Consider the following 224,239-nt stretch of genomic DNA (forward strand, 5'->3'; position numbering starts at 1 on the left):
CAGCGGGACCTTCCTTATGAATATCCTCACGACGTTAGGGCTTTCTATTGAGTCGCCTCTCGCCGTTCCCGGAGCGCCAAATTACCGTCCTGAGAGCTGGCCTCCGCCACCTGATTGGCCTGTCGTAATTGATGCACAGGGCAAAGTAGTAAGCCGTTGGGGCGACCCAGTTTGGAGGCTTGACCCATGGGCCAAGAAGGCGTTAACGCTAAATTTCGGGGATGGCCCCGCCACAAAAGTCGCGGCGCCCATTAGCTCGGCGAACGCTGATCTGCTTCGTATCATCACAGGCTGGTGGCTATACGGGCCGTACGGCGCTCGCGGCTATCGATCTCTAAAGACGCGGTTCGATCAGATGCGGCGGTTGTTTGTTTTGTGTGAAGAGGCAGGAATACTGGCCAGCGAATTGAGCCGCTTTCCACGCGTATGCGAGGAAATCCCTGCCTTTCTTCATGCCTCAAGAAAGACTGAGTTTCTGTCGTTAATGCATGAGCTATACGCGTCTCGCAGCGCCGTAGGGTTTACTTTGCTGGATTCGGGCTCGCTAACCCGTCTGGCTGCGCTGTTTCCACCCCACCAAACAGCTCAAACACCGTACATTCCTCCACGTATTTGGCACTACCAAGTCACCAGGCTGCGAGAGTGTCTTGATGACTTCCTATCCCATCAACAACAAGTTGAAGCTTGTTACCGGTTCAGCATTGAGGCTTACGAACATAATCATAGAGTTTCAAAAAGAGTGGCGTGCGCAAACGCACAACCTTTTTGCGGCCATAAGATGCATTTATCAGGCGCTAAAACGGGGCTTCGTTTTCTCGGAGCGTTTGCAGATACCGCGAAACGCTTCGGCATTTTTGAGCTACTTGAACGTTGGGTGGGGCGCAGTGGTGAATTGCAAGTAAGAACGCTGACTAGCTATCTGAAACTGGTCAATAGCGCAGGTTTAGCTTACATCCTTAACTTCAGCCTCATGCGAGTCGAGGAAGCTTGGAATCTTCGAGCGGGATGCCTTGAGGTCGAGCACGACAAGAATTTCGGCGACATTTTTTTGTTACGTGGACAGACGACGAAAACGCAGGCCGATAGCGACGCCCTGTGGGTCACATCCCCATCTGTAAAGGTCGCAGTGAGGGCGATGGAGGTCATTTCTCTGTTTCGGTCATTATACGCACCTCATGTAGCTGCGAGCGGGCTCACGGGGCGTTTTTTAACCTCGTTTTCTTACGAACCGTGGGCCCCATCGAGCAAGAAAAATGATCACTCACTGAGACCAAGTATTCCGTCATATTCCGACCTTTTGAGCCACTACGGCAAGGTGTTTGACTTGGAGCGTTTGCGTATCACGAGTGAGGATTTGAAATTGGCCCGGCTAGCTACTCCTACATTGCCGGAGGACTATCAAGTGGGCGCGGTATGGCCGTTAGCATGGCATCAGTTGCGTAGAACTGGTGCAGTAAACATGCAAGCTTCCGGGCTCGTAAGCGATGCCTCGCTTCAGTACCAACTCAAGCACGTCACCCGAGCGATGAGCCTTTACTACGGACAAAATCACTCGCAGATGCGTCTAGAGGATAAGGCTCACACGCTGTACGTTCGCACGATGTACGAGACGCTTGGTAGAGAGTTACAGCAGCTTACGAGTGAGCGTTTTGTAAGTCCCCATGGAGATAAACGTAAGGCTGAGATCGTTCGGCTGATCACGCCAGAGGATGCAAAGAAGATGATCGGTTTGGCGAAGAAGGGTGCCGCAGCATGTCGCCAAATCCTTCTTGGCGTTTGCTCGAGTCGCAAGCCTTGTCCGTACGGAGGAGTCGACAACATTGCTCATTGCGGGGGCGGTGATTCGGAGGATGAAAAACCTTGCCCTGATGTGCTGTATGACTCAGAACGATTGGACGCAGTCGATGATCTTGAACATGTCCTCAAAGAGCGGCTTGTTAATGCTCAGTACGGAAGTCCGCTAATGGAGTCCTTAATCGCTCAACAACGAAGCGTAGAGAGCTTCCGGCGAGTCATAGGGGGAGCAAATGGACGTTGAACTCACGGCGCGTCGCAGCGCGGCCGATCAATATCGCGAGGCTTTTGAGCGCTTGAAACTCAATAAGCCGCAGCTTCTAACGAAGGGGACACCGGTTACTCAAAACAACGTGGCCAAAGAGGCCGGGAGCGATCCGTCGGCACTTAAGAAATCACGTTTCCCGAGTCTCATCGCAGAGATAAAAACCTACATCGAACAACATGCGGAGGAGCGACCTCGTTCGTTGAACCAGATAAATCATCTTGCCCGTCAGAAAAGCCGCGCCTTGCGAGATCGGATTGAGCAGGTTGCCCGACAGCGCGACCAGCTAGCAAGTTTATTGAGCGAGGCGGATGCGAAAATCATAGAGCTGTATGACCGTATTGCTGAGCTTGAACGACAGTTACCTGCGTCCAACATACTATCGTTGGATCCACGCGGGCCCAGAAAGCTTTGAGATGGCAGTCGTGGGGGTACACGATCCGCAACTAGCCGCAAGGCTAGGGGCGATACTCAATGAGCGTGTTGTGAGGCTATGCTCAACGAGCGTCCGCTTTGGCTGACCTTGCTGACTGACCAGGGGGACGAGACGACACCTGGAGTATCGTCGAGGCGGATCATCACGACAGTCGCGGTGGATTTAGAGAATTAAAACTGTCGCTGCGAAGCCCGGCTTTCTGGGGCTTCAAGCCAACTCTGGAGGAAACGCAAAACTGTCGCAAACCCTCAAGTCTCTGCTGTGGAGCGGAGGCCTAGAGAATTAAAACTGTCGCGACCACCCGATTAGGCATGTTGCAACTGTTCAGCGAGTCACGCCTGCGCAATTGCCGACCTGAGCGGGTAGATGAATTCATCCTTCCATCTACGTTCACACATTACAGACTCAACCCAGCCGTCCTTTCTGCTCATTCTCCAACTCGGTGTGACGCTAAGAACAGAACGCGCATCGACGGTAGTGGCGACGGGGACCGGGCACATCGACAGGGCTACATTCTTTGGTAAGCCCCGCGTCAGCGGTTCAGGCGTGCTGGTGCAGGTCGGGCAGCTATAGCTTCGCTCCCATACCCGAATGCCTGATTTTGAGTTTCCAAAGCGCCCGTAACGATGCCAGACCTCAGATGGCCGTCCAAACCCAACGCCATATTTTTCGGCGCTAACTTTCACGGCAGACATGCCCAGGTCAAAATATCTTTCCACCGCCCTCATTCTAGCTGTAGGTAGAAGCCCCTTTCCCACCCTGCTTGTCCTAAAGCAACTAATGAACATTGGGGCAGTTTCACCGGAGATTCTGTTGAGAAGCAAAACACAGCCGAACGGGTAGAGCCATCTGTCTCCGCATGCACAGTTTATGAGCAGCGCAACTGGTCTTGCTGGCGTTTGCTGGTAGTGCGACAAGTCATCGTAGAATGCTTGGCCACGACACACTGCACTCGCTATATCGGCTGCATCCAGTGGTGTTTTTGCGACGAACACGGGGTTTGTTCGTGCTAGATCCTCGTTGATAACGCCCGTCAGGCCGATACTGCCGAATATCCAAAGAGTCGGAACACCAGAGCGATTGCGTTGTTCAGTGCGCTCATATGTCCGCTGCGCAGACTGAGGCGAAATCTGCACTTCTATTGCTAGGCGCGGAGCAAAGGCCGAGTCGCCAACCAGAATGTCAGCCCGCCAATCGTCTACGCCGTCTTCAAGCTCGGCTTGAATGCCTAGAGCAACCAGCTTCTTGTAAATGGCCACCTTCATGGCGATATGGTCTGGGCTTTCAGTGCTGGAGTAGCCCTCAGGGCTCTCTCCAGGAAAATGGGAAAAGTACCTGGTGATGCCTCCATCCCGTCTGAGGGTTTTGGCCTGTGCCGGAAGTTTCGTATCCGGCATGAGCACCTGGCGGCCTTTCGATATTTTCACTACTTTCTTCCAATCTTCATCGCTAAGCACTGAGGCCACAGTACGACAGCCGTTCACTAAACCCACGCAAGCCAAGGCAACCTCCTTTTCCAAAGACGCAGTTCAGATTCACAACAGAGTCAGTATTTGATCTTTAGTAATCTGAAACGTCTGTCAGGTACGACGCCTGGAGAATACTTATTTGGCAGCGACCCGTCACAACGGCGACCAGCCTGCGACAGATTTTTATACCCTGCGACAGTTTTAATTCTCTGAATTTAGCGGGGACCATCGCAGGATGTACTTATGCTTGTGGTCGTGCGCTAACGTTTTAGATCGTTTTGGTTACGAGACACAAGCCCAGTGAGTACGGCACGGGCCCTTTGACGTCGCAAACAATCCAGTGAGCATGAGATGCTGCTATCATCCAGGGTTCAGCGGGGGTGAACGTAAACAAAGGTGATTTGCGGAAGCGTAGTAAGCGTCTAGCCAACACACCTTACTGACCCCAAAGCATACTCCGAAGCTACCAACAAACACCTGAACACCGCTTCTCCAAAGGATAGGCGCTGCGAAATATGCCCGATCCTCGTAGAGACTATTCAAGCTCTGGCTAGAATCAATTATTGTCGATGCCGAGGTTCCAACCATGACCCTAGCCCAACTCCTCCTATTTCTCCCCGCAGCAGCAATCGTTGCCGTCTCACCGGGCGCCAACAACCTGCTTGCATTCGCAAATGGCAGCAGGCAGGGTTTGCTGCCTACAGTGGTCGGTCTGTCAGGTCGGTGTACGGCCTTTGCATTGATGATCGCAATGGTGATTGTCGGTTTAGGCGCATTGCTAGAGGCGTCTGAACCCGCTTTCCAGATTATTAAGTGGGTAGGTGTCCTTTACCTCGCCTATCTCGGCGTAAGAATGATGATAGGCCGTGATTGTCACGAAGATGGGGCTTCGGTATTCCAGCCTGTCGATGCCTACTCCTTGGCACGCAGGGAGTTCATGACTGCCATGACCAACCCCAAAGCAATCTTGCTCTTCACTGCTTTTGTTCCCCAATTCATTGTTGCTGGTACTGGCGCCTCCTTCACTGCCCAGTTCGTCGTTTTAAGTGCAATCTACATTGCGGTCGAGTTTATCGCCGCTATAGGCTGGGCCCTTGCTGGCAGCATCATTCGATCTCTGCACCCTTCGAAGCGGAAATTGTCGATCATCAATCGCATAACGGGTGCAATGATGCTCGGCGCAGCCGCCTTATTGGCTACAGCCAGACGAACTTAAGTGTGTACGTCCGAGCGTCACCCTTACATGATTAAACGGGCTCCCACTTATGCGGAAGCAACTGCTTGATTTCACTCACCCGCTGCGTCGGCAGGCGTCTGAGAACGTCTTTCAGATAAGCATACGGATCATGACCATTCAGCCGTGCAGACTGGATCAGGCTCACGATCGCTGCCGCACGTTTACCGCTGCGCAGCGACCCTGCAAAGAGCCAGTTCTTCGGCCCAAGAGCCCATGGCCTGATTTGGTTTTCGGCCCATTTGTTGTCTATGGGTACGGCACCGTCATCAAGGTAGCGCGACAGCGCTGCGGCCGTGTAAGACCCGACTTGCTGTGACAATGCGCTTTCTAGACTGGCGCTCACGACTAGACAAAATCCATGTTCGAAGGCAAGTCTGAAAGTGGTGGCGACGTAGGGATGGGCGTTAACTTGGGTAAACCAACTCAGACGGCCTATGGGTCACAATTTATTGGTATAAAGGACGGTAAGGAGATTCGCTCCTCGAAATATTGCGATCCTATTATCTAAAATCGGGCGTGTAAGCCCGTCACAGGAGAGGCGATGTCAAAATCCTATGTGATTGGGATTGCAGCTGCAATTTTCGCTACGTTCAGCTGGGCGCTTAATTTTCTGTCTCCTTACATGATGGGAGATTTTGGACCGGTTGATTTTATTACATTGAGATTCATCATCTCTGGCTGCATTGGTCTTGTTGTTATTCGTGTTTATTGGCCTGGCGATCCAGTTTTAAGCTGGCGTTCAACTATGATGGCCGGGCTGCTTGGCGTCCTAGGATATGCTCTTTACATAGGATGCATTATGGGAAGTGTACTTCACGGTGGGGCTATAATCGCACCCGCATTTTTGAGCGCTACGCCGGTTATAGTTGCCATCACAGGCAATTTGATCAACCGAACAGTTTCCTGGAGCAGCTTCTGTGCACCCATAATTCTGGCAGTTTTTGGTTTGGTTGCAACGAATTATGGAATTTTGGTCAGCGTTTTAGATGGAGGCGCGCCCTCGTACCTTGTGGCAGTAGGTTATGCGTTAGGCGCAGTATTGGCTTGGTTAATGTTCAGCATATTAAACCAAAAGATATTGGCAAAAATTCCCCAAGTACATTCAGGTCTTTGGACTGGACTAATGATGAGTGGAGCAGGTGTCAGCGTCCTGCTTTTCTTACCTTTCGGGCTTGTGTTTGGGGTATATAGCTACCCGCACATTGACCTACGTTTGGACAATACTCTACCGGTTTTCGCCGCAGCATCAGCGCTGGCATGTTTTGCCTCCGTTGGAGGGGCATGGGCTTGGAACATTGCAAGCCAGCGGTTACCCATGGCCCTGTCTGGGCAGCTCATTTCTGTAGAAACGATCTTCGCCGCTGCGTTCGGCCTTATCGCCGAAAACCGTCTACCTACCGGTCTTGAGATGCTGGGAGTAATAGCCCTGTTAACAGGTGCCACAATCGCAATAAAGGTCATGACGCCAAGTTACCGCGCAGGTTCGAGTGTACAGGCGTGATTTGCTCTGAAAGCCCATCGGAGAAAGTTCTTTGGTAAGCGTCGTTTGGAGTCACCTACACAAACCCAGCTATAAGCGCGATGGTGTTCATTTTAAAACCGGAGACACCGTGGCGCTTAATGCCGGAGCTTGGAAGATGTGTTGGCTGGACACCGCTGACAGGACGCATACGTCAGTGCGCATTCCACGAACTGGCCGTCGACCGCTAGTGAGCAGGAACCGGGAAAATCGTATACTAAGGTTTTCCGACCTGCCGTAGCGGCCTGAATTTTCCATCTTCCAGTTTGTGGCTCTGCCGCCACACGTAATCGCCTGTCAGGTTGATGTGCTACCAGCCCAACGGCGACAGGTACTGATACAGATCTGTATTCACCGGCTTTCCGGCGTCGGCTGACCTTTGGGCTGCCCGCTCGAGAAACACCGTGTTCCACAGCACAATGGCTGCGGTCAAGTCCAGCAAAGATGGCTAGACACCCGTGTGCATCGGGGCGACATTACAATGTGTGATGCCCGGTGCTTGCGCATTATCACAAAGCGACACGTCCCCCTTTCGCGGAGTATACCTATGTTCAGTCACGTGCACGTCGGAGCTAGGGATCTTGAGTGTTTGGTAGTCTTTTACGACGCCTTGCTGGCGAAACTAGGCCTTATCCAGATGCCTGAAGGGAACGGTGGGGCTGCTCGCGGCGTAGGCTGGCGATACCCCAATAGGCGATGGCCCCAGTTCTACGTCCAGCACCCTATAAATGGTCTTGCAGCCACTTGGGGGAACGGTGTTCAAGTGAGTTTTCTGGCAGCTTCGGAGGCCCAGGTTCGTGAGGTCTGGGCGCTTGCTATTGAGATGGGAGGAACCAATGAGGGTAAGCCGGGCTTTCGAGAATATGCTTCAGATTTCTATGCAGCATATTGTCGGGATCCAGAGGGGAATAAGCTTTGTTTTGCATATGCTCCGGATCCCTAAGCGTAGCTTGAAACTTTGAACAGTCGAGAATCGAGGGCGCAGCATTATCTATCGGGAAGCAAGGCGTGTTCGCCGGACGGATACGGCAGTGGAGCTGCCGTCAAATGCGAGCATCACCTTTTCGGGCTTTTTATAGCTGCTAGCTGTGATCAGGATAGGCCGGTGAATTGTTCGCACCACAGCTTCTATCTGGCTGCCAAGGCTGTGCGCGTTGCGTGAGTTGTCTTCACCCACTCTTCCTATCACCAACAGTCGAATCCTCCTGAAGGTCGCTCAGATTTCTACCAAGTGTCCGTGGCGCTGCTTCAGCTCAGGAAACGCAGCGCCGGAAATGGCCGTTCGCTCCCTGGCCTTTTCCAGCATGTGTTGGCCATGCTCCAAGGCCAGTTTTGCACGCTGCGCATCCAGCGTGGCCAGATCTTCCAGTAGATGTTCACTGCTGCCGAGACCGATATTGCCGCTGAGGTCAGCGGATGCAGGATATTTCTCCTTATCCAGCACATGAAGCAAGGTCAGGGGGAGCGCTGAGACGTTGCGAAGCCCATGCTGCGTAATCACAGACCGCCAATGCGGATTGTGAGTTATCTGCATGCCATTACGTGGGTCATTGTCGTCCTCCTTAGTGGCTCATGAGCTTGTCGATGGCACCGGGTTTGTCATGCATACCGAAGCGGTCAACGATTGTTGCGCTGGCTTCATTGAGACCGAGCACTTCAACCTCAGCGCCCTCACGGCGGAACTTGATCACGACCTTATCCAGCGCTGCGACGGCGGTAATATCCCAGAAATGCGCCTGTGTGAGATCGACGGTGACCTTTTTCAGCGCTTGCTTGAAGTCAAAACCCTCAGTGAACTTGTCTGCAGAGCTGAAGAACACCTGGCCCACAACGTAATAAGTCCGATGCGATTGCGCCTCTTGCAGAGTGCTCTTGATGTCCAGATAGTGTCCGACCTTGTTGGCAAAGAACAGGGACGCCAGCAGCACACCGACCAATACGCCGTAGGCCAGGTTGTGAGTGGCCACGACGACCACGACGGTCGCCACCATGACGAGGTTGGTCGACAGCGGATGCTCTTTCATATTGCGCAAGGAATCCCAGCTAAAGGTACCGATGGACACCATAATCATCACTGCCACGAGTGCCGCCATCGGGATTTTAGAGAGCCATTCGCCAAGAAATACCACCATCAGCAGCAGGAAAACGCCGGCACACAATGTCGAGAGGCGGGTGCGGCCACCAGATTTCACGTTGATGACTGACTGGCCGATCATCGCGCAACCTGCCATCCCGCCGAGCATGCCAGCGGCGATGTTGGCCACACCCTGACCTTTGCACTCGCGGTTTTTGTTGCTGGTGGTATCCGTCAGACCGTCGACGATGGTCGCGGTCATCATCGACTCCAATAGGCCTACAACTGCCAGCGCTGCGGAGTAAGGAAAGATGATGCGCAGGGTTTCAAAGTTCAGCGGCACTTCAGGCCACAGAAAAATCGGCAGTGTGTCCGGCAATTGGCCCATGTCACCCACGGTACGGATGTCCAGCCCGAGGTAAAAGGCAAGTGCAGTCAGTGTCAGGATGCACACTAATGGCGAAGGAATCAGCTTGCCAATCACAGGTACATACGGAAACAGGTAGATTATCCCTAGGCCCGCTGCGGTCATGGCGTAGACGTGCCAGGTCACGTTGGTCAATTCAGGTAACTGCGCCATAAAAATCAGAATCGCTAATGCGTTTACAAAACCCGTGATCACAGAGCGAGAGACGAAGCGCATCAGCGAACCTAGCTTCAGGTAACCCGCGAGGATTTGAAGTACCCCACAGAGCAACGTGGCTGCCAGCAGATACTGAAGTCCGTGCTCTTTAACCAAAGTAACCATGAGCAGTGCCATGGCGCCGGTAGCCGCCGAGATCATGCCGGGACGACCGCCGACGAAGGCAATAACAGCACAGATACAGAAGGAGGCGTAGAGACCAACCTTGGGGTCGACGCCGGCAATGATCGAGAAGGCAATGGCCTCCGGGATCAATGCCAGGGCGACTACGAGACCTGCTAGCACGTCTCCACGGACGTTGGAAAACCACGTTTGTTTGAGCGATTGCAGCATCAGAATATCCAAGGCAAAGCATCGCGCACGCCAAAGGAATGGCGAACGAATCGATACAAGTTCAAATTTTGAGGATTTTTTGCTGTGTGCTTGAGGTGCAAAAACCAGGCGTACAGCAGTGTGCGCCCGCGAGCGAGACTAGCGGAAGCAGGTGTTGCGAGGGGGGCGTAGCGCTAAGGCGGCGTAGGCTGCCAGTAGATCGTTTGGAGTACAGTCATGCTGATGTTCCTGTGCTCAAGGGGTATGCGGAACCGAAGTATACAATGAAGCCGTCGCCGATTGCGACCCGTTGCCAAGCTCTGCATGAGCTACGTCAGATATAGGCTTAGTCAATCGGTATACCTGCGGGCAAGACTTTGCTTTCCATTCATTCCTGTTCGAGCTGGTCTGTGTGCTGAGCGGTGAGTTGGCCAGACGGTTACTGTTAGCTGCCTTCGTGGCCGACCGGAGGCAGTTCTGCTCGCGTTTGATCGTCCAGGCTTATCGTCATGCTGGCGTGAACCTAGTGTCGGATGCGGACTTCTGCCATCCGGGGTGTTCCGGAAGGCGGCCGAGAGAACCCGGAAAAAACGTACGCTAACCTTTTGGTTTCTTCTAACCACAAGATACCGGCGCACTGAGCGCAGCGTAGGATGTCCAGCTGTTCCGCACGTAATAGTGTAGCAATGCACACTCTGCTATCATCCAATTTGCTCCCTGTGCGCGAGGCCATAGAAAAGTTCCAATTTTTTTGGGGCATTCCATCGAACCCGAGAGCACAGCTACTGGCCTTATTCCTGTGAGTGCACACTATGAACACCGTGACTCATCCCGTCAGTTCTAGTAAGTCCGCTCAAGAGGAAGCGCTCAGGATGAACGCTGTTCGCAGGTACGCCATCCTAGACACGCCTCCGGATGGCGCATTTGATCGTGTGACCGCGATAGCAGCTCGTCTTCTTGGAACTCCGATAGCAATCGTGAGCATCGTCGATACAGACCGAATCTGGTTCAAATCTCATCACGGACTCGACGTAAAACAAATTCCCCGCAATTCAGGCCTTTGTTCTTCCGCGATCCTCCAGGCAGAACCTTGGTTAGTAACGGACGCTAGACACGACCCTCGTACGCTCGTTAATCCCCTCGTCGCAGGCGAATTCGGGTTACAGTTTTATTTGGGAGTACCGCTTCATACCCACGACGGTTTCAATCTTGGCACGCTATGTGTTTTGGACACGCAGCCGCGTACGGTCACCCAAGACCAGCTAGACACATTGACGGATCTTGCAAGCGTTGTGATGGATCAACTGGAGCTGCGCCTGTCTGCTATGCGATCCATCGCGGAAAAGGAAGCGGCGCTGAATCATTCCCACTTAATGGCCGAAGAAATCGACCATCGTGTGATGAATAGCCTTCATCTGATTGTGTCGATGTTGAGCATTCAAAGTGCTCAGCTGGGCAGCTCTGAAGCGGCTAAGGAGATTTCCAGAGCGGCAACCAAGATATTTGCTGTAGCCAATGTGCATAAACATATTAATGTCGGCAAGGCAGCCTCTACGCTGGATAGTGCTGACTATCTCGTCCAATTGTGCGCTGGCTTATCTACGATGCTGGGATCTGAAAGCCAGATGGTAATCTCAGTCGACGCCGTCCCACTGGCGTTGGATAGTGAACAACTCAGCCGAATCGGTCTGATTGTTAACGAATTGGTGACCAATGCATTGAAATATGGAGCCTCTAAAATCAACGTTCATTTAACACCATATCAGCACCAATGCTGCTTGACTGTGAGCGACAATGGCAGAGGCCTCCCGACTGACTTTGATGTACATAAAATGTCGGGGCTGGGAATGAAGGTGATCACTGAACTGGTAAAGAACCTAGATGGTTCGCTAAGTCATGAGCCCAACGCAGACCTTGGAGGCACCGCGTTTCAGATAATTTTTTCTCCTGTGTTCAAGACTCGCCTCCCCGCAAGGCTGGTTCCTGATGGTCTTCTGAGATGAGCAGGGAGACCGTAACGTACAAGGACTTTAATGGAAACGGTCTGCAACTTCATCTCGGCGAGCGCTCTGTGTAAGGTTAATCTGAAACCCGTGTCGGGCAATGGATTGTCAGATATCGTATCCCTCGGATGCTCAAAAAGCCCGCCCAGCGTAGGCTTGAATGATTGGCGCTATCCAAGAGCAGCAATTATCCGCCACTGCTCATTACTGTTTTGTAGAGGTAACGACAGAGCTGCTCTTGCTGGGTTCTGTATTGGATTTCAAGACACACCACTGCTTCCATCTGACCCAGCCAAACGTCATCTGAAACGTGTTGCAGGTGATTAACCGTATCCCGCCAAGCAATGCGAGCCAGCTCAACGGCTTCCACCAATTCCACCAGGTACGAATCTGAAGCCAGCGTAGAGACTGTGTGCATTTAAAAAATCGCCACCCATGAGCCCTTCAAGGGCGCTGGCAGCGATCCCGCTTCGTGGTGCTCAACGTAAAATTCCAGCCAGCCAACGTACGTTCGGAGATTTTGTTCATTAAGTTGAGTGCCAAAATTTAAGGAAAATATTCGCTACGAATATGGCTTTCTCACGATAAGCAGCTACCGTAAAGTTGCCAATAAAATCTAACTGTGCTTTGTCCCTGCCTCGCAAGAGTCACGGCTGCTCCATGGAGGGGTAAATGGGCTGCTTGATATGCGCTCAAAAGACTGGTTTGCAACGGTCAATTGGCGATTGGGAGGAGCGTCACTGTGCTACCTGCGGGCATTACCGAATCTCAAGAAACTTTCTCGTTCTTATGGAAATACAGGGTCTGAAATTCAATATCGAGGAAACGAGACTCTGGCTGTCAACTCTGAGGAGAACTGATCCTCTCCCTGGAATCGTCGCGGAGAATGCGATTTGTGTTAAAAATTTATCTATCGGTTCTCGCGTTTATGCCACACGCGCAACAGGTAGACGATAGATCCCGTAATTTCGTAACGCATCTCGTAGTGGCCAATCAGGATTCGGCGCACATCGCTAGGTTCGAACTCATCTAGCCGCTCACCGATGCGTGGATTTGCCAGCAACGTTGTCGGGGCAACTGTTAGTTGCTGTACAGTACGAGCAGCGGCAGGCTGATCCACCACCGTCGCCAGAAATTCATATAGGCGAGCAAGGTCAGAAAGCGCTTTGCTGGTGCAATTCAACTCCATCAATTCGGGATTGCTAATGGCGATTCGGTGTTGGGGCTGTCGGCCCAGGCTTGGACAGCTTAGTGGTCAATCACATGACCAGCGTCTACATCGGCCAACGCTTCGCGTGTCAGGCGACTGCGCCCCCCTTCTTGGTCTATCCAAGCAGCCAGAGTCTGCTTGACGATCCAATTCTTGGAGCGCTCCAGCCGCTCAGCCATTAAATCTACCTTTTCGGCTAACTGCATAGGTACATGAGCGGTGACGGATCGAGTTTTTGCGGTAGTTGCCATGAAGACTGCTACTTCTAACCAATTGGCTGCACAAGGTGCATGCCTTGCCGGCGTTCAATCACAGCAGCTTCCGATGCCGCTTGGCGTAACGTAATGGCACGTTCGCTGGCTTGGCGTGCTTCGGCATAATCGCCATTTTTTCTGAGTTCATTGGCGCGCCATTCCGCCGCTTCGGCAGAAGCAAGCAACGCCAAAGAGTGCGGCACGTTTTGCTCTGATTTTTGATTCAGTTCTTGCGTGCTTCGATGGCGCTCGATCACGTGCGAGGCCTCGCGGGCCGCATTACGCAATTGGGTACGGGCAATATCGTAACTGTCATTGGGTACAGCTTCGAGGGTTTGGAGGCAATTATGCAACGACTCCACTGCCGTCAGCAGCTTATCAATTTTCTGTAACAGCTCAACTGTGTCAGGATGATTTTTCATGAAGCGTCACTTCTCTCGAATTGGTACGGTGGGGTTCGAGTGAGGAATGTCATCAGCAGCCGGTGGAATGACATGTGATTGAGCCTCTCATTCTACGCCAGCGTCCAAAAAAAATGATTCAAAGTAATCATAACTAATAATATTATGTTGACAAGCTGCGGTGTCAGGCTGGGCTATACCCTAACCTGATGTCAGCTCCTGCTGCTCGCAGTCAACAGCGGCTTTCGGTATGGACAGATTAGGCTCTGAAAGCGCTTCGTAGGTGGATATCCATGGTCATGGTGTATTCAGCGGGAAACTAGAGTTGGCGTGGGCTTCACTCATGTCCATGGGTTGACATCTTTCCTTTACATCGACGAGTCATGGCTAGATTTCTCCGGTGTGCAAGGCGATCTGGAGGCGCTAGGTCGTGAGATCCAACTGGCTGTGAAAAAGCAGGTGGGTATTGGTGTTGGGGTGGGTTTCGGTCCTACGAAAACCTTGGCGAAAGCTGCCAATTTCAGCGCAAAAAAATGGCGGAAAGAGACTGGTGGTGGCGTCGTTTTGATGGACGAAATTCGACGGGATAAGCTGCTTCAGTGGATGCCTGTTGATGAGATTTGGGGCATCGGCAGGCAGCTTTCCAAGCGCCTTGAACTGATGGGCGTGAAGAAGGCAATTGACCTCCAGCGGTACGACCGAAAATCGTTGAGAAAGCTCTTCAACGTGAACGTCGAGAAGACCTCAATGGAGCTAAAAGGTGTGTACTGCTATGCGTTGTCTGAGGGTGCTGAGCCGAAGCAAACCATCGCCAGTACAAGGTCGTTCGGTGAGCGGATTACTGAGCTTCAAGGGCTTCGTGAAGCCGTCACGACTTATACGTCCAGAGCCTGTGCAAAGCTTCGCTCGGAGGCGCAATTGTCATCGTGTCTGCAGGTGTTTACCCCTGCATGTGCAGGTGCATGATGCGTTCTTTCTGCTAAGCCTTGAGTCGGTCAAGTTCAGGCTCGTCAAAGGTTGAACCCTTACCGATGAGGTCATTGATGAGGGACTTGATGTGCTCTGTTTCGCGATCAGCCTTGGCAGCCATGTACGTCACAGCTACCTCCTTTACCTCTTCAAAATCCATGTTCAGACGAAAATCGCGGTCTTCGGTGCGTTGGATTTTTCGTTTCGCCTCGATCTCTGTCTTCCATCGCTTGATGACAGGGATTTTCAGATTCTGAGCTTCAGCCTTGGAGCCTGTCTTGAGAGACTGGGAAAATTGGCTCTTACCGAAATACTCGCGCAGGTCTGCTGGAATCACGTAGCGGGCGTGCCAAGTGCCTGCTTTGAGGATAAGATTGCCTGCTGCCATGAGGGGCACGCCTGCTGTGCGGTAGAGATACTGTTTTGTACCAGTATTTTGTACCAAACTGGAGCGAAACCCTTGAGGGGCTTGGGTTTAAAGGGCTGAGAGTCTAGTGGCAGATTTTCCCTATCTCTCCGCCATTACATAGAAAAAGCCCCGCAGCTGCATAAGCTGCGGGGCTTTTTCATTTCCAGTCTTTATCAGCGACTGCTTCAGGGATATTTTCCAGTCCTGCCTAACGCTGATCAAGGCGCTCAGACGCTTTGCGATAAGCTTGATCACGCTCACGTTTATCAACGGCGACCACGAACACCGCAATTTCCTGATCGATCACTTGATACACCAGCCTGTACCCGCTACTACGCAGTTTGATCTTGTAGCAGTCAGGCAGGCGATGTAGGCGATTAGCCTCAATACGTGGGTTGTTCAGGATTTCGACCAGCTTCTTTTTGAGTTGCTGACGGAGGGTGTCACCGAGCTTTTGTCATTCTTTCAATGCACGCGCATCAAAATCAAGGCTATAGGTCATCCAAAGAAACCCTTACGCGTTGAGGCGATGCAAGACGCTCACGTACGGTCGCCATCAAGGCTTCATCCTCTTCAGTCATCAGCACAGGCTTAAATGGCAACTGGCCGCGCTCGGCAACATATTGCAACGCCTGGCGTATCAGTTCGGAAGGGGTGACACCAAGTTTCTCCAGCTCCAGGTAGGCGCGAGCTTTCAGGTCGTCATCGATACGAATGTTGATAGATGCCAAGGGATAGCTCCTTGTGTAATGACGTTGGTCATTACATTGGAGCAATCGGGTTTCATTGGCAAGTTTGTCTGGACATACGGCAGTCGCTCTCATCTGTTGATCCTACTTTTTGGCCGTCGGCTTTGCCGGGCGCTTTTTATCGGTTTCTTTCACCGTTTCCCTTGGTCTTTTCTTCGCCTCTTGCTCGGTTACGTATTCACCTGTGACCGCATCGCGATATCTCGTTGGCATATCAGCACCCTTGACAGTATGTCGCCACGGCGGCGACTTTTTGAGACTAGCTCGCAGGCTTATGCACACAAGGTTCCCGGTGGAGATTCTGGTTACCAAGCTTTGCCGAAACAGGTGCTTACGTTGTGCAGGTTCGGCAGTTTTCGTGCAGGGTTGCGTTGGCTGGGGTTACATCATGAATAAGATCACCGCTGATTCTACCGAAGGGCATGCACGCAAAATCTTTTGCGTAGCCGATGATGTCGGCACCGAAGAAACCCTTATAAACGCCACCGAAACCCTCTCATCCGCCCTTCAATCCGCCTACCAATGCGCCGAAGATCCAGTCAGCACGCAGTCGCCCGTGATCATGGCCCTGGCTCAATTGATCGAGAACGCGCAAGCCTTGGTGGATGCTGTCCTTGAGCGTGATTTCCCCACGGCCAAATAAATACCTGCTCCCTGAAACGAAAAAAGCCTGCTGAGCTCAATGCTCAGCAGGCTTTTTTGCGCCTACAACCCGGTCAGGCTGGCTGCGCCACCAGGCTATTACTCACCTTGCGTCCCAACACCAGCACGGTCGCAAATCCGAAACCCACCAACACCGTGGCCAGGCTCAACAACACCGAGCTGCCCATCTGGTCGACGATCCGCCCGCCAAAGAACGAGCCCAGGGCAATGATCACCTGAAACAGCGCCACAAACAGCGGCATGCCGCGTTCTACATCCTTGGGCGCCACGACGAACATCCAGATGCTCGCGCAGGCCGGGAAAGCCCCGAAGGCGAAGCCCCACAGGGCGATCAGCATCGCCGCGCCGGTCATGCCGGTGGCGAAGTAGGGGAACAGCGCGGTGCTGGTGCCGATCATCAGTGCGACCAGCAACAGGGTGTTGCGTACGCTGCGGTTGGCGGCAAAGCCGGCGAAGATATTGCCCAGCACCCCAGCCACGCCATACAGCAACAACAGCGAGCCAATCGTCGGTCCGTCGAAGCCGGAGCTGTGTTTAAAGAACGGTGCGACATAGGTGTATGCGGCAAAGTGTGCGAGACCGATCAGCAGCACGGCGATCAACCCGACCCGTGCTTGTGGGTTGATAAACAAAGCCGGCAGGTCACGGATCTGAATGGCTTTCTCCGGGGTGAGTCGCGGCAGCAGGAAGATCTGCGCCAGCAGTACCGGAATGCCCACCAACGCCGTGACTAGGAAGGTCATGCGCCAGCCCATCAGGCCGCTGAGCCATGTACCTACCGGCACGCCCAACACGGTGGCCAGGGTTACGCCCATCATGATGATCGAGGTGGCTTTCGCAACCCCCACGCCTTTGGGCGCCAGCCGCCCGCTGAGGGCAATGGCGGTGGCCCAGAAGCCGCCGATGCTGATGCCGAGCAATACGCGGCCGAACAGCAGCAGGCTGAAATCGGTGGCAAAGGCCACCACCGAGTTGGCGATGATCATCACCAGTGTCAGGCCAATCAGCAGGTAGCGACGGTCCATGGCGCCAATGCTGACCGACAGAAACGGCGCGGCGAGGGCGGCCATGATGCCGGGTAATGTGACCATCAATCCGGCGTGACCGGCACTGATACCCAGGTCGCTGGCGACGTCGTTGAGTACGCCCACCGGCAGGAATTCACTGGTCACCAGGGCAAAGGCACCCACGGCGACCGAAAGAATCGCCAGCCACTGCTGTTTGACGCTTTGTTGATTATGTTCGGGAAGGCCGTTAGAGGCCTGGCTCGCGCTTGGCATGGTGTGGGATTCCAAGGTGAAAGTCGCCTGAGGTCAGGACGCAGGAGAGGGAAGCTGGGGGCGATTATAGGAATCAGTGTTGGCAATCGAGCAGGCGCTCGTTTCGATAGTAATCATCAGTGCTATCGATGTGAGGTTTTTGAAGAGTCCTCACTCAGCATCACAAACGAAAAAGCCCGAAGTTGAGTCAGCTCCGAGCTTTTCCGGTTATGACGATGTTTAAGGTGCAGGGGGGAGTTTTATTTTAGCTAGCCAGCGCGTTCAGTACATGTACCGGGTCGTTATGGATAGCTTTCAACAACGCCTTTGCCGGCCCAGTAGGTTCGCGACGACCCTGCTCCCAGTTGCGCAACGTACCGAGCTGAACGTCAATCAGCGCTGCGAATTTAGCCTGGGTCAGCCCTGTTGCCTTACGGATCTCTTTAACTCGCATTGAGTCGACATGAAATTCACGGGATGGCTCCCGTTCTCCGCGCAGGATCTCGTTCATCTCTTGAACGCTTTCCATCAATTCATCAAAAAGTCGGCTCATAGCTATCTCCAGTGCTCAATCGCAGCCTTCAGTGACTTGCGTTCGTCGGCGCTCAAGTCCTGCTGTTCATTTTTGGGATAGATCATCAGTAAAACAATCTGTGATGCCGAGGCGAAGTGCTAATAGATCACACGTGCCCCGCCTCGTTTACCATGGCTCTTGGCTGCTACTCGTATTTTGCGGATACCGCCCGTACCCTCAATCACATCGCCTGCAGCGGGATTCACTACAAGCACGTTCTGAAAGGCCGTGTAGGCATCTTCGTCGATCAATTCTTTAACGCGACGTGTGAAGACCGATGTCTCAATGAAAATCATCGCTAATGTACGCCATTGGCTTAGTTCGCTGCAATCCTAGCCGTGCGCGCTTCGGTGCGCATCCGGTGAGTTGTAACTGCTTTTTGGCGCACTCGGATGCGGCCAATTATGTTCTGGCCAACCGCTCCAAAAGGCACTCAATAAACACCCCCTCCGCCCGACTCATCTTCTGCTCCCGATTCCACAGCACGTGAATATCCACATCCGCAATGCCCTCATCCGGCGGCAGCCGCCAGAGCAGCCCGTTCTGCACATCTTCGGCCACTACATGCACCGGCAGGCATCCCAGGCCATACCCGGCAATCACCAGGCGCCGCACTTCTTCCAGACTGGATGACGACGCCACAATCCGCCCGCCGAACCCTTGCTGATCACGGAAAATAGTCAGCGGCGAGAGCATCCCGCCAATCTGGTCGCTGGTAAAGCTCACGAAATTTTCCGATTGCAGATCCCCTTCGACCAAACCTGTACGTCCGAACAATGGGTGGTGTTTCCCACAAAAAAATGCATAACGCTGACGCAGAAACAGATGCTGTTCCAGGCGCGGTTGTGGCCGGCGGTTGAGGCTGAGCCCCAGGGTCGCGGTTTTTTCCAGCAGGGCGGCAACGATGTCGGAGCTGCGCATCACTTCGACCTCCAGGTCTACCCGTGGGTGCTCGCGATGAAAGCCTGCGAGAAAGTCATCGAAAGTGTCGGAATTAATCCGGCTGATCATCAGCAAGCGCACTTTGCCGATCACTTCATCACCCGGCTTTTGCAGGGCGTTGCTCATCTGCGAAACCTGGCCGTACATCTCCCCGGCAATGGCGAAGATCTGTTCACCCGCCTCGGTGAGTACGAAGCGCGGGCCACGGCGCAAGATGAGCTGGCAATCCAGCTGTTCTTCCAGGCGCTTGAGCGCCTGGCTGATCGCCGGTTGCGTCAGATGCAGGCGGGCAGCAGCGCGGCTGATGCTCAGTTCCTGGCCGATCACGCGGAAGGTGCGCAGCAGGTTCCAGTCCAGGCGGTCGTTGAGCAGGGGGTGAATATCGCGGCGGGATTCGGGCATGGCATCGCTCGATAATAAGCAGTTTTTATAATTAAGATAATAAATAGAAAATTGACTAATCATAGCCCCAGGCCGAAAAATCGGGCTTAACGAGCGCCACCAGAGCGCACTGGTTTGATCTTCTCCTGCCAAAAAAATAACCAAAGGAGCCAGCCCCATGAAGCCTTCCGCTTCGCCGCAGCCTCGCCGTGCCGCGGCCGCCGCCTTTATCGGCACCATGATCGAGTGGTACGACTTTTACATCTATGCCACCGCCGCCGCGCTGGTGTTCGGTCAGCTGTTCTTCCCTTCCGACGATAAACTGTTCAGCACCATGGCCGCCTTCGGCACCTTCGCCGTGGGCTTTTTCGCACGGCCGTTGGGCGGCATCGTGTTTGGCCATATCGGCGACCGCATCGGGCGCAAGAAGTCCCTGGTGATTACCCTCGTGATGATGGGCGTGGTGACGGTGTGCATCGGCCTGTTACCGACCTATGCGCAGATCGGCGCTGCCGCGCCAGTGCTGCTGATACTGTTGCGAGTGGTGCAGGGCATTGCGGTCGGCGGCGAGTGGGGTGGGGCGGTGTTGATGGCCGGGGAACATGCGCCAAAGGGGCGACGTAACTTCTTTGCATCTTTCGCGCAGTTGGGCAGCCCGGCCGGTTTGATTCTGTCCTTGCTGGCGTTCAGCGCCGTCACTCGTCTGCCGGAAGAAGACCTGCTCAGTTGGGGCTGGCGTCTGCCGTTCCTGGCCAGCGCCTTACTGCTAGTGGTCGGCCTGGCGATTCGCCTGGGTGTGAACGAGTCGCCGGAGTTCCTTGAAGACAAGGCCCTGGCGGAAAAGGCCCGTGCTATTAAAAAAGACCAAGCCCCCGTCCTCGAAGTGCTGAAGACCGCTTGGCGCCCGCTATTGCTGTGCATTGGCGCCAATACGTTGGGGATTGCCGGCGTGTATTTCACTAACACCTTCATGATTGCCTACAGCACTCAGCAATTGGACCTACCGCGATCGCTGATCCTGGAATGCCTGTTCTTCGTTGCCATTATCCAGTTCTGCGTTCAGCCATTGGCCGCCTGGGTGGCGGAGAAGGTCGGCGCTACGCGGTTCCTGTGCGCCATGTGTGTACTGGCAATGGCTTCGCCGTATCCGATGTTCGTCTTGGTCAGCAGCGGCCAGGCGCCCTTGATCATCCTCGGCATTGCCTTGGCGGTGGTGTGCATGGCGTCGTTCTACGCCGTCATCGCAGGTTTTGTCAGCGGCCTGTTTGAAACCCGTGTGCGCTACACCGCGATTTCCCTCGCCTACCAGGTATGCGGCGCGTTGGCCGGTGGTTTGACGCCGCTGATCGGCACCTGGCTGGCTCATCAATACCTTGGCCAATGGTGGCCGATGGCAGTGTTTTACAGCGTGATCGCGGCGGTCTCGTTGGTGTGCGTGCTGGCCTTGTCCCGCCGCCACGCCACGGCTCACCGCCTGGAAATGGCACACAGTTGAGGGAGTCAGTAATGTTGAAGATTAATGGCGAGCGCCTGTGGCATAGCCTGATGGACATGGCCGAGATCGGCGCGACGGCACGCGGTGGCAGCTGCCGTCTGGCATTGAGCGCTGAAGACAAGGCCGGTCGTGAGCTGTTCAGCCACTGGTGTACAGCCGCTGGCCTGACGTTGAGCGTGGACGCTATTGGCAACCTGTTCGCCCGCCGCGGCGGCACCGATAAGGACGCAGCCCCTGTGATGATGGGCAGCCACCTGGATACCCAGCCCGAAGGTGGACGCTTCGATGGGGTGTACGGCGTGTTGGCTGGCCTGGAAGTGATCCGCAGTCTCGACGACCACGGCATCCAGACGCGCAAGCCGTTGGAAATTGCAGTGTGGACCAACGAGGAGGGCGCCCGTTTCACCCCGGCCATGCTGGGCTCGGCGGTGTTCACCGGCACGCTCGCCCTGGACAAGGCACTGGCAACCGCCGATGTAGACGGTATCAGCGTGAACGAGGCGTTGCGCACCATCGGCTACAACGGTGAGCGCCCGTTGGGTGGCGCAGTAGATGCGTATTTCGAGGCGCATATCGAGCAAGGCCCGATCCTGGAAGACAACGCCAACAGCATCGGCGTAGTCACCGGTGGTCAAGCGATTCGCTGGCTCGATGTGCGGGTCGAAGGCATGGCCGCGCACGCTGGCACCACGCCGATGCCGTTGCGCAAAGATGCGCTGTACGGCGCGGCGAAAATGATCCAGGCCCTGGAAAACCTCGCTGCCGATTTTGCCCCGCAGGGTCTCACCACTGTGGGTGAACTGAGCATCGCCAAGTCGTCGCGCAACACCATTCCTGGCTTGCTCAATTTTACCGTCGACCTGCGCCATCACCGCGACGCCGACATCGACGCCATGGAGCAGCAAGTGCGTGCACGCCTGCAGGCTATCGCTGACCACCGTGGCCTGAGCGTCACCATCACGCCTCACTGGATCAGCCCGGCCACGCCGTTCGACGCCGAATGCGTGGCTTGCGTGCAGGCTGCGGTGGACGGCTTGGGCTACAGCCAGCAGACCATCGTCAGCGGTGCCGGCCACGATGCGATTCACCTGGCGCGCTATTGTCCCACCGCCATGATCTTCATCCCCTGCGTTGGCGGCCTCAGCCACAACGAAGCCGAAGATGTCTTGCCCGACGATGTGCGCCAGGGCACCGATGTCTTGCTCAACGCCGTCTTGAAACGCGCCGGGCGCGTTCATGTCTGAAGGCTGACGCCATGCCCATAGGCAAGTCAGCTCCCACAGGTTTTGTGTTTATTCAGGAGCAACTCATGAAGGCGTTTTTCCACCCCGAACAACTCCTGCATCACCCACGTAGTTACTACTCCCGCGGCCAGATGCGCACGCCCCAGGAGGTTCCCGAGCGCGCGCGCAACCTGTTGCTGGCTGCGCAAACCCTGGGCTTCGATATCCAGCAACCGGCCGACTACGGTCTGGATCCGTTGCTCGCCGTGCACGGCGGCGACTACCTGGCTTTTCTTCAAGAAGCTCACCAGCGCTGGAAAGAAATCCCCGAAGACTGGGGCGACGAAGTCATGTCCAACATCTTCGTGCGTGAACCCAATGCCTTGCGCGGCATCCTGGCCCAGGCGGCACGCTACCTGGCCGATGGCAGTTGCCCCATCGGTGAGTTGACCTGGCGCTCGGCTTATTGGTCAGCCCAAAGCGCCATCGCCGCAGCGGGAGACATCCTCGATGGCGCCCCTGCCGCCTACGCCTTGTGCCGGCCCCCGGGCCATCACGCCCGCTTCGACGCGGCCGGTGGCTTTTGTTACATCAACAATGCGGCCGTGGCTGCGCAAGCACTGCGCCAAGGTTTCCAGCGTGTCGCCGTGCTCGATACCGATATGCATCACGGCCAAGGCATCCAGGAAATTTTCTACGACCGCGACGACGTGCTGTATGTGTCGATCCACGGCGACCCGACCAACTTCTATCCTGGCGTGGCAGGCTTTGCCGAGGAAAAAGGCAGTGGCGCCGGCGAGGGGTATAACCGCAACCTGCCGATGCCCCATGGTGCCAGCGAAGCGGTGTTCTTCGAAAAGCTAGAGCAGGCCCTGGCAGCGGTGAAGGACTTTTCGGCGGATGTGCTGGTGTTGTCATTGGGCTTCGATATCTACGAGCTGGACCCACAAAGCAAAGTCGCGGTGACGCGGGAAGGCTTTGCGCGGTTGGGAGCCCGCATCCGCGCGCTGGGGTTACCCTGCGTGATCGTGCAGGAAGGCGGGTATCACTTGGAAACGTTGGACAGTAATGCCCAGGCGTTTTTCGGTGCACCAACGGCGTGGAACGCGCTATCAGGCCCTTCGCTAAAGGGTGATTGAACGCTAAAAGCCTGCTGATCAGTTTTCAGCAGGCTTTTCAGCCCTTGTCGGGTGTTCGTTCTCATCTGCATGCAACAACGCCGTGTAGTCTTGCCCGCCGTAAAACACCCCCACTATCGATACCGTTTTGAAGTCAGGCTTCACCCTGAACGCAATAATGGTGCTGCGACGATAGTGAGTGATGCGCAAGTCTTTCAGCAGGTTGTCACGGTGCATGCCGCGCAAGGGAAACAGGGCAAGGCTTTCGCAGTAGCTGACAAGATTGTCGATAAAACGCACCGCTACAAGAGGGGAGCCCACATCGCTGATGTAGTCTTCGAGGGCATCGAGCTGCGCCAAGACCTCGGGCGAAAAAACTACCGAGTAGCTCACGCTTGCCCTGTGCCTTTGCCCCGTCGTCTGGCGGCCATATGTTCGCGGACCTGTTCTGGCGATAACCCAAGCTCAGGCTTCGCCTCAAGGGCGGTCGCTGCTGGGATGACTTCGTCTCTGAGCCAATCTTCCATGGCACGATCACGCGCCAGCAACGCCCGCAGGCCATCGCGAATCACTTCACTTTCGCTGGCATATTCGCCAGCAGCCACCTTGGCTTTGACCATGGCAGCCATTTCAAGGGGCAAGGTGATGCTCATTTGCTGGGTTGAGCGCATGGGGTTATCCGCCAGGGTTGAGTAGGATTCAATCCTACTCGACCATTGGCGCGATGCAAGAAGCAACTGATCGATGCCGATGCCCGGCGACTCGTCGTCCATCCAGAAGGGGTAGGTTTCCATGAGTTGCTACGTCTCCAGTTGTGTAGGTCAGGCCCCAAGTATTGACCCGTTTTGGCGATCGCGTGGCCGCAGGCGGCCGATAACTTGCTGATATGTATGACTTCATATGTGTAACAGGATGATCTCGGCAAACCGTCTCGGCATACATGGCGTCCCACCGGCTCCCATACGATAATGCTTGTCACCTCGACCACCTTTGGCCAGCCTCCCGTGATCATCAACTTCGACCTCAACGACCTCCAAGCCTTCCGCGCCGTGGTGGACAAGGGCAGTTTTCGTGGCGCTGCCGAGGCCATCCGTATCTCGCAACCGGCCCTCAGCCGGCGTATCGAAAAGCTCGAATCCGCGCTGGATGTAAAGCTGTTCGAACGCACCACGCGGCGGGTCAGCCTGACCATGGTCGGGCGTGCGTTTTTGCCCCAGGTGGAGCGAATGCTCGATGATCTGGACATCGCCTTGATGGGCATCAGCAACGTCGCGTCCACACGCATGGGCAACGTCACCATCGCCTGCGTGCCGTCTACCGCGTACTACTTCATGCCCCACGTGATCTCCGAATTCCATAAGCTGTACCCGAAGATTCGCCTGCGGGTGTTGGATGCCAGTGCCGGCGAGGTGTGCAATGCGGTGGCCAGCGGCGAGGCGGACTTTGGTGTGAGTTTCAGCGGCAGCCTGGCCGATGAGGTGGAATTCGAGTTGCTGTTGCAGGAGCGCTATGTGTTGGCCTGTCGGCGTGACCACCCGTTGGCTGAGCGTGACAGCGTGAGCTGGACCGAGGCCTATGAGCATGACTACATCGAGGTGGATAAGACGTCGGGCAACCGCTTCCTGCTCGACCAGGCCCTGCGAGGGGTGCGGGTGAAAAAGCCGAGTATCTGCGAGACGCACCACGTGACCACGATGATCGGGCTGGTGGAGGCAGGGTTGGGCGTAGCGATGGTGCCGTCGATTGCGATGCCGGCGCACACTCACCCGATTCTGGTCAGTGTGCCGCTGGTGGAGCCCCAGGTGCTGCGCAATGTGGGCTTGATCAAGCGCCGCGGGCGGACATTGCCACCGGCGGCGCTGGAGTTGGAGCGGTTGGTGCGGGAGATGCCGTTCCGGTCAGCGTGACACCGAGTCCAGGCCGGTGGATTGCACCTCTGGCTGGGCCTCGGGCGATGCCATGAACTGCAACAGCGCCTTGGCCTGCTCCGGGTGTTCGGCGTTTACCGGAATGCCCGCGGCAAAGCGCGTCACCGACTGCACGTCTTCCGGGATCTTGCCCACAAACGTTACACCCTTGACTGGCAACAGCTCCGCCACTTGTTGCAAGCCGACCTCGTAATCGCCCTTGGCCACCTGCTCGCCCACCGGCACGCGTTCGATCATGGTGCCCTTGGCCGGCATGCCGAGTTTCTTGAACAATTGCTTCTCGACATACACGCCGCTGGCGCTATCCGAATAGGCCACCGACTTGGCTTGGCTCAGCACAGCCTTGAGCTCGGCGTCGGTATTGATCGCAGGTTTGGCCGCACCTTCCTTCACCACCAGGCCGATCCGCGAGTCCGCCAATTCCACGCGGGAGGCGGGGTCGACTTTGCCTTGTTTGATCAATTCGTCCAGGGCATAGCCGACCATGATCACCACATCGGCGTGCTCGCCACGGGCCAGGCGGTTGGGAATCGCTTCCGGCGCCTTGCCCATGGACGGGCCAAGAATGGTCTCGAGGGTGTCACCACTTTGCTCGGCGTATTGCGGGCCGAGCAACTTATACGCGGCGGTGAAGCCGCCCGAGGTCATGACTTTGAGTTGCTCAGCCTGGGCGGCCAGCGCCAGGGTGCCGAGGACGACAGCGGCGAGGGTCTTGAGCAGCGGCTTCATTGCGCGGCCTCCTGCAGGACTTGGCCACGGGTATTGGCGCGGCGATACAACGCCAGGGTCGAACACAATGCACACAGCGCGGCAAAGATCATCCAATACGCAGGTGAAGCCTTGTCTTCAGTGATGTGAATGAACCAGGTGGAGATCGCCGGGGTAAAGCCACCGAACACTGCTGTCGCCAGGCTGTAGGCCAGGGAAAAACCCGCCACACGCACTTCCACCGGCATGATTTCAGTCAACGCCGGGATCATCGCGCCGTTATACATGCCATACAGGAACGAGAACCACAGCAGGGTTTCCAGCATGTGCGCAAAGCTTGGTGCGTTGACCACGTAGGACAATGCCGGATAAGCCGTAAGGACAGTCAGCACTGTCATGGCAATCAGCACCGGTTTGCGGCCGAAGCGGTCGCTTAACGTGCCGCCGATTGGCAGCCAGAAGAAGTTCGAAATCGCGACCAGCAAGGTCACCAGCAGGGCGTCCGAGGTGCTCAGGTGCAACACGGTTTTGCCGAAGGTCGGTGCGTACACAGTGATCAGGTAGAACGCGGTGGTGGTCATGGCCACCATCAGCATGCCGCCGATGACCACGGTCCAGTTCTTCACCAGGGTCGCCATCACTTCACGCATGGTCGGGCGATGCTTGCGGTTGGCGAACTCTTCGGTTTCCTGCAGGTTGCGACGCAACACGAAGATAAACGGAATGATCACGCAACCGACGGCAAACGGAATACGCCAGCCCCAATCGGCCACCACCGCAGGTTCCATCCACACGTTCAGGCCATAACCCAGGGCCGCGGCGACGACGATGGAGATCTGTTGGCTGCCCGACTGCCAGCTGGTGTAGAAGCCTTTACGGCCCGGCGTAGCCATTTCGGACAGGTACACCGACACGCCACCCAGCTCCGCGCCGGCCGAGAAGCCTTGCAGGAGGCGCCCCAACAGCACCAGAAACGGTGCCCATAGGCCGATGGTCTGATAACTGGGCACCAGTACGATCAGCAGCGTACCGCTGGCCATGATCGACAAGGTCACGATCAAGCCTTTGCGACGGCCCACGTCGTCGATGTAGGCACCCAGAATGATCGCGCCCAATGGACGCATCAGGAAGCCAGCGCCGAACACGGCGAAGGTCATCATTAATGACGCAAACTCATTAGCGGCCGGGAAGAACGCGGCAGCGATATAGGTGGCATAGAAACCGAACAGAAAGAAGTCGAACTGTTCGAGGAAGTTGCCCGAAGTAACGCGCAATACAGCGCCTACTTTGGAGGGGGCAGCCGCAGGCCGGGAAGGGGTCGTCATGGTTTTGTGTCTCCAGCGTTCTTTTTAAAGTGCTTGTTTCGCTTAAGACTTGGGATAGTGGCTGACACATTTAGAAATGATAAGTGACTAATTTGGATGAATTGATGCGTATTTGCTATCAATCTGGGCCAGCTTCAAAACAGCCTGCTGTGTTCTATGCTTGAAGCTGTATCCAATTCTTATGGGCGCAGACCTTTATGGGGAACGAACAGAAGCAGCACCACGAGCCGGAGCGTGAAGAGCATCGGCAGAAGCCTGAAGAAGAAAAGCCGCAAACCTGGAAGCATCCGGACGACGGCACCGAGCTTTCCGAGCGTGACCAGGAGCGTCCGCTCAAACCCTGAGTAACAGGTCAAACGCGGTCAAATTGTGGGAGCGGGCTTGCCCGCGATGGCGGTGTGTCAGTCAACCAATGTGTGACTGACCCACTGCATCGCGGCCAGGCCCGCTCCCACATGTCTATGTGCTCACGCTCATTGGCGGGAAATCATTTGACATATTTGATTTGTGATCACATATTGAGGCCATAACAACCACAACACAGGTTTTGCCTCATGACCGATGGTCCGCTCCTCCTGCCCACCTTGCGTCAGGTGTCCCGCGATACCCTGCAAGACCAGGTCTACCGCCAGATCCGCGAAGCGCTGATGAGTGGCCGTTTCCAGCCTGGCCAGAAACTCACCATCCGTGGCCTCGCCGAAGCGCTCGGCTCCAGCCCCATGCCGGTACGTGAAGCGTTGCAACGCCTGAGCGCCGAAAACGCCTTTGAAGTCACCGAAACTTCCCGCCTGCGAGTGCGTTTGATGACCGCCGAACGCTTGCGTGAAATTCGCGACACGCGGGTAGCCCTTGAAGGCTTGCTGGCGGAAAAAGCCGTGCTGCTCCTGCAAAAACACGACCTCGACGAAATCACCGATCTGTGCAACCAGATGCAACACGCCGCCGATGAGGTCGACGTATCCCGCTACCTGTGGACCAACTTCGCCTTTCACCGTCGCATTTATGCAGTGGCCCAGGCCGAATTGACCATGGCAGCGGTGGAGAATTTCTGGCTGCACATGGGGCCGTGTTTTGCCCTGGTCGCCCCCGATAAAGCCCACCTGCAACGTTCGATGGAAGCGCATACGCGCATCGTTGAAGCCCTGGCTGCCCGCGATGGCGCCGGCGCGCGGGCAGCGGTGACCGACGACATCATGCAGGCCGCCGATTCCCTGGCGCGCTTGCTCGTCAAAAACGACCGTGCGCGGTCGTCTGTATCAGGAGGTAAACGTGCATGAGTGTCCTACAACGGCTACAGCCTTATCCTGGGTTACGTGTGTTGATTTCCGGCGGGGCTGCCGGCATTGGTGAAGTGTTGGCCGCGGCCTATATGGAAGCCGGCGCCCAAGTGCATGTGTGTGATGTGAGCGAGCCGGCGCTGGCGGCGTTTCGGGATAAATACCCTGGCAGCGTCGCGACCCGCGCCGATGTCAGCGATGCCGCGCAGGTCGAGGCGGTATTCAAGGTGCAGCGCGAGCAGTTCGGCGGTTTGGACGTGTTGGTCAACAATGCCGGAATTGCGGGGCCTACGGGAGGTATCGACACCATCAGCGACGCCGAGTGGCAAGCCACCATCAACATCAATCTCACGGCCCAATACCGCTTTGCCCACTACGCAGTACCGCTGCTCAAGGAATCGTCCCACGGCCATTTGCTGCATATCGCCTCGGTGGCGGGGCGGCTAGGCTACGCGTGGCGTACGCCCTATGCGGCGACCAAATGGGCCATTGTCGGCCTGATGAAATCCTTGGCTTCGGAGTTGGGCGAGAGCGACATCCGCGTCAACGCCTTGCTGCCCGGCATTGTCGAAGGCCCGCGCATGGACGGTGTGATCCGCGCCCGCGCTGAGCAACTCGGCGTGCCCGAAGCTCAGATGCGCCAGGAATACCTCAACAAGATCTCCCTCAAGCGCATGGTCACCGCCGAAGACGTGGCTGCCATGGCCTTGTTCCTCTGTTCGCCCGCCGCACGCAACGTGACCGGCCAGGCGATCAGTGTCGACGGTAACGTCGAGTACCTGTAAGCCACGCAAGCACATATCGCGCTGCACCCAGGATTTTTTTCATAAGAATAAAAGTCGGAGAATCGTCATGCCCAAAAATCGCCCTGTCATCATTACCTGTGCTGTTACCGGCGCCATTCATACGCCGTCGATGTCACCGCATTTGCCCATCACCGCGCAGCAAATCGCCGACGCAGCCATCGGCGCCGCCCAAGCTGGCGCGGCCATTGTGCACTTGCATGCCCGTGACCCGATTGATGGGCGCCCTAGCCAGGACCCGGCGCTGTTCGCCGAATTTTTGCCGCAGATCAAGGCGGCCAGTGACGTGGTGATCAACATCACCACCGGCGGCGCGCCGACTATGGGCGTGGAGGAGCGCCTGCAACCGGTGATGCAGTTCAAGCCGGAATTGGCCTCGTTGAACATGGGGTCGATGAATTTCGGGCTGTACGAAATGCTCAACCGCTTTACCGAGTTCCAGCACGATTGGGAACGCCCGTATCTGGAAGAGAGCGACGACCGGATCTTTCGCAACACCTTCCGCGACATTGCCCACATCCTCAATGCCTGTGCCGATAACCGCACCCGCTTTGAAATCGAGTGCTACGACATCGGCCACCTCTACACCGCCGCGCATTTCCTGGAACGCGGCCTGCTCAAACCACCACTGTTTATCCAGTCGGTGTTTGGTCTGCGTGGCGGCATCGGTGGGCACCCGGAAGACCTGGCGCACATGCGGCGCACTGCCGACCGCCTGTTTGGCGATGACTACGTGTGGTCGATCCTCGGTGCCGGGCGTGGGCAGATCCCGCTGGCGACCATGGGCCTGTCCATGGGCAGCAACGCACGGGTGGGCCTGGAGGATTCGTTGTGGGACGGGCCGGGCAAGCTGGCGGCTTCGAATGCCGACCAGGTACGGCGCATTCGCACGGTGATCGAGGCTCTCGGCCACCGCGTCGCCACGCCCGATGAAGCGCGGGAAATCCTCGGGCTCAAGGGGCGTGACCAGGTCAATTTCTGATCCCGTTTATTTATCGACAAAAAGGCCGCGTCATGACGTGGCCGACATTCCCGCACAACAACAATAAGGGGATCACACCATGCGTATCGAAGTGCCCAAGCACGTCAAGACCGGCTCACCCCGCGAACCGCAGGCCCTCAACAGACTGATGTTTGCCAAGTTGATGCCACTGTTGATCATTGCCTACATTCTGAGCTTTCTGGATCGCACCAACATCGCCCTGGCCAAGCATCACCTGGACGTCGACCTGGGTATTTCTGCCGCCGCCTACGGGTTGGGCGCCGGACTGTTTTTCCTGACCTATGCACTGTCAGAAATCCCCAGCAACCTGATCATGCACAAGGTTGGAGCGCGGTTCTGGATCGCCCGCATCATGGTGACCTGGGGCCTGATCTCTGCGGCGATGGCGTTTGTGCAGGGCGAAACATCGTTCTACGTATTGCGCCTGCTGCTGGGTATTGCCGAAGCCGGTTTATTTCCCGGTGTCATGCTGTACCTGACCTACTGGTTCAACCGCGAACAGCGGGCGCGCGCCACCGGGTATTTCCTGCTGGGCGTGTGCTTTGCCAACATCATCGGTGGCCCTGTGGGCGCGGCTTTGATGCGTATGGACGGTATGCTCGGCTGGCACGGCTGGCAGTGGATGTTCCTACTCGAAGGCCTGCCCGCCGTGGCGTTTGCCTGGGTGGTGTGGCGCAAGTTGCCGGACCGTCCGAGCAAGGCGCCGTGGCTGTCGGCCGAAGAAGCACGCGGTATTGAACAGCGTATCGCCCAGGAAACCGAGGAAGGTGCGGGGGCGGGCGGCCATGCGTTGAAAAACTGGCTGACGCCGCAAATCCTGCTGGCGATCTTTGTGTATTTTTGCCATCAGATCACCCTCTACACCGTGATCTTTTTCTTGCCGAGCATCATCAGCAAATACGGCGAGTTGAGCACCATGAGTGTCGGCCTGCTGACCTCGTTGCCGTGGATCGCGGCGGCACTGGGTGCGGTATTGATCCCGCGTTTTGCGACCACGCCCGGGCGTTGCCGCCGGCTGCTGGTCACTGGGTTGCTGACCATGGCATTGGGGCTGGGCATTGCGTCGGTGTCGGGGCCGGTGTTCAGCCTGTTGGGTTTTTGCCTGTCTGCAGTGATGTTTTTTGTGGTGCAGTCGATCGTGTTTCTCTACCCGGCCTCGCGCCTCAAAGGCGTGGCCTTGGCGGGAGGGCTGGGGTTTGTGAATGCGTGCGGGTTGTTGGGCGGCTTTGTCGGGCCGTCGGTGATGGGCGCCATTGAGATGAGCACGGGCAATGCCATGAACGGCTTGAAAGTCATTACCGTGGTGTTGGTGGTGGCTGCGTTGTCGGCTTTACGCCTGCGCCAGGGCCAGGAAGCGTCTCACACCAGCAACGAAGTGGGGAATCCGGAAGCCAGCACCAGGTAAACCAGCACCGCCGCCAGGCACAAGCCGACAAATGCGCGCAGCAGTGTCCTGGCGGTGGGGTGCACAATGAATTTGATGGCCCAGAGCAAAGCCCCGCTGAGCAGGACGCTTAAGGCGAAAATGACCAGCACAAGGGGGTACCTGCAACCTTCAAGACCTGATTTATAGTCCCAAACCCGTTTATTGAACAGTGCGCACATAGACGCAGCCCCGCAGCCTTCCTAAACTGCCGCTTGTCTTGGGCAAAGGGGCAGGCGCCGATGAATCGCAATGAATTACGCAAGGCCGACATCAACTTGATGGTGGTCTTCGAAGCACTGATGCTCGAGCGCAATGTGACGCGGGTGGCGGAGAAGCTGTTTCTCGGCCAACCAACCATCAGCTCGGCCCTCAACCGCCTGCGTACCTTGTTCAACGACCCACTGTTTATTCGTGTCGGCCATCGCATGGAGCCTACGGCGCGCGCCGAGGAGATCATCCAGCACCTGTCGCCAGCCCTGGACTCGCTGTCTTCGGCCCTGAGCCTGACCCATGATTTCGACCCGTCCATCAGCACCATGACTTTCCGCATCGGCCTGTCCGATGACGTGGAGTTCGGCCTGCTGCCACCCTTGCTGCGCGCCTTGCGCCAGGAGGCGCCGCAGGTGGTGTTTGTGGTGCAGCATGTGGATTACTGGCGCATTCCGGACCTGTTGGCTTCCGGCGATATTACCGTCGGCATCACCCAGACCCGCGGGCTGCCGGCCAATGCCAAGCGTAAGCTGTTGCGGCACATCCGCCCGTGCCTGCTGCGCGCCGATGCCTCGGACACACCGCTGACCCTCGACGAATATTGCGCACGGCCCCATGTGCTGGTGTCCCACACCGCCAACGTCGCCGGGTTTGCCGATGAGTGGCTGGCCGAGGTGGGCCGCAAACGCCATGTAGTGCTCTCGGTGCCGCAATACAGCTCGTTGCCGGCCTTGCTTGCCGGCACCGACATGATCGCCAGCCTGCCCGATTACACCGCCCAGGCCATGGCTGCCAGCGGGAACCTGTTCTGCGAGCCGTTCCCGTTCGAAACCCCGACTCTGGATTTGTCGATGGTGTGGCTCAGCCATGTCGACACCGACCCGGCGGAGCGCTGGATGCGCTCGCGGCTGGAGGCATTCATGAGTGATAGAGGGCTGGTGGCCAAGGCTTGAGGTGTTTTTCCGTGGTATATAGCTTGGCATCTTCCTACAAAAAACTCGGAGAAAAGCATGCCGCACCTGCACTTGGAACACACCGCCAACCTGACGCAACTGGACATCGACAAGGCCCTGTTGCGCCTTAACCATGCGTTGGTGGCCTCCGGTCAGTTCGGCGCCGAGTTCGACATCAAGAGCCGTGCGGTGGCGGTCGAGCGATTTCGGGTCGGCACTGGCCTGGGTGAGCGCGGTTTTGTCGCGGTGCGTCTGGCGTTATTGAGCGGGCGTTCACCGCAGATCAAGAAGCAGCTATCAGAAAGCCTGCTGGCGGTACTTCAGGACCTGGGCCCGTGGCCCGAAGGTGTGCAGGTACAACTGAGTGTCGAGCTGCTGGATATTGATCGCGATTCCTACAGCAAAATCGCCATCGGCTGACTTCCACCATCGCCATCCAATTACAAAAGGCCCTGATCCGCACACACCTTCACCACTTGCTCCCGAAACCAGGTATTGGCGCTGTCCTGCCCACCGGTTTCGTTCCACTGCATATCCAGGGTGAACCCCGGCAAACCGTTAGGTGCTTCGCAAACACCGAATGCCGGCGCCGGTGCCAGTAACTTTTGCACGCGGCGGGGCAGGGTGACGATGAAGTCGGTGCCGGCAATCATCTTCAATGCCGCGCTGTAGCTGTTGGCCCGTGCAATCACCTGACGCTTGCGCGCCTGGCGCGCAAGCCAGCCGTCGATCATGTTGGTGTCGGAGGTCCAGGGTGTGGGGAATACGTGGCGCCGCTCAACGAAGGACTGCAGGCTGAACGCCTGTTCCCTCGGCGCTGAGCGTTGGTCGCACACGCAGACCAAGTCGTCCTCCAACAGCATCTGGGTCTTGAAGTCTTTGTGAGCGCGGTGAAAGTGCGGGCCGAAACAGATCACCAGGTCCAGGCGACCCTCACGCAGGTCGTCGGCGGGGATGTCGGTTTCCAGCTTCTGCACGTTGACGATCACCGGCAGGTCGGCATGGTCGAAACGCTTCAACAGGCGCGGCAGAATCAGCTGCTCGAAATATTCCGGCGCACACACATTGAAGGTCACGGCCTGTTGGGTCGGATCAAAAGCCTGGCCACCGGCATGGCACAGGTTGATGCTTTCCAGAATCTTCTGCACATGCTCGTACATGGTGGTGGCCTTGTACGTAGGACGCATGCCTGCGCGGGTGTTGATAAACAGCTCATCTTCAAAGCTGGTGCGCAGCTTCTTCAGGCTATAGCTCACGGTGGACTGGCTGACGAACAGCGTTTCAGACACCTCGGTAACGCTGCTCTGGTCGTAGACGGCGATAAACACCATCAAATCCTGCATATCGAGCTTTCTGAGCAAGTTACTGTTTAGCATCGGTTTCGTCCGTAAACCCTTTGTACCGAACTCAGTACAAGACTGAGCAAAATGTTAACGGAACGCTCGTACCAATAGAAAGCTCTGTAGGACCTTTCAATGTTTTGTGTGGGACAAAAAATGTTTTTAATACGACGTCAGCGGATATGGCGTGCGTAATGCGCCGGGTTGAAACGCATGACGATCAGCAGCATCAGCCCGCTCACTGCCATCAATGACCACCAGGCCCATTCGAAGCTGCCCAACTGGTCGCGGATCATGCCGGCGATCAGCGGCGACAGGCCGGCGATCAGATAACCGATGCCCTGCACAAACGCGGTAAGGCCACCGGCACGGCGCGGGTTGTCGAGGTGGTCCAGGGACAGGATCAGGCTCATCGGGAACAGGCCGCCAATCCCCAGGCCTAGCAGGCAGGGCCACAACAGGCTCCAATGTTGCGGGCTGAGGATTAGGCCGCAGAAACCCAGGATGATCAGCACCAGCAGCACCGCCACCACGCCGCGTTTATCCTGGCGGCGGTTGGCGATGGCCGGTGTGACCAGGCCGGAGATCACTTCCATGGCAGTCAAGAAACCCAGCAGCAAGCCGGCATTTTGTTCACTCCAACCCTGCTCGACGTAGTACGGCGCCAGCCATGCCAGCACACAGGTGTAGGACGCGGTGCCGAGGCCAAAAAAGATCGCCAGCAACCAGGCGCGGCGATTGCTGAAAAAAGCCTCCTGGGGGCCCGAACCGGCGTGGGGTAAGGGCGGCAGGGCCGAACGCTGCGCATACCAGAACACCAGGGCCAACAACGCCAGCAGTGCCCAGATCGCCAGGCCGATACGCCAGCTGCCGGTCTGGGTTTGCACCAACGGCGAGAACGAAGCAGCCAGGGCCGCGCCGCCCATGATCGCGGTGACATACAGGCCCATGAATAACGAAACATTGGCGCTGAAACGCGACTTGATCAGCGCCGGCATCAACGCCTGGATCAGCGCAATGCCGACTCCCGCCGCGATGGCACTCACGATCAGTTCCAGTGCCGAATCCAGGAACAACCGCGACAAGGTCGCCAGCCCAATCACCAGCAGCGACACGACAATGCTGCGATGCTCGCCCACGCGCTTGGCCAGGCCCATGCCAAAGAACATCGCCAGGCCCATGGCCATGACTGGCAACATGGTCAGTAAGGCGGCGCTGCTGAAATTTAGCGGCACATCCGCACGAATCGACGCCAATAACGGCCCCACGGCCGCCATCGACGGACGCAAATTGAGGGCGACGAGCACCACGCTGATCATCAGCCATAGTGCGCAGGTGGATTTTGCCTGAACGTTTTCCATGGGCCTGCCTTGAATTAACAAGGGCGAATCAGGCCATGGAGTGTGTAGCGGGGCAAATCAGAAAGTCGCAGGGGCTATTGAAAAAATGCGGATGCGAAGTGGTGAGGTAAAAGCGCATTGGGCGTCGGCTGTCAGGCCGTCACGGGAGTAAGCTCCCTCGCCACAGGCCCAACTTAGCGGGATTACAGACTCGGCAACTCCCACCGCGCCTGGTCGATTTCAAGCAATGTGGGCCCCTGGCGATCAGCGGCGGCACGTAAAGCCGTGCGCAACCCTTCAATGCCATGGACGCTTTGTGCCGCGCAGCCCAGAGCCTTGGCCACACCGATAAAGTCCGGCGTGTAGATGTCCACACCCACCGGCTCGATGTCACGGTTGACCATGTACTTCTTGATCTCTTCATAACCCTGGTTATTCCACAACAGCACGATCACCGGTGTACGGGCCTCCACCGCGCTGGCCAGTTCCGGCAGGGTGAATTGCAAACCGCCGTCGCCGATCAGGCACACCACCGGTTGGCCATCGCCGCGCCCGAGCCAGGCCCCCATGGCGGCGGGCAGGGCATAACCCAGGGTGCCGTAACCGGTAGAGGCGTTGAACCAGCAGCGTGGGTGGTCGAGGTTCAGGGTCAGGTTGCCGCTGTACACCGGTTGAGTGGAGTCGCCCACGAACACTACGCCCGGCAGTTCCTCCAGAACGGCGTTGAGAAACCGGGTTTGCACGCGCGTCGCAGCGTCCCACGTAGGTTCCAGCTCGGCCCATAAACGGGCGACGCGTGCTGTGCCCCAGTCGGTAGTGCGCGGCGTCAGCGGCTGGCGGTTGATTTCGGTGAGCAGGGCCTGGGCGGCGATGCGTGCGTCGGCCACTAGTGCCACTTGGGGCGGGTAGTTGCGTACGGTCTGGTCCGGGTCAATATCGATGCGCAACAGCGCACCGGGAATGTTGAAACCACCGGCGAAGGTGACGTCGTAGTCGGTCTCTGCCAACTCGGTGCCGATCGCCAATACCACGTCAGCCTCAGCCACCAGGGCACGGGTGGCGGGCAGTGTTTGCGTGGAGCCGATCAGCAGCGGGTGCGCGGCCGGCAACATACCCTTGGCGTTGATGGTCAGGGCCACGGGCGCGCCGAGGGCTTCTGCGAGGCGGGTCAGTTCGGCGGCTGCGTCAATGGCGCCGCCACCGGCCAGGATCAGCGGGCGCTTGGCCGCAGCCAGCCTCTGGCTCATCTGCTGCACGGCCGCCGGTGCCGCGCCAGCGCGGGTGACGCTGACAGGCGTGCTACCCAGCAACGCGTCGGCATTTTCCACCAACACATCCAGGGGGATCTCGATATGCACCGGGCGCGGCCGACCGGCCTGAAACAACGCAAACGCCCGCGCCAGCACGGCGGGCAGTTCAGCCGCCGACATCAAGGTGTGGGAGAACGCCGCCACCCCGGCCACCAGCGCGCTCTGGTTCGGCAGCTCATGCAACTTGCCGCGCCCACCGCCCAGTTGGCTGCGTGACTGCACGCTGGATATCACCAGCATCGGGATCGAGTCGGCATAGGCCTGGCCCATGGCCGTGGTGATATTGGTCATGCCGGGGCCGGTGATGATAAAGCACACGCCGGGCTTGCCAGAGGTGCGCGCATAACCGTCGGCCATGAAGCCGGCGCCCTGTTCGTGGCGCGGGGTGACATGTCGAATGCTGGAGCGCGCCAAGCCCCGGTACAGCTCCACGGTATGTACGCCGGGAATGCCGAATACGTGGTCCACGCCGTAGCGTTCCAGGAGGTGCACCAATACTTCGCCGCAGGTCGCCATACAGGTCGCTCTTGTGATGGGGTCGAAGCGCTATTGGAGCGGTTGGCCGGTGGCGGCAACAATCGATAAAAAGTCATACTCGCCATGTCCTCCCGTCATGGCTGCGCCCCGATGAAACGCCTCCCACCGTTACCTGCGTTGCACACCTTCTGGGTCACAGCCCAGTGCTGCAACTTCACCCGTGCCGCCGAACACCTGCACATTACCCAGGGCGCGGTGAGTCGACAGGTGGCCGGGTTGGAAAGCCAGTTGGGCTATGCCTTGTTTCAGCGCCAGGCGCGTGGCTTGAGCCTGACGGAGGAGGGGCGCGAATGGCTGGCATGCGCGCAACAGGTGTTTGGCTTGCTCGCTGACGCGGTGGAGCACATCGGTGACCGGCGCCGCACCTTGCAGCTCAAAGCGTCCACCTGCGTGATGCGCTGGTTGTTGCCGCGCTTGCTGCAATGGCAAAAAGAACGCCCGGATGTGCCGGTGGAGCTCACCACGACGGTGGCCTATAACGTCGACTTTCGTCGTGAGCCGTTTGACGCGGCGGTGATCTACGGGCCCATCGCCGAGCAGTCGGCCGAGGCGCGGCATCTGTTCGACGAGCGTCTCACGCCGGTCTGCGTGCCTGGGTTGCTGGGCAGTTTGCGTACGCCGCAGGATTTGCAGCATCAGGTACTGTTGCACCCGACCCGAGACGAGCGCGATTGGACGTTGTGGCTCAAGGCTGCCAATGCCTGCTTGAGCGACCCCATCCAACGGCACCACTTCGAAACCTTGGACTTGGCAATGACCGTAGCGTCCCAGGGCTCCGGGGTGGCGATGGGCGACAGTGCGTTGATTGGCGAGGATCTGAGGGCGGGGCGGTTGGCGATGCCGTTTGAACTGCGGGTGTCGACGGGGATGGGGTATTTCCTGGTGTATCCGCCGGGGAAGGAACCGTCGGTTGGGTTGGTCGCGCTGATGGATTGGTTGGTGAGTGAGGCCAGTGTGGGATGACAGCCTACGCCTATCTACCTGACTCGCCGCGATCCAACTGTGGCTGGCTTGCCTGCGATGACGGCCTGAAAGCCGACACCTATCTACCTGACACCCCGACGATCCAGATGTGGGAGCTGGCTTGCCTGCGATGAGGGCCTGAAAGCCAACGCCTATCTACCAGACACCCCACGATCCAACTGTGGGAGCGGGCTTGCTCGCGAAGGCGGACTGACAGTCAACACAGTTGGATTGTGTACATATCCATTGCTGCGGTAACGGCCGCCTAGGGTTCCGCTCTGACAGCGGGTCACTTTGGAAAAGAGCCGAAATGCCGGCCCAGCCCAAAGTAACCAAAGGGCTCTTGCCCCACCACTCGGCACCTCGCCTAGGCTCGGTGTGCCCGTAATCCGCCAGTGATTTGGGGGGCCGCCGCCACGCGCCATTCATGGCGCGGGGCGGTTAAACCGGCATCCCTGCCGGTTTACCCCCCAAATCACTGTCGAATTCCGGCCAGCGTGGTTTAACGGGGCGCCTAAGATCAAGATCAAAAGCAGATCAAAAGCAGATCAAGAGCGGCTCGCTTCGCATCGTGGTTAGCGTTGACGGCGTTGGGTCAGTAACCGACCGTAAAGCGCTGGCGCGAGTGCTTCGGTGTTTCCACTTCATCCAGCATGGCGATGGCGAAGTCGGCAAAACTGATCGAGCTGTTGCCGTCACTGTCCACCAGCAGATCATCCGTGCCCAGGCGGAATTTGCCGGTGCGCTCGGTGCCGTCGAACAGGGCCGATGGCGACAGGAAGGTCCAGTCCAGTTCCTTTTCCTGGCGCAGCGTTTCCAGGAATTGCGCCCCGGCACTGGCTTCAGCTTTATATTCAGCCGGGAACCCTTCGCTGTCGATCACGCGCCCGCCACCGGGCAACAGCAGTGAACCGGCGCCGCCGACCACCAACAAACGTTTCACACCAGCCTTTTTCACCGGGCCGATCACGGCGCTGGCGGGAAGCGTGGCGAAGTGCGCCGCGCTGATCACCACGTCGCTGCCGCTGATGGCGTGTTGCAAGGCTTCGGCATCCAGGGCATCAACCTGTTTGACCGTAACGCCAGGACGCACAGCCAGCTTGTCGGTATTGCGGGCGATGGCGATGACGGTATGCCCGCGGCGCAGCGCTTCTTCCAGCAGTTGGCTACCGGCGCGGCCAGTGGCACCAATGATTGCGATCTTGCTCATGATGTTCTCCAACAGGGTTAAGGTTTAAAGCCAGTTACCACTTCATTTCGCCCTTGGCGACTTTGGCGCTCAGTTCCAGCGAGCTTTCGTCGGCGAGGGTGGGGTAGCGTTTTTTCATGGCCGCAATCAGGGCGGCGGAGTCCTTGGCCTTGGCGGTTTCGAGGTCGAAGGCCTTGATGTAATCGGCGGTGAAGGTGACCGAGGCCAGCGATGGCGTGCCCAGGTAATGGCCCGGCACCACGGTGTTCGGCTTCAGGTCTTCAATGCGCGTGAGGGTAGCCAGCCAGTCTTTATGGGATTGCGCGCTCTGGGTATCGGCCATCCAGACGTGGATGTTTTCAGCGACCACCACACCACCGACCACGGCCTTGATCGACGGAATCCACACAAAGCTGCGATCTGGCTGCGGGCCGTCAAGGCCAACCACTTCAAGCTGTTGCCCTTCCAGGGTCAGGCTGTGGCCTTTAAGCACTTGCGGCATAAGGGTCTTGGCCGGCTTGTCGGCGCCCATTTTCGGGCCCCAGAAGGCCAGCTTGTCGGCGACGGTGGCGTTGATATGGTCCACCACTGGCTGTGGCGCCAGCACTTTGGCGTCGGGGAAGGCGGCGGTCAGGGTGTCGAGGCCGAAGTAGTAGTCCGGGTCGCCATGGCTGATGTAGATGGTGGTCAGGTGCTTGCCGCTGGCGCGGATCTTCTGCACCAGCTGCTCGGCTTGGCCTTTGCCGAATTGCGCATCCACCAGGATCGCGTCTTTCTCGCCGCTCACCAGCACCGAGCTGACCGGGAAGATCGCGGCTTCGCCTGGGTTGTACACGTCGAGTTTCAGCTCTGCCGCTGCTGCGTGGGCAGCGAAGGCCAGGGCGGCGGTGGCCAGGGTCAAGCGTTTGAAGGTCGAGAACATCGGGCAGCTCCTGCCATCGGTAAGGGATGCACAGAGCTTAGTTGCATAAAACACGACAAAAAATGCGATGCTGGGACATAGTTTGTTTCTAAAATCGGGCAAATCATGGATCGTCTTCAAGCAATGCGCGTGTTTGTCACCGTGGTGGACCTGGGCAGCCAATCCGCCGCTGCCGACCACCTTGACCTGTCGCGCCCGGTGGTCTCGCGCTACCTGGCCGAGCTGGAAGACTGGGTGGGCGCACGCCTGCTGCACCGCACCACGCGCAAGCTCAGCCTCACCGCCGCCGGCGGAGAAACGCTGCCGCGTTGCCGGCAATTGTTGGAACTGTGCGGTGATATGCAGGCCGCCGTCAGCGAGCCCGATGATGCGCCCCGAGGCCTGTTGCGCCTGAGCGTCAGCACTTCGTTCGGCCAGGCGCAGCTGGGCGCGGCGATTGCCGAATACGTCAAGCTTTACCCCCTGGTGACGGTGGATTTGCAGATGCTTGATCGCACGGTGAACCTGGTGGACGAGCGCATCGACCTGGCGATCCGCACCAGCAACGATCTGGACCCCAACCTGATCGCCCGGCGCCTGACCGTATGTCGCTCGGTGGTATGCGCCACACCGGCTTATCTGCGCGAGCATCCGGCGCCGCAGAAAGTCGAAGACCTGGCCCGGCACAACTGCCTGACCCACTCTTACTTCGGCAAGAGCCTGTGGCATTTCGAAGAAAACGGAGAGCACGTGTCGGTGCCGGTCCACGGCAATATCACGGCCAACGAAGCCAGCACGTTAATGCGCGTGACGCTGGCCGGGGCAGGGGTGGCGATGTTGCCCAGTTATCAGGCCGGCGAGCTGATTCGCAGTGGGGAGTTGGTGCGCTTGCTGCCGCACGCCGAGCCGCGACAGATGAATATCTATGCGGTGTACGCCTCACGCAAACACATGCCTTCGGCGCTGCGTAGCCTCCTGGATTTCCTGGTGCTGCGGTTTCCCGAAGAGCCGGTTTGGGACATAGGGCTCTGAGGTGAAATAAGCGCGCTGAATGGCAGCGCATCATGGCAAGTTGCCCTGACTGACCTATGCTTTAAACAGCACCCTGTAGATCCGTTCAGAGGTCTGTGCCATGAGCATCAAAACCAGAAAGTACCTGACGATTTTCACCCTCTGCGCATTGGCGACAGCGCTGTATGGGACTGCCGCCTACCGCGTCGAGCAAACACGCATGCAGCCGGCGGCATTCGCCATCAGCTGCCATCAGGACCAATGCGTTCCCCGCACCGGCAGTTTCAGTGCGCTCAGGTAGGCTGCTCTGCCTTCAGTTGTTCACGAAACGCCTTGGGTGAAAAACCGACCCTGCGGCGAAACAGCCGTGAGAAATTGGTCGGGTCGGAAAAGCCCAGCACCTCGGACATCTCGTTGATGGTCATGCTGGTGTAGGTCAGCAGGCGCTTGGCTTCCAGCAACTGGCGATCATGCATGATCTGCAACGCCGGTTGCCCACCCAACTCCCGACACGTCCCGTTCAAGTGTGAGACCGAGATACCCAGCTTGTGGGCCAGGTCTTCAATCTTGGGGTGTTCGCGGTAATGCTGTTCGACCAGTTGCGTAAACCGCCGAAAGTACTCACGACCCCGTGGCGCCCGTGGGTGGCGGCGCTGGATCGCCTGGCGGCTGACCCACACCAATAACACGCTGACCAGGGCGTGCAGCATCATGTCCCGTGCCGGTTGGTCATCGGCGTATTCGTCCTGCAAACGTACGAACAGGCTGTTCAAGTAATCGCTGTCCTTGCCCGCCGGGTAGCTGCCGAGTGTGTGCAGGCCATCGACGGTAGAGCCCAGTTGCGCCTGCAAGTGGCTGACCAGCGGTGCCGACAGCGTTACCACAAACCCTTCCACATCCTCGGAAAAACGAAAGCCGTGCACGCAAAGCGGTGGCAGCACTTGTAGGCTCGACTCATTGAGCGTGGTGCGCTGGCCTTCGATTTCCAGTTGTGCCTGGCCTTTGTGCACATACAGCAACTGGCACAGGTCCGCGTGCCGGTGGGGCTGGATTTCCCACTGGTATTCCCGACTGCGCCGGGAAATGGTTTCGCAGTGCAACAAATCGGGAGTCGGCCACTGCTGGCTTTCCCCGTAAAGCTTGAAGACCGGAATCGCGGTTTTGGTCATGGTTTCAATCCGATACTCAGGATAGTGGTTCGGTAATCGCCCCGATTGGCGAAAAGCACAGGTTTTGACGCAGTTTTCACCTTCTTATGAGCCTCACTCAAGTGAAAAATGTCAGCCACAAGAGCAATGACAACTCTTTCACTCCATACGTTCGCGTGAAGCTTGAAGGTCATAAAAATAATGAAAACCCTGAAAACCCAAGTCGCCATTATCGGTGCCGGTCCTTCCGGATTGCTGCTCGGCCAACTGCTGCACAATGCTGGCATCCAGACCCTCGTTCTAGAGCGTCAGAGCGCCGATTACGTACAAGGCCGTATCCGCGCCGGTGTGTTGGAACAGGGCATGGTCGACCTGCTGCGCGAAGCCGGGGTCAGCCAACGCATGGACGCCGAGGGTCTGGTGCACGACGGGTTTGACATTGCCCTCAATGGCCAACTCACTTCCATCGACCTCAAGGCCTTGACCGGCGGCCAGTCGGTGATGATCTACGGCCAGACCGAGGTCACCCGCGACCTGATGGCCGCCCGCGCAGCCGCCGGTGCCATCACCCTGTACGAAGCCTCCAATGTTCAACCCCATGACCTGAAAAGTGAACAGCCCTGGCTGACCTTCGAGCATGAAGGCCAAGCCTTTCGCCTGGAGTGCGACTACATTGCCGGCTGCGACGGTTTCCATGGTGTGGCCCGCCAGTCGATACCGGCGCAAGCGCTGAAGGTGTTCGAACGCGTCTACCCCTTCGGCTGGCTGGGCGTGCTGGCCGACACGCCGCCGGTACATGCCGAACTGGTGTACGCCAAACACGCGCGGGGTTTTGCGCTGTGCAGCATGCGGTCGCCGACCCGCAGCCGTTACTACCTGCAAGTGCCGGTCGAAGAGAAGCTGGAAGACTGGGCGGATGAACGTTTCTGGGATGAACTCAAAAGCCGCCTGCCCGGCTCATTGGCTGAACAATTGGTTACTGGCCCGTCGATCGAGAAAAGCATCGCGCCGCTGCGCAGCTTTGTGGTGGAACCCATGCAGTACGGGCGCCTGTTCCTGCTCGGCGATGCCGCGCACATTGTGCCGCCCACCGGTGCCAAGGGCTTGAACCTGGCGGCCAGTGATGTGAGCACCTTGTTTCGCATCTTGCTCAAGGTGTACCACGAAGGGCGCCTGGACTTGCTGGAAAAATACTCGGCAATCTGTCTGCGCCGAGTGTGGAAAGCCGAGCGGTTTTCCTGGTGGATGACCTCGATGCTGCATCAGTTTCCCCAGGCGGACGCCTTCAGCCAGCGCATTGCCGAGAGCGAGCTGGTCTATTTCATCCACTCCCAGGCCGGGCGCAAAACCATCGCAGAAAATTACGTCGGCCTTCCTTACGAGCCTATCGAATAGCCTGCTATCGTATCGAGCATTCCCACCGGTGACCGTTGCCTGTGGGCCCTGCTCGAAGGTTCTGCCGTGACTCACCTCAATCAGCCCGCTCCAACCGTTCCCGCCGTGCGCAGTATCCTGGTCGCGCTGATGATGGCGATCTTCCTGGGTGCCCTGGACCAGACCATTGTCGCCGTGTCCATGCCGGCCATTTCCGCACAGTTCCATGACGTCAACCTGCTGGCCTGGGTGATCTCCGGCTACATGGTGGCGATGACCGTGGCGGTGCCGATCTACGGCAAGCTCGGTGACCTGTATGGGCGCCGGCCCATGATGCTCATCGGCATGGGCCTGTTCACCCTGGCGTCGTTGTTTTGCGGCCTGGCGCAAAGCATGGAGCAACTTGTGCTGGCGCGGGTGCTGCAGGGCATCGGCGCTGGCGGGATGGTCTCTGTGAGCCAGGCGATCATTGGCGACATTATTCCTCCCCGCGAACGGGGACGTTATCAGGGGTATTTCAGCAGCATGTACGCGGTGGCCAGCGTGGCCGGGCCGGTGCTGGGCGGTTATATGACCGAGTACCTGTCGTGGCGCTGGGTGTTTTTGATCAACCTGCCACTGGGCGTCGGCGCCTGGTACGTGGCCCATCGCACCCTGGTGGGGCTGCCGGTGCCGCAGCGCAAGCCGATCATCGATTACCTCGGCACGGTGCTGATGATCGTCGGCCTCACCGCCTTGTTGCTGGGCATCACTGAAATCGGCCAGGGCCATTCGTGGCGTGACGATCAAGTGCTGGGGTTGCTGGCCTGCGCACTGATGGCGTTAAGCGTGTTTGTGTGGCACGAACGCCGGGCGCGGGAACCGCTGTTGCCGATGCACTTGTTTGCCAACCGCAGTGCGGTGTTGTGCTGGTGCACGATTTTCGTCACCAGCTTCCAGGCGATTTCCCTGACAGTGCTGATGCCCCTGCGCTACCAGACCGTGACCGGCGCTGGGGCCGACAGCGCAGCCCTGCACTTGCTGCCGTTGGCGATGGGCTTGCCGATGGGCGCGTATTTCGCCGGGCGCATGACCTCGGTGACCGGCCGCTATAAACCGATGATCCTCAGCGGCGCGGTGTTGAGCCCGCTGGCGATTCTCGGCATGGCCTACAGCGCGCCCCAGGCGGTGGCGCTTACCAGCGTCTTCATGTTGTTGTGCGGTATCGCCGCCGGCATGCAGTTCCCGACCTCGTTGGTGGGGACGCAGAACTCGGTGGAGCAACGGGATATCGGTGTGGCCACCAGCACCACCAACCTGTTTCGCTCCCTGGGCGGGGCAGTGGGGGTGGCTTGCATGTCGGCGTTGCTGCTGGCGCTGTTACACGATTCCAGTTTCGCCCATCTGGCAAGCGGCGCACTGGTGGCCGAAGGCAGTTCCGGCAACGTGCTGCTCGACGGCCTCAACGCCGCACCCGGCCCGGCGCAAGATGCGTTGCGCGGCGAGCTGGCGGTGACGTTCCGGCATTTGCTGATGGTGAGTGCGGCGGTGTCGCTGCTGGGGTTGGCCGCTGCGATAGCGATGCCGAATCGGGTACTGCGCGGCCGTGAAGACAAAGTTAGATAAGCGGACGCGGAGCGTCCCAGGCGGCGTTCCCACGCAGAGCGTGGGAATGATCAGGATCAGGGGCTGTAATACCCCACCGCAACCATGAAATGCCCGCTCTTGCGCACATAGGCATGCTTGTTCTCGACCTTGCCGGTCACCGGGTTTTTCCAGCGGTATTTGTATTCGCCCTGGTCCTGTTCAGCCATCATCTGGAGGATCGGCACACCCACCGGTTTGCCATCCGGGTCCTTGATCTTGGCAAAATCGGTGTTGATCAGGCGCAGGTTGGTGCCATGGGCGACGTAGCGCCGCGTGTTCAGGTCCACCACGAATACGTAGAGATCATCTTGCAGGAAGCCGCCTTGCAAGGAGTTGATCGCCTTGAGCGTGCCGGCTTCATCCTTGACCAACGCCTCCACCGCCTTGTTGCGCAGCGCCCGTGCCTGTTCCGGTGTGGCGCGCGGCAAGTAATAACCGACCGCCAGGATGCGTTCGCCCACGCGCTGATAAAACACGTGTTTATGTTCGACCTTGCCGTCATTCCAGTTCTGCCAGCGGTAGTCAGCCTGCTGGATACCCTGGTTTTCGGGCACCTTGAGCGCGTCCTTGAAGGATTGGCGCAAATCCGGTCCGAGTACCTCGGACACATCGCGACCTATGAGCGCGGAGGAGGGCCCGCCACTGGCCAGCAGTACGCCTTTTGTATCGACCACAAACACATAACGGTCCTGGTCGATGAACTCGCCCTGACGGCTGAAGGCGGCGAACGCCTTGTCACCTTGCTTGTGGTAGTACGCCAAGGCCTTTTCCAGCAGGGCCTTGGCGGCTTGGGCATCCGCTTCCTGTGCCGTGGCGGCATGCACCTGGCTGCAACACAACAGCAGCAGCCAGGTGAATCGGAGCAGTCTCTTCATTTACCCGTCCCTCGTTCTTGTTGGTGTGCCAAGAGCGTAGACGGTTGGCGGCGAATCAGAAGGGTTTGGTCGGCAGGTATTTGCCGTCCAGGGTGATGACCGCACGGGAGCCGCCGTCCGGGTCTTCGACTTTCTTGATGTCCAGTTTGAAGTTGATGGCGCTGATGATGCCGTCGCCGAATTGCTCATGCACCAGGGCCTTCAAGGTAGAGCCGTAGACTTGCAGCATTTCATAGAAACGGTACATGGTTGGGTCGGTCGGCACACCGCTCGGGAAGCTGCCGCGCAGTGGGACGCTTTGCAGCAGGCGGCTGGCGTCCTCGTCAAGGCCGAGTTTGCCGCACACGATGTCGGCCGCTTCCTTGGGCAGCGGGTGCTGGCCGAGCAGGGCTGCGGTGACGAATGCCAGGCTCAGCCCGGTGCCGTCGGTGAGGTCCTGCCACGACAGGTTTTTGCGTGCCTTGAGGTCGATAACGGTGTCGGCCAGGGCCAGGCGTGGGGTTTGAGCGAATTGGGATTGCAACATGGTGACGTCCTCTTGGGTTGATTAGGGTTCAGGCGGCGTGGGCACGGGTGCTGGGGTGGTCGAGCAGGGAGACGAAGCGCCCGGTGTGCCCGTCCAAAGCGTCAATGCCGCCGGTTTCGATGTCGTACACCCAGCCATGCAGGTTCATCCGGCCTTGTTCCAGCGCCAGGGCGACCGAAGGGTGAGTCTTGAGGTTGGCCAGTTGGGCGACCACGTTTTCGCGCACCAATGAATCCAGGCGTGCAGCGTCCGAGGCATGCGTACGGGCGGCATTGATCACCTTGGCCGACTCGGCATGGCGCAACCAGTTGGCCACGGCGGGCAGGTGGTCCAGGCATTTGCAGGTAGAAATTGCAGTCATCGCGCCGCAGTCCGAGTGCCCGCAAATCACGATGTCGCTGACGCCCAGCACCGCTACGGCATATTCGACTGTGGCCGACACACCTCCCGGCTCCGGGCCGTAGGACGGCACTATGTTGCCGGCGTTACGGATGACGAACAGGTCGCCGGGTTCCTGCTGGGTCAACAGCTCGGGGACTACGCGGCTGTCAGAGCAGGACACGAACAAGGTGCCGGGGCTTTGCGTGGTCGCCAGGTGTTTGAACAAGTCACTGCGAGGGGTAAAGGCTTCACGTTGGAATTTGCGAAAGCCGTCGATGAGATGCTGCATGGTGGTTCTCCTTGCGTCGCTGATGGGGGCAAGGATGGGAATTTTTGGCTATAGGGTCCAAGACCGGTTTATTATGCTTTCTATAAGTCATGCCTATAGTTGGAGCGCTGCCCATGCTGTTGCGTCATATCCGTTACTTGCTGGCCGTTGCCGAGCACCGCAACTTCACGCGGGCTGCAGAGGCGCTGCACGTGTCGCAGCCGACCTTGTCGCAACAGATCAAGCAACTGGAAGAAAGCCTGGGCGCGCCACTGCTGGACCGCTCCGGGCGCAGTGTCAGCCTGACCGACGCGGGGCAGGCCTATGTGCGTTATGCGCGGCTGGCCTTGCAGGATCTACAAGCCGGCACCCGCGCCATACATGACGTGCAGGACCTGCGCCGAGGGCATTTGCGCCTGGCCATGACGCCGACTTTCACCGCCTACCTGATCGGGCCATTGCTGGCGCGTTTCAACCAGCTGTATCCGGGCATCACCCTGAGCATCGAGGAACTGACCCAAGACCGTATCGAAGCCGCGCTGGGCGAGGACTTGCTGGATATCGGCATCGGCTTTACCGGCGAGCATGGGCTGGAGATCGACTGTGAGGCGCTGTTTGTCGAAGAGCTGAGCCTGGTCGTCAGTGCCAGTCACCCCGAACGCACACAACCGGCCTGGCTCGAACAGCCTCTGGTGCTACTGAACACAGGCTTCGCCACCCGCCGCTACATCGACGACTACTGCCACCAGCAAGGGGTTAAACCGCAGATTGCCGTGGAGGCCAATTCCATCAGCGCGATTATCGAAATCGTGCGCAGCACGCCCCTGGCAACCATCCTGCCCCGCGCACTGGCCGAGGCCCAGGCAGGCCTGCATGCCGTGGCGATTGCCCCACCGTTGCCGCAGCGCACCGCGGCACTGCTGAGCCGCAAGGGCGCGTATCGCAGCGCTGCGTGTGCGGCGTTTGTAGCGTTGATCAAGGCGTAGGGCCGGGCTGACGCCCCAGGATCCAAATGTGGGAGCTGGCTTGCCTGCGATGACGGCCGGACAATCAACGCCGATCTACCCGACACCCCGCATTCAAGGCGCAGCCAACCACTGCCCCACAATCCCCGCATACGCCCCCGTCGCTACACTTAAATGCAACCACTGATCTACGTAACTCTTCCAGGCCACATCATCGCGCGGCAACAAAAACGCTTTTTCACTGTACTGCATCGGTTGCTCCGGGTTGACCGCGCACAACCCAGGCTTGAGCTTCTGCTGATAACGCGCCTCGCTGGCGTCGGTAATCATCACATCGGCTTTGCCCGCCAGCAGCTCATCAAAAATCGTCACGTTGTCATGCAGGCGAATCTGCGTCTGGCCCAAGTGCGCACGGGCAAACACTTCGTTGGTGCCGCCCGCTGGTTCGATCACTCGCACCTGGGGCTGGTTGATCTGCTCCACCGTCTGGTAACGCTGCACGTCGGCGCAGCGCACCAGCGGGATCTTGCCGTCGACTCCGAGTGATTGGCTGAAGAAGGCTTTTTTCTGACGTTCCAACGACACGGAAATACCGCCCACCGCGATGTCGCAGCGTTGGGCCAGAAAGTCCGGCATCAGGGTTTTCCAGGTGGTAGGCACCCAGGTGATTTTGGCGTTCAGGCTCTTGGCGAGAGACTCGGCCATGGCAATGTCGATGCCTTCATAGCCGCCGTCGCTGCGCAGCGAGGTGTAAGGCTTGTAGTCGCCGGTGGTACACACGGTGAGGGTGCCGCGCGCAATCACGTCGTCAAGGCGAGATGCAGCGGTGTCGGCCTGGGCGACAGTGGCCAGGCTTGCCAGTACACAGAGGGCCAGAGGCGCTTTCATGGGGTCGAATCCTTGGGGCACGGTCGGGGGCTCATTATTTCCAGCACAGGGCAGGGTGGCAAGGCGCGGTGAATGTTTAGCCAAACTGCAACCAAACTCCGTCAAGCCTGAATTTACCCGCGTATCCCCGCGTGTGACGCTCAAGTCTTTCTATCACTGTGAAGCGCGCATGCACGCTTGCCCCGACATTCACACCGCGACATTGCCGTCTGCGCTTGCGTTCTGGGCTCTGTTCCATTGCCGACACGCGCGCCCGCCAGATACCTCTCTCCTACGTTGATCTACCCCATGGATGACGCGCACCTGTGCGCATCTGCCCGGCGGCGCCTGCGCGCTTGCCTGACGCAAACGTATGAGAATTCCCATGAGTGTTTTTGCCCGCCTGCATGAAGCCCAGACCTTCCTTGAACAGAACCCCGACATTGAGATGTTCGAGCTGTTTATCCTCGATAACAACGGCGTACCGCGCGGCAAGCTGCTGCACCGCGACGAACTGCTGGCGGTGTACGAAAGTGGCCGGCCTCTGCCCAGCACCATCCTCGGCCTGACTATCAATGGCGATGACGTAGAAAACTCCGGGCTGGTTTGGGAGGTGGGGGATATCGACTGCCGCGCCTATCCGATCAGCGGCAGCTTGCAGCGCATGCCATGGCGCTTGATCCCCACCGCGGCGGTGCAAGTCAGCATGCACCCCACCGAAGGCCTGCCCGCCACCGTGGCCGACCCCAGGCACCTGCTGGCCAATGTTATCGAGGCGCTCAAGGCCGACGGTTATTACCCGGTGATGGCGGCGGAGCTGGAGTTCTACCTGCTCGACCAGAAGCCCGACAGTAACGGCCGCCCGCAACCGGCGCGGGATGTGGATGGCAAGCGTCCGCGCTCGACCCAGGTGTACGGCCTGCGCGAGCTGGAGCAGATCGAGCCGTTTCTTGCCGACCTCTACAGCGCCTGCAAACTGCAAGGGATTCCGGCGCGCACGGCCATCTCCGAGTACGCGCCAGGCCAAGTGGAAATCACCCTCGAACACCGCACCGACGCGCTGCAGGCGATGGACGAAGCCGTGCGCTACAAACGCCTGGTCAAGGGCGTGGCGCACAAACATGGAATGACCGCCTGTTTCATGGCCAAGCCGTTTGACGACCTGGCCGGTACAGGCATGCACATGCACGTCAGCTTGGCCGATGCCCAGGGCAATAACCTGTTTGCCAGTGAAGCGGCCGACGGCACGCCACTGCTGCGCCAGGCCGTGGGCGGCATGCTCAGCACCTTGCTCGATTCACTGTTGATGTTCTGCCCCAACGCCAACTCTTATCGACGCTTCCAAACCAACAGCTATGCGCCGCTCGCTGCCACCTGGGGCGTGGACAACCGCACCGTCAGCCTGCGAGTGCCCGGTGGCCCGGCTCAATCCCGGCATATCGAACACCGCATCTGCGGGGCCGACGCCAACCCCTACCTGGCGGCCGCTGCGATCCTGGCCGGCATTCATCGAGGCATCCGCGAACAGCTCGACCCTGGCGCCCCGGTGCAAGGCAACGGCTACGCCCAGGCCAAGGAACTGTTGCCCACCGACTGGCTGACCACCTTGCGCGCGCTGGAAACCTCCCGCTGGGCACCGGATGCGTTCGGGCGCCAATTCCTCGGCGTTTACCTGGCGGTCAAACGTGCCGAATACCGCCAGTTCATGGGCGAGGTAGGGGAGCAGGATTGGCGCTGGTACTTGCATCAAGCGTGACCGGTTTTAGTGGGGGGCTTTCGACCTTTTTTTCACGTTGCGGCGGTTAAGCTGCGAATCAAGGTCGTTTACTACCGTTTCATTCACATGAGCCCGCGATGTCGCCACAACCTCCATCCTCCATCGAGACCGAATTCACCGAGCGCTATGACCGTGAGCATGCCAGGGGCTGTGGCGACCCGCGTCCGCCCAGGCTGTTGCAGCGCCTGTCGGCGTGGCGCGATGCGCGGTTGGTACGCCAAGCCCTGAAGGTGGCGGGGGAGCCAGGGCTTATCCTCGACCTGGCGTGCGGTTCCGGGCGCTTCTGGCCGGTGCTGGCCGAACACGTCAACCGCGTGATACTGGCCTCGGACAACTCCCAGGCGATGCTCGATCACGCGCGCACCCATCACCCCGGCGGGTTGCTCAAGCGTGTCAAAACATTCCAGGGCTCGGCGTTTTCCATTGGCCTTTCGGCGAATGCGGTGGACTGCATTTTTTGCCTGGATTTGTTTCGCCATGTGCCCGACAGTGATGCGCGACTCATGTTATTGCACGAGTTTCACCGCGTCAGCCGCGACACGGTGATTGTTGCCGTGAACGTGGGCACGCCCGTAGAGAGCGAGTTTCGGCAAGCCGGCTTCAAAATCCTCAATTACCAAGAGTTCCTGCCGGGCTCGCGGCGATGGTGCGTCTACGTTTTGCGTAAGAGAGGATAACGCCCCTTTGTCGGACTATTCTTCATCTCCTGTCGGAGTTTTCATGATGGCGTGTGCACTGCGGATGCTCGCAAGCCCCTTTCGCGATATATACTGCGCGCCATTCTTCAAGGGAGAGCCGTGTGGCCATCGATATTCACTGGATCTGCGACAACGATAGCCTCGGCCAGCATTGCGCCGAATGGCAGCAGTTGCCATTCGTCGCCCTCGACACCGAATTCATGCGGGTCGACACCTTTTACCCTATTGCCGGGCTGATCCAGATCGGTGATGGCGTGCGCGCTTACCTGATCGACCCCCTGACCATCGACAATTGGCAACCCTTGGCCGCCTTGCTGGAGAACCCAGCGGTGATCAAGGTGGTGCACGCCTGCAGTGAAGACCTGGAAGTGCTGTCGCGCCTGACCGGCAGCTTGCCGGTGCCGTTGTTCGACACCCAATTGGCAGCGGCCTACCTCAACCTCGGTTTTTCCATGGGCTACTCGCGCCTGGTGCAGGCGGTGTTGGATATCGAGTTGCCCAAGGGTGAAACCCGCTCCGACTGGCTGCAGCGGCCATTGTCGGAGACGCAGATCAGCTACGCCGCCGAAGACGCGGTGCACTTGGCCGAGGTTTACACCCTTCTGCGCCCGCAACTGTCGGATGACAAATACGCCTGGGTACTGGAAGACGGCGCCGAATTGGTGGCCAACCTGCGCCGCGAGATCGACCCCTACGAGGTGTACCGCGACGCCAAGCTGGCGTGGAAATTGTCCCGTGCCCAACTCGCGGTGTTGCGTGAACTGTGCGCCTGGCGCGAGCAGCAGGCCCGTGCTCGCGACTTGCCGCGCAACCGTATTATTCGCGAACACTCGTTGTGGCCCCTGGCCAAATCCCAGCCGGATAACCTCGCCGCCCTGGGCAAGATCGAAGACATGCACCCGCGCACCGTGCGCCAGGACGGCCAGTTTTTGCTGGACCTGATCAAACGCACCGGTAGCGTGCCCATGGACCAATGGCCGCCTGCCGTGGCTGAGCCGTTACCCGTGGACGCTGCCGCGTTGATCAAGCAACTGCGGGCCCTGGGCCAAACTTTCGCCGAGCGCCTGGACATGGCGCCGGAACTGATGCTGCGCAAGAAAACCCTCGAAGCCCTGGTTAAAAGTGGCTACCCCGATGGGCCTTACCAATTGCCAGACTCGCTGCGTGGCTGGCGCCGCGAGTTGATGGGCCAGGCGTTGCTCGACAGCCTGGCCAATGCCGGAGAACAGCCTTGAAACGTATTTGCTCCATCTACCGCAGCAAGAAAAAAGACGGCATGTACCTCTATGTGCTCAAAAGCGATGCCCTGGAGCGCGTACCCGAGCCGTTGATGGAAGCGTTCGGCAAGGCGCATCACGCCTTTGACATGGTGCTGACGCCTGAGCGCAAGCTGTCGCGCGAAGACATCACCGTGGTGCTGGAAAACCTCGACAAGCAGGGCTACCACCTACAAATGCCGCCAGCTGAGGACGAGTACATCGAGCACTTGCCCGAAGAGCTGCTGCGCCGCAACGACCCGATGTGATCGACCCGTGCCCGGCTCAGGGCACAGTTTCAATGGAATCGTATTAGAGGACGGTGGCCGTAAGGATGCGGGCGGCCGTCTGCACTGTTTTTTCAAAGGTTTGAACCATGCGTGTTCTGATTGCTGAACAGGATCATCCGCTCTACGCCCAATTGCTCAGGGACGCCGCCCCAGACCTCGAAGTGCTGACCAGCGGCGATTCGGCCGAACTCTCGCGCCTGGCCGCCGACTGTCCGGTGTGGCTGGGCCAGCCCGATCTGTTGGCGACCCTGCTGCGTCAGGGCCATCATCCGCAATGGCTGCAATCGACGTGGGCGGGCATCACGCCACTGCTGGCCGACGGCTTGCCACGCGACTATCGGCTGACCCGCGCGGTAGGCATTTTTGGCCAGGTCATGGCCGAGTTTGTCCTCACCTACATGCTGGGCCACGAGCGCGAAGTGCTGGCGCGGTTGGTCAGCCAGGTGGAGCGCAAATGGGATAACCGCATGGGTCAGAGCCTGGCGGGGCGTAAGGCGCTGATCGTCGGCACCGGTGACATTGGCCAGAGCGTGGCCGAGTTTCTACTGCCGTTCGGCGTGCAGTTATATGGCATCGCCAGCCAGGCCCGCGAGCAGGCACCGTTTATCGAAGTGGCGGGGCTCGACCAGTTGGGCCGGCTGGTGGGGGAGGTGGATTACGTGATCAACCTGCTGCCCAACACGCCTGATACCCATGACCTGTACGACGCGGCGCTGTTCAAGCAATTCAAACCCACCGGTTTATTTATCAACGTCGGACGCGGCGTGGCGGTGGTGGACGCCGACCTGGTCGAGGCGCTCAAAGAAGGGCACCTGGCCGGCGCGGTGATCGACGTGTGCCGCCAGGAGCCCTTGCCGCAACGCCATCCGTTCTGGACGGCGTGGGGTTTGCTGTTGACCGGGCACAGCTCGGCCCCGACCTCGCCGCCGATGATGGTGGCGTTGTTTGTGCAGAACCTGCGGGCGTATCAGGCCAAGCAAGCGCTGCGCGGGGAAGTGGATTTCGAGCGCGGTTACTGACAAAACGCGGAAAAAAATGTGGGAGCGGGCTTGCTCGCGAATGCAGGGGATCAGTCAACACATTGGGTGGCTGCCACACCGCATTCGCGAGCAAGCCCGCTCCCACATTGAGTGTATGCAAGTCTTAGAGACTGAAGTCACCCTCGGACACCAGCTCGCTCAACGGCTTGCGCGGGCTCGGCATTTCGCGCCCTTGCAGGTACTCCGGCAAACTCGACTTGTCGCCCAGCTTGCCCACCGCCACGGCCGCATGCATCGCATAACCCTGGGGAATCTTCAGCTCCTTGCGGGTCAGTTCCTGATCGAAGCCGGCCATGCCGTGGGTGTGCCAGCCACTGAGGCTGGCTTGCAGCGCCAGGTGGCCCCAGGCCGAGCCGGTGTCGAAGGTGTGCCACAGCGCCGGGGTTTCTTCTGTGGCGCCGGGGGCGATGAAGTCGGTTTTCGACGCGATAATGACCAGAGCCGACGCATGCTGCGCCCAATTGCGGTTGAATTCATTCAGCAGGCCCAGGAAACGCTCCCAATCCGGCGTGTCACGGCGCGCGTACAGAAACCGCCACGGCTGCGAGTTGTAGGCCGAAGGTGCCCAGCGTGCCGCTTCGAAGAAACTCAGCAGCGTCTCCTGCGGGATGCTCTCACCGGTAAAGGCGCGGGGCGACCAGCGCTCGGTAAATTGGGTGTGGATCGGATAATCGGCAACGCGGGGGTTATTGCTCATGGACAGACCCTGATGAAAAAACCGGGATTCAAAACTACTGCGCCCACCCAGGCCTGACAAGTCTTGCAACACCGTCAGTCGTAAGCGCTTGGCCCCAACGGGCTTGGGCACTAGACTGGCGGCCTTTTCACCTTCCGATACTGATGCAGAGCCATGGCCGCCAAAGTCGAACCTTTCTGGATACGCAAAACCCTTGAGCACCTCGACCAAGAGGAGTGGGAGTCCTTGTGCGACGGCTGTGGCCTGTGCTGCCTGCAAAAGCTCGAGGATGAGGACGACAACAGCGTCTATTACACGCGTATCGCCTGCAAACTGCTCGACCTGAAAACCTGCCAGTGCACCGATTACCCCAACCGCCGTGCCTCGGTGCCTGATTGCATCCAGCTCACGCCGGGCCAGGCCGACCAATTCAAATGGTTGCCACCGACCTGCGGTTACCGCCTGGTCAGCGAGCGCAAGGACTTGCCGCTGTGGCATCACCTGGTCTGCGGCGACCGTGACGCGGTGCACCACGAACGCATTTCCCAGTCCGGGCGCATGCTCAGCGAAGGCAGCGTGCCCGAGGACGACTGGGAGGATTACCTGATTTTCCGCGCGGGTTGAACGAGGAGTGTGTATGAAGGTGGCCGCCAAGTGGGCAGCGGGCCTGGTCGTGCTGGCGCTGAGCGGGCCGGGCTGGTGCGCGAAGAAAGTCGACCTGGATTACCACGTCAAGCTGTTGCCCCAAAGCCAGCAGGCCGAGGTGCGCGTCAGCCTGTCCCAAGGCGCGGCGGTGCGCAGCCTGAACTTCGACCTGGGCCGCGACGGTGACTACAGCGACTTCAAGGCCGATGGCCAGTGGCAAATCACTGGCAACCGTGGCCTGTGGCAACCCAGTGCCGACAAGGCCAGCCTGACCTACCGCGTGCGCCTGGCCCATGCGCGCAAGCCCGGCGTGTATGACACACGCATCACGCCCGGCTGGGCGTTACTGCGCGGCGAAGACCTGGTGCCGGCCGCCCGTCTCGACCAGCAAGACGGCGTCGAACTGGTCTCACGCCTGATGTTTGAACTGCCGACGGGTTGGAAGAGCGTCGAAACCGCCTGGCCGCGCATCGGCCAGAACAAATTCCGCATCGACAACGTGTCCCGCCTGTTCGACCGCCCCACCGGCTGGATGCTGGCGGGCAACCTCGGCAGCCGCCGCCTGCGCCTGGGTGATACCGACGTCACCGTGGCCTCGCCCAAGGGCCAGGGGATGCGCCGCATGGACGTGCTGACGTTACTGACGTTTGTCTGGCCCCAGGTGGAGGCCGCGTTCCCGCGCCATCCTGGCAAACTGTTGATTGTCGGTGCCAGTGACCCGATGCGGCGGGGCGCTTATTCGTTACGCGATTCGATCTACCTCAACAGCCGCACGCCGCTGGTTGGCGAAAATGGCAGCAGCCCGTTGCTGCGCGAAGTGGTGCAGGCCATCGGGCGCTTTAATGACCACGACAGCAGTGACTGGATCAGCGAGGGCTTGGGCGAGTACTACGCAATCGAGTTGATGCGGCGTGCCGGCGGTATTACCGATGAGCGCTATGCGGCGATCCAGGCACGGCTGACCAAAGAAGGCAAAGACGTCAGCACCCTCAAAGGCGAGCACGTCAACGGCGCGACGCTGGCGCGTTCGGTGGTGGTATTGCAGGAACTGGACCGTGAGATCCGCGTGAAGACCCACAACAAGCGCTCCCTGGACGATCTGGCGCAGGCAGTGATGCGGGTGAACAGCATCAACACCAAAGAGTTCGTGCAGTTGGCCGAGAGTGTGATGGGTGAGTCTTCGGTGGTACTGGACTCCAAATTACTGCGCTGAGCAACAAAACTGTGGGAGCAAGCCAGCTCCCACATTTTAGATCTTCACAGTCTTGAAGACAGGGATCAGGCTTTAGGTTTCACCGCCTTTTCAGCCGCCACTTCAGCCTTGGTCTTCAGGTTCTTCAACTCTTCCCCGGCGCGCTCGATTTTCGTGCGCACGCTGTTCATTTCCTGGCGGCCCTGTTCCAGTTTGTCCTTGAGCGAACTGTGCCCGGTAAAGCCACGGGCCAGTGCCACGCCACCAATCGCCACCTGGATCAAGCCGAAAATCCCACCACGGCGCAAGCCTTTACCCACCATCATTACCCCGCCGGCCACCGAGCCGATGCGCTCCCAGCCATGCACGTTCTGGGTGGGTTGAGGCTTCAACGGTGTGGCTTCGATGATAGGTCGCAAGGTTTTGCTGTCGCTCATGATCAGTCTCCAACAAGGGCAAGTGTTACTAGCTGACTGCGCGCATGTGCCGGATGTTCCCGCAATGTCAGTACTTGGGGCCCGAACGGGTGTTGTTGCCCTTGGCCAGGCGGTCATAGAGCACCACGTTGACCGTGGCCGCCAGGTTCATGCAGCCGGTGGTGGGGATGTACACCACGTCCTCGCACCAATCGCGGATCTCTTTGTCCAGGGAGCCGTCTTCGGGGCCGAAGATATACAGCGCGCGGTCGGGGTGGGTGTATTCAGGCAACGGGCGGGCGCCGTCGACCAATTCCACGGCGACCGGGATGCAGCCTAAGGGCAGGATCTTTTTCAGATCGTCGATGCCGATCAGCGGGATATCGTGGTGCACCTTCTTGGTGTCGGTGATGAAATCCCTGGCGCGCTCGTAACGCACGCCGGTGTAGAACACCGAGGCCACGCCGTAACAGCCGGCGGCACGCATCACCGAGCCGACGTTTTCGGGGGATTTGGGGTTGTACAGACCGATGCAACTGTAGCGTTTATTGCCCACGGGGAAGGGTGCCTTGAGAAAAACGGCGATTATACGGCCTGGGGGGATGCAGTGCTTGGACGATCGTCATCGCGGGCAAGCCCGGCTCCCACCGGGAAATGCATTCCTACTGTGGGAGCTGGCTTGCCTGGGATGAGGCCGGAACAGGCAAAGAAAAGCTTCAGTCGTCCTTCTTCATCAACCCCGCCAACGCCGCAAACGGGTTGTGCGTCGCCTTGGCAATGCTCGGGCTGCTGGTGGAGCCTTCGCCGAAGTACTGCTGGTCGGTGTAGCGCGAGTGTTCGTTGTCGTGGCAGTACAGGCACAGCAACTCCCAGTTGGAACCGTCCTGGGGGTTGTCATCATGGTTGTGGTTGCGGTGGTGAACGGTCAGTTCACTCAAGCGCTTGCCGGCAAATTCACGGGCGCAGCGGCCACACACGTGGGGGTACATCTTCAAGGCTTTATCGCGGTAGCCCATTTCGCGGTCGCGCTGGGCATCGGCAAGGATGCGGTCCAGCTTGGCGGTGTGGGAGGGCGGGTTGTTCGAGCTCATCATGGCTCCTGGCTATTATTGGGCGGTTCACGGACAAGGTTGATTCTAGCTGCTCCCACAGGGGATTGGCGCGATTGAATCAACCGCGATCAGCCCTTGAGCTTCTCTGCAATCCAGATGGTATGCCGCGTACCCTTGTTGCCATGGGCAAATACTTGCACTTCTTCGGCCTTGAAGCCGGCCTTGCGCAGTTTGTCACTGAACAGCTTGTCGGCGCTGGCCGACCACACGGCCAGCACGCCCTTGGGGCGCAGGGCCTTGGCACACGCGGCCAGGCCACTGGCCGAGTACAACCAACTGTTAGCTTTTTGCGTGAGCCCTTCAGGGCCGTTGTCGACGTCGAGCATGATCGCGTCAAAGCCTTGGGGCTCGGCCTGCAGTACCTTGGCCACGTCTTCCTGGCGGACCACGGTGCGCGGGTCCAGCAGCGGGCGTCCGGATTTCTCCCCCAGCGGCCCTCGGTTCCACTCCACGACGCCGGGCACCAGTTCGGCCACCACCACTTCGGCGCTCTTGCCCAAATGCTTGAGCGCCGCGGCCAGGGTAAAGCCCATGCCCAGGCCGCCGATCAGCACCCGAGAACCCGGGCGCCCGGCCACTTTGCGGCAGGGAATCTCCGCCAGGGCATCTTCGGAGCCGTGCATGCGCGTGTTCATCAACTGGCCACCGTCACCGCCCTGGATCTTGATGACAAAGTCCTCGCCGTATTCGAACAGGCACAAGGCGCCGCCGTTGTCGGGGATTGGGGTGGTGTCCAGCAGAACGAAACGTTTCATGGAAATCTCATTGGGAAGGGCATTCTTGCGCGGTTGGGAGTAGCCTTAGGGCATTCCGGTCAGGCCATGGAGCCATCGATGAAGTGCAGCATTCTAACGGTCATTGTGTTGAGCGCGCTCGCATTGGGTACCGCGCAGGCTCAGGAGTTACAAACCGTACCGGTCGCGCCCGCGCCAACCCCAGGCGCGCCGGGCACGCCAACGCCCACGTTGTACCCGCAAGTCACGCCGCCCGTTGCGCCCAAGACCCATAATGGCTCGCCACCGCTGGCGCCCATCGTGCTGCCGGCGCCGCCCAAGGACCAGACGGTCCCTGGCCTGCAGCAAAACGACAGCAAGCCGAAAACGCCGGGCGGTTAGACCAGACCGAGGGCCTTGAACACAAAGGCATATTCGAGGGCCACGTCACGTAAGCCCTGATAGCGCCCGCTCATGCCGCCATGGCCGGCACCCAGCTCGGTCTTGAGCAGCAGCAGGTTGTCGTCTGTCTTGGTATCCCGCAGCTTGGCCACCCACTTGGCGGCTTCCCAGTACTGCACGCGGCTGTCGTTATAGCCGGCGATCACCAGCGTGGCCGGGTAAGCCTGGGCACGGACGTTCTCGTAGGGCGCGTAGGCCTTGATGCGCGCGTACACTTCGGGGTCCTCGGGGTTGCCCCATTCGTCGTACTCGGTGATGGTCAGCGGCAGTTCCGGATCGAGCATGGTATTGAGCACATCGACGAACGGCACTTCCGCAATCGCCGCCTGGAACAATTCCGGACGCTGGTTGAGCACCGCGCCGATCAGCAGGCCGCCGGCACTGCCGCCGCTGATCGCCAGTTGCGGGGAGGTGGTCAGGCCCTCGGCGATCAAATGCTCGGCGCAGGCGATAAAGTCGCTGAAGGTGTTCTGCTTGTGTTCCTGCTTGCCGTTGCGATACCAGGCCTCACCCAGCTCACCGCCGCCACGCACATGGGCGATGGCAAACGCCACCCCGCGGTCGAGCAAGCTCAGGCGCGCATGGGAGAACCACGGGTCCAGGCTTGAGCCGTAGGCACCGTAGCCATACAGGTACAGGGGCGTCGGCTTGCCGAGCTGGTCACGCTTGACCACCAGGCTGATGGGTACCTGGGTGCCATCGGCAGAAGTGGCCCACAGGCGTTGGCTGACGTAATCGTCGGCGTTGAAGACGCCCAGCACCGGGGTTTCCTTGAGCACGACCTGCGCGCCTGTCGCCAGCTCGAGCTGGCGCACTTGGGCCGGGCGATTCAAGGCCTCATAGCGCAGGCGGATCTTGTCGCTGGGAAACTCGAGACTGTTCTGTACGTAGAGGCTGTAGGCGGCGTCAGGCAATTGCACCCGATAGGCCGGCACGTTCTCGGGGTGTACTTCGATAACCGGCAGGCCACCAATGCGCAGGCTCAAGGTCATGGCGTTGGCGTTCAGGCTCACGCCGTCGAGCATGACCTCGTCGCTGTGGGGGATCAGGTTCTGCCAGTCGGCTTCGGTGGGCGGCGTGCCGGTGTCGGCGGCCACGTACAGCGCATGGTTGATGCCGTCGCGGTTGCTGCGGATAAACCAGGTCCACTGGCCATTGCGCTTGCCGTGGTCGACGTCGTATTCGTGGTCTTCGACCCGTGGCGCCAGGCAGGTGAAGGCCAGGTGCGGTTGCTCGGCGTCCAGCGCCCAGACTTCGCTGGTGGTCTTGCTGCCCAGGGCCAGCAACAGTTGGCGCTCGGAGCTTGAGCGGTAGCAATGCAGGAAAAAACGGCCGTCGGGCTCGTGGAACACTTCCTGCGCGGCGGTGCCGTCCAGGCGATAGCGATACAGTTTGTGCGGGCGATGGGTGTCGTCCAGCTCACCGAAAAACAGGGTCAGGCTGTCATTGGCCCAGGTCATGCTGCCATCGCAGTTTTCGAACGCCAGTTCGCTGACCTTGTCGGTCGCCAATTCCTTCACGAACAGGGTGTAAATCTCTTCGCCGCTGGTATCGAGGCTATAGGCCAGGCGTTGGTGATCGGGGCTGATGCTGAACGCGCCCAGGGAAAAAAAGCCGCCATTGGCCAAGACGTTCGGGTCCAGCAACAGTTCTTCGCTGCTGGCGTCCACCTGGTTGCTGTCATCGGCCGGGCGGCGGCAGCGGTAGTGGCGGGCGTACTCGTCACCGGCGGTGGTGCGGGTGTAATACAAATACGGGCCCCAAGGGGAGGGCAGGGACAGGTCGGTTTCCAGAATGCGGCCCTTGATCTCGTCGAACAGGGTCTCGCGCAACGCCTGCTGATCGGCGAGTTGGGCTTCCTGCCAGTCGTTTTCGGCCTTGAGGTAGTCGAGCACCTCAGGGTTGTCGCGTTCTTGCAGCCAGGCGTACGGGTCTGGGCCTGGGGCCTTGCGGGCAATCGGTGCGGTGGAAATAGGCATGGATAATTCCCTATCTGGCAGACGGTGGCAGGCATTGCAGCCGCGACACGCAAAAGCCGTTATCATAGCCGCCTGTTTGCCAACCTTGCCATGGACACCATGACCGAGAACGACTATCTGACCGCTTGGGGCCTTTACGCCTTCGCCGCTTTGGGCTGCCTGTTGGTGTGGTGGCGCATGACCCGCTGGATCTGGCGCTGGCTGCGCGAGCCCCTGCAATTGCTGATGGCGGTGTTGCTGCTCAGCCCGACCATTGTCGACCCGGTCAAGACCCAGTTTGCGCCGGCCGTGGCCATTACTGCCCTGGACTTGGTGCTCAAGGTCGGCAACAACGCCTGGCGCGCCATTTCCGACCTGTTCATGTACACGATGATCGTGTTTGCCCTGTACATCGTGTTTGTGCTGATCCGCTGGCCCATCGAACGCGCCGCCAACGCTCGCCGTGAGCGCAAGGCGGCTGCGGATGCCGCCTTGGCCGCCGAACCGGAAGACGACGAACCGTTCCGTCGCCCGGCGCCTGCCGGTGGTATGCGGGTCGAACCGCGCCTTTAACGTTGTTTGCCCTGCAGCGAGAGCCCTGGCATGTGTGAATTATTGGGCATGAGTGCCAACGTCCCCACCGATATCGTGTTCAGCTTTACCGGGCTGATGCAGCGCGGTGGGCGCACTGGCCCGCATCGCGACGGTTGGGGCATTGCTTTCTATGAAGGCCGCGGCCTGCGCCTGTTCCAGGACCCGGCTGCCAGTAGCGAGTCGGAAGTCGCGTTGCTGGTGCAGCGTTACCCCATCAAGAGCGAAGTGGTGATCGGCCATATTCGCCAAGCGAATGTGGGCAAGGTCAGCCTGGCCAATACCCATCCGTTCGTGCGCGAGCTGTGGGGGCGTAACTGGTGTTTTGCCCACAACGGCCAACTGGCAGACTTCGATCCCCGCGCCACCTTCTACCGCCCGGTGGGCGATACCGACAGCGAAGCGGCGTTCTGCGACTTGCTCAACCGTGTGCGCGAAGCCTTCCCCGAGCCGGTGGACATCGAGCAGGTGCTGCCCGACCTGATCGCCGCCTGCGCCGAATACCGCAGCAAGGGGGTGTTCAACTGCCTGCTCAGCGACGGCGACTGGCTGTTCTGCTATTGCTCGACCAAGCTGGCACAGATCACCCGGCGGGCGCCTTTTGGCCCGGCGCGCTTGAAAGATGTCGACGTGATCGTCGATTTTCAGGCCGAAACCACCCCCAATGATGTGGTAACGGTGATCGCCACCGAACCGTTGACCGACAACGAAAACTGGACCCGCTACGAGCCGGGCCAATGGAGCCTGTGGCGACGCGGTGAATGTGTCAGCCAGGGCGTTACCAAGTAAGGAATCGAGCATGTTGCTTAGCTATCTGCGGTTGGTGCTGTTTGCCGTTGGCTTGTTGGTCGGCGTGCAGGTGCCGGGGTTTATCAATGACTACGCCAAGCGCGTCGAAGCCCACTTGATTGAGGCCCAGACCGGCTTGCGCGGTTTCGAGTCCACGGCGCAGCAGTTCTTCAACGGTGATATGCAAGCCTTGGTGGCGCATTACCGCGCCAGCGATGACCCGGTGTTCCAGAGCGACGCCAGCAGCCTGGGCGCCATGCTCGACCGCCAGCTCGAGCTGGACAAGCAATTCCAGGCCATGCAGGGTCCGTGGTACATCCGCGCCCTGCAAGTGGCCGTGGCTGCCGACCCGGATATCCGTTCGGAGACCTGGAATGGCTACAGCTACCAGATCTTGCTGACGCCCGAAGCCATGGGCTGGGGCCTGGGCGGGGCGATGCTGTTGTCGTTCGGCATCGAGTGCCTGTACCGCTTGATCGACTGGGTGGTGCTGGGTGGCCGGCGTTTGCGTCAGAGCCGGCCCATCGAAGAACGGGACCTCAAGGGCCTCTAACGACCCACTGATCGTTCCCACGCTCCGCGTGGGAATGCTTTTTCTGACGCTCCGCGTCGCGCGTGAGGGCGCAGAGCGCCCTGTGCTGCATTCCCACGCAGAGCGTGGGAACGATCAGTCGGGTTTATTCAGTTGCATGCGTTCTGCACCTACTTGCTCGGCATAGCGGGCAACGACTTTCTGGCACAACCCCACAATCTCCTCCACCAACTCCACCCCCACACGCCACGACACCACCACCTGCAAGTTCGGCAGACGCTGGGCCATGGGCAGCATGACCAATTCCCCTCGCTCCAGTTCTTCGCTCACCAGCACCGGTGGCAGCGCGCCGATGCCGAAGCCATCGCGCAGCAACCGGGTGATCGCCGACACCGAGTTCACGCAGTTCATGCGCGGTGCGGCCACGCCATTGGCCTGCATCAAACTCAATACGTCCTGATGCGGGTGGGAGTTTTTCGAGCAAGTGATGATGCGCTCCTGGGCCAGCTCGGCGAGGGAGGCGTAGTCACGGTTGTAAATCGACTGGCTGGCCACGATCCAGGCCATGGGGTGGCTGGCCAGTTCCAGGCTGCGCACGGTTTCCAGGCGCAGCAGGTCGGTTTGCAGGATCAGGTCGAGGAAACCTTTTTGCAGTTGATCGCTGAGGTTCAGCGCAGTGTCGGCGACCAGCTCGATTTCCACCAGTGGGTACAGCTTCATCAGCTCAGCAACCAGCGGGCTTAGCCAGGTGTGGATCACCGTGTCCATTGCGCCGATCCGAATGCGCCCAACCTTGCTGCTGGTGGTCTCCAGGGACTGCTTCAAGCCCTGCATGGTCACCATCATCTGCTCGGCATAGTCGAGCACTTTCAAACCTTCCGGGGTCAGGCTCACGCCACGCGAATCACGCAGGAAAAGTTTCACCCCCAGCTCGCTTTCCAGCACCGCGATGCGGCTGGAGATCGAGGCCTGGGTGGTGAACAGCTTCTCGGCCGTGAGCCGGAAGCTCTTGAGCTTGGCCACCCAGACGAAGGTTTCGAGGAACTTCAAATTCATGGGATCAACTTTTTCTTATGCATGGATCGGTTTTTATTAGTTGGACGTCGCACCGGGCAAGCGCCAAAAATCGAGCTATTCCACGATAAGCGTCGTTGGGGTGTCAGGACAAGTTGCGAGTTCTGCGTAAAAAATCCCACACTACAAGAAAACAAAGCCTACAGGAGCGACCCCGTGAGCCGCCTGCTACTGAACTGCGACATCGGCGAAAGCTTTGGCAACTGGACCATGGGTCTGGACGCCGAAGTCATGCCGTTCATTGATTGCGCCAACGTGGCTTGCGGTTTCCATGCCGGCGACCCGAGCATCATGCGCAAGACCGTCAGCCTGGCGTTCAAGCACGGCGTGCAAGTGGGCGCTCATCCGGCCTACCAGGACCTGCAAGGCTTCGGCCGGCGCTCCATGAACTACACGCCGCAGGAAATCCAGGACCTGTTGCACTACCAGATCGGTGCGCTGGACGGCATCTGCCGCGCCCAGGGCGGGCGCGTCAGCTATGTGAAACCCCACGGCGCGATGTACAACGACATGATGGCCAACCCCGCGCAGTTGCGGGCGGTGATCCAGGCCGTGGCCGCTTACGGCGACCTGCCGCTGATGCTGCTGGCCACCCGCGACAACCGCGCGGCCCAAGCCTTGGGCGACGAATACGGGGTGACCCTGTGGTTCGAAGCCTTCGCTGACCGTGCCTATGACAGTAACGGCCATCTGGTGTCTCGCCAACTGCCCGGCGCGGTGCATCACGACGCCGACACCATCGTGCAGCAGGCCCTGACCCTTTTCCGTGGCGAATCGCTGATTGCCAGCGACGGCAGCCCATTGGTGCTACAAGCCAATACCCTGTGTGTGCATGGCGACAACGCCAGTTCGGTCGCTGCCGTGCAGCGTATCCGCGAAGCGTTGAAAACAGCATGAACCCACGCATCGAAGTGGTGGCGATCGACTGCCTGATGGTGCGTCTGTTTGACGTGATCGCCGAAGCCAACATGCCGTGGATGCTCGCGGCTACCGAGCGCCTGCGCTATGGTTTTGGCCCGGCCTTGGTGGACCTGGTGCCGTCCTACACCACTTTGATGGTGCATTACGATCTCACGGCGCTGACCCCGGCCCAGGCCCGGGCGCTGATCGACCAGGCCCTCACCGATCTGCAACCCCAGGCGCAGGGCAGTGGCCAGTGCCATGTGCTGCCCGTGTGGTACGACCTGAGTGTCGGCCCGGAACTGAACTTGCTGTCCCAGCGCAGCGGGCTGGCCGTGGAGGAGGTGATCCGCCGTCACAGCGCCCACGAGTACCAAGTGTTCGCCCTCGGTTTTGCCCCAGGGTTTGCCTTTATGGGGCTGGTGGACGAGCTACTTGCCACGCCGCGCCTCAACACGCCGCGCAAACGCGTGGCTGCCGGCAGCGTCGGCATCGCCGAACGGCAAACCGCCGCGTACCCGGTGGTGTCCCCGGGCGGCTGGAACCTGATCGGCCGCACCCCGGCCAAACTGTTCGACCGTGAGCGCGACGGCTACAGCCTGATGCAACCCGGCGACACGGTGCGCTTCGCCTCGGTCAGCCACGCCGAATTCATCCACTTGGGTGGCGACGACACGCCGCTGGAGGCGCAGGCATGAGCCGCTTGATCATCGAGGCCAGCACGCCGCTGTGCCTGTTGCAGGACGCCGGTCGTTTTGGCGTACGCCACCTGGGCGTGACTCAGGGCGGTGCGCTGGATTGGGTGTCGATGTCCTGGGCCAACTGGCTGTTGGACAATGCCCTGGATGCGCCGGTGGTGGAGATCACCCTGGGGGGCTTTACCGTGCAGGCCGAGGATTATTGCCTGCTGGCCTTGGCCGGTGCGGACCTGGGCGCCTATGTCGATGAGCGAGCGATAAGCCCCGGTCGCAGTTTTATCCTGCAAAAGGGCCAGCGACTGCGCTTCACCCAGCCGTTCAATGGGGCACGCGCTTATCTGGCCGCGCCCGGTGGCTTTGATGCGCAGGCTGTACTGGGCAGTTGTGCCACGGTCGTGCGCGAAGCGTTGGGCGGGGTGGACGGTTGCGGCAAGGCACTGGCCGAAGGCGGGCGGTTGGCCTATTCCGGTACGGGCGGTGCAATGAAGGTGCTGGCCAACCCGGATGTGCAATCCGCTGCATCACTGGACGTGATCATCGGCGCGCAGATAGGCCAGTTCAGCGGGCAGAGCCTGTTCGATGCTTTCAACACCGAATGGGCTCTGGACAGCCGTGCAGACCGCATGGGCATGCGCTTGCTCGGCACGCCGTTGCAGTATCAGGGGCCGTCGTTGATTTCCGAAGGGATTCCATTGGGCGCGATTCAGGTGCCGCCGGATGGGCAACCGATTGTGTTGCTCAATGACCGGCAGACGATCGGCGGTTACCCGCGGTTGGGCGCGTTGACACCTTTATCCTTGGCGCGGCTGGCGCAGTGTCTGCCGGGGGAGAAGGTGCGGTTGGCACCGGTGGTGCAGGAGGCTGCGCATCGGCAGCACATCAAGTTTTTGCAGCAGTTTGCCGATCGCTAAAAAGCATCGCAGGCAAGCCAGCTCCCACATGTTGACTGCATTCCAACGTTGAAATGCAGTCAACATGTGGGAGCTGGCTTGCCTGCGATGAGGCCGGTCAAAACACCGCCTATTTCGAGAGAAAGCGCATACCTTCTTCCAACCCGCGCAGCGTCAGCGGGTACATCTGATCCTCCACCAACTCGCGAACAATCCCCGTCGACGCTGTATAGCCCCAAGTATCTTTCGGGTAGGGGTTAATCCAGATCAGCTTCTTGTACTTGGCCATGAAGCGCTGCATCCACACATACCCCGGCTCCTCGTTCCAATGCTCGACGCTGCCGCCGGCCTGAGTGATTTCATAGGGCGCCATGGCCGCATCGCCGATAAAGATCACTTTGTAGTCGGCGCCGTATTTGTGCAGCAGATCCTGGGTGGACGTGCGCTCCGAGGTGCGACGCTGGTTGTTCTTCCACACCGACTCGTACACAAAGTTATGGAAATAGAAGTACTCCAGGTGCTTGAACTCGGTCTTGCACGCGGAGAACAGCTCTTCGCAGATCTTCACGTGGGCATCCATCGAACCGCCGATGTCGAACAGCAGCAACAGCTTGATGGTGTTACGCCGTTCGGGGCGCATCTGAATATTCAGCAAGCCGGCATCGCGAGCGGTGTGGTCGATGGTGCCATCGATATCCAGCTCTTCGGCCGCACCCTGGCGCGCAAACTTGCGCAGGCGGCGCAGGGCGATCTTGATGTTGCGCGTGCCCAGTTCTACCTGGTCGTCGAGGTTCTTGTACTCGCGCTGGTCCCAGACTTTCACCGCCTTGCCCTGGCGCTTGCCCGCGTCACCGACGCGAATGCCTTCTGGGTTGTAGCCGCCAGAACCAAAGGGGCTGGTGCCGCCGGTGCCGATCCATTTGTTGCCGCCGGCATGGCGTTCTTTCTGTTCTTCCAGGCGCTTCTTGAACTCTTCGATCAGTTTGTCCAGGCCACCGAGGGACTGGATCTGCGCACGTTCCTCATCGCTCAAGGAACGTTCGAATTCCTTGCGTAGCCATTCTTCGGGGATCAGCGCCTGCAGGTGGTCGTCGAGCTTTTCCAGGCCGTTGAAATAGGCGCCGAAGGCCCGGTCGAACTTGTCGAAATGCCGCTCGTCCTTGACCAGGATCGCCCGGGCCAAATAATAAAACTCGTCCATGTCGGCGAAGGTCACGCGCTGTTTGAGCGCGTTGATCAGGTCGAGCAGCTCGCGCACCGACACCGGCACCTTGGCGGCACGCATCTCATTGAACAGGTTAAGCAGCATCAGCGATTACCGCGACGGCTCATGAACGCCAGACGCTCCAGCAACTGCACGTCTTGCTCGTTCTTCACCAAGGCGCCGGCCAGGGGAGGGATGGCCTTGGTCGGGTCGCGCTCGCGCAGCACCGCTTCGCCAATATTGTCGGCCATCAGCAGCTTGAGCCAGTCGACCAGCTCGGAGGTGGAAGGTTTTTTCTTCAGGCCCGGCACCTTGCGCACATCGAAGAACACGTCCAGCGCTTCGCTGACCAGGTCTTTCTTGATGTCCGGGTAGTGCACATCCACGATTTTTTGCAGGGTGGTGCGGTCGGGGAAGGCGATGTAGTGGAAGAAGCAACGGCGCAGGAACGCGTCCGGCAGCTCTTTTTCGTTGTTGGAGGTGATGATGATGATCGGGCGCTTCTTGGCCTTGATGGTCTCGTCGATTTCGTAGACGTAGAACTCCATCTTGTCGAGTTCTTGCAGCAGGTCGTTGGGGAACTCGATGTCGGCCTTGTCGATTTCATCGATCAGCAGGATCACCCGCTCTTCGGACTCGAAGGCTTCCCACAGCTTGCCTTTCTTCAGGTAGTTGCGCACGTCGTGCACCTTGTCCACGCCCAATTGGGAGTCGCGTAGGCGGCTGACCGCGTCGTACTCGTACAGGCCCTGGTGCGCCTTGGTGGTGGACTTGATGTGCCAGGTGATCAACCTGGCACCGAAGGATTCGGCCAGTTGCTCGGCAAGCATGGTCTTGCCGGTGCCCGGTTCGCCCTTGACCAGCAGCGGCCGCTCCAGGGTGATGGCGGCGTTGACGGCCAGTTTCAGGTCATCGGTAGCCACATAGGCCTGGGTGCCTTCGAACTTCATCGGTCATTCCTCGGATTCATCAATGGCCCGACTATACCGCGCAGCCCCGGCGACTGTGAACGCAGACGGGGCATTCAGTCTCTGAATGGCGGGTCACATCAGCCCTGGCCCATGCAGGAAGTGTGGGAGCTGGCTTGCCTGCGATGGCGGTGTATCAGTGACAGATGAGTTGGCTGATCGGCTCCCACAGGGTTAATCAGCGCTGGGCTTGGGCTGTTCGTAACGAGCATTGAACGCCTGGATGAACCCATTGCGCAGAATCGCGATCACCGCAGAAAACGCACTGACATTTTGCTGATGCACGCTACCGCTCAGCTCTACACGGGTGGCGAACTGGTTTTTACGCTGGTTTTTCAGCACGGTTTCGCTGGCGCCCACCACGGCTTCCCAGATTGAGCGGAAGATATTCTTGTCCTGGTTTTCAACGTCTTGTTGCCAGTCAAACACCTCTACATCACGCAGCAGTGGCTTGATGTAGCCGGTGAGCCGGCCATTTTCAGCCTGGGCTTCGATCACCACATCACCCGTGCCTGCCTTGAAGTCGAACTTGCCATAGGCCGATGCAAAGTCGTTCATGCGTTTGAGTTGCAGGTCGCGGGCGCGGAAGCGGAACTCGAACTCTTCGAAATCGCTCAGCGGGTCAAAGGTGGCGTTGGCTTCCAAGGGCGCCTGGCCTTGCAGCAGTGCCTTGCCTTCAAAGCGTGCATCACGCTTGCCTTTGACATCCACCACATTGGTCAGGTTATAGAAGCTGGCGTTGACCCCGGTGGCGTTGATATTCACCTGAGGCTTGGAGCTGAAGTTATGGAAGGCGATCTCGCCGTCTTCGATGCGTACTTCATTGAGGGTAATCGGCAGCAGCTTGCGCAGTTGTTCCTGCCAGTCGGTGCCTTTACCGGTCTGGGACGCCTGCTTGTTGGCACCGCCATCGACGAAGTTGATCTGGGGGCGTACAAAATGCCCCTCGGCCACGACGGCGTGGTCGTACCAGAGTGAATGCCAGCTCACGGCGAACTCGATCAGCGGCGCCTTGACGAATGGTACCGGGACCTTGCCGTCCACCTTGACGATTTGCAGGCCGTTGATCCGATAGGCGCCGCGCCATAGCGCCAGGTCCACATCGGCAATCTCGCCACGGTAGTCGCCCATGTTGGCGAGTTTGTCGTTCAGGTAGTTGCGTACCAGGTAGGGCAGCGCGATGTGCACGGCAATCAGGACCAGCACCAGAGCGGCGATTGTCCCTAACGGCCAACTGTAGCGACGTTTCATTGGGCAGTTCTCCTAGCTTGTAGGAGATTGACTGTTCTGATCGTCGCAACGTTCCTCCTTCTGGACGCTTGGGAGCACGAGGCATACCCTTGGGGCCTTCCAAAGTCTCGACAACAGGAATCGCCATGAGCCGCATCTTCGCAGACAACGCGCACTCCATCGGCAACACGCCTCTGGTTCAGATCAACCGCATCGCACCGCGGGGCGTGACGATCCTGGCCAAGATCGAAGGGCGTAACCCCGGCTATTCGGTGAAGTGCCGCATTGGCGCCAGCATGGTCTGGGATGCGGAAAGCAGCGGCAAACTCAAGCCGGGCATGACCATAGTCGAGCCGACTTCGGGCAACACCGGTATCGGCCTGGCATTTGTCGCCGCTGCCCGTGGCTACAAGTTGCTGCTGACCATGCCGTCGTCCATGAGCCTTGAACGCCGTAAAGTGCTCAAGGCTCTGGGCGCCGAACTGGTGCTGACCGAGCCGGCCAAGGGCATGAAGGGCGCCATCGACAAGGCCGCCGAGATCGTCGCCAGCGACCCGGCCACCTACTTTATGCCGGCCCAGTTCGACAACCCGGCAAACCCTGCGATCCATGAGAAAACCACCGGCCCGGAAATCTGGAACGACACCGATGGCGCCGTGGACGTGCTGGTGGCGGGCGTGGGAACCGGCGGCACCATCACCGGGGCATCGCGCTATATCAAGAACACCGCGGGCAAGCCGATCCTGTCGGTGGCTGTGGAACCCATGGTTTCGCCGGTGATCACCCAGGCCTTGGCGGGTGAAGAGATCAAGCCCAGCCCGCACAAGATCCAGGGGATCGGCGCCGGTTTTGTGCCGAAAAACCTCGACCTGTCGATGGTCGACCGCGTGGAGCTGGCGACCGACGAGGAGTCCAAGGCCATGGCCCGGCGCTTGATGCTGGAAGAGGGCATTCTGTGCGGGATCTCCTGTGGCGCCGCCATGGCGGTGGCCGTGCGCCTGGCCGAGAAGCCGGAGATGCAGGGCAAGACTATTGTGGTGATCTTGCCGGACTCCGGTGAGCGCTACCTGTCGAGCATGTTGTTCAGCGATTTGTTTACCGAGCAGGAAAACCAGGCCTGAATACTGTAGGAGCGAGCTTGCTCGCGAAAAACCTGAGAGCGCCACGTTGTGTCAGTAAGCCCTCGTTATCGTTGACGTTCTTCGCGAGCAAGCTTGCTCCTACAAGTGTTGATACAGGTCAGTCTGGTTTCCTGGGCCTTCTGCATAATGGCTCAAGTGTTTATCATGGCCGGCTGTTACGTCTGGTTTCCCATTGACAGAAATTTGCTGGCCAGGCGCTTATTTCCAGGAGTTGCTGCATGACCTTTTCTTTGGCCGCCAAACTGTCGGTGTTGCTGCTGTTCATTGGCAGCACGCTGTATGTGCACCTGCGTGGCAAGGCCCGTTTGCCGATGTTGCGTCAGTTCGTCAACCATTCGGCGCTGTTCGCCCCGTATAACGCCCTGATGTACCTGTTTTCCGCGGTGCCGTCCAAGCCCTACCTGGACCGCAGCAAGTTCCCGGAACTGGATGTGCTCAAGGACAACTGGGAAGTGATCCGCGAAGAGGCCATGCACCTGTTCGACGAGGGCTACATCCGCGCCGCCGAAAAGAACAACGACGCCGGCTTCGGTTCGTTCTTCAAGAAGGGCTGGAAGCGTTTCTACCTCAAGTGGTACGACAAACCGCTGCCTTCGGCCGAGGCACTGTGCCCCAAGACTGTGGCCCTGGTGAGCAGCATCCCTAACGTCAAGGGCGCGATGTTCGCGCTGTTGCCGGGTGGCAGCCACCTCAACCCGCACCGCGACCCGTTCGCCGGTTCCCTGCGTTATCACCTGGGGCTGTCCACGCCGAACTCCGACGACTGCCGTATCTTCGTCGACGGCCAGGTCTACGCCTGGCGCGACGGTGAAGACGTGATGTTCGATGAAACCTACGTGCATTGGGTGAAAAACGAAACCGAACAGACCCGGGTGATCCTGTTTTGCGACATTGAGCGGCCATTGAGCAACCGCGTGATGACCCGCATCAACCGCTGGGTCAGCAAGCAACTGGGCCGCGCAACCGCGCCGCAGAACCTCGATGACGAGCGCGTGGGCGGCATCAACCAGGCGTACGCCTGGAGCAAGACCTTCAGCGACAAGTTCAGTGGCCAGGTCAAACAGTGGAAGCGCAAGCATCCCAAGGCCTACCGCATTGCGCGGCCGGTGCTGGCGGTGGTGGTGTTGGTATTGCTCTGGAAGTGGCTGTTCGGCTAAACCGCACACCATAAAAAGGCGCTGTATCGAAAGATACAGCGCCTTTTTCATGCCTGGAATGTGATCAAAACTGTGGGAGCTGGCTTGCCTGCGATGGCGGAGTATCAGCTATAAAAAGGTTGGCTGACCCACCGCTTTCGCAGGCAAGCCAGCTCACACCTTTGATCTGCGTTGCTCTTAAGAGGCGATCAACTGGCGCAGCACGTAGTGCAGAATCCCGCCCGCCTTGAAATACTCCACTTCATTCAAGGTATCAATCCGGCACAGCACCTCAACCTTCTCGCTGCTGCCATCCTCCCGCGTGATCACCAACGTCAGGTTCATCCGCGGCTCGATCTCGGCGTCGGTCAGTCCGAGGATATCGATCTTCTCCTTGCCGGTGAGCTTGAGTGTCTTGCGGTTCTGATCCAGCTTGAACTGCAACGGCAACACGCCCATGCCTACCAGGTTGGAGCGGTGGATACGCTCGAAACTCTCGGCGATCACCGCCTTGACCCCTAGCAGGTTAGTGCCCTTGGCCGCCCAATCGCGGCTGGAGCCGGTACCGTATTCCTGGCCGGCGATCACCACCAGCGGTGTGCCCGAGGCCTGGTACTGCATGGCGGCATCGTAGATCGCCATTTTCTCGCCCGTGGGGATATACAGCGTGTTACCGCCTTCTTCGCCGCCGAGCATTTCATTGCGAATACGGATATTGGCGAAGGTGCCGCGCATCATCACTTCATGGTTGCCCCGGCGTGAGCCGTAGGAGTTGAAGTCACGCGGCTCCACGCCCTGTTCGCGCAGGTAGCGCCCGGCCGGGCTGTCGGCCTTGATATTGCCGGCTGGGGAGATGTGATCGGTGGTCACCGAATCCCCCAGCAGGGCCAGCACGTTGGCGCCCTTGACGTCCTCGATCACCGGCAGCGGGCCAGCAATGTCGTCGAAGAACGGGGGGTGCTGGATGTAGGTGGAATCCTGCTGCCACACGTAGGTGGCTGCCTGCGGCACTTCAATGGCTTGCCACTGTTCGTCGCCGGCAAACACTTCGGCATATTCCTTGTGGAACATGCTGGTGCTGACTTGGGCCACCGCTTCGGCGATTTCCTGGCTGCTGGGCCAGATGTCCTTGAGGTACACCGGATTACCCTGCTGGTCATTGCCCAGCGGTTCGCTGCTGATGTCGATGCGCACGGTGCCGGCCAACGCGTAGGCGACGACCAGGGGCGGCGAAGCCAGCCAGTTGGTTTTCACCAGTGGGTGCACGCGGCCTTCGAAGTTACGGTTACCGGACAGCACTGAGGCCACGGTGAGGTCGGCCTTCTGAATGGCTTTTTCGATCGGCTCGGGCAGGGGCCCGGAGTTGCCGATACAGGTAGTGCAGCCGTAGCCCACCAGGTCGAAGCCAAGCTTGTCCAGGTACTGGGTGAGGCCCGCAGCCTTGTAGTAGTCGGTGACCACTTTGGAGCCTGGCGCCAGGGAGCTTTTCACCCAGGGCTTGCGGGTCAGGCCTTTTTCCACGGCTTTTTTCGCCACCAGCCCGGCCGCCATCATCACGCTGGGGTTGGAGGTGTTGGTGCAGGAGGTAATCGCGGCGATCACCACCGCGCCGTTTTTCAGGCGATAGGTGTTGCCTTCGTATTCATAATCCGCCTCGCCGACCAGATCGGCATTGCCCACGGCAACGCCGCCTCCGCCCTCGCTTTCGAGGCGGCCTTCTTCTTTACTGGTGGGCTTGAATTGCAGGTCGAGAAAATCACTGAACGCTTGGCCTACATTCGGCAGGGCGACGCGGTCCTGGGGGCGTTTAGGCCCGGCAAGGCTGGCCTCGACAGTGCCCATGTCCAGGGCCAGGGTGTCGGTGAAGACCGGCTCCTGGCCTGCGTTGCGCCACAGGCCCTGGGCCTTGGTATAGGCTTCCACCAGCTTGACCGTCTCAGCCGGGCGGCCGGACAGGCGCAGGTAGTCCAGGGTCACCTCATCCACCGGGAAAAAGCCACAGGTCGCGCCATATTCCGGTGCCATGTTGGCGATGGTCGCGCGGTCGGCCAGGGGCAAATCGGCCAGCCCGTCGCCGTAGAACTCGACGAACTTGCCCACCACGCCTTTTTTGCGCAGCATTTGCGTCACGGTCAGCACCAGGTCGGTGGCGGTGATGCCTTCCTTGAGCTTGCCGGTGAGCTTGAAGCCGATGACTTCCGGGATCAGCATCGACACCGGCTGGCCGAGCATCGCCGCTTCGGCTTCGATGCCGCCCACGCCCCAGCCGAGTACGCCGAGGCCGTTGATCATGGTGGTGTGGGAGTCGGTGCCTACCAGGGTGTCGGGGAAGGCGTAGGTGCGGCCGTCTTCTTCTTTGGTCCATACGGTGCGGCCCAGGTATTCGAGGTTGACCTGGTGGCAGATACCGGTGCCAGGTGGCACGACGCTGAAGTTGTCAAAGGCGCTCTGGCCCCAGCGCAGGAAGGCGTAGCGTTCGCCGTTGCGCTGCATTTCGATGTCAACGTTCTGCTCAAAGGCGCTGGTGCTGCCGAACTTGTCGACCATCACCGAGTGGTCAATCACCAGGTCCACCGGTGACAGCGGGTTGATGCGCTGCGGGTCGCCCCCGGCCTTGGCCACGGCGGCGCGCATGGCGGCCAGGTCGACCACCGCGGGTACCCCGGTAAAGTCCTGCATCAGCACGCGAGCGGGGCGGTACTGGATCTCGCGGTCAGACTGGCGCTCTTTGAGCCAGGCGGCGATGGCCTTGAGGTCGGTGCCGGTGACGGTCTTGGCGTCTTCCCAGCGCAGCAGGTTTTCCAGCAGCACCTTGAGGGACATCGGCAGCTTGTCCAGGTCACCCAGGCTCTTGGCGGCTTCGGGCAGGCTGAAGTAGTGGTAGGTTTTACTGTCTATTTGCAGTGTCTTAAGGGTTCTCAGGCTATCAAGGGATGACATTACATGACTCCTTATGGTCCGCACGGCTACGGACCTGACGGGACGAACAGAGCTATCACGTTAGCGCTGTTTTCATTAGCAGGCTAATAACTGGACTCTATCGCTGAGTCCAAGGTTCCGAACTCGGCTATCATGCGCGCGTTTTCATGACAGGTATTGCGATAGCGCAAGGCCAGTTGATTCACCAGGAGATTCAATGAACACCCTTTTTATGCACTGCCGCCCGGGTTTTGAAGGCGAAGTCTGTTCCGAGATCGCGGAGCACGCCGCGCGCCTGAACGTGTCCGGCTACGCCAAGGCCAAGACCGGCAGCGCCTGCGCCGAATTTGTCTGCACCGAAGAAGACGGCGCCCAGCGCCTGATGCACGGCCAACGCTTCGCCGAGCTGATCTTCCCCCGGCAGTGGGCGCGCGGGGTGTTTATCGACCTGCCGGAAACCGACCGTATCAGCGTGATCCTCGCCCACCTGCGCGAATTCCCCGTGTGCGGCAGCCTGTGGCTGGAGATGGTCGACACCAACGACGGCAAGGAACTCTCAAACTTCTGCAAGAAGTTCGAAGTGCACCTGCGCAAAGCTCTGCTTAACGCCGGCAAGCTGGTGGACGACCCGAGCAAGCCTCGCCTGCTGCTGACCTTCAAGAGTGGCCGTGAAGTGTTCATGGGCCTGGCCGAGTCGAATAACTCGGCGATGTGGCCCATGGGCATCCCGCGCCTCAAGTTCCCGCGTGACGCACCCAGCCGTTCGACCCTGAAGCTGGAGGAAGCCTGGCACCACTTTATCCCCCGTGACCAGTGGGACGAGCGCCTGCACGGCGACATGACCGGCGTCGACCTCGGCGCCGCACCGGGCGGCTGGACCTGGCAACTGGTCAACCGTGGCATGCTGGTGACTGCCATCGACAACGGCCCCATGGCCGAAAGCCTGATGGACACCGGCCTGGTGCAGCATCTGATGGCCGACGGCTTCACCTTCGTGCCCAAGCAGCCGGTAGACTGGATGGTCTGCGACATCGTTGAGAAGCCCGCTCGCAACGCGGCACTCTTGGAAACGTGGATTGGCGAAGGGCATTGCCGCGAGGCGGTGGTGAACCTGAAGTTGCCGATGAAACAGCGTTACGCCGAAGTGAAGCGTTTGCTGGAGCGCATCGAAGAGGGCTTCAAGGCGCGTGGCATTCGTGTGGAGATCGGCTGCAAGCAGCTCTACCATGATCGCGAAGAAGTGACCTGTCACCTGCGCCGCCTGGTAGATGTAAAGAAACCCAAAGGCCGCTGATATTAAATGTGGGCGCTGGCTTGCCTGCGAAAGCGGTATAACAGTCGAAATTTATGTTGAATGTGCCCCCGTCATCGCGGGCAAGCCCGCTCCCACATTGTTGAGCGGTGCCAGTTTTAGGAGTGAAGTATGAGTCTTGAACTGCCGGTTGATGGCACCCTCGACGCCACCGGCCTCAACTGCCCGGAACCCGTGATGATGCTGCACCAGCACATCCGCGACCTGCCGGCGGGCGGCCTGCTCAAGGTGATCGCGACCGACCCGTCGACCCGTCGCGATATCCCCAAGTTCTGCGTGTTTCTCGACCATGAACTGGTGGATCAGCAGGAAGATGCTGGCACCTACCTGTACTGGATCCGCAAGAAAGCCGATTAAGCCTGCGCCTTTTCGGCCCGAATGCGTCGGCGTGCACTGCGCGCCAGGCGCACCACCAACATCCCCGCCGCACAGCTCAAGCCCACGATCAGCCCTTGCCATAAACCGCTCGGGCCGCTGGGCTCGCCGAGCCAGTTGGTCAGGCCCAGGGCGTAACCTACCGGCAGGCCCACGCCCCAATAGGCGAACAAGGTCAGCACCATGGTCACCCGGGTGTCCTGGTAGCCGCGCAATGCGCCGGCGGCGGTGACCTGGATCGAGTCAGAGAACTGGAACAGCGCCGAGAACACGATCAGCATCGACGCCAGGTGGATCACCACCGGGTCGGGCGTATAGATCGCTGCAATCTGCTCGCGAAACAACAGCATCAAGCTGCAGGAAAAGCAGGCATACGCCAGTGCGGTGCCCATGCCGACGCCGGCGGCGAAGCGTGCTTCCCGAGGTTCGCCGCGCCCCAGCGCCTGGCCGACGCGCACGGTGACGGCCATGCTCAAGGAATAAGGGATCATGAACACCAGGGAGCTGACGTTCAGCGCGATCTGGTGGCCGGAGACCACCGTGGCGCCCAGGCTGCCGATCAACAAGGCGATCACCGCAAAAATACTCGATTCGGCAAAGATCGCCACGCCTATCGGCAGGCCAATGCCCAACACGCGCTTGATCACCGCCCACTGCGGCCAGTCGAAGCGCTTGAACAATTCGCTGCTTTGATAGGCCGCGCCCCAGCGCGTCCAGATGGCCAGGCCGATCATCATCACCCACATTGCAATCGCGGTAGCCCAGCCACAACCCACGCCGCCCATGGCCGGTACGCCCAGGTGGCCGTAGATGAAGATGTAGTTCAGCGGAATATTCAGCGCCAACCCGCACAAGCCCATGACCATGCTCGGCCGTGTGCGGCCCAGGCCGTCACTGAAACAGCGAAACACGTAGTACAACGCCACCGCCGGCATACCGGCGGCGATGCCATGCAGGTAGCCCATGGACGGCTCGATCAAGTCGGGTTCGACCTTCATCGCATGCAGGATCGGCTCGGCGCACAGCAACAACAGCGCCCCTGCGATGCCAACCACCACGGCCAGCCACAATGACTGACGCACCAAGGGCCCGATCTCGCTGAACTGGCCCGCACCGTAGCGCTGGGCGACTTTCGGCGTGGTGGCCAGCAGAGTACCGGTCATCAACAGGTACACCGGGATCCAGATCGAATTACCCAGGCCCACCGCCGCCAGGTCCTGTGGGCTCACGCGCCCGGCCATCACCGCATCGACGAAGCTCATTGCGGTGGTTGCCAGTTGGCCAATCATGATCGGCAAGGCCAGCGTCAGCAGGCCGCGCACTTCCCGGCTGATGCGGGCGGGGCGGGAGAGGGTAGCGGTGGCAGTGTTCACGTACAGGTGTCCAATAAAAAAGGCAGTCGCAAGGACGGCGGATTCTACGCGTTGACGCAGCGGTCAGGAAAAAACCTGTGTTAGGGATTTGTAAGCAATGCGCCCAGGCCAGCGCTGAACCCTGTGGGAGCTGGCTTGCCTGCGATGCAGGCACCTCGGTACATCAGGCAAACCGGGTCGATGCAATCGCAGGCAAGCCAGCTCCTACACAGGATCTTCTGTACACTGCCAATCCGCCAAAGGAGCCTGCCATGCTGATTGTTGCCGACGAAAATATCCCGCTGCTCGATGCATTCTTCGAAGGGTTTGGCGAGATTCGCCGCGTGCCTGGCCGTTCCATCGACCGCGCTACGGTTGGGCAGGCCGACGTGCTACTGGTGCGCTCGGTGACCAACGTCAACCGTGCCCTGCTTGAGGGCAGTAACGTGCGCTTTGTTGGCACCTGCACCATCGGCACCGACCACCTGGACCTCGACTACTTCAAGCAAGCGGGTATCCAGTGGTCCAGCGCGCCCGGCTGCAATGCGCGTGGGGTGGTGGACTACGTGCTTGGCAGCTTGCAGACCCTGGCTGAAATCGAAGGCGCTGACCTCAAACAGCGTACCTATGGCATCGTCGGTGCCGGCGAAGTCGGCGGGCGCTTGGTCAAGGTGCTCAAGGGCCTGGGCTGGAATGTGTTGGTGTGCGATCCGCCGCGCCAGATTACCGAAGACGGTGATTACGTCAGTCTGCAGCAGGTCATCGAGCAATGTGACGTGATCAGCTTGCATACGCCGCTGATCAAGTCCGGCAACGGTTCGACCTGGCACCTGTTTGATCGCCAGCGCCTGGCACAGCTCAAGCCGGGCACCTGGCTGATCAACGCCAGCCGGGGTGCGGTGGTGGATAACGCCGCGCTGCGCGAGGTGTTGCTGGCGCGCGAAGACCTGCAAGCGGTGCTGGACGTGTGGGAAGGCGAGCCCGAGGTGGACGTCGACCTGGCTGACCTGTGCGTGCTGGCCACGCCGCATATTGCCGGCTACAGCCTCGATGGCAAGCAGCGCGGCACCGCGCAGATTTACCAGGCGCTGTGCGCGCACCTGGGCCAGGAACCGAGTATTCACTTAAGTGATTTGCTGCCGGCCCCCTGGCTGGCCGAGATGCACCTGCATCCTGAGACTGACCCGGCCTGGGCGCTGGCGACCTTGTGCCGCAGTGTGTACGACCCACGCCGTGACGACGCGGATTTCCGTCGCAGCCTGGTGGGCACTGTGCAGGAACAGCGCCAAGCTTTCGACCTGCTGCGCAAGCACTATCCGGAGCGTCGCGAGATCGATGGCTTGAAGGTGCGCATCAACGGGGAGTCGGCGGTGCTGTCACAGATCGTGACTGCTCTGGGTGCCGAACAGCTGTAACGGTTATCGCGGTGCTCTTGAGGCCTTCGCGAGCAAGCTCGCTTCTACAGCGGGCATAAAAAACCCGGCCACCTGGGCCGGGTTTGAAAGAGCGTGGGCGCTTCAGCCTTGCTGGGCAGGCTTGACCAGTCGCTGTTCCAGCTCGCTGCAGGCTTGCTGGATCATTTCTTCGGTAATCTGCACTTCCCGGCCCTTGGCATCGATGTACGAGCAAGGCAGCTGCTGCGGCTGGCGGATCACTTCAATCTTGGCGTCGCTGCTATTTTGCAAGGTCATGGCCTGTCTCCTCATCAGGTTGTGTACCTACTTTAATTCCCCCGCATGAACGCGCTGTTACAACTCCTTACACGCTCATCGGTTTGAACACCCAGTCCACCAGAAACCGGTACATATTTCCAGATCAGGCTTAGACCGATAGCCTCTAGCGGCCTGCATCGGCGGGCATAATTAACCTGACTCATTGTTATTTGCGCAAGTTCCCCCAATGTTGAGGTACAGACTCCTCATTGGGTGATGCCTTCCATGTTCTCCATCCGTCAACGCCGTGCGATTCGCCTGGCCAGCCGCTTTATTGCGCCCTACCGTTGGCAGGCGCTTGGCGCACTGCTGGCGCTGATCGTCACCGCTGGCATCACCTTGTCCATGGGGCAGGGCATACGCCTGTTGGTGGACCAGGGCTTCATGACCCAGTCGCCACACCTGCTCAACCAGTCAATCGGCCTGTTCATGCTGCTGGTGCTCGGCCTGGCCGTGGGCACCTTCACGCGGTTTTACCTGGTGTCGTGGATTGGCGAGCGGGTGGTAGCCGATATTCGCCGGCAGGTGTTCAACCACCTGATCTACCTGCACCCCGGCTTCTACGAGAACAACCGCAGCTCGGAAATCCAGTCGCGGCTGACCACCGACACCACCTTACTGCAATCGGTGATCGGCTCATCACTGTCGCTGTTTCTGCGCAACGCCCTGATGGTGATCGGCGGCATCGTGTTGCTGTTTATCACTAATCCCAAGCTCACCAGCATCGTGGTGGTGGCGTTGCCGCTGGTGCTGGCGCCGATTCTGATCTTCGGGCGCCGGGTGCGCAGCCTGTCGCGTTTGAGCCAGGACCGTATCGCGGACGTCGGCAGCTATGTCGCCGAGACGTTGGGCCAGATCAAGACCGTGCAGGCCTATAACCATCAGGTTCAGGACGAACAACGCTTTGCCGTCACCGTCGAGGACGCCTTTGTCACGGCACGTAAACGCATCTTGCAGCGCTCCTGGCTGATCACCCTGGTGATCATGCTGGTGCTCGGCGCGGTAGGCGTGATGCTTTGGGTGGGCGGCATGGACGTGATCAGCGGGCGCATTTCCGGCGGTGAGCTGGCGGCGTTCGTGTTCTACAGCCTGATTGTCGGCAGCGCCGTCGGCACCCTGAGCGAAGTGCTTGGCGAGTTGCAGCGTGCCGCCGGGGCAGCCGAGCGTATCGGTGAGCTGTTGCAGTCAGGCAACGAGATCCAGGCGCCGGCCACTGGCGGCGTACGTTTGCCGGATCGGGTCAGTGGCCGCATGGAACTGCAGGACCTACGCTTTTCCTATCCTTCGCGACCGGACAGCTATGCCATCGACGGCTTGAACCTGACCATCAACCCGGGCGAAACCCTGGCCTTGGTAGGGCCGTCCGGTGCGGGCAAGTCGACGATTTTCGATCTGCTGCTGCGCTTCTACGACCCCCAGCAAGGCCGAATCCTGCTCGAAGGCCAGCCGCTGACCGAGCTAGACCCCCTGGACCTGCGGCGCCATTTCGCCCTGGTGTCCCAGAGCCCGGCGTTGTTCTTCGGCAGCGTCGAGGACAACATCCGCTACGGCAACCCGTCCGCCACCACCGCCCAGGTGGAAGCCGCCGCGCGTATTGCCCACGCCCACGACTTCATCCTGCAAATGCCCGACGGCTACCAAACCCACCTCGGCGAAAGTGGCCAGGGCCTCTCCGGCGGCCAGCGCCAACGCCTGGCCATCGCTCGCGCCTTGCTGGTCGACGCGCCGATCCTGCTGCTGGACGAAGCCACCAGCGCCCTCGACGCCCAGAGTGAACACCTTATCCAGCAAGCGCTGCCGCAGCTGATGCAGGGGCGCACCACGCTGGTGATCGCCCACCGTTTGGCCACGGTGAAGAATGCCGACCGCATTGCGGTGATGGACCAGGGCAAGCTGGTGGCGGTGGGCACGCATCAGCAGTTGATTGCGAGCAATCCGCTGTATGCGCGGTTGGCGGCGTTGCAGTTCAGTGCAGACCCTGTGGGAGGGGGCTTGCCCCCGATAGCGGCGGATCAGCAATAGACGTGTGACTGACAGCCTGCAATCGGGGGCAAGCCCCCTCCCACATTAGAAGCAGGTTCAGAGCCTTATTGGTCGTCGAAGTACCGCTCATGCCAATCCACCAACGGCTGCGGTGAGTTGAGCTTCTGCCCGTAGATCACCGAATAAGACAGCACGTTCTGCACATACTGGCGGGTTTCGTCGAAGGGGATGCTTTCCACCCACACGTCGAAACTCAGGTGGTCTGCGCCGCGCAGCCATTGGCGCACGCGGCCGGGGCCGGCGTTGTAGGCAGCGGAGGCGAGCACGCGGTTGCCGTTGAACTGGCTGTGAACCTGGCTCAGGTAAGCAGCGCCGAGCTGGATGTTTTTATCCGGGTCCAGCACCTGGGCCGGGGAGGCCAGGGGGATGCTGAACTTGCGTGCAGTTTCCTTGGCGGTGCCGGGCATCAGTTGCATCAGGCCGCTGGCGCCGACGCCGGAGCGGGCATCGTCCATGAACGCGCTTTCCTGACGGGTGATGGCAAAGATCCAGCTGGAGTGCAGGCCACGTACCTTGGCTTCGCGCACCAGGGTGTCGCGGTGGGCCATCGGGAAGCGGATGTCCAGGTCGTCCCAGTACTGCGCCTGGCTGATGGTGCGGATGGCCGGAAAGTACCACTTCATGTCGTAGGCCAGTTTGGCCTGGGCGACCATCTCGTCACGGTTGAAATGACGGCTGACGTGGTACCACTCGCGGCGACCGTCGACGATCTGGCCACGGGCGTAGAATTCCAGGGCACGCCGCACCCCAGGGGTATTGCGCACCTTGTTGACCAGCGCCTGGCTCATCACCAGCGGCTTGTTGTTCAACTGGTAAGGGGCTTTGGAGCGGTCAGCAGCGAGGAAACCGTAGAAGTCCCGCTCCTTGGCCACGTTTTTGTACAGCACCAAAGCCTGCGGGTTTTTCGGCTCGGCCAGCTCCAGGCTGCGTGCCTGCCAGTAGCGCCAACGGTTGGTGGTGGCCAGGTCCTGTGGGAGTTTGCGGGTCAACTGGTAGGCGTCTTCCCAGCGCGCCAGGCGCAACAGCAGGCGCAGGCGCCACTCGGAAACCGTATTGTCGCGTAACTCGGGGTCGTACTTGGTCATGACCTCCAGTGCGCGCGGGTCGAAGCGCTTGGCCAGGGTCAAGCCGATCTCGCGGGCAATCGAGACTTTTTCGTCACGGGAGAAGTGCATGCTGCTGGCGTAACCGTCGAGCAGCGACATGGCTTTGTCCGGATCCTGCCGCGCCAGGCGACGCAGGCCCAGGCCCACGGCGTCAGACATGGCCTCGGTGGCCGGCTGGAAGCGTGACGGGTCGCTGAGCATGTCGGGCTTTTGCGCAACATCCACCATCAAGCGGCCTTGGGCGCCGAGGGTGGGTAGGGTTTTCACCAGGCTGTTGGCCAGCGCGTAGTTACGCGCTTCGGCGGCGAGCTTGGTGCGCTCCCAGATCTTCTGCTCGGTGAGCTGGCCGGCAGCGGCCCATTGGCCAAACGTGGCGTCACAGGCGGCTGGCTGGGATTTGCCGGTCATCCACAGCTTTTCGGCAGTCTTGTAGCCTTCGGCTTTCAGGTTGTGGCTGAGCTGGTACTGGCCATGCAGGCAGTCCAGTTCGACGAAATTGAGCTTGGTGTCGTAGTACTTTTCAAAAGTTTGCCAATCGCCGCGTTCGGCCAGCCAGCGCAGCCAACGCAGTTTCATCCAGTTGGCCTGGGGCAAGTCGCCGTGTTTGGCGAGGAATTGTTCGATTTCCTCGTTACTTGCGGTTTTCAGGCGCGCGGTCAGTTCGTCGTAGGCCAGGTAGGGCGTGAGCGGGTAATCGGCCAGGGCCTGGCTGTATTGCATGTAGGGGCCGCTGTCGCCCTTGGCCAAGGCACGTTTGGCTTGATCGTAATACTGGCGTTGAGTGGTGAGGTCCACCGCCTGGGCGGATTGAACGGCAGTGGCGGAAAGAAGCAGACAAGATAAAAAGTTGAAAAGGCGACTGCGCATGAGACGTCCGTGCAGAGAAATCACGACTAGCACCGGCACTGCCGACACTGATTGCCCCTAGCTTAGCCTTTTGCCAGCGGCCCGCGAAAGCTTTGCCGGCTGGTTCGTTCAAGTTCGCCGGAAATGTCCTACAGAACGTGTCAATAGAGAAAATGCCGACCGCATCCCACCCTCACATCAGGTAGAATGCGCGCCCAGTTTTTGGAGAAGCGTATGACCCTGCTCAAATTCAGCGATGTGTCCCTTGCTTTCGGCGCCATGCCGTTGTTGGACAAGGTGTCCTGGCAGATCGCCCGTGGTGAGCGGGTGTGCATCATCGGCCGCAACGGCACCGGCAAGTCCAGCATGATGAAGCTGGTAAAAGGCGACCAGAAGCCCGATGACGGCTCTGTCTGGCGTGCCCCGGGCCTCAAGATCGGCGAATTGCCGCAAGAATTGCCGGTGGCCGACGGACGGACAGTGTTCGACGTGGTAGCCGAAGGCCTGGACGGTGTTGGCGAGTTGCTCGCGCAATACCATCACCTGGCACAGAACTGCGTCACCGAAGAAGACCTGGACAAACTGATGCACGTCCAGCAAGACCTCGAAGCCCGTGACGGCTGGCGCTTGCAGCAACTGGTGGACAGCACCCTGAGCCGCCTGCAACTGCCGGCAGACAAGACCCTCGCCGAATTGTCCGGCGGCTGGCGTCGCCGTGTGCTGCTGGCCCAGGCCCTGGTGTCCGAGCCGGACCTGCTGCTGCTCGACGAACCGACCAACCACCTGGACATCGGCGCCATCGCCTGGCTTGAAGAAGCCATCAAGGACTTCCAGGGCGCCGTGCTGTTTATCACGCACGACCGTGCTTTCCTGCAGAGCCTGGCTACGCGCATCCTCGAGCTGGACCGTGGCGGCCTGATCGACTGGAACGGCGACTACGCCAGCTTCCTGGTGCATAAGGAAGCCGCCCTGGCGGCCGAAGAAACCGCCAACGCGCTGTTCGACAAGAAGCTGGCCCAGGAAGAAGTCTGGATCCGCCAGGGCATCAAGGCCCGTCGCACCCGTAACGAAGGCCGTGTGCGTGCCTTGAAAGCCTTGCGCGTGGAGCGCAGTGAGCGCCGCGAGCGTACCGGCAAGGCCAATATCCAGCTCGATACTGCCGACAAGTCGGGCAAGCAAGTGATGGTGCTGGAGAACGTCAGCTTCCATCACCCGGACGGCCCGTTCCTGATCAAGGACTTCTCCATGGTCCTGCAGCGCGGCGACCGTATCGGCCTGTTGGGCGCCAACGGTACCGGCAAGACCACCTTGCTCAAGCTGATGCTCAGCGGCCTGCAACCGACCAGCGGCAAGGTGGAAGAGGGCACTCGCATCGACGTGGCCTACTTTGACCAGTTGCGCCACCAGTTGGACCTGGAAAAGACCGTGATCGACAACGTCGCCGAAGGTCGCGACTTTATCGACATCGACGGCCAGAGCCGCCACGTACTCAGCTACCTGGGCGACTTCCTGTTCAGCCCGCAACGTGCGCGCACGCCGGTCAAGGCGCTGTCGGGGGGTGAGCGTGCGCGCCTGCTGCTGGCCAAGCTGTTCAGCAAGCCGGCCAACCTGCTGGTGCTCGACGAACCGACCAACGACCTCGACGTGGAAACCCTGGAACTGCTGGAAGAGGTCTTGCTGACCTTCAACGGCACCGTGCTGATGGTCAGCCACGACCGGGAATTCCTCGACAACGTGGTCACCAGCACCCTGGTTTTCGAAGGCGAAGGCAAGGTGCGCGAATACGTGGGCGGTTATCAGGACTGGCTGCGTCAGGGCGGCTCGCCGCGCTTGCTGGGCGTGACCGAGAGCAAGTCGGGCAAGGCGGACCTGAACACGGCGGTGGTGGCTCCCGCCGCTGCCGAGGCGCCTGCACCGGCTGCTGACGCTGCGCCGGCCAAGAAGAAGCTGAGCTATAAGTTGCAGCGCGAGCTGGAAGCCTTGCCAGGCGATATCGACGCCAAGGAACAGCAGATCGCTGCGGTCGAAGCGGAAATGGCTGACGCCGGCTTCTACCTGCGCCCTGCGGCAGAAACCGCCAAGGTTATCGCCTCCCTGGAGACGTTGAACCAGGAGCTGGAAGCGTTGGTTGAGCGTTGGGCCGAGCTGGATGCCTGAATGATCGAGCCGCAATAAAAAAGCCCGGCGCTCTTCTATGAGCGCCGGGCTTTTTAATATGAAATGCGATTCAACTGTGGGAGCTGGCTTGCCTGCGATAGCAGTCTGCCAGTTGATGCATCGGGTGGCTGATACACCGCTATCGCAGGCAAGCCAGCTCCCACATTAGACCTTTATCGGTCTTACGGACTCTTTATCAGTTTGACGGCCAATACATCGCACGGCGCGCCGTGCAATACATCATTGGCGGTCGAGCCCAGCAACAACGCCAAACCGTGACGACCATGGCTACCCACCACGATCAAGTCGCAAGCCTTTTCCTTGGCCAGGTGGTGAATTTCCTGGCGCGGTTGGCCGTATGTCAGGTGGCAGTCTTCCTTTTTCAGGTGCGGGTATTTGAGAATCAAACGGTCAAGGCGCTCCTTGGCCTGGTCAAATTGTTGTTGCTGCAGCTGGGAAAGGTCCATCGGCACGTCACCACCAAAGGCCATGGCCATGGGCTCGACGATGTGTACCAACGACAGTTTGGCGCCATTGGCAATCGCGGATTCCTGTGCGCGCTTGATCACTGGATCGCACTCTTCGGTCAGGTCGACAGCGACCAGAATATGTTCGTAGGGCATGAGGCGTTCCTCCAGAGGACTGCAATAAGTTCAGTATGGCTGCTTTCAAGCGGATGGGGTTGCCGCAGATCAAATCCGCTCATCTAGAAATTCGGGAGTACACATATGACGGTCTGGATAGTGGTGTCAATCCTTGCGGTGGTTTTGAGCCCCCTGGTATGGCTGCGACCTTCGCGCCAGCAGAGTGGGCGTATGGCCCTGCGCATGGAGGCACGCCGCATCGGCCTGGCCATGCAGTTGGCGCCTCAGGAATGGCCGCACTGGCTCAAGCAGGAGCCGCCGAGCCCCTGTGCGCAGTATTGCCGGCCACGACGCGGCAGCGCGCCCGCAACGTGGAGCTACTGGCAGCTGGAGCCGGGGCTATGGGTCAATCAGTGGCGTGAACCCTGTGTGGATGAGAAGTTGTTGCCGCATTTTGCAACGCTGCCGGCAAACGTCTACAAGGTCGAGGCCGACAAACAGATGATTGCTCTGTATTGGGGCGAAAAGGGCGACGCAAGCGTGCTGAAAGATATTGATACGCTGCTCAAGGCCCTGGCCTGACCCAAGCTCTGTAGGAGCGAGCCAGCTCGCTCCTACAGGAAAGCCAGGCAATAAAAAGCCCGACATCATCATCGGGCTGGAGGTGGCCAGGCAGGCCGGTAAATCTGCACATTGCCGCTAGCCTAGTCGTGTATTGCTTTCTGTACAGCCTTTTCCCACATCCTTTCCATTATTGATCCTGTGAATATTTGAATATTGACGGGTGGCGAGCCTGTGGGCCGGGTTCTGAAATGACTGGAAAGTCGCGTTTTTCCTAGCCTTTGGAGCGATTGACAATTGCTCGGAATTGGATGAAGGTGGCGTACCCAAATCAAACGGGCGTATGAATTGAGCGTTTGCCTGTCAGACGACTCATACAAAACCCGACTATCGCACTGGCGGGTGTGCCTGGCGGATTGGCGTGAGCATTGATTCAACTGTCAATGTCAAACCAGAGACCAGCGTCCAGTGTGTACTGTTCAGCTTCCATATCGTGGAGATCAGTTGATGATTTACGAAGGTAAAGCCATCACGGTTAAGGCTCTTGAAAGTGGCATCGTCGAACTCAAATTCGACCTCAAGGGTGAGTCCGTCAACAAGTTCAACCGTCTAACCCTGAACGAACTGCGTCAGGCCGTAGACACCATCAAAGCAGATGCTTCGGTCAAGGGCGTGATCGTCTCCAGCGGCAAGGACGTGTTTATCGTCGGCGCTGACATCACCGAATTCGTCGACAACTTCAAGCTGCCCGATGCCGAGCTGGTGGCTGGCAACCTCGAAGCCAACAAGATCTTCAGCGATTTCGAAGACCTCAACGTGCCGACTGTTGCTGCCATCAACGGCATCGCGTTGGGCGGCGGCCTGGAAATGTGCCTGGCGGCAGACTTCCGTGTCATGTCCGCGACGGCCAAGATCGGCCTGCCGGAAGTCAAGCTGGGTATCTACCCAGGCTTTGGCGGTACCGTGCGCCTGCCGCGCCTGATCGGTGCCGACAACGCGATCGAATGGATCGCCGCCGGCAAGGAAAACAAGGCTGAAGACGCGCTGAAAGTCGGTGCCGTCGACGCTGTGGTGGCCCCGGACAAACTGGCCGAAGCCGCGCTGAACCTGATCAAAGGCGCCATCAGCGGCGAATTTGACTACAAGGCCAAGCGTCAGCCGAAGCTGGAAAAACTCAAGCTCAACGCCATCGAACAGATGATGTCGTTCGAAACCGCCAAAGGTTTTGTGGCAGGCCAGGCCGGCCCGAACTACCCGGCGCCGGTTGAAGCGATCAAGACCATCCAGAAGGCCGCGAACTTTGGTCGCGACAAAGCCCTGGAAGTGGAAGCGGCAGGCTTCGTCAAACTGGCGAAAACCTCGGCGGCCCAGAGCCTGATCGGCCTGTTCCTGAACGATCAGGAACTGAAGAAAAAGGCCAAGGCCTACGACGAAATCGCCAAGGACGTGAAACAGGCCGCCGTACTCGGCGCCGGTATCATGGGCGGCGGTATCGCCTATCAATCGGCGTCCAAAGGCACGCCGATCCTGATGAAAGACATCAACGAGCACGGTATCGAACAGGGCCTGGCCGAAGCGGCCAAGCTGCTGGTGGGCCGCGTTGATAAAGGTCGTATGACCGCTGCAAAAATGGCTGAAGTGCTCAACGGCATTCGTCCTACGCTGTCCTACGGTGATTTCGGCCACGTCGACCTGGTGGTCGAAGCGGTTGTCGAAAACCCGAAGGTCAAGCAGGCGGTACTGGCTGAAGTGGAAGCCCAGGTCAAAGATGACACCATCCTGGCCTCCAACACCTCGACCATTTCCATCTCGCTGCTGGCCAAGGCCCTCAAGCGTCCGGAAAACTTCGTCGGCATGCACTTCTTCAACCCGGTGCACATGATGCCGCTGGTGGAAGTGATCCGTGGCGAGAAGTCCAGCGAGCTGGCCGTGGCCACCACCGTTGCCTATGCCAAGAAAATGGGCAAGAACCCGATCGTCGTCAACGATTGCCCGGGCTTCTTGGTCAACCGCGTGCTGTTCCCGTACTTTGGCGGTTTCGCCAAGTTGGTCAGCGCCGGTGTGGATTTTGTACGCATCGACAAGGTCATGGAAAAATTCGGCTGGCCCATGGGCCCGGCGTATCTGATGGACGTGGTCGGCATCGACACCGGCCACCACGGTCGCGACGTCATGGCTGAAGGCTTCCCGGACCGCATGAAAGACGACCGCCGCTCGGCGATCGACGCGCTGTACGAGGCCAAGCGCCTGGGCCAGAAGAATGGCAAGGGCTTCTACGCCTACGAGACCGACAAGAAGGGCAAGCAGAAGAAAGTGGCCGACCCGTCGGTGCACGAAGTGCTCGCTCCGGTCATCTACGAACAGCGTGAGGTGTCGGACGAAGACATCATCAACTGGATGATGATCGCCCTGTGCCTGGAAACCGTGCGTTGCCTGGAAGACGGCATCGTTGAAACCGCCGCCGAAGCCGATATGGGCCTGGTGTACGGTATTGGTTTCCCTCCATTCCGTGGTGGCGCGTTGCGTTACATCGATTCGATCGGTGTGGCCGAGTTCGTTGCCCTGGCTGACAAATACGCTGATTTGGGCCCGCTGTACCACCCGACCGCGAAGCTGCGTGAAATGGCCAAGAATGGCCAGAGCTTCTTCGGTTAAGCGCCCAATCGACTAGAGCGAGAATATTTATGAGCTTGAATCCAAGAGACGTCGTGATTGTCGACTTCGGTCGTACGCCGATGGGCCGCTCCAAGGGCGGCATGCACCGCAACACCCGCGCCGAAGACATGTCGGCGCACCTGATCAGCAAAGTGCTGGAGCGCAACACCAAGGTCGACCCGAACGAAGTCGAGGACGTGATCTGGGGCTGCGTCAACCAGACCCTGGAGCAGGGCTGGAACATCGCGCGCATGGCGTCGTTGATGACCCAGATCCCGCACACCGCGGCCGGCCAGACCGTCAGCCGCCTGTGCGGCTCGTCGATGAGCGCGCTGCACACCGCTGCGCAAGCGATCATGACCGGCAACGGCGATGTGTTCGTGGTCGGCGGCGTGGAGCACATGGGCCACGTCAGCATGATGCACGGCGTCGATCCTAACCCGCACATGTCCCTCTACGCGGCGAAAGCCTCGGGCATGATGGGCCTGACCGCGGAAATGCTCGGCAAAATGCACGGCATCACCCGTGAAGCCCAGGACGCCTTCGGCCTGCGCTCCCACCAGCTCGCCCACAAGGCGACGGTGGAAGGCAAGTTCAAGGATGAAATCATCCCGATGAACGGCTACGACGAGAATGGTTTCCTGAAACTGTTCGACTACGACGAAACCATTCGTCCGGACACTACCCTGGAAAGCCTGGCGGCCCTCAAGCCCGCCTTCAATCCAAAGGGCGGCACCGTGACAGCCGGTACTTCCTCGCAGATCACCGACGGTGCTTCGTGCATGATCGTGATGTCGGCGCAGCGTGCCCAGGACCTGGGTATCCAGCCGCTGGCCGTGATTCGTTCGATGGCAGTGGCGGGTGTGGATCCGGCGATCATGGGCTATGGTCCAGTACCGGCCACACAAAAAGCCTTGAAGCGCGCAGGCCTTTCCATCTCTGATATCGACTTCTTCGAGCTCAACGAAGCTTTCGCCGCACAGGCCTTGCCAGTGCTGAAAGATCTGAAAGTACTCGACAAGATGAACGAGAAGGTTAACCTGCACGGCGGTGCGATTGCCCTGGGCCACCCATTCGGTTGCTCCGGTGCGCGTATCTCTGGCACTTTGCTTAACGTGATGAAGCAAAATGGCGGCAACCTTGGGGTTGCAACCATGTGCATTGGTCTCGGCCAAGGCATCTCTACCGTCTTCGAACGCGTCTAAACGTTCGGTTGACGGAAGCCGGGGCCCAGTGCCCCGGTTTTTGTTTTTTGGAACTTTTAAATATTTTTTTTCAACAAATTTTGCATGAGGGCCAGAGCATGAAAGTCGAACCAGGGCTCTACCAGCATTACAAGGGGCCGCAGTACCGTGTTTTCAGCGTGGCGCGCCACTCTGAAACCGAAGAAGAAGTGGTGTTTTACCAAGCGCTGTATGGCGAATACGGCTTTTGGGTGCGCCCTTTGAGCATGTTCCTGGAGACCGTCGAAGTTGACGGCGAGCAGGTCCCGCGCTTTGCTTTGGTCACGGCCGAACCCAGTCTTTTTACAGGGCAATAACGGCAGGTCGCGCAGAATGCTGCGCTTGACCTCATCCGGTTGCCACTATATATAGCGTTGCCGCGTCAGGCGCCAACTGCCTTTCACTTCTCGAATTCAGGAATTTTCCGATCCATGGGCAAATCGCTGGTCATTGTGGAATCCCCGGCTAAGGCCAAGACCATCAACAAGTACTTGGGCAACGAGTACGTGGTGAAGTCGAGTATCGGCCATATCCGAGACCTGCCCACCAGCGGTTCGGCTAGCGCCAGCAAGGAGCCTGCCGCCAAGCGCGGCAAGGCCGCCGCGGGCGAAGGTCCGGTACTCACGCCTAAAGAAAAAGCGCGCAAGCAACTGGTTTCGCGCATGGGTGTGGACCCGGACCATGGCTGGAAGGCCAAGTACGAAATCCTTCCGGGCAAGGAAAAGGTCATCGAAGAGCTGCGCCGGCTCGCCAAAGATGCTGACACCATCTATCTCGCGACGGACTTGGACCGCGAAGGGGAAGCCATTGCCTGGCACCTGCGCGAAGCCATCGGCGGTGATGACAGCCGCTACAAGCGCGTGGTGTTCAACGAAATCACCAAGAAAGCCATCCAGGAAGCCTTCTCCAAGCCGGGCGAGCTGGACATCGACCGTGTCAACGCCCAGCAGGCCCGTCGCTTCCTCGACCGCGTCGTCGGCTACATGGTCTCGCCACTGCTGTGGGCGAAGATCGCCCGTGGCCTGTCCGCCGGCCGTGTGCAATCGGTAGCGGTCAAGCTGGTGGTGGAGCGTGAGCGCGAGATCCGTGCGTTCATCCCTGAAGAGTACTGGGAAGTCCACGCCGACCTCGGCACTGCCAAGGGCGCCAATGTGCGCTTTGAAGTGGCCCGTGAGAAAGGCGAGGCCTTCAAGCCGCTGAACGAAGCCCAGGCCATGGCCGCGCTGGAGAAGCTCAAGGCCTCCAGCTACAGCATCGTCAAGCGTGAAGACAAACCGACCAGCAGCAAGCCGTCGGCGCCGTTCATCACCTCCACCCTGCAACAGGCCGCGAGCAACCGCCTGGGTTTCGGGGTGAAGAAGACCATGATGATGGCCCAGCGTCTGTATGAGGCTGGCTACATCACGTATATGCGTACGGACTCCACCAACCTGTCGCAAGACGCGGTGGCGATGGCGCGTACCTATATTGAAAGCGAATTCGGCAAGACCTACCTGCCGGAGAAGCCGAACGTCTACAGCAGCAAGGAAGGCGCACAAGAGGCACACGAAGCGATTCGTCCTTCCGACGCCAACACCACGCCTGCCAAGCTGAGCGGCATGGAGCGCGACGCTGAGCGCCTCTACGAGCTGATCTGGCGCCAGTTCCTGGCTTGCCAGATGCTGCCGGCGCAATACCTGTCTACTACCGTCAGCGTGGGCGCGGGCGATTTCGAGCTGCGTGCCAAGGGCCGTATCCTCAAGTTCGATGGCTACACCCGTGTGATGCCGCAGATCGCCAAGCCTGGCGATGATGATGTGCTGCCGGACATGGCCCAGGGCGACACACTGAAGCTGATCAAGCTCGACCCGTCCCAGCACTTCACCAAGCCGCCGGCGCGTTATTCCGAAGCCAGCCTGGTGAAAGAGATGGAGAAGCGCGGTATCGGTCGTCCGTCGACCTACGCGGCAATCATCTCCACCATCCAGGACCGTGGCTACGTTGCGTTGCACAACCGTCGTTTCTATTCGGAAAAGATGGGTGACATCGTCACCGAGCGTCTGTCGGAGAGTTTCTCCAACTTGATGGATTACGGCTTCACTGCCGGCATGGAAGAGAACCTCGATGACGTGGCCCAGGGCGAACGCGACTGGAAAAACGTGCTGGATGAGTTCTACGGCGACTTCAAGAAAAAGCTTGAAGTGGCCGAGAACCCCGAGAACGGGATGCGCGCCAACCAGCCGGTGATGACGGATATTCCGTGCACTACCTGCGGTCGACCGATGCAGATTCGTACCGCCTCCACCGGCGTGTTCCTCGGTTGCTCGGGCTACAGCCTGCCGCCGAAAGAGCGCTGCAAGGCGACCGTCAACCTGGTGCCGGGCGATGAAATCGCGGCTGACGACGAGGGTGAGTCCGAGTCGCTGGTGCTGCGTGGCAAGCACCGCTGCCCGATCTGCAGCACGGCGATGGACGCCTACCTGCTGGACGAGAAGCACAAGCTGCACATCTGTGGTAACAACCCGGATTGCAACGGCTACGAGATCGAAGAGGGCACCTATCGCATCAAGGGCTATGAAGGCCCGAGCCTGGAATGCGACAAGTGCGGCAGCGAGATGCAGCTCAAGACTGGCCGTTTCGGCAAGTTCTTCGGGTGCACCAACCCAACCTGCAAGAACACCCGCAAACTGCTGAAAAGCGGTGATGCGGCGCCGCCGAAGATGGATCCGGTGAAAATGCCCGAGCTCAAGTGCGAGAAGGTCAACGACACCTACATCCTGCGTGACGGCGCTTCGGGGCTGTTCCTGGCTGCGAGCCAGTTCCCGAAAAACCGCGAGACCCGTGCACCACTGGTGATGGAGATCGTGCCGCACAAGGACGAGATCGATCCGAAGTACCACTTCCTGTGTGAAGCGCCGAAAAAGGACCCGGATGGTCGCCCAGCCGTGATCCGTTACAGCCGCAAGACCAAGGAGCAGTACGTGCAGACCGAAGTGGACGGCAAGCCTACTGGCTGGAAAGCGTTCTACGACGGCGGCAAGTGGAAGGTCGAGGACAAGCGCCAGGGCGCTTGATCCGCTAGTCTGTTAACGCCAAAAGCCGTCTGTATAGACGGCTTTTGCTTACTGTAGGAGCGAGCTTGCTCGCGAAGATCGTTAACGAAAACGCGGGAAACCTGGCACCCTGCGGTGCCTGGAAGTTTTTCGCGAGCACGCTCGCTCCTACACAGCCAGCATCACGCCTATTCGTTGTGGAGATTGCCGTCATGGCCAACGAACTCTATACCCGTACCAATCAGAAAATTTACTTCGCGGGTTTATCCCTGGAGGCCCTTGGCCGTGCCGAGGAAGGGAAAGAGATGAACGCCATCGCGCTGGTACAGGCGGGGCGCGAAGCGGCGTTGTTCCACCTGTACGGTGCCTTGCTGGGGCTGTGCCATGAGATCGCCGGGTTCTACCGCCTACCCCAGGCCGGTGCGCCGCGTGCAGAAATGATCATGAATCGTGAAGTGCTGGATTCAATGGCGATCCCCGAGTTGGCCGAACTGGTGGAAATGGCCCAAAGCCCCGACAGTTGGGTGGCACGGCTGCTCAAAGCCCATGCGGATATGTTTCAACCGCCGCGTATTCCCCATGTGCCCAAAGGTGATGTCACCCAGCCGCTGATCGTCGCCGTGGCCTTGGAGCAGGATGAGCCTAAGCCTTTGAGCCGTGAGGAGTTGGAAGGCTGGCGCCAGGAGCTGAAAAAGATGGCGCTGCGTTTTCGTGAAGGGCTCAACGAGTGCTGAAGGGGTTGCACTAAGCAAATGTGGAAGCTGGCTTGCCTGCGATGACGGCCTGCCAGCCGACACCTATCGATCTGATGCCCCGCGTTCAACCTGTGGGAGCTGGCTTGCCTGCGATGGCGGCCTGACAGGCGACCCTGTTATACCGAGTACATATTCATTCCTGCGGCAACGGCCACTTAGGGCTCCGCCTGACGGCGGGTCACTGTGGAAAAGCCGGAATGCCAGCGTGGTTTAACGGGGCGCCTGAGATCAAGATCAAAAGCAGATCAAAAGCTACTCGCTTCGCATCGTGGTTACCGTTGGCTGCTTTAGCCTGCAAAGTTGTATAGGTACTTATGCTGCGATAGCGGTGGGTCAGTTTGCTGATTATGCGCTGATACTCCGCCATCGCAGGCAAGCCAGCTCCCACATAGAGACGCGTGTTCCCTAGGGCGCCATTCATCACACCGTAAACAAACCTGTCCATATCCCCTGCGAGGCTGGGTGGATGACTGATATAATCCCAGGCCTTTCGTGGAGAACAGACTTTTATGCCAACGTCCTTTCTGGAAATTGTTGAACTGCCTGACGGCCGAATCGAACTGCGCCGGGCTGAGGACGAGGGTTCTCTGGTTATTCTGGATTTCTCCGAAGACGCCAAGGTCTTCCTGCAAGGCCAGCACGTCGAAGTGGCTAAAGCCATGTTGAGCGTGGGCGTGCAGATGGCAGGTCGCCTTGCCGAAGGCGAGCCGGAGAAAGATGAAGGGCCGCGCGTTCTTCACTGAGTCCTTTGTGACGGCTGCTTCTGTGGCGCGCCATCATTACCCCAATCGAATATTCAAACTCTGTGCATCACCCGTGCGCGCAGCACTGATCAGTTGCTGCTTGGCGCTGGCATTCAGCGGGTTCAACCAGCTCACCACCGTATGGCTGCGGCCCAGGCGCAAGGCTTCGCAGGTTAGCTGCTGGGCACTTTGCGCGCCGCGTGGTTGCAGCAACAGGATACGCTCACGGTTGAGCCCAGCGTCCCGCAGCCAGGCCTGGGTGAGGCTGGCGGGCGGGGCGATCAGTGTCAGCCAGCGGGCGTCCTGATCTTCGCTCAATTCGCGCAGGATAGGTGCCAGCAGGTTCAGGCAGCTCTCAGCCGCACCGCGCAACGACAGTTCACTGAACGCCTCAGGTTCGCCGCCCCAGGGGGCTTCGACCGTTTCCTTGAGGATTGGCGCAAGGGGCTGGGCCATGAAGGCCTCGAACAGCGACAGTTGTGTATGTTGTGGGGTGTGCACGAGCTGCATGATGCCTCCTTTAGCGGCGAATGACGCCGACACTCAAGCCTTCGATCACCAGGTCCTGGTCTTTCAGGTTGACTTCGATCGGGGCAAACTCAGGGTTTTCGGCCAGGAGCCAGACCTTGCTGCCTTCGCGCTTGAAGCGTTTGACCGTGACCTCGTCGCCGATACGGGCCACGACGATCTGGCCATTGCGGGCTTCGCGGGTGGTATGCACGGCCAGCAGGTCGCCGTCGAAGATACCCACGTCCTTCATGCTCATGCCGTGCACACGCAACAGGTAGTCGGCGCGAGGATGGAAGAAGGTCGGGTTGATGTTGCAGGATTCCTCGACGTGCTGCTGCGCCAGGATCGGCGCACCTGCGGCGACGCGACCGATGATCGGCAATGTCGACTCGTCGGCCTTGGCTTCGAAGCCAGGGATGCGGATACCTCGCGAAGCACCCGGGGTCATCTCGATCGCACCTTTGCGAGCGAGGGCCTTGAGGTGTTCCTCGGCGGCGTTCGGGGACTTGAACCCCAGTTCCAGGGCAATCTCCGCACGGGTAGGCGGGTAACCATTGTCATCAAGGCAGCGCTTGATAAAAGCCAGAATCTCAGCTTGGCGTGGCGTCAGTTTTAGCATGTTGATCGCTCTGTCTTTTTATACAGTGACTGGGATTATATACAGTGAACTGCGCTTGGCAATCATCCTTTTTAGTGGCCCCGCTGGACGGTCATCCGTCAACCGTCCTACAGAGCAGAAGCGGCGCTGCCTACACAGCTGCAAGGATGTGATTAAATAGCGATGAATCAGATGACTGACCAGCCGCAAAGCGGACCCGCAGGCTTGACAAGACACACTCTGAAACGTATGTTTCAAACAAGTGTTTGTCAGGCGGAGTAGCCATGGCCCAGTCGGAAACCGTTGAACGCATTCTCGATGCTGCCGAGCAATTGTTCGCGGAAAAAGGATTTGCTGAAACTTCATTGCGCCTGATCACCAGCAAGGCTGGGGTCAACCTGGCCGCCGTGAACTATCATTTCGGCTCGAAAAAGGCCCTGATCCAGGCGGTGTTCTCACGCTTTCTGGGCCCGTTCTGCACAAGCCTCGACCGTGAGCTGGAACGCCGCCAGGCCAAGGCCGATCACAAGCCCAGCCTGGAAGAGCTGCTGGAAATCCTCGTGGAGCAAGCCTTGGTCGTGCAGCCTCGCAGCGGCAACGACCTGTCGATCTTCATGCGCCTGCTGGGCCTGGCGTTCAGCCAGAGCCAGGGCCACTTGCGCCGCTACCTGGAAGACATGTACGGCAAGGTGTTCCGCCGCTATATGCTGTTGGTCAACGAAGCGGCCCCGCGTATTCCACCTATCGAGCTGTTCTGGCGTGTGCATTTCATGCTCGGTGCCGCAGCTTTCAGCATGTCGGGTATCAAGGCGCTGCGGGCAATTGCCGAGACCGATTTCGGTGTGAACACGTCCATCGAGCAAGTCATGCGCCTGATGGTGCCTTTTCTCGCCGCCGGGATGCGCGCTGAAACCGGCGTCAGCGACCCGGCCATGGCCGCCGCCCAGTTGCGCCCACGCAGCAAAACCGTACCGGTCGCCGCCAAGGTTTGATCGCTGCGGGTGGGCGCGGCCGCTTGCATCCGCTAAGCTAGCCGCCATGCCGATTTCAGCTATTTATTCGCAACCCGTCGTCCTTGCCGAGCCTGGCAAGGACGACGGGTTGTGTGCGTTATTTAAGGAAGGTTTATGACTGCTGCCCTGCAAGGTTCTTTGATGGTCGACGTCGCCGGTACCTGGCTCACGGCCGAGGATCGTCATCTGTTGCGCCAACCGGAAGTGGGCGGCCTGATTATTTTTGCGCGCAATATCGAGCACCCGCGCCAGGTTCGCGAGTTGAGCGCCGCGATTCGTGCAGTGCGCCCGGACTTGCTGTTGGCCGTGGACCAGGAGGGCGGTCGCGTGCAGCGTCTGCGCCAAGGCTTCGTGCGCCTGCCGGCCATGCGTGCGCTGGCGGATAACCCCAACGCTGAATACCTGGCCGAACAGTGCGGCTGGATCATGGCCACCGAGGTGCTGGCGGTGGGCCTGGACCTGAGTTTTGCCCCCGTGCTGGACCTCGACTACCAGCGCAGCGCCGTGGTCGGCACCCGTGCTTTCGAAGGCGACCCAGAGCGCGCTGCCGTGCTCGCGGGTGCCTTTATCCGTGGCATGAACAGCGCCGGCATGGCCGCCACCGGCAAGCACTTCCCTGGCCATGGTTGGGCCGAGGCCGATTCCCACGTCGCCATTCCCAATGATGAACGCAGCCTGGAGCAGATTCGCGCCAATGACCTGGTGCCTTTCGCACGCCTGAGCAAGCAATTGGCCGCCGTGATGCCGGCGCACGTCATTTACCCGCAGGTCGATGCCCAGCCTGCTGGTTTTTCGCGTCGCTGGTTGCAGGATATCCTGCGCGGTGAGTTGCAGTTTGACGGGGTAATCTTCAGCGATGACCTGTCCATGGCCGGCGCCCATGTGGTCGGCGATGCGGCCAGCCGTATCGAAGCGGCGCTGACCGCCGGTTGTGACATGGGCTTGGTGTGCAATGACCGTGCGGCGGCCGAGCTGGCGCTGAGTGCAGCACAGCGGATGAAGGTCACGCCATCGGCGCGGATTGCGCGTATGCGTGGGCAGGCGGTTGCCTCGACGGACTATAAGCAGGACCCGCGTTGGCTGACAGCGCTTACTGCGTTGCGCGATGCGCAGTTGATCGACTGAAAACCGAAGCGCGGCCATCGCAGGCAAGCCAGCTCCCACATTTTGATTTGTGAATACAGTCAGGTGTGGGAGCGGGCTTGCTCGCGAAGGCGGCCGAACAGTCAGCGCTTTTCTTGCTTATTGGGCAACGGCGCAAACAACGCTTCAATCTCCTCATTGCCCAACTGCCAATCCCCCGTGGTTCGCCCATCCAGCACGCCCGCAGCCAGATCGGACTTCTCCTTCTGCAAGTGCTGGATTTTCTCCTCCACCGTGCCCCGGGCAATCATCTTGTACACGAACACCGGCTTTTCCTGGCCGATGCGGTACGCACGGTCGGTGGCCTGGTTTTCCGTAGCCGGGTTCCACCAAGGGTCATAGTGGATAACCGTGTCGGCTTCGGTCAGGTTCAAGCCCACGCCGCCAGCCTTCAGGCTGATCAAAAAGATCTGCAGCTTGCCGCTCTGAAAATCCTTCACCGGTGTACGTCGATCCCGGGTCTGGCCGGTCAGCAGGGCGTAGGCAATGCCGCGCTTTTTCAGTTCGGCCTCGATCAGGCTCAGCATCGAGGTGAACTGTGAGAACAGCAGGATCCGGCGGCCTTCGGCAAACAGCTCGTCGAGCATATCCATCAGGCTGTCGAGCTTGCCCGAGCTGCTACCACGGGCGGGCAGGGTGGCGTCGTTGACAAGGCGCAAGTCGCAGCACACCTGGCGCAGTTTGAGCAGGGCTTCGAGGATGATGATCTGGCTGCGAGCCACGCCCTTGCGGGTGATCTCGTCGCGGACCTTTTTATCCATGGCCAGGCGCATGGTTTCGTACACGTCGCGCTGGGCCTCGTTGAGGTCGACCCAGTGGATGATTTCGGTCTTGGGTGGCAGTTCGGTTGCCACTTGTTCCTTGGTGCGGCGGAGCAGGAAGGGTTTGATCCGACCGTTGAGGTGCTGCAATCGCACCTCGCTGGCACGTTTTTCAATCGGCACGCGGTAATCACGGTTGAAGCTCTTCACGTCGCCCAGCCAGCCCGGCAGCAGGAAGTGGAACAGCGACCACAGTTCGCCCAAGTGGTTTTCCAAAGGCGTGCCGCTCAGGCACAGGCGCTGGCGTGCATTCAGCTCGCGTGCGGCCTGGGCCGCCTTGCTTGACGGGTTCTTGATGTACTGCGCTTCATCCAGGATCAAGACGTGCAAGGGCAGGGCGGCGAGCTGTTCAATGTCCTTGGGCAGCAGGGCGTAGGTGGTCAGCAGCAGGTCGTAGTCATTCAGGTTGGCGAAATGTTTCTTACGCCCCGCGCCATAAAGTGCCTGCACTCTCAACTGCGGGGTGAAGTGCGCGGCTTCATCGAGCCAGTTCGGGATCAGGCTGGTAGGCATCACGACCATGCACGGCCGATCAAGGCGCCCTGCGTTTTTTTCGGTGAGGATGTGCGCCAGGGTCTGCAAGGTTTTGCCCAGGCCCATGTCATCCGCAAGTATCCCACCCACCTCCAGTTGGCGCAGCGACTGCATCCAGCTCAGACCTTCCAGCTGGTAGGGGCGTAAGGTCGCATTCAGGCCTTCGGGCGCCACGCAGGTGAAATCCTTGATATCGCGCAGGCGCTGGGCGAAGGTGCGGATCTTCTCGCCGCCTTCCCATTGCAGTGGCAGGTCTTCCAGCGGGTTGAGGCGTATGGCGTCGGCCTTGGCCAGGCGCAGCGCGGTGGTGCCGGCTTCCTGCAGGTAAAACTCGCCGAGGGTCGCCAGCACCGGCTTCAAGCGGCCGTAGGGCAGCGCCACTTGCAGCGGGCCGTGGCCGTTGGGCAGGCCGGGGATGTTCACCAGGATCAGCTCTTCATCGCGGCGCCGCGCCAGTTTCTCCGGGTTGAGGATCTCGGTGTGGGAGCGCATCAGGTTCAGCAGGATCGGCAGCAGGCTCAAACGTTCGCCGTTGACGATGATGCCCAGCTCCAGGTCGAACCAATCGCGTTCCGGCCCTTCATCGACCGTGGCATACCAGTCATCGACGGGGCTGAGATCAAAGCCGAAGTCTTCATCGATCTGCAGCTCCCAGCCCTCGGCACGCAAAGTGGGCGACACATTGAGGGTGAAGTTCAGCCAGGCACTGTCATTGACCATTTCGAAGAGCTCGCCGGCGCTTTCCGGCAGGGCCTTGCTCTGGCGCGTGGCGATCTTGAAGCCAAGCAGGCGCAGGTGTTCGCGATAGGCCTGTTCTTGCTCGGGATGGCGCTTGATCCGCAGGCTCTGCGTCTCTTGGCGCACAATGATGTCAGCATTTTTTTGCCCGCTGACATAGTTGCCCAGGTAGTTGAACGACAACGCCGCACGGTGCTGGATATAACGCTGCATCTTGCCGTTGCGCGGTTCGAACGCGCTGAACTCCACGCTGGCCAGCCACAGGCGTGGCACCGGTTGCACGTCGTCCATCACCACTTGCGGCAGGACCACGCGGTTTTCGAGCACCGCCTGGAGCTTCTCCAGCAGCTGCGCATCCTGAGCCGCTGCCGGGTAGGCCAGGGTTTCCTGGACCTTGAGCAGCACCGCCGCGATGTGTTTGCAGTTGGTGTGCACCGGGCACGTGCAGCGGCTGTCCACCAAGATCAGCAGGCCCTTGGCTGATTCGCGCAGTGAGATGGTTTGGCGGTAAACATTACCGCCCGAGCCTTCGCAACTGGCGGTGATGGTGCTGTCGCCGCACTCGACGATGCGCACGCGGTTCTCCAGGGCGTAGCGTCGCCCGCGCTCGAGGCTTTGCTCTTTGAAGCGATTGGCCCACGAAGGGGCCAGGGGTTTGGTCAACGACGACGTCAGGGGCATGGCGCGCAATCAGTCCTGAAGGTCGGGCGGTGGCGCGCTGGGTGGCTTGGCGGTCAGCGAGGTGATCTTGATCAGCAGCGCCAGGTGGCCGCCGTCCAGGTAGTTGAGCTGGTTGTTCTTGGTGCGCACGTCTTTCTGGCTCAAGTGTTCGCTGGCGATCACGCTGCCGTTGCCGTCGAACTGGTTGATCCAGAAATCCGCGTCGATATCGGTAAAGCGCCCCAGTTGCAGGCTCAACACCCCTTCGATAGGGAACTGGCCGAATTGCTCCTGGCCGTCGGTGATCGCCACCTTCACCGCTTGCTCGCCCAGGTTCTGCTCCCAGGCCTTGTGGGCGAGCACCGTGTAGTTGGCGTCGGCGCGCAGCTTGTCGACGATATTGCCCAGGCGCGGCGGGCTCATCCGCTCACCCAGGCGCGGCGCGCCCGCATCCCAGTTTTCCGGGGCGGCGCGGCTGTTGATCACTGGTTCTGCATTCTGGCGCACCAGGATCATTTCCACCTGATACAGGCTGTCGGCAAAGGCCGAAGGTGCGAGTACCACCAACAACAGGCTCAAAATGCGGAACACGCGCATGGGGGCGTCCTTAAACGGATTTCGGAATGAGGCGTTCAAACAGCGCCTCCAAAGTGTTGAAGCGTTCTTCGGCGCGTTCCATCGGCACCATGAACTTGAACAGCGTAGCCCCTTCGAACTTGTAGCGGTTGGGCTGGCCCTGGATCAGCTTGATCAGCACCAACGGGTCAACCGGCGTCTGCGCTTCGAATTCGATACGCCCGCCTTGCGGCCCGGCGTCGACTTTCTTGATGCCCAACTGCTCGGCCTGCAACTTGAGCAGGGTCAGGCGCACCAGGTTCTTGGTCGGTTCAGGCAGCAGGCCGAAACGGTCGATCATCTCTACCTGCAAGTCCTTGAGGCCTTCTTCGTCGGCCGCCGAGGCAATGCGCTTGTACAGGATCAACCGTGCATGCACATCCGGCAGGTAGTCTTCGGGAATCAACGCCGGCAAGCGCAGGTTGATCTCCGGGCCGCCGCCCAAGGGTTGGTCGAGGTTCGGTTGTTCGCCTTTGCGGATGGCTTTTACCGCGCGTTCGAGCATCTCCATATACAGCGTGAAACCCACCGCCTGGATCTGCCCGCTCTGGCCGTCGCCGAGCAATTCACCGGCACCCCGGATTTCCAGGTCATTGGTGGCCAATACAAAGCCGGCCCCGAGGTCCTGGGTATTGGCGATCGCTTCCAGGCGTTTTTCCGCATCGGAAGTGATCTGCTGGCGCGGCGGTGTCAGCAGGTAGGCATAGGCCTGGTGGTGACTGCGCCCGACGCGACCGCGCAATTGGTGCAGCTGCGCCAGGCCGAACTTGTCGGCACGCTCGATGATGATGGTGTTGGCGCTCGGCACGTCGATGCCGGTCTCGATGATGGTCGAGGCGATCAGCACGTTGAAGCGCTTGTGGTAGAAGTCGCTCATCACCTGTTCGAGTTCGCGCTCGCGCATCTGCCCGTGGCCGATGGCGATACGGGCCTCAGGTACCAGTTCGGCGAGGTCGGCGGCGCATTTCTCGATGGTTTTCACATCGTTGTGCAGGTAATACACCTGGCCGCCGCGCAGCAGTTCGCGCAGCAGGGCTTCCTTGACCGTGCTCTTGTTCTGCTCCATCACAAAGGTGCGCACCGACAAACGACGCGCCGGTGGCGTGGCGATGATCGACAGGTCGCGCATGCCCGACACCGCCATGTTCAGCGTGCGCGGAATTGGCGTGGCGGTGAGGGTGAGGATGTCGACTTCACTGCGCAGGGCCTTGAGCTGTTCTTTCTGGCGCACGCCAAAGCGGTGTTCTTCGTCGATGATCACCAGGCCCAGGTTCTTGATCTTCACATCGTCCGACAGCAGCTTGTGAGTACCGATGACGATGTCGATCTTGCCCTCGGCCAGGTCGGCAACGGCGGCGTTCACTTCCTTGGCGGACTTGAAGCGGCTCATCACCTCCACGGTCACGGGCCAGTCGGCAAAGCGGTCGCGGAAACTGTTGTAGTGCTGCTGGGCGAGCAGGGTGGTCGGCACCAGGATCGCCACCTGGCGACCGCCGTGTACCGCAATAAAGGCTGCACGCATGGCCACTTCGGTCTTGCCGAAGCCCACGTCGCCGCACACCAGGCGGTCCATCGGCTTGGGCGCGAGCATGTCGGCGCGCACCGCTTCGATGGTGGTTTGCTGGTCCGGGGTTTCTTCGAACGCGAAGCCAGCGCTGAAGGTGGCGTAATCGGCTTTGGGGTCAGCGAAGGCATAACCTTCGCGGGCAGCACGGCGGGCATAGATGTCGAGCAGTTCGGCGGCCACGTCGCGCACCTGTTCGGCGGCCTTGCGCTTGGCTTTCTGCCAGGTCTCGGAGCCCAATCGATGCAACGGCGCCAAGGCGTCGTCGCTGCCGGTGTAGCGGGCGATCAGGTGCAGGTTGGCCACCGGCACGTAGAGCTTGGCGCCCTCGGCGTATTCCAGGGTGAGGAATTCGGCGGCCTGGTTGTCGATCTCCAGGGTCTGCAGGCCCAGGTAGCGGCCCACGCCATGGTCGATATGCACCACCGGCGCGCCTTCGCGCAGCTCGGTGAGGTTCTTGATCACCGCGTCGTTGTTGGCATCGGCGCGTTTTTCCCGGCGACGGCGTTGCATCACGCGCTGGCCGAACAGCGGGCTTTCGGCGATCAAGGCCAGCGCCGGGTCATCCAACCGCAGCCCTTCGTCCAGCGGCGCGATGGTGATCGCCAGGCGCTCTTTGCTGGCGACAAAGTCAGGCCAGCTGTCGACGGTTTTCGGCCGCAACTTCAGGCGTTCCAACAGCTCTAGCAGCACTTCGCGACGCCCGGCGGATTCGGCGGTAAACAGCACGCGGCCCGGGAAGTCGCCGAGGAAGTTCGACAGCGCCTCCAGCGGTTGCGTGGCTTTGGCCTGGATCGCCAAATCGGGCAACGCGCTCGCCGGGAAACGCTCCCGGCCACTGCCGGCGTCCACGTCCTGCTGGCTGGCTACTACACGCGGCCAGTTTTTCAGGCGCGCGAAGCAGTCTTCAACTGGCAGGAACAGTTCAGCGGGCGGCAATAAAGGCCGGGATGGATCGACGCGACGTTCTTCGTAGCGGTTGCGCACATCGTTCCAGAAGTTTTCCGCCGCCTGTTCGATACCCGGCAGTGAGAACACCTGGGTGTCCTGGGGCAGGTAGTCGAAGAGGGTAGAGGTCTCGTCGAAGAACAACGGCAGGTAGTACTCGATACCGGCAGGTGTAATCCCGCTGCTCAAGTCCTGGAAGATCGGGCAGCGACGGAAATCCACATCGAAGCGCTCACGAAAGCGCGCCTTGAAGCGTGTTACCGCGTCTTTTTGCAGCGGAAACTCCCGCGCCGGCAGCAGCTTGATCGAGTCGACCTTGTCGATAGAACGCTGGTTCTCCGGGTCGAAGGTGCGCAGCGTCTCGATTTCGTCATCGAACAGGTCGATGCGGTACGGCAGCTTGCTGCCCATCGGGAACAGGTCGATCAAGGCGCCGCGCACCGCAAACTCACCGTGCTCGTACACCGTGTCGACGCAGCGGTAGCCGCTGGCTTCCAGGCGCGTGCGCATCTGCTCGACGTCGAGCTTCTGGCCCACGTCCAGCACCAGGCTGCTGCCGAGCAGGAACTTGGTCGGCGGCAGGCGGTGCAGGGCGGTGGTGATCGGCACCACCAGCACGCCGTGGGCCAGTTCCGGCAAGCGGTACAGGCTGGCGATGCGCTGGGAGATGATGTCCTGGTGCGGCGAGAACAGGTCGTAGGGCAGGGTTTCCCAGTCGGGAAAATGCAGCACCGGCAAATCCGGGGCGAAGAAGCTCAGCTCCTGCTCCAACCGTTCGGCACTTTGGCTGTCGGCGGTGAGCAGCAGGGTAAAGCGCTTGGCTGCGCTGGCAGCCTCGGCAATGGCCAGGCTCAGGGCGGCACCGGGCAGGTTGCCCCAGTGCTGTTTACCTGCCGCGGCAGGGAGTAGCGGTAGACGCAGAACGGGCACGGAAGGTTGAGCTCCAAGCGTTGCGACAAAGTCGGTAATTGTAACGGCCCCAGGTGCCGCCTGTCAGTTGCTGACTGTGCCTATTACGGTTTGCAGGAAATGTAGTGGCTAAGACAAACAATGGCGGGTTTTGACTCAATTTGTAGTGCCAAAATGCGCGAATGTTTAGGAGGGTTACGGACAAGTCGGCCTGCTCGCCAAACTAGTGGCCTTCTGGAACCCGCGTGTTTCCTGGGCTGTAGCGCGGTGGTATTTTTTTGCAAGGGCTTTTTGTTGCCCTTCGCGCATTGCTCAACGCTCAGTCGGGCGACATAATGTAGCCCCTTTTTTCTGCCCCTACATGTGGAAGGTTCCCGTGACTCAGAAGCCCGACCAGTGTCTTGGTGAATGGATCGACCGTGAAGCACTCGCTGAAGCGATGATTCCGCTTATCGGTCAGCTGTACCGCAATAACAATGTGGTGAGCTCGATCTATGGCCGCAGCCTGATCAACCAGTCTGTCATCGCGATTCTCAAAGCGCACCGCTTTGCGCGCCATCGCTCCGCCGACGACAGCGAACTCTCCGTCCACGAAACATTCCCGCTGCTCAAAGCCATGAGCGAGCTCAAGCTCGGCGCGGCTTCGGTAGACCTGGGCAAGTTGGCCTACAAATTCCGCAAAGAAGGCGCTGGCCGCACCGCCGAGCAGTTCGTGCGTGAAGAAATGGCCGATGTGGTTGGCCAGCAAAACGCTGCCGCCCGTAAAGGCACCGACGTGGTGCTGTACGGCTTTGGCCGTATCGGCCGCCTGCTGGCGCGCATCCTGATCGAGAAAACCGGTGGCGGCGACGGCCTGCGCCTGCGTGCCATCGTGGTGCGCAAAGGCGCCGAGAACGACCTGACCAAGCGCGCCAGCCTGCTGCGTCGCGACTCCGTACACGGCTCGTTCAATGGCACCATCACCATTGACGAAGAAAACAACACCATCACCGCCAACGGTAACCTGATCCAGGTGATCTACGCGAAGAACCCGACCGAGGTGGATTACACCCAGTACGGCATCCAGAACGCCCTGCTGGTGGACAACACCGGTGTATGGCGTGATGCCGAGGGCCTGGGCCAGCACCTGGCTTGCCCGGGTGTTGACCGCGTTGTGCTGACCGCGCCTGGCAAAGGCAAGCTCAAGAACATCGTGCACGGCATCAACCACGCTGAAATCACCGCTGACGACAAGATCGTGTCCGCCGCGTCCTGCACCACCAACGCCATCGTGCCGGTGCTCAAGGCGGTGAATGACAAGTTCGGCATCGTTAACGGCCACGTTGAAACCGTTCACTCGTACACCAACGACCAGAACCTGATCGACAACTTCCACAAGGGCGATCGCCGTGGCCGTAGCGCCGCGTTGAACATGGTGATCACCGAGACCGGTGCTGCCACCGCTGCTGCCAAGGCCCTGCCTGAACTGGCCGGCAAGCTGACCGGTAACGCGATCCGCGTACCGACGCCGAACGTGTCGATGGCCATTCTCAACCTCAACCTTGAGAAAGCCGCCACCCGTGAAGAGATGAACGAGTACCTGCGCTACATGGCGCTGCACTCCGACCTGCATAAGCAGATCGACTTCGTCAATTCTCAGGAAGTGGTCTCCACCGACTTCGTTGGCTCGCGCCACGCCGGTGTGGTGGACGCCGAAGCGACCATCACCCAGGACAACCGTGTTGTGCTGTACGTGTGGTACGACAACGAGTTCGGCTACAGCTGCCAGGTGGTTCGCGTGATGGAAGACATGGCTGGGGTCAACCCGCCTGCGTTTCCGCGCTAAGCCTGTGCGCTGAATGAGAAAGCCCCGACTGGTTCGGGGCTTTTTTATGCCTGTGGTTTTTGTGGTGTCTGGGAGGGCCTTATCGCAGGCAAGCCAGCTCCCACAGTTGAACTGCATTTACCTGTGGGAGCTGGCTTGCCTGCGATGACGATGGAACCGTCAACGCCGCCATCACTTGAGTAGCGTGTTGCGCAAACTGTCCGACAGCCCTTTGGGCCCGAGCCAGATACCCAGGTAGGCCTTCGCTAATTCAGCGTCCGGACTGCTGAACACCACCTGGCCATTAATCTCCAGATTCAACCCGCGCCCCGGACGAAAATCCAGGGCATAGCGATCACCGCTGCGAATATCCCGAAAGCGCGCGTGCAGCTTGGCTATCTCTGGGTTCAACCCGGCATTGGCTTGCTGGCGCTCCAAGGTGACGGTGGCCGCCTTGATCACATCATCGCGGTCAATGTCGCGAAAGTAATACAGCGCCAGGCGCACAGCCTTCTGCTGGTCCCAGGCCTGCTTTGCCGGCAGGTCAGCGGGTGCATACAGCGCGGCGGCATACACATCCGCCCAGAGATAGTTGAACACCGCCTGGTTTTTCAGGGCCAGCCCCGCGACCTGTGCGGGGAAGCTTGCCTGCTTGAGCCGCTGTGCGTCGTTGGCGTGCGCCGTGAGCGACACCATCAGCATCAAACAGAAAAATAGTTGTCGCATAATGGCTCATCCTGAATTCGGCGCTGATGCGCGTCCTGTAGTATGGCAACACTGGCCTACGACGCGACCAAGGGTTAATGTTCGCGGCGCTCGGCCTTCTATAGACTGTGCCCCGGTTCACACACTTGAGCCAAATTGTCCTTCATGCTCGCTGGCCGCGGCATGATTTAGCCCGGCGTCCAACCGTACGCCTGGCCTGTTCTGAGGAGTACGCATGGCTGTCTACAACTACGACGTGGTGGTACTGGGTTCCGGCCCAGCTGGAGAAGGTGCGGCGATGAACGCTGCCAAAGCAGGGCGCAAGGTGGCGATGGTCGATAGCCGTCGCCAGGTCGGCGGTAACTGCACCCACCTGGGTACCATCCCGTCCAAGGCGTTGCGTCACTCGGTACGGCAGATCATGCAGTTCAATACCAACCCGATGTTCCGGGCCATTGGTGAGCCGCGCTGGTTCTCGTTCCCGGACGTACTGAAAAGCGCTGAAAAAGTCATCTCTAAGCAAGTCGCCTCGCGTACCGGCTACTACGCCCGTAACCGCGTCGACCTGTTCTTCGGCACCGGCAGTTTTGCCGATGAGCAAACCGTCGAAGTGGTCTGCGCCAATGGCGTGGTCGAGAAACTGGTGGCCAAGCACATCATCATCGCCACCGGTTCGCGCCCGTATCGCCCGGCGGACATCGATTTCCACCACCCGCGTATCTACGATAGCGATACCATCCTGAGCCTGGGCCATACCCCGCGCAAACTGATCATCTACGGCGCCGGCGTGATCGGCTGTGAATACGCCTCGATCTTCAGTGGCCTGGGTGTACTGGTCGAACTGGTGGACAACCGTGACCAGTTGCTCAGCTTCCTCGACTCGGAAATCTCCCAGGCGTTGAGCTACCACTTCAGCAACAACAACATCACCGTGCGCCACAACGAAGAGTACGAGCGGGTCGAAGGCCTGGACAACGGGGTGATCCTGCACCTCAAGTCCGGCAAGAAGATCAAGGCCGACGCCTTGCTGTGGTGCAACGGCCGTACCGGCAACACCGACAAGCTGGGCATGGAAAACATCGGGGTCAAGGTCAACAGCCGTGGCCAGATCGAAGTGGATGAGAACTACCGCACCTGCGTGCCGAACATCTACGGCGCCGGTGACGTGATCGGCTGGCCAAGCCTGGCCAGTGCCGCTCATGACCAGGGCCGCTCGGCCGCTGGCAGCATTGTCGACAACGGCAGCTGGCGCTACGTGAACGACGTGCCGACCGGGATCTACACGATTCCCGAGATCAGCTCGATCGGCAAGAATGAGCACGAACTGACCAAGGCCAAGGTGCCTTACGAAGTGGGCAAGGCGTTCTTCAAGAGCATGGCGCGTGCGCAGATTGCCGGTGAGCCGCAAGGCATGCTGAAAATCCTGTTCCACCGCGAAACCCTGGAAGTACTCGGCGTGCATTGCTTCGGCTACCAGGCCTCGGAGATCGTGCACATCGGCCAGGCGATCATGAACCAGCCAGGTGAGCAAAATACCCTCAAGTATTTCGTCAACACCACCTTCAACTACCCGACCATGGCCGAAGCCTATCGGGTAGCGGCCTACGACGGCCTCAACCGGCTTTTTTGAGCGGCTCCGGCCGGTGGCCTGAGCCGGCCGGGGAGACCGATTTCAGTAATTCTCGAGGGTGGCAGTGGCCAAACCGGGAAAGTCTGTAATCAGGCTATCTACGCCGAAGTCGGCGAGCCTGCGCATCAGCGCAGGTTCGTTGACTGTCCACACGGACACATGCAAGCCCTGGCGCTGGGCTTTTTCCAGCCGCTCGGGGGTGCACAGCGTCCAGTTCAATGCCAAATACTCACAGCCGTAGTTCTGCGCGACCTTCAGCGGGTCGAGCCAGGCGTATTCAGCGACCAGGCCGCGTGACAGGTCCGGGGTGAGTTCCACGGCGGCCTTGAGCACTTCCCGCGAGCTTGACGTCACCGTGACCTTGTCCATCAAGCCAAAGCGCACAGCCATTTCGCGAATCGCCAGCACAGTGGTGGCGGCACGGGTACGCGAGGCGCTTTTGACTTCCAGTTGCCAGTGATCGAAGTCGCACTGTTCGAACAGCTCCTCCAGACGTGGAATCGGGCAGGGGCTTACCCAGCCTGGGCCGCCTTTGCGTGCGTCCATCTTCACCAGGTCAGCCGCCGAGTACTCGACGACCTTGCCGCGTCGGTCGGTGGTGCGCTTGAGGGTCGGGTCGTGGATGACCATCAACTCGCCGTCCATGGACAGGTGCAAGTCCAGTTCGCAACGACGTACGCCGTGTTTGAGACATTCCTGAAAACTGGTCAGGGTATTTTCCGGTGCTTCGCCTTTGGCACCGCGGTGGCCGTAAATCAGGGTCACAGTTGTTCCTTTGCGCCAGGATGGCTGGCGTCGTGAATACGCATTCAGAGGTCTTCGCTTTGTTCTCGCGCCAGGCGGCGTTCCTGGGCCTGTTTCTGCAGGATATAGCGCGCCAGCAGTTGGCGTTGGGCATCGGTCATGGACTCGAACTCCGTGCCCACATCAAAGCCGTCGCCCTTGGGATCGCAATGGGTCACCCGCGCGCGCAGCAACAGGCCGAGCGCCTGGGGCATCAGCACCAGCTTGACCGCCAGGTGAGTGGCGGCGGGCAGCGGTGTCGGGTGCTGGAAGTCGATGCCGCCTTCGGAGAGGATCACCGGTTGCGGCGCGCCCACCTCCTTCAGCAAACCGCGAGCCATGACCTGGCTGAGCAGATCCAGGCGTTTGTTCTGCACTTTGAGGAAGGCCGCCAGGCTGCGGTCTTTCTCGCTGATCTGGCGCAGCAGGTGCTGGGCTTCGAATTCGCTCAGATGCAGTTCGCTGAGCAGATTGAACAGCGGCGAATCATCCAGCAACACTTCCTTGCTCGCCGCGTCGGGGCCAGACAGGGGTTTGATTTGAAGTGCGATCATGTCATCGATACGGTAGTATTCGCGGCGCTCTTCTTCATCTAATGTCGACATGGCGAACCCCAGGTAACGGTAATGGTCTGAGTGTAAAGCTGCTGACCAGACCCCGCCACCGGGACGTCTTCTTTTCCTCCGAACAAGCCCCGACATGTTCAGACCTCTCTTCGTATTTATCGGCACGCGTTATACCCGTGCAAAGCGTCGCAATCATTTTGTGTCGTTCATTTCCTTGACCTCGATGATCGGTCTCGCCCTGGGCGTGGTCGTGATGATCGTGGTGCTGTCGGTGATGAACGGCTTCGATCATGAGATGCGCACCCGCGTGCTGGGCATGGTGCCCCACGCGACCATCGAGGGCGATGCGCCCATCAACGACTGGCAAAGCCTGGCCGCCAAGGTCCAGCAGAACCCCAAGGTGGTGGCGGTCGCGCCGTTTACCCAGATGCAGGGGTTGCTGACCAACGACGGCAAAGTGCAGAAGATCCTGCTCAACGGCATCGACCCGGCCCAGGAGCGCAACGTCTCGATCATCGACAAGTTCATGCTGCAAGGTAAGCTCGACGCGCTGGCGCCGGGCAGCTTTGGCATCGTCATCGGTGACAAGGCCGCGGCCAAGCTGGGCGTGGGGGTTGGCGACAAGCTGACCTTCGTCGCCCCGGAAGTCACCGTGACCCCGGCCGGCATGTTCCCGCGCATGAAGCGCTTTACCGTGGTGGGCACCTTCCACGTCGGCGCTGGCGAGATCGACGGTTACATCGGCCTGACCAATCTCACCGACCTGGCCCGCCTGCATCGCTGGCAGCCCGACCAGGTGCAGGGCCTGCGCCTGAAATTCAACGACCTGTTCGATGCGCCGCGCGGCGCCTGGGAAATTGCCCAGCACCTGGGTGAGACCGAGTACTACGCTCGCGACTGGACCCGCACCCACGGCAACCTGTATCAGGCCATCCGCATGGAAAAAGCCATGATCGGCCTGTTGTTGTTGCTGATCGTCGCCGTGGCGGCTTTCAACATCATCTCCACGCTGGTGATGGTGGTGAACGACAAGAAGGGCGACATCGCCATTCTGCGTACGTTGGGCGCCACGCCGGGGCAGATCATGGCGATCTTCATGGTGCAGGGCACCGTCATCGGCGTAGTCGGCACCTTGATCGGCACGGCGGTGGGCATTCTGGCCGCGCTGAACGTCAGCGCTGCCATTGCCCTGCTTGAAAAGGTGATCGGCCACAAGTTTCTCAACGCCGACGTCTACTTCATCGATTACTTGCCGTCCCAGGTGCAAACCCAGGACGTGCTGATGGTGGGCGGCGCTGCGTTGGTCCTGAGCTTCCTTGCCACCCTGTATCCAGCCTGGCGCGCGGCACGTACCCAGCCAGCACAGGCATTACGTTATGAGTGAATCGGGCATGAGTGAAAAAGCAATCCTGAGCTGTCGCAACCTGGGCAAATCCTACGAGGAGGGCCCGGAGTCGGTGGTGGTGCTGTCCAACCTGCAGCTTGAACTGCACCCTGGCGAGCGTGTGGCGATCGTCGGCAGTTCCGGTTCCGGCAAGAGTACCTTGCTCAACCTGTTGGGCGGCCTCGATACGCCGTCCCAGGGCAGCGTATGGCTGGCTGGCGAAGAACTGTCGGCGTTGAATGAAAAGGCCCGCGGCCAACTGCGTAACCGCTCGTTGGGCTTTGTGTACCAGTTCCACCACTTGCTGCCGGAATTCACCGCCCTGGAAAACGTGTGCATGCCGCTGTTGATCGGCAAGACCGCGATTCCTGAAGCGCGTCAGCGTGCCACGGCCTTGCTCGAACGCGTCGGCCTGGGCCACCGCCTGGAGCACAAGCCGGCGGAGTTGTCCGGTGGTGAGCGCCAGCGCGTGGCGATTGCCCGTGCCCTGGTGAACAACCCGGGCCTGGTGATGCTCGACGAGCCGACCGGCAACCTCGACTCCCACACCGCCCAGGGCATCAAGGACTTGATGCTGGAACTGAGCACCCAGATGCGCACCGCGTTCCTGGTGGTGACCCATGACATGAGCATGGCCCGGCAGATGGACCGCGTACTGCATTTGCAGGAAGGTCATCTGGTCGCTATCTGACCTGTTGCAAGCCCGGTTTTTTGAGGTCGGGCTTTTTCATTTTTCCAACGGTGCCCGCGAATGTTCAGACCGTTATCGATTTTTATCGGCACGCGCTATACCCGCGCCAAGCGCCGCAACCGTTTTGTCTCGTTTATCTCGATGACCTCGATGATCGGCCTCGCCCTGGGCGTATTGGCGATGATCGTAGTGCTTTCGGTAATGAACGGCTTTCAGCGTGAAATGAGCTCGCGCATCCTCGGCATGGTGCCCCACGCCACCATCGTTGGCGTAAAGCCGATTGATGATTGGCAGCCGGTGGCCGCCGCCGCGATGAAGAATCCGCAAGTCACCGCCGCTGTGCCCTTCACCCAGATGGATGGCATGTTTTCCTATAAGGGCGCGATGCAGCCGATCGAGATCAGTGGCGTCGACCCGGCCCAGGAAGGCAAGGTGTCGATCGTGGCCCAGCACATCGTGCGCGGCAAACTCGACGACCTCAAACCCGGCGAGTTCGGTGTGGTGGTCGGTGATATCACTGCGCGGCGTTTTCGCCTGAACGTGGGCGACAAGCTGACCCTGATCGTGCCGGAGCTCAGCAGCGCCCCGGGCGGTATCACCCCGCGCATGCAGCGCCTGAATGTGGTGGGCATCTTCAAGGTCGGCGCCGAACTGGATGGCTCCATGGCCCTGATCCACATGGCCGACGCCGCTGAAATCCAGCATTGGCAGCCCAACCAGGTGCAAAGCGTGCGCCTGGCGGTAAAGGACCTGTACGCAGCGCCCAAAGTCTCGGCAGATATCGCCGCCAGCCTGGGCGCGGCTTACAAGCCGGATGACTGGACCCACACCCAGGGCAGCCTGTTCAGCGCGATGAAAATGGAAAAGACCATGATCGGCCTGCTGCTGCTGATGATCGTCGCCGTGGCCGCGTTCAACATCATCGCCACCTTGATCATGGTGGTGAACGACAAGGGCGCGGATATCGCGATCCTGCGTACCATCGGCGCCACACCTCGGCAGATTATGGCGATCTTCATGGTGCAGGGCACCGTGATTGGCGTGGTCGGCACCTTGATCGGCGGCGTGTTGGGGGTGATTGCGGCGCTGAACGTGAGTGAGCTGGTGGGCTGGCTGGAGCGGGTGAGCGGGCAGCATATCTTCAGCTCGGATGTGTACTTTGTCAGCAACCTGCCTTCGGAGCTGCAAGGTGGGGATGTGTTGCTGATTTGCTCGGCGGGGTTTGTGTTGAGCTTCTTGGCGACGATTTACCCAGCGTATCGGGCGGCGAAGATTGAGCCGGCGCACGCCCTCAGGTATTCGTAACCTGCTCGTTCCCACGCTCTGCGTGGGAATGCCTCACCGGACGCTCCGCGTCCGCTGTTGGGACGCACAGCGTCCCGGAATGCATTCCCACGCGGAGCGTGGGAACGATCAGCAAAGCGTGGGAACGATCAGCAGTCGCCCTTGGGCAATTCAATCACAAACCTGGTCCAGCCCGCCTGCGACTCACAATAAATCCTCCCGCCATGCGCCCGCACAATCGACTGGGTAATCGCCAACCCCAGGCCTGCATGTTCACTGCTACCTGCACGCCTCGACGGATCGGCTCGGTAGAACCGGTCAAACAGCCGCGGCAATAACGGCGCAGGAATACCTTCCCCGCTGTTCTCAACCGTCAGTGTCACGCCACTCTCGATCCGCACCCGCACTTCGCCGCCCGGTGGGGTAAACCGCAGCGCGTTATCCAGCAGATTCGACAAGGCCCGGCGCAACATACCGCGATCGCCCATCGTCTGGGCGGTGCCTTCGCGCACCAGCGTCACCTGTGCGTCCTCCGCCAGCAGGGTAAAGAACTCCAACAGTGCGTCGACCTCATCGCCCAAATCCAGAGCTTCTCGGCTGGGCATCAGCAAGCCGTGGTCAGCTTTGGCCAGGTACAGCATGTCGTTGACCAGTTGCGCCATCCATTGCAGCTCTTCCAGATTGCTGTGCAGCGCCTCGCGGTAATCCTCCAGCGGGCGCGGTTGGGTGAGGATGACTTGGGTCTGGGTCAGCAGGTTGGACAGCGGTGTGCGCAGTTCGTGGGCGATATCTGCGCTGAAGGCAGACAGGCGCTGGAACGCGTCATCCAGGCGCGCCAGCATGGCGTTGACGGCTTGGGCCAGCTCCGCGAGCTCCACCGGCATTTGTTCTTGGGGTAAGCGTTGCGTGAGGGAGTGGGCGGAGACACTGGCGGCCACTTCGCCCATGCGCCGCAGCGGTCGCAAGCCACTGCGCGCAGCCCAGGCGCCGAGCAGGGCAGTGGCCAGGGCCGAGAGGCCGACGGTCAGCCAGATCAAGCGTTGCATGCGTTGCAGAAAGTGCTGGTGGTGGGTGATGTCGAGGATCAGGGTCAGTTGTGGCGAATCCAGTTGGCTGGGCGTCAAGGGCGCGATGAATACGCGGTAGTCGGTGCCTGCGTATTGCAGGCTGTGCAGGCCGGGTGCTTGGGGCAAGGGAAGGTGTGGCGCGCCGTCCAGCCAACGTTGCCCAGCTCCGGTGATGCGCAAGGCGAGGTCGGGCTGGTGATCGAGTTCGGCGCGCAGTTGAGGGGTTCGCCGGGCGAGGTCTTCCGGTGAGGCGACACCCTGCAAGGTGCTGCGCAGGGCCACCAGTTTGCTTTCGAGCTGTTGCTGGTCCAGCTCCATGAAATGCGCCTCGCTGGCCCGGTTGAACAACACCCCGGCGATCAACGAGACCACCGCCGTGCAGGCGGCAAACAGCAGCGCGAGGCGGCTGGTCAGGGACAGGCGCTTGATCACGTGAACCGTTCCTCCAACACGTAACCCATGCCGCGCACGGTGTGGATCAGCTTATTGGGGAAATTGTCGTCGACTTTCAGGCGCAGGCGGCGAATGGCGACTTCGATGATGTTGGTGTCGCTGTCGAAATTCATGTCCCACACCTGGGAGGCGATCAGCGTCTTGGGCAGCACTTCGCCCTGGCGGCGTAGCAGCAGCTCCAGCAAGGCGAACTCCTTGGCGGTGAGGTCGATGCGCTGGCCGCTGCGCTCGACGCGGCGGCGGATCAAGTCCAGGCTCAGGTCGGCCAGTTGCAGCGTGGTCTCCTGCGGCATGCTGCTGCCACGGCGCAACAAGGTGCGCACCCGCGCCAGCAGTTCGGAAAATGCGAAGGGTTTGACCAGGTAATCGTCGGCGCCCAGCTCCAGGCCATGTACTCGGTCTTCTACGGCATCGCGAGCGGTGAGGAACAGCACCGGGATGTCCAGGCCGGCACTGCGCACCGCCTGCAGGATTTGCCAGCCATCGCGGCCGGGCAGCATCACATCGAGGATCAACAAGTCATAGTCGCCCGTTAGCGCCAAGTGCTGGCCACTGGTGCCGTCGGCCACCAGTTCGGTGGTAAAGCCCGCTTCGGCCAGGCCCTGACGCAGGTAATGACCGGTTTTGGGTTGGTCTTCGACGATCAGCAGTTTCATGTAGGGCTCTTGGTCAAGGTGGACGCCGGCCTTTATACCCTGGGCTCCGGGGTATGGGCGCAAGCTGACAAAGTTGTAATCTAGCAGTCAGCTGGCTGGCAGCGAGGCCATCTTAAAGTGTTGCCCAAGCTGGATACCTATTTTGGAGAGTGAAAGATGGCGTTGCGTACACCCCAGTTATTGGCGGGCTGCCTGTTGGCGTTGAGTTTCAATGCACTGGCGGATGCGACTCACACCTACGCGTTCGGCCAGCCGGCCCCGGCGGATAAAGCCACGCGCACCGTTGAAGTCACGCTGCGGGACATTGCCTTTGAGCCCAAGTCCCTGGACGTCAAGGCCGGTGAAACCGTGCGCTTCGTGCTGGTCAACAAAGGCCAGTTGCTGCATGAGTTCAACCTGGGTGACGCGGCCATGCATGCTGCCCACCAGAAAGAGATGTTGCAGATGCAAGCCAGTGGCATGCTCACCGCCACCGGCATGGGCAAGATGGATCACAGCGCCATGGGCCACGGCGACATGGGCGGCATGAAGCACGACGATCCCAACAGTGTGTTGGTGGAGCCGGGCAAGACGGCCGAACTGACCTGGACGTTCAAGCAGGCCACAGGCCTTGAGTTCGCCTGCAACCTGCCTGGGCATTACCAGGCGGGCATGGTCGGCAAACTGACCGTTGAGTGAGGCGTTTGTTAAGGGCGGGAGCAAAGGCTGGTAGACTGGCGCGGTTTATTTAGCCAGGTTTCCGCCATGCATCCCGCAGCCGAACATTCGCCGCTGGGCAAGTCCAGTGAATACATCAGCACTTACACGCCTTCGTTGTTGTTCCCGATTCCACGCGCCGCCAAGTGGGCCGAGCTGGGCCTGAGCGCCGAGACCCTGCCGTACAAGGGCGTGGATTTCTGGAACTGCTTCGAACTGTCCTGGCTGTTGCCCTCGGGCAAGCCGGTGGTAGCCATCGGTGAATTCAGCATTCCGGCCGACTCGCCAAACATCATCGAGTCCAAGTCGTTCAAGCTGTACCTCAACTCGCTGAACCAGACCGCGTTTGCCGATACGCAAAGCCTTGAAGCCACCCTGCGCACCGACCTCAGCGCTGCGGCCGGAAAGCCCGTGAACGTGCGCATTCGCAGCCTGGCCGACATCGAGGCAGAAGGCGTGATGGCGTTGCCCGGCGTGTGCATTGACGGCCTGGATATCAACGTCAGCAGCTACGAACACCCACGCCCTGAACTGCTGCGTTGCGATGATTCGCGCGTGGTGGAGGAGAGCGTGCACAGCCACCTGCTCAAATCCAACTGCCCGGTGACCAGCCAGCCTGACTGGGGCAGTGTGGTGGTGGAATACCGTGGTGCGGCGCTGGATCACGCCAGCCTGCTGGAATATATCGTCAGCTTTCGCCAGCACTCGGACTTTCATGAGCAGTGTGTGGAGCGGATCTTCCTGGACTTGCAGCGCTTGCTCAAGCCGGAGAAGTTGACGGTGTATGCACGCTATGTGCGCCGGGGTGGGTTGGATATCAACCCGTATCGCAGCACTGAGAACACCCAGTTCCTGAACGTGCGCCTGGCGCGTCAGTAAGCCTTCATACAAAAAACTGTGGGAGCTGGCTTGCCTGCGATTGCGATCTTTCAGTCATTCATCAAGTGACTGATACACCGCTATCGCAGGCAAGCCAGCTCCCACATTTGGTTTTGTGTTTGGCTTGGGCTCGGGTTAGATGCCGATATTGCCCAGGGTCAGCACGATATTGCGCAACGTCCCGGCAATGCCTGGATGGTCCAGTTCAAAACCTTCCACTGCCCGGTTCACATCGTCAGCGATGCTGGGCGTCTGGGTGGCCGGTTCCATTTCCAACTGGACTTCGAATTTGGCGATCAACTCTTCCAATGCTTGACGTTTCTCGGCGGGCAACTCGGGATGATTCTCCAGTTGCTCACGCACAATATCGGCCTGCTGTTGTAACTTCTCGCGATCAGGCATGACGTTCTTTCCTTTTATCGATAGGCACTGGCATAGACCGCGGCACGCCGTGAAAGGTCTACGGGCTGACCTGTAGATTAATCCACTGCGGCCAACTGTGCATGATCTCGATCAGGGCTTCTCGCCCTTGAGCTGGCGCAGGCGGATGTCGGCCAGGCAGGTGCCGAGTTCGCCGAGGTGGTCGATCACCGAATGCACACCCAGGCCATAGAGCGCCACCGTGGCCTTGCCGCGCTTGTGTTCGCGTTGCTGCTCGGTCAGCGCCTGCCATTGCTGGGGCGACAGGCCGCAGAGCGAACCGCAGGAGGCCAGGCCGATGGTCCACAAACCGGCGTTCAGGCCCGATTGCAGCAGGCGCGGCTCGCCGCTGACCAGTACGCAGCCTTCCAGGCGTTCGATGTTCAACTCCATCAGGGCTTGCCAGCAAGCGTGGGGCGCGGGCCAGCGAATGGAGGAGGGCGAGGCCGCCTTGAGCCAGCCAGGCAGGCCGGCGCAGAGTGGCGTGGTCACGGCGGGAGGCAGTTCGTCCAGCCAGGCGCAGGGCACGCCTTGTTCTTTGAGACTGCGCAGGATTTTCAACGCGCCTGGCGTGGCCTCGGCGTCGGCGCAAGGTGAGTCGGTGCGCGCCAGGGAACCAAAATCCACCAGGCAGCCACTCAGGCCAAATAACACGGCGGTCAATGAGGGGGCGGCGGCGACGGCAATCTCGACGTGTGGCATCTGAACGTCCCTGAAATAGCTGCCACGCTATCGGGGCGGCATGACAAGGGGATGACACTGTCGATATTTGTAGGAATTTTGTGCATTTTCCCTAAGACGATTCTAGGTAGCTGCCTAAATCGGCACTTCCGTCATATACTGACAGCCTTATTCAGGGCATAGCGCCCATGACAGACCATTCAAGGAGCAAAAGCTATGCGCTGGAGCCAGTACTTCGCTCAGCTATCGGTGTGTGCCACCATCCTGTTGGCGCCTTTCGCTGCCCAAGCGGCCTCGGAAGATGACCCGTGGGAAAGCGTCAACCGCCCCATCTTCACCTTCAACGACACCGTTGACACCTATGCCCTCAAGCCAATCGCCCAGGGCTATCAGTTCGTCACCCCACAATTTGTGCAGGACGGCGTTCACAACTTCTTCCGCAACATCGGTGATGTCGGCAACCTGGCCAACAACGTGCTGCAACTCAAGCCGCACAATGCAGGCGTCGACACCGCCCGCTTGTTGGTCAACACCACATTTGGCGTTCTGGGCTTTATTGACGTCGGCACCAAAATGGGGCTGCAGCGCAGCGATGAAGACTTCGGCCAAACCCTCGGCTACTGGGGCGTGGGCAGCGGCCCGTACGTGATGATCCCGTTGCTGGGCCCAAGCACCTTGCGTGATGCGCCGTCCAAATACGTCGACAGCTACACCCAACCGTACCGCTACATGAACGACATCGGCTGGCGTAACAGCACCTTCGGCCTCAACGTCGTCGACGTGCGCGCCAGCCTGCTCGACAGTGAAAAGCTGATCAGCGGCGACAAGTACACCTTCATTCGTAACGCTTACCTGCAGAACCGCGAGTTCAAGGTCAAGGACGGCAAGGTCGTTGACGACTTTTAAGCCGTGACGTTTTGAAATGAAAAAGGCGACCTTTATAGAGTCGCCTTTTTTGTGCGCGCTGATCGTTCCCCACGCTTCGCGTGGGAACGCATCCCGTGACGCTCCGCGTCACCCTTGCGCAGGGGCTGGATGCTGCGTTAGCGCATTTTCAGAATCTTGAGGCCCAGATGCTGGTCATCGCCTACTGCCTTGGTCCACACCACCTCGGTATCCGCTTCAAGACCCCTGAGCGCAGCGTGTTCTGAATCAATGCGCACGGTCAGCAGGTCACCCACCGTGAACTGGCGAGGTGCCTGCACTTGCATGCCGGAACTGGAGAGGTCCACGCAGGTACCGGCAATCTCCTGCCCGGCATGGATCAAAGACACATCGGCATCTATTCGCATGCGGATGAAATCGCGTTTTTCGGCGTAGTCGCGCTCGTGTTCGCTCACAGCATCCATCCTTACTTTGCGTTGTGGTTGTGAGGGTTCTTATAACTCCCGGTGATTTGCGGTGTAAAGACGCCCGGCGACCATCGGCATGAGCTTGAAACCCCTCACGGATGGGAGTACCGTCTGCGCCTTAGAAGGGCACCTCTGCTTTACCGTTGTGCATGGGCCAAATCCCAATGCTTTGTAGGACAGAGAGGCTAGAAAGCGAATCCAGTACGTGAGCCCGGCCATTGCCGAGCCGCCTACGCCAACCTAATTCTGGCGCCGTTTGCCCACATGCAAAAAACCAGTGCCACGCTGCTGATAATCGATGACGACGAAGTAGTGCGCGCGAGCCTCGCGGCCTACTTGGAAGACAGTGGCTTCAGCGTCCTGCAGGCCAGTAATGGCCAACAGGGTCTCCAGGTATTCGAGCGCGACAAGCCCGACCTTGTGATCTGCGACCTGCGCATGCCCCAGATGGGCGGCCTGGAGCTGATTCGCCAGGTGACCGACCTTGCCCCGCAAACGCCGGTGATTGTCGTGTCCGGTGCCGGTGTCATGAACGACGCCGTCGAAGCCCTGCGCCTGGGCGCTGCCGATTACCTGATCAAGCCCCTGGAAGACCTGGCTGTGCTGGAGCACTCGGTGCGCCGCGCCCTGGACCGTGCACGCCTGCTTTTGGAAAACCAGCGCTACCGCGAAAAGCTCGAGACCGCCAACCGCGAGCTCGAAGCCAGCCTGAACCTGCTGCAGGAAGACCAGAACGCCGGTCGCCAGGTGCAGATGAACATGCTGCCGGTGAGCCCCTGGACGATTGACGAATTCAAGTTTGCCCACCAGATCATCCCGTCGTTGTACCTGTCGGGTGATTTTGTCGACTATTTCCGTGTCGATGAGCGCCGCGTTGCGTTCTACCTGGCCGACGTTTCCGGGCACGGCGCGTCTTCGGCTTTTGTCACCGTGTTGTTGAAGTTCATGACCACACGGCTGTTGTTCGAGTCCAAGCGCAATGGCACCTTGCCGGAGTTCACCCCCTCCGAGGTGCTGGGCCACATCAACCGGGGCCTGATCAGCTGCAAGCTGGGCAAGCACGTGACGATGGTCGGCGGCGTGATCGACGAAGAAACCGGTCTTTTGACCTACAGCATTGGCGGTCACCTGCCGATGCCTGTTTTGTACACTCCTGACAGTGTGCGCTACCTGGAAGGGCGTGGCCTGCCCGTAGGCTTGTTTAACGAAGCCACCTACGAAGACCACATCCTGGAACTGCCGCCGACTTTCAGCCTGACGCTGATGTCCGACGGCATCCTGGACCTTTTGCCAGAGCCTACACTCAAAGAGAAAGAAGCCGCCTTGCCCCAAAAGGTCAAGTCGGCGGGCGGCAGCCTGGATGGCCTGCGGCAGGTTTTTGGATTGGCCACGCTAGGGGAGATGCCGGATGATATCGCCCTATTGGTGTTGAGCAGGAATCTTTGATGAGTACCGGAAGAATCCAATTCGCCGAGCAAGACGGGACCTTCGTCCTGAAATTTGTCGGTGAAGTGCGCCTGACCTTGTGTTCGGCCCTGGATGCGACGATCGAGCGGATCTTCACCGCGCTGAACTTCTCGGCGATCGTGATCGACCTGACCGAAACGCGCAGCATCGATAGCACCACCCTGGGCCTGTTGGCCAAGTTGTCCATTCTGTCGCGGCAGAAGGTCGGCCTGTTGCCGACCGTGGTCACCACCCATGAAGACATCACTCGTCTGTTGCAGTCCATGGGCTTTGACCAGGTGTTCAACATCGTTGATCGCCCGATCCCGTGCCCTGAGTGCCTGACCGACCTGCCGTCCCAGGACCAGTCCGAAGAGATCGTACGGGTCAAGGTGCTGGAAGCGCACAAGATCCTGATGGGCCTCAACGAGTCCAACCGCGAAGCCTTCCACGACCTCGTCAACGCACTCGAGCGGCACTAACAGCTTCCCTGCTCAAACACACACAGTCCAATGTGGGAGCTGGCTTGCCTGCGATTGCGCAGTGTCAGTCGATGAAGTGTTGACTGGCCCCCCGCTATCGCAGGCAAGCCAGCTCCCACATAGGGCGGCGGTGACACCGACGCACAAAAAAGGGCGGCACCCTCACAGGTACCGCCCTTTTTGCCGCTATCTGCCTTTACAGCTTGGCCGACAACAACGCCTCCAGCTTCTCCTGGTCCCGCGCAAACTGACGAATCCCCTCCGCCAGCTTCTCAGTCGCCATCGCGTCCTCGTTGGACTCCCAACGGAACTGCGCTTCAGTCATATGCACACGGGCCTCACCGGCATGCCCTGGCGCCAACTTGCGCTCCAGCTTGCCTTCATCCGCCGCCAGCTTCTCCAGCAGGTCCGGGCTGATGGTCAGGCGATCACACCCGGCCAGCTCTTCGATCTGGCTGAGGTTACGGAAGCTCGCACCCATCACCACGGTCTTGTAGCCGTTAGCCTTGTAGTAGTTGTAGATGCGCGTCACCGACTGCACGCCCGGGTCATCGGAACCGGTGTAGTCGTTGCCGTTGGCCTTCTTGTACCAGTCGTAGATACGGCCCACGAACGGCGAAATCAAAAACACACCCGCTTCAGCACAAGCCACGGCCTGGGCAAACGAGAACAGCAGCGTCAGGTTGGTCTGGATGCCTTCTTTTTCCAGCTTCTCGGCGGCACGGATGCCTTCCCAGGTGGAGGCGATCTTGATCAGCACGCGGTCACGGCCAACCCCAGCCTTTTCGTACAGGTCGATCAGACGGTGCGCACGCTTGAGAATCGCGGCCTCGTCGAACGACAGACGCGCATCCACCTCAGTGGAAATACGGCCCGGCACGACTTTGAGAATCTCTTGACCCACCGCCACCGCAAAGCGGTCACTGGCCAGGCCCACATCGCCGTTGCAGTCCTGCACACACTCATCCAGCAGCTTGGCATAGCCAGGAATCGACGCAGCCTTGAGCAGCAGGGAAGGGTTGGTGGTCGCGTCTTGCGGCTTGAGCTTGGCGAGCGTGGAGAAATCGCCGGTATCGGCTACGACGGTGGTGAATTGCTTGAGTTGTTCCAGCTTGGAAGTCATGGGCGTGCTCTGTCCTGTGGGTCTGATGACATTACCCGAGCGCTGGCAGGCGCTCAAGGGCGCAAATGCGTTAGGTCGTTTGCGAGGGCAATAACCTGGAAACAGCCGTTTGAATTACCGGCCGTGGTGCTAACTAGGAGGCCAGAATCGCCGACAGGTTCCCCCCAACTGCTCGATGCCCTCCGATCAAACTGTGGGAGCCAACTTGCCTGCAAGACGCCAGCCCAGCCACTGAGATTCACCTAGCCCTCATCGGTCAAACTGTGGGAGCTGGCTTGCCTGCGATGACGCCAGCCCAGCCACTGATATTCACCTGACCCCCATCAGTCAAACTGTGGGAGCTGGCTTGCCTGCGATGACGCCAGCCCAGCCACTGATATTCACCTGACACACATCGCTCAAAACTGTGGGAGTGGGCTTGCTCGCGAAAGCAGCCTGTCAGCCCCAAATATCCCCACTGACACCCGACCCGTCACCGCCCCTCCAACAATTCCCCCGCCTGATCCAGCAACGCCAACGGATCACTCGCCTTATGAATATCCACCGACAACAACTGCCGAAACTTGCGCGCCCCCGGGAAACCGGTCCCCAGCCCCAGAACATGGCGCGTAATGTGATGCATCAAGCCACCTGTCGCCAAGTGCTCGGCTATATACGGACGCAACTGCGCCAACGCCTCAGCGCGGGTGATCACAGGCGCGGTGCTGCCAAACAGCTGCTGATCCACCTCCGCCAGCAAATACGGATTGTGATAAGCCTCCCGCCCCAACATCACCCCATCAAACGTCTGCAAATGCGCCTGGCACTGCTCCAACGTCTTGATCCCACCGTTGAGATTAATCTCCAACGCCGGAAAATCCCGCTTCAACTGCGCCGCCACGTCATAACGCAACGGCGGAATGTCCCGGTTCTCCTTGGGCGACAACCCCTCCAGAATCGCAATCCGCGCATGCACGGTAAAACTGGTGCAACCGGCATCCTTCACAGTCCCGACGAAATCACACAACTGGGCATAACTGTCCCGCCCATTGATACCGATACGGTGCTTCACCGTCACCGGGATCGACACCGCATCGCGCATGGCCTTCACACAATCCGCCACCAGGGCAGGGTGCGCCATGAGGATCGCGCCGATCATGTTGTTCTGCACCCGGTCGCTGGGGCAACCGACGTTCAGGTTCACCTCGTCGTAACCGGCGGCCTCGGCCATACGGGCGCAGGCGGCCAGATCAGCCGGAACACTGCCGCCCAACTGCAGCGCCAGCGGGTGCTCGGCTTCGTTGTGGCGCAGGAAGCGGTCGTGGTCGCCATGGAGGATAGCGCCGGTGGTGACCATCTCGGTGTAGAGCAGGGCGTGTTTGGAGAGCAGGCGTAGGAAGAACCGGCAGTGGCGGTCGGTCCAGTCCATCATGGGGGCGACGGAGAAGCGGCGGGAGAGTGGGGCGGTTTGTAGGGGCATGGGGGATCTGAGTCAGCGAGACGAATGGGGCGCAGTTTATCAGGAACGGATCTTGGGTGCCGGTGAGGCAAGTTTTGCGCGCATTACCACTTCGAACGAGGACGTTGCCGTGTGTGGAATACGCCAAGGATCTGCAGTCGATCACCCCGCACTCTATACGGGATCAGATAGGACCAGTTGGGGACTGCCCATTCGCGAGTATGTTTCACCCGACCTTCGCGTCCTATAGAAGGAAACTGAGCCAGCCTGTCGACGCTGGCGAAAATGGCATCCGAGAAGTCGTCAGCGGCTTTTGGATTTTCGAGAGCGATGTAGTTCGCTTCGTCTTCCAGATTTTTGAGCGCTTTTTCAAGCCACTCAACCCGCATTCTTGCTCCAGCGCCTAGCGCGCATGGCTGCCACTTGGTCATCAGTGGCGAATTTGCCTTCGTCGGCGTTTTTTATCGCCAGCTCGATCTGAGCGGTTAGCGTTTTTTCGTGCTCGATGTAGTCGCGAAGAACATCCATTGCTAGGTAGCTCGCTGTCTGGCCGTTGGTTTTGGCCAAGTCGGCGAGAGAGTTGGACAGGTCTTCCGGCAGGTTTAGGGATATCCCAGTCATGGCGGTCTCGATGGTGGACGGTTGTGGGGCATCTTACACCTTGATGTGCTTGGTTGACTCAGCAGTCCGTCGTGAGGTGTATCTGGAAGTGAATTGCTTTTCGCTGCCTACTCAAAATTAAGTACCGTAGTCTGGCTTCGATATCTGCCCTTGAGTGACGCGGTTCACGTCATCGGCTTTCGTGAAGCCAACAAACTGGGGGGGCAAAAATAATGACCAGAAACTCCCGTTCTGAAAGGGTTGATGCAGTGAACCCGGAATGGCCGGCTGAGGACTTTTCTAAGGCCAAACCAGCGAGCGAGGTGCTTGTGGGATTGTTTGGTAAAGCTCAGGCGAAGGAAATGCTCAAGCCCAAGCGGGGCAATCGGCAGTAACCAAAGAGCACTTCAAAGTTCGTTTTGACGCTGACGTGCTGGAGCGATTCTGCGCTTTCGGGCTAGGCTGGCAAAACGCGAATGAATGCCGCTTGGCCGATTGGCTCAAGACGCCCACGCCAGATGAGCTGAAGGCCTAAGGCAATAAGCCACCGATTTGGCTTATTGCTGTCTCGTGATTAGCTTTTTTCAGCGATAACATAAATAAATCTGTTCCTTTTTTGTTTACACGAAGGAGGTTGGATGCCGGGTGCTGAAGCTTATGAGCCTTGGACATCCGGTTTTAAAAAAGCCCAAATGAGCGGCGTAAGAAATGGAGTTTTCACTGGCCCGTACAACGGAAGTAAAGATATTGCGGCGCAAAACCACAACACTTCTTGGGAGTTTTCCTACGTTTCTCAGAGCTTGCCCGTCGGACCACCCGCCGCTAACCTTCTGAGGTCGCTGCAAACCCAGCGGCCGGAGGTGGAAGTCCGTATTGCTAAGGCGTTTTAACTCCCGAAAATATTGGAGCTTCGCCATGCGCAACAACACACGCAGTTCTTCACTTGACCAAACCGCATCGCCCGTCGACCCCAAGCTTCAAGCCGCAGCCCAGCGAGCAATCCATCATCACTTGCCCCCATCGGACGACGCTGCGTCCGCCGAACACCCAAGCAACAACCTATTCCTCGTAAACCCAACCATCGACCCCGAAACCCTCCTGGCCAACGCCGCCGAAAACCTCGCAGCCGCCAACGAAATGGCCGCCACTTTGGCGTTCGATCTCGACGACTCCCAGCGTGCCATCGCCCTGGGCATCCAGCAGTTAATCGAGTTGAGCTCGCTGCTCGTTGACCGAGCCCAGGAGCAGGTTGCGCCTGTAACCGCCTCAGTCAAAGCCTGATAACCAACCCTGCCGCCTCACCCAAGGCGGCAACCTGAACTCATGCTGTCACCCAGCAAAGTTTCATAACTCCCTGCGCCGTTGAGGTCTACGATCCCCTACTGAGAGAGGACCCCAGCGCCTCCAGCCCATAGGGAACTGAAACCATGATCTCGAACCTCGTCAAACTTGTGATGATCACCGGCACGTTGCTGTTGAGCGCTTGTTCATCTTCATCGAGCGTGAACAGTGACCCGTGCTTTTCAGGCGGATGCCAGGCGTTTGGGGACCACAGCCCCAGCAAAGCCGCCAAGATGAATTTTAGTGGCAGTGGGTTGGGGAGTAGTTATGGGGAGTATGGTTCGGGGTTGTTGCATGATGATTGATGGGGTGGTGGGGCGAGAGTGTTTCGCTTGCTTTGCTGCTTTGCAAAGTGAGCAGCCGTTGGGGGAGAACGCTAAGTAGCCGTTGCCTGAGTAACGGATAGGTGCGCGGTCTGATCCCGCATTTTCGTCGGCTGTCGGGCCGTCTTCGCGAGCAAGCCCGCTCCCACAGTTGGAGTGTGGGAGTCAGGGAGATAAGCGTCGGCTGTCAGGTCTTCACGGGAGCAGGCTCCCTCGCCACAGTTGCAGCGTCGTGCCGAAGTTGTGTAGATATTGACGCTGCGATGGCGGTGGGTCAGTTAACTCATCTGTTACTGATATACCGCTATCGCAGGCAAGCCAGCTCCCACATTGGCCATGTATCGCTCGCAGAATCAGCGCCCGGCTCGGATCCCTGTGGGAGAGGGCTTGCTCGCGATGGCGGTGGGTCAGTTAATTCATCTGTCACTGATATACCGCTATCGCAGGCAAGCCAGCTCCCACATTGGCCATGTAGCGCCCACAAAATCAGCGCCCGGCTCGGATCCCTGTGGGAGAGGGCTTGCTCGCGAAGGCGGCGTGTCAGTCACTGGATCTATAACTGAACCAATGCTTTCGTAGGCAAGCTCCACACATTGGATCTTCGTTGTGTGGAAATTGTGTTCGCGTAGCTGATCGGTATTAGGCGCGCCGTTAATGGCCGCCTTTCATACGCCGGGCGATCAGGTAGAGGCCCAGGCCCACCAGCGCTGTCGCTGCGCCGATGTAGCCGGTGCTGGTCCAGCCGAGGCCAGCTGTAATCGCCATCCCCCCAAACCACGGCCCCAGCGCATTCGCCAGGTTAAACGCCGCATGGTTCGACGCTGCCGCCAAGCTTGGCGCTTCATGCGCGATGTCCATCAAGCGAATCTGCAACGGTGCCGCCAACGCGACCATGGTGCCCACCAACCCCATGCTCAGCAGCACGCCCCACAGCGAAGACGCGGCGAAGGGGAAGAACAGCAGCACGGCCATCGACCATACCAATATCAAACCCACCGCCCGAAACTGCATGCGATCAAACAGCTTGCCACCGGCAATGTTGCCGATGATGCCGCCCACGCCAAAGGCGGCGAGGCCGAAGGGGATCCATTGCGGCGAGACCTTGGTCACTTCCAGCATGGTCGGCGCCAGGTAGCTGAATACGCAGAACATCCCGGCAAAGCCAATCGCGCCGATGGACAGGGCCATCCATACCTGGGGTTTGGTGAAGGCGCGCAGTTCTTTGCGTGGGTCGCTGCGTTGTTCGTCGTGGCGGTGGGGCACGAATTGCCAGACCAGGGCGATGGTGAGCAGGGCGATCACGCTGACCAGGGCGAACGCCGAGCGCCAGCCCAGGTGTTGGCCGAGGAAGGTGGCGATGGGGTTGCCCAGCAGCATGGCCAGGGTCAGGCCCATCATCACGCGGGCTACGGCGCCGGCGCGTTTGTCGGTGGGTACCATGCTGGAGGCGACCACGGCGGCGATGCCGAAGTAGGCGCCGTGGGGCAGGCCGCTGATAAAGCGGAAGGCCACCAGCGAGCCGAAGGTCGGGGTGAAGGCGGTGGCGAAGTTGCCCAGGGCGTACAGGCCCATCAGCAACAGCAGCATGTGTTTGCGCAGCAGCTTGGCGCCGAGGATGGCCAGCAGTGGGGCGCCGACCATGACGCCCAGGGCGTAGGCGCTGATGGCGTGGCCCACCTGGGGTTCGCTCAGGCCCAGGTTCTGGGCGATGTCGGGCATCAGGCCCATGATGGCGAATTCGCCGGTGCCGATCGCGAAGGCGCCCACGGCCATGGCCGCTTCCATTTTGGCGGCGCTGCGCGCGGGCAGTACGTGCCCGGGTGTTTGCTGGATTGTCATGGGTAACTCTGTGTGGAGGGTGTGCACGAAGGACGTCGTCGATGCTACGCAAGCCGCGACGAAGGTGTCTAGAACCGCCATTTTCGGCAGAGTTCCACGCCTGTGACCGCAGGTCGCGGCTGCCAGGCTTGACAGGGGGGCATTAAAACCCGCGATTTAGGCCTGTCAATTGGCCAAACGGCGCATAAACGCTGTTTAGCGTGATATTCTGCGCGCCGTCTTGGGCTAGTCTTTCCCTGGTGCGTACACCCGTATACGTCCCAGCGGTTGGCTGTCGCCCAGGTAGCTGAAGCCAATAATGATAAGAAGTCAGCGCAGAAGGGACATAACAGTGAGGTCGATCCATCGGCCTTGTGTGCCCACCCTGCAGCCTTTATGTGACTGTGCAGACCCCGCGGTACGTTGCCTGACGTAGCGTGAACGAGGGTTACTCATGATCGGGGGCGGTAGGGCGGATGGCGTTTTATCATAGGTGCTACTGATGTTTAAAAAAGTAAACACTGCCCTGCTGGGGCTGGCTTTGTCGATGGGGATCACGTCCGTTCACGCGGAAGAGGCAAAGAAAGTCGATGTGCTGCTGATCGGCGGCGGCATCATGAGTGCAACCCTGGGTGTCTGGCTCAATGAGCTGGAACCGGATTGGTCGATGGAGATGGTCGAGCGCCTCGATGGCGTGGCCGAAGAAAGCTCCAACGGCTGGAACAACGCCGGTACCGGTCACTCGGCCCTGGCTGAGCTGAACTACACCCCGGAAGACAAGAACGGCAACGTTGAGATCCCTAAAGCGGTCGAGATCAACGAAGCGTTCCAGATCTCCCGTCAGTTCTGGTCCTGGCAGGTTCAGCAGGGTGTGTTGAAGAACCCGCGTTCGTTCATCAACTCCACTCCGCACATGAGTTTTGTGTGGGGCGATGACAACATCAAGTTCCTGAAAAAACGCTACGAAGCCCTGAAGGCCAGCCCGCTGTTCGCTGGCATGCAGTACTCCGAAGACCCGGCGCAAATCGCCAAGTGGGTTCCGTTGATGATGGAAGGGCGTGATCCCAACCAGAAAATCGCGGCCACCTGGAGCCCGATCGGTACCGACGTGAACTTCGGCGAGATCACCCGCCAGTTCGTCGCTCACCTGCAAACCACGCCGAAGTTTGACTTGAAGCTGTCGAGCGAAGTGCAGGACATCACCCGCAACGACGACGGTTCGTGGCGTGTGAGCTACAAAAACCTCAAAGACGGCACCAAGACTGAAACCGACGCCAAGTTCGTGTTCATCGGCGCCGGCGGCGGTGCCCTGCACCTGCTGCAGAAGTCGGGCATTCCTGAAGCCAAGGAATACGCAGGCTTCCCGGTGGGTGGTTCGTTCCTGGTGACCGAGAACCCGACCATCGCCGAGCAGCACCTGGCCAAGGCCTACGGCAAGGCTTCGGTAGGTTCGCCACCGATGTCGGTTCCGCACCTGGACACCCGTGTGCTGGATGGCAAGCGCGTGATTCTGTTTGGCCCATTCGCGACCTTCTCGACCAAGTTCCTGAAGGAAGGCTCGTACCTGGACCTGCTGACCAGCACCACCACCCACAACATCTGGCCTATGACCAAAGTCGGTATTCGTGAATACCCACTGGTCGAGTACCTCGCCGGCCAACTGATGCTGTCCGATGACGACCGCTTCAAGGCGCTGCAAGAGTACTTCCCGAACGCCAAGCAGTCCGACTGGCGCCTGTGGCAAGCCGGCCAGCGCGTGCAGATCATCAAGCGTGATGAAGAGCAAGGCGGCGTGCTGAAGCTGGGTACCGAAGTGGTCAGCTCTGCCGACAACACCATCGCAGGCCTGCTGGGTGCATCGCCAGGCGCGTCCACCGCGGCTCCGATCATGCTGACCGTGCTGCAAAAGGTGTTCAAGGACAAAGTAGCCAGCCCAGCCTGGCAGGAAAAACTGCACCAGATCGTGCCAAGCTACGGCACCAAGCTGAACGACAGCCCTGAAGCTGTTGCCAAGGAATGGGCCTACACTGCCGGTGTGCTGCAACTGACACCACCGCCAGCGATCCCGCAACTGGCTGCTCCACAGGCTACCGAGGCTGCCAAGCCTGCGGCTGAGCCAAGCAAGCCGGCGTCTGATCTGGCGCTGTAAGCAACACCCACGAAAAAGCCCGCTGAACCGGTGACGGTCAGCGGGCTTTTTTGTGCGCTAACGATCAGGCGCGCGGCGGGTGTCGCTCCACCGGAGGCAGCTCAACCGTACGCTCGGCCGCTGCCAGCGCCGCCTTCAAGCCCGCTTGGTTAAGGGGTACGCAATACGCCGGTTTAGCCCGCTCGAATCGCCAGCTTTCATCCAGCCCTCCAGCATCCACGGCATCGAAACCCAGTTGGTCGAGTAACGTCATCACTTGCGCCTTTGCCGTCGCGTCATCTGCTGCCACTGGCAATGCGCGGCGGTCAGGCGCGCCGTGCGGGCGAGCATCCTGCGTCAGGTCTGGGGCGAAGATCGCATTAAATACTTTCACCACATGTGATTGCGGCAAATGGTCAGCCAGCAATCGGCTGGTGGTGGTTTCAAACCGGTCCAGGGGCGGGATATGCCCATCACGATCGGGGTAGTAATTGTTGGCGTCCATCACTGTCTTGCCCTCCAGCCATTGGGCGGGGACGCTGCGGTAGTGCTCCAGGGGGATCGCCACCAGTACCAGGTCACCAAACCTGGCAGCGTCATCTGCGCTGCCCACTTGCACACCGAGTATGCCGCTCACCACGCTGCTCATGGTGTGTGGGCCGCGGGAATTGCTCAGCATCACGTTATGTCCGGCGGCAAGCGCCAGTTGCGCCACGGCACGCCCGATAAAACCTGCTCCAATCACGCCAATCTTCATGTGCTTGCTCCAGTGGAAGTAGGAAGTGGCTATGATGATTAGCAACCATAACGTGATAAATCGTCATTTTGATGTGGATGTTGTTACTGGGAGTGGGGAATGATGGATCGCCTGTCAAGCATGAACGCCTTCGTGATAGCCGCTGAATTAGGCTCCTATGCGAGGGCCGCCGAACGCTTGGGCATGTCGCCGCAGATGGTGGCCAAGCATGTCACCGCGTTGGAACAACGCCTGGGCGCGCGATTGCTCAACCGCACAACCCGTCGACAAAGCCTGACTGAACTGGGAGGGGAGTATTACGAACGCTGCAAACATATCCTGACGGAGGCCGAGGCCGCCGACGCCCTGGCACAGGTCATGAACGACACGCCGCGTGGCAAGCTGAAAGTCACCGCCCCGGTGACCTTTGGCTCCTACAGCCTGATGCCGTTGATCACCGGGTTTTTACGTGACAATCCACAGGTAGAAGTCGATTTGCACCTGACGGATCGTTTCGTCGACTTGGTGGAGGAGGGCTACGACGCCGCGTTTCGCATTGGTCCGTTGGGCACGAGCGGCCTCACTGCGAGACCTTTGGCACCGTATCGGTTGGTGGCCTGCGCTGCACCGGCTTACCTGATGGCGCGAGGCACACCGCAGAAGCCGGCAGATCTTGAGCGTCATGAGTGCCTGGGGTACGCCTTTTCATCGCGTCCGGCGGATCGAGAGTGGGTGTTTTTCCAGGGCACGGTTTCCTACAAGGTACGAGTGGCCAGCCGTTTGCTCATCAATGAAAGCCGGGCATTGATGTCGGCGGCATTGGATGGTTTTGGCATTGTGCTCGGCCCGCAAGACTTTCTGCGAACGGCGTTGGCGAGTGGCGAGTTGGTGCGGGTGTTGCCGGAGTTTGAGGCTCCGAGTCGGTCGATGCATTTGGTCTACACCGCAAACCGCCAGCGTACCGCCAAGTTGCGCTGCTTTGTCGAGACTGTGCTGGGACGTTTTGGTCCGGTATGAAGGAGCACCACCGTGGCGGTCGTCGGGAGGCACGCTAAAGATCTACAGGTTCAGCCATCTGACAGACATCTCCTGTTAAAAATAACCCAGGCCCAAGCAGGGCCCGGCTGCAACAAAGGAAGGACTTCTTTCTGATGCAGGTGTTGGGCGTGCGCGCCCGAGGGTTTTGTATGTGGCTACGTTATGCAGCATTGGCCGCCATGGTGGTCGCGGCTTCCGGGTGTGTGCAAGAGCGTGTTGTGCATGAGCGCAGGCCGGTGCAACACGAGTACGTGGATGTGGTGGCGCCGCAACCGCCGCCGGTGCAGGTGATTGAAGTCGAGCCGGCGGTGCGCGAAGGTTATATTTGGTCACGCGGTTACTGGCGCTGGGAAGGCGGGCGCTATGTGGCAGTGCACGGCCATTGGGAACCGGTGCGCCAGGGGTATCGTTATGTACACCCGCATTGGGTGCAGCGTAATGATGGCTACCACTGGCAGATCGGCGGTTGGGTTCGCTAGCCCAACTTCCTCTCCCTCTGTAGGCGCGAGCTTGCTCGCTCCTACAAAAAAGCCGCTCTAACCGAGCCGTTTCATCCCTGCTGCCTTGGCTGCGTGCAGATCAAACGTGGCGGTGTACTCGCAACCGGCCGCATGGCCACAGCGTTCGATCAGGCAGTCGGCAAAGTCCGCTTTGCTTGCGGTGAACTTGCGCAGGGCCTGCCAGATGATATCGGCGTGCTCGACGGTCAGTTCCCGTGTGTGCAGCAAGGTCTCCAGTACCGTTACCACATCGCTTTTGGCCGACTGGTAGCAGGACTGCAACACCCACACCAGTTCCGTAAGCGTCACCAGGCTGACAAAACCTGGTGAGGCGGCGGTGAGCGATTCGATCAGTTGGGACGCCTTGGCGGATTGAACCGGGTCATCCTGGGTCACATAACGCACCAGCACATTGGTATCCAGGCCGATCATCCAGCGCTTGCTCCCTGGGCCGCGATGGCGCGGTTCATGTCTTCGATAGACACGGCATGGGCGGGCTTGCGGATCAAACCCTTGAGGTCCTTGACGGTTTTGCTGGCGGCAATCATGGAAAACTTGCCGTCTTCCATTTCGACGAATTCCACCCGGTCGCCTGTTTCCAGGCCCAGGGCTGTCCTGACCTGAACAGGGATGGTGATTTGCCCTTTTGAAGTGAGTGTGGCGGTGGCCATAGTGAAGATCTCCATCGTGATATTCCTTACCTTAGGGTAAGGAATGACGGAGGACAATATCCGTTGGTCCATAGGTCGCTCGCTGAGGTGAATGAGTTGGAATAGTAAAACCCTAGTCCGAACTCTTGTTCCTCACACGCGTTGCTATGTCCCAAACGAATACAAACTATGACCGACCGCCCGCTGGCTTATTGCACCACGCGATAGCACGGCACATACGCCGCGCCGCCCGGCAGTTTCATGCGGTGCTGGGCCACGAACGCCTTCAATAATTCATCCAACGGTTTCATGATCGCCGGGTCGCCGTGGATCTCATACGGGCCGTTCTCCTCGATCAGGCGAATACCCTTGTCCTTGACGTTACCCGCCACGATCCCGGAGAACGCCCGGCGCAGGTTGGCCGCCAGTTCATGGGCCGGCAGCGCGTGGTTCAGTTGCAGGCTGGCCATGTTTTCGTGGGTGGGGTCGAACGGGCGCTGGAAGCCTTCGTCGATCTTCAGCAGCCAGTTGAAGTGGAACGCGTCGTTACGCTCGCGGCGGAATTGCTTCACCGCCTTGAGGCCGGAGGTCATCTGGCGGGCCACTTCGGCCGGGTCGTCGATGATGATCTGGTAATGCTTCTGCGCCGCTTCGCCCAGGGTGGCACCGACGAACGCGTGCAATTGTTCCAGGTAAGGCGCGGCATGTTTGGGCCCGGTAAGCACCACCGGGAACGGCAGGTCGCGGTTGTCCGGGTGCATGAGGATGCCCAGCAGGTACAGGAACTCCTCGGCCGTACCGGCGCCGCCGGGGAAGATGATGATGCCGTGGCCGACACGCACGAAGGCTTCCAGGCGTTTTTCGATGTCCGGCAAAATCACCAGCTCGTTGACGATGGGGTTCGGCGCTTCGGCGGCGATGATGCCTGGCTCGGTCAAGCCTAGGTAACGGCCATTGGTGATGCGTTGCTTGGCGTGGGAAATGGTCGCGCCCTTCATTGGGCCTTTCATCACGCCTGGGCCGCAACCGGTGCACACGTCGAGGCTGCGCAGGCCCAGTTCGTGCCCGACTTTCTTGGTGTATTTGTATTCTTCGGTGTTGATCGAATGGCCGCCCCAGCACACCACGATCTTGGGCTCCACACCCGGGCGCAGCGTACGGGCGTTGCGCAGCAGGTGGAACACGTAGTCGGTGATGCCTTGGGAGTTGCTCAGGTCGATACGCTGGCTGTCCAGCTCGTTCTCGGTGTAGACGATGTCACGCAGGGCGCTGAACAGCATCTCGCGGGTGCTGGCGATCATCTCGCCATCGACAAAGGCATCGGCCGGGGCGTTGAGCAGTTCCAGGCGTACGCCGCGGTCTTGCTGGTGAATACGCACTTCAAAGTCTTTGTAGGCGTCGAGGATGGTCTTGGCGTTGTCGATATGCGCGCCGGTGTTGAGAATCGCGAGGGCGCATTGGCGGAACAGGGTGTAGATGCTGCCGGTACCGGCTTCGCTCAGTTGCTGCACTTCACGTTGGGACAGGGTTTCGAGGCTGCCCTTGGGGCTGACGGAGGCGTTGATGACTTGACGTTGGGGCATTCTGATTCCTTGAAAGCACAGCCACCGCGTCCGCTTGGGGGGCGATGGCTTGAGAAGGGTGAGCGCCAATTAAGGTCGCACGAGACGGTTATTTACCTCAGGCGCGAGGCCCAGCGCAAATGCCGTCCAACACCATCATGCCGCAGAACTTACTGAATCAGCTTCCAGTTTTTGTAGAAAACCCGACGCAGGGTAAAGACCAGGCCGGCAAACCCTGCGATCACGGCGTTGAGCACCGAGGGCAGCAGGGTCGGGCGCACAATATCAATAAACAGGCAGTAGCGTTTGGCGTCGTTTTTGTTGAAGGAGGCGTGCATCAGCGTGTCATCGAAGATAAACAGCGGGTCGTCGTGCCAGTAGTGCTTGTGCTTACCCACCTGGATATACACGCCCTCATGGTGCGGTGCCGGCGCCATGTTGTAGAGCACACGGAACATCATGCGCAGGGGGCCGAAGTGGAACGACGTCGAGCGGTTCTCGTTGAACACCGAGACGCCGATGGTTTTCACGAACGGCAGTTTCTTGCGCAGCTGCGGGATATCCAGGGTGGTTTCGATCGGGCGGCCGTACCACTGGAAAAACAACATGCCGCGTTTCTTCTCGGCCATGCGTTCGTCCAGGTAGCTGATGATTTCATCCTTGCGGGCCATGGCGTCGTCGATCACCTGTTGCAGGTCTTCGCGCCAGGCCGGCGGCAGGTCTTGCAGGGTATAGACATGCCGGTTGCGGCTGCTCAGCAGGTCGAGCAGGGTGTTGAACGGTGCCAGCACCCAGGTATTACGACCGTTGCCGATAAAATACTTCTTGATGGTGTCGCGGTCGTACAGGCCGTTACGCAGGAAGTCATAAACGCCGCAGCACACCACCAACAGCAGAAACACCAGGCAACTGCGCGGGAAACAATAGATCAACAGCAGAACGCCGAGCGCCCACGCCAGGGACACCAGCTTTTTGCCGACAGCATTTTTGCTCATGAAACGAGGCTCCAAAGCCGAAATATATTGAAACAATATCGTCATCATAGGGCTTTCTGACACCGGCAGGCGTTTTTAAATAGGGCGAAATTGTGAAGCCACTGCACAATTTGTAACCGTTACCGTGCAGGCTCCGACGTTTTGTGGATTGAATTTTGAGAACAGAAGATTTGCGACTATCGTGACGCTTCGGTTTTTCAGGCGTCATAGACCGGTACGATTGAAGTTGAATGGCCACTATTGGCCTTCGGCACCTTGGAAGAGGCAGAAATTTTTATGATCATCAAACCGCGGGTTCGTGGCTTTATCTGTGTGACCGCTCACCCTGTTGGCTGTGAAGCGAACGTCAAAGAGCAGATCGACTACGTAACCAAAAACGGCGTCATCGAGGGCGGCCCTAAAAAGGTACTGGTCCTCGGTGCCTCCACCGGCTACGGCCTGGCCGCGCGCATCAGTGCTGCGTTTGGCTGCGGCGCCGACACCCTGGGCGTGTTTTTTGAGAAAGAAGGCGAAGAAGGCAAGCTGAGCTCCGCCGGCTGGTACAACAGCGCGGCGTTCGAGAAGTTTGCTGTGGAAAAAGGCCTGTACGCCAAGAGCATCAACGGCGACGCGTTCTCCGACGAAATCAAGCGCCTGACCATCGAAACCATCAAGAAAGACCTGGGCAAGATCGACCTGGTGGTCTACAGCCTGGCCGCCCCACGCCGTACCGACCCGCAAGGCGTGGTGCACAACTCCACCCTCAAGCCAATCGGCAAGGCCGTGACCCTGCGCGGTATCAACACCGACAAGGGCGTGGTGGTCGACACCACGCTTGAGCCTGCGACCCAGGAAGAAATCGACGGTACCGTGAAGGTCATGGGCGGCGAAGACTGGCAGCTGTGGATCGACGCCCTGCGTGACGCCGATGTATTGGCCGAAGGCGCCAAGACCACCGCGTTCACCTACCTGGGTGAGAAGCTGACCCAGGACATCTACTGGAACGGCTCCATCGGCGAAGCCAAGAAAGACCTGGACAAGAAAGTCCTGACCCTGCGCGAAAACCTCGCTGCGCTCAAGGGCGACGCCCGTGTGTCGGTGCTCAAGGCCGTGGTTACCCAGGCCAGCTCGGCAATCCCGATCATGCCGCTGTACCTGTCGTTGCTGTTCAAGGTGATGAAAGAGCAGGGCACCCACGAAGGCTGCATCGAGCAGGTCTACGGCCTGTTCAAGGACAGCTTGTACGGCAGCCAGCCGAAACTCGACGCCGATGGCCGCCTGCGTGCCGACCTGGCCGAGCTGGAACCGAAGGTCCAGGACGCCGTGGCCGCGCTGTGGAACCAGGTGACCGACGACAACGTCAACGAGATCAGCGATTTTGCCGGTTACAAGGCCGAGTTCCTGCGCTTGTTTGGCTTTGAGGTCGACGGCGTGGATTACGACGCGGATGTGAACCCGACCGTCAAAATCAACGGGCTGATTCAAGCTTAAAACCCGGTCAATAAGGTGGGAGCTGGCTTGCCCTGATGTCAGTCAGTTAACGCAAATCCCCTGTGGGAGCGTGCTTGCCCGCGAAGGCGGTGCGTCAGTCGCGGCATCTGTGACTGCACGACCGCTTTCGCAGGCAAGCCAGCTCCCACATGTGATCTTCGTTGCTTTGAGCATTGCGTTCGCTCAATTTGGCTGTGCCTACTCCCTCTTTCTTTTCAGCCCCTTCTTACGCCTCCCTCTTTTAGATCTGTCAGACTCCAGCAGCTATCAAGCCACGCTAACGGAGGATCTGATGACGATTCGTGCAGTAGTTTTTGATTTCGGCGGTGTCCTGTTCGACTGGAGCCCGCAGCATCTGTACCGCAAGCTGATTGCCAACGACGTCGAGCGCCAGTGGTTCCTCGACACCATCTGCACCCAGGCCTGGAACACCGAGCAAGATGCCGGTCGCTCCCTGGCTGAAGCCACCCGCACCCTGGTTGCCCAATACCCCGAACACAAGACCCTGATCCAGGCTTATTACGAGCGCTGGCCCGAAATGCTGCGTGCTGAATTACCCGAGGGCGTGGCGATTCTCGAAGCGTTGCAACAGGTTGAGATGCCGCTGTTCGGGCTTACCAACTGGTCGGCTGAAACCTTCCCTTACGCCCGGGCCAACTACCCGTTCCTGAAGCGTTTTCGCGACATACTGGTGTCCGGCGAGGTGAAGTTGATCAAGCCTGCCCCGGCGATCTACCACGCCAGCCTCAGTCAGGTGCGTGAACACCTGCCAGACATCCAGGCCAGTGAAGTGGTGTTTATCGACGACGTCGCCGGCAATATCGAGGCCGCCATCGCATTGGGCTGGCAGGGCATTCACCACGTATCGGCCGAGCGCACCGCCGCGCGTTTGCGTGAGCTGGGCGTGGCGTTCTAGCGCGCCCATTTCTCCATCACAAAGTCGACGAACGCCCGCAGCTTGGGCAGGCGATAGCGGTCTTGGCGATACATCAGGTGCATGGGGCGGCTGGGCAGTTTATAGGTGGTCAGCAAGGCCACCAGCTTGCCGCTCTCCAGGTCCGGTTGCACCAGGGCATCGGCCAGCATAATGATGCCCATGCCGTTGATGGCGGCCTGGCGCAAGCCTTGGGAGCTGTTGATGGTCAATGAGCCAGAAACCGGCACCTCCACCCCACCTTCATCGCCGGTCATGCGCCAGAGTTTATCGGTGTCGCGCCAGTTGTCGTTCGCGGGGTAGGCGAATGCCAGGCAGTCATGCTGCTGCAGGTCATCCGGGGTGTGCGGTGTGCCGCGTCGCGCCAGGTAGGCAGGGGAGGCGCAAAGGGTGAGGGTATAGGCCTGCAGAGGCCGGGCGATCAGGCTGGAGCTTTCCAGTTCGCCGAGACGGATCGCCACGTCAAAACCGCTGTCGACGAGATCCATGCGCTCATTGCTCAGCACCACGTACAGGTCGATAAGGGGGTAGCGCTGGGAAAACTCACTCAAGGCCGGCACCAGGCGTTCGGTGCCGAACACCGGGGGGGCGGTGATGCGCAGGCTGCCTTTGGGGGCTTCGCTGTGGACCTGCTCGGCCAGTAGCTCCGAGTCGGCCACCAGCCCCAGCACTTCCAGGCAGCGCTGATAATACTGCCCGCCAAATTCGGTGAGGTTCTGTTTGCGCGTGGTGCGTTTGAGCAAGCTGACGCCAAGCCGTTGTTCCAGCGCTCGCAGATGGTTGCCCACCATGGTGGTCGAAATCCCGCATTCCTGCGCGGCGGCGGTCATGCTGCCGGTCTCGACGACCTTCACGTACACCGACATTGCCTGGAAAAGATCCATTATAAAGCCCTGGTTTAAAGTTATTGCAGTAATTCTGCGTTTATCCAGCGAGGGTGGTTAACCATACTTGATCCACCCCAACGATGCACTGGAGCCGCCACCATGACCGCCGCCTGCCTGATGAGCACTTATCAACCCCTGGCCCTGAGCTTCACTCGCGGGCTGGGCACGCGCCTGTGGGACCAACAGGGCCGCGAATACCTGGACGCCGTGGCCGGCGTGGCGGTGACCAATGTTGGTCATTCCCACCCCAGGTTAGTGGCCGCCATCAGCGAACAGGCCGGCTTGCTGCTGCACACCTCCAACCTCTACAGCATCGACTGGCAACAACAATTGGCCCGGCGCCTGGCCCAACTGTCCGGGCTGGACCGCGCGTTCTTCAACAATTCCGGCGCCGAGGCCAACGAGACGGCGCTGAAGCTGGCGCGTTTGCATGGCTGGAAAAAAGGCATTGAACAGCCGCTGGTGGTGGTGATGGAGAACGCCTTCCACGGCCGCACACTGGGCACCATGGCCGCCAGCGACGGGCCGTCGGTGCGCCTGGGGTTCCAGCGTCTGCCCGGCGATTTCATCAAGGTTGGGTTTGGCGACATGGTGGCCCTGGAGGCGGTCACCGAACAGTTCGGCACGCGTATCGCGGCGGTGCTGCTTGAACCGATCCAGGGCGAAAGTGGTGTGTTGGTGGCGCCGTCGGGCTACCTCAAAGCCCTGCGCGAGCACTGTACGCGCCACGGCTGGCTGATGATGCTCGACGAAATCCAGACCGGCATCGGGCGCACCGGCACCTGGTTTGCCTTCCAGCACGAAGGCATCGTGCCGGACGTGATGACCCTCGCCAAAGGCCTGGGAAATGGCGTGCCCATCGGCGCCTGCCTGGCCCGCGCTGGCGTCGCTGAGCTGTTCACCCCCGGCAGCCATGGCAGCACCTTTGGTGGCAACCCGCTGGCGTGTCGCGTCGGGTGTACGGTGCTGGAGATTATCCAGGAGCAAGGCTTGCTGGAAAACGCCGCACGCCAGGGCGAACACTTGCTGGCGCGTTTACGCATTGAGTTGGAGGACCATCCGCAGGTGCGGGCGATTCGTGGCAAGGGCTTGATGATCGGCATTGAACTGGCAAGCCCTTACCGTGACCTGGCCCAACGGGCGGCGCAGGAGCATGGGCTGTTGATCAACGTCACGCGGGGCAAGATCATTCGGCTGTTGCCGCCGCTGACGTTGCAAGGCAAGGAAGTAGAAATGATCGTGCGAGCCATCACCCGCCTACTGGACTGAAAAAGTGCGGAAGGGGGCGATGCTCGTTCCCACGCTCTGCGTGGTAACACCTCCTGTGACGCTCTGCGTCACGCCTTAAGAGCGGACGCGGAGCGTCCAGGGCAGCGTTACCACGCGGAGCGTGGGAACGATCAGAGGGAGGGGCCATTCAGCCATTCCTGGTTCATGGTCTCCGTATCGCCCAAGTATTCCAGCAACCACGCCATGGCTGGCGACAGCTTGTTCTGCGCCCACGCCACACACGACGGGCTGGCCGGAAATGGCCGGCTCAACTGCAGCGCGACCAAGTCCCCGCGCTCGATCCATGGCAATACCTGATGGGCCGGTGCCATCCCTACACACAGGCCATCGCGCAGGCAATCCAGAGCCGACGCCCAGTTGGGCACCACCAGGCGACGCTGGTTATCCAGGGTCCAGGTGTCGCGCTTGGGCAGGTTGCGTGAGGTGTCGGTCATGCACAGCGAGGCAAAGGGGCGCAGTTGGTCATCACTGAGTAAACCTTCCACCGCAGCTAAGGGGTGCCGGGCGCTGACCACGCACAGCCAGTTCAACAGGCCCATGTCGCGGAAGCTGAAGTGGCTGGCCACCGGCACCGCGCTGGTGGCGCCGATCACGATGTCGGTGCGTTCATCCGCCAGCGCATCCCACACGCCGTTGTACACCTCGTATTCGAGCAGCAATTCCACTTCGGGAAACTGCCGATAGAAGTCGAGCACCAACTGCCGGCAGCGCTGGGGTTTGACGATGGAGTCCACGGCCACCTTCAACTGGCCGCTCCATCCATTGGCCACCTGTTGGCACAGGCGCCGGGTGCCGAGCATTTTTTTCATCACGCCGCGGGCTTCGTCGATAAACAAACGGCCGGCGGGGGTCAGTTCTACGTCGCGATGCCGCCGCACAAACAGCGGCACGGCTAGCCATTCTTCAAGCTGGCGCACGGTGTAGCTGATGGCCGACGGTACGCGGTGCAGTTCCTGGGCGGCGGCGCTGAAGCTGCCGTGACGGGCAACGGCGTCGACCACATCCAGGGAATATTCCGACCACATAGGTAATGCCTTCAAAATTATTGATAAGAGTGTCCAATTATTATCGCTTCACACAGATATTGTCAGCTTCATAATGGGCGCCAGTCAGCAAATAGTTTGATGGCAGTATCTACAAGGCTTCGATGAAAAATTCTTTTGGTTTTACCTGGTATCTGGCGGGGCTGAGCATGCTCGGTTATCTGGCCATGGACATGTACTTGCCGGCGTTTGGCGCCATGGGCGAGCAGTTGAACATTGGTGCTGGCGCGGTGGGCGCCAGCTTGAGTATTTTCCTTGCCGGCTTTGCGCTGGGGCAGTTGCTGTGGGGGCCGCTCTCGGACCGCCTGGGGCGCAAGCCGATTCTGATCGCGGGCCTGAGCCTGTTTGTGCTCGGTTGCCTGGGCATGTTCTGGGTTCAGAGCGCGCCGCAACTGCTGGCCCTGCGCTTTATGCAGGCGATTGGCGTGTGTGCCGCCGCCGTCAGTTGGCAGGCCTTGGTGATTGATCGCTACCCGGCCGACAAGGCTCATCGCGTCTTCGCCAGCATCATGCCGTTGATGTCGCTGTCTCCGGCCCTGGCTCCGCTGTTGGGGGCCATGGTGCTGAATCACTTTGGTTGGCAGGCGATCTTCGGCGTGTTGCTGGTGGTGTCGTTATTGCTGCTGGTGCCGACCCTGTTCCTGCGCAATGTGCCCAAGCGTTCGGAGCACAAGGGCAGCCCGGTGCGCCTGGGCTATGGGCAATTGCTCACCTCGCGGGTGTTTACCGGCAATGTAATGATTTTCGCCGCCTGTTCGGCCAGCTTCTTCGCTTGGCTGACCGCCTCGCCGTTCATCCTCGGTGGCATGGGCTACAGCCCGAACGACATCGGCCTCAGCTACGTACTGCCGACCCTGGCGTTTCTCGTTGGCGGCTACAGTTGCCGCAGCGCCTTGCAGCGCCTGGCGGGTAAAACCCTGCTGCCGTGGTTGCTGGTCGCCTATTGCTTGAGCATGGTGGCGTTGTACCTGGTGGCCACCTTGAGTGTGCCGACCCTGACTACCTTATTGATCCCGTTCTGCCTGATGGCGCTGTGCAACGGCGCCAGCTACCCGATTGTGGTGGCGAATGCGCTGATGCCCTTTGCGGAAAATTCCGGCAAGGCGGCGGCCCTGCAAAACACCCTGCAGTTGGGCCTGTGCTTCCTGGCCAGCCTGTTGGTGTCGTCGATGATCGAGCAACCGCTGTTGATCACGGTGATTGTGATGCTGGCGACCGCGCCGCTGGCGGTGTTGGGGTATTGGTTGGCACGGCCGAAGGGCAATTCTTCCGAACTGGCCAACGCCTGAGCTGACAATACGATCAAAGTGTGGGAGCTGGCTTGCCTGCGATAGCGGTGTATCAGTGCCAGATGGGCTAACTGACAGACCGCTATCGCAGGCAAGCCAGGTCCCACATTGTTTTGCGTTTCTTCAGTTAGAACGTCACTTCCATGTTCAGCGTCGGCGTTGAGGTGCGGCTGCCACGCCCACCGTCCACGCCGAATTTGTTATGCCAGTACTCATACCCCACCCCCAGGTACAAGTTCGGCTTGACGCTTTTACCCGGTCGCACCGCCACCATCAGCGCCGTACGCATCAGCGCTTCCGGTGCGGTATCGCGGCCATGGTAGTCCTCGCCTTTTTCCCCGACGTAGTTAATGAACCCCTGGAATTTCGCCGCATGGTTGCCCACCTCGAACGGTCGCATCCAGGTCAGGTTGAGCATGTAGGTAGCGTCGAAGGTGTGGTTCGACTCTTGCGCGCCGGGAATGCCGGTGTGGTTCTTTTCCTTGTAGTACATCAGGCTCAGGTCCAGCACGCCGACAGTGTTGAACTTCAACGTGGGGCCAATCACCAGAGCGCGCTTCTTGGCGGAGGCGAAGTTGTTGTTGCGGTTGGCGTCGAAGCCCAGGGTCAACGCGTAATCCTTGATCAGCCCCGTGCCCGGCTGCAAGTCGAACACGCGTGAGGCATACAACTGATGCCGGTACACGGCGTACACCTCGCTGCCCCCGTGGTCGGTGCCTTTGCGCGGGTCGCTGCTGTCGGACAGGAATACGTCGAGGTTGAGGAAGTTGCTGCCGTAACGGTAGCCGCTGGCATGGGTAAAACTGTAGATGCGCTTGCTGAATTCGTCGGGGTTGTTCGGGTTGGTGAAGTGCTGCCCGTAGCGAAACCCGACGCTGTTGTTCATCCATTCCACCGCAACGGCCTCCCCGCCGCCGAGAAGGGTCAATGCGACGGTGGCGCCCTGTAGTGCCTTTTTCATTCTTTTTGTCCTTTAGCGTTCTGGCTCGTGACGGCCGGATTGTTTTTGTAACGCCGTTGGAGGGTATCTTGTTCGATTGATTGTATACAACTCTATGGACATAGAGTCTTAACATTGCATACAGTGAGCGCACAACAAAAACAGAGAACCCCTCACCATGACTATCCCGAAGGCGTCACCGCAGCGGCCCGAAGATGAAAATCTGGGCGTCGCCGCCAACATGGCTTACGGCCTGCAGCATGTGCTCACCATGTATGGCGGTATCGTCGCCGTGCCGTTGATCGTCGGCCAGGCAGCCGGGTTGTCGCCGGCGGATATCGGCTTGCTGATCGCTGCATCGCTGTTTGCCGGTGGCCTGGCCACGCTGCTGCAAACCCTGGGCCTGCCGTTTTTCGGCTGTCAGTTGCCGCTGGTGCAGGGCGTGTCGTTCGCGGGTGTGGCGACCATGGTGGCGATTGTCGGCAGCGACGGTGCCGGTGGTGTGCCAGCGATACTCGGGGCGGTGATGGCCGCATCCTTTATCGGTTTGTTGATCACCCCGGTGTTCTCAAGGATCACCAAGTTTTTTCCGCCGCTGGTAACGGGCATTGTGATTACCACCATCGGCCTGACCCTGATGCCCGTAGCGGCGCGCTGGGCCATGGGTGGCAACAGCCGGGCGGCGGATTTTGGCAGCATGTCTAACATCGGCCTGGCCGCGCTGACTCTGGTGCTGGTGCTGCTACTGAGCAAGATCGGCAGCGCAACCATCTCGCGCCTGTCGATCCTGCTGGCCATGGTGATCGGCACGGTGATCGCGGTGCTGCTTGGCATGGCGGACTTCTCTGGTGTCATGCAGGGGCCGATGTTCGGTTTCCCCACGCCATTTCACTTCGGCATGCCCACCTTCCATGTGGCGGCGATTATTTCCATGTGCATCGTGGTGATGGTGACGCTGGTGGAAACGTCAGCGGATATCCTGGCGGTGGGCGAGATCATCGACACCAAAGTGGACTCCAAGCGCCTGGGCAACGGCCTGCGCGCCGACATGCTGTCGAGCATGTTCGCGCCGATCTTCGGTTCGTTTACCCAGAGCGCGTTCGCCCAGAACGTCGGCCTGGTGGCGGTGACCGGGGTCAAGAGTCGGTTTGTGGTGGCCACTGGCGGGGTATTCCTAGTGGTGCTCGGCCTGCTGCCATTCATGGGCCGGGTGATCGCGGCCGTGCCCACCTCCGTGTTGGGCGGCGCCGGGATTGTATTGTTCGGCACGGTGGCGGCCAGCGGGATTCGCACGCTGTCCAAGGTGGATTACCGCAACAACATGAACCTGATCATCGTCGCCACATCCATCGGCTTCGGCATGATCCCCATCGCCGCGCCCAGCTTCTACGATCAGTTTCCAAGCTGGTTCGCGACCATCTTCCACTCGGGCATCAGCTCGTCGGCAATCATGGCGATATTGCTGAACCTGGCATTCAACCACTTCACCGCCGGCAACTCGGACCAGCAGTCAGTGTTTGTGGCGGGGACTGAGCGCAGCTTGTGCTTTCGCGACGTGGCCGCGTTGCGCGATGGCGATTACTACCGGGGTGGGAAGTTGTTTGATGCCGAGGGCAAGGAAATTCCCCTGGTAGCGGATACCTTGAGGAAAGCATCCAAGGCTGAGACCAGCGAGGTTTAATGAGCGACCCGTGTACCCTGTGGGAGCTGGCTTGCCTGCGATAGCGATGGTGAATTCACCGGTGCTATCGCAGGCAAGCCAGCTCCCACAGGGATTCAGCCGGCCTTGAGGGCTTTGTGCGGCAACGAACACGCCTCATCCAGAAACTTCACCACCGTCCCCATGCATGCCTGGCGTTCTTCCACATGGGGCATGTGGCTGGAGTCTTCAAACAGTGCCCAGCGCACGTCCGCTATCTCATCCAGGAACGGCTTGACCACCAACGGTGTGGCTTCGTCATGTCGACCGGAAATCACCAGGGTTGGCACCTTGATGGCTGACAGGCGGCCGATCACATTCCAGTCCTTCAAGCTGCCGATCACGTGGAATTCGGTCGGGCCGCTCATGGCGTGGTACACCGTCGGGTCGGCATCCACCTGGGCGAAGGTGCGTGCCACTTCTTCGGGCCACGGGTTGACCCGGCACACATGCTGGTCATAGAAAATCCGAGAGGCCGCGAGGTATTGCGGGTCTTGGTAGGTGCCGGCCTGCTCGTGCTTGAGCAGGGTTTCGTGCACGCCTTCAGGCAACAGCTTGCGCAGGCGATTGGCTTCGCTGACCCAGGTGCGCATGCAGGTGGGCGAGTTGGCAGGGATAAACGCGCGCAGGCCTTTGGGTTGCAAGATCGCGTGTTCGCTGCCGAGCATGCCGCCCCAGGATTGCCCCAGGATCGCGTAGTTCTCACTGATTTGCAGGTGGTCCAGCAGGTTGTTCAACTCGTCGAGGAACAGGCCGATGGTCCAGAACGACGGATCTTTTTCCGGCAAATGCGTGGAGCGGCCGTTGCCCAACTGGTCGTAATGGATGACTGCGTGGCCGCTGGCGGCGACGTCCTTGAAGGCGTCGACGTAATCGTGGGTGCAGCCCGGGCCGCCATGGATGATCACCAAGGGCGTGCGGCCTGTGCTCAGGTCGCCCGTGACGCGATACCAGGTCTGATAGGCGCCAAAGGGCGCGTAGCCTTCGCGAACTTTTTCGATGAATTCCATTTCGTACCCTGCTCTGAAAAAAAGGATCAGGGTTACGATAGTCTGAACAAAAAGTTTAGGTAACTAGCAAAACAGATAGGTTTTTGCCGAAAGCTCAATCTTCCAGCAAGCGGTAATGGGTGGCTCGAACCACCGCTTGAACACGGTTTTTGGCCCCCAGTTTGTGCATGGCCGAGGCCAGGTGCAGGGTGACCACTGCCAGGGAGCGGCTCAATTGCGTGGCGATTTCAGCGGCGGTCAGGCCTTCTGCCGCCCATTTCAGGCATTCGCGCTCGCGCTTGGTCAGGCGGATGTGCGGATAAGCCCGCACCTCCTTGCTGAACAGCGGGTACGCCGCTTCCTGGAGGGCATGGGTAATCAGACTGAAATCGGCCAGCGTATGTTGGGCGTCCTTCAATACCGTGCGCGCCTTGCCGGTGCGTAAGCCGGTGAGCGAGGCAAAACCGCCCTTGGGCAGATGAATCGGCACACTGACGCCGCAGGTCAGCTGGCGTTCATGCAGGTAGGAGGAAACGGGAGCGTGGCACGGGTCGATGATCTTTTGCAGGGCGGTCTCAGTCTTGGCCTCATAGGACCAGACAAACGGTGATACCGAACTCAATGCCAGGTGTTGCACCGGGTCGATCTGGTAAAACCCTTCGCTGCACCATAAGGCGTGCCAGTCGGCCGGTGTGTTGCGCAGTTGCAACAGCGAAGGCGTGATCAGTGCGCCGTTGAGGTCGATGGGCACCGGGCTGTAGTCATACACCAGCGCATCGAAGCCCAGTTGTTGGGCCAGGATAAACGTATTGTCCATCTGTTCATCCAGGCTCCTGCCCGATATGAGGCGATTATTGAAGGCGGTCAGCTTGGCCAGCATCCGTTCTGCTCCCGAATTCATTTGAATCTCGACTTGCTGCAAGTAGAATGCCACGCCCCGGCGAAGGACTGCCAGGCCAAACCTATAAGAAATACTAGGTTATGGACGCACGGCATCCTCGGTAGTGTTGACCTGATAAACGGCCGCTACCCGCCAGGCCGATACAACACAAGGAATGTATGCATGTGGCGTGAAATTGCCCCCGACCAGCAATACAACGTGCAAGTCGACGGCCATAACCTCGTGGTCTACAGCTTTGGCGAAGGCGATGAGGTGCTGCTGTGTCTCAACGGCGGGCCGGGCCTGCCGTGTGACTATCTGCGTGACGCCCATGGCTGGCTCAAAGCGCATAACCTGCGAGTGGTTGCATTCGACCAGCTTGGCACAGGCGCATCAGCCAGACCGACCGATGCCGCACTGTGGGAAATCCGCCGTTATGTCGAAGAAGTCGAGACCGTGCGCCAGGCGCTGGGCCTGGGCCGCGTGCATTTGCTCGGGCACTCCTGGGGCGGTTGGCTGGGGATCGAATATGCCGTGCATTATCCCGGTGCGCTCAAAAGCCTGATCCTGGAAAACACCGTCGGCGACATTCCCCACCTGTCCCAGGAGCTGGAGCGCCTGCGCGGCGCCCTGGGCAGCGAAACCGTGGCCATGATGCAACGCCACGAAGCCATGGGCACCCTCGACCACCCGCAGTACCAGGCCGCCATCACCTTGCTCAACTACCGCCACGTGTGTCGGCTCGACGAATGGCCGGAGCCGGTCAAGCGCTCCCTGGGCGACTGGAACATGGGGCCTTACGAAACCATGCAAGGCCCCAACGAGTTCCTCTATATCGGCAACCTCAAGGACTGGAACCGCCTCAAGGAAATGGCCGAGTTCACGATGCCGATCCTGATCACCACCGGCCAACATGACGAACTTACCCCCGCTTGCGCAATGCGCATGAAACTAGCAGCACCCCACGCCGAGTTGCATGTGTTCCCCAACAGCAGTCATATGCCGTTTTACGAGGAGCCGCAGGCGTACTTCCCGGTGCTGCTGGACTTCCTCGCTCGCCACCGAGACTGACGCATGAACCTGGCGCGCTACCGTTTTGTGTTGTCCCGGCCCCTGCAATTGCTGCCGGTGCTGCTGGGCATCAGCCTGATCACCTTCGTGTTGGTGCGCTCGATTCCTGGCGACCCGGCGCGCGCCTTGCTGGGTTCGCGCAGCACGCCGGATGCGCTGCTGAAGATCCGCGCCCAGTTCGGCCTCGACCAGCCTTTGTGGTTGCAATACTTTTACTTCCTGAAAAACCTGCTCAAGGGCGACCTCGGCCAATCGCTGCTGTACAAGGTCGACGCCCTGAAACTGATCGTCACCCGGATCGAGCCGACCCTGGTGCTGGTGCTGGGCAGCGTGGTGCTCGCGTTGTTGATAGCGGTGCCACTGGCAACGATTGCGGCGCGCCAGCAAGGCCGTTGGGCAGACAAGCTGATCCGCGTGTTCACCACGGTCGGCCTGGGCATGCCGGCGTTCTGGCTGGGGTTGATGCTGATCCTGCTGCTCAGCGTGAAATGGGGCTTGTTCCCGGTGTCCGGTTACGGGCGCACCTGGCTGGACAAGGCGCACCACATGCTCTTGCCGTGCCTGACCATCGCCCTGGCGCTGTCGGCGGTGCTGGTGCGTAACCTGCGGGCGAGCATGTTGATGGAATTGCAGGCGGATCACGTCACCGCCGCACGCGCACGCGGGCTGTCGGAAGGCGCGGTGTTTCGCCGGCATGTGCTGCCCAACGCTCTGGTGCCGGCGGTCAACCTGCTGGCGGTCAACATCGGTTGGCTGATCAGCGGCACGGTAGTCATCGAAAGCCTGTTCGCGATTCCAGGCATCGGCCAATTGCTGGTGCGCGGCATTTTCACCCGTGACTACATGGTGGTGCAGGGCGTGGCGATGGTGCTGGCCTGTGCCACTGTGGTGGTCAACTTCATGGCTGACCTGGTGACAGTGGCCCTTGACCCACGGGTGAAGATGCAATGAGCAGTCGCCCCCTGATCGCCCCATGGCGCTTGCGCCTGCGCTTTGGTTTTCGCAATGGCCGACTGACCGCCGCATGGGGGTTGTTGATCCTGTTCGCGTGGTTGGCCCTGGCGCTGTTTGCGCCGTGGGTCGCGCCCTATGACCCCATCGCGCAGGACACCGGCATGAGTTTGCTGGCCCCCAGCCTTGCCCATCCGTTGGGTACGGACAATTACGGCAGGGACATCCTGTCGAGGGTGATCTGGGGTGCGCGCATCGACCTGCAGTTGGCGGTTATCGGGGTGATCTTCCCTTTCATCATTGGCACCTTTATCGGTGCGGTCTCGGGTTATATCGGCGGGCGTTTCGACAGTGTCTGCATGCGTGTGATCGACGTGGTGCTGGCGTTCCCGTTCCTGGTGCTGATGCTGGCGATCATGGCCATCCTCGGGCCGGGCTTACAGAGTTTTTACATCGCCATGGCGCTGGTGGGCTGGGTGTCGTATGCGCGCCTGATTCGCTCGCAGATCCTGGTGCTCAAGGAAAGCGAGTTCGCCCTGGCCGCCAAGAGCCTGGGCTTTGGCCATGGACGCATTCTGTTCCGGCATTTGTTGCCCAATGCGCTGTTTGGCTCCATCGTGTTTTCCATGTCCGACGCGGTGCTGGTGCTGCTCAACGGCGCCGCCGTCAGCTACCTGGGCCTGGGGGTGCAACCACCGACCGCCGAATGGGGGACGATGGTGGCCGAGGGGCAAGCCTTTATCACCACCGCCTGGTGGATCTGCACCTTTCCGGGCCTGGCCATCGTGACCTTGGCCATGGGCTTCAGCCTGTTGGCCGATGGTGTTGCACAGGTATTGGGGGAGCGCTCATGAGCCTGCTGAAGGTGCGCGACCTCAGTGTGATCGCCAACAACGCCGGGCGTGAGGTCACCTTGGTGGACCGGGTGTCTTTCGACCTGGCCGAGGGTGAAATCCTCGGCCTGGTGGGCGAGAGCGGTTCGGGCAAGACCATGGCCTGTCGCGGCCTGATGCGTCTGTTGCCATCGCCCAACCTGCGGGTGCAGGGCGGCGCGGTGCAGTTGGCCGGCCAGGACTTATTGGCACTGGATGATGCCGGTATGCGCGCCGTGCGCGGCGGGCAGTTGGGCATGGTCTTCCAGAACCCCAGCAGCCACCTGGACCCGCTGATGCGTATCGGTGAGCAGATCGCCGAGGGCATCCGCCTGCATCAAGGTGCGTCGAAAAAAGACGCGCGCTTGCAGGCGATCGAGGTATTGCGTCAGGTCGGGATTCCCGATCCGCAGGCCCGGGTCGACAACTACCCCCATGAGTTTTCCGGTGGCATGCGCCAGCGCGCCATGATCGCCGTGGCCCTGGGCTGCAACCCGAAGGTGTTGATCGCCGACGAACCGACCACGGCCCTGGATGTGACGGTGCAGGCGCAAATCCTGCGGCTGTTGCTCGATCTGCGCGACCAGCGTGGCCTGTCGATCATCATGATCACCCATGACCTGGGCGTGGTGGCGCAAACCTGCGATGCCATCGCCGTGATGTACGCCGGGCGCCTGTGCGAGCACGGCAGCAAATACGAACTGCTGGCCCAACCGCAACATCCGTATACCGCAGGCCTGATCGACTGCCAGCCGGCCCACAGCAGCGGGCATGCGTTGTTGCGCACCATTGCTGGCCAGCCGCCGTTGCTCGATGCACTGCCCGACGGCTGCCGCTTCCACCCGCGCTGCCCACAGGCCGGCGCCTTGTGCACCGAGTTGCTGCCCCAGGGCGCACGCGTGGCCTGTCACTACCCGTTGGGAGCGCGCCCATGAGCTTGTTACAGGTCAAGGATCTGGAAGTGCGCTTTGCCGCGTCCGGCAGCGGCCTGCTGGGCCTCAACCGCCAGTGGGTGAGGGCGGTGAACGGGGTGTCGCTGAACCTCGCCGCCGGTGAAACCCTGGGTTTGGTGGGCGAGTCCGGCAGTGGCAAGAGCACCCTGGGCCGGGCAATTCTGCACCTCAACCCGATCAGCGCCGGGCAGGTGTTGTTCGACGGTATCGACATGGCCCATGGCAGCGCCATCGACATCGCCCGACTGCGGCATGAAACCGCGATGATTTTCCAGGACCCCTACGCCGCACTCAATCCACGGCACAGCATTGGCGAAACCCTCGCCGAGGTACTGCGTGTGCAGCGTAAGGTGGCGGCGCAGCAGATTCCTGAGCGTGTGAATGAGTTGCTCGAACTGGTCGGCTTGCGTCCTGAGCTGGCTTCACGCAAGCCCGGCTCTCTCAGTGGCGGCCAGTGCCAGCGCGTGGGTATCGCCCGGGCGCTGGCGGTGGAGCCGCGCCTGATCATTGCCGATGAATGTGTGGCGGCGCTGGATGTGTCGATCCAGGGCCAGATCATCAACCTGCTGCTGGAACTGCAACAGCGCATGAACCTGGCGATCCTGTTTATCGCCCATGACCTGGCCATCGTGCGACGCCTGTGCGACCGCGTGGCGGTGATGTACTTGGGCAAGATCGTCGAGGAAGGCCCGGTGGAAGCGGTGTTCACCGCGCCGCGTCACCCGTATACGGCAGCGCTGATCCAGGCCATCCCGGAGATCGATCCGCACCGGCCATTGCCTGCGCAGCCATTGCCCGGCGAACCGCCGAGCCCGCTGAATCTGCCGACTGGTTGTGCCTTTCACCCGCGTTGCCGGTATGCGCAAGCCAAGTGTTCCTCGGTATTGCCTCCCACCCATTTCCTGCACGAGCATCGGTACAGTTGCGTGCTTGAAGACCCTTTGCTTTGACTTTCTGCCATTCATTAACAAGGAGTTGTGATATGCACTCGCGCCACTTGAAATTGCTCGCCGCCGCTACCCTCACGGCCTGGTCGCTGACCGCCGGCCTGGCACAGGCCTCCGGTGTGCTCACCATCGGCTGCCGTGAAGACAGCACCACCTTCGACCCGATCAAAAGCGCGCAAAACCGCGACACCTGGGTATTTGCCAACGTCTACGACACCCTGGTGCGCGTGGATAACCTGGGCACCAAGATGGAACCGGGCCTGGCCGAAAGCTGGGACATTTCCAAGGATGGCCTGACCTACACCTTCAAGCTGCGCGAGGCGAAGTTCTCTGACGGCTCGCCGATCACTGCCGCCGACGCCGCATTCAGCCTGCTGCGCATCCGCGACAACAAGGCCTCCTTGTGGAGCGACCCGTTCAGCCTGATCAACACCGCCACGGCCAGCGATGCCAAGACCCTGGTGGTCACCTTGAAAACCCCGGCGGTGGCCTTCCTCTCGCAACTGGCGTCGCCAACGGTGTCGATCCTGTCGGAAAAAGCCATGACCAAGATGGGCGAAGACGCCTACTCGGAAAACCCGGTGACCTCCGGCGCGTTTACCGTGGACGAGTGGCGCAAGGGCGACCGCGTGATCCTGAAGAAAAACCCGAATTTCTGGCAGGCCGGCAGCGTGAGCCTGGACGGCGTGGAATGGGTGTCGGTGACCGATGACAACACGCGCATGCGCATGGTGCAGAACAACGAACTCGACACGGCGATCTTCGTGCCGTTCTCCCGGGTCGAGGAACTGAAAAAAGACCAGAACGTGGTGATCCACGCCGACCCGTCCACCCGTGAAGATCACCTGTTGATCAACCACGAGCACGGCTTGTTGGCCAAGCCGCAAGTGCGCCAGGCCCTGGACATGGCCATCGACAAGCAATCGCTGGTCAAAGCCGTCACTTACGGTCAAGGCACCGTGGCTTATTCCTACATTCCAAAGGGCTCGCTGTACCACTACGCCAACAACCTGCAACGCCCGTACGACCCGGCCGAAGCCAAGAAGCTGCTGGCCGCTGCAGGTGCCCAGGATTTGAAGCTCAACTACGTGGTCAACGCCGGCAACGAGGCCGACGAGCAGATCGCGGTAATCATCAAAGACCAGCTGGCCAAGGTCGGTGTGACCGCCAACCTGCAAAAAGTCGACCCGACCCAAAGCTGGCAGATGCTGGTAGACGGTGAGTACGATATTTCGGTGATGTACTGGACCAACGACATCCTCGACCCCGACCAGAAAACCACCTTCGTGCTGGGCCACGATACCAACCAGAACTACATGACCCGCTACAAGAACGACCAGGTCAAGGCCTTGGTGGCGGCTGCGCGGATCGAGGCAGACCCGGCCAAGCGTGAGCAAATGTATGTGGAGTTGCAGAAACTGGCCAAACAGGATGTGAACTGGATTGACCTGTACTACAGCCCGTACATCAACATCTCACGCAAGAACGTAAGCAACTTCCTGCAGAACCCGTTGGGGCGCTTCACCCTTGAGGAAGTGGTCAAAAACTGAGTATTTGAGTACACCACAAAGCAATGTGGGAGCTGGCTTGCCTGCGATACAGACACCTCGGTGCTTCAGTGACACCGCGGTGATGCTATCGCAGGCAAGCCAGCTCCCACCTTTGTTTTGCGGTGTGTCAGGGCTTACTGCGCATCGAAGGCCTGGCCATTGATGCCCGCACTGTCCGGCCCCATCAGGTACAGGTACACCGGCATGATCTCTTCCGGCGCCGGCCTTTCCATCGGGTTTTCCCCTGGGTACGCCTGGGCGCGCATGCTGGTGCGGGTGCCGCCCGGGTTGATGCTGTTGGCGCGCACTGCGGCCACATCTTCCAGTTCATCGGCCAGGGTTTGCATCAGCCCCTCGGTGGCGAACTTGGACACGCCATAGGCACCCCAATAAGCACGGCCCTTGCGCCCGACGCTGCTGGAGGTGAATACCACCGACGCATCCTGGGACAGCTTGAGCAACGGCAGTAAAGTGCTGGTCAGCATGAACATCGCGTTGACGTTGACGTGCATCACCCGCATGAAGTTCTCGCCGGACAACTGCTCGATGGGCGTGCGCGGGCCGATGATCGAGGCGTTGTGCAACAAACCGTCGAGGTGGCCGAATGCCTTTTCGATCATCGCTGCCAGCTCATCGTATTGATGGGGCAGGGCGGTCTCCAGGTTGAACGGGATCACCACCGGCTGCGGGTGGCCGGCGGCTTCGATCTCGTCATACACCTGGGCCAGGTTGGCTTCGGTCTTGCCCAGCAACAGCACGGTGGCGCCATGGGCGGCATAGGTCTTCGCCGCTGCCGCGCCAATCCCGCGACCGGCGCCGGTTACCAGGATGATCCGGCCTTTGAGCAGTTCTGGAGGGGCAGAGTAATCAAACATAAATAGCCTCGACAAATTTCAAGGTGATACAGCTCTCGAAGTGGAGTCCATATCCTGTGGGAGCTGGCTTGCCTGCGATGGCGGACGACCGGTCGCCAAATGTGCTGGCTGGCAGACCGCTATCGCAGGCAAGCCAGCTCCCACATTGCTTCGAACCATCAGCAACTGCACAGCGCGTTATCCAGCACCTTGCGCAATTCCAGCGGGTGATCCACCACCACATCCGCGCCCCAGTGGCGGGGGTTGTCGTCCGGGTGGATATAGCCATAAGTGACCGCCGCCGTGCGCGTACCAGCATCGCGGCCGGATTCGATGTCGCGCAGGTCATCGCCCACGAACAACACGCTGGCCGGGTCCAGGTCGAGCATCTTGCACGCCAGAATCATCGGCTCCGGGTCCGGCTTGCTGTTTTTCACGTGGTCCGGGCAGATCAGCACGGCCGAACGCTCGGCCAGGCCCAGCCGTTGCATGATCGGTTCGGCAAAGCGCACCGGCTTGTTGGTGACCACACCCCAGATCAACTTGGCTTTCTCGATGTCTTCCAGCAGCTCGGCCATGCCGTCGAACAGCTTGCTGTGGACTGCGCAATCCTTGAGGTAACGCTCCAGGAATTCCTGGCGCAGTTCCTCAAAACCCGGCGACTCCGGGTCCATCGAGAAGGTCACCGCGACCATCGCCCGCGCACCACCGGAAATTTCATCGCGGATGTGCTGCGGGTTGATCGGCGCCAGGCCGCGGTCGGCGCGCATGGCCTGGCAGATGGCGATAAAGTCCGGCGCGGTGTCCAGCAGGGTACCGTCCATGTCGAAGAGAACCGCTCGCAACTTCACAGGCTTACTCCTCGCGCAGGGTCTGGATCATGTAGTTGACGTCAACATCGTTGGCCAGCTTGTAGTGCTTGGTCAGCGGGTTGTAGGTCAGGCCGATGATGTCCTTGACGGTCAGCCCGGCTTGGCGGCTCCACGCACCCAGCTCGGAAGGGCGGATGAATTTCTTGAAATCATGGGTGCCGCGCGGCAGCAGCTTCATGATGTATTCAGCGCCGATGATCGCGAACAGGTAGGCCTTGGGGTTGCGGTTGATGGTGGAGAAGAACACCTGGCCGCCGGGCTTGACCATACGGAAGCACGCACGGATCACCGAGGACGGGTCCGGCACGTGTTCGAGCATTTCCAGGCAGGTGACCACGTCGAACTGCTCGGGCATTTCCTCGGCCAGGGCTTCGGCAGTGATCTGGCGGTATTCCACGCTCACGCCGGATTCGAGCTGGTGCAACTGGGCTACGGCCAGCGGCGCTTCGCCCATGTCGATGCCCATGACGGTGGCGCCGCGCTGGGCCATGGCTTCGCTGAGGATGCCGCCGCCGCAACCGACGTCCAGCACTTTCTTCCCGGCCAGGTTGACGCGCTCGTCAATCCAATTGACCCGCAGTGGATTGATGTCGTGCAAGGGCTTGAATTCGCTCTCGCGGTCCCACCAGCGATGGGCAAGGGCTTCAAACTTGGCGATTTCGGCGTGGTCGACGTTGCTCATGGTGAATCCTCTGAATCTGATAAGTCGGTGTGTCGCGGCTGAACCCAAGGCTTCAGCCGCGTCGTTATTCGCTGTGCCCGCTGATGCGTTGGCCCCAGGCAATGGCCGTGGCGGTCAACTGTTGTTCATCCATGCGGGTCAATTGCCGGTCGTCGAGCAATGGCTTGCCGGCAACCCAAAGGTGTTTCACGCAATCGCGCCCGGTGGCATATATAAGCTGTGAGACCGGATCGTAGATCGGTTGTTGCGCCAGCCCGGAAAGATCAAAAGCGACGATGTCTGCCGCCTTGCCGACTTCCAGGGAGCCAATCTGGCTGTCCAGGCCCATCGCCCTGGCGCCGTTGAGTGTGGCCATGCGCAAGGCGCGGTGGGCATCCAGCGCAGTGGCCGAACCGGCCACGGCCTTGGCCAGCATCGCCGCCGTGCGGGTTTCGCCAAGCAGATCCAGGTCATTGTTGCTGGCGGCGCCGTCGGTGCCGATGGCCACGTTGACGCCAGCCTGCCACAAGCGCTCCACCGGGCAAAAGCCGCTGGCCAGTTTCAGGTTCGATTCCGGGCAGTGAATGACGCTGGTGTTGCTTTCTACCAGTAAAGCCAGGTCGTCTTCGCTGATTTGGGTCATGTGCACGGCCTGAAAGCGCGGGCCCAGCAAGCCAAGGCGAGCCAGGCGCGCCAATGGCCGCTCGCCGGTCTGCTCGACGGCTTGCTGCACTTCAAAGGCGGTTTCGTGAACGTGCATATGGATCGCGGCGTCCAGCTCTTCGGCGATCACCCGGATTTTTTCCAGGTTGGCATCGCACACGGTGTACGGGGCGTGTGGGCCGAAGGTGATTTTGATGCGCGGGTGGTGCTTGAGGTCGCCGAACAACTCGATACCCTGGCGAATCGCCTCGTCGGCACTGCTGGCGCCGGGGATCGGGAAGTCGAGGATCGGCAGTGCGATCTGCGCACGCATACCGCTGTTGTGCACGCAGTCGCTGGCGACCTTGGGGTAGAAATACATGTCCGAGAAGCAGCTGATGCCGCCCTTGATCTGCTCGGCAATGGCCAGGTTGGTGCCGTCGCGCACGAACGCTTCATCGACCCACTTGGCTTCGGCGGGCCAGATGTGCTTTTCCAGCCAGGTCATCAGTGGCAAATCGTCGGCCAAGCCGCGGAACAGGGTCATGGCGGCATGGCCGTGGGCATTGACCAGGCCGGGGCTGAGCAGCATGCCGGGCAGTTCACGCACCTCTTGCGCCGCGAGCTTCAACGCCGCGTCCCGTGGCCCGATAAAGGCAATGCAGCCGTCGCGGATACCCAGGCCATGCTCCTTGAGCACCACGCCAGCGGGCTCGACGGGTACCAGCCAGGTCGGCAGCAGCAACAAGTCGAGCGGGGCGGCAGTGGAGGTCATCGCAGGCTTCTTCCCAGGCAGCTATAAAAGAAGGGCGAAGTATACCCGAGCGTCCTGGCTGGCGGATCGCTATAATCGGCGGCTTTTGTTCATGAGTGCGGGGTAAGGGATGCGCGACCGACTGTTGGCTGCAGACAAAGTGAAGGCCATCGAATGGCGTGATGGCTCGCTGCACCTGCTCGATCAGCGCGTTTTGCCGTCCCGGACGCAATGGGTGGCCTGCAGTACCGTTGAGTCGGTGGCCGACGCCATTCGCACCATGGTGGTGCGGGGCGCGCCGGCTATCGGCATCTGCGCCGCCTATGGCTTGGTCCTGGCCGCCCGCGAGCGTATCGCCGAGGGTGGTGACTGGCAGGCTGCATGGGAAGAAGACTACGGCTTGCTGGCCCATACCCGACCGACCGCATCGAACCTGTTCTGGGCCTTGCAGCGCATGCGCGACCGCCTCGACCGCCTCAAGCAGCACGCCGACCCGCTGGTGGCGCTGGAAGCCGAAGCCGTCGCGATCCATGAGAGCGACCGGGAGGCCAACGTGGTCATGGCCCAGTTGGGCATGGAGCGGATTCGCAAGCACCAGGGCAATGCCCAGGCGATCCTCACCCATGGCAACGCCGGGGCGTTGGCCTCCGGCGGCGTTGGCACAGCTCTCGGGGTGATTCATGCCGCGTATCTGGAGGGGCTGGTCGAGCAGGTCTATGTCAATGAAACCCGCCCCTGGCTGCAAGGCTCCCGTCTTACAGCGTGGGAGTTGGCGGGCCAGGGCATCCCGGTGGCGGTGAATGCCGACTCCGCCGGGGCGCATATCCTCAAGACCAAAGGCGTGACCTGGGTGGTGGTGGGGGCTGACTGTATTGCGGCCAATGGCGATGTGATCAGTAAGATCGGCACTTATCAGTTGGCCGTGTGTGCCATGCACCATGGCGTGCGTTTTATGGTGGTGGCGTCGAGTTCGACCCTCGATTTGATGATGGCTACGGGGGAGGATGTTGCGCTGGAGCAGCGCGATATGAGTGAGTTGCTTGAGGTGGATGGGCAGCGGTTGGATATCGCGGCGTTTAACCCTGTGTTTGATGTGACCCCTGCGGACCTGATCGACGTGATCGTCACCGAAAAAGGCATTGTCGAGCGGCCAGACACTGCCAAACTGGCCAAGTTGATGTGCCGTAAGCGCCTGCATTGAGGGTGTCGGTGGCTGTGGGGGCTCTATCGCAGGCAAGCCAGCTCCCACCTTCAACCGTGTTCACACATCAAAGGTGGGAGCTGGCTTGCCTGCGATTGGCCCTTGAAGTCAATAAGGCGTCTGCATTCCACCCTCGCAAAAAAGCACCATCGCGCCTCTGAGCCCCTCTCGTCCCCTTCAAGCCTGTCATCCGTCAAATTACTAGCCTCCATGCGCATCAGGGGGATAGGTGCGTGGCGGCGATTGTGATAACATCCGGCGGTTTCCAGGGCTCCCCCGAGGGGTGGCCTATAACGTGCAGATCCGTGTCATAACTCGTTGATTTGTCGTAAGTCGTTGTCAGGCACCGTGCCGGCAGCGGCGAGCTTCGTTCGTCCCGAATGGATGTGACGAGGTTTCACCCGAAAAAGGAATCAGGCTTCTCATGGGCGAACTGGCCAAAGAAATCCTCCCGGTCAATATCGAAGACGAGCTGAAACAGTCCTACCTCGACTACGCGATGAGCGTAATTGTCGGTCGGGCACTGCCTGATGCGCGCGATGGCTTGAAGCCCGTGCACCGGCGTGTGCTGTTCGCGATGAGCGAGCTGGGTAACGACTGGAACAAGCCGTACAAGAAATCTGCCCGTGTTGTCGGTGACGTGATCGGTAAGTATCACCCTCACGGCGACACTGCGGTGTACGACACCATCGTTCGGATGGCGCAGCCGTTTTCCCTGCGCTACCTGCTGGTAGACGGCCAGGGTAACTTCGGTTCGGTGGACGGCGACAACGCCGCGGCCATGCGATACACCGAAGTGCGCATGACCAAGCTGGCGCACGAGCTACTGGCCGACCTGCACAAAGAAACCGTGGACTGGGTGCCGAACTACGACGGCACCGAAATGATCCCGGCTGTCATGCCCACCAGGATTCCCAACCTGCTGGTCAACGGTTCCAGCGGTATCGCCGTGGGCATGGCCACCAACATCCCGCCGCACAACCTCGGTGAAGTCATCGACGGTTGCCTGGCCCTTATCGACAACCCTGAGCTGACCGTCGATGAGCTGATGCAATACATTCCCGGCCCGGACTTCCCGACCGCCGCGATCATCAACGGTCGCGCCGGCATCATCGAAGCCTACCGCACCGGCCGTGGGCGCATTTACATGCGCGCCCGCTCGATCATCGAAGACATCGACAAGGTCGGTGGCCGCCAGCAGATCGTCATCACCGAACTCCCTTACCAGTTGAACAAGGCACGCCTGATCGAGAAGATCGCCGAGCTGGTTAAAGAGAAGAAGCTGGAAGGCATCACCGAGCTGCGCGACGAGTCCGACAAAGACGGCATGCGCGTGGTCATCGAGCTGCGCCGCGGCGAAGTGCCGGAGGTGATCCTCAACAACCTCTACGCCCAGACCCAGCTGCAAAGCGTGTTTGGTATCAACGTGGTTGCCCTGATCGACGGCCGCCCGCGCATCCTGAACCTCAAGGACCTGCTGGAAGCCTTCGTGCGTCACCGTCGCGAAGTGGTCACCCGCCGCACCGTGTTCGAACTGCGCAAGGCCCGTGAGCGTGGCCATATCCTGGAAGGCCAGGCGGTTGCGCTGTCGAACATCGACCCGGTGATCGCCCTCATCAAGGCCTCGCCAACCCCGTCGGAAGCCAAGGAAGCGCTGATCAGCACACCTTGGGAATCCAGCGCCGTGGTCGCGATGGTTGAGCGCGCTGGCGCCGACTCGTGCCGCCCCGAGACCCTGGACCCGCAATACGGTCTGCGTGAAGGCAAGTACTTCCTGTCGCCAGAACAGGCCCAGGCCATCCTGGAACTGCGCCTGCACCGCCTCACCGGCCTTGAACACGAGAAGCTGCTGGCCGAGTACCAGGAGATCCTCAACCAGATCGGCGAGTTGATCCGCATCCTCAGCAGCGCTGTGCGCCTGATGGAAGTGATCCGCGAAGAACTGGAAGTGATCCGCGCCGAATACGGCGACGTGCGCCGCACCGAAATCCTCGATGCGCGCCTGGACCTGACCCTGGGTGACATGATCCCGGAAGAAGAGCGCGTGGTGACCATCTCCCACGGTGGCTATGCCAAGACCCAACCGTTGGCGGCCTACCAGGCCCAGCGTCGTGGCGGTAAAGGTAAATCGGCTACCGGCGTGAAGGATGAGGACTACATCGCTCACCTGCTGGTCGCCAACAGCCACACCACGCTGCTGCTGTTCTCCAGCAAAGGCAAGGTGTACTGGCTCAAGACCTACGAAATCCCGGAGGCCTCCCGCGCTGCCCGTGGTCGTCCGTTGGTCAACCTGCTGCCGCTGGACAGTGACGAATACATCACCACCATGCTGCCGGTCGAGGAATACACCGAAGGTCACTTCATCTTCATGGCCACCGCCAAAGGCACCGTGAAGAAGACCCCGCTGGAATCCTTCAGCCGTCAACGCAGCGTGGGCCTGATCGCCTTGGAACTGGACGAAGGCGACGTGCTGATTTCCGCAGCCATCACCGATGGCGAGCGCGAAGTCATGCTGTTCTCCGATGGCGGCAAGGTCACACGCTTCAAGGAATCCGACGTACGAGCCATGGGCCGTACCGCCCGCGGTGTACGCGGCATGCGCCTGCCGGAAGGGCAGAAGCTGATTTCGATGCTGATCCCGGAAGAAGGCAGCCAGATCCTCACCGCTTCCGAGCGTGGTTATGGCAAGCGCACCGCCATCAGTGAGTTCCCGGAGTACAAGCGTGGCGGCCAGGGCGTGATCGCCATGGTCAGCAACGACCGCAACGGCCGTCTCGTCGGCGCGGTGCAGGTGCTCGACGGCGAGGAGATCATGCTGATTTCCGACCAGGGCACCCTGGTGCGTACCCGTGTGGCGGAAGTGTCGAGCCTGGGCCGTAACACCCAGGGCGTGACCCTGATCAAGCTGGCCAAGGACGAAAAACTGGTCGGCCTGGAGCGTGTGCAGGAGCCTTCGGAAGTCGAAGGCGAAGAGCTCGAAGGTGAGGAATTCGAAGGCGAGGTGATCGCAGCTGGCGATGACAACGTTGACGAGCCAACCCTCGACGCTGCCGCAGACGAAGAAGAACCGCAGGAATAAGCGGACACACAGGGGGCGGATGAAGATTCGCCCCCTTGTTGTTTGTCCCCTATGAAACACAGCGCCCTTTGCCTGGACGCGGTCCATGTGGGAGCTGGCTTGCCTGCGATGCAGGCGCCTCGGTCATTCAGTGATACCGCGGCGCTGCTATCGCAGGCAAGCCAGCTCCCACAGATGTCCGCTCCAGAATGAGGGCGTTGCTGACATGATTGCAGCCCCACCAGATCAGAGTGAGATTGGATGTGAGCAAGAGAGCCTATAACTTCTGTGCCGGTCCCGCGGCGCTTCCTGAAGCAGTCCTGCAGCGTGCGCAGGGTGAACTCCTCGACTGGCATGGAAAAGGCCTCTCCGTGATGGAAATGAGCCATCGCAGCGATGAGTTCGTGTCCATCGCCAACAAGGCCGAACAGGACCTGCGCGACTTGCTGGACATCCCATCCCATTACAAAGTGCTGTTCCTGCAAGGTGGTGCGAGCCAGCAGTTCGCCCAGTTACCGCTGAACCTGCTGCCAGAAGGCGGGACTGCCGACTATATCGACACCGGTATCTGGGGTCAGAAGGCTATCGAAGAAGCCTCGCGCTACGGCCATGTCAACGTGGCAGGCACCGCCAAGCCCTACGACTACTTCGCCATTCCCGGTCAGAACGAGTGGAAGCTGTCCAAAGACGCGGCCTACGTTCACTACGTCGCGAACGAAACCATCGGTGGCCTGGAATTTGATTGGGTGCCGCAAGTAGGTGACGTTCCGCTGGTGTGCGACATGTCCTCGGACATCCTCTCGCGTCCGATCGATGTGTCCAAATACGGCATGATCTACGCCGGCGCGCAAAAGAACATCGGCCCGAGCGGCATCCTGGTCAATATCATCCGCGAAGACCTGCTGGGCCGCGCCCGTTCCCTGTGCCCGACCATGCTCAACTACAAGGTCGCGGCCGATAACGGCTCGATGTACAACACCCCGCCGGCGTTTGCCTGGTACCTGTCGGGCCTGGTATTCGAATGGCTCAAGGAGCAGGGCGGTGTCGCGGCCATGGGCAAGCTCAACGAAGAGAAGAAGCGCGTCCTGTACGACTTCATCGACGCCAGCGGCTTGTACAGCAACCCAATCAACCTCAGCGACCGCTCGTGGATGAACGTGCCGTTCCGCCTGGCGGACGACCGCCTGGACAAGCCGTTCCTGGCTGGCGCCGACGAACGCGGCCTGCTGAACCTCAAGGGCCACCGCTCGGTGGGTGGCATGCGCGCCTCCATTTATAACGCCGTCGACATCCACGCCATCAATGCGCTGGTTGCCTACATGGCAGAGTTCGAGAAGGAACACGGCTAATGTCTGAGCAAGAACTCAAGGCCCTGCGCGTACGCATTGACAGCCTGGACGAGAAGGTCCTGGAGCTGATCAGTGAGCGTGCGCGCTGCGCCCAGGAAGTGGCACGGGTGAAAATGGCGTCGCTGGCGGAAGGCGAAGTGCCGGTGTTCTATCGCCCCGAGCGTGAAGCCCAGGTGCTCAAGCGTGTGATGGAGCGCAACAAGGGGCCGTTGGGCAACGAAGAGATGGCGCGGTTGTTCCGTGAAATCATGTCTTCGTGCCTGGCGCTGGAGCAGCCGCTGAAAGTGGCTTACCTCGGCCCTGAAGGCACCTTCACCCAGGCGGCGGCCATGAAGCACTTCGGCCACGCGGTGATCAGCAAGCCGATGGCGGCCATCGACGAAGTCTTCCGTGAAGTCGCCGCCGGTGCGGTGAATTTTGGCGTGGTGCCGGTGGAAAACTCCACCGAAGGCGCGGTCAACCACACCCTGGACAGCTTCCTCGAGCACGACATGGTGATCTGCGGTGAGGTGGAGCTGCGTATCCACCACCACCTGCTGGTGGGTGAAAACACCAAGACCGACAGCATCAGCCGTATCTACTCCCATGCCCAGTCCCTGGCCCAGTGCCGCAAGTGGTTGGACGCCCATTACCCGAATGTCGAGCGCGTGGCGGTGTCCAGCAACGCCGAAGCGGCCAAGCGGGTCAAGGGTGAGTGGAACTCGGCGGCGATTGCCGGCGATATGGCCGCGGGCCTCTACGGCCTGACGCGCCTGGCTGAGAAGATCGAAGACCGCCCGGATAACTCCACGCGCTTTTTGATGATCGGCAGCCAGGAAGTGCCGCCCACCGGCGACGACAAGACTTCAATTATCGTTTCCATGAGCAACAAACCCGGCGCGCTGCATGAGCTGCTGGTGCCGTTCCACGATAACGGGATTGACCTGACGCGCATCGAGACTCGTCCTTCGCGCAGCGGTAAGTGGACCTACGTGTTCTTTATCGACTTCATCGGCCATCACCGCGACCCGCTGGTCAAGGGCGTGCTGGAGAAGATCAGTCAGGAAGCCGTGGCACTCAAGGTGCTGGGCTCTTACCCGAAAGCGGTTTTGTGAGGCTTTGACATGAGTGGCAATTTCCTCGCCCTGGCGCAGCCGGGCGTGCAACAACTCTCGCCTTACGTTCCAGGCAAGCCTGTGGACGAGTTGGCCCGCGAGTTGAATCTGGACCCGTCCAAGATCGTCAAACTGGCGAGTAACGAAAACCCGCTGGGCCCGAGCCCCAAAGTGTTGGCGGCGATTCGTGAAGAGCTGGCCGAGCTGACCCGTTATCCCGATGGCAACGGTTTTGCCCTCAAGTCGCTACTGGCGGACAAGTGCCGGGTCGAGTTGAATCAAGTGACCTTGGGCAACGGCTCCAACGACATCCTTGAGCTGGTCGGCCGTGCCTACCTGGCGCCAGGTTTGAATGCGGTGTTCAGCGAGCACGCGTTTGCGGTCTACCCGATTGTGACCCAGGCGGTGGGGGCAGATGCCCGCGTGATTCCTGCCAAGGACTGGGGCCATGACCTGCCGGCGATGCTGGCGGCCATCGATGCCCAGACTCGCGTGGTGTTTATCGCCAACCCGAACAACCCGACCGGCACCTGGTTTGACGAGCAGGCACTGAACGAATTCCTGCAGGACGTGCCCCAGCATGTGCTGGTCGTGCTGGACGAAGCCTACATCGAGTACGCCGAAGGCAGCGACCTGCCCGACGGCCTGGATTTCCTTGCGGCCTACCCGAACCTGCTGGTGTCGCGTACGTTCTCCAAGGCTTATGGCCTGGCGTCGTTGCGTGTCGGTTATGGCTTGTCCACGCCTGTGGTGGCCGATGTGCTGAACCGCGTGCGCCAGCCGTTCAACGTCAACAGCCTGGCCCTGGCGGCCGCCTGTGCGGCGGTGAAGGATGCCGAATACCTGGAAGAAGGCCGTCGCCTCAACGAAAGCGGCATGCTGCAATTGCAGGAAGGCTTTCGTGAGCTGGGCCTGGGCTGGATTCCGTCCAAGGGCAACTTCATCTGCGTCGACCTCGGCCAAGTGGCCGCGCCGGTGTTCCAGGGCTTGCTGCGCGAGGGTGTGATCGTACGCCCGGTAGCCAACTACGGGATGCCGAACCACCTGCGTATCACCATCGGTTTGCCGGCTGAGAACAGCCGCTTCCTTGAGGCGCTGGCCAAGGTTCTGGCCCGTGGTTGATGTCACTGCATTGCAACCTGCTGTGCCTATGATCGGTCGCCTGGTGGTGGTCGGTCTGGGGTTGATCGGTGGTTCCTTCGCCAAAGGCCTGCGTGAAAGCGGGCTATGTGGCGAAGTGGTGGGGGTGGACCTCGACCCGCAGTCGCGCACGTTGGCGGTGGAGTTGGGCGTGGTGGACCGCTGTGAGGCGGACCTGGCCGTTGCGTGCCAGGGCGCGGATGTGATCCAGCTTGCCGTGCCGATCCTGGCCATGGAGAAGTTGCTGGCGGTACTGGCAGGCATGGACCTCGGGCAAGCGATCCTTACCGATGTGGGCAGCGCCAAAGGCAACGTGGTGCGTGCGGCACGATTGGCGTTTGGTGGCATGCCGCCGCGCTTTGTACCGGGCCATCCCATTGCTGGCTCCGAGCAGAGCGGGGTGGAGGCCTCCAATGCGCAGTTGTTTCGTCGGCATAAGGTCATCCTGACGCCGCTTGCGCAAACCGATCCCACGGCGTTGGCGGTGGTGGATCGTCTCTGGCGCGAGCTGGGCGCGGATGTGGAGCATATGCAGGTCGAGCGTCACGACGAAGTGTTGGCAGCCACCAGCCACTTGCCGCATCTGCTGGCATTTGGCTTGGTGGATTCTTTGGCCAAGCGCAACGAGAACCTCGAGATTTTCCGTTACGCCGCCGGCGGCTTCCGCGATTTTACGCGGATTGCCGGCAGCGATCCGGTGATGTGGCACGACATCTTCCTCGCCAATCGCGAAGCGGTGTTGCGCACCCTGGACACCTTCCGCAGTGATCTCGACGCCTTGCGCGACGCGGTGGATGCGGGAGACGGCCATCAGCTGCTGGGCGTGTTCACCCGTGCGCGGGTGGCGCGTGAACATTTCAGCAAGATTCTCGCACGCCGGGCCTATATGGAAACCGCAGTGAACACCGATGATCTGACCTTCATCGCCAGCCCGGGTGGCCGCTTGAGCGGGCGCATCCGCGTGCCGGGTGACAAGTCGATCTCCCATCGCTCGATCATGCTGGGCTCGTTGGCCGAGGGTGTGACCGAGGTGGAAGGCTTCCTTGAGGGTGAGGACGCCCTGGCGACCTTGCAGGCCTTTCGCGACATGGGCGTGGTGATCGAGGGCCCACACCATGGGCGCGTGACCATTCACGGCGTCGGCCTGCAGGGCCTGAAGGCTGCGCCGGGGCCGATCTATGTGGGCAATTCCGGCACGTCGATGCGCCTGTTGGCCGGTGTACTGGCGGCGCAGTGCTTCGACAGCGTGCTGACCGGCGATGCCTCGCTGTCCAAGCGCCCGATGAACCGCGTGGCCAAGCCGCTGCGTGAAATGGGCGCGATCATCGAGACCGGGCCGGACGGGCGTCCGCCACTGAGCATTCGTGGCGGGCAATCGCTCAAAGGCTTGAACTATGTACTGCCCATGGCCAGTGCCCAGGTGAAATCCTGCCTGTTGTTGGCGGGGTTATACGCTGAGGGTAAAACCTCGGTGACCGAGCCCGCACCGACCCGCGACCACACCGAGCGCATGCTGCGCGGCTTTGGCTACCCGGTGGCGGTGCAGGGCGCGACGGCGTCGCTGGCGTCGGGGCATGGGTTGACCGCTACGCGTATTGAAGTGCCGGGGGATATTTCGTCTTCGGCGTTTTTCCTGGTGGCGGCCTCGATTGCCGAAGGCTCCGAGCTGTTGCTGGAGCATGTCGGTATCAACCCGACCCGCACCGGTGTGATCGACATCCTGCGGCTGATGGGGGCTGATATCACCCTCGAAAATCAGCGTGAGGTGGGCGGCGAGCCGGTTGCGGATTTACGTGTGCGTGCTGCCGCGCTCAAGGGTATCGAGATTCCAGAGGCCCTGGTGCCGTTGGCGATTGATGAGTTTCCCGTGCTGTTTATTGCCGCAGCCTGCGCTCAGGGGCGTACTGTTTTACGCGGGGCCGAAGAGCTACGCCTCAAGGAGTCCGATCGCATCCAGGTGATGGCCGACGGTCTGTTGGCTCTGGGCGTGAAGTGTGAACCCACGCCTGATGGGCTTATCATTGACGGTGGCCCGATGGGCGGCGGTGAAGTGCATGCCCATGGCGATCACCGGATTGCCATGGCGTTCAGTGTGGCTTCCCTGCGGGCGATGGCGCCTATTCGTATCCTTGACTGCGCCAATGTTGCTACGTCTTTTCCGAACTTTCTGACACTGTGTGCCCAAGTCGGCATCCGTGTTGCCCAAGAGGCTCAATTGTGAATATCAAAGCACCGGTGATTACCATCGACGGGCCTAGCGGCTCGGGCAAAGGCACAATCGCTGGCATTCTGGCCAAGCGCCTGGGTTGGTGCCTGCTGGATTCTGGCGCGCTGTACCGCCTGCTGGCGTTTGCTGCGCACAACCATGGCGTGGACCTGACCAACGAAGAATTGCTGACGAAACTTGCCGCCCATCTGGATGTGCAGTTCATTGCGGCGACCGAGGGTCAGTTGCAGCGCATCATTCTGGAAGGTGATGAAGTCAGCGATGTGATTCGCACCGAGAGTATCGGCGCGGGCGCCTCCCAAGTGGCTGCGCTGCCCGCCGTGCGCGAGGCGCTGCTGCAGCGCCAGCGCGCATTCCAGGAGGCGCCGGGCCTGGTGGCCGATGGCCGCGACATGGGCACTGTGGTGTTTCCCGAGGCGCCGCTGAAGATTTTCCTGACCGCCAGCGCCGAGGAACGGGCACGCCGCCGATACTTGCAGTTGAAGGGCAAAGTCGATGGTGTTAGTCTGTCGAGTCTGCTAGATGAGATCCGTGCACGCGATGAGCGTGATACCCAGCGTGCGGTAGCCCCGCTCAAGCCGGCGGCTGACGCCATACAGCTGGATTCCACGGAGTTGTCCATCGAGCAGGTGCTGGAACGCATCATGAGTGAAATCGCCATTCGCGATATCGCCGGGTGATCAAGAAGGCCGCAGGGGACCAGTCATAGTCCTGCGGTGGCTTCTTTTAACTGAAACTGACCCACACCGTCTGGGGTGTGGAGATGGGCGTATTCTTCGCCCTTATCAACAGGAATTAAAATGAGCGAAAGCTTTGCGGAACTCTTTGAAGAAAGCCTAAAAACCCTGAACCTTCAGGCAGGCTCCATCATCACCGGTGTTATCGTTGATATCGATTACCAAGCTCGCTGGGTAACCGTTCACGCTGGTCTGAAGTCTGAAGCTCTGATCCCGCTGGAACAGTTCTACAACGATGCTGGTGACCTGACTATCAATGTCGGTGACGAAGTTCACGTTGCTCTGGACTCGGTTGAAGACGGTTTCGGTGAAACCAAGCTGTCCCGTGAAAAAGCCAAGCGCGCTGAATGCTGGATTGTTCTCGAAGCAGCCTTCGCAGCTGAAGAAGTGGTCAAGGGCGTTATCAACGGTAAGGTTAAAGGCGGCTTCACTGTCGACGTTAACGGCATCCGTGCGTTCCTGCCAGGTTCTTTGGTCGACGTTCGTCCAGTGCGCGACACCACGCACCTGGAAGGCAAAGAACTGGAATTCAAAGTCATCAAGCTCGACCAGAAGCGCAACAACGTTGTCGTTTCCCGTCGCAGCGTGCTGGAAGCAGAGAACTCCGCCGAGCGTGAAGCTCTGCTGGAATCCCTGCAGGAAGGCCAACAAGTCAAAGGTATCGTCAAGAACCTCACCGATTACGGCGCATTCGTCGATCTGGGTGGCGTCGATGGCCTGCTGCACATTACCGACATGGCTTGGAAGCGTATCAAGCATCCTTCCGAAATCGTCAACGTTGGCGACGAGATCGATGTCAAGGTTCTGAAGTACGATCGTGAGCGTAACCGCGTTTCCCTGGGCTTGAAGCAGCTGGGCGAAGATCCATGGGTTGCTATCAAAGCTCGTTACCCAGAAAGCACCCGCGTAACCGCGCGTGTTACCAACCTGACCGACTACGGCTGCTTCGCAGAGCTGGAAGAAGGCGTGGAAGGCCTGGTACACGTTTCCGAAATGGACTGGACCAACAAGAACATCCACCCTTCGAAAGTCGTACAAGTCGGCGACGAAGTGGAAGTTATGGTTCTGGACATCGACGAAGAGCGTCGTCGTATCTCCCTGGGCATCAAGCAGTGCAAATCTAACCCATGGGAAGATTTCTCTGGCCAGTTCAACAAGGGCGATAAAATCTCCGGCACCATCAAGTCGATCACCGATTTCGGTATCTTCATTGGTCTGGACGGCGGCATCGACGGCCTGGTTCACCTGTCCGACATCTCCTGGAACGAAGTTGGCGAAGAAGCTGTTCGTCGTTTCAAGAAGGGCGACGAGCTGGACACCGTTATCCTGTCGGTTGACCCAGAGCGCGAGCGCATCTCCCTGGGCATCAAGCAACTGGAAAGCGATCCGTTCTCCGAGTACGTTCAAGAGAACGACAAAGGCGCCATCGTTAAAGGCACTGTGAAAGAAGTTGACGCCAAAGGCGCCATCATCGTTCTGGCCGACGATATCGAAGCGACTCTGAAAGCCTCCGAAATCAGCCGTGACCGCGTTGAAGACGCGCGCAACGTACTGAAAGAAGGCCAGGAAGTAGAAGCCAAGATCATCAGCGTTGACCGCAAGAGCCGCGTGATTCAGCTCTCCATCAAGTCGAAAGACGAAGTGGAAGAGAAAGAAGCTATCCAGAGCCTGAAAGAAGCTGCTCCGGAAGCTGCTGCTGACACCACTATGGCGGCACTGCTGCGCCAGGCAATGGCTAAGCAGAACTAAGTTCTGTAAAGCTGTAGAAAAAGGGCGACTTCGGTCGCCCTTTTTTGTGCCTGAAATTTGATGAAGCAACTGCACCGAACCAAGGCATTCAGCCCAATGTCAGAACTGACTATAGTCTTGAAAACGGCTATTTCGCATTGCTGACTCAATAAGGGTTTGAATGAACAGAATTATCGTAATACTCGCCTTGCTGGTGCTTGCAGGCTGCTCCTCCACCAGTGCCAAGACACACGCGAAGCGCGGCGTCAGCGGCATCGAGGTCGACTGCTCTGGCCTGGGCAACAAGTGGGAAAGGTGCGAAAAGCGCGCTGCCCGTGAGTGCAAGATGCAGGGCTACAAGGTCATAACCCGCTCCAGCGACGCAGAGGACGAAGAGGGCGACTACCTGTTCGGCTGGAACCCTGCTGGCGCGGTGACGCGGACCATGTTGGTGATCTGTAAGTAAGGGGTTGGCTGCTTGCTGAGCGTGTTTATTCAGCCCCAGATAAGTTGACACATGGGCTGTTCAAATTCATCAACTCATGCTAAAACCTTCGGAGCGCTTTTCCTAGCTGCTTGAAAAAGAAGGGAAAAATATGACGAAGTCGGAGTTGATCGAACGAATTGTCACCCATCAAGGGCTGCTCTCATCCAAGGATGTAGAGCTGGCTATCAAGACCATGCTTGAGCAAATGTCCCAATGCCTGGCCACCGGAGATCGCATCGAAATCCGCGGCTTCGGCAGCTTCTCCCTGCACTACCGCGCACCACGCGTAGGCCGCAACCCAAAAACCGGCCAATCCGTCAGCCTCGACGGCAAATTCGTTCCCCACTTCAAACCGGGCAAGGAATTGCGCGATCGGGTGAACGAAGAAGAGGAAGAAGGCGTCTGAGTGTTTTTGGGAAAGGAGAAGGGTATGCGTGGGGTTAAGCGCGTTGTTGCGGTGTTGATTGCAGTGCTTGCGGCTTTGGTGGTTCTGGCGTTTGTGCTGGAGAACCAGCAGGGCGTGGCGCTGTCATTCCTGGGGTGGAGTACTGCGCAGATGCCGGTGGCGGTGTTTGTGGTGGTGGCTTTGATTGTGGGGATGTTGATTGGGCCGGTGTTGGGGATGCTGGTTCGTAGCCGGCGTTCTAAACCCCGACCTGCAACACGTCTATAGAAAAGGTGCTGGCCTCTTTACAAAAAGCCTAAAGATTCACGCGACCGTCTGTCAGATTTTTTTCTCTGAATGGCTTTATGTTTCTGCGCCATTTTTCTGCTACGGCGCTTGTGGTGGCCTAAGACTGCTCAGTATCGTTGAGCATTCCCTTATGTTTCCTCGTTAGCCATCGTCTCCTCCCAGCAGGCGAGTTTCTTTTACACTTATTTCTGCCCTTTTAAGAATCATCCTACAGTCATGTCAATACTTGTAATGTATGGGGGAGATGGCAAAATGCAATCTGTTCTCGATAACGGGCATTTTGTGCGCTAAAAATCTGGCAGAGACGCCGGATTTTTGCGGTCATCCAAATAGAATAAAAAACACACAATCTAGTCTGCATAACGAGCCCGCAGTTTCTCCTTGAAGGCAGGTTTTTGTTGTGAGTAGTAGCTTCCGCGCCCCCCTGAATCCATCGTCAGATGAAATTGATCTTATTGCCCTTTGTCACACGTTGTGGCGGCAAAAAAAGCTTATTGTGCTTGTCATTGCATTGGCTGGCCTGATTGCCGCAGCATACGCCTTTCTGGTAACGCCTGAATATCAGGTCAGCAGTGTGCTGCGTCCTGCGGCAATTAATGAGTTGGACGCGCTCAACCGGTCTGATGTGTATAACCTCCCGCCGGGAGAGGCATTGTTGAGAGTGGGCGCATCTTTAGAGTCATATGACACGCGTCTGGGTTTTTTTCGCGCCAATCAAAAGCTATTTGAGGCATTCGTGCGGCCTGGGCGTACCCTGGAGCAGAGCTTCGAAGAATTCAATCGAAAATCCATTGATCTGGTACTGCCTGACCCTAAAAAAGCCGACTCGCTCAGCGCGTACATCAAACTTCAGATGAATTATCCGAAAGGTGTGGATGGCGTATCGATCCTCAACGGTTTTATTGACTATGCGATTGGGATTGAGCGCCAGCAGATCGCTGCGGATCTGAGCGTGATAGTTAAGAATCGGTTGAACGAACTCAATGCCAAGATGCTCGCCGCTCGTGCGAGTTATGATACCGACAAGGAGGCCAAAATCGCCTCGTTGACGGAGTCCGATGTGATGCGCCGAGCACAATTGCGCGATGAGCTTAAGGCGCTGAGGGCTCAACTCAAGACCCAGCGGATGGACCGAATGGCGCAGTTGAATGAATCCATAGGTATAGCCAAATCTCTAGGTATCAGAAAGCCCTCTACGCCATCGTCTCTCGGCGACTCTGATCGTAGCGGGGCTTCCAGTACCATCCGTACTGAAATCAACAACCAAGCTATTCCCCAATATTTCATGGGCTTCGAGGCCCTTGAGGCCGAGCGATCGGCTTTGCTGCAGCGCAAATCGGATGATTTCACTGAAGGGCGTATCGCACAGATTGCCAAAGAGCTGCAATTGCTTGAGTCCAATCGACAGATCGAAGTACTTAACAGTCGTGAGAACGAAGATATATTCCTTAGCGGCGTAGAACCCATACGAACTGAAGAGGCTCGTCTGCGTAATCTGAATATCGATATGAGCCGTTTGAAATTGGTCGCTATCGACAAGCAGGCATTGGAGCCTTTGAGTCCTATCTTTCCGAAGAAACCCCTGGTAATAGGCGCTGGATTGATCATCGGCCTAGTGCTGGGTGTCATATTGGTATTGTTTCGGGAGTCGCTCATAAATCGACGCGGTGTTTTTGCTGCTCGTAAACCCTCTCCCGTAGCGCCAGCGGCGGTGGAAGAGGAGTCGCGTACCGCCAAGGTTGCTTGATGCTACTGAATCGGTCCAAGTGCGTTTCAGCTATTGGTTGGGCGTCGTCATCTGGCGCCCTTGTAGGCAGCTGCTGTAACGTAACGCAATTCGGATTCTCCTTTGCGCACGTAGTATGATCGTACCCCTGACACTGAGCGTCATCTGCTTCGATTTCCCGCTAGTGTTTTCAATTCGCTCGCTTAAAATGCAGGCTATTTTTATCGATGTATGCATATCGATTGATACTGTTCTGGGGGAGACTTTTCCGCTTGAAGCGCTCTCAATAGCATGCGGTGTCTGAGTGCCGGAGAGGGCGCTTGGGGAACAACGGTAGCAATGTGCGCAGGCTGTATAGAACGACCGGTCGGCACGGCGTCGCGAGAGCAGTTCGCAATTTTGGTATTGTTGCCAGCCGGATATTGTGCGCGGCGAAGCACGTACAGAGCGAACAATTGGATGGAAGGTAAGGCTCGCCTCTGGGATAGGTCGGTGACCGAAAACCAACACCTGAGTGGCAGTCTGCCAAGGTAATGTAGCGGCTGCTGTCCCAGAAAACTCTGAATTCTTTGGATTATTTAGGCTTTGATTATGCAAAAAATGGAAGATATTAAACTCGCTATCATCGGCCTGGGTTACGTTGGCTTGCCCCTTGCCGTGGAGTTTGGCAAGCACCGGACGGTGGTCGGGTTTGACATCAGCCAGCCTCGTATCCAAGCGTTGAAAGAAGGGCACGACGCGACGTTGGAGGTTTCTGACGAAGAATTGAAAGAAGCGAGCCTACTGAGCTTTAGCTGTGAATTGAGTGAGCTGGAAAATTGCAATACCTTCGTAGTAACGGTGCCGACTCCAATTGATGAATACAATCAGCCGGATTTGACTCCCCTGATTAAGGCTTCTGAGAGCATCGGTAAGGTGCTCAAAAAAGGCGATTTGGTCATCTACGAGTCCACCGTTTATCCAGGCGCAACCGAGGAGGATTGTGTTCCGGTTCTTGAGCGGGTCTCGGGCCTGAAATTCAATGTCGATTTTTATGCAGGCTACAGTCCGGAACGTATTAACCCCGGGGATAAAGAGCATCGCGTTACGACGATAAAAAAAGTCACTTCGGGCTCCACGCCAGAAACTGCTGACTTGGTTGATGCGCTTTACAATCAGATAATTACCGCCGGCACCCACAAAGCAAGCAGCATCAAAGTGGCCGAAGCTGCCAAGGTGATTGAAAATACTCAACGCGATTTAAATATTGCGCTTATCAATGAATTGGCCATTATTTTTAACAAGATGGGCATTGATACTGAAGCAGTACTTCAGGCCGCCGGCACCAAATGGAACTTTCTGCCATTTCGTCCGGGTCTTGTAGGGGGGCACTGTATAGGGGTTGACCCGTATTATTTGACCCATAAAGCGCAGTCTATTGGCTATCACCCTGAAATCATCCTGGCCGGTCGTCGGCTGAATGACGGCATGGGCGCCTATGTGGTTTCCCAGTTGGTCAAGGCTATGCTCAAGCAACGCATACACGTGGATGGTGCCCGTGTACTGATCATGGGGCTGACGTTCAAGGAGAACTGTCCGGATCTTCGTAATACTCGTATTGTCGATATTGTACGCGAACTTGCCGAATACAACATTGCGGTTGATGTTTACGACCCTTGGGTTAGTGTTGCTGAGGCTGAACACGAATATGGTATTACGCCTATTAAAGCGCCAGCGCAAGGCGTTTATGATGGTGTCGTATTGGCGGTGGCGCATAATGAGTTTCGTGAGCTTGGTGCCGGCAATATTCGAAATTTTGGCAAGGCCAAGCATATCCTTTATGACCTAAAATATTTATTGAGTCGTGAAGAATCGGATATCCGACTTTAAAGTTTGGGCACTGAATATCGCCCATTAAATCGACTTCGAAAGAGCTAATACTGATGACCCGCTACGAAACACTATTGCAAACGCTTCCAGCTGCACCAAAAACCTGGCTGATCACGGGAGTGGCAGGCTTCATTGGTTCAAATTTGTTGGAGACCTTGCTAAATCTTGACCAAGTCGTTGTCGGGCTGGATAGTTTTGCAACCGGGCATCAGCGTAATCTTGATGAGGTGCGGACCACTGTTTCGGCTGCGCGTTGGGCACGTTTCAGCTTTATCAAAGGCGATATTCGCAACTTGGAAGACTGTCACCAAGCCTGCCGAGGCGTTGATTATGTACTGCACCAAGCTGCACTGGGCTCTGTACCACGCTCGCTGAATGACCCTATCACCACCAACGCTACCAACATAGACGGTTTTCTAAATATGTTGGTGGCTTCTCGGGATGCGACTGTAAAGAGCTTTACATATGCCGCAAGTAGCTCAACCTACGGCGATCATCCTGGTTTGCCAAAAGTAGAGGATACTATTGGAAAACCCCTCTCCCCTTATGCAGTAACGAAGTACGTAAATGAGCTTTATGCGGAGGTCTTCGCGCGCTGCTATGGGTTTGAAACAATCGGTCTGCGCTACTTCAACGTATTTGGCAAACGACAGGACCCGGAAGGCGCGTATGCAGCCGTTATCCCAAAATGGACAGCTTCGATGGTAAACAATGAAGACGTCTTCATTAACGGTGATGGTGAGACGAGTCGGGACTTTTGCTTTATAGAAAATACCGTCCAAGCCAATTTGTTGGCCGCAACCGTGGTTGGCCCTGCAGCGCGTAATCAGGTTTATAACGTTGCCGTCAGCGGTCGCACGGATTTGAATCTACTTTTTTCAACCCTGCGTAAGGCGTTATTGAACAGTGGTATTATTTACGAGAAAGAGCCCGTCTATCGGGAATTTCGTGCGGGCGATGTTCGCCATTCGCAGGCCGATATCGGGAAAATACAGACCTTGCTGGGCTATGAGCCGAAGTTTGATATCAAACAAGGTATCGAAATTGCTATGCCTTGGTATGCGAACTTTTTGAAGTGATCCAATGGAGTAGAGGAACAGGCATAATATTTCCTCAGTGTATGTACTTTTTTACTGAAATTTCAGGATGGGCGTTGGTGAGGAAGATTGCGAGGGGCTTTACTATTGTCCGCGTCCGAGCGCGGGTTGAGAATATTCTTGAGCAGTTGGCCTCTTGTAAGGATACTCATTAATGTGCGGATTTAGCGGTATTTTCAATGTTAATACAGGCAGCTTGTCGGATATTGTAGCGCGCATGAATGCGGCCATACTCCATCGTGGCCCTGACGATGGAGGCATTTGGGAGGATCAAGAAGTTGGACTGGCCCTTGGCCACCGCCGCCTTTCGATCGTCGACCTATCGGCTGCTGGCCATCAACCAATGCAGTCCAGCGTCGGACGTTTTATCATCGTATTCAACGGTGAAATTTACAATCACGCTGAGCTTCGCCAGCAACTTGAGACCGAAGGACTGGCTCCCCAACATGGATGGCGTGGTCATTCTGACACCGAGGTACTGCTCGCTGGCTTAGCAGGTTGGGGCATAGAAAAAACTCTACAGGCCTGCGTGGGTATGTTCGCCTTCGCACTATGGGATAAGCATGAGCGGAAGTTGACGTTAGCTCGTGACCGCATGGGTGAGAAGCCGCTTTACTATGGCTGGCAAGATGACACTCTGCTTCTTGGCTCTGAACTCAAGGCGATTAAAGGCTTTGCAGGTTTCCGGGGAGAAGTTGATCGTAATGCATTGACGTTGTTGTTACGACATAACTGCATTCCTGCCCCTTACAGTATCTATAAGGGATTGGGAAGCTTGAACCGGGCCACTATGTCACGCTCCCGTTATCGGATATCCCGCTCGCAAAAGTAACGCCCCCTCAAGCGTACTGGCGGCTCAATGACGCAGTGAAAAAGGGGCTTGCGAACCCGTTTTCGGGTACTCCAACGGAAGCTATGGATTTGCTGGAGGCACAGTTGCTCGCCAGCGTCGGTCAACAAATGTTGGCAGATGTTCCGTTGGGTGCTTTTCTCAGTGGTGGCGTCGACAGCAGTACGATTGTAGCGTTGATGCAAGCCCAAAGCATGCAACCCGTGCGAACCTTTACTATTGGTTTTGATGAAGGCGGATACGATGAAGCGGTACATGCCAAGGCCGTAGCGAAGCACTTAGGGACGCAGCATACGGAACTCTATGTGAGCCCTCAGGATGCCCTCGCGGTAATCCCGCAATTGCCCTCAATGTATTGCGAGCCTTTCAGTGACAGTTCCCAGATCCCGACTTTCCTCGTCAGTCAGTTGGCCAGGCAGCAACTCAAAGTCGTGCTGAGCGGGGACGGTGGTGATGAGCTCTTCGGTGGCTACAACCGCTATCTGAGCGCCAAAAATGTTTGGTCTAAAATGCAGTCACTTCCACCTGTTGCCCGCAAGGCTGCTGCCGGGCTTTTGCGCTCCGTGTCTCCATCTACTTGGGATAGCTTGTTCCACGTTTCCAAACCATTGTTGCCCAAGCGTTTGCACCTAAGTACGCCAGGTGAAAAGGCGCACAAACTGGCGAATGTTCTGACACTTGCCGATGGGCATCAATTTTATCTGCAGCTTAATAGTCACTGGAGCGATCCCGCCAGCGTGGTGATTGGCGGTGAAGAGCCAAAAACCATATTCACCGATAGCGGCAGGTGGCCCGAAACGGACAGTTTTGAGCACTGGATGATGGCTATGGATGCACAGACCTACATGTCCGATGACATTATGGTCAAGCTGGACCGCGCAGCCATGGCTGCGAGTATTGAAGGGAGGGTGCCGATGCTGGACCATCGGGTTGTTGAACTGGCTTGGCGCATGCCCCTAGAACTGAAAATTCGCAACGGCCAAGGCAAATGGTTGTTGCGCGAGGTGCTTTATCGTCATGTTCCCAAGGCATTGATTGAGCGACCAAAACAAGGCTTTGGTATTCCGTTGGGTGCATGGCTGCGTGGGCCTTTACGCGAATGGGCCGAATCGCTGCTTAATGAAGCGCGCCTTCATCAGGAAGGATATTTTCACCCTGCTTCGATCCGTAAAATGTGGCAAGAGCATTTGGAAGGGCGCGGCAATTGGCAGCCGCACTTATGGACGATATTGATGTTTCAAGCATGGTTGGAAGAACAAGCATGAGCACTGTGCTGTTATTTATCGTTAATGATCCGGGCTTTTTTCTTTCCCACCGCCTGCCTGTTGCAAAAGGTGCGCAGGCCGCCGGTTACTGTGTCCACATAGCGAGTATGCCAGGTCATGCCGTTGAAACTATAACTAAGGCGGGATTTGAGCATCACGAGCTGCCGTTATCTCGCAGCGGACGAAATCCAATGGCAGAGCTGCGTTTGATATTTGCCATTTGGAAGTTGCTGTGGCGGCTGAAACCGGACGTATTGCACTTGGTCACAATCAAGCCCGTTCTGTACGGAGGCATCGCCGCTCGACTTGCGCCGGTTAAAGGCGTCGTCGCGGCTATTTCGGGGCTAGGTTTCGTGTTTTTGTCAAAAGGCTTGAAGGCGGCATTGACCCGTCAGGTAGTCAGCACTTTTTATAAAGCGGCGTTAGGTAAACGCAACCTGCGGGCCATTTTCCAGAACCCTGATGATCGTGATTTGCTGTTGGGCATAGGCGGACTTGATGCGTCTAAGGTCGTCATGATCAGAGGGTCGGGCGTCGATTTGTCTCTGTACTCCAGTGTGCCGGAGCCAGAGGGTGTTCCCGTGGTATGTCTCGCCGCGCGTCTTTTGCTTGATAAAGGTGTAGTTGAGTTTGTAGAGGCGGCGAGGATACTCAGGGCGCATGGCATAGAGGCGCGTTTTCAGTTGATCGGTGATATTGACCCAGGTAACCCGGCAACGGTTTCGGCAGCGCAGCTTGCAGACTGGCGCAAGGAGGGTTTGGTCGAATTGCTAGGTTACCGCAAAGACATTGCTGCCCTCTTCGGCGCGGCGAATATTGTGGTGTTGCCATCGTACCGGGAAGGCCTGCCGAAAGTTTTAGTTGAGGCCGCCGCCTGCGCAAGAGCGGTGGTCACCACGGATGTGCCAGGCTGCCGTGACGCCATCGAACCTGGCGTGACCGGCTTATTGGTTCCAGTCCGGGACGCACAGGCATTGGCGAGTCAGTTGCAGGTGCTGATCGAAGACCCCGTGCTACGTCGTAAGTTTGGTCAGGCGGGGCGCGAATTGGCGATGCGGGCATTCGCAATCGAAGAGATCGTCGGCCAGCACTTGGATGTCTACAGGCAACTGGAGAAGAAGGTTTGACTCAGCAAAAGACATACGCGATTACTGGCGCAACTGGTTTCGTCGGCAGTGCAGTATTGGAACGCCTCGCAGCTCAGGCAGGCGTGGAGATCAGGGCACTTGTCCGGCGCGTGGGGGTGAAGCTTCCGGGCAACACAGTGGCAGTGCAGGTGGGGGAAGACTTTCTGCTTGAGGGCGACCAGCCTCTGGAGGGGGTTGACGTCCTGGTCCACTGCGCTGCGCGGGTACACATAATGTCCGATGCTTCCAGTGATCCGTTGTCCGAGTATCGAAGCGTAAACGTCGCCGGCACGTTGAAGCTTGCTGAGTCAGCCGCCCGGTCCGGCGTCAAGCGTTTTATATTTATCAGCTCTATCAAAGTGAATGGGGAGGGGACAGTCCCCGGCAAACCCTACACTGCGGATGACATGCCCGCGCCCGTGGATGCCTATGGCATATCTAAAATGGAAGCAGAGCAGCGGCTCATGTTGCTGGGTAACGCGACCGGGATGGAAATCGTCATTATCCGCCCTGTTCTGGTTTACGGACCTGGGGTCAAAGCCAATTTCCGCAGCATGATGAGTTGGTTGAACAAGGGCGTGCCACTACCTCTGGGTGCGATTCCCAACCAGCGGAGTTTGGTCGCCCTGGATAACTTGGTTGATCTGGTTGTGACTTGCCTGGACCACGCTGCCGCCGCCAATCAGACGTTTCTAGTCAGCGACGATGACGACATGTCCACCACTGAGTTGCTCAAACGCATGGGCGAGGCGTTGCAAACCCCAGTGCGATTGATTCCAGTACCTGCTTGGTTGCTGCTTAGGGGAGCCGCTCTACTAGGACGTAAAGATGTTGCGCGCCGCTTGTGCGGATCCTTACAGGTCGACATAAGCAAAACCCGGAGTTTGTTGGGGTGGACGCCTCCCTTAACCGTTGCGCAGGCCCTGAGCAAAACGGCCAGAAGTTTCCAGGAAAGCCTGAAATCGAAGTAGTCCTTAGATGGGACGGAATTTGGAGCTGTTGATGAAAGATTTACTCTGGCTTGCACCGTGCGTTGCAATCCTGGCACTCGTTCTTACATGGTGTTTGCGCTACTACGCTTTGACCCGCAGTTTGATCGACATTCCGAATGCGCGTAGTTCTCATTCTGTGCCTACCCCGAGAGGGGGAGGGGTGGCCATCGTTGTTGGATTCCTTGTTGCTTTGCCGTTGTTGTGGGCAGGTAACCAAATCACTTTATCGGTGATGTGGGCGCTACTGGGCGCGGGGGCGGTAACTGCACTGCTTGGGTTTCTCGACGATCATGGGCATATTGCTGCTAGATGGCGTTTGCTGGGACATTTCAGCGCCGCCGCCTGGGCGCTTTTTTGGCTCAATGGCCTTGCGCCGGTCAGCTTCGTGGGAAGCAGTATCGACCTCGGGCTAATAGGACATGTCCTCGCGGTTTTTTATCTGGTGTGGATGCTCAATCTCTACAACTTCATGGACGGAATTGACGGACTCGCAAGCGTAGAGGCCGTCTGTGCATGCCTAGGAGCCTGCCTGGTCTACTGGTTGGCAGGCTATCAAGACCTTATCTGGTTGCCGCTGATCCTGAGCATGGCGGTTATCGGATTCTTGTACTGGAATTTTCCTCCGGCAAAGATATTCATGGGGGATGCTGGGAGTGGCTTTCTGGGTATTATCATTGGCCTGCTATCGCTGCACGCGGCATGGCACTCTGCGGTTTTACTTTGGGTATGGCTGATTTTGCTCGGCGTCTTTATTGTCGACGCGACATTTACATTGGGCCGACGGCTTGCTCGTGGAGACAAGATATACGAGGCCCATCGTAGCCACGCTTATCAATTTGCCTCGCGCCAAGTTGGGGCACACTTGCCGGTCACCCTTTCGATTTTGATGATTAACCTACTCTGGTTGGTGCCTATAGCGCTTTGCGTAGCACTGCTGGGGCTCAATGGTCCATTAGGTTTGTTAATCGCCTATGCACCACTGATACTGCTGGCGCTAAAGTACCGCGCAGGCGCGGTGGAAAAAAACGCTTAGTTTTAAGGTCGGCATTCGCGCAAAATGTTTAAATGATTGTTACAGAGTGAATGTTGCGTCAGGCGCTCCAAGAGGTGTTTAAAGGGTTTATGGATACGATACGGACATATTTGCTGGGTCTTCCTCGCCGTAAGAAACGGATTCTGCAGGTGATGACCGACGTCGTCCTTGTGTGGCTGGCGCTATGGATGGCTTTCGTCGTTCGTTTGGGTGTAGACGAAATGATCAATCCCTTCAGCGAGCATCGATGGTTGTTTCTCAGTGCGCCTGTCGTAGCTATTCCGTTATTTATCCGCTTCGGGATGTACCGCGCTGTCATGCGCTACTTTGGTAATGATGCCTTGATTGCGATAATCAAGGCTGTAAGCCTCTCATCCCTGATCTTGGGAGTGGTCGTCTATTGGTACAGTAACCATCAGAACGTGGTCCCGCGCTCCATTGTTTTCAATTATTGGTGGCTCAGCCTCATCATGGTGGGTGGATTGCGTTTAGCTATGCGCCAGTATTTCCTTGGCGACTGGTTTGCCGCTGCTCAGCATGTGCCTTTCACCAGTCGTGAAGATGGCTTGCCGCGCGTAGCAATATATGGCGCTGGTGCTGCCGGTAATCAATTGGTTGCGGCTTTGCGCATGGGGCGATTGATGCGCCCTGTGGCGTTCATTGATGACGATTCAAGTATCTCCGATCGAGTCATTTCCGGCCTGCAGGTTTATAAGCCTAAGAATATCCAGCGCATGATCGATGCCACCGGCGCTCAAGAAATACTGCTAGCGATACCGTCGTCTAATCGCGGGCGTCGGCGTGAAATACTGGGGTTTTTAGAGGGTTTTCCGCTCCATGTACGCAGTGTTCCGGGCTTCATGGACCTGGCCAGCGGACGAGTCAAAGTCGATGATATTCAGGAAGTCGATATTGCCGACTTGCTGGGGCGCGATGCAGTACCCGCACAAGGTGAATTGCTCGAGCATTGCATAAAGGGGCAATGCGTTCTCGTGACGGGTGCCGGCGGATCGATCGGCTCTGAGCTGTGCCGGCAAATACTTTCACTATGTCCTACAACGTTGCTGTTATTCGAGCATAGCGAATACAACCTCTACAGCATTCTTTCTGAGTTGGAGCAGCGGATAACGCGAGAGTCTTTGCCCGTAAAATTACTGCCCATACTTGGCTCGGTGCGCAGCCAGTCAAAATTACTGGATGTTATGAGAACATGGCGAGTCAATACGGTTTACCATGCAGCAGCGTATAAACATGTACCCATGGTCGAACACAACATCGCCGAAGGCGTACTGAATAATGTGATCGGTACTTTGAATACTGCGCAAGCGGCGCTTCAATCTGGCGTGGCAAACTTTGTGCTTATCTCGACTGACAAGGCTGTTCGACCCACCAATGTCATGGGCAGCACCAAACGCCTAGCAGAACTCACGTTGCAGGCGCTCAGCCGTGAACCAGCGCCGGTGCTGTTTGGTGATAAATCAAACGTATCCCACGTCAACAAAACACGCTTCACCATGGTGCGCTTCGGAAATGTACTGGGCTCTTCAGGATCGGTTATCCCGTTGTTCCACAAGCAGATCAAATCCGGGGGGCCATTGACCGTGACCCATCCAAAGATCACACGTTATTTCATGACCATTCCGGAGGCCGCGCAGTTAGTGATCCAAGCGGGCTCTATGGGACTTGGGGGCGATGTGTTTGTGTTGGACATGGGTGAACCGGTGAGAATTGTTGAGCTAGCTGAGAAAATGATCCACTTATCCGGGCTCAGTGTTCGTTCGGATAAGAATCCTCATGGAGATATATCTATTGAGTTTTCCGGTTTGCGTCCTGGCGAAAAGCTGTATGAAGAGTTGCTGATAGGGGATAACGTTGTTGCCACCCCGCATCCGATGATTATGAGCGCCAACGAAGATCACCTGCCTTGGGATGTACTCAAGGCTAAGCTGACCGAGTTGCTGGCAGCGGTAGATCAAGATGATTACAGTCAAGTGCGTAAATTACTCCGCGACACAGTCAGTGGCTACGCGCCAGACGGTGAAATTGTCGACTGGATTTACCAACAGCGTCGACTAGAGCCTTGAGCTGAAATACGGAATCAAGCTTGAACGAAAAGACCAGTCTCTGATTGGTCTTTTTTTTGCGCGCGAGGGTGGCTTTAAGCGTGCTGCTCAGGGATCTGGAGGGCGAGGGGTTGGGTGCCTGGACTAGCTCATTTCTTCGGATATGCATAAATGCATTGATATTTGATGCGTTTATGCATATCATGTCTGCAAGCCATTGGGATCGCTGGAATGGCAAAGAGCGATGCTAAGCGGTTAAGGCAAAATTATGCCGCTTGGTATTAAAAGGCCAGATTACGCCGTAACCGCGTCGACCTGGCTTGGAAATTGATAGCCCACTTGATTGGGCAATTTAGAGGGTAACTATGACTTCCAATAACGAAAATAGGGCTTCGCTGGATGATATCTCTGTCGAGGGGGTACGGGTGCAAGCAATGTTCAAGGCAGAGGCAGTACGCCGCAATGCCGGTATCCAAGGTTGGATCAAGCCAGGGCCAGCTAACCTATCGGAAGTTGGTGTGACGTCTGATATTCGCACCACAGCGGCTGAGGTAACGATTAACTCTGAAGCGTCGGCTTCCGCACTCGCGTACAGCGGGACGGGCACTCAGTCAGACCCCTATATTATAAGAGATAAAGATATTACCTTCGCTAGTGGTAAGCCTGGCTTTGTTCTCAATGATCCATCGGCGACCTACCATGTGCGTTTTTATAATGTACTTGCATCGGGATCTTCCAATGGCTCGTCAATTATTAATCTGGTTGGTTTCGGTACGCCGGTTGTATTTGAGCGTTGCAAGTTCCAGGGCGCTGACGGCGCTGCTGATGAGCTGCTTGCCTACCTCACTTCCGGGTCGCTCGAGATGTATGGCTGCGAGATCGCAGGTGTATCGAACTATTGTTTCTTTGGGGCCGGTACTGCAGGTAAGAATGTCAAGCTGACGGACTGCATCGTGTCGGGTAATGCGAAGAACTCCTCAACCAATGGTGTTTTCTATGCTTACGGGGCGGGCGAGTTTAAGGTTGAAGTTGATCGTTGTGCATTTACATCCAGCCATTTTCACTGGCATGTCGGTAACGGCTGGACGATCGAATACGTCGCTGTGCGGGATACCTTGATTTCCGGCTGTGCAGTTGGCATTGGTGATCTCAACTATATGAAGCCCGGCGGTAACATTTACAGCCAACTGCCTAATATGATCAAAAACAGCCACTTCAAAAATGTGCGCTTTACCTATACTCCGGGAGTAACGCAAACTGCTGTGTACGGTAACGGCGCGGATAAATGTATATTTGAACATTGCGCGTTCGAGGGTAACGTCGCGGACCGTCGCCTTTTTGAATGGCGCCGGACGACGGATGTAACGGTGTTGCGGTGCTTCTTTCAGAAAACCGAGGGTTCGGAAAGTGCAGGAAATGAAGTCTGCGAATTTTGGGAGACGTCTGGTCTGACAATCAAAGAGTGCTGGGTGGATGGCGCACCAGAAGACTGCTATGAGCTTGTCACGTCCTACGGTAACAACAAATTCATTGACAACGTTGGCGATAATGTAACGGGTCAACTAGTGGATATTTTTGGCGTCGGCAGCTATGACGTCGAAATTGACGGCGTTTACGGTGATTGTGGAGACTCGGCCGTACTGATCACGGATGTTGACTACGTTCGCGTTAAAAACGTATTCGTTGAACAGACGGGTGATTGGTCGCTGGGGTCTGTGGTACTCGAGCGACGCAATGCTGCGCCGGGTGTTTCTCCAAAAGGCTGCGTCATTATGGGCTTTCTGTCTTTGCCTTCCGTATCGAGTCAAGGTCAACCTTTTGCTGTAGATACTACCCAGGCGGTTGAGCCAGGAGGTATTGGTGAAAATTTTGCAGCGTGGTGGCAGGACGGTGAGCTGAAGTTTTACGGCTCTCAAGCACTGTCAGGGATGACATTGAAATAGAAATAGAACCCGCTACGGCGGGTTTTTTTGTGTCTCTTCAATGCTTTTTCGCAGTCGTAGGGCGGACACCTGCAATAGGAGCATTGCCTTGAGCAGCCCCAGCAGTAAAGCGAATCGTCGGCGTTCAGGATTGGGGCATAAGAAAGTGCTCCAGCCAGGGATGTCTTGCTGCCATCCAAGTGATAGAATCGCTGTCCAAAAAAGTAATCTCAGTTTTTTACCCGCTATCTGTATGTTCAGCAAGGAAGCTTGGTCTTTCCAGGCTAGAGCGAGGGCTCCAAGCAGGGGGCGGCGAGGGGGGCTGCATTAGTGCTTTCAGGTTTTCTGCACGTTGGCCAGTGGATGAGGTCTGAGGCTCCCGGTAGCCTATGGTTCTTGCCGAGGCAGGACGGTCATGATCGAATAGATCTACGACCGACAGGGCGCTGTTGTCTGGCAATAAGCATATTCGACTGCAGAGCTTGACCGGCAAGCAATAGGTCAATCAGTAGAAGTAACGTAAAGCTTAGCGCGGCGTTGGACCTGAAGTACGTGTACTACGTTATCACTGATATGGCATGGAGGGGCAGCGTGAGTCTAGTTAAGTGGATTGAATTTCAAAAACTTGGTGACCACCGAGGTAGCTTGGTTTCTATTGAACAAGGGAAGTTGATCCCTTTCGAAATTAAGCGGGTCTACTATATTTACCATACCAGCGAAGGTGTCAGTCGTGGCTTCCACGCGCACCATAATCTTAAGCAAGTAGCAATTTGCATGGCTGGTCAGTGCAGGATGGTACTGGACGATGGCCGTAGCAGGGAAGAGGTTGTCCTCGATTGCCCCACCAAGGGGATTTTAATTGAGGGTCTTACTTGGCGAGAGATGCACGATTTTAGCGAAAATTGCGTACTCCTGGTTCTCGCTAGTGAGCCTTATGAAGAAAGTGATTATATTAGAGATTATACAGAATTTTATAAGCTGATAAGTGAATAAGGCCATGATCAAATTGGTCGCTTATAATGAAGAGTATCTCGCTTTAAGCGGGAAGTGGCTTCGTGATCCTGAAATTAAAGAGTTAACGCAAACGCCCAGCTTCACGGATGAACAGCAAATTGGTTTTTTCAATTCACTGGTAGATAGGGATGACTATCGGATCTTCGGTTTAGAGTATTTCGGGCGAAAAGTGGGCGCAGCAGGTCTAAAGAACATTATCGATCAGCGTGCCGAGTACTGGGGTTATCTTGGCGAAAAAGAATTATGGGGGAAAGGTCTCGGTCAATCGATAATAACGGAGATCTTTGCCTTTGCGCTTTCCATCGGTGTGTCATCCGTATTTCTCAAGGTTAGCCCTAATAATATTCGCGCGATAAAGCTTTATCAGAAAGTAGGGTTTGAGATGGCCGGTCATTTGGATGGGCTATGTGTAATGGAAATCAATATAGGCAATAAGCCAGATGTATGAACTGAAGAGATACGATGCCTCTCTGAGTAAAGATTGGGATTACGTAGTTGAGCATTCAAAGAATGGTAACTTTATCCACTTGACTCAGTACTTTCGCTATCATGAAGCTCGTTTCAATGATGTGTCGGTGTTGATCTATAAGAAAAAACGTGTGGTTGCGATTTTTCCAGCAAATATTTTTGATACGACGATTTTCAGCCACTCTGGCCTGACCTACGCCGGTATTATTTTTCTGAAAGATGTTGGTTGCAAAGCAATGCTGGACATATTTGATGCATTAAAGGCACACTATAAAGATCTCGGTGCCGTGGATTTGGTATACAAGTGCATCCCCTCTGTATTTACGCGCTATCCCGCAGAAGAGGATCTTTACGCGTTGTTCAGGAATAATGCGAAGTTGTTTCGTCGTGATGTTTCGTCAGTGATAGAGATTGCTCGGGCGCCTAAGCTCTCTGACTCTAGAAAGTGTGTCATAAAGAAAGCCGAGAAAAATGCTGTCACGTTCAGTTCTTCGGTAAGCACTGCCGATTTTCATGCGCTTCTGTCTAAAGTATTGGAACGCTTCGACTCTAAGCCTGTTCATTCGCTATCCGAAATTGAACTTTTAATGTCACGCTTCCCAGAGAATATAAAGGTCTTCGGTGCTGTGCTGGAAGGTCAACTGTTGGCTGCTGCGATGGTTTTTGATTTTGGACACATCGTGCATACGCAATATTTGGCAGCCAGTGATGCGGGCAGGCAAGTAGGTGCTTTGGATTTTGTTTTGAATAATTTAATCAGCGATGTGTACGGTAACCGACAATATTTTAGCTTCGGTATTTCTACGGAAGATGGCGGCCAGGTGCTCAATGAAGGGCTTGTTTCGCAAAAAGAAGGTTTTGGTGCGCGAGCCGTTGTACATGATTTCTACCGAATGGAGTTATAAATGATCAGTTTTCTCGATTTGAAGTCTGTGAATTCCGAAATGAGTGGGGAGCTACTCGCGGCTTGTAAGCGAGTTATCGACTCCGGCTGGTACATTGCCGGTAATGAGTTGCAAGACTTCGAGTCGGCCTTTGCGGATTACTGTGGTACTAAATATTGTGTTGGGGTAGCAAACGGTCTCGATGCACTGATCCTGACCCTGCGCGCGTGGAAAGAGCTGGGTAAGCTGAAAGAGGGTGATGAAGTCCTTGTCCCGGCTAATACCTATATTGCTAGTATTTTGGCTATTACAGAAAATCGTCTAGTTCCGGTATTGGTTGAGCCGAACCCTCAGACATTCAACCTATGCCCCGAGCATATTTTGAAGTCTATTACTCCAAAAACCAAAGCGATTATTGCCGTTCATTTATATGGACAGCTGGCTGATATGCCGGCGATTCTTACCATTGCCCAAGAGCATGATTTATTGCTCCTTGAAGACTCTGCACAAGCTCATGGTGCGAGTATTCAAGGGCGCAAGGCTGGAAATTGGGGTAATGCATCGGGTTTCAGTTTCTATCCTGGGAAGAACCTGGGAGCGCTTGGTGATGGTGGTGCCATTACCAGCAATGATGCTGAACTGGTAGACACGTTACGAGCTTTACGCAATTACGGTTCTCATGAACGTTATAAAAATTTGTATCAGGGCGTTAACAGTCGGTTGGATGAAATACAGGCGGCGATGCTAGGCGTGAAACTCCGCTATCTGGATCAGCACACGCAACAACGTAAGGCCATTGCAAATACTTATTTGAAGAATATTAAGAACCCTCATATTGAATTGCCGTTATCGGCGTCTGTGGATGCTGAGGTTTTCGATTCGCATGTATGGCATTTATTCGTCATTCGGAGCAATAAACGTGATGAGCTGCAGCAGCATTTGACCGCGTGTGGTGTGCAGACCTTAATTCACTATCCTATTCCGCCACACAAACAGAGCGCTTACCCTCAGTTGAATGAGAAAAGTTTTCCAGTCTCTGAGCTGATTCATCAGCAGGTCCTGAGCCTGCCTATCGGCCCGACAATGACAATGGCTGACGTCAACGCTGTTATCAAAGCGTGTAATAGCTTTTCCTTCAGCGATCGATGAAATGAACCTTATACGAACCAGTTTGCTGAATGGCGTTGCGGTACTTATCAAGATGATTGCGCTGCTGGGTATTAATAAAGTACTTGCAGTTTACGTCGGTCCTGCTGGGTATGCGGCGGTTGGGCAGTTTCAAAATGCTGTTCAAATGATAACGACATTCGCAAGTGGCGCTATTAATACAGGAGTTACTAAATACACTGCTGAATATGAATCGGATTTAGAAAAACAGAGAGTTGTTTGGCGTACCGCAGGCACGATCTCCGTTAGCGCTTCGATTTTTCTGAGTATTTTGATTCTGATCTTCTCGGAAGAGCTGGCACTTTGGTTTCTCAAAGATGCGAGCTTTGCCGGTGTATTTGTGTGGTTTTCATTAGCCTTGGTGTTTTTTTCGTTAAACTCCTTATTGCTAGCTATATTGAACGGCAAACGGGAAATAGTCAGATACGTTTTAGCGAATATATCAGGTAGCCTATTTTCGCTCATTGCAACAGCGCTGCTTGCGATGAAGCTTGGCTTGTATGGTGCGCTGGTTGGGTTGGCCATTTATCAATCGCTGAGCTTCTTGGCTACTTTAATATTTTGCTTCCGCTTGACATGGTTCAAATTTAAGTTTCTGTTCGGCAAAGTTGATTATGCTACCTCTGCGAATTTAGCTAAATACACGCTAATGGCGTTGACGTCTGCCTTATGCGTACCGATCAGCCATATTCTGGTGCGTAACTATTTGGGAGAAAATTTGAGTTGGGTGGAAGCGGGGTATTGGGAGGCGATGTGGCGATTGAGCGCTGCTTATCTTTTACTGATTACCACGACCTTGAGTGTTTATTTCCTGCCGCGACTTTCAGCTGAAAATAACAAGGCTATACTAAAACGAGAAGTGTTTTCTGGCCTTAAGTTACTCGTTCCTCTAGTAATATTAGGTGGCCTAGTCGTTTTTGTATTGCGTGATCTTATCATCGCTCTGCTGTTTACCGAAAAATTTACTCCAATGCGGGATTTGTTTTTTTGGCAGTTAGTAGGAGACTTGTTTAAAACTTGCGGTTGGTTGCTGGCTTATATCATGTTAAGCAAGCCCCTGGTGAAGCTTTACGTAATTACAGAGATTGTCTTTTCGCTAAGTTTCTATCTGCTCACTATTATTTTTCTCAATGTATTTGGTTTTGAAGGCGTTGCCATCGCGCACGCAGTGAATTATTTAATTTATTTGATTGTGATGTATTGCTTCGTATTTGAACGGTATTTGGGGGGTTCGCATGTTGCTTGAAAAGGAAAGCGCTGGACCGTTGGTTAGTATGTGTATTCCTGTTTATAATCATCAGAAATTTGTAGAAAGAAGCATTCGAAGTGTCATAAATCAGAGCTATGCAAATATTGAGCTGATCATCATCGATGATGGGTCTTCTGACTTATCAAGAAGCTTCATTCAAGATCTTTTGCCGCTTTGTGAGCAACGATTTGTAAGATTCACCTATATAGCTCAAGTAAATCAAGGGTTATCAACGACTCTAAATACGGCTCTTGAATGGTCCCAGGGTAAGTATTTTTCAGCATTGGCGTCGGATGACTGCATCCTGCCTGAAAAAACTGAGTTTCTGATTCAATATCTAGAAAGTCAGCCAGACTGCGTAGCTGCGTTTGGTTCGATTTACCTGATAGACGATGAGAGTCGCCGTACTAGCACGCGTATCGGGTCTGGAAGGTATAGTTTTCGTGACGTTATCATGCTTAAAGCGCAGGTGCCGGCAGCCGCAGGCATGCTCAGGCTTGATACCTTGCGCAGCGTAGGCGGTTTCAATACCAATACGCGTGTTGAGGATTGGGATATGTGGTTGAAGTTGACGAGTGCTTCGAACGGGTATCTGCAAGCGCTTCCTGAGTTGGTGGCGGAATATCGGCAGCACGCCGAGAACACCCTCAAGCAGCTAGATTTGATGTATGAGCACCAAATGAAAATTCTGCAGGACTACCGTGAGTGCCCGGAATATACGTCAGCGATCACAGCACTTGAATGTACACGTTTTAGAAATATTGCTAGCGTTAGAAAGAAAGAAGCGCTGGGTAATTTTTTGAAGTTGTCGTGTACGCTTGGTGCCTATAAAGAAATACGCTTTTACCAAGGTATAATCCATCTTTTTTTTAAGTGGTAGTTATGTTAAGTGTGCGGAAAACCACGCTCGCCGCGTTTGTCATGTTGCTGCTCTCATTCATGCTCATGATGGGCTGTGCTTATTTGTTTTCAGTTATCGTAAATGATAATGAAACCATTACTGATGCCAGGGCTTATTATTTTTTCTACAATGAGTTGCTTTCAGAAGATGTGCTAGGTTTCGCCACCACCTTGACGGAGGAAACAGGTAAGTTGGAGTTGGGTATATACCTTTCGGTCTATACTGTTTTCAACTCGATTATTGTTGATCTGCAGTCTTTTGCATTTGCTTCCATGTCGTTAGTATTTGCATTCTTGATGTTATTTGTTTTTTGCGCCGCACGCAAGATTGAAAAAAACGCCCTTCAAGCTGCGTTTTTCGTCCTTCTGTCAGTCTTAATATATTCGTTGTGGTACCCCTCCTACGCTTCTGTGCTATGGGTATGGAGGTCTCACATGGCATTTACATTGCTATTTCTGGGGATGTTGAGTTCTCGATTTATTGTTGCGGTATTATTCGTAGTCCTGTCAATTTTATTTCATTACTCCAGTGGCATTTTGGCGGTGGTAGTTTTTTTCATATTTATTTTTATTGATCGCTTCCCTAGGCTTTCAATTCCTACAAAGTATGCAATTTCGTTGCTTGTCGGATTGATGGGGTCTTTGGTTGTTGGGTATTTAAAGCAAGTAGTTGTTTCAGGTGACGGCAATTGGGAAAGCGAGACCAATGCTGGATTGTTTGTTTATGCGTATGTGTTCTTGTTTGTATTGGCTTTGATAGTTTTATCGGCCTGGCGAAATTTTTTTAATCTATATTTTTCAAGTGGTGAGAATGCCATGCTGAATAGGATGTTTTGCGTTGCCCTATTTTTCTTGGGGCTATCGGTTACATCTGTTAACTCTCACCAAGATCTTATGAGGATCATGCAGCCTGCGTTTATAATTATACCTTTTATTTATTTAATGTTTCTAAACACCGCCAAGGGGACCTCACGTGCGTTGCTTGTCTTGCTTCTGGCCCCGGGTATAGTAATGGGCCTACGATCGGCCTATATGTATTGGGGAGGCGCTTGATGTCAAACGTTCAAAACGTTGCCCTGACACTACGCCGATCACACATTGTAACGCTCTCATTTTTGAAAGTTTTCCAACATCGCCTAGATTGATAAAGCAGCTTAGGAATAGCTGCTTTCACATCAACGATGTTAAGGAGCTTCATCAATGTACAACACGTATGTTTCTTCCCTGTTCTTCGCTTTCCTCACCAGCATTTCGGTTGCTGCCACTGCTGCTCCCTCCGCTAAACCAGAAGCACCATCCCCCATTTCTGTGCAAATGACACAAACCGAGCAATCCACCAAGGTCAACCTCAACGCCGCCGACTCCGAAACCCTGCGCCGTGATCTGTTCGGTATTGGGGCTTCCAAGGCGAAGGCAATCGTGGCTTATCGTGAAAGCAACGGTCCGTTTACGGCGGTGGATGAGTTACTGGAAGTGAAGGGCATCGGCAAGGCGCTGCTGGAGAAGAATCGCGACAGGTTGGTTATCAATTGAGGATGTGAGGTAGCTTAGAAGGCCGGTCAATGACCGGCCTTTTCTTCGTCGGAGGCCTGCGCCTTCAGACGCTTAAGCGCTATTGGCATGAAACGTGATTACATCTACCCAATGATTGTTCAACAATCCTGAGGTAGTGATGACACCCAGTCTGTCTTTAGCCGACCAAATCGCCATGGAACTACGCACCGACATCATTGGTGGGCGGTTATTGCCAGGTATGCCATTAATCGAGAAGGATCTTGTCAACGGGTACAGCGCGTCGCGCAACACAATTCGTGAGGCGCTGCATCGTCTGGGCCAGGAGGGCCTTACTCGCTACGTCCGCAATAAGGGTGTAATGGTTCGGCGCCTGGAGCGGGCGGAAGTGCGTGACCTCTTCGTAGCCCGCCGCACCCTGGAACTGCAGGCCATAGCCCAAAGCGGCCCGCTGACGGACGCTCAATCAGGGCGTATGCAAAGCGCTATTGAGGCCACCACCCTGGCTCGTGAGCGTGAAGATTGGCGAGCGGTGGCCACCCACAGTCTGGTGTTCCATCAACAGATTGTTGCGTTGATGGCCAGCCCCCTGTTCGACGGGTTTTTCGCCCAGGTGATCGCCCAGTTACGCCTGGTGTTCTGCGCTGCACCTGACGAGCAACGTTTCCAGTCGCCCTGGCTGGAGCGCGATCAAGAGATATACGGCTTATTAGCCAGTCACAACAGACCAGCAGCCAGCGAGGCGATGAGCCTTTACCTGGACGATTCCGAACACCTTTCCCTCGCTCTGTTTGATCACCCTTGATAGAGGATTGCCCCATGTACAAAGACTATCCGGCCGCTTATCAGGTCAGCAAAGGCTCAGCATTGCAGGTGGACAAAGCGTTCTATGAGCGTATCCGCGATCGCCAGGATCAGCGCACATTGATCGAACAGTTCGAGGTACCGATCCGTACGGGCAGGGCATGGAAAGTACCGGCCGGGCATGTGTTCCGTGTGACAACGCCTGTTGGCCCACAGGTGGGCGACTTCAACGTGTGGAACGCAAATGACCCACGCGAACGTTTGTGGGCCGCGCGCACCCGGCAGCTTCAAGGCGCCCATGTCAGCACTCATGATCGGTTGTGGTCGAACCTGCCTTTTCTACGGCCCTTGGTCACGATCACCGATGACAGCCTGGCCAGCTACGGCATTGATGAGCACGGTGGGCGTTTGCACGATTTGTTGGGCACGCGATGCGACCCCTATGTGAACCGTATGTTGACCGGGGAGGACTTTCATCACCATTGCCACTCGAACCTGACGCGTGCGGTATTGCCCCATGGGCTGACGGAGTTCGATGTGCATGACGTGTTGAATATTTTCCAGTGCACCGGGCTCAATCAGGATGACATGTACTTCATGAAAGCCTGTCCGGCGAAGAAGGGCGATTACCTGGAGTTTTTTGCCGAGATTGATCTGCTCTGTGCGTTGTCGACGTGCCCTGGCGGGGATTTGTCGCTACCGATGTGGGGGCCGGATGCGCAGGATCCGCTGACGGTGTGCCGTCCGTTGGGGGTGGAGATCTACCGGTTGGAGGATGAGTTGCTCAATGGCTGGAGCCAACCGGAACGTGCTGCCTACAAGGGGCAGCACGGCTTGCATATTGCCAAGGCGGATTGGGAGTAACGCAAGATTTAGCGATCCTGCGCATCCTTGGCATCTGCCTGCGCATTGCGCTCGGCTACGCGTTTACGTTGTTCGTCGGTGAGTTCCACCTTGTTGGCGCTGTCACGCAGCATCATCAGGCCACCGACGATCGACCCGATCGCTACTACCATAATCAACCATGCATACCACGGCATAAGACGCTCCTTGAGGCAGAGGTTCGTGGGAGAATTTTCCCACGGTAATCACTGCTTTGAGTGACGGGCTTTCTGAGTAGTTCAGTGTAGGCCCGTTCTGCCTCATAGGCGCTACTGTCCGGTCAACATTGCATCCGCCGGCGCATCGATGCGGTCTTGTGCGGTCATCTGGAAGTAGATAAAGCCCACCGCCATAAAGCCCAGGAAGATCAGCCCGATCAAGGCATTGAACCAGGCCATCGCCACCAGGCATACCACCGCTAGCGCCAGCGCAATACCCGGCACGATGGGGTAGCCCGGCGCGCGGAAGGTGCGTTCCAGTAGTGGCTCGGTCTTACGCAGTTTGAACAGGCTGAGCATGCTCATGATGTACATGACGATGGCACCGAACACCGCCATGGTGATCATCGCGGCGGTCAGGGTCATGCCGCCCAGGTTGATCAGGCCGTCGCTGTAGATGGCGGCGATGCCCACCACGCCGCCGGCGAGGATGGCCCGGTGCGGTGTCTGGAAACGTGAGAGTTTGGCCAGGAAAGACGGCAGGTAACCGGCACGGGCCAGGGCGAAGAACTGGCGCGAGTAGCCGAGGATGATGCCGTGGAAGCTTGCCACCAGGCCGAACAGGCCAATCCATACCAGCATGTGCAACCAGCCGGAGCTGTCGCCCACCACGGTTTTCATCGCCTGGGGCAGTGGGTCGTTGATGTTCGACAGCGCGCGCCAGTCGCCTACGCCGCCTGCGAAGAACATCACGCCCATGGCCAGGATCACCAGGGTGAGGATGCCGCTGATGTAGGCTTTTGGAATGGTGCGCTTGGGGTCCTTGGCTTCTTCGGCGGCCATGGCCGCGCCTTCGATGGCGAGGAAGAACCAGATCGCGAAGGGGATGGCGGCAAACATCCCGGCAATCGCCGGGGCGCCGAAGGTGTTGGAACCGGCCCAGCCATTGAGGGCAAAATTGCTGAAGCTGAACGCCGGGGCGACTACGCCCATGAACACCAACAGTTCGGCAACGGCCAGCACGCAGACCACCAACTCGAAAGTGGCGGCAAGTTTGACCCCGAGGATATTCAGGCCCATGAATACGATGTAGGCGCCGACGGCGGCGTGCTTCGGGTCGAGTGCCGGGAATTGCACGTTCAGATAGGCGCCAATGGCCAGGGCAATTGCGGGCGGGGCGAAGACGAATTCGATCAAAGTGGCCAGGCCGGCAATCAAGCCGCCTTTCTCACCGAAGGCGCGACGGCTGTAGGCAAAGGGGCCTCCTGCGTGGGGAATCGCAGTGGTCAGTTCGGTGAAGCTGAAGATAAAGCAGGTGTACATCGCGGCGACCATTAATGAGGTCACCAGAAACCCTAAGGTCCCGGCGACGCCCCAGCCATAGCTCCAGCCGAAATATTCGCCGGAGATCACCAGCCCGACGGCGATGCCCCATAGATGCAAGGTGCCCAAGGTAGGTTTGAGTTGTGTGTTCATTGTGCTGCGCTCCCTGAACCGTTTGGAATGATTCAAGGTGTTGCAGTGGCTATGCCAAGCCTCAGAACTATGTCGTAAAGCAGTGCCTATGTCGCCGGGGGGACGGTTTGGCGTTTGAATGTGGCATGAGTTGCACCACATAAGTGCGGTGGTGACTTGGCGGGCGCTTTCGCGGGCAAGCCCGCTCCCACACTTGACCGAGTGTTAACTGAAAGAACGCAGTCGAATGTGGGAGCCGGGCTTGCCCGCGAAGAGGCCCTCCCAGCCACTGCAAATCCCGCTGTAAACCCCGCGTAAACCCACTCTTTACGCCATCTTTACGCCCCACCCACCACCTCGCTCTCGTTCCTTTACACCCCTCCTGCGGACAATGCCCCCACACGCGGCAATCGCCGCAAGACGGGGAGACTTCCATGAGTGTTCTGGACGGGGTGTCACTGCTATTGGCCGTGGCGCTGTTCATTTATCTGCTGGTTGCGCTGTTACGCGCGGATCGGAACTAGGAGCGGCTATGCACAGTTATGACTATTGGCTGATCATCGCCTTCTTTGCGGTGGTACTGGTGCCGGCACCGTTTCTGGGACGGTTCTACTACAAGGTGATGGAAGGCCAGCGCACCTGGCTCACGCCCGTATTGGGGCCTGTCGAAAAGGCCTGCTATCGCCTCTCGGGCGTGGATGCGCAGCAGGAACAAAGCTGGCAGAAATACATGCTGGCCTTGCTCGCATTCAACCTTGCGGGCTTCTTGCTGTTGTTCTCGATCCTGTTATTCCAGGGCTCCCTGCCACTGAACCCACAGAAATTGCCCGGCCAGGAATGGACTCTGGCGTTCAACACCGCCGTCAGTTTCATGACCAATACCAACTGGCAGAACTACAGCGGTGAGGCGTCTCTCAGCTACCTGAGCCAGATGGCCGGCCTGACCGTGCAGAACTTCGTCAGTGCAGCGACCGGTCTCGCCGTCCTGGTCGCCCTGTGCCGTGGGATCGGGCGCAAATCTGCCCAGACCCTGGGCAACTTCTGGGTCGACATGACCCGCGCCACCCTCTACGGCCTGCTGCCGTTGTGCATGGTGCTCGCACTGTTTCTGGTATGGCAGGGCGTGCCGCAAACCTTCGCCCACTATGTTGATGCCGTCACGCTGCAGGGCGTGGACCAAGTGATTCCCTTGGGCCCGGCCGCCAGCCAGATTGCGATCAAGCAATTGGGCACCAACGGCGGTGGCTTCTTCGGCGTGAACTCGGCGCATCCGTTCGAAGACCCGACCGCCTGGGCCAACCTGTTTGAAGTGGCCTCGATCATTCTGATTCCGGTGGCACTGGTGTTTACCTTCGGCCACTACGTCAAGGATCTGCGTCAGAGCAGGGCGATCCTCGCGTGCATGCTGGCGCTGTTCTTGATCGGCGGCGCGACGTCGCTGTGGTCCGAATACCAGCCCAACCCAACCCTGAACAACCCGGCCGTAGAGCAAACCGCCCCGCTGGAGGGCAAGGAAACACGCTTCGGCACCACCGGTACCGTGCTGTGGTCGGTGACCACTACCGCGGCGTCCAACGGCTCGGTCAATGGTATGCAAGACAGCCTCAGCCCTCTGAGTGGGATGGTGGCGCTGGTCAACATGATGGTCGGCGAAGTGATCTTCGGCGGTGTCGGTGCCGGGATGTACGGCATGTTGCTTAACGTGTTGATCGCGGTGTTCCTCGCCGGCCTGATGATCGGCCGCACCCCGGAATACCTGGGCAAGAAACTCCAGGCCAAGGAAGTGCAATTGCTGGTGGTGACCCTGCTGGTGATGCCGGTCGGCGTATTGGTGTTGAGTGCCATTGCCGCCAGCTTGCCCGGCCCGGCAGGCGCCATCAGTAACCCAGGCCCCCACGGCTTCAGTCAATTGCTGTACGCCTACACCTCGGCCAGTGCCAACAACGGTTCGGCGTTTGCTGGCCTCGGCGCTAACACCCCGTTCCATAACCTGATGCTGGGCCTGGGCATGTTGATCGGCCGATTCGGCTACATCCTCCCGGTACTGGCCCTGGCCGGCAGCCTGGCGATGAAGAAAGCCGCACCGATTGGCCAGAACAGCTTCCCCACCCATGGTGCGCTGTTCGTGACCCTGTTGACCGTGACCATTTTGTTGGTGGGCGGCCTGACTTTCCTGCCGACGCTGGCGTTGGGTCCCATCGCTGAACACTTGAGCATGGGCTTCTAGTTAAGGGATATGAAAATGAATATGCCTGCAAAAAACGCGGCCCCGGTCAAACCCCAGGAGCCTGCCAAAACCGCCATCTCGGCTCTCTGGCGCCCGGCGCTGGTCCAGGCGTTCGTCAAGCTCGACCCACGCCAACTGCAACGCTCGCCAGTGATGCTGGTGGTCGAACTGACCGCCATCCTCACCACCGTGTTGTGCTTCGTGCCCGATACCACCGTGCCCACCTTTGTTGCGGTGCAAATCGCGGTGTGGCTGTGGTTCACCGTGCTGTTCGCCAACTTCGCCGAAGCCCTGGCCGAAGGCCGCGGCAAGGCCCGCGCCGACAGCCTCAAGGCTGGCAGCGAAGGCTTGAGCGCCCGACGCCAGGAATCCGATGGCAGCTTCAAGGTGGTGCCGGCCACCAGCCTGCGCAAGGGCGATGTGGTACGTGTTGCCGCCGGGGAAATGATCCCCGGTGACGGCGAGGTCGTCGAAGGGATTGCGGCGGTCAACGAAGCGGCGATTACCGGCGAATCCGCCCCGGTGATCCGCGAGTCTGGCGGCGACCGTTCGGCCGTCACCGGCAACACGCGGCTGGTGTCGGACTGGCTGCTCATCCGCATCACCGCCAACCCGGGCGAGTCCACCCTGGACCGTATGATCGCGCTGGTGGAAGGCGCCAAACGCCAGAAAACCCCCAACGAAGTCGCGCTGGATATTCTGCTGATCGGCCTGACCCTGATCTTTCTGCTGGTGGTCGTGACCCTGCAGCCGTTCGCCCACTTTGCCAATGGCAGCTTGCCTTTGGTGTTCCTGGTCGCACTGCTGGTGACGCTGATTCCCACCACCATTGGCGGCTTGTTGTCGGCCATCGGGATTGCCGGCATGGACCGCCTGGTGCGTCTCAACGTGATCGCCAAGTCTGGCCGCGCGGTAGAAGCGGCGGGGGATGTGCATGTGTTGCTGCTGGATAAGACCGGCACCATCACCTTTGGTAACCGCCGTTGCTCGGCCGTGGTGTCCGCACCTGGCGTCAGTGGCCGGGAATTGGCCGAAGGCGCGCTGCTGGCGTCCCTGGCGGATGACACGGCGGAAGGCAAGTCCATTGTTGAATACCTGCGCGCCTTGCACCCCCAGGCCGAGCCGAGCCTGGAGGCGTTGACCGCCGTGCCCTTCAGCGCCGAGACCCGTTTGTCCGGTGTCGACTATCAGGGCCGTGTGTTCCGTAAAGGCGCGGTGGACTCGCTGCTGGCGTTTATCGGCCAGCAACGCAGCGACCTGCTGCCTGCGCTGTCGCGGGAAATCGACAAGATCGCCCAGAGCGGCGGCACGCCCTTGCTGGTGTGCGCCGATGGCAAGTTGCTGGGGGCGATCCATCTCAAGGACGTGGTCAAGCCCGGTATCCGCGAACGGTTTGCCGAGTTGCGCAAGCTGGGGATTCGTACCGTGATGGTCACAGGCGACAACCCGCTGACCGCCGCCGCGATTGCCGCTGAAGCGGGGGTGGACGATGTGCTGGCCGAAGCCACGCCAGAGAAGAAACTCGCGCGTATTCGCCATGAGCAGAACGATGGACGCCTGGTTGCCATGTGTGGCGATGGCGCCAACGATGCCCCGGCGCTGGCCCAGGCTGACGTCGGCATGGCGATGAACGACGGCACCCAGGCCGCGCGCGAAGCCGCCAACATGGTCGACCTCGACAGCGACCCGACCAAGCTGCTGGACGTGGTGCAGATCGGCAAGGAACTGCTGGTGACCCGTGGCGCGCTGACGACCTTTTCCATCGCCAACGACGTGGCCAAGTACTTCGCGATCCTGCCGGCGCTATTCGCCTCGATCTACCCGCAACTGGGCGTGCTCAACATCATGCACTTGCAGAGCCCACAGAGCGCGATCCTCTCGGCCATCGTGTTCAACGCGCTGATTATCGTGGTGCTGATCCCATTGGCCCTGCGCGGTGTGCGCGTGCAGGCGGCGAGTGCGGCGGCGTTGTTGCGGCGCAATCTGCTGATCTACGGGCTGGGCGGGCTGTTGGTACCGTTCGTGGGCATCAAGGCCATCGACATGCTACTGACCGCGCTGCACCTGGTTTGACCTGGCCGCTGATCGTTCCCACGCTCCGCGTGGGAACGCCGCCGCCCCGGACGCTCCGCGTCCCACCGCACCACTGAATTGAGGAGTCTGAAATGTCCAACATCATCCGCCCGGCCCTGAGCTTGCTGGTACTCATGACCCTGATCACCGGCGTGGCCTACCCGCTGGTAGTCACCGGCGTGGCCCAAGTGGCCTTCCCCGATCAAGCCAATGGCAGCCTGGTGCGCGACGCCAGCGGCAAGGTGCGTGGCTCCAGCCTGATCGCCCAGGACTTCACTGGTGACCGCTGGTTTCACCCACGCCCGTCAGCCGGTGCTTTTGCCACCGTGTCCAGCAGTGCCAGTAACCTGGGCCCCAGCAATCCGGCCTTGGCGACTCGCATATTCGAGGACGCCAGCAAGCAGTCAGTGCCTGGCCAGGGCCCGGTGCCACTGGCCTCGCTGACAACCTCCGGCAGCGGCCTTGATCCACACTTGCCACCGCAGGCGATTGCCTATCAACTGGCGCGAGTGGCGGCGGCGCGAAATGTGCCGGTGTCGACCTTGCAGCGGTTGCTGGATGAGCACATCGAAAGCCCGTTGGTTGGCCCGCCCGTCGTAAATGTCCTGGCCCTGAACATGGCTTTGGAAACGTTGTAAGCCTTGCGACCGCCATCGCGGGCAAGCCCGGCTCCCACATTTGGAATGCATTCCACTGTGTGAGCCGGGCTTGCCCGCGATGGCGGCCTTGAAGACTCTCCATCAATACCTGAAGGAACCCCCGAGCATGAGCGACGCCGGCCGCGCCGATGCCCTGTTAGCCGATCTGCCCCGGGACGGCCGTGGCCGGCTTAAAGTCTTCCTCGGCGCCGCGCCCGGTGTGGGTAAGACCTACGCCATGCTCCAGGCGGCCCATACCCAACTGCGCCAGGGCGTGCGCCTGCTCGCTGGGGTGGTCGAAACCCACGGCCGCGCCGAGACCGAAGCCTTGCTCAGCGGCCTGCCGCAACAACCGCTGTTGCGCAGCGAATACCGTGGCGTGATGCTCGAAGAAATGGACCTCGACGGCCTACTCGCCGCCAAGCCAAAGCTGGTGCTGGTGGATGAACTGGCCCACAGCAACGCCCCCGGCAGCCGTCATGAAAAACGCTGGCAAGACATCCAGGAACTGCTCGCCGCCGGCATCAACGTGTTCACCACGGTCAACGTCCAGCATCTGGAAAGTCTCAACGACCAAGTGCGTGGTATCACCGGCGTGCAAGTGCGCGAAACCCTGCCGGACTGGGTGCTGCAAGAGGCCGACGAACTGTTGCTGATCGACCTGCCGTCTCGCGAGCTGCTCGAGCGCCTGCGTGACGGCAAGGTGTATGTGCCCGAACAGGCGCGTGCGGCCATCGATGCGTTTTTCACCCAGACCAACCTCATGGCCCTGCGCGAGCTGGCCATGCAAACCGCCGCCGCCCACGTCGACGACGACCTGGCCCAGGGCTACCGCCAACTGGGCCAGGCCGCGCCGGCAGTGCGTGGGCGCCTGTTGGTCGGTGTGGATGGCGATGCGCAAGCCGAACGCCTGGTGCGCCATGCCAGCCGCGTGGCCCAGCGTCGGCATTTGCCCTGGAGCCTGGTGCACATCGACAACGGCCGTGCTCGGGATGAGCAATCGCGCCTGCGCCTGCAAAACGCCCAGCAACTGGCAGAGCGGCTGGGCGGGGAAGTGGTGTTGCTGCGCGCCGGGGAAGTGGCCAAGACCCTGATCCAGCACGCCGTTGAACGCCGTGCCAGTTTAGTGCTGGTGGGGCAGTCACGGATGCGCTGGCGGCGGCGCCTGTTCGGTGGCGGCTTGGCGGCACGCCTGTTGCGCAATGCCCGCGGCTTGGAAATCAACGTCCTCGACAGCGATGACATGCCTGCACCGCCACGTCTGCCGGAGGTACGCGGGTTGGTGTGGTTCGATTACGCCCTGGCGGTGGTGGCCACCTTTGTCGCTGCCGCAGTGGCCTGGGCCGTGTCCAGTGCGTTGGCGCTGCCGAACATCTCGCTGGTGTTTCTTGCCGCCGTGCTGCTGGTGGCGGTGCGCAGCAGCCTGGGGCCGTCCCTGGTATGTGCGGCACTGTCGTTTTTGACTTACGATTTTCTGTTTATTCCGCCGAATTTTTCCTTCGCCATCCAGCGCGAAGAAGACGTGCTGACCCTGTTGTTCTTCCTGTTGATGGCAGCGTTGACCGGCAACCTCGCCGCACGCCAGCGCCGCCAGTTGCAGGCGTTGCGCGATACCCAGGAAGAAACCAGCGAGCTGCTCGACCTGTCGCGCAAGCTCACCGCTGCCACCGACCGCCAAGCTGTCATCAGTGCCGCCGCCCACCATCTGCAAGGTTGGAACGACCTCGACCTGTGCCTGGTCAATCGCGACGGGCAGGGCGGCTGGAAGGTCGAGACCGGTGGCCCGTTGACCCTCACCGAAGCAGAACGCGCCGCCGCCGACTGGGCCTGGCAGCATGATCAGCCGGCCGGCATGGGCACCGGCACCTTGCCGTTTGGGCGTTGGTGGTGGTGGCCGCTGTCGGGTGAAGAGGGGCCCTTGGGGTTGCTGGGTGTCAGTGCCAAGCCTGGCCTGGAATTGAGCGGGCAACGTCGACGTTTACTCACCGCGTTGAGCCAACCGCTGGCCCAGGCGCTGGCGCGGGCACAACTGGGGCAGGAGCTGGAATCGGCGCGCCTGCACGGCGAAACCGAACAACTGCGCAGCGCTTTGCTCGCGTCGGTGTCCCACGATCTGCGCACGCCATTGACGTCCATGCGCGGCAGCATCGACAGCCTGCTGGCCCTGGGTGAAGCCATCCCGCTGGAGGATCGCCGCGAATTGCTCGAAGGCACCCGTGATGAAGCCGAGCGCCTCGACCGTTATATCCAGAACCTGCTGGACATGACACGCCTGGGTCATGGTGCGCTGAAACTGGCACGCGATTGGGTGTCGCCCGGCGATATTGTCGGCAGTGCCCTTGGGCGACTGCGCGCCGTGCTGGCGCCGTTGCAGGTGAGCACCGATGTGCCGCCGGAGCTGCCTTTGTTGTATGTGCATGCGGCGTTGATTGAGCAGGCCTTGGTCAACGTGTTGGAAAACGCCGCACGGTTTTCGCCCCCCCAGGGCCGCTTGCAGTTGCGCGCTGGGGTGCAGGATGAGCAGTTGTTTTTTGCCGTGGCGGATGAAGGACCGGGGATTCCCGAGGAGGAGCGGGCGAAGATTTTCGACATGTTCTACACCGCTGCCCGTGGTGATCGAGGCGGACAGGGCACCGGCCTCGGCTTGGCGATCTGCCAGGGCATGGTCGGCGCGCACGGTGGGCATATCAGCGTGGCCGATGGCATTGACGGGCGGGGCACCTGCATCACTTTGTTTTTGCCGTTGCCGACACCACCAGTCCTGGAACACAACCTGTAGGAGCGAGCTTGCTCGCGAAGGTCGTTAACGATAATGATGACGTCCTGAATGCACGCGGTGCCTAGAGGTTTTTCGCGAGCAAGCTCGCTCCTACAGGGGGGTGATTTTTTAATGGGTTTTGATGAGACACCATGAGCCAGACCGCGACGATTCTTGTCATTGATGACGAACCGCAGATCCGCAAATTTCTGCGCATCAGCCTGGCTTCCCAAGGCTATAAGGTCATCGAAGCCGGCACCGGCAACGAAGGCCTGGCCCAGGCGGCCTTGAGCAAACCGGATTTGCTGGTGCTCGACCTGGGCCTGCCCGACATGGACGGTCAGCAGGTGCTGCGCGAGTTTCGCGAGTGGTCCACGGTGCCGGTGCTGGTGCTGTCGGTGCGGGCCAGTGAAGGTCAGAAGGTCGAGGCCCTCGACGGTGGCGCCAATGACTACGTGACCAAACCGTTCGGCATCCAGGAGTTTCTTGCCCGTGTGCGTGCGCTGTTGCGCCAGGCACCGGCCGGAGAGGCCCAGGAAGCCGCCTTGAGTTTTGGCCCGCTGACCGTAGACCTAGCCTACCGCCGCGTTTTGCTGGACGGTGCCGAGGTGGCGCTGACCCGCAAGGAATACGCAGTGCTGGCGCAGTTGGCACGCCACCCTGGGCGGGTGATTACCCAACAGCAATTGCTCAAGGACATCTGGGGGCCAACCCATACCGAGGACAGCCACTACCTGCGGATCGTGGTGGGGCACCTGCGCCAGAAGCTGGCGGATGACCCGACCCGGCCACGGTTTATCGTGACTGAGGCGGGGGTGGGGTATCGGTTGCTAGGTGCCTGAATCTGTGGTGCCTGCGCTGGCGCCATCGCAGGCAAGCCAGCTCCCACAGTTGAAATACATGCCCCCGTGGGAGCCGGGCTTGCCCGCGATGAGGCCATCTGCAACACCCACACGCTCAACTCTGTTCGCTTTCATACCGATCCAACGTATCACTGGCAATCTCCCGCCCCAAAGCGATCAACTCCGGCGCTTTATAGAACTCGAAAAACCGGCACACCCGCTTTGGCACGTTGATCAGCACATCGGGCGGATACCCAGCGATCTTGTATTGCGCCAAGGAGGTTTGCATCACCTCGAAACTCTGGTTGATCAGGTCCAACAGCGATGCAGGACCGACGTTGTCGATGATGAACGAGCCGGTCGCCGACTTCGGTGCGCCAGCTTTCTCCGGCGCCGCGGCAGGTTGCTGGGCTTCGGGTTCGGCAGACTCCAGCCACGGGTTGATTTCGGCGGCCTGGGCCTGCAAGGCTTCTTGTTCCAGTTTCATCAACTGCTCGGCCTGTTTGCGGCGAAACGGCAGGTGCGAACCCAGTGACTTGGCCAGGCTGTTGAAGCGGCTCTTGAACGCTGGCGGGCGCTGGATCACCGGCAATTGATAGTGCTTCTGGTTGGTGGCGTTGAGGTTGACCGCAATGATCAAGTCACAGTGGCTCGACACCACCGGCACGATGGGCAGCGGGTTGAGCAGGCCGCCGTCCACCAGCATACGGTTGCCTTGCATCACCGGGGTGAACAGGCTCGGGATCGCCGCCGAGGCGCGCATGGCCTGGTGCAGGCAGCCTTCCTGGAACCAGATCTCCTGTTGGTTGGTGAGGTCGGTGGCGACGGCGGTGTAGGGGATGCGCAGCTCCTCGATATTGATATCGCCGACGATCTTGCGGATTTGCCCGAACACCTTCTCACCGCGAATCGCTCCCAGGCGAAAGCTCACGTCCACCAGGCGCAAGACGTCGAGGTAGTCCAGGCTTTCGATCCAGTTGCGGTACTCGTCGAGCTTGCCGGCAGCGTAGATCCCACCCACCACGGCGCCCATGGAACAGCCGGCGATACAGGCGATGTCATAGCCGCGTCGTTCGATTTCCTCGATCACCCCGATATGGGCGTAGCCCCTGGCGCCACCGGAGCCCAGCACTAAGGCAACACGTTTCTTCATGGCCAGATCCTTCGCAAAACAGGGGCCCACAATGCACCCATCAAGGGGCCTGCTTCAATCCTTGCTGACAGCGCGCAAGATTTTTCCAGGCTAGCGATCAGGCTCGGGTATGCTCTGGCAATAGGTACTACCGATTTCAGGCTAAGGACAAGGCACTTTTCCCTGTAGGCAACGTCTACAGGCTACGACTGAATTTGTATATTTGAGGTGTCATCAATGAAAGCCTGGATCTGTGTGCCTGTGATCGTGCTGGCCTTGGCTGGTTGTGCCGGGAAAACCGCGTATCGCGACAGCTGTGGCTCGCAATTGGACGCCGCCTGGAAAGAACTGGACCTGGCCAAGGCCGAAGGTTTTGCCGGCACGGTCAGCTACTCCAAGGCGTTGTCGCTGTTGACTGGCGCCAAGACTCAGCAGCAGTTTGAAGCGTTCGAGGGCTGCTCCAACAAGGCCGAAAAGGCGCGGTTCTACATTCGTGAGTCTCGCGCCGGGCGATGACCCAGCGGCGGCCAGGATTTTTCATCGGAAAGTGAGGGCAGGATGTCAGCGTTGGTCAATCAGTTAGTCGCTCAGGTCATTGGCCTGGAAGTAGGGTTACTGAGCTGCCAGGCTCGCCTCGCCGCCGTCACTGACGATGAAGCCTTGCATGATTTGCGCACCACGGTACGACGCCTGCGCAGCCTATTGCGCCCTTTGCGCGGGCTGCCCGGTGTCGAACAGCTTGAATTGGCCGCCAGCACGGTTGGCCAACTGACTACGCCGCTACGCGACCGAGAGGTGCTGGCGGCGTATTTGCATCAGCACGGTTATCACGACGCGGCTGATCGACGCCTGCGTCTGCAGCCCGAGGCTTATCGCCAGGTGGCGCAAAGCCCGGAGCTGGCGCACTTGCTGCTGATCCTGGATGCGTTCCCACGGTTTATCCGCGCATCCCAGCACCAGAAACTGCTCAAGGGCTTGCGCCCGCGTATCCAGAAACGCCTGGCCAAGCAATGGCAGGCACTCGATGGCGCCTTGAAGGACCCCGATCATGACCGCCACCGGCTACGGTTGCTGATCAAACGTGTGCGCTATGCCGCCGAGGCGTATCCCGAGCTGGACAAATTACCCACCAAGGCCCTGTCGCACTTGAAGAAAGCCCAGAGCGCGCTGGGTGACTGGCATGACTGTTGGCAGTGGCTGGCCCAGGCCGGGCACGAGCCTGACCTGCAACCCTGCGTAGCAGTGTGGCAGCGCACCATGCTCAAGGCGCAAGGCAAGGCCGACCGCGTGTTGGACACACTCAGCGCCGAGTGTTTTTAAACCGGTCCGGTTTTTGGCCGGAATAGGCGCTGTGCCTGTGCAATTCGATGGTTAAGATTCCTCCAGGATTTTCTTGATGTGAGGTCGCCATGCGCTTTAGTGATTTGCTCGACGCTGCCCGTAGCAATCCGCTGGATGTCACCATCCCTGCCGAATGGGCCCAGGGCCGGGCCACCTTTGGCGGCTTGGTCGCCGCCTTGCAATACGAGGCGCTGCGCGCCCAGGTGCCGGCTGACCGACCGCTGCGCTCGCTGGCCATCACCTTTGTCGGCCCGGTAGCGCCGGATGTATCCGCCAGTTATCAGGTCGAAGTGCTACGCGAAGGCAAGGCGGTCAGCCAGTTGCTGGGGCGAGTGGTGCAGAACGGTGAAGTGGCGACCCTGGTCCAGGCCAGTTTTGGCGCCTCTCGCCCCTCCGAGATTGATGTGGCGAGTGAGCCGCCATCGGTATTCAAACACTGGGATGAGTGCCAGGAACTGCCCTATATCAAGGGTGTTACCCCCGAATTCATGCGCCACCTGGCAATGCGCTGGAGTGTGGGTGGCCTGCCGTTTACCGGCAATAAATCTCGCGAGATGGGCGGTTGGGTACGGTTGAGAGGGGATGTAAAAGAAGAGCCACTGACCGAGGCGCATATCCTCGCCCTGGTCGACGCCTGGCCACCGGCGTTGCTGCCACACCTGAAAAAGCCCGCGCCGGGCAGCACCCTGACCTGGACCATCGAGTTCATCCAGCCGTTGCAAGACCTGACTACGCTCGACTGGTGCCAGTACCACGTCAACATCGAACACGCCCGCGACGGCTATGGCCACGCGGCCGCTGCGTTGTGGAGCCCGACCGGCGAGTTGATCGCCCTCAGCCGCCAGACCGTGGTGGTGTTCGCCTGAACCCGCCGGTCAGTGGTGGTGCCGCTGCCGCCAGGCGCGCCACCAGCCACCGCTGAGCACAAAGCGCGGGAAGGTCACGAACTGCTCGACCACCACGCGCTGCACCGCATCTTTACGATCACTGAACGGCTCACTGGCCTGGGCCTCCAGGCTATGGCCGTGACGCTGCAACGCCAGGCCCGCGACAATGCCAATCACACCGACCGCGAAGCTGGCCAGGCTCAGGCTGAACACGCCCGACACGATCAGTAGGAAACCGACGATAAACAGCGGCACGGCAATCAGGTGCAACGCCAGGTTGGTTGGGTGCTGATGGTTCTGTGGGTACTGACGCCATTGCCAGGCGGGGAGATTGGGGTGACGTTTGCCCATGGTGGTGAATCCTCTGTCCGTTGAAACAACTTGGACAGAGTTTAGGTTGAGGTGGGCAGGGTGGCGAATTGGGGCTGGCTATGGGGGTCATAGGCTGCAATTTAGGCGGAGTGACCCTCATGCCCAAATGACACAGTCATGATCATCCATATGTACCAAGAACGTCAGCTCTTTATCGGTTATCCAAAACGGATATCCGGTGGTTTCGGCTAACACAGAGGCTAGCACTCGAGCGTTTTCCATTCTCCAGGCGCTATACGCTGAGTCAAATACCAGCAGAACCAGGCCATTCCCGCTAATGCGATGCGGCATCTCCTTCCAAAAGTCAGGGTTGTGTTCGGTGCTTTTCTCGTTCAGTTCGATGGGATCAAGCACATTGCTCTGCGCTTTGAAGAATTTTCTCGTCAGAGAGCTTATCAACAAGTTGAGTTCGCTCGAATCAAGCTTTCCAGCGTCGAGGTTCAGCGCATTACAGGCTTCGTCTATTTCGTCTTCCAAGTAACTCATCAGGGGACACCTATTCTGGACCGGCTGACAGGAACCAGTTGGAGCAGTATATGGCCTCTTTTGGCTCCTCCGTCGCCTCTCTTTCCAGGTGTTTGATAGCCAATATGAGGTGATTTCGGGCCTTCTTTACTTGGCACGAGCATAGGATCGTCAATATTCACTTCCGCTCCTCTATTGGGACCGGTTTGTACTCGCCATTCTGTTGGAAATGATTTGCCATATTGGTCTTTGCCCCATTTCGATACGCTGTATTCGGACCTGGGTATACCCGTTCTGCGAAAAGCCTCATCCAAACCATCGGTGGGAAAGAGTAGCGCCGTGGGTGTGAATGTGGGAAGGATTCCAGTCTGTTAAGCGCAGATCCCCTGTGGGAGCGGGCTTGCCCGCGAAGGCGGTGTGTCAGTCACTGCCTCTGTTACTGCACTACCGCTTTCGCAGGCAAGCCAGCTCCCACTTTTGATCTTCGTTGCTTTGAGTATTGCGTTCGCTTGACTGATCGGCACCAAGGCTTACCTCCGATGTTGTTGGGTCAGTTTGCACATGCATTGGCTGGTTCACAGTTATCGAGGTCAAGTCCCATCCCATATTCGATATTCAGAGTGTCTAGGGTAAGGAGATTTACCTGAACGGCATCAAGACTGTATGAAGTACAAATTAGATGTGGACCCTTCGATTTTCTTGGCTTTGCCCTTTTTTAGGTACGCATTGAACTCACGTTCCAAGGCTTGTTTATCTGTATATTTTTTGTACTTGCAGGGTGTTTCGCATGCGTACATATACAGCCTCCACGAGTCGAAACCGTCGACCCTATCGTCCGGGCCGTAATCAAAGTCGACACATATTTCAGATAAGTAAACACTGCAACCAATACCGTGCAGCTCGTAGGTGACATTTGCAGCGACCGTCCCACGCTGCGGGATTTTTTTGGATCGCCACAGACCAATGATATTTTTGGTTCCAAACACTTGCTCAAGTAAGTCGGTAGCCTTTTTTACTTGCTCCAAGTATTCTGTGATCAAATGTTCTAGCGTCTGAGCTCTCATCGTCTAGGCCTTTCCAGTCTATCCAGTCCTACTGCATTTGAAGCGTCTATTACGTCCTGGGTGCTGTTGAACGAGCTGTTATGGTCACCTATATTCTGGATTAGTTTTATGGTGACTGGCGTCTTTGTTTGTCTTGCAGCGGCAGCTCGGTGGTGCCCATCAACAATATAGCGTTGCTCGTTATACTCAAAAACGTCTATTGGCGTATTTTTATCGTATCCGTCGTTTCGCATACTGCGAGCAATTTCTTCCACACGCTTGGTTGACCGCTTCCCTTCAATGCTGTGTGTTCTATTTAAGAAGGTTGCGTCTACTCCGTGAACAAGAGGAGCTGAAGGCTGTCCATCATCCACGCTCGATTTGTAGGATGGATCGTCAGCACTCGTTTGCTTTTTACACCCATCATCGCCTGGGCATGAATTCAAGCCTAGCGGGTCTACCCACCCTGTCGGATTGGGCACGTACTGGTAGCCATTGATCCCACCCGCCAACTTCACCGGGTCCGGCGTCAGATAGCGACCAATATCCGGATTGTAGTAGCGATGGCGGTTGTAGTGCAGTCCGCTTTCCGCATCGAAGTACTGGCCTTGAAACCGCAGTGGATTGTCGACTTTGCCCACGTCGAGCCGAGCGATCTGGCCGTAGGCGCGGTAGTGGGCGGACCAGACGATTTCGCCCTCGGGGCTGGTCAGTTCCTGCGGGGTGCCGAGGTGGTCGAGTTGGTAGTGGTAGGGCTTGGTTTCTTTTGGGCCGAAACCGTCCAACAGTGCCAATGGGCGGAAGCTGTCGGGTTCGTAGAGGTAGCTGCGATGACGCTCTGCATGATGCTCGGCAACCAGCTTGTCGCCTTGCCAGAAAAATTCGGTGGTCTTGCCGTCCACAGTTTTGCTGATGCGACGTCCAAATGGGTCATAGCGATAGCTGGCGGTTTGGCCGTTGGGCGTTGTAACCCCGACTAACCGATGCTGGCAGTCGTAGCGGTACTCAGTGACAAGTTGCTGGCCCTTGCCGCGTCGTTCGCGGATGAGGTTGCCGAAGGCGTCGTAGTCGTAATGACGGTCGCCCTGGATCATCAGGCGGTTGGCCGCAACGATGTCCGGGCCGGGGCGGTCTTGCATCAGCAGGTTGCCGGCGGGGTTGTGGCCGAAGCGTTCCTGTACGTCTTGGGAGTGGTCGGCGCGGGTCAGGCGGGCGAGGGGGTCGTAGTGGTAGCGGTGTTCGCCTTTGCGGGTGTCGAGCAGGCGGGTGAGGTTGCCGGATTTGTCGTAGTCGTATTGGCGTTGGTAGAGGTGGTTTTGTTGCTGGGTGACCGCGTGGGCATGCAGGCGGTGTTGGTCGTCGTAGTGGTAGTGGCTGAGCAGTTGGCCTTGCTGGCGCTGGTGTTCGCGGCCGCTGTTGAATAGATGTGAGGTGAGTACTTCACCGTTGAGTTCGACCGTGGCGAGGTGGCCGCCTTTGTTGTGGTTGAAAGTGACGCGGTTGTTGTCTGGCAGGCACAGGTTTTTCAGCTGGCCGCAGGCGTCGTAGCCGTAGCGCAGGGTGCCCCAGCCTTGGTGTTCGGCGGTGAGGCGGTTTTGGCGGTCGTATTCGTAGGCCAGCGCCCAGTGGCCGTCTTCGGCGCTGAGGAGGTTGCCTTGGCGGTCGTAGGTATAGTCGACAACGCTGGCATCGGGCAGGGTTTTTTGTACGAGGCGCCCGGCGTGGTCGCGCTGATAACGGGTGATTAGCTGACTGTTATCGTCGCCGTATTCGGTCTTCTCCAGCAGGTTGCCGTTGAGGTCGTAGGCATACGCGGTGCGCTGGCCGTCGAAGCCGGTTTCCTGGCGGATCAGGCCGTTGGGGTGATAGTCGAGTTGGTAGGTTTCGCCGGCTTCGTTTTCGATCTCGGTGAGCAGCAGCCGGGCGTTGTCGTAGCGGTACTTGACTTGGGTGCCGTCGGCGTTGAGGCGGCGGCTGATCAGGTGCAGGCCGTCGGCGTATTCGTAGCGGGTGACGTGGCCGAGTTCGTCGCGTTCTGCGATGATTTTGCCGTAGGGGTTGTAGCTGAATTCCCTACAACCACCGCCTGGCAATACAAGACGAATCAACCTGCCGACGCAGTCCCAGTGATATTGCGTCAGCGCACCATGCTCATCCTCACAGGCAACTTGCCGCCCCAGATCGTCATAGCGATAACGCTTGATCCCACCATTGGGCAATTGCTCTTCCAGCAACTGCCCCCGCTCATTCCACACCAGCCGATGGCAACTATGATCCGGGTACCAAACCCCGGTCAGTTGCCCGTGTTTGTTGTAGCTGTAATCGGTAACCTCGCCGTCAGGATCGATCCTGCGCGTAACATCGCCTTGCTCATTACGCTCATATTTCCAGGCCGCCTCACCACGGCGCACAACTCGTACGAACCCATTGTCATGCTCGTAGGATGTCGGCTCATCCTCCCCCGGAAACAGCGCCACCAAGCGTCCGGCGTCGTCATATTGATAGGCCGTCACCGCGCCCATAGGGTCTTGCTCGACGGTCAGCCGGCCCTGGTCGTCGTAGGATTTGAAATGCGTGGCACCATCCGGATCAATCCTCTGTACCAGCCGCGCCCGCTGATCATGGACATACACTTCCTGGCTACCATCGGCGTTATGCACCGTGACACGCCCGTCATCCCCCCAGGCGTAACGCGTGTCCATCTGCGAAAAACTTGCCCAATGCCGGACGCAGAGCGCCGCCTTGCCCGCGCGTTCCCATTCCCAGAAGAAACTCGCGCCACCGGCCAGTTGGCGCTCAAGAATGACGTGCTGATCGTCGTACCGATAACGCTCGCTTTCCCCGACAGCATTGGTCGCGCAAACCAGTCGTCCGTCTTCGTCATAGGCGTAGGAAACAAGGTTCTGCTCGGTCTCCCACACGTAGGGCTCTCGCCCTTTGGCACGATGTACTTGGTAGTCCACCGCAACGATGCGATCCAGCTCATAACGCAACAGCAACGAGCGACCCGCGCCGTTATCCAGCCGCTCAATCCGCCCGGAACGATCACGGCAAATGCGTAGACGGTTGTCATACGCATCGCTGATCGCAGTCAGTACACCGTCGCGAAAGTGATAGAACCGTGACGCTTGGGCCAGCACCAACTCGTCAGGCGCCGAACCCAAATAGATCGCCGCTTCCGCCAGGCTATTGGTGATTGCGGGTCGAGAGTCGCTGGGCAATGGAAACTGCGTATGGCGGTTCTCATGATCGGTCCACACCACCAAATCGCCCGACACCACCAGCCGATGAGCCAGCGCATGACTCCAGCCAAACCCCAACCCACAATCAATGTCCACCGCACTGGTGCGGTACAGCCGCGTCCACTCAAACGGCAAGATCCCATCCAGCACGCCATCGGTGAGGGTCAGCAATTCCTCGCCAGTGACCATCGACACCGGGCAACCGTGGGTAACGGTCTTGTCCGCTGGCGCCGCCGCGTCCCCCTTCGGATTTGAAGCCATGGCCGGCACATCATCGACAGGCTCCTGACGGACCAACGTCGTGCGCTGGGCCTTGCCGCGCACCATCGGCACCGGGTTCGAAACCAGCGTGTCGCCCGCCTTCAACGGCACAGCCGGCACCGTCTTAATCGGTGTCGCCGCACTGCTCAGCAACACCGGCTTGGCGGCCTCCACATGGGGTTCCAGCCGAGGCCCCGCCACCTGCTTGGCCAGCAACTCCAACAACGCCCGCGCCCGCCCGGACTTGACGCCACTAAGCACCTGAGCACCCAGGCGCAGCTGTACTCCAATACCCCGTGTGGCCCAGATCAGCAGCAAGTTGATCAACACTTCGCCGGTGATTTCACCCAGCAGTTCGTACATGTCGGGTGGCGGCAGCATGCGTACCCAGGCCACCAGCGCCGACAGGTAGATAAACAACAGCGGCTCGTCACTGAGTACCAGCAACCCCTTGGCCAGCGTGTCTTTGCCCAGCTTGAGCAGCGCATTCAGCTCGGCCTCGGACAGGTATTTCAGCAACGTTTCGCTGTTGGACTTGAGGTTCGCGAGCAGGTCGTACAGCTCGGTGATGTTGTCCCACAGGTTGTAGAGCGCCTTGCCCAGCCCGGTCGCAAAGGCAATGCCCTGAATGCCGCTACGCTTGTAAGCCGGCGCTTTGGCAAAGTCTGCCCATCGAGGCTTGAAGTGCTCGGCCCATGCCGTGCGCAAATCCGTTTCCAGCCCGGCGATCACAGACTCATAGGACGCATACAGCGCCTGGACGTGAGCCTTGGAAACAGTGGGGTAAAAGGTGATTTCGTACTGTTGGTCGCGGCTACAGTCGCTGACTTCAAGAATGCCGCTGGGGCCAATGGTCCGATGCAGTGGCGCGCCTAGCGGGCTGCCGTCCTGTGCAACGGCTTGCAGCCTCACGGGCGTGTTGCCGATAGGCACGAACTGCGTGCTTTCGAACAGATGTACCAAGGTCAGCCCGCCCTGGGCTTTGCATTGAGCGACCGTGCGACTGGGTTTTTTGGAAGAGATCGGCGCGACCAGTGCGACGTCTTCCCCAACCTTGAACACCTGCTCCACGCTAAGTGCCGAACCACTTAAGAAGCTGTCGGCCCACGTATCAAAGGTATTCAGGCAGGTGCGGAAGTCCGCGAATACGCGCTCAACCTTCGGCGCTTCGGGATCCATGGGCACTAGCACCAGGTTGGCCAGCACCGAGATCAAGAGACAGCCCCATCCATCAGGGCTTTAACGAACACCACCATCTGCAATCCCTCGCACTGTTTGATCAGGCGAGGGACTTTGCAGCGGTTGTCAGGTAAAAGAAGTCGGCGTTATTCGCGAGAGGGGCGAGGAAGTTTCGTCTTAACTTCAGGTAAACCGAGGCTTGGTCGTAGGAGTTGGATTACAGCTGGAACAGTCTTACAACTTCAACTGCCCAATCGCCTTGCTCAACTCCCCGGCCAACGTCGCCAGTTCATTGCTGGTGGTGGCCGACGCCACGGTCTGATGCACGGTGTTTTCGGTCACATCGCGAATGCTCACCACGGCGCGGTTCATTTCTTCGGCGACATGGCTTTGTTGCTCGGCGGCCACGGCGATCTGGGTGTTGCTTTCGCGCATCTGTGCCACAGCGCCGGTAATTTCAGCCAGCGCGATGCCGGCTTCCTGGGCCTGTTGTACGCAGTCATCTGCCTTGAATGAGCTTTCCTGCATGAAGTCCACCGCGTCGCGGGTGCCGGCTTGCAGCGCCGAGACCATGCGGGTGATTTCGTCGGTGGAGCTTTGCACGCGCTTGGCCAGGTTGCGCACTTCGTCGGCGACCACCGCGAAACCGCGGCCCATTTCCCCGGCGCGGGCGGCTTCGATGGCGGCGTTGAGGGCGAGCAGGTTGGTCTGTTCGGCGATGCTGTGGATCACACTGACCACACCGTTGATTTTCTGGCTGTCTTCGGCCAGTTTCTGGATCATTTCGGCGGTCTGCTGTACGCCGCTGGACAGCCCGGCGATCGAGCGCTGTACCCGGCTGACCACTGCCTGGCCGCTGCCGGCGAGGGTATCGGCGGCCTGAGACAAGTCACGGGTGGCGCCCGCGTGCTGGGCGATGTGGTAGACGGTGGCGGTCATTTCGTTGATGGCGGTGGCAGCCTGGTCGGTTTCGCTTTGCTGGCCCAGCATGCCGTGTTGCACCTCGTTCATGCTGCTGGCCAGGCGAGCGGCGCCGTCGTCCAGTTGCCGGGCGGTGCGTGCCACGGTATTGACCACGCGCTGGTAGCCGGCTTGCATGGCGTTGAAGGCGCTGGCCATCTGGCCGACTTCATCCTTGCAGGCCAACGGCACCCGCGCCGACAGGTCGCCGGTTTTTTCGACGTGCAGCATCACATCCTTGAGGGTGTTGAGTTGGCTGAGCAGGAAGCGGATCAACAACTGCGAGGCACCGAGCATGGCCAGCATCAGCACTGCCACGGCGACGGCGTAGTGGGTGAAGCGTTCACTGAACACTTGGCTCAGGCTCGGCGCGTAGGCCAGGACTGCGACCTGCTGGCCGTCGGCCCGGCTGATCACCTCGGCGCCGATCAGCGGGTTTTCACCGAACAACGGCATGGGGTTGAGTTCAGTCCAGCCGTTGGCAGTGCTCAGGGTGGGTAGATCCTGGGGGGGCTGGCCTTTGGAAAATGCGAGCCAGTGCTCACCCGTGGGCAAGGTTCTGTCGGCTGGCCAGGCGCTGAGCAAGCGTCCTTGGGCCTGGGCCGATGCTTGCGACGCCTGGCTGCGCGCCTGTTGTTCAAGCTGTACCGCGTACAGCACCAGCAGCAGGGTGGTGATGAAGGCGACCGCGTTGACGGCCCAGAATTTGTATTTGAGCGAGATATTGCTAAGCCAGGCACCCATGGAAGGTTTTCTCTGATAGCGGAAACAGTATTGGCAAGGTGCCATTATTGTGCCGCTATTCAGAAAAGCGCTTTTGACATGGGTCAATGCGCCGTATTAATCGATGGCAGGCAAGCCGAAAAAGCGGCGGGCGCAGGCGGTGCTGTGCAACGCCAGATCTTCCATCGTTTCGTTACGGTGCAAGGCCACTTCGCGCAGTACTTCGGGCAGGTACGCCGGCTCATTGCGACCATTTTTCGGCTTGGGGCGCAGGGTGCGTGGTAGCAGGTAGGGCGCATCGCTTTCCAGCATCAGACGGCCTCGGGGAATGTCCCTGACCAGTGAATGCAGGTGGGTGCCACGGCGTTCGTCGCAGATCCAACCCGTGATGCCAATGTGTAAATCCAGGTCCAGGTAGCTGAACAGCGCTGCCTGTTCGCCAGTGAAGCAGTGCACCACGGCGGCTGGCAGGTGGTCGCGGTAGTCCTTGAGGATCTCCAGCAGACGCTGGTTGGCATCGCGCTCATGGAGAAACACCGGCAGTTGCAGTTCGACGGCCAGGGCCAGGTGTTCTTCGAGGACTTTTTCCTGCTGGGGGCGAGGGGAGAAGTCCCGGTTGAAATCCAGCCCGCATTCACCCACGGCGCGCACTCGGCTGTCGCCCAGCAAGCCACGCAGACGTTGGACGCTGTCGCTGTTCCAGTCGCTGGCAGAGTGGGGGTGAATGCCGGCGGTGCTGAACAGGCGCTGGCTGCTTTCGTCGAGTTTTACACACAGTTGCAGGGCCTGTTCGCTGCCCTCGACGCTGGTGCCGGTGAGTACCAATTGCTGCACGCCAGCGGCGTAGGCGCGTTCGAGAACGGCCGTGTGCCTCTCGTCGAAACTGGGGTTGGTCAGGTTGACGCCAATATCAATGAGTTGCATGGTGCTATCTCCGCCTGCGGCCGGAAAGCATATCAGAGCTGTAGATTGATAAGAAAAACCAAGAACTACAATGCGTTAACGCTGTCTTTGAACGTCGCAAGCGACATTGTGGTGGGCCGATTGCCTGCCACCTTGGCGCCGTTGCACGCCTTGCCAGCGCATAAAGCGCTCTGTTTCTGACCCCCAGCACTGCGTAATTCGCACAGGCGCTGGCCAGTTTTCTTTCCGGAGAGCGGATGATCCGACCCTCGGCGTTGCTTATGTTGTGCCTGGCGTTATTGCTGCCCATGGCGGCGGTCGCACGTCTGGATGGGCCGCTGCAAGTGGCCAAGCCCGGCAAGGTCCGCGACCTGGCGCAAATTCGCTCCAGCCGCACCCTGCGCGTCTTGGTCAACCAGAGCCGCAACAGTTCCGGTGAAGTGCAGGGCCAGGCCATCGGTGTCGAATACCATCGGTTACGCGCCTTCGAGCAGTACCTCAACGGCCATGCCCGTGATGGGCAGGCCATCAACCTCAAGATCATCCCCAAGGCCAAGGACCAGTTACTCGGTGCGCTGGCCCGTGGTGAAGGTGACCTGGTGGCGCCCGGTGAGTTGCTGGACGTGAAAGGCGTGCACAAGGTCAGCGCCAGCGCCCCGATTGTCAGCGATGTGCCGTTGTGGCTGGTGGGCGTCAAGGGTGAACGACGGTATACCAAACTGGAGCAACTGTCGGGTCGCACGGTGACGCTGACCACCGGTAGTGCGGCGGTGGACGCTATCAGTCAGGTCAATCAAAAGCTGGCCCTGCACAAGCGCCCACCAGTGAAAGTGGAATGGGTTGACCCGAGCCTGGCGGTGGAAGATGTCCTGGAGATGGTGCAGGCCGGGATTTTTCACCTGACGATCGTGGAAAAACCCATTGCCCAACGCTGGTCGAAAATTCTGCCCAAGTTGCGCTTTGACAAGCAGGTCGTCATCAGCGAGCCGGGCGACGAGTTCTGGTTTGTGCGTCAGGACGCGTCGATGCTGCGTGCCAGCATCGATCGGTTTCTCAAGACCTATCACACGCCTTCCGACCAGGATGTGGCCTTCCAGCGTATCTATCGACGCCTCTACCAGGTCCGTAACCCATTGGCGCGGGCTGACCGCCAGCGCCTGGAAAAACTGCGCCCGGTTTTGCAAAAACATGCGCGTGAGCAAGGTATGGACTGGCTGAATCTGGCGGCGTTGGCGTTCAAGGAGTCTTCCCTGGACCCAGGCGCACGCAATAGTGGAGGCCCTACCGGTCTGATGCAGATCACGCCGTCGGCGGCGCAGCGGGTGGGGGTCAACAATATCGAGTCGCTCGACAGTAATGTGCAGGCGGGGGCGCGTTACCTGGCGATGATCCGGCGCAAGTTTTTCTCCAGCCCCAAGCTCAATGAGCGCGAGCGCATGGCCTTTATGCTGGCGGCGTACAACATGGGGCCGGAGCGGGTGCAAGGTATGCGCACCGAGGCCAAGCGCCGTGGGCTTAACCCCAATCAGTGGTTCTTCCAGGTTGAACGCATTGCCATGGAGCAGGTAGGGATGGGCGGCGTCAGCTATGTTAATAGCGTCAACAAGTATTATTTGGCGTTCGATCGGGAGCGCGAGTCTCTGGAGCCGCCTGCGGCTAAAGTTGCATCGCGTGAATAATCGATTTTTTAGATGTAAATTAGGCAATATTTCGGCTTTTATCATTATTTAAACTGATTAATATAGCGGCCAACCAACCCCTACCTGGAAAAGGATTTACCCCCATGAGCCCAATGATTACCCGTGTACTGTCCACTCGCGCCGGTTATGGCCTGACTATTCTGCGTATCTTCGTCGGCATCATCTTCGCTGCCCACGGTTCGCAAAAGCTCTTCGGCTGGTTTGGCGGTGGTGGCCTGGCGGGCACCGCACAATGGATGGAAAGCATCGGCCTGGCGCCGGGCACGCTGATGGCGCTGCTGTCGGGCGGTACCGAGTTCTTCGCCGGCCTGGCCCTGATCATCGGTTTGCTGGTTCGCCCTGCCGCATTGGGCCTGACCTTCCTGACACTGGTGGCGATTTTCTCTGTACACATCCACAACGGGCTGTTCATGGCCAACAACGGTTATGAGTTCGCACTGGCGTTGCTCGGCGGCGCGTTGGCGGTGTTGCTGGAAGGTGCGGGCAAATTGTCTGTCGACCGCGCGATCACTCACTGATCGTTTAGCAAGCTGCACAAAAAGGCCCGCTGATGCGGGCCTTTTCGTTGCCTGGGATTCTTGACACTGCCCCACAGGCTTCTCTAGGATGCTGCTCATGCGCCGATTTAAACAGCTAATTGCGGGGCGCCACTGGGTCTCAATGCAGCCCGACAGAAGTACGCTTGCTCACGCAGGGCGTTCCTCGAAATACCGCTAAAGCGCTGGTTCGGTGTTGCCTCTCACCTGCCCGCAGACTTTTGAGGCAGAGACACGACACGATGAATGCACTACGCCCCCTCATACGCCTGGCCCCGATCACCGCGGACCTGACTCAACGCAATCCGAAAATCCTCCTGGGCGGTAAGCACCAGCCGACACTGCTGCGTTATCTGGACGGCTGGCCACGCCGTTCCGGTCGGCCTTCGGCGTTCCTGATCCAGTTTGTGGAAGACGGCGATTCCCTGGCCCGTTTTGCCAGCGACAGTTTCGACCTTGCAGTGATTCAGGCACCGAGTGTCAGCAACGCCCATGAGGTGATCCACCAACTGACGCGCATTGCCCGGCAAGGGCTGATTGCCCGTCGCTGAGCGACTAGTGAAAGGTTGCCAATGCGAGGAGTCGACGCTTGCGCTGGTACAGGAACAGTAACCCGGCAATCAGGCACAGCAGTAGCGGTAGAGGCACGACCATCAGCCCTTTGAGCTGTCGCTCGAAACGCTGCACCGGGGCATAGGCCTGCGCCTTGAGTGTATGCAACTCGATGGGCAACTGCAGGCGCTCCTTGTTGAGTACCTGCAACTGCGTATTGGTATCCACCGCCTGGGTGATAAGCCGCGTGTGCGCTGGGTTCAACTCGCGCCATGCTTGCTCTGTCTGCTCAAGTCGTCGCTGGAGCTCAAGCGAATTTTTCCGATAAGCCTGTGCGGCTTCGTCGCGCATGTGTTCCAGCCTGTGCAACGGTTGGCGCATGACACGGGATCGAATGCGCTGGAGTGCTTCGGGCGCCGCCAGGTTATCCAATGTGTTCAATACAAACTGCGCGTTGCCGTTGCGTGCATGGCTGACTGTGTCCGCGAGCAAGTCGGTGTCGGCCACGACCACCATCTGGATCAGTTCTGCTTTTTGCAGCCCGGGCGGCTGGCCCTTGAGGCCGTCGGGAAACGCTGAGTAAGCGGGCCCCTCAACGCGCGCAGCGATCACATGGCGCTGCCCTGAAGTCGCCGTTTCATCGATCAGTGAGTCAAATGTCGTCGCCGAGCCAAAGCGTTTCGCGTCCAGCAGGGCCGATTGCCGTGAGCTCAACAGAAGCGGGGTCAACAGTGAACGGCTCTTGGGGGCCAGGGAAAGCGCGCCGCTGCTTGAGACCATCACGGCGTCCAGCCCCCAGGCGCTGACATCCGTTGGAGTCATCGCCTGTGATGGAAGGTGTAGCCTGGCCGGGTGCAGTACCCGGGGCATTCCCGGGCCGGGCGTGGCTGATGAGGCATAGAGATTATCCACCAACAGCTTATCCGCGGGCATTTGGATGCCCCACGCGTTCAGCAGCCCCTCCATTCTGGCGTTCGCTGGCACGGCGTCAGCGCCCATCTCGCTCACGGGGTCGAGGAACATCATCAACTGGGTGCCTTTCAATACCGATTGCTCAATGGCATATAGGGCTCGTTCAGGTAAAGCGTGCGGCTGTACGACTATCAATGTCGCGATGGATGACGGAACCTGGGCGACGTTCGCAGCCAGTTCCACCACGTTGAATTGCTCGCGGATCAACCCCAGCAACTCGCTGGCCGATTTGTCTAACGCCAGTCCCGACAGCAGGCCGATAGTGGCACGCTCAGGCTGCCCCAACTTATAGATCAGGTGGCTGATCTCATATTCAAGTAATGACTCGTGCTCAGGCCGGAACGCTTCGATGCGTTGGGCGCCCTGGCCAGTACGGGTGCCGATAAGGCCAAGGAATCCTTGTGTGTCATCAAGCCCAAACAAGCGGGCTTTGTAGGCATCTTCAGAAAAGGGAGCGGGGTTAATGATATGTAAGTTGATCAGGCCGTTTGCCGCTTTTTCGAACGCCTTGAGCACGTCTTCCACGCGCCGACCATAACGTTCTAATGCCTGGCTTTTTTGCGGCGCATTGAGGGTATTGAAGTAATACAGATCCAGTGGGCTTTCAAGTGACAGTAGCAGTTGCTGCGCCGCGGGCGATAAGGTGTGGATTTTTTCTTCGGAAAAGTCCCAGCGAACAGTGGGCAGTTTGGGTGCCCAGACTAGATTGAATGCCAGAAACAGCAGTGATATGACGAGAAGTGTCATACCCGCACGAAAAGCGGATCCCATCAGTGGTCTTCCTTTTCTCAGCTGTTTTTATAATTGAGTGTGAGGGTGGTCGCAAACAGAAAAGCAACGATCATGCTGATAAAGTACAGGCTGTCCTGCAGTGTGAGCTTGCCGTTATCCATCGCGCTGAAGCGGGCAACGGGATCCAGGGACATCAAACTGTCGATAATCCATATCGGTGCTTGTTGTTCAAGTGCATCCAGTACTGACGAAAGCCCACTGGCGGTCAGCAACAAGCCGAGCGTGAAAAAGAAAATCAGCAGGCGTTGGTTCGCAAGTACACAGATGAAACAACCTACCGAAAGATAACTTCCCGCCAGTAACCAACTGGCCAGGAATTGTGAGGCGATAACGCTATTGTCAGGTGTGCCCAGATAATTCACGGCAATCACCAGCGGGAAGTTAAGCATCAGCGCAATGCCACAGACAGTCCATGCCGCGATGAATTTTCCGATCACCCGTTCCATCGAGGTGACAGGCAAGGCATTCAGGGTGTTGTAAAAGCTGGCGTTGGATTCATCCGACCACAACTGCGTCGATAAAAGGGGGACCAGCAGGAGATAAAGCCAGGGGTGCAGTTCAAAAAAAGCCTGCAAATCACTGCTGTTTCGCTCCATCCATTGGTTGGAATGCAGTCCCAGCGCTGCGCACAGTGCGAGAAAAACCGCCACGCTCAGGTAAGCGCTGGGGGCGCAGGCATAGCTGACGAGTTGTCGTTTGAAAATGACAGGTAGCAGTCTCAAGGTGTTACCTCTTGGCTCAGATGGTGAACGACATCGTTCAGGCGACCCGGCTCCAGATTCATTGAGGTGATGTTCCAGCCGCGATGGGTGATAAGCGCGTTGATCGAGGGAAAGATGGAATGCCCGGGCATGGCCAGTACCGTAACCTTGCCGGGCGCATGCCGGTCTTCTTCGATGCCTGCGACGCCGGGCAATACGGCCAACGCGAGCAAATCCAGCGGGGCGTCTGCCGCGAGGGTGACGGCCTGGAAGTGCCGGGAGCTGCGCTGTAAGTCGGACAGCGAGGCATCGCCCACCAGGCGACCACCGGCGATAACCAAGGCACGGGTGCAGATGTCCGCCAGATCCTGGTAATGGCGGGAGGCGATGATGATGGTCATTTCCTCGCTCAGGGACTGGATGAGTGCCCGGAACTTGAGGCGTTGATCAGGGCAGAGCCCTTCTGTGGGTTCGTCCAGCAGCAGCAGGCTTGGGGAATGCAGGAGCGCCTGGGCCATTGCCACTCTGCGCTTCAAACC

The 224,239-nt window shown here is 58.9% G+C and carries 209 protein-coding genes and 8 pseudogenes (2 of these 217 only partly in view); 126 read left to right on the top strand and 91 right to left on the bottom strand.

All coding sequences use genetic code 11. The features are described 5' to 3' along the window. The 3 genes in view from AB9N64_RS25600 to AB9N64_RS25610 are tightly spaced (each overlapping or abutting the next) and all read left to right on the top strand, a layout consistent with a single transcriptional unit that may run on beyond the window. Nucleotides 1–20 carry the final stretch of a hypothetical protein gene (locus AB9N64_RS25600; protein ID WP_019819593.1) on the top strand. 1,717 nt of this gene lie to the left of the window's left edge, so only the last 20 of its 1,737 coding nucleotides appear in the window; the start codon falls outside the window, past its left edge; its stop codon occupies nt 18–20. Beyond that, complete coding sequence (locus tag AB9N64_RS25605; protein ID WP_236183096.1) at nt 17–2,038, top strand: hypothetical protein; 2,022 nt, start codon at nt 17–19, stop codon at nt 2,036–2,038. Before AB9N64_RS25600 ends, AB9N64_RS25605 begins: the two co-directional genes overlap by 4 nt. Next, a complete protein-coding gene (locus AB9N64_RS25610) occupies nt 2,028–2,474 on the top strand; it encodes a hypothetical protein (protein WP_019819597.1) in 447 nt (148 codons plus the stop codon). The genes AB9N64_RS25605 and AB9N64_RS25610 overlap by 11 nt, the downstream gene beginning before the upstream one ends. Nucleotides 2,475–2,827: 353 nt before the next feature. Here AB9N64_RS25610 and AB9N64_RS25615 read toward each other — a convergent pair whose 3' ends face one another. Beyond that, nucleotides 2,828–3,988 (bottom strand): competence protein CoiA family protein, encoded by a 1,161-nt coding sequence (locus AB9N64_RS25615; RefSeq protein ID WP_236712996.1) that lies wholly within the window; start codon nt 3,986–3,988, stop codon nt 2,828–2,830. Nucleotides 3,989–4,550: 562 nt separating this feature from the next. On the opposite strand from AB9N64_RS25615, the gene AB9N64_RS25620 reads away from it, so the two are divergent. Beyond that, nucleotides 4,551–5,180: a LysE family translocator gene (locus AB9N64_RS25620; RefSeq protein WP_019819600.1), complete on the top strand. Its 630-nt coding sequence runs from the start codon at nt 4,551–4,553 to the stop codon at nt 5,178–5,180. A gap of 31 nt (nt 5,181–5,211) precedes the next feature. Here the strand turns inward: AB9N64_RS25620 and AB9N64_RS25625 are convergent. Then, nucleotides 5,212–5,487: pseudogene (locus AB9N64_RS25625) on the bottom strand (transposase domain-containing protein); the annotation flags it as partial. Between the two features lie 255 nt (nt 5,488–5,742). On the opposite strand from AB9N64_RS25625, the gene AB9N64_RS25630 reads away from it, so the two are divergent. Then, a complete protein-coding gene (locus AB9N64_RS25630; protein ID WP_019819605.1) occupies nt 5,743–6,702 on the top strand; it encodes a DMT family transporter in 960 nt (319 codons plus the stop codon). Nucleotides 6,703–6,937: 235 nt separating this feature from the next. Here AB9N64_RS25630 and AB9N64_RS25635 read toward each other — a convergent pair. Then, a pseudogene (locus AB9N64_RS25635) lies at nt 6,938–7,153 on the bottom strand (Tn3 family transposase); the annotation flags it as partial. Nucleotides 7,154–7,267: 114 nt separating this feature from the next. Here AB9N64_RS25635 and AB9N64_RS25640 point away from each other — a divergent pair. Then, nucleotides 7,268–7,663 (top strand): VOC family protein, encoded by a 396-nt coding sequence (locus AB9N64_RS25640; RefSeq protein WP_019819608.1) that lies wholly within the window; start codon nt 7,268–7,270, stop codon nt 7,661–7,663. An 84-nt stretch (nt 7,664–7,747) separates the two neighbouring features. On the opposite strand, the pseudogene AB9N64_RS25645 reads toward AB9N64_RS25640, so the two are convergent. After that, nucleotides 7,748–8,271 (bottom strand): annotated as a pseudogene (locus AB9N64_RS25645) (universal stress protein); the annotation flags it as partial. Nucleotides 8,272–8,282: 11 nt separating this feature from the next. Then, nucleotides 8,283–9,770: a SulP family inorganic anion transporter gene (locus tag AB9N64_RS25650; RefSeq protein WP_019819612.1), complete on the bottom strand. Its 1,488-nt coding sequence runs from the start codon at nt 9,768–9,770 to the stop codon at nt 8,283–8,285. A 791-nt stretch (nt 9,771–10,561) separates the two neighbouring features. On the opposite strand from AB9N64_RS25650, the gene AB9N64_RS25655 reads away from it, so the two are divergent. Further along, the gene (locus AB9N64_RS25655; RefSeq protein ID WP_081376978.1) at nt 10,562–11,752 is read left to right on the top strand and encodes a sensor histidine kinase; all 1,191 of its coding nucleotides are present in this window, start codon (nt 10,562–10,564) and stop codon (nt 11,750–11,752) included. A gap of 910 nt (nt 11,753–12,662) precedes the next feature. Here the strand turns inward: AB9N64_RS25655 and AB9N64_RS25660 are convergent. Genes AB9N64_RS25660 through AB9N64_RS25670 form a run of 3 tightly spaced genes read right to left on the bottom strand, consistent with a single transcriptional unit; the run spans nt 12,663 to nt 13,638 of the window. Continuing rightward, nucleotides 12,663–12,941 (bottom strand): type II toxin-antitoxin system RelE/ParE family toxin, encoded by a 279-nt coding sequence (locus AB9N64_RS25660; protein ID WP_019819619.1) that lies wholly within the window; start codon nt 12,939–12,941, stop codon nt 12,663–12,665. A gap of 59 nt (nt 12,942–13,000) precedes the next feature. Next, the gene (locus tag AB9N64_RS25665; protein WP_019819621.1) at nt 13,001–13,213 is read right to left on the bottom strand and encodes a CopG family ribbon-helix-helix protein; all 213 of its coding nucleotides are present in this window, start codon (nt 13,211–13,213) and stop codon (nt 13,001–13,003) included. A gap of 14 nt (nt 13,214–13,227) precedes the next feature. Continuing rightward, nucleotides 13,228–13,638 carry a hypothetical protein gene (locus AB9N64_RS25670; protein ID WP_019819623.1) on the bottom strand — a complete coding sequence of 137 codons (411 nt, stop codon included), beginning with the start codon at nt 13,636–13,638 and terminating at the stop codon, nt 13,228–13,230. Between the two features lie 309 nt (nt 13,639–13,947). Here AB9N64_RS25670 and AB9N64_RS25675 point away from each other — a divergent pair, with 309 nt between their 5' ends. Continuing rightward, nucleotides 13,948–14,583, top strand: a complete 636-nt coding sequence (locus AB9N64_RS25675; RefSeq protein WP_371359765.1) for a hypothetical protein — start codon at nt 13,948–13,950, stop codon at nt 14,581–14,583. Between the two features lie 13 nt (nt 14,584–14,596). Here AB9N64_RS25675 and AB9N64_RS25680 read toward each other — a convergent pair whose 3' ends face one another. The 3 genes and pseudogenes from AB9N64_RS25680 to AB9N64_RS25690 form a co-directional block, all read right to left on the bottom strand. After that, nucleotides 14,597–14,974 (bottom strand): DUF6538 domain-containing protein, encoded by a 378-nt coding sequence (locus AB9N64_RS25680; RefSeq protein ID WP_069143928.1) that lies wholly within the window; start codon nt 14,972–14,974, stop codon nt 14,597–14,599. Nucleotides 14,975–15,203: 229 nt separating this feature from the next. After that, a pseudogene (locus tag AB9N64_RS25685) lies at nt 15,204–15,497 on the bottom strand (type II toxin-antitoxin system RelE/ParE family toxin). Beyond that, a complete protein-coding gene (locus tag AB9N64_RS25690) occupies nt 15,487–15,726 on the bottom strand; it encodes a type II toxin-antitoxin system RelB/DinJ family antitoxin (protein WP_014717442.1) in 240 nt (79 codons plus the stop codon). The pseudogene AB9N64_RS25685 and the gene AB9N64_RS25690 overlap by 11 nt, the downstream one beginning before the upstream one ends. A 406-nt stretch (nt 15,727–16,132) precedes the next feature. Between AB9N64_RS25690 and AB9N64_RS25695 the strand changes: the two genes are divergently transcribed. Further along, a complete protein-coding gene (locus AB9N64_RS25695) occupies nt 16,133–16,387 on the top strand; it encodes a DUF6124 family protein (protein ID WP_019818461.1) in 255 nt (84 codons plus the stop codon). A 73-nt stretch (nt 16,388–16,460) separates the two neighbouring features. Here AB9N64_RS25695 and AB9N64_RS25700 read toward each other — a convergent pair whose 3' ends face one another. The 4 genes and pseudogenes from AB9N64_RS25700 to AB9N64_RS25715 form a co-directional block, all read right to left on the bottom strand. Beyond that, complete coding sequence (locus AB9N64_RS25700; protein WP_014717445.1) at nt 16,461–17,687, bottom strand: MFS transporter; 1,227 nt, start codon at nt 17,685–17,687, stop codon at nt 16,461–16,463. Nucleotides 17,688–17,931: 244 nt separating this feature from the next. Beyond that, nucleotides 17,932–18,219, bottom strand: coding sequence for a NadS family protein (gene nadS / locus AB9N64_RS25705; RefSeq protein ID WP_014717446.1), 288 nt, complete (start codon nt 18,217–18,219; stop codon nt 17,932–17,934). Nucleotides 18,220–18,221: 2 nt separating this feature from the next. Next, a pseudogene (locus AB9N64_RS25710) lies at nt 18,222–18,536 on the bottom strand (type II toxin-antitoxin system RelE/ParE family toxin). Nucleotides 18,537–18,642: 106 nt separating this feature from the next. Then, entirely contained in the window at nt 18,643–19,584 is a 942-nt protein-coding gene (locus tag AB9N64_RS25715) for a LysR family transcriptional regulator (RefSeq protein WP_014717448.1), read from the bottom strand. 157 nt (nt 19,585–19,741) lie between these two features. Here AB9N64_RS25715 and AB9N64_RS25720 point away from each other — a divergent pair, with 157 nt between their 5' ends. The 3 genes from AB9N64_RS25720 (at nt 19,742) to AB9N64_RS25730 (ending at nt 23,420) form a co-directional block, all read left to right on the top strand. Continuing rightward, entirely contained in the window at nt 19,742–21,058 is a 1,317-nt protein-coding gene (locus AB9N64_RS25720; protein WP_014717449.1) for an MFS transporter, read from the top strand. A gap of 11 nt (nt 21,059–21,069) precedes the next feature. Next, complete coding sequence (locus AB9N64_RS25725; protein ID WP_014717450.1) at nt 21,070–22,302, top strand: Zn-dependent hydrolase; 1,233 nt, start codon at nt 21,070–21,072, stop codon at nt 22,300–22,302. A 65-nt stretch (nt 22,303–22,367) separates the two neighbouring features. Further along, nucleotides 22,368–23,420 carry a histone deacetylase family protein gene (locus tag AB9N64_RS25730; protein ID WP_371359766.1) on the top strand — a complete coding sequence of 351 codons (1,053 nt, stop codon included), beginning with the start codon at nt 22,368–22,370 and terminating at the stop codon, nt 23,418–23,420. Between the two features lie 18 nt (nt 23,421–23,438). On the opposite strand, the gene AB9N64_RS25735 is transcribed toward AB9N64_RS25730, so the two are convergent. Beyond that, nucleotides 23,439–23,792, bottom strand: coding sequence for a type II toxin-antitoxin system RelE/ParE family toxin (locus AB9N64_RS25735; protein WP_014717452.1), 354 nt, complete (start codon nt 23,790–23,792; stop codon nt 23,439–23,441). Then, a complete protein-coding gene (locus AB9N64_RS25740) occupies nt 23,789–24,193 on the bottom strand; it encodes a type II toxin-antitoxin system ParD family antitoxin (RefSeq protein ID WP_014717453.1) in 405 nt (134 codons plus the stop codon). The genes AB9N64_RS25735 and AB9N64_RS25740 overlap by 4 nt, the downstream gene beginning before the upstream one ends. Nucleotides 24,194–24,403: 210 nt before the next feature. Here AB9N64_RS25740 and AB9N64_RS25745 point away from each other — a divergent pair, with 210 nt between their 5' ends. Next, nucleotides 24,404–25,306: a LysR family transcriptional regulator gene (locus AB9N64_RS25745; RefSeq protein WP_020301045.1), complete on the top strand. Its 903-nt coding sequence runs from the start codon at nt 24,404–24,406 to the stop codon at nt 25,304–25,306. Here the strand turns inward: AB9N64_RS25745 and AB9N64_RS25750 are convergent. Next, nucleotides 25,298–26,056, bottom strand: a complete 759-nt coding sequence (locus AB9N64_RS25750) for a substrate-binding domain-containing protein (protein ID WP_168224226.1) — start codon at nt 26,054–26,056, stop codon at nt 25,298–25,300. The two genes, AB9N64_RS25745 and AB9N64_RS25750, sit on opposite strands and share 9 nt — an antisense overlap. After that, the gene (locus AB9N64_RS25755; RefSeq protein ID WP_014717456.1) at nt 26,053–27,360 is read right to left on the bottom strand and encodes an MFS transporter; all 1,308 of its coding nucleotides are present in this window, start codon (nt 27,358–27,360) and stop codon (nt 26,053–26,055) included. Before AB9N64_RS25755 ends, AB9N64_RS25750 begins: the two co-directional genes overlap by 4 nt. A 197-nt stretch (nt 27,361–27,557) precedes the next feature. Here AB9N64_RS25755 and AB9N64_RS25760 point away from each other — a divergent pair, with 197 nt between their 5' ends. The 5 genes from AB9N64_RS25760 (at nt 27,558) to AB9N64_RS25780 (ending at nt 31,848) form a co-directional block, all read left to right on the top strand. Next, complete coding sequence (locus AB9N64_RS25760) at nt 27,558–27,704, top strand: hypothetical protein (protein WP_014717457.1); 147 nt, start codon at nt 27,558–27,560, stop codon at nt 27,702–27,704. A gap of 210 nt (nt 27,705–27,914) precedes the next feature. Continuing rightward, nucleotides 27,915–28,637, top strand: coding sequence for a GntR family transcriptional regulator (locus AB9N64_RS25765; protein WP_014717458.1), 723 nt, complete (start codon nt 27,915–27,917; stop codon nt 28,635–28,637). Next, entirely contained in the window at nt 28,634–29,422 is a 789-nt protein-coding gene (locus AB9N64_RS25770) for an SDR family oxidoreductase (RefSeq protein ID WP_371359767.1), read from the top strand. Before AB9N64_RS25765 ends, AB9N64_RS25770 begins: the two co-directional genes overlap by 4 nt. 67 nt (nt 29,423–29,489) lie before the next feature. After that, on the top strand, nt 29,490–30,422 hold the full coding sequence (locus AB9N64_RS25775) for a 3-keto-5-aminohexanoate cleavage protein (protein ID WP_019818448.1): 933 nt from the start codon (nt 29,490–29,492) through the stop codon (nt 30,420–30,422). Between the two features lie 79 nt (nt 30,423–30,501). Next, complete coding sequence (locus AB9N64_RS25780) at nt 30,502–31,848, top strand: MFS transporter (protein WP_019818444.1); 1,347 nt, start codon at nt 30,502–30,504, stop codon at nt 31,846–31,848. On the opposite strand, the gene AB9N64_RS25785 is transcribed toward AB9N64_RS25780, so the two are convergent. Then, nucleotides 31,803–31,979, bottom strand: a complete 177-nt coding sequence (locus tag AB9N64_RS25785; RefSeq protein WP_155766211.1) for a hypothetical protein — start codon at nt 31,977–31,979, stop codon at nt 31,803–31,805. The two genes, AB9N64_RS25780 and AB9N64_RS25785, sit on opposite strands and share 46 nt — an antisense overlap. A gap of 129 nt (nt 31,980–32,108) precedes the next feature. On the opposite strand from AB9N64_RS25785, the gene AB9N64_RS25790 reads away from it, so the two are divergent. Both AB9N64_RS25790 and AB9N64_RS25795 read left to right on the top strand, forming a co-directional pair. Beyond that, on the top strand, nt 32,109–33,032 hold the full coding sequence (locus AB9N64_RS25790) for a LysR substrate-binding domain-containing protein (protein WP_014717462.1): 924 nt from the start codon (nt 32,109–32,111) through the stop codon (nt 33,030–33,032). Nucleotides 33,033–33,089: 57 nt separating this feature from the next. Beyond that, nucleotides 33,090–33,452 (top strand): 5-carboxymethyl-2-hydroxymuconate Delta-isomerase, encoded by a 363-nt coding sequence (locus tag AB9N64_RS25795; protein ID WP_014717463.1) that lies wholly within the window; start codon nt 33,090–33,092, stop codon nt 33,450–33,452. Between the two features lie 20 nt (nt 33,453–33,472). Here the strand turns inward: AB9N64_RS25795 and AB9N64_RS25800 are convergent, their stop codons facing one another. From AB9N64_RS25800 to AB9N64_RS25810, 3 genes are all read right to left on the bottom strand, one after another. Further along, nucleotides 33,473–34,408, bottom strand: a complete 936-nt coding sequence (locus AB9N64_RS25800) for a LysR family transcriptional regulator (protein WP_371359768.1) — start codon at nt 34,406–34,408, stop codon at nt 33,473–33,475. 137 nt (nt 34,409–34,545) lie between these two features. Further along, a complete protein-coding gene (locus AB9N64_RS25805; RefSeq protein WP_371359769.1) occupies nt 34,546–35,733 on the bottom strand; it encodes a cyanate transporter in 1,188 nt (395 codons plus the stop codon). 182 nt (nt 35,734–35,915) lie between these two features. Beyond that, nucleotides 35,916–37,538 (bottom strand): 5-guanidino-2-oxopentanoate decarboxylase, encoded by a 1,623-nt coding sequence (locus AB9N64_RS25810; RefSeq protein ID WP_020301048.1) that lies wholly within the window; start codon nt 37,536–37,538, stop codon nt 35,916–35,918. 111 nt (nt 37,539–37,649) lie between these two features. On the opposite strand from AB9N64_RS25810, the gene AB9N64_RS25815 reads away from it, so the two are divergent. After that, nucleotides 37,650–38,522, top strand: a complete 873-nt coding sequence (locus AB9N64_RS25815; protein WP_020301049.1) for a LysR substrate-binding domain-containing protein — start codon at nt 37,650–37,652, stop codon at nt 38,520–38,522. Nucleotides 38,523–39,117: 595 nt separating this feature from the next. On the opposite strand, the gene AB9N64_RS25820 is transcribed toward AB9N64_RS25815, so the two are convergent. Beyond that, nucleotides 39,118–39,732 carry an NAD(P)-dependent oxidoreductase gene (locus AB9N64_RS25820; protein WP_014717468.1) on the bottom strand — a complete coding sequence of 205 codons (615 nt, stop codon included), beginning with the start codon at nt 39,730–39,732 and terminating at the stop codon, nt 39,118–39,120. Nucleotides 39,733–39,766: 34 nt separating this feature from the next. Further along, entirely contained in the window at nt 39,767–40,633 is an 867-nt protein-coding gene (locus tag AB9N64_RS25825) for an MBL fold metallo-hydrolase (RefSeq protein ID WP_371359770.1), read from the bottom strand. 105 nt (nt 40,634–40,738) lie between these two features. Here AB9N64_RS25825 and AB9N64_RS25830 point away from each other — a divergent pair, with 105 nt between their 5' ends. Both AB9N64_RS25830 and AB9N64_RS25835 read left to right on the top strand, forming a co-directional pair. Next, a complete protein-coding gene (locus AB9N64_RS25830) occupies nt 40,739–41,644 on the top strand; it encodes a LysR family transcriptional regulator (protein ID WP_014717470.1) in 906 nt (301 codons plus the stop codon). 100 nt (nt 41,645–41,744) lie between these two features. Beyond that, a complete protein-coding gene (locus tag AB9N64_RS25835) occupies nt 41,745–41,924 on the top strand; it encodes a hypothetical protein (RefSeq protein ID WP_003189580.1) in 180 nt (59 codons plus the stop codon). Here the strand turns inward: AB9N64_RS25835 and AB9N64_RS25840 are convergent. After that, the gene (locus tag AB9N64_RS25840; protein WP_014717471.1) at nt 41,917–42,792 is read right to left on the bottom strand and encodes a helix-turn-helix domain-containing protein; all 876 of its coding nucleotides are present in this window, start codon (nt 42,790–42,792) and stop codon (nt 41,917–41,919) included. The genes AB9N64_RS25835 and AB9N64_RS25840 overlap by 8 nt on opposite strands. A 189-nt stretch (nt 42,793–42,981) precedes the next feature. Here AB9N64_RS25840 and pobA point away from each other — a divergent pair, with 189 nt between their 5' ends. After that, on the top strand, nt 42,982–44,166 hold the full coding sequence (pobA, locus tag AB9N64_RS25845) for a 4-hydroxybenzoate 3-monooxygenase (protein ID WP_371360399.1): 1,185 nt from the start codon (nt 42,982–42,984) through the stop codon (nt 44,164–44,166). Between the two features lie 66 nt (nt 44,167–44,232). Continuing rightward, entirely contained in the window at nt 44,233–45,750 is a 1,518-nt protein-coding gene (locus AB9N64_RS25850; protein WP_072434364.1) for an MDR family MFS transporter, read from the top strand. 56 nt (nt 45,751–45,806) lie between these two features. On the opposite strand, the gene AB9N64_RS25855 is transcribed toward AB9N64_RS25850, so the two are convergent. From AB9N64_RS25855 to AB9N64_RS25865, 3 genes are read right to left on the bottom strand one after another with little or no spacing between them, the layout of a single operon-like run. Beyond that, on the bottom strand, nt 45,807–46,646 hold the full coding sequence (locus AB9N64_RS25855; RefSeq protein WP_014717474.1) for a cache domain-containing protein: 840 nt from the start codon (nt 46,644–46,646) through the stop codon (nt 45,807–45,809). A gap of 55 nt (nt 46,647–46,701) precedes the next feature. Further along, nucleotides 46,702–47,172, bottom strand: coding sequence for a cyanase (cynS, locus tag AB9N64_RS25860; protein WP_014717475.1), 471 nt, complete (start codon nt 47,170–47,172; stop codon nt 46,702–46,704). A gap of 28 nt (nt 47,173–47,200) precedes the next feature. Continuing rightward, entirely contained in the window at nt 47,201–47,842 is a 642-nt protein-coding gene (locus AB9N64_RS25865; protein ID WP_019818265.1) for a carbonic anhydrase, read from the bottom strand. A gap of 113 nt (nt 47,843–47,955) precedes the next feature. Between AB9N64_RS25865 and cynR the strand changes: the two genes are divergently transcribed. After that, nucleotides 47,956–48,807: a transcriptional regulator CynR gene (cynR, locus tag AB9N64_RS25870; RefSeq protein WP_038449450.1), complete on the top strand. Its 852-nt coding sequence runs from the start codon at nt 47,956–47,958 to the stop codon at nt 48,805–48,807. Between the two features lie 93 nt (nt 48,808–48,900). Here the strand turns inward: cynR and AB9N64_RS25875 are convergent, their stop codons facing one another. Continuing rightward, a complete protein-coding gene (locus AB9N64_RS25875) occupies nt 48,901–49,674 on the bottom strand; it encodes a transporter substrate-binding domain-containing protein (RefSeq protein WP_014717478.1) in 774 nt (257 codons plus the stop codon). 364 nt (nt 49,675–50,038) lie between these two features. Here AB9N64_RS25875 and AB9N64_RS25880 point away from each other — a divergent pair, with 364 nt between their 5' ends. From AB9N64_RS25880 to AB9N64_RS25900, 5 genes are all read left to right on the top strand, one after another. After that, nucleotides 50,039–51,409 (top strand): glutamine synthetase family protein, encoded by a 1,371-nt coding sequence (locus tag AB9N64_RS25880; RefSeq protein WP_014717479.1) that lies wholly within the window; start codon nt 50,039–50,041, stop codon nt 51,407–51,409. A 98-nt stretch (nt 51,410–51,507) separates the two neighbouring features. Further along, nucleotides 51,508–52,107 carry a class I SAM-dependent methyltransferase gene (locus AB9N64_RS25885; protein ID WP_014717480.1) on the top strand — a complete coding sequence of 200 codons (600 nt, stop codon included), beginning with the start codon at nt 51,508–51,510 and terminating at the stop codon, nt 52,105–52,107. Between the two features lie 122 nt (nt 52,108–52,229). After that, nucleotides 52,230–53,363 carry a ribonuclease D gene (gene rnd / locus AB9N64_RS25890; protein ID WP_201915475.1) on the top strand — a complete coding sequence of 378 codons (1,134 nt, stop codon included), beginning with the start codon at nt 52,230–52,232 and terminating at the stop codon, nt 53,361–53,363. Then, on the top strand, nt 53,360–53,653 hold the full coding sequence (locus tag AB9N64_RS25895) for a YcgL domain-containing protein (RefSeq protein WP_014717482.1): 294 nt from the start codon (nt 53,360–53,362) through the stop codon (nt 53,651–53,653). Before rnd ends, AB9N64_RS25895 begins: the two co-directional genes overlap by 4 nt. A gap of 107 nt (nt 53,654–53,760) precedes the next feature. After that, on the top strand, nt 53,761–54,693 hold the full coding sequence (locus tag AB9N64_RS25900; RefSeq protein WP_019818262.1) for a D-2-hydroxyacid dehydrogenase: 933 nt from the start codon (nt 53,761–53,763) through the stop codon (nt 54,691–54,693). Between the two features lie 124 nt (nt 54,694–54,817). Here AB9N64_RS25900 and AB9N64_RS25905 read toward each other — a convergent pair whose 3' ends face one another. After that, complete coding sequence (locus tag AB9N64_RS25905) at nt 54,818–55,411, bottom strand: nitroreductase family protein (RefSeq protein ID WP_371359771.1); 594 nt, start codon at nt 55,409–55,411, stop codon at nt 54,818–54,820. A gap of 153 nt (nt 55,412–55,564) precedes the next feature. Here AB9N64_RS25905 and AB9N64_RS25910 point away from each other — a divergent pair, with 153 nt between their 5' ends. After that, a complete protein-coding gene (locus AB9N64_RS25910; RefSeq protein WP_003172524.1) occupies nt 55,565–56,014 on the top strand; it encodes a YcgN family cysteine cluster protein in 450 nt (149 codons plus the stop codon). 13 nt (nt 56,015–56,027) lie between these two features. Continuing rightward, nucleotides 56,028–57,248: a hypothetical protein gene (locus AB9N64_RS25915; protein ID WP_019818261.1), complete on the top strand. Its 1,221-nt coding sequence runs from the start codon at nt 56,028–56,030 to the stop codon at nt 57,246–57,248. Between the two features lie 65 nt (nt 57,249–57,313). Here AB9N64_RS25915 and AB9N64_RS25920 read toward each other — a convergent pair whose 3' ends face one another. The 4 genes from AB9N64_RS25920 to AB9N64_RS25935 all read right to left on the bottom strand — a co-directional run bounded on the left by AB9N64_RS25920 (nt 57,314) and on the right by AB9N64_RS25935 (nt 59,510). After that, complete coding sequence (locus AB9N64_RS25920) at nt 57,314–57,664, bottom strand: DUF2892 domain-containing protein (RefSeq protein WP_019818260.1); 351 nt, start codon at nt 57,662–57,664, stop codon at nt 57,314–57,316. Nucleotides 57,665–57,731: 67 nt separating this feature from the next. Then, nucleotides 57,732–58,199 carry an RNA methyltransferase gene (locus AB9N64_RS25925; protein WP_014717486.1) on the bottom strand — a complete coding sequence of 156 codons (468 nt, stop codon included), beginning with the start codon at nt 58,197–58,199 and terminating at the stop codon, nt 57,732–57,734. A 160-nt stretch (nt 58,200–58,359) separates the two neighbouring features. Next, a complete protein-coding gene (locus AB9N64_RS25930; RefSeq protein ID WP_014717487.1) occupies nt 58,360–58,734 on the bottom strand; it encodes a YajD family HNH nuclease in 375 nt (124 codons plus the stop codon). Nucleotides 58,735–58,823: 89 nt separating this feature from the next. After that, the gene (locus AB9N64_RS25935; protein ID WP_003189610.1) at nt 58,824–59,510 is read right to left on the bottom strand and encodes a spermidine synthase; all 687 of its coding nucleotides are present in this window, start codon (nt 59,508–59,510) and stop codon (nt 58,824–58,826) included. A gap of 78 nt (nt 59,511–59,588) precedes the next feature. On the opposite strand from AB9N64_RS25935, the gene AB9N64_RS25940 reads away from it, so the two are divergent. Then, the gene (locus tag AB9N64_RS25940; RefSeq protein ID WP_014717488.1) at nt 59,589–59,870 is read left to right on the top strand and encodes a hypothetical protein; all 282 of its coding nucleotides are present in this window, start codon (nt 59,589–59,591) and stop codon (nt 59,868–59,870) included. Here AB9N64_RS25940 and AB9N64_RS25945 read toward each other — a convergent pair. After that, on the bottom strand, nt 59,867–61,909 hold the full coding sequence (locus tag AB9N64_RS25945) for a S9 family peptidase (protein WP_371359772.1): 2,043 nt from the start codon (nt 61,907–61,909) through the stop codon (nt 59,867–59,869). The two genes, AB9N64_RS25940 and AB9N64_RS25945, sit on opposite strands and share 4 nt — an antisense overlap. Nucleotides 61,910–61,933: 24 nt before the next feature. Here AB9N64_RS25945 and AB9N64_RS25950 point away from each other — a divergent pair, with 24 nt between their 5' ends. Genes AB9N64_RS25950 through AB9N64_RS25960 form a run of 3 tightly spaced genes read left to right on the top strand, consistent with a single transcriptional unit; the run spans nt 61,934 to nt 63,821 of the window. Then, complete coding sequence (locus AB9N64_RS25950) at nt 61,934–62,461, top strand: hypothetical protein (protein ID WP_019818257.1); 528 nt, start codon at nt 61,934–61,936, stop codon at nt 62,459–62,461. A gap of 30 nt (nt 62,462–62,491) precedes the next feature. Next, on the top strand, nt 62,492–63,268 hold the full coding sequence (locus AB9N64_RS25955) for a class II glutamine amidotransferase (RefSeq protein ID WP_014717491.1): 777 nt from the start codon (nt 62,492–62,494) through the stop codon (nt 63,266–63,268). 10 nt (nt 63,269–63,278) lie between these two features. Beyond that, nucleotides 63,279–63,821, top strand: coding sequence for a DUF2937 family protein (locus AB9N64_RS25960; protein ID WP_014717492.1), 543 nt, complete (start codon nt 63,279–63,281; stop codon nt 63,819–63,821). Between the two features lie 114 nt (nt 63,822–63,935). Here the strand turns inward: AB9N64_RS25960 and AB9N64_RS25965 are convergent, their stop codons facing one another. Further along, nucleotides 63,936–64,856 (bottom strand): LysR family transcriptional regulator, encoded by a 921-nt coding sequence (locus AB9N64_RS25965; protein WP_371359773.1) that lies wholly within the window; start codon nt 64,854–64,856, stop codon nt 63,936–63,938. A gap of 174 nt (nt 64,857–65,030) precedes the next feature. Here AB9N64_RS25965 and AB9N64_RS25970 point away from each other — a divergent pair, with 174 nt between their 5' ends. Genes AB9N64_RS25970 through AB9N64_RS25980 form a run of 3 tightly spaced genes read left to right on the top strand, consistent with a single transcriptional unit; the run spans nt 65,031 to nt 67,383 of the window. Then, nucleotides 65,031–65,771, top strand: coding sequence for a 5-oxoprolinase subunit PxpA (locus tag AB9N64_RS25970; protein ID WP_014717493.1), 741 nt, complete (start codon nt 65,031–65,033; stop codon nt 65,769–65,771). Beyond that, nucleotides 65,768–66,472 carry an allophanate hydrolase subunit 1 gene (locus tag AB9N64_RS25975; protein ID WP_032903157.1) on the top strand — a complete coding sequence of 235 codons (705 nt, stop codon included), beginning with the start codon at nt 65,768–65,770 and terminating at the stop codon, nt 66,470–66,472. Before AB9N64_RS25970 ends, AB9N64_RS25975 begins: the two co-directional genes overlap by 4 nt. Further along, nucleotides 66,469–67,383, top strand: a complete 915-nt coding sequence (locus AB9N64_RS25980; protein WP_371359774.1) for a biotin-dependent carboxyltransferase family protein — start codon at nt 66,469–66,471, stop codon at nt 67,381–67,383. Before AB9N64_RS25975 ends, AB9N64_RS25980 begins: the two co-directional genes overlap by 4 nt. A 109-nt stretch (nt 67,384–67,492) precedes the next feature. Here the strand turns inward: AB9N64_RS25980 and AB9N64_RS25985 are convergent, their stop codons facing one another. The 3 genes from AB9N64_RS25985 to AB9N64_RS25995 all read right to left on the bottom strand — a co-directional run bounded on the left by AB9N64_RS25985 (nt 67,493) and on the right by AB9N64_RS25995 (nt 70,785). Further along, nucleotides 67,493–68,671 carry a VWA domain-containing protein gene (locus AB9N64_RS25985; RefSeq protein ID WP_003189625.1) on the bottom strand — a complete coding sequence of 393 codons (1,179 nt, stop codon included), beginning with the start codon at nt 68,669–68,671 and terminating at the stop codon, nt 67,493–67,495. Continuing rightward, entirely contained in the window at nt 68,671–69,516 is an 846-nt protein-coding gene (locus AB9N64_RS25990) for a MoxR family ATPase (protein ID WP_003189627.1), read from the bottom strand. The genes AB9N64_RS25985 and AB9N64_RS25990 overlap by 1 nt, the downstream gene beginning before the upstream one ends. A gap of 192 nt (nt 69,517–69,708) precedes the next feature. Further along, the gene (locus AB9N64_RS25995; RefSeq protein WP_014717497.1) at nt 69,709–70,785 is read right to left on the bottom strand and encodes a DUF748 domain-containing protein; all 1,077 of its coding nucleotides are present in this window, start codon (nt 70,783–70,785) and stop codon (nt 69,709–69,711) included. Between the two features lie 125 nt (nt 70,786–70,910). Here AB9N64_RS25995 and cysK point away from each other — a divergent pair, with 125 nt between their 5' ends. Further along, a complete protein-coding gene (cysK, locus tag AB9N64_RS26000; protein ID WP_201491273.1) occupies nt 70,911–71,885 on the top strand; it encodes a cysteine synthase A in 975 nt (324 codons plus the stop codon). On the opposite strand, the pseudogene AB9N64_RS26005 reads toward cysK, so the two are convergent. After that, a pseudogene (locus AB9N64_RS26005) lies at nt 71,884–71,976 on the bottom strand (outer membrane lipoprotein carrier protein LolA); the annotation flags it as partial. The gene cysK and the pseudogene AB9N64_RS26005 sit on opposite strands and share 2 nt — an antisense overlap. A 148-nt stretch (nt 71,977–72,124) precedes the next feature. Between AB9N64_RS26005 and AB9N64_RS26010 the strand changes: the two are divergent. Then, entirely contained in the window at nt 72,125–73,063 is a 939-nt protein-coding gene (locus tag AB9N64_RS26010; protein ID WP_005786126.1) for an aspartyl/asparaginyl beta-hydroxylase domain-containing protein, read from the top strand. 177 nt (nt 73,064–73,240) lie between these two features. Here AB9N64_RS26010 and acnA read toward each other — a convergent pair whose 3' ends face one another. Continuing rightward, nucleotides 73,241–75,982 (bottom strand): aconitate hydratase AcnA, encoded by a 2,742-nt coding sequence (gene acnA, locus AB9N64_RS26015; RefSeq protein WP_106111570.1) that lies wholly within the window; start codon nt 75,980–75,982, stop codon nt 73,241–73,243. A gap of 196 nt (nt 75,983–76,178) precedes the next feature. On the opposite strand from acnA, the gene rlmM reads away from it, so the two are divergent. Together rlmM and tusA are read left to right on the top strand one after the other, a co-directional pair. Further along, nucleotides 76,179–77,255: a 23S rRNA (cytidine(2498)-2'-O)-methyltransferase RlmM gene (rlmM, locus tag AB9N64_RS26020; RefSeq protein ID WP_130175159.1), complete on the top strand. Its 1,077-nt coding sequence runs from the start codon at nt 76,179–76,181 to the stop codon at nt 77,253–77,255. A gap of 129 nt (nt 77,256–77,384) precedes the next feature. Next, on the top strand, nt 77,385–77,630 hold the full coding sequence (tusA, locus tag AB9N64_RS26025) for a sulfurtransferase TusA (protein ID WP_014717501.1): 246 nt from the start codon (nt 77,385–77,387) through the stop codon (nt 77,628–77,630). Here the strand turns inward: tusA and AB9N64_RS26030 are convergent. Next, nucleotides 77,627–79,021 carry an MATE family efflux transporter gene (locus tag AB9N64_RS26030; RefSeq protein WP_014717502.1) on the bottom strand — a complete coding sequence of 465 codons (1,395 nt, stop codon included), beginning with the start codon at nt 79,019–79,021 and terminating at the stop codon, nt 77,627–77,629. The genes tusA and AB9N64_RS26030 overlap by 4 nt on opposite strands. A gap of 251 nt (nt 79,022–79,272) precedes the next feature. On the opposite strand from AB9N64_RS26030, the gene pdxB reads away from it, so the two are divergent. Continuing rightward, a complete protein-coding gene (pdxB, locus tag AB9N64_RS26035; protein ID WP_014717503.1) occupies nt 79,273–80,415 on the top strand; it encodes a 4-phosphoerythronate dehydrogenase PdxB in 1,143 nt (380 codons plus the stop codon). A 102-nt stretch (nt 80,416–80,517) separates the two neighbouring features. On the opposite strand, the gene AB9N64_RS26040 is transcribed toward pdxB, so the two are convergent. After that, on the bottom strand, nt 80,518–80,691 hold the full coding sequence (locus AB9N64_RS26040; RefSeq protein WP_014717504.1) for a PA1571 family protein: 174 nt from the start codon (nt 80,689–80,691) through the stop codon (nt 80,518–80,520). A gap of 237 nt (nt 80,692–80,928) precedes the next feature. Between AB9N64_RS26040 and AB9N64_RS26045 the strand changes: the two genes are divergently transcribed. Further along, on the top strand, nt 80,929–82,734 hold the full coding sequence (locus AB9N64_RS26045; protein ID WP_175563001.1) for an ABC transporter ATP-binding protein/permease: 1,806 nt from the start codon (nt 80,929–80,931) through the stop codon (nt 82,732–82,734). 65 nt (nt 82,735–82,799) lie between these two features. On the opposite strand, the gene AB9N64_RS26050 is transcribed toward AB9N64_RS26045, so the two are convergent. Further along, nucleotides 82,800–84,728, bottom strand: coding sequence for a transglycosylase SLT domain-containing protein (locus tag AB9N64_RS26050; protein WP_014717506.1), 1,929 nt, complete (start codon nt 84,726–84,728; stop codon nt 82,800–82,802). Nucleotides 84,729–84,941: 213 nt separating this feature from the next. On the opposite strand from AB9N64_RS26050, the gene AB9N64_RS26055 reads away from it, so the two are divergent. After that, nucleotides 84,942–86,864: an ATP-binding cassette domain-containing protein gene (locus tag AB9N64_RS26055; RefSeq protein WP_020302894.1), complete on the top strand. Its 1,923-nt coding sequence runs from the start codon at nt 84,942–84,944 to the stop codon at nt 86,862–86,864. A gap of 182 nt (nt 86,865–87,046) precedes the next feature. Here the strand turns inward: AB9N64_RS26055 and AB9N64_RS26060 are convergent, their stop codons facing one another. Continuing rightward, on the bottom strand, nt 87,047–87,487 hold the full coding sequence (locus tag AB9N64_RS26060) for a universal stress protein (RefSeq protein ID WP_014717508.1): 441 nt from the start codon (nt 87,485–87,487) through the stop codon (nt 87,047–87,049). 105 nt (nt 87,488–87,592) lie between these two features. Here AB9N64_RS26060 and AB9N64_RS26065 point away from each other — a divergent pair, with 105 nt between their 5' ends. The 7 genes from AB9N64_RS26065 to AB9N64_RS26095 all read left to right on the top strand — a co-directional run bounded on the left by AB9N64_RS26065 (nt 87,593) and on the right by AB9N64_RS26095 (nt 96,417). After that, on the top strand, nt 87,593–88,030 hold the full coding sequence (locus AB9N64_RS26065) for a hypothetical protein (protein WP_019818247.1): 438 nt from the start codon (nt 87,593–87,595) through the stop codon (nt 88,028–88,030). 486 nt (nt 88,031–88,516) lie between these two features. Then, a complete protein-coding gene (gene fadB, locus AB9N64_RS26070; RefSeq protein ID WP_371359776.1) occupies nt 88,517–90,664 on the top strand; it encodes a fatty acid oxidation complex subunit alpha FadB in 2,148 nt (715 codons plus the stop codon). 29 nt (nt 90,665–90,693) lie between these two features. Then, the gene (gene fadA / locus AB9N64_RS26075; RefSeq protein WP_003189650.1) at nt 90,694–91,869 is read left to right on the top strand and encodes an acetyl-CoA C-acyltransferase FadA; all 1,176 of its coding nucleotides are present in this window, start codon (nt 90,694–90,696) and stop codon (nt 91,867–91,869) included. Between the two features lie 98 nt (nt 91,870–91,967). Further along, nucleotides 91,968–92,204, top strand: coding sequence for a DUF1653 domain-containing protein (locus AB9N64_RS26080; protein ID WP_003189651.1), 237 nt, complete (start codon nt 91,968–91,970; stop codon nt 92,202–92,204). 114 nt (nt 92,205–92,318) lie between these two features. Next, nucleotides 92,319–94,940, top strand: coding sequence for a type I DNA topoisomerase (gene topA, locus AB9N64_RS26085; RefSeq protein WP_003189652.1), 2,622 nt, complete (start codon nt 92,319–92,321; stop codon nt 94,938–94,940). A 191-nt stretch (nt 94,941–95,131) separates the two neighbouring features. Continuing rightward, complete coding sequence (locus AB9N64_RS26090; protein ID WP_003189653.1) at nt 95,132–95,653, top strand: DUF6586 family protein; 522 nt, start codon at nt 95,132–95,134, stop codon at nt 95,651–95,653. 530 nt (nt 95,654–96,183) lie between these two features. After that, nucleotides 96,184–96,417, top strand: coding sequence for a hypothetical protein (locus tag AB9N64_RS26095; RefSeq protein ID WP_014717511.1), 234 nt, complete (start codon nt 96,184–96,186; stop codon nt 96,415–96,417). 36 nt (nt 96,418–96,453) lie between these two features. Here AB9N64_RS26095 and sulA read toward each other — a convergent pair whose 3' ends face one another. Both sulA and lexA read right to left on the bottom strand, forming a co-directional pair. Beyond that, nucleotides 96,454–96,927, bottom strand: a complete 474-nt coding sequence (sulA, locus tag AB9N64_RS26100; RefSeq protein ID WP_005786162.1) for an SOS-induced cell division inhibitor SulA — start codon at nt 96,925–96,927, stop codon at nt 96,454–96,456. 10 nt (nt 96,928–96,937) lie between these two features. Continuing rightward, entirely contained in the window at nt 96,938–97,546 is a 609-nt protein-coding gene (gene lexA, locus AB9N64_RS26105) for a transcriptional repressor LexA (protein WP_003172575.1), read from the bottom strand. Between the two features lie 263 nt (nt 97,547–97,809). Between lexA and AB9N64_RS26110 the strand changes: the two genes are divergently transcribed. Both AB9N64_RS26110 and nagZ read left to right on the top strand, forming a co-directional pair. After that, nucleotides 97,810–98,517, top strand: a complete 708-nt coding sequence (locus tag AB9N64_RS26110) for a TetR/AcrR family transcriptional regulator (protein ID WP_014717512.1) — start codon at nt 97,810–97,812, stop codon at nt 98,515–98,517. A 135-nt stretch (nt 98,518–98,652) separates the two neighbouring features. Beyond that, entirely contained in the window at nt 98,653–99,663 is a 1,011-nt protein-coding gene (gene nagZ, locus AB9N64_RS26115; protein WP_019818244.1) for a beta-N-acetylhexosaminidase, read from the top strand. Between the two features lie 101 nt (nt 99,664–99,764). Here nagZ and AB9N64_RS26120 read toward each other — a convergent pair whose 3' ends face one another. The 3 genes from AB9N64_RS26120 to mfd are packed head-to-tail and all read right to left on the bottom strand — an operon-like array spanning nt 99,765 to nt 106,491. After that, nucleotides 99,765–102,455 carry a DEAD/DEAH box helicase gene (locus AB9N64_RS26120; protein ID WP_069868324.1) on the bottom strand — a complete coding sequence of 897 codons (2,691 nt, stop codon included), beginning with the start codon at nt 102,453–102,455 and terminating at the stop codon, nt 99,765–99,767. Nucleotides 102,456–102,464: 9 nt separating this feature from the next. Then, nucleotides 102,465–103,031: a CsiV family protein gene (locus AB9N64_RS26125; RefSeq protein ID WP_014717515.1), complete on the bottom strand. Its 567-nt coding sequence runs from the start codon at nt 103,029–103,031 to the stop codon at nt 102,465–102,467. 10 nt (nt 103,032–103,041) lie between these two features. Next, nucleotides 103,042–106,491: a transcription-repair coupling factor gene (gene mfd, locus AB9N64_RS26130; protein WP_371359777.1), complete on the bottom strand. Its 3,450-nt coding sequence runs from the start codon at nt 106,489–106,491 to the stop codon at nt 103,042–103,044. Between the two features lie 340 nt (nt 106,492–106,831). Between mfd and AB9N64_RS26135 the strand changes: the two genes are divergently transcribed. Beyond that, nucleotides 106,832–108,295, top strand: a complete 1,464-nt coding sequence (locus AB9N64_RS26135) for a glyceraldehyde-3-phosphate dehydrogenase (protein WP_032873405.1) — start codon at nt 106,832–106,834, stop codon at nt 108,293–108,295. 171 nt (nt 108,296–108,466) lie between these two features. Here the strand turns inward: AB9N64_RS26135 and AB9N64_RS26140 are convergent, their stop codons facing one another. Further along, the gene (locus AB9N64_RS26140; protein ID WP_019818241.1) at nt 108,467–109,000 is read right to left on the bottom strand and encodes a chalcone isomerase family protein; all 534 of its coding nucleotides are present in this window, start codon (nt 108,998–109,000) and stop codon (nt 108,467–108,469) included. A gap of 214 nt (nt 109,001–109,214) precedes the next feature. Between AB9N64_RS26140 and sthA the strand changes: the two genes are divergently transcribed. Then, complete coding sequence (sthA, locus tag AB9N64_RS26145) at nt 109,215–110,609, top strand: Si-specific NAD(P)(+) transhydrogenase (RefSeq protein WP_003189670.1); 1,395 nt, start codon at nt 109,215–109,217, stop codon at nt 110,607–110,609. 42 nt (nt 110,610–110,651) lie between these two features. On the opposite strand, the gene AB9N64_RS26150 is transcribed toward sthA, so the two are convergent. Together AB9N64_RS26150 and AB9N64_RS26155 are read right to left on the bottom strand one after the other, a co-directional pair. Next, entirely contained in the window at nt 110,652–111,374 is a 723-nt protein-coding gene (locus tag AB9N64_RS26150; RefSeq protein WP_014717518.1) for a glycerophosphodiester phosphodiesterase family protein, read from the bottom strand. Between the two features lie 44 nt (nt 111,375–111,418). Next, nucleotides 111,419–111,997 carry a PilZ domain-containing protein gene (locus AB9N64_RS26155; RefSeq protein WP_371359778.1) on the bottom strand — a complete coding sequence of 193 codons (579 nt, stop codon included), beginning with the start codon at nt 111,995–111,997 and terminating at the stop codon, nt 111,419–111,421. A gap of 94 nt (nt 111,998–112,091) precedes the next feature. On the opposite strand from AB9N64_RS26155, the gene AB9N64_RS26160 reads away from it, so the two are divergent. From AB9N64_RS26160 to AB9N64_RS26170, 3 genes are read left to right on the top strand one after another with little or no spacing between them, the layout of a single operon-like run. Further along, entirely contained in the window at nt 112,092–113,342 is a 1,251-nt protein-coding gene (locus AB9N64_RS26160; RefSeq protein WP_014717520.1) for a lipoprotein-releasing ABC transporter permease subunit, read from the top strand. 7 nt (nt 113,343–113,349) lie between these two features. Further along, nucleotides 113,350–114,033 (top strand): lipoprotein-releasing ABC transporter ATP-binding protein LolD, encoded by a 684-nt coding sequence (lolD, locus tag AB9N64_RS26165; protein WP_019818240.1) that lies wholly within the window; start codon nt 113,350–113,352, stop codon nt 114,031–114,033. A 60-nt stretch (nt 114,034–114,093) separates the two neighbouring features. Then, nucleotides 114,094–115,338, top strand: a complete 1,245-nt coding sequence (locus AB9N64_RS26170) for a lipoprotein-releasing ABC transporter permease subunit (RefSeq protein ID WP_014717521.1) — start codon at nt 114,094–114,096, stop codon at nt 115,336–115,338. 128 nt (nt 115,339–115,466) lie between these two features. On the opposite strand, the gene AB9N64_RS26175 is transcribed toward AB9N64_RS26170, so the two are convergent. Further along, the gene (locus AB9N64_RS26175; RefSeq protein ID WP_019818239.1) at nt 115,467–116,816 is read right to left on the bottom strand and encodes a heavy metal sensor histidine kinase; all 1,350 of its coding nucleotides are present in this window, start codon (nt 116,814–116,816) and stop codon (nt 115,467–115,469) included. Then, nucleotides 116,813–117,493: a heavy metal response regulator transcription factor gene (locus AB9N64_RS26180; RefSeq protein ID WP_019818238.1), complete on the bottom strand. Its 681-nt coding sequence runs from the start codon at nt 117,491–117,493 to the stop codon at nt 116,813–116,815. The genes AB9N64_RS26175 and AB9N64_RS26180 overlap by 4 nt, the downstream gene beginning before the upstream one ends. A 156-nt stretch (nt 117,494–117,649) precedes the next feature. Here AB9N64_RS26180 and AB9N64_RS26185 point away from each other — a divergent pair, with 156 nt between their 5' ends. Both AB9N64_RS26185 and queF read left to right on the top strand, forming a co-directional pair. After that, nucleotides 117,650–118,171 (top strand): plastocyanin/azurin family copper-binding protein, encoded by a 522-nt coding sequence (locus tag AB9N64_RS26185; protein WP_003189683.1) that lies wholly within the window; start codon nt 117,650–117,652, stop codon nt 118,169–118,171. A gap of 66 nt (nt 118,172–118,237) precedes the next feature. Next, nucleotides 118,238–119,068 (top strand): NADPH-dependent 7-cyano-7-deazaguanine reductase QueF, encoded by an 831-nt coding sequence (gene queF / locus AB9N64_RS26190; protein WP_019818237.1) that lies wholly within the window; start codon nt 118,238–118,240, stop codon nt 119,066–119,068. 135 nt (nt 119,069–119,203) lie between these two features. On the opposite strand, the gene AB9N64_RS26195 is transcribed toward queF, so the two are convergent. Then, nucleotides 119,204–119,470, bottom strand: coding sequence for a DUF4404 family protein (locus tag AB9N64_RS26195; protein WP_014717525.1), 267 nt, complete (start codon nt 119,468–119,470; stop codon nt 119,204–119,206). Nucleotides 119,471–119,581: 111 nt separating this feature from the next. Beyond that, the gene (locus AB9N64_RS26200) at nt 119,582–120,190 is read right to left on the bottom strand and encodes a hypothetical protein (RefSeq protein WP_060767232.1); all 609 of its coding nucleotides are present in this window, start codon (nt 120,188–120,190) and stop codon (nt 119,582–119,584) included. A 195-nt stretch (nt 120,191–120,385) separates the two neighbouring features. Between AB9N64_RS26200 and AB9N64_RS26205 the strand changes: the two genes are divergently transcribed. Beyond that, nucleotides 120,386–121,075, top strand: a complete 690-nt coding sequence (locus tag AB9N64_RS26205; RefSeq protein WP_003189688.1) for a VacJ family lipoprotein — start codon at nt 120,386–120,388, stop codon at nt 121,073–121,075. A gap of 137 nt (nt 121,076–121,212) precedes the next feature. Here the strand turns inward: AB9N64_RS26205 and AB9N64_RS26210 are convergent, their stop codons facing one another. Then, nucleotides 121,213–121,509: a PilZ domain-containing protein gene (locus AB9N64_RS26210; protein WP_003189689.1), complete on the bottom strand. Its 297-nt coding sequence runs from the start codon at nt 121,507–121,509 to the stop codon at nt 121,213–121,215. Nucleotides 121,510–121,785: 276 nt separating this feature from the next. On the opposite strand from AB9N64_RS26210, the gene rssB reads away from it, so the two are divergent. Together rssB and rssC are read left to right on the top strand one after the other, a co-directional pair. Beyond that, nucleotides 121,786–122,967, top strand: coding sequence for a two-component system response regulator RssB (gene rssB / locus AB9N64_RS26215; RefSeq protein ID WP_014717527.1), 1,182 nt, complete (start codon nt 121,786–121,788; stop codon nt 122,965–122,967). Then, entirely contained in the window at nt 122,967–123,449 is a 483-nt protein-coding gene (rssC, locus tag AB9N64_RS26220) for an anti-sigma factor antagonist RssC (protein ID WP_010212025.1), read from the top strand. The genes rssB and rssC overlap by 1 nt, the downstream gene beginning before the upstream one ends. Before the next feature lie 196 nt (nt 123,450–123,645). Here the strand turns inward: rssC and tal are convergent, their stop codons facing one another. The 4 genes from tal to AB9N64_RS26240 form a co-directional block, all read right to left on the bottom strand. Continuing rightward, the gene (tal, locus tag AB9N64_RS26225) at nt 123,646–124,572 is read right to left on the bottom strand and encodes a transaldolase (protein ID WP_371359780.1); all 927 of its coding nucleotides are present in this window, start codon (nt 124,570–124,572) and stop codon (nt 123,646–123,648) included. 472 nt (nt 124,573–125,044) lie between these two features. Then, nucleotides 125,045–126,031, bottom strand: a complete 987-nt coding sequence (gene dusA / locus AB9N64_RS26230; protein ID WP_371359781.1) for a tRNA dihydrouridine(20/20a) synthase DusA — start codon at nt 126,029–126,031, stop codon at nt 125,045–125,047. A gap of 83 nt (nt 126,032–126,114) precedes the next feature. Continuing rightward, on the bottom strand, nt 126,115–126,399 hold the full coding sequence (locus AB9N64_RS26235; protein WP_057710859.1) for a type II toxin-antitoxin system RelE/ParE family toxin: 285 nt from the start codon (nt 126,397–126,399) through the stop codon (nt 126,115–126,117). Beyond that, on the bottom strand, nt 126,389–126,631 hold the full coding sequence (locus AB9N64_RS26240; RefSeq protein ID WP_102666238.1) for a CopG family ribbon-helix-helix protein: 243 nt from the start codon (nt 126,629–126,631) through the stop codon (nt 126,389–126,391). Before AB9N64_RS26240 ends, AB9N64_RS26235 begins: the two co-directional genes overlap by 11 nt. Before the next feature lie 400 nt (nt 126,632–127,031). On the opposite strand from AB9N64_RS26240, the pseudogene AB9N64_RS26245 reads away from it, so the two are divergent. The 4 genes and pseudogenes from AB9N64_RS26245 to AB9N64_RS26260 all read left to right on the top strand — a co-directional run. Then, nucleotides 127,032–127,145 (top strand): annotated as a pseudogene (locus AB9N64_RS26245) (hypothetical protein); the annotation flags it as partial. 103 nt (nt 127,146–127,248) lie between these two features. Continuing rightward, a complete protein-coding gene (locus AB9N64_RS26250; protein WP_032902651.1) occupies nt 127,249–127,500 on the top strand; it encodes a hypothetical protein in 252 nt (83 codons plus the stop codon). Nucleotides 127,501–127,525: 25 nt separating this feature from the next. Further along, the gene (locus tag AB9N64_RS26255; RefSeq protein ID WP_102666239.1) at nt 127,526–127,891 is read left to right on the top strand and encodes a DUF6124 family protein; all 366 of its coding nucleotides are present in this window, start codon (nt 127,526–127,528) and stop codon (nt 127,889–127,891) included. 146 nt (nt 127,892–128,037) lie between these two features. Further along, nucleotides 128,038–128,256, top strand: a complete 219-nt coding sequence (locus AB9N64_RS26260; protein WP_232246241.1) for a hypothetical protein — start codon at nt 128,038–128,040, stop codon at nt 128,254–128,256. Nucleotides 128,257–128,925: 669 nt separating this feature from the next. On the opposite strand, the gene AB9N64_RS26265 is transcribed toward AB9N64_RS26260, so the two are convergent. Beyond that, entirely contained in the window at nt 128,926–130,113 is a 1,188-nt protein-coding gene (locus AB9N64_RS26265; RefSeq protein ID WP_014717589.1) for an MFS transporter, read from the bottom strand. A 481-nt stretch (nt 130,114–130,594) separates the two neighbouring features. Here AB9N64_RS26265 and mqo point away from each other — a divergent pair, with 481 nt between their 5' ends. After that, on the top strand, nt 130,595–132,241 hold the full coding sequence (gene mqo / locus AB9N64_RS26270) for a malate dehydrogenase (quinone) (protein WP_014717590.1): 1,647 nt from the start codon (nt 130,595–130,597) through the stop codon (nt 132,239–132,241). A 64-nt stretch (nt 132,242–132,305) separates the two neighbouring features. Here the strand turns inward: mqo and AB9N64_RS26275 are convergent, their stop codons facing one another. After that, nucleotides 132,306–132,977 (bottom strand): NADPH-dependent F420 reductase, encoded by a 672-nt coding sequence (locus AB9N64_RS26275; RefSeq protein ID WP_014717591.1) that lies wholly within the window; start codon nt 132,975–132,977, stop codon nt 132,306–132,308. A 99-nt stretch (nt 132,978–133,076) separates the two neighbouring features. Between AB9N64_RS26275 and AB9N64_RS26280 the strand changes: the two genes are divergently transcribed. Then, nucleotides 133,077–133,973 (top strand): LysR family transcriptional regulator, encoded by an 897-nt coding sequence (locus tag AB9N64_RS26280; RefSeq protein ID WP_038449482.1) that lies wholly within the window; start codon nt 133,077–133,079, stop codon nt 133,971–133,973. A 170-nt stretch (nt 133,974–134,143) separates the two neighbouring features. Next, a complete protein-coding gene (locus tag AB9N64_RS26285; protein WP_014717593.1) occupies nt 134,144–134,473 on the top strand; it encodes a YXWGXW repeat-containing protein in 330 nt (109 codons plus the stop codon). Nucleotides 134,474–134,530: 57 nt separating this feature from the next. Here the strand turns inward: AB9N64_RS26285 and AB9N64_RS26290 are convergent, their stop codons facing one another. The 4 genes from AB9N64_RS26290 to AB9N64_RS26305 all read right to left on the bottom strand — a co-directional run bounded on the left by AB9N64_RS26290 (nt 134,531) and on the right by AB9N64_RS26305 (nt 137,701). Then, the gene (locus tag AB9N64_RS26290; protein ID WP_014717594.1) at nt 134,531–134,926 is read right to left on the bottom strand and encodes a PIN domain-containing protein; all 396 of its coding nucleotides are present in this window, start codon (nt 134,924–134,926) and stop codon (nt 134,531–134,533) included. Then, nucleotides 134,923–135,180: an AbrB/MazE/SpoVT family DNA-binding domain-containing protein gene (locus AB9N64_RS26295; RefSeq protein ID WP_014717595.1), complete on the bottom strand. Its 258-nt coding sequence runs from the start codon at nt 135,178–135,180 to the stop codon at nt 134,923–134,925. Before AB9N64_RS26295 ends, AB9N64_RS26290 begins: the two co-directional genes overlap by 4 nt. A gap of 173 nt (nt 135,181–135,353) precedes the next feature. Next, nucleotides 135,354–136,727 (bottom strand): nucleotide 5'-monophosphate nucleosidase PpnN, encoded by a 1,374-nt coding sequence (ppnN, locus tag AB9N64_RS26300; protein WP_371359782.1) that lies wholly within the window; start codon nt 136,725–136,727, stop codon nt 135,354–135,356. A 149-nt stretch (nt 136,728–136,876) separates the two neighbouring features. After that, nucleotides 136,877–137,701: an aspartyl/asparaginyl beta-hydroxylase domain-containing protein gene (locus AB9N64_RS26305; protein ID WP_019820661.1), complete on the bottom strand. Its 825-nt coding sequence runs from the start codon at nt 137,699–137,701 to the stop codon at nt 136,877–136,879. A gap of 276 nt (nt 137,702–137,977) precedes the next feature. On the opposite strand from AB9N64_RS26305, the gene fabV reads away from it, so the two are divergent. After that, the gene (gene fabV / locus AB9N64_RS26310) at nt 137,978–139,171 is read left to right on the top strand and encodes an enoyl-ACP reductase FabV (protein WP_003189732.1); all 1,194 of its coding nucleotides are present in this window, start codon (nt 137,978–137,980) and stop codon (nt 139,169–139,171) included. Between the two features lie 292 nt (nt 139,172–139,463). After that, a complete protein-coding gene (locus AB9N64_RS26315; protein ID WP_371359783.1) occupies nt 139,464–140,087 on the top strand; it encodes an HAD family hydrolase in 624 nt (207 codons plus the stop codon). Here the strand turns inward: AB9N64_RS26315 and AB9N64_RS26320 are convergent. Continuing rightward, complete coding sequence (locus tag AB9N64_RS26320; protein ID WP_019820656.1) at nt 140,084–140,989, bottom strand: LysR family transcriptional regulator; 906 nt, start codon at nt 140,987–140,989, stop codon at nt 140,084–140,086. The genes AB9N64_RS26315 and AB9N64_RS26320 overlap by 4 nt on opposite strands. Nucleotides 140,990–141,091: 102 nt before the next feature. Here AB9N64_RS26320 and AB9N64_RS26325 point away from each other — a divergent pair, with 102 nt between their 5' ends. Then, nucleotides 141,092–142,261 (top strand): aspartate aminotransferase family protein, encoded by a 1,170-nt coding sequence (locus tag AB9N64_RS26325; protein WP_020301688.1) that lies wholly within the window; start codon nt 141,092–141,094, stop codon nt 142,259–142,261. Between the two features lie 131 nt (nt 142,262–142,392). Here AB9N64_RS26325 and punR read toward each other — a convergent pair whose 3' ends face one another. After that, complete coding sequence (gene punR / locus AB9N64_RS26330) at nt 142,393–143,307, bottom strand: DNA-binding transcriptional activator PunR (protein ID WP_020301687.1); 915 nt, start codon at nt 143,305–143,307, stop codon at nt 142,393–142,395. Between the two features lie 122 nt (nt 143,308–143,429). On the opposite strand from punR, the gene punC reads away from it, so the two are divergent. Next, nucleotides 143,430–144,614: a purine nucleoside transporter PunC gene (gene punC, locus AB9N64_RS26335; RefSeq protein ID WP_371359784.1), complete on the top strand. Its 1,185-nt coding sequence runs from the start codon at nt 143,430–143,432 to the stop codon at nt 144,612–144,614. Between the two features lie 127 nt (nt 144,615–144,741). Here punC and AB9N64_RS26340 read toward each other — a convergent pair whose 3' ends face one another. Further along, nucleotides 144,742–145,575, bottom strand: a complete 834-nt coding sequence (locus AB9N64_RS26340) for a nucleoside-binding protein (protein WP_371359785.1) — start codon at nt 145,573–145,575, stop codon at nt 144,742–144,744. A 157-nt stretch (nt 145,576–145,732) separates the two neighbouring features. Between AB9N64_RS26340 and AB9N64_RS26345 the strand changes: the two genes are divergently transcribed. Continuing rightward, on the top strand, nt 145,733–147,235 hold the full coding sequence (locus AB9N64_RS26345) for a nucleobase:cation symporter-2 family protein (RefSeq protein ID WP_014717605.1): 1,503 nt from the start codon (nt 145,733–145,735) through the stop codon (nt 147,233–147,235). Between the two features lie 95 nt (nt 147,236–147,330). On the opposite strand, the gene AB9N64_RS26350 is transcribed toward AB9N64_RS26345, so the two are convergent. Together AB9N64_RS26350 and AB9N64_RS26355 are read right to left on the bottom strand one after the other, a co-directional pair. Then, nucleotides 147,331–148,263, bottom strand: a complete 933-nt coding sequence (locus AB9N64_RS26350) for a proline iminopeptidase-family hydrolase (protein WP_019820652.1) — start codon at nt 148,261–148,263, stop codon at nt 147,331–147,333. 94 nt (nt 148,264–148,357) lie between these two features. Next, entirely contained in the window at nt 148,358–149,122 is a 765-nt protein-coding gene (locus tag AB9N64_RS26355) for a LuxR family transcriptional regulator (RefSeq protein WP_020302504.1), read from the bottom strand. 183 nt (nt 149,123–149,305) lie between these two features. Here AB9N64_RS26355 and AB9N64_RS26360 point away from each other — a divergent pair, with 183 nt between their 5' ends. Genes AB9N64_RS26360 through AB9N64_RS26385 form a run of 6 tightly spaced genes read left to right on the top strand, consistent with a single transcriptional unit; the run spans nt 149,306 to nt 155,466 of the window. Continuing rightward, nucleotides 149,306–150,193, top strand: a complete 888-nt coding sequence (locus AB9N64_RS26360; protein ID WP_019820648.1) for a proline iminopeptidase-family hydrolase — start codon at nt 149,306–149,308, stop codon at nt 150,191–150,193. A gap of 3 nt (nt 150,194–150,196) precedes the next feature. Continuing rightward, complete coding sequence (locus AB9N64_RS26365) at nt 150,197–151,144, top strand: ABC transporter permease (protein WP_003189752.1); 948 nt, start codon at nt 150,197–150,199, stop codon at nt 151,142–151,144. After that, nucleotides 151,141–151,998, top strand: a complete 858-nt coding sequence (locus AB9N64_RS26370) for an ABC transporter permease (RefSeq protein WP_032902665.1) — start codon at nt 151,141–151,143, stop codon at nt 151,996–151,998. Before AB9N64_RS26365 ends, AB9N64_RS26370 begins: the two co-directional genes overlap by 4 nt. After that, nucleotides 151,995–152,951 (top strand): ABC transporter ATP-binding protein, encoded by a 957-nt coding sequence (locus tag AB9N64_RS26375; RefSeq protein WP_019820646.1) that lies wholly within the window; start codon nt 151,995–151,997, stop codon nt 152,949–152,951. The genes AB9N64_RS26370 and AB9N64_RS26375 overlap by 4 nt, the downstream gene beginning before the upstream one ends. After that, nucleotides 152,948–153,919: an ABC transporter ATP-binding protein gene (locus AB9N64_RS26380; RefSeq protein ID WP_020302500.1), complete on the top strand. Its 972-nt coding sequence runs from the start codon at nt 152,948–152,950 to the stop codon at nt 153,917–153,919. The genes AB9N64_RS26375 and AB9N64_RS26380 overlap by 4 nt, the downstream gene beginning before the upstream one ends. Before the next feature lie 32 nt (nt 153,920–153,951). Beyond that, a complete protein-coding gene (locus AB9N64_RS26385; RefSeq protein ID WP_371359786.1) occupies nt 153,952–155,466 on the top strand; it encodes an ABC transporter substrate-binding protein in 1,515 nt (504 codons plus the stop codon). Nucleotides 155,467–155,600: 134 nt separating this feature from the next. On the opposite strand, the gene AB9N64_RS26390 is transcribed toward AB9N64_RS26385, so the two are convergent. The 4 genes from AB9N64_RS26390 to AB9N64_RS26405 all read right to left on the bottom strand — a co-directional run bounded on the left by AB9N64_RS26390 (nt 155,601) and on the right by AB9N64_RS26405 (nt 159,270). Continuing rightward, entirely contained in the window at nt 155,601–156,341 is a 741-nt protein-coding gene (locus AB9N64_RS26390; RefSeq protein WP_014717613.1) for a YciK family oxidoreductase, read from the bottom strand. 158 nt (nt 156,342–156,499) lie between these two features. After that, nucleotides 156,500–157,171, bottom strand: a complete 672-nt coding sequence (mupP, locus tag AB9N64_RS26395) for an N-acetylmuramic acid 6-phosphate phosphatase MupP (RefSeq protein WP_003189759.1) — start codon at nt 157,169–157,171, stop codon at nt 156,500–156,502. 4 nt (nt 157,172–157,175) lie between these two features. After that, nucleotides 157,176–157,874 (bottom strand): bifunctional 2-polyprenyl-6-hydroxyphenol methylase/3-demethylubiquinol 3-O-methyltransferase UbiG, encoded by a 699-nt coding sequence (gene ubiG, locus AB9N64_RS26400; protein ID WP_003189760.1) that lies wholly within the window; start codon nt 157,872–157,874, stop codon nt 157,176–157,178. 64 nt (nt 157,875–157,938) lie between these two features. Then, nucleotides 157,939–159,270 carry a TRZ/ATZ family hydrolase gene (locus AB9N64_RS26405; protein WP_032902666.1) on the bottom strand — a complete coding sequence of 444 codons (1,332 nt, stop codon included), beginning with the start codon at nt 159,268–159,270 and terminating at the stop codon, nt 157,939–157,941. Between the two features lie 109 nt (nt 159,271–159,379). On the opposite strand from AB9N64_RS26405, the gene mtnA reads away from it, so the two are divergent. The 30 genes and pseudogenes from mtnA (at nt 159,380) to AB9N64_RS26555 (ending at nt 195,770) form a co-directional block, all read left to right on the top strand. After that, on the top strand, nt 159,380–160,450 hold the full coding sequence (mtnA, locus tag AB9N64_RS26410; protein WP_371359787.1) for an S-methyl-5-thioribose-1-phosphate isomerase: 1,071 nt from the start codon (nt 159,380–159,382) through the stop codon (nt 160,448–160,450). Between the two features lie 424 nt (nt 160,451–160,874). Further along, the gene (gene gyrA / locus AB9N64_RS26415; RefSeq protein ID WP_014717617.1) at nt 160,875–163,529 is read left to right on the top strand and encodes a DNA gyrase subunit A; all 2,655 of its coding nucleotides are present in this window, start codon (nt 160,875–160,877) and stop codon (nt 163,527–163,529) included. A gap of 242 nt (nt 163,530–163,771) precedes the next feature. Then, nucleotides 163,772–164,857, top strand: a complete 1,086-nt coding sequence (serC, locus tag AB9N64_RS26420; protein ID WP_020302498.1) for a 3-phosphoserine/phosphohydroxythreonine transaminase — start codon at nt 163,772–163,774, stop codon at nt 164,855–164,857. After that, the gene (pheA, locus tag AB9N64_RS26425; RefSeq protein ID WP_003172650.1) at nt 164,857–165,951 is read left to right on the top strand and encodes a prephenate dehydratase; all 1,095 of its coding nucleotides are present in this window, start codon (nt 164,857–164,859) and stop codon (nt 165,949–165,951) included. Before serC ends, pheA begins: the two co-directional genes overlap by 1 nt. Nucleotides 165,952–165,960: 9 nt before the next feature. Then, the gene (gene hisC, locus AB9N64_RS26430) at nt 165,961–167,073 is read left to right on the top strand and encodes a histidinol-phosphate transaminase (RefSeq protein ID WP_014717619.1); all 1,113 of its coding nucleotides are present in this window, start codon (nt 165,961–165,963) and stop codon (nt 167,071–167,073) included. Nucleotides 167,074–167,101: 28 nt separating this feature from the next. Further along, nucleotides 167,102–169,312, top strand: a complete 2,211-nt coding sequence (locus AB9N64_RS26435; protein WP_032904956.1) for a bifunctional prephenate dehydrogenase/3-phosphoshikimate 1-carboxyvinyltransferase — start codon at nt 167,102–167,104, stop codon at nt 169,310–169,312. Beyond that, nucleotides 169,309–169,998 carry a (d)CMP kinase gene (gene cmk / locus AB9N64_RS26440; protein ID WP_003189772.1) on the top strand — a complete coding sequence of 230 codons (690 nt, stop codon included), beginning with the start codon at nt 169,309–169,311 and terminating at the stop codon, nt 169,996–169,998. The genes AB9N64_RS26435 and cmk overlap by 4 nt, the downstream gene beginning before the upstream one ends. A gap of 120 nt (nt 169,999–170,118) precedes the next feature. Then, nucleotides 170,119–171,804 carry a 30S ribosomal protein S1 gene (gene rpsA / locus AB9N64_RS26445; RefSeq protein ID WP_003189774.1) on the top strand — a complete coding sequence of 562 codons (1,686 nt, stop codon included), beginning with the start codon at nt 170,119–170,121 and terminating at the stop codon, nt 171,802–171,804. Between the two features lie 160 nt (nt 171,805–171,964). Continuing rightward, nucleotides 171,965–172,249: a hypothetical protein gene (locus AB9N64_RS26450; protein WP_323558708.1), complete on the top strand. Its 285-nt coding sequence runs from the start codon at nt 171,965–171,967 to the stop codon at nt 172,247–172,249. A 130-nt stretch (nt 172,250–172,379) separates the two neighbouring features. Continuing rightward, nucleotides 172,380–172,676, top strand: a complete 297-nt coding sequence (ihfB, locus tag AB9N64_RS26455) for an integration host factor subunit beta (RefSeq protein WP_003189779.1) — start codon at nt 172,380–172,382, stop codon at nt 172,674–172,676. Between the two features lie 24 nt (nt 172,677–172,700). After that, nucleotides 172,701–172,943 (top strand): lipopolysaccharide assembly protein LapA domain-containing protein, encoded by a 243-nt coding sequence (locus tag AB9N64_RS26460; protein ID WP_103451741.1) that lies wholly within the window; start codon nt 172,701–172,703, stop codon nt 172,941–172,943. Between the two features lie 421 nt (nt 172,944–173,364). Further along, nucleotides 173,365–174,711 carry a Wzz/FepE/Etk N-terminal domain-containing protein gene (locus AB9N64_RS26465; protein ID WP_106111554.1) on the top strand — a complete coding sequence of 449 codons (1,347 nt, stop codon included), beginning with the start codon at nt 173,365–173,367 and terminating at the stop codon, nt 174,709–174,711. Nucleotides 174,712–175,281: 570 nt separating this feature from the next. Further along, entirely contained in the window at nt 175,282–176,559 is a 1,278-nt protein-coding gene (gene tviB, locus AB9N64_RS26470) for a Vi polysaccharide biosynthesis UDP-N-acetylglucosamine C-6 dehydrogenase TviB (RefSeq protein WP_103451737.1), read from the top strand. Between the two features lie 53 nt (nt 176,560–176,612). Next, nucleotides 176,613–177,638, top strand: coding sequence for an NAD-dependent epimerase/dehydratase family protein (locus tag AB9N64_RS26475; RefSeq protein WP_103451735.1), 1,026 nt, complete (start codon nt 176,613–176,615; stop codon nt 177,636–177,638). Nucleotides 177,639–177,810: 172 nt separating this feature from the next. After that, nucleotides 177,811–179,771: pseudogene (gene asnB / locus AB9N64_RS26480) on the top strand (asparagine synthase (glutamine-hydrolyzing)). Beyond that, nucleotides 179,768–180,898: a glycosyltransferase family 4 protein gene (locus AB9N64_RS26485; protein WP_103451732.1), complete on the top strand. Its 1,131-nt coding sequence runs from the start codon at nt 179,768–179,770 to the stop codon at nt 180,896–180,898. Before asnB ends, AB9N64_RS26485 begins: the two are co-directional and overlap by 4 nt. Continuing rightward, complete coding sequence (locus AB9N64_RS26490; RefSeq protein ID WP_103451730.1) at nt 180,895–181,869, top strand: SDR family oxidoreductase; 975 nt, start codon at nt 180,895–180,897, stop codon at nt 181,867–181,869. Before AB9N64_RS26485 ends, AB9N64_RS26490 begins: the two co-directional genes overlap by 4 nt. 31 nt (nt 181,870–181,900) lie before the next feature. Next, complete coding sequence (locus AB9N64_RS26495; protein WP_103451743.1) at nt 181,901–182,923, top strand: glycosyltransferase family 4 protein; 1,023 nt, start codon at nt 181,901–181,903, stop codon at nt 182,921–182,923. A gap of 89 nt (nt 182,924–183,012) precedes the next feature. Beyond that, nucleotides 183,013–185,007, top strand: coding sequence for a nucleoside-diphosphate sugar epimerase/dehydratase (locus AB9N64_RS26500; RefSeq protein ID WP_094774456.1), 1,995 nt, complete (start codon nt 183,013–183,015; stop codon nt 185,005–185,007). A gap of 344 nt (nt 185,008–185,351) precedes the next feature. Continuing rightward, nucleotides 185,352–186,929, top strand: a complete 1,578-nt coding sequence (locus AB9N64_RS26505) for a hypothetical protein (RefSeq protein ID WP_103451728.1) — start codon at nt 185,352–185,354, stop codon at nt 186,927–186,929. A gap of 570 nt (nt 186,930–187,499) precedes the next feature. Then, nucleotides 187,500–187,901, top strand: coding sequence for an FdtA/QdtA family cupin domain-containing protein (locus tag AB9N64_RS26510; RefSeq protein ID WP_103451726.1), 402 nt, complete (start codon nt 187,500–187,502; stop codon nt 187,899–187,901). Between the two features lie 4 nt (nt 187,902–187,905). Further along, nucleotides 187,906–188,370 (top strand): GNAT family N-acetyltransferase, encoded by a 465-nt coding sequence (locus AB9N64_RS26515; RefSeq protein WP_057013394.1) that lies wholly within the window; start codon nt 187,906–187,908, stop codon nt 188,368–188,370. Then, nucleotides 188,363–189,295 carry a GNAT family N-acetyltransferase gene (locus AB9N64_RS26520; protein ID WP_103451725.1) on the top strand — a complete coding sequence of 311 codons (933 nt, stop codon included), beginning with the start codon at nt 188,363–188,365 and terminating at the stop codon, nt 189,293–189,295. Before AB9N64_RS26515 ends, AB9N64_RS26520 begins: the two co-directional genes overlap by 8 nt. After that, the gene (locus AB9N64_RS26525) at nt 189,296–190,423 is read left to right on the top strand and encodes a DegT/DnrJ/EryC1/StrS aminotransferase family protein (RefSeq protein WP_103451723.1); all 1,128 of its coding nucleotides are present in this window, start codon (nt 189,296–189,298) and stop codon (nt 190,421–190,423) included. A 1-nt stretch (nt 190,424) separates the two neighbouring features. Continuing rightward, nucleotides 190,425–191,687 (top strand): O-antigen translocase, encoded by a 1,263-nt coding sequence (locus AB9N64_RS26530; protein WP_103451721.1) that lies wholly within the window; start codon nt 190,425–190,427, stop codon nt 191,685–191,687. Beyond that, a complete protein-coding gene (locus AB9N64_RS26535; protein WP_103451720.1) occupies nt 191,677–192,570 on the top strand; it encodes a glycosyltransferase family 2 protein in 894 nt (297 codons plus the stop codon). Before AB9N64_RS26530 ends, AB9N64_RS26535 begins: the two co-directional genes overlap by 11 nt. Nucleotides 192,571–192,611: 41 nt before the next feature. Then, complete coding sequence (locus tag AB9N64_RS26540) at nt 192,612–193,643, top strand: hypothetical protein (protein WP_130175574.1); 1,032 nt, start codon at nt 192,612–192,614, stop codon at nt 193,641–193,643. A 147-nt stretch (nt 193,644–193,790) separates the two neighbouring features. After that, nucleotides 193,791–194,123, top strand: a complete 333-nt coding sequence (locus tag AB9N64_RS26545) for a ComEA family DNA-binding protein (protein ID WP_103451717.1) — start codon at nt 193,791–193,793, stop codon at nt 194,121–194,123. Between the two features lie 139 nt (nt 194,124–194,262). After that, nucleotides 194,263–194,907: a GntR family transcriptional regulator gene (locus tag AB9N64_RS26550; RefSeq protein ID WP_103451715.1), complete on the top strand. Its 645-nt coding sequence runs from the start codon at nt 194,263–194,265 to the stop codon at nt 194,905–194,907. 14 nt (nt 194,908–194,921) lie between these two features. Continuing rightward, nucleotides 194,922–195,770, top strand: a complete 849-nt coding sequence (locus AB9N64_RS26555) for a DUF1989 domain-containing protein (protein WP_103451713.1) — start codon at nt 194,922–194,924, stop codon at nt 195,768–195,770. 8 nt (nt 195,771–195,778) lie between these two features. Here AB9N64_RS26555 and AB9N64_RS26560 read toward each other — a convergent pair whose 3' ends face one another. Further along, nucleotides 195,779–195,946 (bottom strand): DUF2897 family protein, encoded by a 168-nt coding sequence (locus AB9N64_RS26560; RefSeq protein ID WP_003172675.1) that lies wholly within the window; start codon nt 195,944–195,946, stop codon nt 195,779–195,781. A 111-nt stretch (nt 195,947–196,057) separates the two neighbouring features. Next, the gene (gene eat, locus AB9N64_RS26565) at nt 196,058–197,422 is read right to left on the bottom strand and encodes an ethanolamine permease (RefSeq protein WP_371359790.1); all 1,365 of its coding nucleotides are present in this window, start codon (nt 197,420–197,422) and stop codon (nt 196,058–196,060) included. 413 nt (nt 197,423–197,835) lie between these two features. Between eat and kdpF the strand changes: the two genes are divergently transcribed. The 6 genes from kdpF (at nt 197,836) to AB9N64_RS26595 (ending at nt 205,939) form a co-directional block, all read left to right on the top strand. Further along, on the top strand, nt 197,836–197,925 hold the full coding sequence (gene kdpF / locus AB9N64_RS26570; protein ID WP_003218754.1) for a K(+)-transporting ATPase subunit F: 90 nt from the start codon (nt 197,836–197,838) through the stop codon (nt 197,923–197,925). Nucleotides 197,926–197,933: 8 nt separating this feature from the next. Next, entirely contained in the window at nt 197,934–199,628 is a 1,695-nt protein-coding gene (gene kdpA, locus AB9N64_RS26575; protein WP_122301382.1) for a potassium-transporting ATPase subunit KdpA, read from the top strand. A 15-nt stretch (nt 199,629–199,643) separates the two neighbouring features. Next, a complete protein-coding gene (gene kdpB / locus AB9N64_RS26580; RefSeq protein WP_177345090.1) occupies nt 199,644–201,701 on the top strand; it encodes a potassium-transporting ATPase subunit KdpB in 2,058 nt (685 codons plus the stop codon). Between the two features lie 92 nt (nt 201,702–201,793). Next, nucleotides 201,794–202,339 (top strand): potassium-transporting ATPase subunit KdpC, encoded by a 546-nt coding sequence (gene kdpC / locus AB9N64_RS26585; RefSeq protein WP_014717642.1) that lies wholly within the window; start codon nt 201,794–201,796, stop codon nt 202,337–202,339. 127 nt (nt 202,340–202,466) lie between these two features. After that, nucleotides 202,467–205,118: a sensor histidine kinase KdpD gene (locus AB9N64_RS26590; RefSeq protein ID WP_058410162.1), complete on the top strand. Its 2,652-nt coding sequence runs from the start codon at nt 202,467–202,469 to the stop codon at nt 205,116–205,118. 131 nt (nt 205,119–205,249) lie between these two features. Further along, the gene (locus AB9N64_RS26595) at nt 205,250–205,939 is read left to right on the top strand and encodes a response regulator (RefSeq protein ID WP_014717644.1); all 690 of its coding nucleotides are present in this window, start codon (nt 205,250–205,252) and stop codon (nt 205,937–205,939) included. A 115-nt stretch (nt 205,940–206,054) separates the two neighbouring features. Here the strand turns inward: AB9N64_RS26595 and AB9N64_RS26600 are convergent, their stop codons facing one another. Next, nucleotides 206,055–207,092, bottom strand: coding sequence for a patatin-like phospholipase family protein (locus AB9N64_RS26600; protein WP_003189836.1), 1,038 nt, complete (start codon nt 207,090–207,092; stop codon nt 206,055–206,057). Nucleotides 207,093–207,308: 216 nt separating this feature from the next. On the opposite strand from AB9N64_RS26600, the gene AB9N64_RS26605 reads away from it, so the two are divergent. The 3 genes from AB9N64_RS26605 to AB9N64_RS26615 all read left to right on the top strand — a co-directional run bounded on the left by AB9N64_RS26605 (nt 207,309) and on the right by AB9N64_RS26615 (nt 209,278). Beyond that, nucleotides 207,309–207,587, top strand: coding sequence for a hypothetical protein (locus AB9N64_RS26605; RefSeq protein ID WP_003189839.1), 279 nt, complete (start codon nt 207,309–207,311; stop codon nt 207,585–207,587). Between the two features lie 42 nt (nt 207,588–207,629). Further along, on the top strand, nt 207,630–208,391 hold the full coding sequence (locus AB9N64_RS26610) for a CHAD domain-containing protein (RefSeq protein WP_014717645.1): 762 nt from the start codon (nt 207,630–207,632) through the stop codon (nt 208,389–208,391). 89 nt (nt 208,392–208,480) lie between these two features. Next, nucleotides 208,481–209,278, top strand: coding sequence for an acyl-CoA thioesterase (locus tag AB9N64_RS26615; protein ID WP_371359791.1), 798 nt, complete (start codon nt 208,481–208,483; stop codon nt 209,276–209,278). A gap of 9 nt (nt 209,279–209,287) precedes the next feature. Here AB9N64_RS26615 and AB9N64_RS26620 read toward each other — a convergent pair whose 3' ends face one another. The 7 genes from AB9N64_RS26620 to AB9N64_RS26650 all read right to left on the bottom strand — a co-directional run bounded on the left by AB9N64_RS26620 (nt 209,288) and on the right by AB9N64_RS26650 (nt 218,468). Further along, nucleotides 209,288–209,650, bottom strand: a complete 363-nt coding sequence (locus tag AB9N64_RS26620) for an Mpo1-like protein (RefSeq protein ID WP_333958591.1) — start codon at nt 209,648–209,650, stop codon at nt 209,288–209,290. Between the two features lie 117 nt (nt 209,651–209,767). Beyond that, nucleotides 209,768–210,157 (bottom strand): hypothetical protein, encoded by a 390-nt coding sequence (locus AB9N64_RS26625; RefSeq protein WP_019821403.1) that lies wholly within the window; start codon nt 210,155–210,157, stop codon nt 209,768–209,770. Continuing rightward, a complete protein-coding gene (locus AB9N64_RS26630) occupies nt 210,157–210,450 on the bottom strand; it encodes a polymorphic toxin type 47 domain-containing protein (RefSeq protein ID WP_157720745.1) in 294 nt (97 codons plus the stop codon). The genes AB9N64_RS26625 and AB9N64_RS26630 overlap by 1 nt, the downstream gene beginning before the upstream one ends. Nucleotides 210,451–210,789: 339 nt before the next feature. Beyond that, the gene (locus AB9N64_RS26635; RefSeq protein WP_019821405.1) at nt 210,790–211,200 is read right to left on the bottom strand and encodes a hypothetical protein; all 411 of its coding nucleotides are present in this window, start codon (nt 211,198–211,200) and stop codon (nt 210,790–210,792) included. Next, nucleotides 211,197–215,897, bottom strand: coding sequence for an RHS repeat-associated core domain-containing protein (locus tag AB9N64_RS26640; RefSeq protein WP_371359792.1), 4,701 nt, complete (start codon nt 215,895–215,897; stop codon nt 211,197–211,199). The genes AB9N64_RS26635 and AB9N64_RS26640 overlap by 4 nt, the downstream gene beginning before the upstream one ends. Nucleotides 215,898–216,095: 198 nt before the next feature. Continuing rightward, on the bottom strand, nt 216,096–217,565 hold the full coding sequence (locus AB9N64_RS26645; protein ID WP_102667032.1) for a methyl-accepting chemotaxis protein: 1,470 nt from the start codon (nt 217,563–217,565) through the stop codon (nt 216,096–216,098). 96 nt (nt 217,566–217,661) lie between these two features. Next, nucleotides 217,662–218,468: a TatD family hydrolase gene (locus AB9N64_RS26650; protein ID WP_032903916.1), complete on the bottom strand. Its 807-nt coding sequence runs from the start codon at nt 218,466–218,468 to the stop codon at nt 217,662–217,664. Between the two features lie 236 nt (nt 218,469–218,704). Here AB9N64_RS26650 and AB9N64_RS26655 point away from each other — a divergent pair, with 236 nt between their 5' ends. The 3 genes from AB9N64_RS26655 to AB9N64_RS26665 all read left to right on the top strand — a co-directional run bounded on the left by AB9N64_RS26655 (nt 218,705) and on the right by AB9N64_RS26665 (nt 221,234). Continuing rightward, nucleotides 218,705–220,126: a transglycosylase SLT domain-containing protein gene (locus tag AB9N64_RS26655; RefSeq protein WP_014717651.1), complete on the top strand. Its 1,422-nt coding sequence runs from the start codon at nt 218,705–218,707 to the stop codon at nt 220,124–220,126. A 104-nt stretch (nt 220,127–220,230) separates the two neighbouring features. After that, nucleotides 220,231–220,665 (top strand): DoxX family protein, encoded by a 435-nt coding sequence (locus tag AB9N64_RS26660; protein WP_003189852.1) that lies wholly within the window; start codon nt 220,231–220,233, stop codon nt 220,663–220,665. 260 nt (nt 220,666–220,925) lie between these two features. Further along, nucleotides 220,926–221,234, top strand: a complete 309-nt coding sequence (locus AB9N64_RS26665) for a hypothetical protein (RefSeq protein ID WP_106111648.1) — start codon at nt 220,926–220,928, stop codon at nt 221,232–221,234. Nucleotides 221,235–221,238: 4 nt separating this feature from the next. Here AB9N64_RS26665 and AB9N64_RS26670 read toward each other — a convergent pair whose 3' ends face one another. The 3 genes in view from AB9N64_RS26670 to AB9N64_RS26680 are tightly spaced (at most 17 nt apart) and all read right to left on the bottom strand, a layout consistent with a single transcriptional unit that may run on beyond the window. Beyond that, nucleotides 221,239–222,978, bottom strand: coding sequence for a Gldg family protein (locus AB9N64_RS26670; protein WP_133634719.1), 1,740 nt, complete (start codon nt 222,976–222,978; stop codon nt 221,239–221,241). Nucleotides 222,979–222,995: 17 nt separating this feature from the next. Beyond that, nucleotides 222,996–223,721: an ABC transporter permease gene (locus AB9N64_RS26675; protein WP_014717653.1), complete on the bottom strand. Its 726-nt coding sequence runs from the start codon at nt 223,719–223,721 to the stop codon at nt 222,996–222,998. Continuing rightward, nucleotides 223,718–224,239, bottom strand: partial view of an ABC transporter ATP-binding protein gene (locus AB9N64_RS26680; RefSeq protein ID WP_032874084.1) — the 3' portion only. The gene runs 405 nt beyond the window's last position; the window shows 522 of its 927 coding nt (coding positions 406–927); its start codon lies off the right edge, out of view; the stop codon is at nt 223,718–223,720. The genes AB9N64_RS26675 and AB9N64_RS26680 overlap by 4 nt, the downstream gene beginning before the upstream one ends.

The organism is Pseudomonas sp. KT_2_4, from assembly GCF_041410225.1.
GTDB lineage: Bacteria > Pseudomonadota > Gammaproteobacteria > Pseudomonadales > Pseudomonadaceae > Aquipseudomonas > Aquipseudomonas paracarnis.

What these genes read in the sequence shown, in the direction of transcription:
- AB9N64_RS26195 (WP_014717525.1), bottom strand. Translation starts at nt 119,470, where the DNA reads ATGCCTGATCGCGAGAAGTTACAACAGCAGGCCGATATTGTGCGTGAG.
- AB9N64_RS26110 (WP_014717512.1), top strand. Translation starts at nt 97,810, where the DNA reads ATGGCCCAGTCGGAAACCGTTGAACGCATTCTCGATGCTGCCGAGCAA.
- AB9N64_RS26600 (WP_003189836.1), bottom strand. Translation starts at nt 207,092, where the DNA reads ATGAAGAAACGTGTTGCCTTAGTGCTGGGCTCCGGTGGCGCCAGGGGC.
- AB9N64_RS25630 (WP_019819605.1), top strand. Translation starts at nt 5,743, where the DNA reads ATGTCAAAATCCTATGTGATTGGGATTGCAGCTGCAATTTTCGCTACG.
- AB9N64_RS26380 (WP_020302500.1), top strand. Translation starts at nt 152,948, where the DNA reads ATGAGCTTGTTACAGGTCAAGGATCTGGAAGTGCGCTTTGCCGCGTCC.
- AB9N64_RS25700 (WP_014717445.1), bottom strand. Translation starts at nt 17,687, where the DNA reads ATGCCAAGCGCGAGCCAGGCCTCTAACGGCCTTCCCGAACATAATCAA.
- AB9N64_RS25765 (WP_014717458.1), top strand. Translation starts at nt 27,915, where the DNA reads ATGACCGATGGTCCGCTCCTCCTGCCCACCTTGCGTCAGGTGTCCCGC.
- AB9N64_RS25655 (WP_081376978.1), top strand. Translation starts at nt 10,562, where the DNA reads ATGAACACCGTGACTCATCCCGTCAGTTCTAGTAAGTCCGCTCAAGAG.
- AB9N64_RS26560 (WP_003172675.1), bottom strand. Translation starts at nt 195,946, where the DNA reads ATGCCGTGGTATGCATGGTTGATTATGGTAGTAGCGATCGGGTCGATC.
- AB9N64_RS26515 (WP_057013394.1), top strand. Translation starts at nt 187,906, where the DNA reads ATGATCAAATTGGTCGCTTATAATGAAGAGTATCTCGCTTTAAGCGGG.
- AB9N64_RS26295 (WP_014717595.1), bottom strand. Translation starts at nt 135,180, where the DNA reads ATGGAGATCTTCACTATGGCCACCGCCACACTCACTTCAAAAGGGCAA.
- fadA (WP_003189650.1), top strand. Translation starts at nt 90,694, where the DNA reads ATGAGCTTGAATCCAAGAGACGTCGTGATTGTCGACTTCGGTCGTACG.
- AB9N64_RS25905 (WP_371359771.1), bottom strand. Translation starts at nt 55,411, where the DNA reads ATGAGCAATAACCCCCGCGTTGCCGATTATCCGATCCACACCCAATTT.
- tal (WP_371359780.1), bottom strand. Translation starts at nt 124,572, where the DNA reads ATGACTTCCAAGCTGGAACAACTCAAGCAATTCACCACCGTCGTAGCC.
- AB9N64_RS26205 (WP_003189688.1), top strand. Translation starts at nt 120,386, where the DNA reads ATGCGCTGGAGCCAGTACTTCGCTCAGCTATCGGTGTGTGCCACCATC.
- AB9N64_RS26635 (WP_019821405.1), bottom strand. Translation starts at nt 211,200, where the DNA reads ATGAGAGCTCAGACGCTAGAACATTTGATCACAGAATACTTGGAGCAA.
- AB9N64_RS26240 (WP_102666238.1), bottom strand. Translation starts at nt 126,631, where the DNA reads ATGACTGGGATATCCCTAAACCTGCCGGAAGACCTGTCCAACTCTCTC.
- acnA (WP_106111570.1), bottom strand. Translation starts at nt 75,982, where the DNA reads ATGTCATCCCTTGATAGCCTGAGAACCCTTAAGACACTGCAAATAGAC.
- punC (WP_371359784.1), top strand. Translation starts at nt 143,430, where the DNA reads ATGAAAAATTCTTTTGGTTTTACCTGGTATCTGGCGGGGCTGAGCATG.
- AB9N64_RS26260 (WP_232246241.1), top strand. Translation starts at nt 128,038, where the DNA reads ATGATCTCGAACCTCGTCAAACTTGTGATGATCACCGGCACGTTGCTG.
- AB9N64_RS25605 (WP_236183096.1), top strand. Translation starts at nt 17, where the DNA reads ATGAATATCCTCACGACGTTAGGGCTTTCTATTGAGTCGCCTCTCGCC.
- AB9N64_RS26340 (WP_371359785.1), bottom strand. Translation starts at nt 145,575, where the DNA reads ATGAAAAAGGCACTACAGGGCGCCACCGTCGCATTGACCCTTCTCGGC.
- AB9N64_RS26405 (WP_032902666.1), bottom strand. Translation starts at nt 159,270, where the DNA reads ATGACCTCCACTGCCGCCCCGCTCGACTTGTTGCTGCTGCCGACCTGG.
- AB9N64_RS26090 (WP_003189653.1), top strand. Translation starts at nt 95,132, where the DNA reads ATGGCCAACGAACTCTATACCCGTACCAATCAGAAAATTTACTTCGCG.
- AB9N64_RS26495 (WP_103451743.1), top strand. Translation starts at nt 181,901, where the DNA reads ATGAAAGATTTACTCTGGCTTGCACCGTGCGTTGCAATCCTGGCACTC.
- AB9N64_RS25965 (WP_371359773.1), bottom strand. Translation starts at nt 64,856, where the DNA reads ATGAATTTGAAGTTCCTCGAAACCTTCGTCTGGGTGGCCAAGCTCAAG.
- AB9N64_RS26435 (WP_032904956.1), top strand. Translation starts at nt 167,102, where the DNA reads ATGATCGGTCGCCTGGTGGTGGTCGGTCTGGGGTTGATCGGTGGTTCC.
- AB9N64_RS26450 (WP_323558708.1), top strand. Translation starts at nt 171,965, where the DNA reads ATGAACAGAATTATCGTAATACTCGCCTTGCTGGTGCTTGCAGGCTGC.
- AB9N64_RS25775 (WP_019818448.1), top strand. Translation starts at nt 29,490, where the DNA reads ATGCCCAAAAATCGCCCTGTCATCATTACCTGTGCTGTTACCGGCGCC.
- AB9N64_RS25695 (WP_019818461.1), top strand. Translation starts at nt 16,133, where the DNA reads ATGAATAAGATCACCGCTGATTCTACCGAAGGGCATGCACGCAAAATC.
- AB9N64_RS26095 (WP_014717511.1), top strand. Translation starts at nt 96,184, where the DNA reads ATGCCAACGTCCTTTCTGGAAATTGTTGAACTGCCTGACGGCCGAATC.
- AB9N64_RS26360 (WP_019820648.1), top strand. Translation starts at nt 149,306, where the DNA reads ATGTGGCGTGAAATTGCCCCCGACCAGCAATACAACGTGCAAGTCGAC.
- AB9N64_RS26475 (WP_103451735.1), top strand. Translation starts at nt 176,613, where the DNA reads ATGACCCGCTACGAAACACTATTGCAAACGCTTCCAGCTGCACCAAAA.
- AB9N64_RS26080 (WP_003189651.1), top strand. Translation starts at nt 91,968, where the DNA reads ATGAAAGTCGAACCAGGGCTCTACCAGCATTACAAGGGGCCGCAGTAC.
- AB9N64_RS26010 (WP_005786126.1), top strand. Translation starts at nt 72,125, where the DNA reads ATGACCTTTTCTTTGGCCGCCAAACTGTCGGTGTTGCTGCTGTTCATT.
- AB9N64_RS26670 (WP_133634719.1), bottom strand. Translation starts at nt 222,978, where the DNA reads ATGGGATCCGCTTTTCGTGCGGGTATGACACTTCTCGTCATATCACTG.
- AB9N64_RS26135 (WP_032873405.1), top strand. Translation starts at nt 106,832, where the DNA reads ATGTGGAAGGTTCCCGTGACTCAGAAGCCCGACCAGTGTCTTGGTGAA.
- rssC (WP_010212025.1), top strand. Translation starts at nt 122,967, where the DNA reads ATGAGTACCGGAAGAATCCAATTCGCCGAGCAAGACGGGACCTTCGTC.
- AB9N64_RS26620 (WP_333958591.1), bottom strand. Translation starts at nt 209,650, where the DNA reads ATGGGCAAACGTCACCCCAATCTCCCCGCCTGGCAATGGCGTCAGTAC.
- gyrA (WP_014717617.1), top strand. Translation starts at nt 160,875, where the DNA reads ATGGGCGAACTGGCCAAAGAAATCCTCCCGGTCAATATCGAAGACGAG.
- AB9N64_RS26590 (WP_058410162.1), top strand. Translation starts at nt 202,467, where the DNA reads ATGAGCGACGCCGGCCGCGCCGATGCCCTGTTAGCCGATCTGCCCCGG.
- AB9N64_RS25975 (WP_032903157.1), top strand. Translation starts at nt 65,768, where the DNA reads ATGAACCCACGCATCGAAGTGGTGGCGATCGACTGCCTGATGGTGCGT.
- AB9N64_RS26385 (WP_371359786.1), top strand. Translation starts at nt 153,952, where the DNA reads ATGCACTCGCGCCACTTGAAATTGCTCGCCGCCGCTACCCTCACGGCC.
- AB9N64_RS26650 (WP_032903916.1), bottom strand. Translation starts at nt 218,468, where the DNA reads ATGCAACTCATTGATATTGGCGTCAACCTGACCAACCCCAGTTTCGAC.
- AB9N64_RS25955 (WP_014717491.1), top strand. Translation starts at nt 62,492, where the DNA reads ATGTGTGAATTATTGGGCATGAGTGCCAACGTCCCCACCGATATCGTG.
- AB9N64_RS25780 (WP_019818444.1), top strand. Translation starts at nt 30,502, where the DNA reads ATGCGTATCGAAGTGCCCAAGCACGTCAAGACCGGCTCACCCCGCGAA.
- AB9N64_RS26280 (WP_038449482.1), top strand. Translation starts at nt 133,077, where the DNA reads ATGATGGATCGCCTGTCAAGCATGAACGCCTTCGTGATAGCCGCTGAA.
- AB9N64_RS25875 (WP_014717478.1), bottom strand. Translation starts at nt 49,674, where the DNA reads ATGAAAGCGCCTCTGGCCCTCTGTGTACTGGCAAGCCTGGCCACTGTC.
- AB9N64_RS26140 (WP_019818241.1), bottom strand. Translation starts at nt 109,000, where the DNA reads ATGCGACAACTATTTTTCTGTTTGATGCTGATGGTGTCGCTCACGGCG.
- AB9N64_RS26615 (WP_371359791.1), top strand. Translation starts at nt 208,481, where the DNA reads ATGCGCTTTAGTGATTTGCTCGACGCTGCCCGTAGCAATCCGCTGGAT.
- AB9N64_RS25750 (WP_168224226.1), bottom strand. Translation starts at nt 26,056, where the DNA reads ATGAAGCCGCTGCTCAAGACCCTCGCCGCTGTCGTCCTCGGCACCCTG.
- AB9N64_RS25740 (WP_014717453.1), bottom strand. Translation starts at nt 24,193, where the DNA reads ATGGAAACCTACCCCTTCTGGATGGACGACGAGTCGCCGGGCATCGGC.
- dusA (WP_371359781.1), bottom strand. Translation starts at nt 126,031, where the DNA reads ATGCCCCTACAAACCGCCCCACTCTCCCGCCGCTTCTCCGTCGCCCCC.
- AB9N64_RS25920 (WP_019818260.1), bottom strand. Translation starts at nt 57,664, where the DNA reads ATGAGCGACAGCAAAACCTTGCGACCTATCATCGAAGCCACACCGTTG.
- AB9N64_RS26160 (WP_014717520.1), top strand. Translation starts at nt 112,092, where the DNA reads ATGTTCAGACCTCTCTTCGTATTTATCGGCACGCGTTATACCCGTGCA.
- AB9N64_RS25620 (WP_019819600.1), top strand. Translation starts at nt 4,551, where the DNA reads ATGACCCTAGCCCAACTCCTCCTATTTCTCCCCGCAGCAGCAATCGTT.
- AB9N64_RS25790 (WP_014717462.1), top strand. Translation starts at nt 32,109, where the DNA reads ATGAATCGCAATGAATTACGCAAGGCCGACATCAACTTGATGGTGGTC.
- cynS (WP_014717475.1), bottom strand. Translation starts at nt 47,172, where the DNA reads ATGTTGCAATCCCAATTCGCTCAAACCCCACGCCTGGCCCTGGCCGAC.
- AB9N64_RS25865 (WP_019818265.1), bottom strand. Translation starts at nt 47,842, where the DNA reads ATGCAGCATCTCATCGACGGCTTTCGCAAATTCCAACGTGAAGCCTTT.
- AB9N64_RS25960 (WP_014717492.1), top strand. Translation starts at nt 63,279, where the DNA reads ATGTTGCTTAGCTATCTGCGGTTGGTGCTGTTTGCCGTTGGCTTGTTG.
- AB9N64_RS26235 (WP_057710859.1), bottom strand. Translation starts at nt 126,399, where the DNA reads ATGCGGGTTGAGTGGCTTGAAAAAGCGCTCAAAAATCTGGAAGACGAA.
- AB9N64_RS25935 (WP_003189610.1), bottom strand. Translation starts at nt 59,510, where the DNA reads ATGAAACGTTTCGTTCTGCTGGACACCACCCCAATCCCCGACAACGGC.
- AB9N64_RS26060 (WP_014717508.1), bottom strand. Translation starts at nt 87,487, where the DNA reads ATGCCCTACGAACATATTCTGGTCGCTGTCGACCTGACCGAAGAGTGC.
- tusA (WP_014717501.1), top strand. Translation starts at nt 77,385, where the DNA reads ATGAGTCTTGAACTGCCGGTTGATGGCACCCTCGACGCCACCGGCCTC.
- AB9N64_RS26285 (WP_014717593.1), top strand. Translation starts at nt 134,144, where the DNA reads ATGTGGCTACGTTATGCAGCATTGGCCGCCATGGTGGTCGCGGCTTCC.
- rpsA (WP_003189774.1), top strand. Translation starts at nt 170,119, where the DNA reads ATGAGCGAAAGCTTTGCGGAACTCTTTGAAGAAAGCCTAAAAACCCTG.
- AB9N64_RS26045 (WP_175563001.1), top strand. Translation starts at nt 80,929, where the DNA reads ATGCCTTCCATGTTCTCCATCCGTCAACGCCGTGCGATTCGCCTGGCC.
- AB9N64_RS26255 (WP_102666239.1), top strand. Translation starts at nt 127,526, where the DNA reads ATGCGCAACAACACACGCAGTTCTTCACTTGACCAAACCGCATCGCCC.
- AB9N64_RS26485 (WP_103451732.1), top strand. Translation starts at nt 179,768, where the DNA reads ATGAGCACTGTGCTGTTATTTATCGTTAATGATCCGGGCTTTTTTCTT.
- AB9N64_RS26275 (WP_014717591.1), bottom strand. Translation starts at nt 132,977, where the DNA reads ATGAAGATTGGCGTGATTGGAGCAGGTTTTATCGGGCGTGCCGTGGCG.
- punR (WP_020301687.1), bottom strand. Translation starts at nt 143,307, where the DNA reads ATGTGGTCGGAATATTCCCTGGATGTGGTCGACGCCGTTGCCCGTCAC.
- AB9N64_RS26355 (WP_020302504.1), bottom strand. Translation starts at nt 149,122, where the DNA reads ATGCTGGCCAAGCTGACCGCCTTCAATAATCGCCTCATATCGGGCAGG.
- AB9N64_RS25940 (WP_014717488.1), top strand. Translation starts at nt 59,589, where the DNA reads ATGAAGTGCAGCATTCTAACGGTCATTGTGTTGAGCGCGCTCGCATTG.
- AB9N64_RS26040 (WP_014717504.1), bottom strand. Translation starts at nt 80,691, where the DNA reads ATGACCTTGCAAAATAGCAGCGACGCCAAGATTGAAGTGATCCGCCAG.
- rssB (WP_014717527.1), top strand. Translation starts at nt 121,786, where the DNA reads ATGCAAAAAACCAGTGCCACGCTGCTGATAATCGATGACGACGAAGTA.
- AB9N64_RS26325 (WP_020301688.1), top strand. Translation starts at nt 141,092, where the DNA reads ATGACCGCCGCCTGCCTGATGAGCACTTATCAACCCCTGGCCCTGAGC.
- AB9N64_RS25760 (WP_014717457.1), top strand. Translation starts at nt 27,558, where the DNA reads ATGGGGAACGAACAGAAGCAGCACCACGAGCCGGAGCGTGAAGAGCAT.
- AB9N64_RS25755 (WP_014717456.1), bottom strand. Translation starts at nt 27,360, where the DNA reads ATGACGACCCCTTCCCGGCCTGCGGCTGCCCCCTCCAAAGTAGGCGCT.
- AB9N64_RS26595 (WP_014717644.1), top strand. Translation starts at nt 205,250, where the DNA reads ATGAGCCAGACCGCGACGATTCTTGTCATTGATGACGAACCGCAGATC.
- AB9N64_RS25930 (WP_014717487.1), bottom strand. Translation starts at nt 58,734, where the DNA reads ATGAGCTCGAACAACCCGCCCTCCCACACCGCCAAGCTGGACCGCATC.
- AB9N64_RS25650 (WP_019819612.1), bottom strand. Translation starts at nt 9,770, where the DNA reads ATGCTGCAATCGCTCAAACAAACGTGGTTTTCCAACGTCCGTGGAGAC.
- ihfB (WP_003189779.1), top strand. Translation starts at nt 172,380, where the DNA reads ATGACGAAGTCGGAGTTGATCGAACGAATTGTCACCCATCAAGGGCTG.
- AB9N64_RS25800 (WP_371359768.1), bottom strand. Translation starts at nt 34,408, where the DNA reads ATGCTAAACAGTAACTTGCTCAGAAAGCTCGATATGCAGGATTTGATG.
- AB9N64_RS26530 (WP_103451721.1), top strand. Translation starts at nt 190,425, where the DNA reads ATGAACCTTATACGAACCAGTTTGCTGAATGGCGTTGCGGTACTTATC.
- AB9N64_RS25805 (WP_371359769.1), bottom strand. Translation starts at nt 35,733, where the DNA reads ATGGAAAACGTTCAGGCAAAATCCACCTGCGCACTATGGCTGATGATC.
- AB9N64_RS26315 (WP_371359783.1), top strand. Translation starts at nt 139,464, where the DNA reads ATGACGATTCGTGCAGTAGTTTTTGATTTCGGCGGTGTCCTGTTCGAC.
- fabV (WP_003189732.1), top strand. Translation starts at nt 137,978, where the DNA reads ATGATCATCAAACCGCGGGTTCGTGGCTTTATCTGTGTGACCGCTCAC.
- AB9N64_RS25660 (WP_019819619.1), bottom strand. Translation starts at nt 12,941, where the DNA reads ATGGAGTTGAATTGCACCAGCAAAGCGCTTTCTGACCTTGCTCGCCTA.
- AB9N64_RS25725 (WP_014717450.1), top strand. Translation starts at nt 21,070, where the DNA reads ATGTTGAAGATTAATGGCGAGCGCCTGTGGCATAGCCTGATGGACATG.
- tviB (WP_103451737.1), top strand. Translation starts at nt 175,282, where the DNA reads ATGCAAAAAATGGAAGATATTAAACTCGCTATCATCGGCCTGGGTTAC.
- AB9N64_RS25915 (WP_019818261.1), top strand. Translation starts at nt 56,028, where the DNA reads ATGAAGGTGGCCGCCAAGTGGGCAGCGGGCCTGGTCGTGCTGGCGCTG.
- AB9N64_RS26625 (WP_019821403.1), bottom strand. Translation starts at nt 210,157, where the DNA reads ATGAGTTACTTGGAAGACGAAATAGACGAAGCCTGTAATGCGCTGAAC.
- AB9N64_RS25980 (WP_371359774.1), top strand. Translation starts at nt 66,469, where the DNA reads ATGAGCCGCTTGATCATCGAGGCCAGCACGCCGCTGTGCCTGTTGCAG.
- AB9N64_RS26250 (WP_032902651.1), top strand. Translation starts at nt 127,249, where the DNA reads ATGCCGGGTGCTGAAGCTTATGAGCCTTGGACATCCGGTTTTAAAAAA.
- AB9N64_RS26555 (WP_103451713.1), top strand. Translation starts at nt 194,922, where the DNA reads ATGTACAAAGACTATCCGGCCGCTTATCAGGTCAGCAAAGGCTCAGCA.
- AB9N64_RS26460 (WP_103451741.1), top strand. Translation starts at nt 172,701, where the DNA reads ATGCGTGGGGTTAAGCGCGTTGTTGCGGTGTTGATTGCAGTGCTTGCG.
- pheA (WP_003172650.1), top strand. Translation starts at nt 164,857, where the DNA reads ATGTCTGAGCAAGAACTCAAGGCCCTGCGCGTACGCATTGACAGCCTG.
- AB9N64_RS25825 (WP_371359770.1), bottom strand. Translation starts at nt 40,633, where the DNA reads ATGTTCTCGACCTTCAAACGCTTGACCCTGGCCACCGCCGCCCTGGCC.
- AB9N64_RS25795 (WP_014717463.1), top strand. Translation starts at nt 33,090, where the DNA reads ATGCCGCACCTGCACTTGGAACACACCGCCAACCTGACGCAACTGGAC.
- ppnN (WP_371359782.1), bottom strand. Translation starts at nt 136,727, where the DNA reads ATGCCCCAACGTCAAGTCATCAACGCCTCCGTCAGCCCCAAGGGCAGC.
- AB9N64_RS26050 (WP_014717506.1), bottom strand. Translation starts at nt 84,728, where the DNA reads ATGCGCAGTCGCCTTTTCAACTTTTTATCTTGTCTGCTTCTTTCCGCC.
- AB9N64_RS26605 (WP_003189839.1), top strand. Translation starts at nt 207,309, where the DNA reads ATGAAAGCCTGGATCTGTGTGCCTGTGATCGTGCTGGCCTTGGCTGGT.
- AB9N64_RS26350 (WP_019820652.1), bottom strand. Translation starts at nt 148,263, where the DNA reads ATGGAATTCATCGAAAAAGTTCGCGAAGGCTACGCGCCCTTTGGCGCC.
- AB9N64_RS26120 (WP_069868324.1), bottom strand. Translation starts at nt 102,455, where the DNA reads ATGCCCCTGACGTCGTCGTTGACCAAACCCCTGGCCCCTTCGTGGGCC.
- kdpA (WP_122301382.1), top strand. Translation starts at nt 197,934, where the DNA reads ATGCACAGTTATGACTATTGGCTGATCATCGCCTTCTTTGCGGTGGTA.
- AB9N64_RS25665 (WP_019819621.1), bottom strand. Translation starts at nt 13,213, where the DNA reads ATGGCAACTACCGCAAAAACTCGATCCGTCACCGCTCATGTACCTATG.
- AB9N64_RS26170 (WP_014717521.1), top strand. Translation starts at nt 114,094, where the DNA reads ATGTTCAGACCGTTATCGATTTTTATCGGCACGCGCTATACCCGCGCC.
- AB9N64_RS26320 (WP_019820656.1), bottom strand. Translation starts at nt 140,989, where the DNA reads ATGGATCTTTTCCAGGCAATGTCGGTGTACGTGAAGGTCGTCGAGACC.
- AB9N64_RS26525 (WP_103451723.1), top strand. Translation starts at nt 189,296, where the DNA reads ATGATCAGTTTTCTCGATTTGAAGTCTGTGAATTCCGAAATGAGTGGG.
- fadB (WP_371359776.1), top strand. Translation starts at nt 88,517, where the DNA reads ATGATTTACGAAGGTAAAGCCATCACGGTTAAGGCTCTTGAAAGTGGC.
- lolD (WP_019818240.1), top strand. Translation starts at nt 113,350, where the DNA reads ATGAGTGAAAAAGCAATCCTGAGCTGTCGCAACCTGGGCAAATCCTAC.
- AB9N64_RS25680 (WP_069143928.1), bottom strand. Translation starts at nt 14,974, where the DNA reads ATGGCAGCAGGCAATCTTATCCTCAAAGCAGGCACTTGGCACGCCCGC.
- AB9N64_RS26370 (WP_032902665.1), top strand. Translation starts at nt 151,141, where the DNA reads ATGAGCAGTCGCCCCCTGATCGCCCCATGGCGCTTGCGCCTGCGCTTT.
- topA (WP_003189652.1), top strand. Translation starts at nt 92,319, where the DNA reads ATGGGCAAATCGCTGGTCATTGTGGAATCCCCGGCTAAGGCCAAGACC.
- lexA (WP_003172575.1), bottom strand. Translation starts at nt 97,546, where the DNA reads ATGCTAAAACTGACGCCACGCCAAGCTGAGATTCTGGCTTTTATCAAG.
- mqo (WP_014717590.1), top strand. Translation starts at nt 130,595, where the DNA reads ATGTTTAAAAAAGTAAACACTGCCCTGCTGGGGCTGGCTTTGTCGATG.
- AB9N64_RS26540 (WP_130175574.1), top strand. Translation starts at nt 192,612, where the DNA reads ATGTTGCTGCTCTCATTCATGCTCATGATGGGCTGTGCTTATTTGTTT.
- nadS (WP_014717446.1), bottom strand. Translation starts at nt 18,219, where the DNA reads ATGAGCCGACTTTTTGATGAATTGATGGAAAGCGTTCAAGAGATGAAC.
- AB9N64_RS26655 (WP_014717651.1), top strand. Translation starts at nt 218,705, where the DNA reads ATGATCCGACCCTCGGCGTTGCTTATGTTGTGCCTGGCGTTATTGCTG.
- AB9N64_RS26290 (WP_014717594.1), bottom strand. Translation starts at nt 134,926, where the DNA reads ATGATCGGCCTGGATACCAATGTGCTGGTGCGTTATGTGACCCAGGAT.
- cysK (WP_201491273.1), top strand. Translation starts at nt 70,911, where the DNA reads ATGAGCCGCATCTTCGCAGACAACGCGCACTCCATCGGCAACACGCCT.
- AB9N64_RS25835 (WP_003189580.1), top strand. Translation starts at nt 41,745, where the DNA reads ATGAGCATCAAAACCAGAAAGTACCTGACGATTTTCACCCTCTGCGCA.
- AB9N64_RS25900 (WP_019818262.1), top strand. Translation starts at nt 53,761, where the DNA reads ATGCGTGTTCTGATTGCTGAACAGGATCATCCGCTCTACGCCCAATTG.
- sulA (WP_005786162.1), bottom strand. Translation starts at nt 96,927, where the DNA reads ATGCAGCTCGTGCACACCCCACAACATACACAACTGTCGCTGTTCGAG.
- AB9N64_RS26200 (WP_060767232.1), bottom strand. Translation starts at nt 120,190, where the DNA reads ATGCCACACGTCGAGATTGCCGTCGCCGCCGCCCCCTCATTGACCGCC.
- kdpF (WP_003218754.1), top strand. Translation starts at nt 197,836, where the DNA reads ATGAGTGTTCTGGACGGGGTGTCACTGCTATTGGCCGTGGCGCTGTTC.
- AB9N64_RS26305 (WP_019820661.1), bottom strand. Translation starts at nt 137,701, where the DNA reads ATGAGCAAAAATGCTGTCGGCAAAAAGCTGGTGTCCCTGGCGTGGGCG.
- AB9N64_RS26550 (WP_103451715.1), top strand. Translation starts at nt 194,263, where the DNA reads ATGACACCCAGTCTGTCTTTAGCCGACCAAATCGCCATGGAACTACGC.
- AB9N64_RS25715 (WP_014717448.1), bottom strand. Translation starts at nt 19,584, where the DNA reads ATGCCCGAATCCCGCCGCGATATTCACCCCCTGCTCAACGACCGCCTG.
- AB9N64_RS26265 (WP_014717589.1), bottom strand. Translation starts at nt 130,113, where the DNA reads ATGACAATCCAGCAAACACCCGGGCACGTACTGCCCGCGCGCAGCGCC.
- AB9N64_RS26645 (WP_102667032.1), bottom strand. Translation starts at nt 217,565, where the DNA reads ATGGGTGCCTGGCTTAGCAATATCTCGCTCAAATACAAATTCTGGGCC.
- hisC (WP_014717619.1), top strand. Translation starts at nt 165,961, where the DNA reads ATGAGTGGCAATTTCCTCGCCCTGGCGCAGCCGGGCGTGCAACAACTC.
- AB9N64_RS26125 (WP_014717515.1), bottom strand. Translation starts at nt 103,031, where the DNA reads ATGCGCGTGTTCCGCATTTTGAGCCTGTTGTTGGTGGTACTCGCACCT.
- AB9N64_RS26185 (WP_003189683.1), top strand. Translation starts at nt 117,650, where the DNA reads ATGGCGTTGCGTACACCCCAGTTATTGGCGGGCTGCCTGTTGGCGTTG.
- AB9N64_RS26535 (WP_103451720.1), top strand. Translation starts at nt 191,677, where the DNA reads ATGTTGCTTGAAAAGGAAAGCGCTGGACCGTTGGTTAGTATGTGTATT.
- pdxB (WP_014717503.1), top strand. Translation starts at nt 79,273, where the DNA reads ATGCTGATTGTTGCCGACGAAAATATCCCGCTGCTCGATGCATTCTTC.
- AB9N64_RS26665 (WP_106111648.1), top strand. Translation starts at nt 220,926, where the DNA reads ATGAATGCACTACGCCCCCTCATACGCCTGGCCCCGATCACCGCGGAC.
- AB9N64_RS26345 (WP_014717605.1), top strand. Translation starts at nt 145,733, where the DNA reads ATGACTATCCCGAAGGCGTCACCGCAGCGGCCCGAAGATGAAAATCTG.
- AB9N64_RS26545 (WP_103451717.1), top strand. Translation starts at nt 193,791, where the DNA reads ATGTACAACACGTATGTTTCTTCCCTGTTCTTCGCTTTCCTCACCAGC.
- AB9N64_RS25945 (WP_371359772.1), bottom strand. Translation starts at nt 61,909, where the DNA reads ATGCCTATTTCCACCGCACCGATTGCCCGCAAGGCCCCAGGCCCAGAC.
- AB9N64_RS25610 (WP_019819597.1), top strand. Translation starts at nt 2,028, where the DNA reads ATGGACGTTGAACTCACGGCGCGTCGCAGCGCGGCCGATCAATATCGC.
- AB9N64_RS26610 (WP_014717645.1), top strand. Translation starts at nt 207,630, where the DNA reads ATGTCAGCGTTGGTCAATCAGTTAGTCGCTCAGGTCATTGGCCTGGAA.
- AB9N64_RS26500 (WP_094774456.1), top strand. Translation starts at nt 183,013, where the DNA reads ATGGATACGATACGGACATATTTGCTGGGTCTTCCTCGCCGTAAGAAA.
- sthA (WP_003189670.1), top strand. Translation starts at nt 109,215, where the DNA reads ATGGCTGTCTACAACTACGACGTGGTGGTACTGGGTTCCGGCCCAGCT.
- mtnA (WP_371359787.1), top strand. Translation starts at nt 159,380, where the DNA reads ATGCGCGACCGACTGTTGGCTGCAGACAAAGTGAAGGCCATCGAATGG.
- AB9N64_RS25730 (WP_371359766.1), top strand. Translation starts at nt 22,368, where the DNA reads ATGAAGGCGTTTTTCCACCCCGAACAACTCCTGCATCACCCACGTAGT.
- AB9N64_RS25830 (WP_014717470.1), top strand. Translation starts at nt 40,739, where the DNA reads ATGGATCGTCTTCAAGCAATGCGCGTGTTTGTCACCGTGGTGGACCTG.
- AB9N64_RS26180 (WP_019818238.1), bottom strand. Translation starts at nt 117,493, where the DNA reads ATGAAACTGCTGATCGTCGAAGACCAACCCAAAACCGGTCATTACCTG.
- AB9N64_RS25670 (WP_019819623.1), bottom strand. Translation starts at nt 13,638, where the DNA reads ATGAAAAATCATCCTGACACAGTTGAGCTGTTACAGAAAATTGATAAG.
- queF (WP_019818237.1), top strand. Translation starts at nt 118,238, where the DNA reads ATGCATCCCGCAGCCGAACATTCGCCGCTGGGCAAGTCCAGTGAATAC.
- AB9N64_RS26065 (WP_019818247.1), top strand. Translation starts at nt 87,593, where the DNA reads ATGACGGTCTGGATAGTGGTGTCAATCCTTGCGGTGGTTTTGAGCCCC.
- AB9N64_RS25640 (WP_019819608.1), top strand. Translation starts at nt 7,268, where the DNA reads ATGTTCAGTCACGTGCACGTCGGAGCTAGGGATCTTGAGTGTTTGGTA.
- AB9N64_RS25820 (WP_014717468.1), bottom strand. Translation starts at nt 39,732, where the DNA reads ATGAGCAAGATCGCAATCATTGGTGCCACTGGCCGCGCCGGTAGCCAA.
- AB9N64_RS26055 (WP_020302894.1), top strand. Translation starts at nt 84,942, where the DNA reads ATGACCCTGCTCAAATTCAGCGATGTGTCCCTTGCTTTCGGCGCCATG.
- AB9N64_RS26155 (WP_371359778.1), bottom strand. Translation starts at nt 111,997, where the DNA reads ATGTCGACATTAGATGAAGAAGAGCGCCGCGAATACTACCGTATCGAT.
- AB9N64_RS26375 (WP_019820646.1), top strand. Translation starts at nt 151,995, where the DNA reads ATGAGCCTGCTGAAGGTGCGCGACCTCAGTGTGATCGCCAACAACGCC.
- AB9N64_RS25815 (WP_020301049.1), top strand. Translation starts at nt 37,650, where the DNA reads ATGAAACGCCTCCCACCGTTACCTGCGTTGCACACCTTCTGGGTCACA.
- AB9N64_RS25985 (WP_003189625.1), bottom strand. Translation starts at nt 68,671, where the DNA reads ATGCTGCTTAACCTGTTCAATGAGATGCGTGCCGCCAAGGTGCCGGTG.
- nagZ (WP_019818244.1), top strand. Translation starts at nt 98,653, where the DNA reads ATGACTGCTGCCCTGCAAGGTTCTTTGATGGTCGACGTCGCCGGTACC.
- rlmM (WP_130175159.1), top strand. Translation starts at nt 76,179, where the DNA reads ATGAACACCCTTTTTATGCACTGCCGCCCGGGTTTTGAAGGCGAAGTC.
- AB9N64_RS25885 (WP_014717480.1), top strand. Translation starts at nt 51,508, where the DNA reads ATGTCGCCACAACCTCCATCCTCCATCGAGACCGAATTCACCGAGCGC.
- AB9N64_RS25855 (WP_014717474.1), bottom strand. Translation starts at nt 46,646, where the DNA reads ATGAAGAGACTGCTCCGATTCACCTGGCTGCTGCTGTTGTGTTGCAGC.
- kdpB (WP_177345090.1), top strand. Translation starts at nt 199,644, where the DNA reads ATGAATATGCCTGCAAAAAACGCGGCCCCGGTCAAACCCCAGGAGCCT.
- AB9N64_RS26660 (WP_003189852.1), top strand. Translation starts at nt 220,231, where the DNA reads ATGAGCCCAATGATTACCCGTGTACTGTCCACTCGCGCCGGTTATGGC.
- AB9N64_RS25995 (WP_014717497.1), bottom strand. Translation starts at nt 70,785, where the DNA reads ATGAAACGTCGCTACAGTTGGCCGTTAGGGACAATCGCCGCTCTGGTG.
- AB9N64_RS25810 (WP_020301048.1), bottom strand. Translation starts at nt 37,538, where the DNA reads ATGGCGACCTGCGGCGAAGTATTGGTGCACCTCCTGGAACGCTACGGC.
- cynR (WP_038449450.1), top strand. Translation starts at nt 47,956, where the DNA reads ATGCTGTTGCGTCATATCCGTTACTTGCTGGCCGTTGCCGAGCACCGC.
- AB9N64_RS26520 (WP_103451725.1), top strand. Translation starts at nt 188,363, where the DNA reads ATGTATGAACTGAAGAGATACGATGCCTCTCTGAGTAAAGATTGGGAT.
- AB9N64_RS26390 (WP_014717613.1), bottom strand. Translation starts at nt 156,341, where the DNA reads ATGTTTGATTACTCTGCCCCTCCAGAACTGCTCAAAGGCCGGATCATC.
- AB9N64_RS25910 (WP_003172524.1), top strand. Translation starts at nt 55,565, where the DNA reads ATGGCCGCCAAAGTCGAACCTTTCTGGATACGCAAAACCCTTGAGCAC.
- kdpC (WP_014717642.1), top strand. Translation starts at nt 201,794, where the DNA reads ATGTCCAACATCATCCGCCCGGCCCTGAGCTTGCTGGTACTCATGACC.
- AB9N64_RS25840 (WP_014717471.1), bottom strand. Translation starts at nt 42,792, where the DNA reads ATGACCAAAACCGCGATTCCGGTCTTCAAGCTTTACGGGGAAAGCCAG.
- AB9N64_RS26365 (WP_003189752.1), top strand. Translation starts at nt 150,197, where the DNA reads ATGAACCTGGCGCGCTACCGTTTTGTGTTGTCCCGGCCCCTGCAATTG.
- eat (WP_371359790.1), bottom strand. Translation starts at nt 197,422, where the DNA reads ATGAACACACAACTCAAACCTACCTTGGGCACCTTGCATCTATGGGGC.
- AB9N64_RS25990 (WP_003189627.1), bottom strand. Translation starts at nt 69,516, where the DNA reads ATGAAGTTCGAAGGCACCCAGGCCTATGTGGCTACCGATGACCTGAAA.
- AB9N64_RS25880 (WP_014717479.1), top strand. Translation starts at nt 50,039, where the DNA reads ATGAGTGTTTTTGCCCGCCTGCATGAAGCCCAGACCTTCCTTGAACAG.
- ubiG (WP_003189760.1), bottom strand. Translation starts at nt 157,874, where the DNA reads ATGAGCAACGTCGACCACGCCGAAATCGCCAAGTTTGAAGCCCTTGCC.
- AB9N64_RS25720 (WP_014717449.1), top strand. Translation starts at nt 19,742, where the DNA reads ATGAAGCCTTCCGCTTCGCCGCAGCCTCGCCGTGCCGCGGCCGCCGCC.
- AB9N64_RS25770 (WP_371359767.1), top strand. Translation starts at nt 28,634, where the DNA reads ATGAGTGTCCTACAACGGCTACAGCCTTATCCTGGGTTACGTGTGTTG.
- AB9N64_RS26505 (WP_103451728.1), top strand. Translation starts at nt 185,352, where the DNA reads ATGACTTCCAATAACGAAAATAGGGCTTCGCTGGATGATATCTCTGTC.